This window comes from Pseudomonas sp. P1_A1, assembly GCF_056406935.1.
Map to the genome: position 1 here is coordinate 1 of NZ_JBFTZE010000006.1, position 230686 is coordinate 230686.

At 56.9% G+C, this 230686-nt stretch carries 208 protein-coding genes and 12 pseudogenes (1 of these 220 cut by a window edge); 117 read left to right on the forward strand and 103 right to left on the reverse strand.

What is annotated here, in order from left to right:
* The 9 genes and pseudogenes from AC1D2Q_RS10540 to AC1D2Q_RS10580 form a co-directional block, all read left to right on the forward strand.
* Positions 1–855: bacteriophage T4 gp5 trimerisation domain-containing protein (locus tag AC1D2Q_RS10540; protein WP_477813158.1), on the forward strand; the 855-nt coding region annotated here is incomplete at its 5' end.
* A gap of 11 nt (positions 856–866) precedes the next feature.
* On the forward strand, positions 867–1313 hold the full coding sequence (locus tag AC1D2Q_RS10545) for a DUF6484 domain-containing protein (RefSeq protein WP_477813159.1): 447 nt from the start codon (positions 867–869) through the stop codon (positions 1311–1313).
* 15 nt (positions 1314–1328) lie between these two features.
* Positions 1329–2441, forward strand: a complete 1113-nt coding sequence (locus AC1D2Q_RS10550) for a DUF2169 family type VI secretion system accessory protein (protein ID WP_477813160.1) — start codon at positions 1329–1331, stop codon at positions 2439–2441.
* Positions 2438–3478 carry a hypothetical protein gene (locus tag AC1D2Q_RS10555; RefSeq protein ID WP_477813325.1) on the forward strand — a complete coding sequence of 347 codons (1041 nt, stop codon included), beginning with the start codon at positions 2438–2440 and terminating at the stop codon, positions 3476–3478. The genes AC1D2Q_RS10550 and AC1D2Q_RS10555 overlap by 4 nt, the downstream gene beginning before the upstream one ends.
* Complete coding sequence (locus tag AC1D2Q_RS10560) at positions 3478–4563, forward strand: PAAR-like domain-containing protein (RefSeq protein WP_477813161.1); 1086 nt, start codon at positions 3478–3480, stop codon at positions 4561–4563. The genes AC1D2Q_RS10555 and AC1D2Q_RS10560 overlap by 1 nt, the downstream gene beginning before the upstream one ends.
* Before the next feature lie 21 nt (positions 4564–4584).
* Entirely contained in the window at positions 4585–5463 is an 879-nt protein-coding gene (locus AC1D2Q_RS10565) for a hypothetical protein (protein WP_477813162.1), read from the forward strand.
* Positions 5464–5482: 19 nt separating this feature from the next.
* Positions 5483–6748, forward strand: coding sequence for a TIGR02270 family protein (locus tag AC1D2Q_RS10570; RefSeq protein WP_477813163.1), 1266 nt, complete (start codon positions 5483–5485; stop codon positions 6746–6748).
* Positions 6749–6809: 61 nt separating this feature from the next.
* Positions 6810–7061, forward strand: a pseudogene (locus AC1D2Q_RS10575) (LysE family translocator); the annotation flags it as partial.
* Between the two features lie 161 nt (positions 7062–7222).
* Positions 7223–7723, forward strand: a complete 501-nt coding sequence (locus AC1D2Q_RS10580) for a helix-turn-helix transcriptional regulator (protein WP_477813164.1) — start codon at positions 7223–7225, stop codon at positions 7721–7723.
* A 57-nt stretch (positions 7724–7780) separates the two neighbouring features.
* Here the strand turns inward: AC1D2Q_RS10580 and AC1D2Q_RS10585 are convergent, their stop codons facing one another.
* Positions 7781–12835 (reverse strand): trifunctional serine/threonine-protein kinase/ATP-binding protein/sensor histidine kinase, encoded by a 5055-nt coding sequence (locus tag AC1D2Q_RS10585; protein ID WP_477813326.1) that lies wholly within the window; start codon positions 12833–12835, stop codon positions 7781–7783.
* Between the two features lie 353 nt (positions 12836–13188).
* Here AC1D2Q_RS10585 and AC1D2Q_RS10590 point away from each other — a divergent pair, with 353 nt between their 5' ends.
* On the forward strand, positions 13189–14181 hold the full coding sequence (locus AC1D2Q_RS10590) for a response regulator (protein ID WP_018927749.1): 993 nt from the start codon (positions 13189–13191) through the stop codon (positions 14179–14181).
* A 41-nt stretch (positions 14182–14222) separates the two neighbouring features.
* Entirely contained in the window at positions 14223–14588 is a 366-nt protein-coding gene (locus tag AC1D2Q_RS10595; RefSeq protein ID WP_477813327.1) for a response regulator transcription factor, read from the forward strand.
* A 4-nt stretch (positions 14589–14592) separates the two neighbouring features.
* Here AC1D2Q_RS10595 and AC1D2Q_RS10600 read toward each other — a convergent pair whose 3' ends face one another.
* Positions 14593–15525, reverse strand: a complete 933-nt coding sequence (locus AC1D2Q_RS10600) for a helix-turn-helix transcriptional regulator (protein WP_204125122.1) — start codon at positions 15523–15525, stop codon at positions 14593–14595.
* Positions 15526–16109: 584 nt separating this feature from the next.
* Between AC1D2Q_RS10600 and AC1D2Q_RS10605 the strand changes: the two genes are divergently transcribed.
* The 4 genes from AC1D2Q_RS10605 to AC1D2Q_RS10620 all read left to right on the forward strand — a co-directional run bounded on the left by AC1D2Q_RS10605 (position 16110) and on the right by AC1D2Q_RS10620 (position 20043).
* Positions 16110–17459 (forward strand): MFS transporter, encoded by a 1350-nt coding sequence (locus AC1D2Q_RS10605; RefSeq protein ID WP_019649133.1) that lies wholly within the window; start codon positions 16110–16112, stop codon positions 17457–17459.
* Positions 17460–17557: 98 nt separating this feature from the next.
* A complete protein-coding gene (locus tag AC1D2Q_RS10610) occupies positions 17558–18277 on the forward strand; it encodes a fumarylacetoacetate hydrolase family protein (protein WP_477813165.1) in 720 nt (239 codons plus the stop codon).
* 17 nt (positions 18278–18294) lie between these two features.
* Positions 18295–19053, forward strand: a complete 759-nt coding sequence (locus tag AC1D2Q_RS10615; RefSeq protein ID WP_477813166.1) for an SDR family oxidoreductase — start codon at positions 18295–18297, stop codon at positions 19051–19053.
* 33 nt (positions 19054–19086) lie between these two features.
* A complete protein-coding gene (locus tag AC1D2Q_RS10620) occupies positions 19087–20043 on the forward strand; it encodes a 2-hydroxyacid dehydrogenase (RefSeq protein WP_477813167.1) in 957 nt (318 codons plus the stop codon).
* Between the two features lie 98 nt (positions 20044–20141).
* On the opposite strand, the gene AC1D2Q_RS10625 is transcribed toward AC1D2Q_RS10620, so the two are convergent.
* On the reverse strand, positions 20142–23291 hold the full coding sequence (locus AC1D2Q_RS10625; protein WP_477813168.1) for an efflux RND transporter permease subunit: 3150 nt from the start codon (positions 23289–23291) through the stop codon (positions 20142–20144).
* Positions 23288–24397: an efflux RND transporter periplasmic adaptor subunit gene (locus AC1D2Q_RS10630; RefSeq protein WP_477813169.1), complete on the reverse strand. Its 1110-nt coding sequence runs from the start codon at positions 24395–24397 to the stop codon at positions 23288–23290. Before AC1D2Q_RS10630 ends, AC1D2Q_RS10625 begins: the two co-directional genes overlap by 4 nt.
* A gap of 219 nt (positions 24398–24616) precedes the next feature.
* On the opposite strand from AC1D2Q_RS10630, the gene AC1D2Q_RS10635 reads away from it, so the two are divergent.
* Complete coding sequence (locus tag AC1D2Q_RS10635; protein WP_477813170.1) at positions 24617–26077, forward strand: efflux transporter outer membrane subunit; 1461 nt, start codon at positions 24617–24619, stop codon at positions 26075–26077.
* Between the two features lie 140 nt (positions 26078–26217).
* Complete coding sequence (locus AC1D2Q_RS10640; protein WP_477813171.1) at positions 26218–27003, forward strand: SDR family NAD(P)-dependent oxidoreductase; 786 nt, start codon at positions 26218–26220, stop codon at positions 27001–27003.
* Positions 27004–27114: 111 nt separating this feature from the next.
* Here AC1D2Q_RS10640 and AC1D2Q_RS10645 read toward each other — a convergent pair whose 3' ends face one another.
* The 3 genes from AC1D2Q_RS10645 to AC1D2Q_RS10655 form a co-directional block, all read right to left on the reverse strand.
* The gene (locus tag AC1D2Q_RS10645) at positions 27115–28386 is read right to left on the reverse strand and encodes an OmpP1/FadL family transporter (RefSeq protein ID WP_477813172.1); all 1272 of its coding nucleotides are present in this window, start codon (positions 28384–28386) and stop codon (positions 27115–27117) included.
* Positions 28387–28584: 198 nt separating this feature from the next.
* Positions 28585–29211 carry a TetR/AcrR family transcriptional regulator gene (locus tag AC1D2Q_RS10650; protein WP_477813173.1) on the reverse strand — a complete coding sequence of 209 codons (627 nt, stop codon included), beginning with the start codon at positions 29209–29211 and terminating at the stop codon, positions 28585–28587.
* A gap of 440 nt (positions 29212–29651) precedes the next feature.
* Entirely contained in the window at positions 29652–30578 is a 927-nt protein-coding gene (locus AC1D2Q_RS10655) for an AraC family transcriptional regulator (protein WP_477813174.1), read from the reverse strand.
* A 165-nt stretch (positions 30579–30743) separates the two neighbouring features.
* On the opposite strand from AC1D2Q_RS10655, the gene AC1D2Q_RS10660 reads away from it, so the two are divergent.
* The 3 genes from AC1D2Q_RS10660 (at position 30744) to AC1D2Q_RS10670 (ending at position 34158) form a co-directional block, all read left to right on the forward strand.
* Positions 30744–31793 carry an NAD(P)-dependent alcohol dehydrogenase gene (locus AC1D2Q_RS10660; RefSeq protein ID WP_477813175.1) on the forward strand — a complete coding sequence of 350 codons (1050 nt, stop codon included), beginning with the start codon at positions 30744–30746 and terminating at the stop codon, positions 31791–31793.
* Between the two features lie 44 nt (positions 31794–31837).
* The gene (locus tag AC1D2Q_RS10665) at positions 31838–32860 is read left to right on the forward strand and encodes an alpha/beta hydrolase (RefSeq protein ID WP_477813176.1); all 1023 of its coding nucleotides are present in this window, start codon (positions 31838–31840) and stop codon (positions 32858–32860) included.
* An 89-nt stretch (positions 32861–32949) separates the two neighbouring features.
* Positions 32950–34158: an MFS transporter gene (locus tag AC1D2Q_RS10670; protein ID WP_477813177.1), complete on the forward strand. Its 1209-nt coding sequence runs from the start codon at positions 32950–32952 to the stop codon at positions 34156–34158.
* Positions 34159–34230: 72 nt separating this feature from the next.
* Here AC1D2Q_RS10670 and AC1D2Q_RS10675 read toward each other — a convergent pair whose 3' ends face one another.
* Together AC1D2Q_RS10675 and AC1D2Q_RS10680 are read right to left on the reverse strand one after the other, a co-directional pair.
* On the reverse strand, positions 34231–34419 hold the full coding sequence (locus tag AC1D2Q_RS10675) for a short-chain dehydrogenase/reductase (protein ID WP_477813178.1): 189 nt from the start codon (positions 34417–34419) through the stop codon (positions 34231–34233).
* Between the two features lie 139 nt (positions 34420–34558).
* Entirely contained in the window at positions 34559–34990 is a 432-nt protein-coding gene (locus tag AC1D2Q_RS10680; RefSeq protein ID WP_019578517.1) for an Lrp/AsnC family transcriptional regulator, read from the reverse strand.
* A 200-nt stretch (positions 34991–35190) separates the two neighbouring features.
* Between AC1D2Q_RS10680 and AC1D2Q_RS10685 the strand changes: the two genes are divergently transcribed.
* The 4 genes from AC1D2Q_RS10685 (at position 35191) to AC1D2Q_RS10700 (ending at position 39956) form a co-directional block, all read left to right on the forward strand.
* The gene (locus AC1D2Q_RS10685) at positions 35191–35910 is read left to right on the forward strand and encodes a YczE/YyaS/YitT family protein (protein ID WP_428636338.1); all 720 of its coding nucleotides are present in this window, start codon (positions 35191–35193) and stop codon (positions 35908–35910) included.
* A gap of 100 nt (positions 35911–36010) precedes the next feature.
* Positions 36011–37495, forward strand: coding sequence for an AmmeMemoRadiSam system radical SAM enzyme (gene amrS, locus AC1D2Q_RS10690; RefSeq protein WP_230172118.1), 1485 nt, complete (start codon positions 36011–36013; stop codon positions 37493–37495).
* Complete coding sequence (locus AC1D2Q_RS10695) at positions 37492–38637, forward strand: trans-sulfuration enzyme family protein (protein ID WP_477813179.1); 1146 nt, start codon at positions 37492–37494, stop codon at positions 38635–38637. The genes amrS and AC1D2Q_RS10695 overlap by 4 nt, the downstream gene beginning before the upstream one ends.
* Before the next feature lie 62 nt (positions 38638–38699).
* Positions 38700–39956: an aminotransferase-like domain-containing protein gene (locus AC1D2Q_RS10700; protein ID WP_477813180.1), complete on the forward strand. Its 1257-nt coding sequence runs from the start codon at positions 38700–38702 to the stop codon at positions 39954–39956.
* Positions 39957–40040: 84 nt separating this feature from the next.
* Here the strand turns inward: AC1D2Q_RS10700 and AC1D2Q_RS10705 are convergent, their stop codons facing one another.
* Positions 40041–40673, reverse strand: coding sequence for a LysE family translocator (locus AC1D2Q_RS10705; protein ID WP_477813181.1), 633 nt, complete (start codon positions 40671–40673; stop codon positions 40041–40043).
* A 1345-nt stretch (positions 40674–42018) separates the two neighbouring features.
* Between AC1D2Q_RS10705 and AC1D2Q_RS10710 the strand changes: the two genes are divergently transcribed.
* Positions 42019–42516, forward strand: coding sequence for a helix-turn-helix transcriptional regulator (locus AC1D2Q_RS10710; RefSeq protein WP_477813182.1), 498 nt, complete (start codon positions 42019–42021; stop codon positions 42514–42516).
* A gap of 195 nt (positions 42517–42711) precedes the next feature.
* On the opposite strand, the gene AC1D2Q_RS10715 is transcribed toward AC1D2Q_RS10710, so the two are convergent.
* The 14 genes from AC1D2Q_RS10715 to AC1D2Q_RS10780 form a co-directional block, all read right to left on the reverse strand.
* The gene (locus tag AC1D2Q_RS10715) at positions 42712–44121 is read right to left on the reverse strand and encodes an alginate export family protein (RefSeq protein ID WP_477813183.1); all 1410 of its coding nucleotides are present in this window, start codon (positions 44119–44121) and stop codon (positions 42712–42714) included.
* 13 nt (positions 44122–44134) lie between these two features.
* Entirely contained in the window at positions 44135–44986 is an 852-nt protein-coding gene (locus tag AC1D2Q_RS10720; RefSeq protein WP_477813328.1) for a glyoxalase, read from the reverse strand.
* 599 nt (positions 44987–45585) lie between these two features.
* Positions 45586–46005 carry a DoxX family protein gene (locus AC1D2Q_RS10725; protein WP_477813184.1) on the reverse strand — a complete coding sequence of 140 codons (420 nt, stop codon included), beginning with the start codon at positions 46003–46005 and terminating at the stop codon, positions 45586–45588.
* A 199-nt stretch (positions 46006–46204) separates the two neighbouring features.
* Positions 46205–46723, reverse strand: a complete 519-nt coding sequence (locus AC1D2Q_RS10730) for an acyloxyacyl hydrolase (RefSeq protein ID WP_477813185.1) — start codon at positions 46721–46723, stop codon at positions 46205–46207.
* 304 nt (positions 46724–47027) lie between these two features.
* Positions 47028–47162, reverse strand: coding sequence for a hypothetical protein (locus AC1D2Q_RS10735; protein WP_477813186.1), 135 nt, complete (start codon positions 47160–47162; stop codon positions 47028–47030).
* A gap of 688 nt (positions 47163–47850) precedes the next feature.
* Positions 47851–49224 carry an aspartate aminotransferase family protein gene (locus AC1D2Q_RS10740; protein WP_095129306.1) on the reverse strand — a complete coding sequence of 458 codons (1374 nt, stop codon included), beginning with the start codon at positions 49222–49224 and terminating at the stop codon, positions 47851–47853.
* A gap of 262 nt (positions 49225–49486) precedes the next feature.
* Entirely contained in the window at positions 49487–50668 is a 1182-nt protein-coding gene (locus AC1D2Q_RS10745) for a hypothetical protein (protein ID WP_095129305.1), read from the reverse strand.
* A gap of 247 nt (positions 50669–50915) precedes the next feature.
* Positions 50916–52154: a serine hydrolase domain-containing protein gene (locus AC1D2Q_RS10750; protein ID WP_095129304.1), complete on the reverse strand. Its 1239-nt coding sequence runs from the start codon at positions 52152–52154 to the stop codon at positions 50916–50918.
* A gap of 6 nt (positions 52155–52160) precedes the next feature.
* The gene (locus AC1D2Q_RS10755; protein ID WP_095129303.1) at positions 52161–53117 is read right to left on the reverse strand and encodes an ABC transporter ATP-binding protein; all 957 of its coding nucleotides are present in this window, start codon (positions 53115–53117) and stop codon (positions 52161–52163) included.
* A 24-nt stretch (positions 53118–53141) separates the two neighbouring features.
* The gene (locus AC1D2Q_RS10760) at positions 53142–54173 is read right to left on the reverse strand and encodes an ABC transporter ATP-binding protein (protein WP_477813187.1); all 1032 of its coding nucleotides are present in this window, start codon (positions 54171–54173) and stop codon (positions 53142–53144) included.
* Positions 54173–55057: an ABC transporter permease gene (locus tag AC1D2Q_RS10765; protein WP_095129301.1), complete on the reverse strand. Its 885-nt coding sequence runs from the start codon at positions 55055–55057 to the stop codon at positions 54173–54175. Before AC1D2Q_RS10765 ends, AC1D2Q_RS10760 begins: the two co-directional genes overlap by 1 nt.
* A complete protein-coding gene (locus AC1D2Q_RS10770; protein ID WP_477813188.1) occupies positions 55054–56070 on the reverse strand; it encodes an ABC transporter permease in 1017 nt (338 codons plus the stop codon). Before AC1D2Q_RS10770 ends, AC1D2Q_RS10765 begins: the two co-directional genes overlap by 4 nt.
* Before the next feature lie 178 nt (positions 56071–56248).
* On the reverse strand, positions 56249–57793 hold the full coding sequence (locus AC1D2Q_RS10775) for an ABC transporter substrate-binding protein (protein WP_477813189.1): 1545 nt from the start codon (positions 57791–57793) through the stop codon (positions 56249–56251).
* 222 nt (positions 57794–58015) lie between these two features.
* Complete coding sequence (locus AC1D2Q_RS10780; protein WP_095129299.1) at positions 58016–58843, reverse strand: helix-turn-helix domain-containing protein; 828 nt, start codon at positions 58841–58843, stop codon at positions 58016–58018.
* Positions 58844–59202: 359 nt separating this feature from the next.
* Here AC1D2Q_RS10780 and AC1D2Q_RS10785 point away from each other — a divergent pair, with 359 nt between their 5' ends.
* The 3 genes from AC1D2Q_RS10785 to AC1D2Q_RS10795 all read left to right on the forward strand — a co-directional run bounded on the left by AC1D2Q_RS10785 (position 59203) and on the right by AC1D2Q_RS10795 (position 63431).
* Positions 59203–60576, forward strand: a complete 1374-nt coding sequence (locus tag AC1D2Q_RS10785; protein WP_477813190.1) for a sigma-54 interaction domain-containing protein — start codon at positions 59203–59205, stop codon at positions 60574–60576.
* A gap of 188 nt (positions 60577–60764) precedes the next feature.
* Positions 60765–61913 carry an iron-containing alcohol dehydrogenase gene (locus tag AC1D2Q_RS10790; RefSeq protein ID WP_477813191.1) on the forward strand — a complete coding sequence of 383 codons (1149 nt, stop codon included), beginning with the start codon at positions 60765–60767 and terminating at the stop codon, positions 61911–61913.
* Positions 61914–61991: 78 nt separating this feature from the next.
* Entirely contained in the window at positions 61992–63431 is a 1440-nt protein-coding gene (locus AC1D2Q_RS10795; protein WP_256580505.1) for a hypothetical protein, read from the forward strand.
* Positions 63432–63936: 505 nt separating this feature from the next.
* On the opposite strand, the gene AC1D2Q_RS10800 is transcribed toward AC1D2Q_RS10795, so the two are convergent.
* The 3 genes from AC1D2Q_RS10800 to AC1D2Q_RS10810 form a co-directional block, all read right to left on the reverse strand.
* Positions 63937–64422, reverse strand: a complete 486-nt coding sequence (locus AC1D2Q_RS10800; RefSeq protein ID WP_477813192.1) for an ester cyclase — start codon at positions 64420–64422, stop codon at positions 63937–63939.
* A 66-nt stretch (positions 64423–64488) separates the two neighbouring features.
* Positions 64489–65967, reverse strand: coding sequence for an APC family permease (locus tag AC1D2Q_RS10805; protein ID WP_095129295.1), 1479 nt, complete (start codon positions 65965–65967; stop codon positions 64489–64491).
* An 87-nt stretch (positions 65968–66054) separates the two neighbouring features.
* Positions 66055–67548, reverse strand: a complete 1494-nt coding sequence (locus tag AC1D2Q_RS10810) for an aldehyde dehydrogenase (RefSeq protein WP_095129294.1) — start codon at positions 67546–67548, stop codon at positions 66055–66057.
* Positions 67549–67827: 279 nt separating this feature from the next.
* Here AC1D2Q_RS10810 and AC1D2Q_RS10815 point away from each other — a divergent pair, with 279 nt between their 5' ends.
* From AC1D2Q_RS10815 to AC1D2Q_RS10825, 3 genes and pseudogenes are all read left to right on the forward strand, one after another.
* A complete protein-coding gene (locus AC1D2Q_RS10815; protein WP_477813329.1) occupies positions 67828–68562 on the forward strand; it encodes a FadR/GntR family transcriptional regulator in 735 nt (244 codons plus the stop codon).
* Between the two features lie 105 nt (positions 68563–68667).
* Complete coding sequence (locus AC1D2Q_RS10820) at positions 68668–69411, forward strand: PDC sensor domain-containing protein (protein WP_095129292.1); 744 nt, start codon at positions 68668–68670, stop codon at positions 69409–69411.
* A gap of 395 nt (positions 69412–69806) precedes the next feature.
* Positions 69807–70267 (forward strand): annotated as a pseudogene (locus tag AC1D2Q_RS10825) (transposase); the annotation flags it as partial.
* 98 nt (positions 70268–70365) lie between these two features.
* Here AC1D2Q_RS10825 and AC1D2Q_RS10830 read toward each other — a convergent pair.
* The 4 genes from AC1D2Q_RS10830 to glaH all read right to left on the reverse strand — a co-directional run bounded on the left by AC1D2Q_RS10830 (position 70366) and on the right by glaH (position 75691).
* The gene (locus tag AC1D2Q_RS10830) at positions 70366–71787 is read right to left on the reverse strand and encodes an aspartate aminotransferase family protein (protein ID WP_095129291.1); all 1422 of its coding nucleotides are present in this window, start codon (positions 71785–71787) and stop codon (positions 70366–70368) included.
* A 100-nt stretch (positions 71788–71887) separates the two neighbouring features.
* A complete protein-coding gene (gene gabD, locus AC1D2Q_RS10835) occupies positions 71888–73336 on the reverse strand; it encodes an NADP-dependent succinate-semialdehyde dehydrogenase (RefSeq protein ID WP_477813193.1) in 1449 nt (482 codons plus the stop codon).
* A 13-nt stretch (positions 73337–73349) separates the two neighbouring features.
* The gene (gene lhgO / locus AC1D2Q_RS10840; protein WP_477813194.1) at positions 73350–74624 is read right to left on the reverse strand and encodes an L-2-hydroxyglutarate oxidase; all 1275 of its coding nucleotides are present in this window, start codon (positions 74622–74624) and stop codon (positions 73350–73352) included.
* 89 nt (positions 74625–74713) lie between these two features.
* Positions 74714–75691 (reverse strand): glutarate dioxygenase GlaH, encoded by a 978-nt coding sequence (gene glaH, locus AC1D2Q_RS10845; RefSeq protein WP_095129288.1) that lies wholly within the window; start codon positions 75689–75691, stop codon positions 74714–74716.
* 194 nt (positions 75692–75885) lie between these two features.
* Between glaH and csiR the strand changes: the two genes are divergently transcribed.
* Positions 75886–76584, forward strand: a complete 699-nt coding sequence (gene csiR, locus AC1D2Q_RS10850; protein WP_256580501.1) for a DNA-binding transcriptional regulator CsiR — start codon at positions 75886–75888, stop codon at positions 76582–76584.
* A 237-nt stretch (positions 76585–76821) separates the two neighbouring features.
* Here the strand turns inward: csiR and AC1D2Q_RS10855 are convergent.
* The 12 genes and pseudogenes from AC1D2Q_RS10855 to thrC form a co-directional block, all read right to left on the reverse strand.
* Positions 76822–78706, reverse strand: a pseudogene (locus AC1D2Q_RS10855) (methyl-accepting chemotaxis protein).
* 35 nt (positions 78707–78741) lie between these two features.
* Positions 78742–79245: pseudogene (locus AC1D2Q_RS10860) on the reverse strand (Lrp/AsnC family transcriptional regulator).
* 12 nt (positions 79246–79257) lie between these two features.
* On the reverse strand, positions 79258–80019 hold the full coding sequence (locus AC1D2Q_RS10865) for an ABC transporter ATP-binding protein (RefSeq protein WP_095129286.1): 762 nt from the start codon (positions 80017–80019) through the stop codon (positions 79258–79260).
* 52 nt (positions 80020–80071) lie between these two features.
* Positions 80072–80782, reverse strand: coding sequence for an ABC transporter permease (locus tag AC1D2Q_RS10870; protein WP_477813195.1), 711 nt, complete (start codon positions 80780–80782; stop codon positions 80072–80074).
* Entirely contained in the window at positions 80779–81507 is a 729-nt protein-coding gene (locus tag AC1D2Q_RS10875) for an ABC transporter permease (protein WP_477813196.1), read from the reverse strand. The genes AC1D2Q_RS10870 and AC1D2Q_RS10875 overlap by 4 nt, the downstream gene beginning before the upstream one ends.
* Positions 81508–81559: 52 nt before the next feature.
* On the reverse strand, positions 81560–82342 hold the full coding sequence (locus tag AC1D2Q_RS10880; RefSeq protein ID WP_477813197.1) for a transporter substrate-binding domain-containing protein: 783 nt from the start codon (positions 82340–82342) through the stop codon (positions 81560–81562).
* Positions 82343–82517: 175 nt separating this feature from the next.
* On the reverse strand, positions 82518–82835 hold the full coding sequence (locus AC1D2Q_RS10885) for a DMT family transporter (RefSeq protein WP_095129283.1): 318 nt from the start codon (positions 82833–82835) through the stop codon (positions 82518–82520).
* A 141-nt stretch (positions 82836–82976) separates the two neighbouring features.
* Positions 82977–84179, reverse strand: a complete 1203-nt coding sequence (locus AC1D2Q_RS10890; protein ID WP_477813198.1) for a trans-sulfuration enzyme family protein — start codon at positions 84177–84179, stop codon at positions 82977–82979.
* Between the two features lie 55 nt (positions 84180–84234).
* Positions 84235–85653, reverse strand: coding sequence for an aldehyde dehydrogenase family protein (locus tag AC1D2Q_RS10895; RefSeq protein ID WP_477813199.1), 1419 nt, complete (start codon positions 85651–85653; stop codon positions 84235–84237).
* Positions 85654–85655: 2 nt separating this feature from the next.
* Positions 85656–86705, reverse strand: coding sequence for a homoserine dehydrogenase (locus tag AC1D2Q_RS10900; RefSeq protein WP_095129280.1), 1050 nt, complete (start codon positions 86703–86705; stop codon positions 85656–85658).
* A 128-nt stretch (positions 86706–86833) separates the two neighbouring features.
* The gene (locus AC1D2Q_RS10905; RefSeq protein WP_477813200.1) at positions 86834–87271 is read right to left on the reverse strand and encodes an Lrp/AsnC family transcriptional regulator; all 438 of its coding nucleotides are present in this window, start codon (positions 87269–87271) and stop codon (positions 86834–86836) included.
* A 14-nt stretch (positions 87272–87285) separates the two neighbouring features.
* Positions 87286–88686 carry a threonine synthase gene (thrC, locus tag AC1D2Q_RS10910; protein ID WP_095129380.1) on the reverse strand — a complete coding sequence of 467 codons (1401 nt, stop codon included), beginning with the start codon at positions 88684–88686 and terminating at the stop codon, positions 87286–87288.
* Positions 88687–88927: 241 nt separating this feature from the next.
* Between thrC and AC1D2Q_RS10915 the strand changes: the two genes are divergently transcribed.
* On the forward strand, positions 88928–89410 hold the full coding sequence (locus tag AC1D2Q_RS10915) for a DinB family protein (protein ID WP_477813201.1): 483 nt from the start codon (positions 88928–88930) through the stop codon (positions 89408–89410).
* 66 nt (positions 89411–89476) lie between these two features.
* Here the strand turns inward: AC1D2Q_RS10915 and AC1D2Q_RS10920 are convergent, their stop codons facing one another.
* Together AC1D2Q_RS10920 and AC1D2Q_RS10925 are read right to left on the reverse strand one after the other, a co-directional pair.
* Positions 89477–90373, reverse strand: a complete 897-nt coding sequence (locus AC1D2Q_RS10920) for a dihydrodipicolinate synthase family protein (RefSeq protein ID WP_477813202.1) — start codon at positions 90371–90373, stop codon at positions 89477–89479.
* Complete coding sequence (locus AC1D2Q_RS10925) at positions 90374–91096, reverse strand: B3/B4 domain-containing protein (protein ID WP_095129277.1); 723 nt, start codon at positions 91094–91096, stop codon at positions 90374–90376.
* A 161-nt stretch (positions 91097–91257) separates the two neighbouring features.
* On the opposite strand from AC1D2Q_RS10925, the gene AC1D2Q_RS10930 reads away from it, so the two are divergent.
* The 10 genes and pseudogenes from AC1D2Q_RS10930 to AC1D2Q_RS10975 all read left to right on the forward strand — a co-directional run bounded on the left by AC1D2Q_RS10930 (position 91258) and on the right by AC1D2Q_RS10975 (position 99734).
* Complete coding sequence (locus AC1D2Q_RS10930; RefSeq protein ID WP_477813203.1) at positions 91258–91860, forward strand: helix-turn-helix domain-containing protein; 603 nt, start codon at positions 91258–91260, stop codon at positions 91858–91860.
* Between the two features lie 98 nt (positions 91861–91958).
* A pseudogene (locus tag AC1D2Q_RS10935) lies at positions 91959–92748 on the forward strand (site-specific integrase); the annotation flags it as partial.
* Between the two features lie 206 nt (positions 92749–92954).
* The gene (locus AC1D2Q_RS10940; protein WP_223431485.1) at positions 92955–93545 is read left to right on the forward strand and encodes an amino acid synthesis family protein; all 591 of its coding nucleotides are present in this window, start codon (positions 92955–92957) and stop codon (positions 93543–93545) included.
* A gap of 43 nt (positions 93546–93588) precedes the next feature.
* Positions 93589–94422 carry an alpha/beta fold hydrolase gene (locus tag AC1D2Q_RS10945; protein ID WP_477813204.1) on the forward strand — a complete coding sequence of 278 codons (834 nt, stop codon included), beginning with the start codon at positions 93589–93591 and terminating at the stop codon, positions 94420–94422.
* Entirely contained in the window at positions 94419–95900 is a 1482-nt protein-coding gene (locus tag AC1D2Q_RS10950) for an aldehyde dehydrogenase (RefSeq protein WP_033057762.1), read from the forward strand. The genes AC1D2Q_RS10945 and AC1D2Q_RS10950 overlap by 4 nt, the downstream gene beginning before the upstream one ends.
* Before the next feature lie 12 nt (positions 95901–95912).
* Entirely contained in the window at positions 95913–96398 is a 486-nt protein-coding gene (locus AC1D2Q_RS10955) for a flavin reductase family protein (protein WP_095129273.1), read from the forward strand.
* Positions 96399–96467: 69 nt separating this feature from the next.
* On the forward strand, positions 96468–97943 hold the full coding sequence (locus AC1D2Q_RS10960; protein ID WP_477813205.1) for an NAD-dependent succinate-semialdehyde dehydrogenase: 1476 nt from the start codon (positions 96468–96470) through the stop codon (positions 97941–97943).
* Positions 97940–98329: a carboxymuconolactone decarboxylase family protein gene (locus AC1D2Q_RS10965; RefSeq protein ID WP_104447626.1), complete on the forward strand. Its 390-nt coding sequence runs from the start codon at positions 97940–97942 to the stop codon at positions 98327–98329. The genes AC1D2Q_RS10960 and AC1D2Q_RS10965 overlap by 4 nt, the downstream gene beginning before the upstream one ends.
* 86 nt (positions 98330–98415) lie before the next feature.
* Positions 98416–99168 carry a GntR family transcriptional regulator gene (locus AC1D2Q_RS10970; RefSeq protein ID WP_046049782.1) on the forward strand — a complete coding sequence of 251 codons (753 nt, stop codon included), beginning with the start codon at positions 98416–98418 and terminating at the stop codon, positions 99166–99168.
* Between the two features lie 2 nt (positions 99169–99170).
* Positions 99171–99734, forward strand: a complete 564-nt coding sequence (locus AC1D2Q_RS10975) for an NUDIX hydrolase (RefSeq protein ID WP_019690464.1) — start codon at positions 99171–99173, stop codon at positions 99732–99734.
* 6 nt (positions 99735–99740) lie between these two features.
* On the opposite strand, the gene AC1D2Q_RS10980 is transcribed toward AC1D2Q_RS10975, so the two are convergent.
* Complete coding sequence (locus AC1D2Q_RS10980; protein WP_095129268.1) at positions 99741–100034, reverse strand: DUF1330 domain-containing protein; 294 nt, start codon at positions 100032–100034, stop codon at positions 99741–99743.
* A gap of 71 nt (positions 100035–100105) precedes the next feature.
* Between AC1D2Q_RS10980 and ribBA the strand changes: the two genes are divergently transcribed.
* The 5 genes from ribBA (at position 100106) to AC1D2Q_RS11005 (ending at position 105452) form a co-directional block, all read left to right on the forward strand.
* Positions 100106–101215 (forward strand): bifunctional 3,4-dihydroxy-2-butanone-4-phosphate synthase/GTP cyclohydrolase II, encoded by a 1110-nt coding sequence (gene ribBA, locus AC1D2Q_RS10985; protein ID WP_477813206.1) that lies wholly within the window; start codon positions 100106–100108, stop codon positions 101213–101215.
* A 282-nt stretch (positions 101216–101497) separates the two neighbouring features.
* Positions 101498–102523, forward strand: a complete 1026-nt coding sequence (locus AC1D2Q_RS10990; protein ID WP_477813207.1) for an ABC transporter substrate-binding protein — start codon at positions 101498–101500, stop codon at positions 102521–102523.
* Entirely contained in the window at positions 102520–103464 is a 945-nt protein-coding gene (locus AC1D2Q_RS10995; RefSeq protein ID WP_176471565.1) for an ABC transporter permease, read from the forward strand. The genes AC1D2Q_RS10990 and AC1D2Q_RS10995 overlap by 4 nt, the downstream gene beginning before the upstream one ends.
* A gap of 6 nt (positions 103465–103470) precedes the next feature.
* The gene (locus tag AC1D2Q_RS11000; RefSeq protein WP_074877303.1) at positions 103471–104280 is read left to right on the forward strand and encodes an ABC transporter permease; all 810 of its coding nucleotides are present in this window, start codon (positions 103471–103473) and stop codon (positions 104278–104280) included.
* A 17-nt stretch (positions 104281–104297) separates the two neighbouring features.
* A complete protein-coding gene (locus AC1D2Q_RS11005) occupies positions 104298–105452 on the forward strand; it encodes an ABC transporter ATP-binding protein (RefSeq protein ID WP_095129264.1) in 1155 nt (384 codons plus the stop codon).
* 524 nt (positions 105453–105976) lie between these two features.
* Here AC1D2Q_RS11005 and AC1D2Q_RS11010 read toward each other — a convergent pair.
* Positions 105977–107383, reverse strand: coding sequence for a purine-cytosine permease family protein (locus AC1D2Q_RS11010; protein WP_095129263.1), 1407 nt, complete (start codon positions 107381–107383; stop codon positions 105977–105979).
* Positions 107384–107708: 325 nt separating this feature from the next.
* Between AC1D2Q_RS11010 and AC1D2Q_RS11015 the strand changes: the two genes are divergently transcribed.
* The 5 genes from AC1D2Q_RS11015 (at position 107709) to AC1D2Q_RS11035 (ending at position 111701) form a co-directional block, all read left to right on the forward strand.
* Complete coding sequence (locus AC1D2Q_RS11015; RefSeq protein ID WP_056740501.1) at positions 107709–108194, forward strand: flavin reductase family protein; 486 nt, start codon at positions 107709–107711, stop codon at positions 108192–108194.
* A 112-nt stretch (positions 108195–108306) separates the two neighbouring features.
* Positions 108307–109350 carry an LLM class flavin-dependent oxidoreductase gene (locus AC1D2Q_RS11020; protein WP_477813208.1) on the forward strand — a complete coding sequence of 348 codons (1044 nt, stop codon included), beginning with the start codon at positions 108307–108309 and terminating at the stop codon, positions 109348–109350.
* A 63-nt stretch (positions 109351–109413) separates the two neighbouring features.
* The gene (locus AC1D2Q_RS11025) at positions 109414–109566 is read left to right on the forward strand and encodes a hypothetical protein (RefSeq protein WP_176471562.1); all 153 of its coding nucleotides are present in this window, start codon (positions 109414–109416) and stop codon (positions 109564–109566) included.
* A 90-nt stretch (positions 109567–109656) separates the two neighbouring features.
* Complete coding sequence (locus tag AC1D2Q_RS11030; protein WP_123722583.1) at positions 109657–110334, forward strand: cysteine hydrolase family protein; 678 nt, start codon at positions 109657–109659, stop codon at positions 110332–110334.
* A gap of 5 nt (positions 110335–110339) precedes the next feature.
* Positions 110340–111701 (forward strand): purine-cytosine permease family protein, encoded by a 1362-nt coding sequence (locus tag AC1D2Q_RS11035; RefSeq protein WP_477813209.1) that lies wholly within the window; start codon positions 110340–110342, stop codon positions 111699–111701.
* A gap of 121 nt (positions 111702–111822) precedes the next feature.
* Here the strand turns inward: AC1D2Q_RS11035 and AC1D2Q_RS11040 are convergent.
* Together AC1D2Q_RS11040 and AC1D2Q_RS11045 are read right to left on the reverse strand one after the other, a co-directional pair.
* A pseudogene (locus tag AC1D2Q_RS11040) lies at positions 111823–112547 on the reverse strand (PAS domain-containing protein); the annotation flags it as partial.
* Positions 112548–113202 (reverse strand): annotated as a pseudogene (locus AC1D2Q_RS11045) (LuxR C-terminal-related transcriptional regulator).
* Between the two features lie 9 nt (positions 113203–113211).
* Between AC1D2Q_RS11045 and AC1D2Q_RS11050 the strand changes: the two are divergent.
* Positions 113212–113595: pseudogene (locus AC1D2Q_RS11050) on the forward strand (bifunctional 5,10-methylene-tetrahydrofolate dehydrogenase/5,10-methylene-tetrahydrofolate cyclohydrolase); the annotation flags it as partial.
* Positions 113596–113648: 53 nt separating this feature from the next.
* Here the strand turns inward: AC1D2Q_RS11050 and AC1D2Q_RS11055 are convergent.
* The 5 genes from AC1D2Q_RS11055 to glnT form a co-directional block, all read right to left on the reverse strand.
* Positions 113649–114974: an ammonium transporter gene (locus tag AC1D2Q_RS11055; protein ID WP_477813210.1), complete on the reverse strand. Its 1326-nt coding sequence runs from the start codon at positions 114972–114974 to the stop codon at positions 113649–113651.
* A 186-nt stretch (positions 114975–115160) separates the two neighbouring features.
* Positions 115161–116501: an FMN-binding glutamate synthase family protein gene (locus AC1D2Q_RS11060; protein WP_477813211.1), complete on the reverse strand. Its 1341-nt coding sequence runs from the start codon at positions 116499–116501 to the stop codon at positions 115161–115163.
* A gap of 20 nt (positions 116502–116521) precedes the next feature.
* Positions 116522–117205, reverse strand: coding sequence for a protein glxC (locus AC1D2Q_RS11065; RefSeq protein ID WP_477813212.1), 684 nt, complete (start codon positions 117203–117205; stop codon positions 116522–116524).
* An 11-nt stretch (positions 117206–117216) separates the two neighbouring features.
* The gene (locus tag AC1D2Q_RS11070) at positions 117217–118122 is read right to left on the reverse strand and encodes a class II glutamine amidotransferase (RefSeq protein ID WP_477813213.1); all 906 of its coding nucleotides are present in this window, start codon (positions 118120–118122) and stop codon (positions 117217–117219) included.
* Between the two features lie 72 nt (positions 118123–118194).
* Positions 118195–119529: a type III glutamate--ammonia ligase gene (gene glnT / locus AC1D2Q_RS11075; RefSeq protein ID WP_477813214.1), complete on the reverse strand. Its 1335-nt coding sequence runs from the start codon at positions 119527–119529 to the stop codon at positions 118195–118197.
* Between the two features lie 283 nt (positions 119530–119812).
* Here glnT and AC1D2Q_RS11080 point away from each other — a divergent pair, with 283 nt between their 5' ends.
* From AC1D2Q_RS11080 to AC1D2Q_RS11115, 8 genes and pseudogenes are all read left to right on the forward strand, one after another.
* Positions 119813–120412, forward strand: a complete 600-nt coding sequence (locus AC1D2Q_RS11080; RefSeq protein WP_477813215.1) for a helix-turn-helix domain-containing protein — start codon at positions 119813–119815, stop codon at positions 120410–120412.
* Between the two features lie 240 nt (positions 120413–120652).
* On the forward strand, positions 120653–121519 hold the full coding sequence (purU, locus tag AC1D2Q_RS11085; RefSeq protein WP_477813216.1) for a formyltetrahydrofolate deformylase: 867 nt from the start codon (positions 120653–120655) through the stop codon (positions 121517–121519).
* A complete protein-coding gene (gene folD, locus AC1D2Q_RS11090) occupies positions 121516–122421 on the forward strand; it encodes a bifunctional methylenetetrahydrofolate dehydrogenase/methenyltetrahydrofolate cyclohydrolase FolD (protein WP_095129251.1) in 906 nt (301 codons plus the stop codon). The genes purU and folD overlap by 4 nt, the downstream gene beginning before the upstream one ends.
* On the forward strand, positions 122403–123644 hold the full coding sequence (locus tag AC1D2Q_RS11095) for an FAD-dependent oxidoreductase (protein WP_477813217.1): 1242 nt from the start codon (positions 122403–122405) through the stop codon (positions 123642–123644). The genes folD and AC1D2Q_RS11095 overlap by 19 nt, the downstream gene beginning before the upstream one ends.
* Positions 123645–123657: 13 nt before the next feature.
* A complete protein-coding gene (locus AC1D2Q_RS11100; RefSeq protein ID WP_477813218.1) occupies positions 123658–123957 on the forward strand; it encodes a sarcosine oxidase subunit delta in 300 nt (99 codons plus the stop codon).
* The gene (locus AC1D2Q_RS11105) at positions 123954–126851 is read left to right on the forward strand and encodes a 2Fe-2S iron-sulfur cluster-binding protein (protein ID WP_477813219.1); all 2898 of its coding nucleotides are present in this window, start codon (positions 123954–123956) and stop codon (positions 126849–126851) included. The genes AC1D2Q_RS11100 and AC1D2Q_RS11105 overlap by 4 nt, the downstream gene beginning before the upstream one ends.
* Before the next feature lie 3 nt (positions 126852–126854).
* Positions 126855–127451, forward strand: coding sequence for a sarcosine oxidase subunit gamma (locus tag AC1D2Q_RS11110; RefSeq protein ID WP_477813220.1), 597 nt, complete (start codon positions 126855–126857; stop codon positions 127449–127451).
* Positions 127452–127587: 136 nt separating this feature from the next.
* A pseudogene (locus AC1D2Q_RS11115) lies at positions 127588–128791 on the forward strand (site-specific integrase).
* A 65-nt stretch (positions 128792–128856) separates the two neighbouring features.
* Here the strand turns inward: AC1D2Q_RS11115 and AC1D2Q_RS11120 are convergent.
* From AC1D2Q_RS11120 to AC1D2Q_RS11160, 9 genes are all read right to left on the reverse strand, one after another.
* Positions 128857–130062, reverse strand: a complete 1206-nt coding sequence (locus AC1D2Q_RS11120) for a CaiB/BaiF CoA transferase family protein (protein WP_095129246.1) — start codon at positions 130060–130062, stop codon at positions 128857–128859.
* A 141-nt stretch (positions 130063–130203) separates the two neighbouring features.
* The gene (locus tag AC1D2Q_RS11125; protein WP_095129245.1) at positions 130204–131001 is read right to left on the reverse strand and encodes an enoyl-CoA hydratase; all 798 of its coding nucleotides are present in this window, start codon (positions 130999–131001) and stop codon (positions 130204–130206) included.
* Positions 131002–131066: 65 nt separating this feature from the next.
* The gene (locus AC1D2Q_RS11130; protein ID WP_095129244.1) at positions 131067–132146 is read right to left on the reverse strand and encodes an ABC transporter ATP-binding protein; all 1080 of its coding nucleotides are present in this window, start codon (positions 132144–132146) and stop codon (positions 131067–131069) included.
* Entirely contained in the window at positions 132143–133900 is a 1758-nt protein-coding gene (locus AC1D2Q_RS11135; protein WP_477813221.1) for an ABC transporter permease, read from the reverse strand. The genes AC1D2Q_RS11130 and AC1D2Q_RS11135 overlap by 4 nt, the downstream gene beginning before the upstream one ends.
* Before the next feature lie 57 nt (positions 133901–133957).
* A complete protein-coding gene (locus AC1D2Q_RS11140; protein WP_095129242.1) occupies positions 133958–134995 on the reverse strand; it encodes an extracellular solute-binding protein in 1038 nt (345 codons plus the stop codon).
* A 62-nt stretch (positions 134996–135057) separates the two neighbouring features.
* Complete coding sequence (locus AC1D2Q_RS11145; RefSeq protein WP_218244078.1) at positions 135058–135807, reverse strand: SDR family oxidoreductase; 750 nt, start codon at positions 135805–135807, stop codon at positions 135058–135060.
* Positions 135804–136259 (reverse strand): MaoC family dehydratase, encoded by a 456-nt coding sequence (locus AC1D2Q_RS11150; RefSeq protein WP_095129240.1) that lies wholly within the window; start codon positions 136257–136259, stop codon positions 135804–135806. The genes AC1D2Q_RS11145 and AC1D2Q_RS11150 overlap by 4 nt, the downstream gene beginning before the upstream one ends.
* The gene (locus AC1D2Q_RS11155; RefSeq protein ID WP_095129239.1) at positions 136256–136657 is read right to left on the reverse strand and encodes a Zn-ribbon domain-containing OB-fold protein; all 402 of its coding nucleotides are present in this window, start codon (positions 136655–136657) and stop codon (positions 136256–136258) included. The genes AC1D2Q_RS11150 and AC1D2Q_RS11155 overlap by 4 nt, the downstream gene beginning before the upstream one ends.
* Before the next feature lie 12 nt (positions 136658–136669).
* Positions 136670–137836, reverse strand: coding sequence for a thiolase C-terminal domain-containing protein (locus tag AC1D2Q_RS11160; RefSeq protein WP_095129238.1), 1167 nt, complete (start codon positions 137834–137836; stop codon positions 136670–136672).
* A 159-nt stretch (positions 137837–137995) separates the two neighbouring features.
* Here AC1D2Q_RS11160 and AC1D2Q_RS11165 point away from each other — a divergent pair, with 159 nt between their 5' ends.
* Entirely contained in the window at positions 137996–138937 is a 942-nt protein-coding gene (locus tag AC1D2Q_RS11165) for a LysR family transcriptional regulator (protein ID WP_095129237.1), read from the forward strand.
* Positions 138938–138967: 30 nt separating this feature from the next.
* The gene (locus AC1D2Q_RS11170) at positions 138968–139459 is read left to right on the forward strand and encodes an acyl-CoA thioesterase (RefSeq protein WP_095129236.1); all 492 of its coding nucleotides are present in this window, start codon (positions 138968–138970) and stop codon (positions 139457–139459) included.
* A 63-nt stretch (positions 139460–139522) separates the two neighbouring features.
* On the opposite strand, the gene AC1D2Q_RS11175 is transcribed toward AC1D2Q_RS11170, so the two are convergent.
* Entirely contained in the window at positions 139523–140293 is a 771-nt protein-coding gene (locus AC1D2Q_RS11175; protein ID WP_477813222.1) for a helix-turn-helix transcriptional regulator, read from the reverse strand.
* A 276-nt stretch (positions 140294–140569) separates the two neighbouring features.
* Here AC1D2Q_RS11175 and AC1D2Q_RS11180 point away from each other — a divergent pair, with 276 nt between their 5' ends.
* Positions 140570–141679 carry a Rieske 2Fe-2S domain-containing protein gene (locus tag AC1D2Q_RS11180; protein WP_477813223.1) on the forward strand — a complete coding sequence of 370 codons (1110 nt, stop codon included), beginning with the start codon at positions 140570–140572 and terminating at the stop codon, positions 141677–141679.
* A 144-nt stretch (positions 141680–141823) separates the two neighbouring features.
* Here AC1D2Q_RS11180 and hpaR (AC1D2Q_RS11185) read toward each other — a convergent pair whose 3' ends face one another.
* Positions 141824–142246 carry a homoprotocatechuate degradation operon regulator HpaR gene (gene hpaR / locus AC1D2Q_RS11185; RefSeq protein ID WP_477813224.1) on the reverse strand — a complete coding sequence of 141 codons (423 nt, stop codon included), beginning with the start codon at positions 142244–142246 and terminating at the stop codon, positions 141824–141826.
* 211 nt (positions 142247–142457) lie between these two features.
* A complete protein-coding gene (gene hpaA, locus AC1D2Q_RS11190) occupies positions 142458–143360 on the reverse strand; it encodes a 4-hydroxyphenylacetate catabolism regulatory protein HpaA (protein WP_095129232.1) in 903 nt (300 codons plus the stop codon).
* Between the two features lie 189 nt (positions 143361–143549).
* Here hpaA and AC1D2Q_RS11195 point away from each other — a divergent pair, with 189 nt between their 5' ends.
* From AC1D2Q_RS11195 to hpaI, 8 genes are all read left to right on the forward strand, one after another.
* Complete coding sequence (locus AC1D2Q_RS11195; protein WP_477813225.1) at positions 143550–144206, forward strand: fumarylacetoacetate hydrolase family protein; 657 nt, start codon at positions 143550–143552, stop codon at positions 144204–144206.
* Between the two features lie 11 nt (positions 144207–144217).
* Complete coding sequence (locus AC1D2Q_RS11200; protein WP_095129230.1) at positions 144218–144988, forward strand: fumarylacetoacetate hydrolase family protein; 771 nt, start codon at positions 144218–144220, stop codon at positions 144986–144988.
* A 5-nt stretch (positions 144989–144993) separates the two neighbouring features.
* The gene (gene hpaE, locus AC1D2Q_RS11205; protein ID WP_095129229.1) at positions 144994–146454 is read left to right on the forward strand and encodes a 5-carboxymethyl-2-hydroxymuconate semialdehyde dehydrogenase; all 1461 of its coding nucleotides are present in this window, start codon (positions 144994–144996) and stop codon (positions 146452–146454) included.
* Positions 146455–146562: 108 nt separating this feature from the next.
* Positions 146563–147420, forward strand: a complete 858-nt coding sequence (gene hpaD, locus AC1D2Q_RS11210; protein ID WP_095129228.1) for a 3,4-dihydroxyphenylacetate 2,3-dioxygenase — start codon at positions 146563–146565, stop codon at positions 147418–147420.
* A gap of 62 nt (positions 147421–147482) precedes the next feature.
* Positions 147483–147875 (forward strand): tautomerase family protein, encoded by a 393-nt coding sequence (locus tag AC1D2Q_RS11215; protein WP_413695398.1) that lies wholly within the window; start codon positions 147483–147485, stop codon positions 147873–147875.
* Between the two features lie 46 nt (positions 147876–147921).
* A complete protein-coding gene (locus tag AC1D2Q_RS11220; RefSeq protein ID WP_095129226.1) occupies positions 147922–149226 on the forward strand; it encodes an MFS transporter in 1305 nt (434 codons plus the stop codon).
* A 12-nt stretch (positions 149227–149238) separates the two neighbouring features.
* The gene (gene hpaH, locus AC1D2Q_RS11225) at positions 149239–150042 is read left to right on the forward strand and encodes a 2-oxo-hept-4-ene-1,7-dioate hydratase (RefSeq protein ID WP_095129225.1); all 804 of its coding nucleotides are present in this window, start codon (positions 149239–149241) and stop codon (positions 150040–150042) included.
* Between the two features lie 18 nt (positions 150043–150060).
* Positions 150061–150861, forward strand: a complete 801-nt coding sequence (gene hpaI / locus AC1D2Q_RS11230; RefSeq protein ID WP_095129224.1) for a 4-hydroxy-2-oxoheptanedioate aldolase — start codon at positions 150061–150063, stop codon at positions 150859–150861.
* A 64-nt stretch (positions 150862–150925) separates the two neighbouring features.
* Here the strand turns inward: hpaI and hpaR (AC1D2Q_RS11235) are convergent, their stop codons facing one another.
* The 14 genes and pseudogenes from hpaR (AC1D2Q_RS11235) to AC1D2Q_RS11300 form a co-directional block, all read right to left on the reverse strand.
* Positions 150926–151348, reverse strand: coding sequence for a homoprotocatechuate degradation operon regulator HpaR (hpaR, locus tag AC1D2Q_RS11235; RefSeq protein WP_095129223.1), 423 nt, complete (start codon positions 151346–151348; stop codon positions 150926–150928).
* A gap of 128 nt (positions 151349–151476) precedes the next feature.
* The gene (locus AC1D2Q_RS11240; RefSeq protein WP_095129222.1) at positions 151477–152427 is read right to left on the reverse strand and encodes a p-hydroxyphenylacetate 3-hydroxylase reductase component; all 951 of its coding nucleotides are present in this window, start codon (positions 152425–152427) and stop codon (positions 151477–151479) included.
* Positions 152428–152503: 76 nt separating this feature from the next.
* Positions 152504–153673 (reverse strand): p-hydroxyphenylacetate 3-hydroxylase oxygenase component, encoded by a 1170-nt coding sequence (locus AC1D2Q_RS11245; RefSeq protein WP_095129221.1) that lies wholly within the window; start codon positions 153671–153673, stop codon positions 152504–152506.
* A gap of 285 nt (positions 153674–153958) precedes the next feature.
* Positions 153959–154539, reverse strand: a pseudogene (locus tag AC1D2Q_RS11250) (LysR family transcriptional regulator); the annotation flags it as partial.
* Positions 154540–154592: 53 nt separating this feature from the next.
* Positions 154593–155495, reverse strand: a complete 903-nt coding sequence (locus AC1D2Q_RS11255) for a SphA family protein (protein ID WP_477813226.1) — start codon at positions 155493–155495, stop codon at positions 154593–154595.
* Between the two features lie 87 nt (positions 155496–155582).
* Positions 155583–155933 carry a Rieske (2Fe-2S) protein gene (locus AC1D2Q_RS11260; RefSeq protein ID WP_095129219.1) on the reverse strand — a complete coding sequence of 117 codons (351 nt, stop codon included), beginning with the start codon at positions 155931–155933 and terminating at the stop codon, positions 155583–155585.
* A 17-nt stretch (positions 155934–155950) separates the two neighbouring features.
* Positions 155951–156880 (reverse strand): VOC family protein, encoded by a 930-nt coding sequence (locus tag AC1D2Q_RS11265; RefSeq protein WP_095129378.1) that lies wholly within the window; start codon positions 156878–156880, stop codon positions 155951–155953.
* Between the two features lie 95 nt (positions 156881–156975).
* Positions 156976–157974 carry a fumarylacetoacetate hydrolase family protein gene (locus AC1D2Q_RS11270; RefSeq protein WP_477813227.1) on the reverse strand — a complete coding sequence of 333 codons (999 nt, stop codon included), beginning with the start codon at positions 157972–157974 and terminating at the stop codon, positions 156976–156978.
* A 307-nt stretch (positions 157975–158281) separates the two neighbouring features.
* Positions 158282–159388, reverse strand: a complete 1107-nt coding sequence (locus AC1D2Q_RS11275; RefSeq protein ID WP_477813228.1) for an FAD-dependent monooxygenase — start codon at positions 159386–159388, stop codon at positions 158282–158284.
* Between the two features lie 50 nt (positions 159389–159438).
* Entirely contained in the window at positions 159439–160365 is a 927-nt protein-coding gene (gene kce / locus AC1D2Q_RS11280; protein ID WP_095129216.1) for a 3,5-dioxohexanoate:acetyl-CoA acetone transferase, read from the reverse strand.
* Positions 160362–160901 (reverse strand): cupin domain-containing protein, encoded by a 540-nt coding sequence (locus tag AC1D2Q_RS11285; RefSeq protein ID WP_095129215.1) that lies wholly within the window; start codon positions 160899–160901, stop codon positions 160362–160364. The genes kce and AC1D2Q_RS11285 overlap by 4 nt, the downstream gene beginning before the upstream one ends.
* A 57-nt stretch (positions 160902–160958) precedes the next feature.
* Positions 160959–161429, reverse strand: coding sequence for a PaaI family thioesterase (locus tag AC1D2Q_RS11290; RefSeq protein ID WP_095129214.1), 471 nt, complete (start codon positions 161427–161429; stop codon positions 160959–160961).
* Positions 161430–161440: 11 nt separating this feature from the next.
* Positions 161441–162430 (reverse strand): fumarylacetoacetate hydrolase family protein, encoded by a 990-nt coding sequence (locus tag AC1D2Q_RS11295; RefSeq protein WP_095129213.1) that lies wholly within the window; start codon positions 162428–162430, stop codon positions 161441–161443.
* A gap of 14 nt (positions 162431–162444) precedes the next feature.
* Positions 162445–163290, reverse strand: coding sequence for an ABC transporter substrate-binding protein (locus AC1D2Q_RS11300; protein ID WP_095129212.1), 846 nt, complete (start codon positions 163288–163290; stop codon positions 162445–162447).
* Between the two features lie 271 nt (positions 163291–163561).
* On the opposite strand from AC1D2Q_RS11300, the gene AC1D2Q_RS11305 reads away from it, so the two are divergent.
* On the forward strand, positions 163562–163822 hold the full coding sequence (locus AC1D2Q_RS11305; RefSeq protein WP_141232743.1) for a hypothetical protein: 261 nt from the start codon (positions 163562–163564) through the stop codon (positions 163820–163822).
* On the opposite strand, the gene AC1D2Q_RS11310 is transcribed toward AC1D2Q_RS11305, so the two are convergent.
* Positions 163808–164044, reverse strand: coding sequence for a hypothetical protein (locus AC1D2Q_RS11310; RefSeq protein ID WP_095129211.1), 237 nt, complete (start codon positions 164042–164044; stop codon positions 163808–163810). The two genes, AC1D2Q_RS11305 and AC1D2Q_RS11310, sit on opposite strands and share 15 nt — an antisense overlap.
* Positions 164045–164432: 388 nt before the next feature.
* Here AC1D2Q_RS11310 and AC1D2Q_RS11315 point away from each other — a divergent pair, with 388 nt between their 5' ends.
* Complete coding sequence (locus AC1D2Q_RS11315) at positions 164433–165062, forward strand: TetR/AcrR family transcriptional regulator (protein ID WP_095129210.1); 630 nt, start codon at positions 164433–164435, stop codon at positions 165060–165062.
* Positions 165063–165324: 262 nt separating this feature from the next.
* On the opposite strand, the gene AC1D2Q_RS11320 is transcribed toward AC1D2Q_RS11315, so the two are convergent.
* On the reverse strand, positions 165325–166437 hold the full coding sequence (locus AC1D2Q_RS11320) for an FAD-dependent oxidoreductase (protein ID WP_477813229.1): 1113 nt from the start codon (positions 166435–166437) through the stop codon (positions 165325–165327).
* Between the two features lie 743 nt (positions 166438–167180).
* Between AC1D2Q_RS11320 and AC1D2Q_RS11325 the strand changes: the two genes are divergently transcribed.
* From AC1D2Q_RS11325 to AC1D2Q_RS11335, 3 genes are read left to right on the forward strand one after another with little or no spacing between them, the layout of a single operon-like run.
* Positions 167181–168185, forward strand: coding sequence for an ornithine cyclodeaminase family protein (locus AC1D2Q_RS11325; protein WP_477813230.1), 1005 nt, complete (start codon positions 167181–167183; stop codon positions 168183–168185).
* 37 nt (positions 168186–168222) lie between these two features.
* The gene (locus AC1D2Q_RS11330; RefSeq protein WP_095129206.1) at positions 168223–169233 is read left to right on the forward strand and encodes a dihydrodipicolinate synthase family protein; all 1011 of its coding nucleotides are present in this window, start codon (positions 168223–168225) and stop codon (positions 169231–169233) included.
* Between the two features lie 28 nt (positions 169234–169261).
* Positions 169262–170713, forward strand: coding sequence for an NAD-dependent succinate-semialdehyde dehydrogenase (locus AC1D2Q_RS11335; protein ID WP_477813330.1), 1452 nt, complete (start codon positions 169262–169264; stop codon positions 170711–170713).
* A 446-nt stretch (positions 170714–171159) separates the two neighbouring features.
* Here the strand turns inward: AC1D2Q_RS11335 and AC1D2Q_RS11340 are convergent, their stop codons facing one another.
* The 13 genes and pseudogenes from AC1D2Q_RS11340 to AC1D2Q_RS11400 form a co-directional block, all read right to left on the reverse strand.
* Positions 171160–171543, reverse strand: a complete 384-nt coding sequence (locus AC1D2Q_RS11340) for a VOC family protein (RefSeq protein ID WP_095129204.1) — start codon at positions 171541–171543, stop codon at positions 171160–171162.
* Between the two features lie 94 nt (positions 171544–171637).
* Complete coding sequence (locus AC1D2Q_RS11345; protein ID WP_477813231.1) at positions 171638–172756, reverse strand: S-(hydroxymethyl)glutathione dehydrogenase/class III alcohol dehydrogenase; 1119 nt, start codon at positions 172754–172756, stop codon at positions 171638–171640.
* Positions 172757–172846: 90 nt separating this feature from the next.
* Complete coding sequence (locus AC1D2Q_RS11350) at positions 172847–173902, reverse strand: Rieske 2Fe-2S domain-containing protein (RefSeq protein ID WP_477813232.1); 1056 nt, start codon at positions 173900–173902, stop codon at positions 172847–172849.
* 215 nt (positions 173903–174117) lie between these two features.
* Positions 174118–174981 carry a methyl-accepting chemotaxis protein gene (locus AC1D2Q_RS11355; RefSeq protein WP_477813331.1) on the reverse strand — a complete coding sequence of 288 codons (864 nt, stop codon included), beginning with the start codon at positions 174979–174981 and terminating at the stop codon, positions 174118–174120.
* A pseudogene (locus tag AC1D2Q_RS11360) lies at positions 174976–176049 on the reverse strand (methyl-accepting chemotaxis protein); the annotation flags it as partial. The pseudogene AC1D2Q_RS11360 and the gene AC1D2Q_RS11355, both read right to left, overlap by 6 nt.
* A 122-nt stretch (positions 176050–176171) precedes the next feature.
* Positions 176172–177005, reverse strand: coding sequence for a cache domain-containing protein (locus tag AC1D2Q_RS11365; RefSeq protein WP_477813233.1), 834 nt, complete (start codon positions 177003–177005; stop codon positions 176172–176174).
* Positions 177006–177010: 5 nt separating this feature from the next.
* Positions 177011–179509 (reverse strand): efflux RND transporter permease subunit, encoded by a 2499-nt coding sequence (locus tag AC1D2Q_RS11370; RefSeq protein WP_095129199.1) that lies wholly within the window; start codon positions 179507–179509, stop codon positions 177011–177013.
* A 4-nt stretch (positions 179510–179513) separates the two neighbouring features.
* Entirely contained in the window at positions 179514–180617 is a 1104-nt protein-coding gene (locus tag AC1D2Q_RS11375; protein WP_477813234.1) for a WD40/YVTN/BNR-like repeat-containing protein, read from the reverse strand.
* Between the two features lie 76 nt (positions 180618–180693).
* Positions 180694–182070, reverse strand: a complete 1377-nt coding sequence (locus tag AC1D2Q_RS11380) for a DUF1329 domain-containing protein (protein WP_095129197.1) — start codon at positions 182068–182070, stop codon at positions 180694–180696.
* A gap of 12 nt (positions 182071–182082) precedes the next feature.
* Positions 182083–183714 (reverse strand): DUF1302 domain-containing protein, encoded by a 1632-nt coding sequence (locus tag AC1D2Q_RS11385; RefSeq protein ID WP_371918032.1) that lies wholly within the window; start codon positions 183712–183714, stop codon positions 182083–182085.
* Between the two features lie 425 nt (positions 183715–184139).
* Positions 184140–185039, reverse strand: coding sequence for an alpha/beta hydrolase (locus tag AC1D2Q_RS11390; protein WP_477813235.1), 900 nt, complete (start codon positions 185037–185039; stop codon positions 184140–184142).
* A 36-nt stretch (positions 185040–185075) separates the two neighbouring features.
* Positions 185076–186032 (reverse strand): PDR/VanB family oxidoreductase, encoded by a 957-nt coding sequence (locus AC1D2Q_RS11395; RefSeq protein ID WP_095129195.1) that lies wholly within the window; start codon positions 186030–186032, stop codon positions 185076–185078.
* A gap of 2 nt (positions 186033–186034) precedes the next feature.
* Positions 186035–187138 (reverse strand): aromatic ring-hydroxylating dioxygenase subunit alpha, encoded by a 1104-nt coding sequence (locus AC1D2Q_RS11400; RefSeq protein ID WP_218244076.1) that lies wholly within the window; start codon positions 187136–187138, stop codon positions 186035–186037.
* Between the two features lie 49 nt (positions 187139–187187).
* Here AC1D2Q_RS11400 and AC1D2Q_RS11405 point away from each other — a divergent pair, with 49 nt between their 5' ends.
* The 23 genes and pseudogenes from AC1D2Q_RS11405 to AC1D2Q_RS11515 all read left to right on the forward strand — a co-directional run bounded on the left by AC1D2Q_RS11405 (position 187188) and on the right by AC1D2Q_RS11515 (position 207972).
* Positions 187188–188102: a LysR family transcriptional regulator gene (locus AC1D2Q_RS11405; protein ID WP_095129376.1), complete on the forward strand. Its 915-nt coding sequence runs from the start codon at positions 187188–187190 to the stop codon at positions 188100–188102.
* A gap of 742 nt (positions 188103–188844) precedes the next feature.
* Complete coding sequence (locus AC1D2Q_RS11410) at positions 188845–189594, forward strand: hypothetical protein (protein WP_095129192.1); 750 nt, start codon at positions 188845–188847, stop codon at positions 189592–189594.
* A gap of 289 nt (positions 189595–189883) precedes the next feature.
* A complete protein-coding gene (locus AC1D2Q_RS11415; protein ID WP_371918031.1) occupies positions 189884–190114 on the forward strand; it encodes an AlpA family transcriptional regulator in 231 nt (76 codons plus the stop codon).
* A gap of 4 nt (positions 190115–190118) precedes the next feature.
* Positions 190119–190961 (forward strand): ParA family protein, encoded by an 843-nt coding sequence (locus tag AC1D2Q_RS11420; protein ID WP_477813236.1) that lies wholly within the window; start codon positions 190119–190121, stop codon positions 190959–190961.
* A gap of 85 nt (positions 190962–191046) precedes the next feature.
* Positions 191047–191256 (forward strand): hypothetical protein, encoded by a 210-nt coding sequence (locus AC1D2Q_RS11425; protein WP_095129189.1) that lies wholly within the window; start codon positions 191047–191049, stop codon positions 191254–191256.
* 14 nt (positions 191257–191270) lie between these two features.
* Entirely contained in the window at positions 191271–192857 is a 1587-nt protein-coding gene (locus AC1D2Q_RS11430; RefSeq protein WP_477813237.1) for a ParB family protein, read from the forward strand.
* Positions 192854–193402: a DUF2857 domain-containing protein gene (locus tag AC1D2Q_RS11435; protein ID WP_477813238.1), complete on the forward strand. Its 549-nt coding sequence runs from the start codon at positions 192854–192856 to the stop codon at positions 193400–193402. The genes AC1D2Q_RS11430 and AC1D2Q_RS11435 overlap by 4 nt, the downstream gene beginning before the upstream one ends.
* Positions 193399–194589 (forward strand): STY4528 family pathogenicity island replication protein, encoded by a 1191-nt coding sequence (locus AC1D2Q_RS11440; protein ID WP_477813239.1) that lies wholly within the window; start codon positions 193399–193401, stop codon positions 194587–194589. Before AC1D2Q_RS11435 ends, AC1D2Q_RS11440 begins: the two co-directional genes overlap by 4 nt.
* 242 nt (positions 194590–194831) lie before the next feature.
* Positions 194832–195587, forward strand: coding sequence for a PFL_4669 family integrating conjugative element protein (locus AC1D2Q_RS11445; RefSeq protein ID WP_477813240.1), 756 nt, complete (start codon positions 194832–194834; stop codon positions 195585–195587).
* Positions 195584–196102, forward strand: a complete 519-nt coding sequence (locus AC1D2Q_RS11450; protein ID WP_090454354.1) for a DUF3158 family protein — start codon at positions 195584–195586, stop codon at positions 196100–196102. The genes AC1D2Q_RS11445 and AC1D2Q_RS11450 overlap by 4 nt, the downstream gene beginning before the upstream one ends.
* The gene (locus AC1D2Q_RS11455) at positions 196099–196557 is read left to right on the forward strand and encodes a single-stranded DNA-binding protein (protein WP_477813241.1); all 459 of its coding nucleotides are present in this window, start codon (positions 196099–196101) and stop codon (positions 196555–196557) included. Before AC1D2Q_RS11450 ends, AC1D2Q_RS11455 begins: the two co-directional genes overlap by 4 nt.
* Positions 196558–196782: 225 nt before the next feature.
* A complete protein-coding gene (locus AC1D2Q_RS11460; RefSeq protein WP_477813242.1) occupies positions 196783–198750 on the forward strand; it encodes a DNA topoisomerase III in 1968 nt (655 codons plus the stop codon).
* Positions 198751–199648: 898 nt separating this feature from the next.
* Complete coding sequence (locus tag AC1D2Q_RS11465; RefSeq protein ID WP_477813243.1) at positions 199649–200230, forward strand: STY4534 family ICE replication protein; 582 nt, start codon at positions 199649–199651, stop codon at positions 200228–200230.
* Positions 200231–200301: 71 nt separating this feature from the next.
* Positions 200302–200559 (forward strand): hypothetical protein, encoded by a 258-nt coding sequence (locus AC1D2Q_RS11470; protein WP_477813244.1) that lies wholly within the window; start codon positions 200302–200304, stop codon positions 200557–200559.
* Between the two features lie 226 nt (positions 200560–200785).
* Positions 200786–201154 (forward strand): annotated as a pseudogene (gene radC, locus AC1D2Q_RS11475) (RadC family protein); the annotation flags it as partial.
* A 51-nt stretch (positions 201155–201205) separates the two neighbouring features.
* The gene (locus AC1D2Q_RS11480; RefSeq protein ID WP_477813332.1) at positions 201206–201952 is read left to right on the forward strand and encodes a DUF5983 family protein; all 747 of its coding nucleotides are present in this window, start codon (positions 201206–201208) and stop codon (positions 201950–201952) included.
* Between the two features lie 106 nt (positions 201953–202058).
* Positions 202059–202601: a PFGI-1 class ICE element type IV pilus protein PilL2 gene (pilL2, locus tag AC1D2Q_RS11485; protein ID WP_477813245.1), complete on the forward strand. Its 543-nt coding sequence runs from the start codon at positions 202059–202061 to the stop codon at positions 202599–202601.
* Complete coding sequence (locus AC1D2Q_RS11490) at positions 202598–203269, forward strand: chemotaxis protein (RefSeq protein ID WP_477813246.1); 672 nt, start codon at positions 202598–202600, stop codon at positions 203267–203269. The genes pilL2 and AC1D2Q_RS11490 overlap by 4 nt, the downstream gene beginning before the upstream one ends.
* Positions 203270–203278: 9 nt before the next feature.
* Positions 203279–203998, forward strand: a complete 720-nt coding sequence (locus AC1D2Q_RS11495; RefSeq protein WP_477813247.1) for a TIGR03759 family integrating conjugative element protein — start codon at positions 203279–203281, stop codon at positions 203996–203998.
* Positions 203980–204528, forward strand: a complete 549-nt coding sequence (locus tag AC1D2Q_RS11500) for a lysozyme family protein (protein WP_477813248.1) — start codon at positions 203980–203982, stop codon at positions 204526–204528. The genes AC1D2Q_RS11495 and AC1D2Q_RS11500 overlap by 19 nt, the downstream gene beginning before the upstream one ends.
* On the forward strand, positions 204525–205040 hold the full coding sequence (locus AC1D2Q_RS11505) for an integrating conjugative element protein (protein ID WP_477813249.1): 516 nt from the start codon (positions 204525–204527) through the stop codon (positions 205038–205040). Before AC1D2Q_RS11500 ends, AC1D2Q_RS11505 begins: the two co-directional genes overlap by 4 nt.
* A gap of 9 nt (positions 205041–205049) precedes the next feature.
* Entirely contained in the window at positions 205050–207155 is a 2106-nt protein-coding gene (gene traD / locus AC1D2Q_RS11510; protein ID WP_477813250.1) for a type IV conjugative transfer system coupling protein TraD, read from the forward strand.
* A gap of 85 nt (positions 207156–207240) precedes the next feature.
* On the forward strand, positions 207241–207972 hold the full coding sequence (locus AC1D2Q_RS11515; protein WP_477813251.1) for a TIGR03747 family integrating conjugative element membrane protein: 732 nt from the start codon (positions 207241–207243) through the stop codon (positions 207970–207972).
* Positions 207973–208259: 287 nt separating this feature from the next.
* On the opposite strand, the gene AC1D2Q_RS11520 is transcribed toward AC1D2Q_RS11515, so the two are convergent.
* A complete protein-coding gene (locus tag AC1D2Q_RS11520) occupies positions 208260–208631 on the reverse strand; it encodes a histone-like nucleoid-structuring protein, MvaT/MvaU family (protein ID WP_477813252.1) in 372 nt (123 codons plus the stop codon).
* A 307-nt stretch (positions 208632–208938) separates the two neighbouring features.
* Between AC1D2Q_RS11520 and AC1D2Q_RS11525 the strand changes: the two genes are divergently transcribed.
* From AC1D2Q_RS11525 to AC1D2Q_RS11570, 10 genes are all read left to right on the forward strand, one after another.
* On the forward strand, positions 208939–209274 hold the full coding sequence (locus tag AC1D2Q_RS11525; protein ID WP_477813253.1) for an integrative conjugative element protein, RAQPRD family: 336 nt from the start codon (positions 208939–208941) through the stop codon (positions 209272–209274).
* Positions 209271–209510 (forward strand): TIGR03758 family integrating conjugative element protein, encoded by a 240-nt coding sequence (locus AC1D2Q_RS11530; RefSeq protein WP_477813254.1) that lies wholly within the window; start codon positions 209271–209273, stop codon positions 209508–209510. The genes AC1D2Q_RS11525 and AC1D2Q_RS11530 overlap by 4 nt, the downstream gene beginning before the upstream one ends.
* A 17-nt stretch (positions 209511–209527) precedes the next feature.
* Positions 209528–209899, forward strand: coding sequence for a TIGR03745 family integrating conjugative element membrane protein (locus AC1D2Q_RS11535; RefSeq protein WP_477813255.1), 372 nt, complete (start codon positions 209528–209530; stop codon positions 209897–209899).
* A gap of 7 nt (positions 209900–209906) precedes the next feature.
* Positions 209907–210320: a TIGR03750 family conjugal transfer protein gene (locus AC1D2Q_RS11540; protein ID WP_477813256.1), complete on the forward strand. Its 414-nt coding sequence runs from the start codon at positions 209907–209909 to the stop codon at positions 210318–210320.
* Complete coding sequence (locus tag AC1D2Q_RS11545) at positions 210317–210958, forward strand: PFL_4703 family integrating conjugative element protein (protein WP_477813257.1); 642 nt, start codon at positions 210317–210319, stop codon at positions 210956–210958. Before AC1D2Q_RS11540 ends, AC1D2Q_RS11545 begins: the two co-directional genes overlap by 4 nt.
* On the forward strand, positions 210955–211767 hold the full coding sequence (locus AC1D2Q_RS11550; RefSeq protein WP_477813258.1) for a TIGR03749 family integrating conjugative element protein: 813 nt from the start codon (positions 210955–210957) through the stop codon (positions 211765–211767). Before AC1D2Q_RS11545 ends, AC1D2Q_RS11550 begins: the two co-directional genes overlap by 4 nt.
* Positions 211757–213274: a TIGR03752 family integrating conjugative element protein gene (locus tag AC1D2Q_RS11555; RefSeq protein WP_477813259.1), complete on the forward strand. Its 1518-nt coding sequence runs from the start codon at positions 211757–211759 to the stop codon at positions 213272–213274. Before AC1D2Q_RS11550 ends, AC1D2Q_RS11555 begins: the two co-directional genes overlap by 11 nt.
* Positions 213237–213653 (forward strand): TIGR03751 family conjugal transfer lipoprotein, encoded by a 417-nt coding sequence (locus tag AC1D2Q_RS11560; RefSeq protein ID WP_477813260.1) that lies wholly within the window; start codon positions 213237–213239, stop codon positions 213651–213653. Before AC1D2Q_RS11555 ends, AC1D2Q_RS11560 begins: the two co-directional genes overlap by 38 nt.
* Positions 213653–216403, forward strand: coding sequence for a conjugative transfer ATPase (locus tag AC1D2Q_RS11565; RefSeq protein ID WP_477813261.1), 2751 nt, complete (start codon positions 213653–213655; stop codon positions 216401–216403). The genes AC1D2Q_RS11560 and AC1D2Q_RS11565 overlap by 1 nt, the downstream gene beginning before the upstream one ends.
* A 124-nt stretch (positions 216404–216527) precedes the next feature.
* On the forward strand, positions 216528–216761 hold the full coding sequence (locus AC1D2Q_RS11570; RefSeq protein ID WP_081499309.1) for an HU family DNA-binding protein: 234 nt from the start codon (positions 216528–216530) through the stop codon (positions 216759–216761).
* A gap of 158 nt (positions 216762–216919) precedes the next feature.
* Here the strand turns inward: AC1D2Q_RS11570 and AC1D2Q_RS11575 are convergent, their stop codons facing one another.
* From AC1D2Q_RS11575 to AC1D2Q_RS11590, 4 genes are all read right to left on the reverse strand, one after another.
* Positions 216920–218338 carry an efflux transporter outer membrane subunit gene (locus AC1D2Q_RS11575; protein ID WP_477813262.1) on the reverse strand — a complete coding sequence of 473 codons (1419 nt, stop codon included), beginning with the start codon at positions 218336–218338 and terminating at the stop codon, positions 216920–216922.
* On the reverse strand, positions 218338–221529 hold the full coding sequence (locus AC1D2Q_RS11580) for an efflux RND transporter permease subunit (RefSeq protein WP_477813263.1): 3192 nt from the start codon (positions 221527–221529) through the stop codon (positions 218338–218340). The genes AC1D2Q_RS11575 and AC1D2Q_RS11580 overlap by 1 nt, the downstream gene beginning before the upstream one ends.
* Positions 221530–221540: 11 nt before the next feature.
* Positions 221541–222773 (reverse strand): multidrug efflux RND transporter periplasmic adaptor subunit MexE, encoded by a 1233-nt coding sequence (gene mexE, locus AC1D2Q_RS11585; protein ID WP_063321046.1) that lies wholly within the window; start codon positions 222771–222773, stop codon positions 221541–221543.
* Positions 222774–222913: 140 nt separating this feature from the next.
* A complete protein-coding gene (locus AC1D2Q_RS11590) occupies positions 222914–223192 on the reverse strand; it encodes a LysR family transcriptional regulator (RefSeq protein ID WP_024777185.1) in 279 nt (92 codons plus the stop codon).
* A 172-nt stretch (positions 223193–223364) separates the two neighbouring features.
* Here AC1D2Q_RS11590 and AC1D2Q_RS11595 point away from each other — a divergent pair, with 172 nt between their 5' ends.
* The gene (locus AC1D2Q_RS11595; RefSeq protein WP_008433961.1) at positions 223365–223943 is read left to right on the forward strand and encodes a TetR/AcrR family transcriptional regulator; all 579 of its coding nucleotides are present in this window, start codon (positions 223365–223367) and stop codon (positions 223941–223943) included.
* A 275-nt stretch (positions 223944–224218) separates the two neighbouring features.
* Here AC1D2Q_RS11595 and AC1D2Q_RS11600 read toward each other — a convergent pair whose 3' ends face one another.
* Positions 224219–225247 (reverse strand): GlxA family transcriptional regulator, encoded by a 1029-nt coding sequence (locus AC1D2Q_RS11600; RefSeq protein WP_477813264.1) that lies wholly within the window; start codon positions 225245–225247, stop codon positions 224219–224221.
* A 171-nt stretch (positions 225248–225418) separates the two neighbouring features.
* Between AC1D2Q_RS11600 and AC1D2Q_RS11605 the strand changes: the two genes are divergently transcribed.
* On the forward strand, positions 225419–226027 hold the full coding sequence (locus AC1D2Q_RS11605; RefSeq protein WP_193861961.1) for an SCO family protein: 609 nt from the start codon (positions 225419–225421) through the stop codon (positions 226025–226027).
* Positions 226028–226101: 74 nt separating this feature from the next.
* Here the strand turns inward: AC1D2Q_RS11605 and AC1D2Q_RS11610 are convergent, their stop codons facing one another.
* Positions 226102–227082, reverse strand: a complete 981-nt coding sequence (locus AC1D2Q_RS11610) for a GlxA family transcriptional regulator (RefSeq protein WP_477813265.1) — start codon at positions 227080–227082, stop codon at positions 226102–226104.
* Positions 227083–227184: 102 nt separating this feature from the next.
* On the opposite strand from AC1D2Q_RS11610, the gene AC1D2Q_RS11615 reads away from it, so the two are divergent.
* Positions 227185–227853, forward strand: coding sequence for a DUF1326 domain-containing protein (locus tag AC1D2Q_RS11615; RefSeq protein WP_008075253.1), 669 nt, complete (start codon positions 227185–227187; stop codon positions 227851–227853).
* Complete coding sequence (locus AC1D2Q_RS11620) at positions 227850–228683, forward strand: DUF2182 domain-containing protein (RefSeq protein ID WP_427544492.1); 834 nt, start codon at positions 227850–227852, stop codon at positions 228681–228683. Before AC1D2Q_RS11615 ends, AC1D2Q_RS11620 begins: the two co-directional genes overlap by 4 nt.
* Before the next feature lie 81 nt (positions 228684–228764).
* On the opposite strand, the gene AC1D2Q_RS11625 is transcribed toward AC1D2Q_RS11620, so the two are convergent.
* Positions 228765–229811: a GlxA family transcriptional regulator gene (locus AC1D2Q_RS11625; RefSeq protein WP_427544555.1), complete on the reverse strand. Its 1047-nt coding sequence runs from the start codon at positions 229809–229811 to the stop codon at positions 228765–228767.
* Positions 229812–229914: 103 nt separating this feature from the next.
* Between AC1D2Q_RS11625 and AC1D2Q_RS11630 the strand changes: the two genes are divergently transcribed.
* Together AC1D2Q_RS11630 and AC1D2Q_RS11635 are read left to right on the forward strand one after the other, a co-directional pair.
* On the forward strand, positions 229915–230556 hold the full coding sequence (locus AC1D2Q_RS11630; protein WP_024777177.1) for an HD domain-containing protein: 642 nt from the start codon (positions 229915–229917) through the stop codon (positions 230554–230556).
* A gap of 109 nt (positions 230557–230665) precedes the next feature.
* A protein-coding gene (locus AC1D2Q_RS11635) for an NmrA family NAD(P)-binding protein (RefSeq protein WP_477813266.1) crosses the window boundary here: on the forward strand, positions 230666–230686 show its start. Its footprint extends 861 nt past the window's final position; only the first 21 of its 882 coding nucleotides appear in the window; its start codon is at positions 230666–230668; the stop codon falls past the right edge of the window.

The window sequence follows — 230686 nt, forward strand, 5'->3', positions numbered from 1 at the left end:
CTACAACGCTACAACGCCGAGCAGACGGTGCCCTACACGCTGCCGGCCAATGCCACCCAGAGCGGCGTGAAGAGCCGTTCAAGCAAGGGCGGCTCACCGGCCAACTTCAATGAAATCCGCATGGAAGACAAGAAAGGCGCGGAGCAACTGTTTATCCACGCCGAGAAGAACCAGGACATCGAGGTCGAGAACGACGAGACCCACTGGGTCGGCCACGACCGCAACAAGACCATCGACAACGACGAAACCGTGCACGTCAAACATGACCGCACCGAAACCGTCGATAACAACGAGGACATCAGCATCGGCGTCAACCGTACGGAACGCGTCGGCAGCAACGAGACCATCACCATTGGCAGCAACCGCACGATCAGCGTCGGCGCCAACGAAACCGCGACCGTGACCCTTCAGCGCACCCATGCGGTAGGTATCAACGAGACGATCGCCATCGGCGCAGCGCAGGAAGTTGTCATCGGTGCCTTTCAAACGGTGAATGTCGGGGCCTACCAAAACGTCAATGTGGGCCTCTACCAGTCGACCAATGTGGGCGCCAACCGCTCGGTGGACGTGGGTGCCAATCTTTCAACCACGGTAAAGGCAAACGAATCGCGCAAGGTCGGTGCAGGACGCACGACCGATATCGACAACAACGATGCGCTGACGGTGGGCAAGGACCTTGTCATCGATGCCGGTGACTCGGTGACCATCACCACCGGCAAAGCCAGCATCGTCATGAAGAAGGACGGCACCATCAGCATCCGCGGCAAGGACATCACCATAGACGGCTCTGGCGCGATCAACATCAAGGCCAACAAGAACGTGGTGATCAAGGGACGCAAGATCCTGCAAAACTAGGAGTCACGCGTATGACGGTTCAATACCCACTACCCACCCAGGCCCGCATCGATGGCGTGGTCATCGGCGTCCTGCTCGACCTGCCGCAGGCCAATGCGCCCCTGGTGACCTACCCCGGTTGCCCCGAGGAACAGAGCATCGCCGCCCGCAGCACCACCCTGCTCGCCCCTGAGGACATCGGCACCCAGGTGGCGCTGATGTTCGAAGATGGCGACCCTTTCCGCCCGCTAGTGATCGGCCGCCTGCTTGGCCAGGCCGCGGCACCCGCACCGGTTGCCTGCGTGCAACTGGACGACCAGCGCCTGGAATTGAGTGCCGAACGCGAGATCGTGCTGCGTTGCGGCAAGGCCAGTATCACCCTGACCCGCGCGGGCAAAGTGATTATCCAGGGTGCCTACCTGTCCAGCCGCTCCAGCGGGGTCAACCGCATCAAGGGTGGTTCGGTGCAGATCAACTAGACAGGTATTCGGCCCATGGAACTGCTCAACGCCAGCAAACTGCTTGCTGCCTATACCCAGGGCATGGAGCCCGATGGCCGCGAACCCCTGGTGGTGGTGGCCAAAGGCACGTTCAATCTGCCGCTGGACGGCCGCGCGGCGACCCTCGCCGACACTCAGCAACCGCTGCTGATGGCCGATACCTTCCTCGGCGAGCCTGGTCTCAGCGCCCCGCTGCAGGAAATGGACTTCGCCCCGATCAAGCCATTCTGCGATGTGCTGGTGCGCGGCAAGGCCTATGCCCCAGGCGGGCGGCCCGTGAGGCAACTGGCTGCGGGCATTCGCGTCGGTCAGATGAGCAAAGCCTTTTCCGTCCTCGGCCCCCGGCAGTGGCAACCGGGGCTATTGGGCGTTTCTCCCGGCTTGCCGCAGCCCTTCACCGAGCAGGACATCTCTTATGCCCAGGCCTTTGGCGGCAGTCATCCGATGGCCAAAGACTCCGAAATGCGTCACTGCTACCTGGACAATCCGACCGGTTGTGGCTGGTTCCCACGCCATATGGGTAGTGCTGATATCGGTGGCATGCCGATGCCGAACACCGAGGAATTGGGCAAGGCGATCGACAGTCCCTCTGGCGACTACCGCCCGATGGCCCTCGGCCCCATCGGCCGTAGCTGGCCGCAACGCGCCCGCTTCGCCGGTACTTATGACGAAACCTGGTTGGCCGACTGCTTTCCGTTTCTGCCGGGTGATTTCGACCGCCGCTACTTTCAGGCGGCCCCTGACGATCAGCAGATCCAGTATCTACGAGGCGGCGAGGACGTGCTGCTGCTCAACCTCACGCCCCAGGAGCGCGCGGGCTTTCGCATCCCCGAAATCGACGTGCCGGTGACTTTCTTCCTGAAAAAAGGCGGTCATGAGACTGTGCAGGCGGTGATCGATACCCTGTTGATCGACACCGACGCGCTCCAGGTGCAGCTGACCTGGCGTGTCGCCCGTCCGCTACGGCGCAACCTGTTCGAGATCGCTCAGGTGCTGGTCGGCACGATGTCCACGGGCTGGTGGCGCGCCCGTGAACTGGGCAAGGATTACTACCCATCGCTCTCCTCCCTGGTAAAAGACAAGCACGCACCCGAGGAGACGGACTGATGACCGCGCTTTGCATCATCGGCTCCGGCATGGTCAGTGCTGTCGGCCTCAGCGCACCTGCGAGCTGCGCGGCGATCCGCTGCGCCATCGACAATTTCCAGGAAACCCGCTTTATCGACCAAGGCGGCGAATGGCTGATTGCCGCCAGCGTGCCTTTGGAACAGCCCTGGCGCGGCCGCACCAAGCTGATCAAGATGGCCGCCCGGGCCATCGCCGAGGCGCTGCAAAGCACCCCCAACGTCGACCCGGAAAAGACCCCGCTGCTGCTGGGGGTGGCGGAAGTCGAGCGCCCCGGCCGCCTCGATGGTCTCGATAAGGGGCTGCTGCACGCCATTGAAGCCGAACTGGGCCTGCGCTTTCATCCCGGTTCCAACGTCATTGCCCGTGGTCGGGTCAGCGCTGCCGTGGCCCTGCTGAATGCACGCACGCTGATCTACCAGGGCGGCCATCGCCATGTGCTGATTGCCGGCGTCGACTCCTTCCTCAGCGGACCGACGTTGGCCGCTTTCGAAGCACGCGAACGCCTGCTCACCAGCCAGAACTCCAACGGTTTTATCCCCGGCGAAGGCGCCGCCGCCGTGGTGCTGGCCGCCCCCGTTGCCAGCAAAGAGCCGCAATTGGCCTGCATCGGCCTGGGGTTCGGTATGGAGAAGGCCACGGTGGAGGCCGAAGACATTCCCCTGCGCGCCGACGGCCTGACTCAAGCCGTACGCGCCGCCCTGAGCGAAGTCGGCTGTGGGTTGGAGCAAATGGATTATCGGCTCACCGACATCTCCGGCGAGCAGTACTACTTCAAAGAAGCGTCCCTGGCCCTGAGCCGCACCCTGCGCGTGCGCAAGGAGTTCTTCCACCTCTGGCACCCCGCCGACTGCATCGGCGAAGTCGGCGCCGCCATCGGCCCGGCGATGCTCGTCGTGGCCCTGGCCGCCAGCCGCAAGGGCTATGGCGAAGGCCCGAATATCTTCTGCCACTTGGGCAACGACGCCGGCGAACGCGCCGCCGCGATGCTCAGTTATCAGACTGTGAGGGCTGCGTGATGGCGAATGAGGTCTACGCCAACAATATGGAAGTTTCTTGCAAGGCGGCGGCTGGCAAGTCGATCGCCTGCTTTCCGGATGTCTGCTTCACCCCGCCTCAGGCGCCGCCCACCCCGCTGGGGGTGCCGATCCCCTACCCCAATACCGGCATGGCCAAGGACACGACCAGGGGTACACGAACTGTCAGGATCACCGGCAAAGAGGTGATGCTCAAGGACAAGAGTCATTTCAAGACTAGTACGGGAGATGAAGCCGGAAACGCGCCGAAGAAAGGAGTGATTACGAGCAAGATCAAGGGGAAGGTGTACTTCATTGCGTGGTCGATGGATGTGAAGTTCGAAGGGGAAAATGTGGTCAGGCATTTAGACATGATGACTCATAACCACGCGTCCAAACCCGGAAATACGCCTCCTTGGGCTTATACCGACGCGACAGCGACGGCGCCCATTGAGCGTTGCAAGAAAGAAATTGCCAGGAAAAACAAGGCTTGTAATGGACTGAATACCAAAGCCGCACAGTGTGACGACAAGGGCTGTACGTCCGCAAAAAAGTGTTTGCTGGTGTCTAAGAAGCAGGCGGATTCCAAGGCGCAGAACAGTCAAGTGGCCTGTTGTCCTGGCGAAACCGGCCACCACCTCGTTGAAGCCCATAGTTTTACAGTGCCGGGAACTGATCGCCAAACGCCTCTTCCTCAATTCCCCAATTACGACGAAAAAGATGCACCGTGCATTTGCGTGCAATGCCCTCAAGGCGGAAACGGACGCTATGAAGGGGATCATGGCTTCATGCATGCAGCCCAGGGCAAACTGGAACAGGCAGCCATAGAGAGAGCGTCGCCCAGTAAAAAGGATTACGCCTGGAACTACGGCCAGTCCCGTTCAGCGGGCGTGCGGGCGCTTCAGCAGACCTTTCCAAAGTCGAACTGCTCAAAGAAATGTCTGGAAGCGCAGTTAGACGCCTATCACAAGAATACGTTAGGTGTCAGTGACAAAACCCCAGTGCGGACCCACACACCCAACCTTCAAGATAATCAGAAAGCGCTGGCTCACGAAATGATCCCAGAGGTCACTATCAGTGCTTGGTAGATCAATTGGAGCAGAAACGACATGACTCAAACATTGGATTGGACGCTGAGCCGAGTAGCTGTTTTCGATAAGAACCGCGTTTACGTGCTCGCCTACTCCAAACGCGAGCCCGGTACTCGAGTTTTTCGCTGGACCGGAGAATGGGACAACTATTACGTTCAAGCGATTTGCGCCGGTATATGCGCAGTTCGCGGCGCTCCTCCCGAAATTCTGACGCTATGCGCCAATGGTAGCGTGCATCGCGCTGCGCCCGACGGGCAAGCCTACGAGGATATAGTCGAAGAAAAACCCAGTAAGCACGGCCTGCTGCGCGACATACGCCCTATCGGTGGGAGTGTCTATGCCACAGGCTTCGGCCGCCAAGTCTATATTCGAAAGGACAGAGTCTGGCAGCGCTGCGATCAAGGCATGGTCGAAGATCCTACCGCTGATAACCTCAGCGGCTTCGAATCCATCGACGGCTTTGGTGAAGATGAAATCTATGCCACCGGCAATCGGGGTGAGATCTGGTACCGCCGGCATGGCGTCTGGCAGCAAAGCGAAAGTCCGACCAACATCATTCTGGAAAACGTTCTCTGCGCACCCGATGGAGTGGTTTACATCTCAGGCCAGTTGGGCATCGTCATACGAGGTCGTCTCGACCGCTGGGAGCTCATTGAGCATGAGCTCACCGAAGACACATTCTGGGACATGGCCTGGTTCAATGATCAACTCTGGCTTTCAACCACCACAGCACTCTACACGCTACAAGGTGACAAGCTGGAGAGGGTCGAGACAGGACTTTCCGGCGATCAGACCTTCAGATACTTAGACGCTAATGAGCAGTGTCTATGGTCATCCGGTGAACGACACCTTGCAGCTTTTGACGGAACGAATTGGACACGCATACCCAGTCCTTAAGACGAACGTAGAGAAGTACATGGAAAGTTTGTCACCGATTCTGGACCAACACACCGAAGAGGCCAGTTTTCTCGCCGCCCTGCGCGACTATGCCATGCGTGCACCACATTACGATCTGGAGCATATAGACACACTCGACAAGCGCATCGACGCCCACCTCGACGGCCTTCGAATCGCCGGCACCACCGGCCTGGAAACCCTCCTGACCCGACTCAGCCCACACGCCATCGGCGAGATGTTCGCCAGTGCGGTACTGGCCTTCGAGGCGGGTAACGCGCAGGTGTTGTCACGGCTCAGCCAGCATTTGCGCAGTGCCGAGGAAACGGAGCGTGGCTACCTGATGGCCTTGGGTTGGCTCGACTGGGAGTGGATATCGCCCTGGATCGACCGCATGCTCGCCTCCCCTGAACCCCTGTTCCACCGCCTCGGCCTGGCCGCCTGCGGCATGCACCGCTACGACCCTGGCCCTGCCCTGCTTACCGGGCTTTCCCACGCCGACCCAAGCGTGCTGGCACGTGCCGCCCGCACTGCCGGCGAGCTGCGTCGTCGTGACCTGATGCCGACAATTCGTGCCCACCGTCTACACCCGGATCCAGCCACGCGCTTCTGGGCCAATTGGGCCACCGCACAGATGGGCGATGAGCACGCTCTGGAACCGCTGCGCCAGTTCGCCGAGCAACCGGGCGAGTTCCAGTACCGCGCGCTCTGCGTATTGCTGGCCTGGCAAAAGCGTGAAAACAGCATCGCCTGGATACGCCAATTGATAGAGAACCCTGAGCAACAGCGCATCGGCATCCAGGCCATCGGGCTGCTGGGCGACCCGTTCAGTGTGCCCTGGTTGATCCAGCAGATGAGCGACCTGCCTCATGCCCGCGTCGCCGGCGAAGCCTTCAGTCTGATCACTGGCGCTGACCTGGCGCTGCTCGACCTGGAATTGCAGGACCTGCCGGATTTCGATGCCGGCCCGAACGACGACCCTGAGGACGCTGATGTCGCCATGGACCCCGATGAAAACCTGCCCTGGCCCGACCCGCAGTTGATCGCCGCCTGGTGGCAGGTCCATGGAGGCGATTTCCAGGCGGGCGTGGGCTATGTGCTGGGGCTACAGCAGAGCGAGAGCAGTTACCGGCGCGTCCTTGTCCAGGGTCAGCAACGCCAGCGTATTGCAGCCGCCTTCGGCGTTGCTCGCTGGCGACCGAACGAAGTGCTGTTCCCCACCAGCGCACCCGCCTGGCGGCAAAAGATGTTGTTGGGGGAGCCAGCGCCGCCCGTTCGGCACCTCTGAGGTTTTGCCAAAATAGAATGCAGCCCCTAAGCCAGGCAGCTTGGAAATACTTAAATGGTTGGGCCTTTTCGTGCTGGCATTCATTCCGCAGTTTGTCGACCCGCACCGCGGCTCAGTGAGTATCCAGATGCAGGTGTACGGCGTGTGGTTTGCTGTACTTACGGCCGCTGGATTCGCGCTCATGGGCGCTTTCGCCACTACACTTTCCGGTTTTCTACGCCAGCGGCCACGACTTGTGAATGGTCTGAACGTGGGGGCAGGACTGACGTTTGTGGCATCGGGGGTATCGATCGCGGCGCTCAGCCAAAGATAGAGCAAGGGACTCGCCCCGCTGAGCACCCTACGCGCGCCCGCCTCGTATGGCTTTAATCACCCACGCCGATCGGTTGCGGCGTTTCATAATTTTTAAGGTTTGATTAAGGACTTTAAAGGTCGCCGGCGGACAGACTTTCCCTAACGATCAGGAGAGCCGCCATGAACCCGCAATCGGTGAATTCAGACCATCCATGTGAACTTGCGAGACCGCTGGGCGCCCTGTCCAGCTGGCAAGAGCGCCGCGCCAAGGAACTGATGCTGCGTGATATGGGCAGTTGCGTTCGCATCAGCGAGATTGCCGAACACTGCAACCTGTCGCGCAGTCATTTTTCCCGGGCGTTCAAAAAGAGTACCGGCCACTCACCCCAAGGTTGGCTGATGAGGATGAAAATCGAAAAAGCCAAAAGCCTGCTGATCACCTCGATGCCGATCACCGACGTCGTCTATGAATGCGGTTTCGCGGACCACTCGCATTTCACCCACACCTTTAGCCGGCTGGAAGGGATGACACCCAAGGCCTGGCGGCGGGCCGTTGAGCATGTGATCACAAATCGACGTCCCAACACGCCGATGATTGATCGAGACCTATCCGACAGGAGAATCCCCGATAGCGTGGTCGACGGCTTGCGACAACTTCGCGCGCAGGCGCTGCACGCGTGAACTGATCGAGGCCAACAGAACGAACTCCTCCCCTTTGGCCGCTCATGCGGCCTTTTTTTATCCGACGCTGGCCGCCGCGATCGGCAGATTGAAACAGATCCTGGCGCCCTGCTCGCTGTCCTGGACCACCAGCGTCCCGCCGTGCGCACCGATCACTGACCTGCAGATGGCCAGCCCCATCCCCATGCCGCTGCCTTTGGTGGTGTAGAACGCATCGAAGATTTGCTCGCGCTGTGGTGCGTCAATTCCCGGCCCATTGTCCTGGAAGCAGACTTGAACATGATCGTCCTTGAGCGCTGAGCCGATGATGATGCGTCCATCTGGCAACCCGGCTCCGGCGATGGCTTCCTGCGCATTGGTGATCAGGTTGAACACCACTTGCTGGATCTGCACCGCATCGACCCAAACCGGGCATTGCGCATCAAGCCGGGTTTGCAGTTGCACGTTGCGGTTCGCCAGATCGGTGGCGGTCAGGCGCACGACCTCACCGATCAACTCGTCGATCTGCACCGGTCGCCGTTGCAACGGCGCCTGTTTGGCGAGCGCGCGAAGTGCCTGGACGATATCGGCGGCGCGGGCGCTGTCTGAGCGAATGTCTTCCAGCCCCTGAATCGCCTCTTCCAGATCGGGCTGATCGCGCTTAAGCCAGCGCAGGCTCGCCGAGGCGTTAGACAAGATGCCCAGCAGCGGCTGGCTGATTTCATGGGCAATCGAAGCAGACAACTCGCCCATGACTTTAAGGTGCGAGCTACGCGCCAGTTCTGCCCGGGAACTGCGCAAGTCCGCTTCCATTTGCGCACGCAGTCGGGTGTCTTCGACCAGCTGCGCATACAGCCTGGCGGTATGCAGTGACACGGCGGCCTGGGAGGCGAGTATTTCCAGCATGGTCAGGCGCTCGGCGCTGAACAGCTTGGGGACCAGGCTGTTTTCGAGATAGACCAGACCGATCAACGTGCCTTGTCTGAGCAACGGCAGGCACAACATGGAACGCGTCTGGCGCTGTAGGAGGTCGGCGCTGTAGGCCTCGGGACAATCTGTCCGGGCATCGTCGAGCACCAGAGTGTTGCGGGTGCGCTTGCTGGCGTTGAGCACCGAGGCAGGCGCCATCTGTTCGAGCGGCTGCCCGGTGTCCAGCGCAACCCGCACGTTGCCGGCCTCGACAGAAGCGGTTGCCGCGAGTTGCAGCTCGGCGCCGCTGACAATCATCAGAACGCCATGATCGGCACCCGCCTGAATCATCAGGTGGTTCATCAGGGTTTCGACCAGTCGTTCCAGCAATACCTCTTGCGAAAGTGCGCGCGCCGCCTCGATTCCCACTTCAAGATCAAGGCGGACCTGGGTCACAGGCCGGACAGGTTCGAACGACGACTCTGCGCTCAGAAACGGGTGCARGGTTTCCAGCTGGCGGGCCTTGCTGTTGGCCCCCCAGAGGTTGTAACAGTCGCGCGCGACGCGCAGGTGGTGATTGGCACCCGACACCAGCCCGTTAGGTAAGCAGATCTCCGCCAGCTGCTCATGGGCCAGCGCCTGCTCGTGGATGAAACCGGCAGCTGCCGCAGCGATCTGGGACTGATCAAAACAGCGGATGGCAACCAGTTCCTGACCGCGCAAACGGGCGATGACCCCTTCGATCAGCAGCAATTTGTTGCGGAAGGTTGCCGGGTTGAGCTCGACCCATGACAGAAACCGCAGACGTTGCCGTTCGAGTTGTTCCAGTTTTTCGGCCACCTCCCCCGGTGCCTGCGCACTGCCCAGCGCCAGGCTGTAGAACAGGTAGTAATCGGCGAGATTGATGTGCGCCGGAATGGACCAGGCCAGTGCGGCCGCCTCTTCGAAGCGCCGCAATGCGTAAGGGATATCGCCGTAGTAAAACGCGGACATGCCTGAATACAGCCACGTCCAGAACAGAGTCGGCTGTGACACGCTGGTGCGGTCGATGGGGCCGAAACGGTCATGTTCAGTGCCGTCCAGTTCGGTCAGCGGCCGGTGCTGACGCCCATCGCGCAGATCGCTGGCGTACGCCTGTTGCGCCAGCAGGATGCGTTCGATGTCGATATAGTGAAACTGACGCACCCAGGCCAGGCCATGCTCCAGTTCGCTCAACACTCGTTGTAAGGGTTCGCCCATGAACAACAGATCGGAGCCGATGTGGTTGCAGGCATAACAGGACATACCCAGGTCACCGCCGGCCTGACCGCACTCGAATGCTGCGAACGCCTTCTGTCGGGCGTACGCCATCGGTCGGGTCCACGGGCTGACTTGATCAAGCGCCACCAGCGTACCTGTGCGTCCGGCTTCGTAGCCGTGTTTGTCAGTGAGTTCAAGGGCCACTTCGGCGAAGGACTGCCCGTCCACATACTCGCCATAGCGCTCGGCAATCATCACGCCAAACCAGGCAAACCCGTAACCGCTGCTCGGCGTGGTGCCATGCATCAACGTAAGTTCGACCATTTTCGCCAAATGCAGAAAACGAATGTCGTCGTTGACGAAGAACGAGGAAATCAACGTGCTGAGCAACTCCATGGCCACTTCGACAAGCGGGTCATCGGCCTTGGGCAAATGCACCAGATCGGCGATGCGGCGCGCGCCCACGAGTGCGCGTACCTGGGCAAACACGAGGCTCAGCTGATCGTGCGAGGGCTTGCGCTGCAGGGGAATATCCAGCAGGGCCAACCCGGTCAACGCCTCGGTTATGGCCCCCTCGTAATCGGAGTGCAACGTGCGCAAGGTGGCCCGTAACCGATAGGTTTTCGCGCGGTCGAGCGCTGTGGTGGCGTGATTCAGGCAGTCGTCGAGGCGGTGTTGGGCGCTGGCCAGATCGGCCAGCAGCATGTCACATTCGGCAGCCAGCCATTGGGTGGCGAACGCCTGAGTGTAAAGGCTCGACCAACCGGTCTGCCCGAGCAGACGCTCGGCCGTGCGCAGATAGCCCACGGCCTGCTCGACAGCCGCGGTGTCCCTTGCACGTTCGGCAGCTTCGACCAACAGCTCGACGAACGCGGCACGGCGATGCGCCTCCAGTTTATCCACGTCAATACGCTGAACCTGGCTGGCGACTTCAAATACACGCTCATGGATCTGCTCACCCCACTGATCAAGCATGGCGACGGCGATACGGGCATGCTCGGCGGCGCGTCCCGCTGGCGCAGCAAGCTGACAGGCTGCCTCAAGTACACGGTCGTGGGGAAACACCAGTTGCTCGCGCTCACGCAACAGAAAACCGGCATCGACCAGACTTTGCACTTCACGGTTGATCTGTTGCTGATCACACGGTAACAACCGGTGCAGCAGCGATTCATCACAGCGCCCGCCGACATATCCGGCCGTGCGCAACACTTCGCGTTCCATCGGTGCCAGCCGTTCGAATCGCTGCACCATCAAGTCCGCGACGTTATCGGCGTAACGGTAACCATCCACCTCCTCCTGGTTCCAGACCCAGCGGCGACCGTGCACGTCGAAGCACACCAGACGTTCATCGATCAACGCGCGCAACACCTGGCTGATGAAAAGAGGGTTGCCGGCCGTCTTGTAGTGCACGACTGGCGCGAGTGACTCGATAGCCTCGGGGTCGGTGTCCAGTTCAGCGGCGATCAGTTCCGCGACTGCTGGCACCGATAGTGGACCCAGCATGACGCTTGTACAGGGTAACGATTGCCCATGCTCCAACACCTGCAGCAATCCACCCTCACGCTGGAGGGACTGCGATTCGGCCTCACGGTACGCCAGAATGAGCGCCAGATGCCGGGGCGGCCGGGCAATGAAGGCTTGCAAGAACGACAGCGTCGAATCGTCGGCCCACTGCACATCATCGACGAATAGCACCAGAGGTCGTCCCGGCTGAGCGAAGACTTCCAAAACATCGAGTAGCGTTTGATTGGCGCGATCAAGCGCATGCCGGGCCGGCATGTTCGGCAGCTCAGGCGCGACACCGATGACCAGCTCGGCCTCGGGCGCCAGCTCCGCCAGGAGTTTGCCCCGCCCCTTGAGGCGTTCGATCAGTTGCTCGCCCAGCGTCTCCAGTTCCAGAGCCGGCTTGCCCAGCAGTTGGGTCATCAGCGACTTGAAGATCTCTGCCAATGGCGCGTAGGGAATTTCCTGCTGCAGCAGATTGCTCTTGCCGCTGGCCCAGTAGCCGGGCGTCAAGGGCCGGACACCCTGGTGGATCAGCGTCGACTTGCCGGCACCCGGCGCGCCACCGACCAGCAGGACCCGGGCGATGCCATCGCTGCGCACCTGACTTATCTGCTCGATCAACTGCATGCGTTCGGCCTCGCGGCCGAACAGAACATCACCGCGGGCCGCAGAAGGCAACGCATCGAAGGCGCCCAGCCGAAACCCATCGATGCGCTCGTGCTCCAGCCACTGCTGTTGGCACCAGGCCAGATCCGCGGCCATCGACTCTGCGCGCTGATAGCGGGCACCCGGTTCCTTCGCCAAGCCTTTGAGCAACACTTGGCAGATGCCTTCCGGCAGATCGGCAACATGGATTGCCGGTGATTGCGGTTGCACGGCGGCGTGCACGTGCAGCCATTGCGAGGGGTCGCGGGCGGTGAGCGGCAGTCGGCCGGTCAGCGCTTGATAGAGGATTACGGTCAGGGCGTAGATATCGCTGCGCGCGTCAAAACTGGCCGCATCGCGCCGTACCTGTTCGGGCGCCAGGTACGGCCATTGTTCCAGACCGGGCAATTCAGCGGTGGGCACCTCTGCGACATGACTGTGAAAACCCAGGAGTCTCACCGAATCGACGGTATCCACCATCAGGTGATGGGGCAGCAGGCTGGCATGGCGCACACCCGCGTTCTGCGCGCTGGCCAGCGCGTTGGCCGCCGCCACGGCGATGCCCAACAAGCGCCCCAGCGGCAGCCCGGCGTCACCGATCAGATCCATCAGCGGCGTCCCCGACGCGGGATAGATCAACAAGGGCCCCTCGGCCGAGCGGATAAACGCGACAGGTGCAATCGCCCATGCCGGATCCAGGCGCAGATGAAAATCGCGCTCCAGCCGCTGGCACGTGGCGGGCAGCTGAATCGGTGCCCGGGCGGCAAGCCAGTGTGTGCCCGACGGCCGGTCCTGAAGCGTGAACCAGGTCAGGTCATTTTCCCGGCGCAGCATGGAGAAGGTGCAGCGCTCCAGCCAGGCTTCATCGTGGACGACCTCAAGACTGCGGGAACCGGATGATGAGAGAGGACGGCTGGACATGAACAATCACCGCTGAAGATTCGTTTCGGGCTGAGCCCTGGAGTATACGCAAGGCTCTGGCCCAACGGCTGCATGCCGGTCATCCTGTCCGTAATCGGCACCATGATGGCTGTCGTGCTACCCCGTTGCCGATGGTTTTTGCGCACTGAAATCACGGTGTGTTATCCCTCGGGATAATTGCATTATGCGGGGCCGTCCCCTAGCGTGTACCTCTGATGAATTGATGCTCCGGCGTCACTCTCCATCCACGCAGTGCAGAGGAACGCATGATCCGACTCGGCCAAGCCACTATTTCCCTGGAGCGGCGCGAAGCCTTTCTTGATGGACGGCCGCTGCGTGTCGGGGGCCGGGCGTTCGAAATCCTCTCGGTGCTGATGCACGCCGATGGCCGGATTGTCAGCAAAGATGAATTGATCACACAGGTCTGGCCCGACACCGTCGTCGAGGAAAACAATCTGCAGGTGCAGATTTCCTCGCTGCGCAAGTTGCTCGGAGAAAAAGAACTTATCCAGACGGTCCCGCGCCGAGGTTACCGATTATTGAAAAAACGTGAACCGCCCCTGCCCCTGTTCCATCCGGTGGCACCGGGCCCTTTGGCACCCGAGGATCAGGAGACGATCGATCCTGACAGCGTGCCGGTGTTCATCGTCGACGATGAAGCGAGCGTGCGTACAGCCCTCAGCCGACTGCTGCGGGCCGAAGGCATCGCGCACCGGATATTCGCCTCGGCCGAAGAATTGCTCAACGCTGACCTCGACACCGGCCCCGCTTGCCTGTTGCTTGACGTGAGTCTGCCCGAAACGACAGGCCTGGAACTTCAATCGGCGCTCGGACAGCGCGGGCATCCGTGGCCGGTCATTTTCATGACCGGTTTCGGCACCATCTCGATGTCGGTGCAGGCCATGAAAGCAGGTGCGGTCGAATTCCTGACCAAACCATTCAACGACGACCAGTTGTTGGACACCCTGCGCGCCACCCGTCAGCGTGCAGCGACGGCGTTCGAGCAATGGCAACGCATACAAAGCGCCCGTCAAAGGGCTGCCCTGTTGACCCCCCGTGAGCGCGAAGTGCTGCCGCTGATCGTCGCGGGTCTGTCCAACAAGCACATCGCCAACCAGCTGGGCACCAGTGAAGTCACCGCCAAGGTCCATCGCAAACACATCATGGAGAAGATGCAGACGCGCTCGCTGGTCAATCTGGTCAAGCTGTATGGTTTGATCAGCACGGAGCCAGCGTTTGGCATGCAGGGTTCTTCATGACTACGGAGACTGGCTGCGCCCCCGAATCATCCCGTAGCGCCATGATCATCGTCTGCATCGTGGACGACGATGCGTCCGTACGCAAAAGCCTGGCCAATCTGCTCCGGTCGGCCGGATACCGTTCTCGGGTGTTCGCCTCGGGCGAGGAATTCCTGGCCCTCGAAAACTTCGATGACGTTGCCTGCCTGCTGTTGGATCTGAAAATGAACGGCCTGTCAGGGCTGGACGTCATGCGTGCGCTGACGCTCAAGGGCCGAAAGTTTCCAGTGATTTGCATGTCGGCACACTGGGATGAAGCCACACTGGCCGAATCCAGCCGCTATGAGCCCATCGAATGCTTGCGTAAACCCTTCAACGGCGATGCCTTGCTGAGCGCCGTCGAGTTTGCGCTGCAATGTGAGCGATGAACAATCACGTGTTGGACGGCGATTGCGGCGTATCAGGATTGAGTTGCTGACGCCTGAATTGCCCTGGAGGCTGGCCGTGGATCTGGCGGAAGCGTCGCGAAAAATAAGCCTCGTCAGCGAAACCGCACAACCTCGCCACCTCCCCCACCGGTCGTGTCCCATTGAGCAAATAATTGCGTGCCGCGTGCATCCTGCGCTCGAGCACCAGCTCAGTGAAGGTCTTGCCGATTTCCTTGCGCAACCAGTGCGTCAGGTACGTCGGTGACAGGTAGGTCGCAGCAGCCACCTTGATCAGGTTGAGGTCGGGATCGGCAATGTTCTTGCGCAAGTATTCGGACATCCTGCTCAGCGCATCGCGTCGGCTGACTTCGGCGGCATTCTCTTCGGCCAACCGCTTGAGCGGCTCGGCATACAAGGCACAAACACTCCCCACCAGTTGCAGCAACAGCCCCTTGAGCATCTCGCGAGTGCCGAACTGACGGTTTTCATCGAGCACGCGCATCTGTTCGATCAGGGCACAGACTTTGCTGAAATCTTCATCGGCCAGAATGAAATCCAGATGCTCCTGAAAGCGGAACGGCGACAACTCGGGTGCCAGCAGAATCGAGACTTCCTCCAGGTCCATCGGGTCGCACTGCAAATGCGGCAGCAGGAAGGTCTGGGAAAAGTTGATCACCATGAAATTGCTGTCGGCCGGATGCGGAATCACGTGCACGCGATGCGGCAGGATGAAGGCCAGCGTGTTGCGCGGAAACGGCCGCTCGACATTACCGATGTGCTGCACGGTATCGCCACCGAGGTTGACCTGGATCTGGAAATACTCATGGCGATGCGGACTGGTTTCGGCGCGCCGGCCCTTTTTGTCGCGGATGTAAAAGTCCGTCAATTCGCTGCGTTGCTGCATGACGTAAGTGGGTACTCGACTCGGTGACGACATCGCCTGAGGATCCTCGACAGGTACATGGACAGGTTGTCGTCGCGCCGCGACGCAGGCGGCGACCGCGGTGATTGTGAAGGCAGACACCGCCGGCTTCAACACGTCATAGGATGACAACGAAATACAGAGAATTAATTGTATCCGTGTGTGATGTGTCGTCTGTCCAAAAAACTACGAGCACGAAAAAATATTTAATCTTTTAAAAACATCAACTTATGAATCGAATAAAGCATAACGAAGGAAATGAGCTGATTTGATTTTTCTTGGACACCTGCATTGATCGCCTTTTACAGGAGAAAAAACGATCTAACGCCTCCGTTGATTTTGAGAGGTTGTACGACCACTGTAACAACCAATGCAGCCCGACCCTTCCAATAACAATCAAAAGGTGCGCTCGTGATGAACCTGCTTTTTTCCCTCGCCAACCCTCCCCCGACCGAGCCAGTCCGAAGGCGTATCTGAGCGCCTGACAGCGGCTGTCCGCGCCCTCACTCAAGTAGCAATTGCCCTGCCCCGGCACTGGAGGCATCGGCTTCGGCTGCGCGTGAACATCTCGATTCTCCTAACAATAAAAAGGTCTACTCATGTCGAACTCGCAAACCTCCCCGTCCACCGCGCCGTCGGTGAGCGCCGGCGCCCGGGACGCCCTGTTGCCTCAGCGACTACCGACGCGTCGGCGCTGGTTCATGCTGTCATTGCTGCTGATTGCGACCATCATCAACTACATCGACCGCGTAAATATCTCGATTGCCGCACCGTTCATGGCCAAGGATCTGGGCCTGGACAAGATCGAAATGGGCCTGATTTTTTCCGCGTTTGCCTGGACTTACGCCCTTGCCCTGGTCCCCGCCGGGTTCATCGCCGATCGCTTCGGTTCCCGGTTCACCTACGGGGTGTCGCTGATCAGTTGGTCGACGGTCACCGTGTGCCAAGGCTTTGCCACCGGGTTCGCTTCGCTGTTCGGGCTGCGACTGGCTGTCGGTGCCATGGAGGCTCCAGCATTTCCGGCCAACAGTCGTGCGGTGACGGTATGGTTCCCGGCCCGCGAACGGGGCCTGGCCAGCAGCATTTACGTGTGCGGCCAGTATCTGGGCACGGCATTGTTTACCGGCATGCTGTTATGGCTGGCCACGACCTATGACTGGCGCCATGTTTTCTACAGCACCGGGATACTCGGCATTGTGTTCGGTGTGATCTGGCTCTACGTGTACCGCGATCCGCTGAGCTGCAAGAACGTCAGCCAGGAAGAACTGAAGTACATCGAAGCCGGGGGTGGACTGGTCAAGAGCAGTCAGGAACGCACCCGGTTCAACTGGCGGCAGATCGCCGAGCTGTTCAGCTATCGGCAGATCTGGGCGATTTGCATCGGCAAGTTCGCCAGCACCTCGGCGTTGTACTTCTTCCTGACCTGGTTCCCGACGTACCTGATCGAAGAACGCAAGCTGACCATGATCAAGGCCGGGGTCTTCGCCGTGCTGCCGTTCGTAGGTGCAACGGTCGGCATTCTGCTGGCCGGCATCGTCTCCGACTTGCTGATCCGTCGTGGTTACTCAATGTCCTTCGCTCGCAAGTTGCCATTGGTGGTCGGATCGATGCTGGGGATGTCGATCGTGCTGGTGAATTTCACCGACTCGAACGTGATCTGCATTGCCGTGCTGACCATGGCCTTCTTCGCCCAGGGAATCGCCTCCTCGTCGTGGGCGGCGGTGTCGGAAGTCGCGCCCAAGGAATTGATCGGCCTGACTGGCGGGGTCACCAGCCTGGCCGCCAACATCGGCGGAATCGTCACCCCGATCGTGATTGGCGGCATCGTCCACGCGACAGGCTCGTTTGCCTACGCCTTCTGGTTCATTGGCGGCGTGGCGCTGATGGGGACCTTGTCCTATTCGTTGCTGCTCGGTCGCTTGTATCGCATCGAACTCAAGGCGCGCTGAGCCAAGAAACCGTTTTTCTCCAACACGAGGCGGCTTTCGTCCAACTTTGCAAAAGATTGCCGCCGTACGCTGACGCTTCAAACAGGACGACTACAAAAATGACGATGACCGAGTACGTGTTTACCCCGGATCTGCCCGTGACCTTGCCGGTTGCCGGCAGCCAGCAACGCTTTCCCGTGGGCCGAGTATTTTGCGTCGGCCGCAACTACCCTTGGCCAGACACCCAAGGCCAGTCCCGCCAGCCGCCGGTGTTCTTCATGAAACCGGCGAGCAACGTGGTGGATGCGACGGGCGAAGTGACTTTCCCGCCATTGACCGAAGAGTTTGTCCACGAAATCGAATTGGTCGTGGCCATCGGTGAAGGCGGCGCCAATATTCCGGAGAGTCAGGCGCTGGCCTATGTCTGGGGCTATGCCGTCGGCCTTGACCTGACCCGCCGTGATGTCCAGCGTGCGGCCAAAAGCAATGGCTTGCCGTGGGAAGGTGCCAAGGTGTTTGACGGCGCCGCGCCGATGACCGCCATCGTGCCGGTGACTCGCGCCGGACACCCGGACGGCGAATTGTGGCTGAACGTCAACGGCGAAGAGCGCCAACGCGACAGCCTCGACAGCCAGATCTGGTCAGTCAGTGAAATCATCAGCCGCATCTCGCAATCGGTAGCGCTCCGGGCCGGTGACTTGATCATGACCGGCAGCCCGGCAGGCGTCGATGTGCTGCAACCGGGCGACATCATTAACGCCGGGATCGACGGCATCGGCCAACTGGAAATGCGCGTCGGTCAGCGACCCTTGAACCCGACGTACGCTCTCGTGAATTGAAAAAAGGAGATAACAACATGTCCAGTCCTTTGAAAGTGGCCCTGGTCACCGGCGCCGGCAGCGGAATCGGCCGCGCTGTGGCCCTCGGCCTGATGGCAGACGGATTCACCCTGGCATTGGCCGGACGTCGGCCTGAGCCGTTGCAGGCCTTGGTCGAATTGGCGCTCAGCGAAGGACACCAAGCGTTGGCGGTGCCCACTGATGTGCGCGACCCGGCCAGCGTCGATGCGCTGTTTGCCACCATCACCGAGGTATACGGACGCCTCGACGTGGTGTTCAACAACGCCGGGGTCAATGCCCCTGCCGTGCCGCTCGATGAGCTGACGTTCGAGCAGTGGCGAAACGTGATCGACACCAACCTCAACGGCGTTTTCCTCTGCGCCCGTGGTGCCTTCGCACTGATGCGCCGGCAACAGCCACAGGGCGGACGCATCATCAATAACGGCTCGATCTCGGCGCATACCCCACGCCCCTTCAGCAGCGCCTACACCGCCAGCAAACATGCGGTGCTGGGGCTGACCAAATCCCTGGCCCTGGACGGGCGTGAATTCAACATCGCCTGCAGCCAGATCGACATTGGCAACGCCCTGACCGAAATGTCGGTGCGCATGACCAAAGGCGTGCGCCAGGCCAACGGCACCATCGCCGTGGAGCCGATGGTGGACGTCAAGCATGTGGCCGATGCCGTGCGTTACATCGCCGGCCTGCCGCTGGAGGCGAACGTCCTGAACATGACCGTCATGGCCAGTGCCATGCCGTTTGCCGGTCGCGGTTGAACCGGCCTTTTTATTCCGCTACACGAGGTTTACATGAAGCCAGAAGTCTTGCAGCTCAGCCCGATCCTGATCCCTGAAATCAACGCGCGGCTCGATGAGCTGTTTACCGTCAGACGTTACTTCCAGCAGGCCGACAAGCAGGCTTATTTGCAGGAACACGGCGCGAACATTCGCGGGGTGATCACCGGCGGGCATACCGGGATCAGCCAGGCGCTGATGGCGCAACTACCGAAACTGGAAGTGGTGGCGGTCAACGGCGTGGGTACCGATGCGGTGGATCTGGCTTACGCCCGGGATCGCGGAATCCGCGTAACGGCAACCATCGGAGCGCTGACCGAAGACGTCGCCGACCTGGCCATCGGCTTGTTGATTGCCGTGTGCCGGGGTCTGTGCACCAGTGATCGTTATGTGCGTTCGGGCCAATGGCCCCATAGCCCGACGCCGTTGGCTCCGTTGCCGTTGGCACGTCAGGTAGCGGGCATGCGCATCGGGATCGTCGGCATGGGCCGGGTCGGCCGTGCCGTGGCGACTCGAGCCGCGGCGTTCGGCTGCCCGATCAGCTACACCGATTTGCAACCAATGAGCGACGTGAACCACACCTTCATCGCCGACTTGAACCAGCTGGCACGCAACAGTGATGCACTGATTCTCGCGGCCGCTGCCGACAAGGCTGAAGCCATCATCAATGCCGAGGTGCTGCAGGCACTGGGCAAGGACGGGTATCTGATCAACGTGGCGCGCGGCAAGCTGGTCAACGAGGTCGATCTGGTGACGGCACTGGCCGCTGGAGAGATCGCGGGTGCGGCACTGGATGTGTTTGTCGATGAGCCGAACGTACCCGAAGCACTGTTTGGTAACGAGAACGTGGTGCTGCAGCCCCATCGCGCGAGTGCGACGCTGCAGACTCGCACGCGAATGGGAGAGATGGTGGTGGCGAGCCTGGTGGACAGTTTCGCCGGGAGAATACCGCAGGGGTCTGTGACTGACTGAACGTTGGCCGCCGAGGAGACGTTGCGTCCCCTCGGCGGTTCGGTGCCAGGTAAACAGCCACGTCGACGCCCACTAAAGCAGCACGCTATGGCCTACGGCTAAAGCTCTGTGGTTTGGTGAACGTCGAGAGGACGAGGTGGCGTCCTATCCACCAGGCTAGCTTGCTTATTAGCGGGTTCAGTTTTCCCCGTATGGTCAGGACGGATCTTGAACCAGATGGAGTACATCGCTGGCAGGAACACCAGCGTCATGATGGTTCCGATGAACGTGCCTCCGATCAGCGTGTAGGCCAGCGTCCCCCAGAAGACGGAGTGTGTCAGGGGAATGAACGCCAGGATTGCCGCCAGCGCTGTCAGCAGTACCGGGCGGGCACGTTGGACCGTGGCTTCGACCACCGCGTGAAACGGATCCAGCCCTTCTTGCACGTTGTGATGGATTTGCCCAATCAGAATCAGCGTATTGCGCATCAGAATGCCCGAAAGGGCGATTAGACCGACTAAGGCGTTGATACCAAACGGCTGCTGGAAGATAAGCAGTGTCGGCACCACACCAATCAACCCCAGTGGCGAGGTGAGGAACACCATGATCATCGCCGAGATCGAACGTACCTGCAGAATAATGATCAGCAGCGTCATGGCAATCATGATCGGGAACAGCGGCAACATCGCTTTACCGGCTTTGCCCGACTCCTCGATTGCACCCGCCTGCTCGATCCGGTACCCGTCAGGCAGCTGGTCGATGACCGGCTGCAGCTCCTTCATGATCACGCTCGAGACGTCCGGTGGCTGCAGGCCTTCGGCAATATCACCGCGCACGGTAATGGTCGGCGTGCGGTCACGACGTCGGAGAATCGGATCTTCCATACGAACATCGACCTCTCCCACCTGAGACAGCGGAATCCGCTGACCCGCCGAGCCTACCAGAGTAAAACCTTCTATCCTGGCGGGATCGAGCCGGATATCACCCGCTGCGCGACCGACCACCTGCACCGAACGAATGTCCTCACGAACCGCAGTGATCGGTACTCCGGCCAACAGGAACTGCAGTTGCTGAGCGACTGAGTTTGACGTCAACCCCACCGCCTCCAAGCGATCCTGATCCAGAGCGAAATGCAGCGTCGGCGTCAGTGGCCCCCAGTCAGTGTTGACGGTTCTCATCATCGGGCTCGACTGCATCACGTCCTGTACCTGGCTCGCGATCTCGCGCAATTTTGACGGATCAGGCCCCATCACCCGATAGGCAACAGGGAACGGCGAATATGGACCAAATACAAGCTGAGTCACCCTGACACGCGCTTCTGGGGCAAGTCCCTCAGCAGCGGCCTCGCGGAGACGGAACTTGAGGGCCTCGCGCTCCTCCTGGCTGTCCGTCAGCACCACAATCTTCGCAAACGATGGATCAGGGAGTTCCGGCGCCATCGCCAGATAGAAACGCGGCGCGCCTTGCCCGATATAAGCGGTGACGATTTTTGCCTCACCCTGCTTTTGCAGCCAGGCCTCTATCTTGGCAGTGGTGGCGCTGGTCTGCTCAATGGAGGTTCCATAAGGCATTTGCACTTCAATCAATACCTCTGGACGGTCCGAGGTAGGGAAGAACTGTTTCTTGACCAGGCTCATGCCGAGAATCGCCACGCCAAACATTGCGATAACAGTACCGGCTACCAGCCATTTGCGAGCGATGACACGCGTCAACACCTGGCGGAAGCGGTTGTAATTTCGGGTGTTGTAGATGGCCGCATGACCACCCTCGACCTTCTTGATGTTCGGCAACATCTTCACACCCAGGTACGGGGTAAAAGCTACCGCAACCACCCAGGAGGCAATCAGGGCAATGCCCACGATCCAGAACATGTTGCTGGTGTACTCGCCGGCTGTCGACTGCGCGAAACCGTTGGGCATAAAGCCGATAGCCGTCACCAGCGTACCGGAAAGCATCGGCGCGGCTGTATGACTCCAGGCATACGCGGAAGCTTTGATGCGGTCGTAGCCCTCCTCCATTTTCACCACCATCATTTCGATAGCAATGATGGCGTCGTCCACCAACAGTCCGAGCGCCAGAATCAACGAGCCAAGGGTGATACGGTCAAAGTTCTTTCCAGTGGCCGCCATCACCACAAACACCACGGCCAGCGTCAACGGTACAGCCGCAGCGACCACAACGCCTACACGCCAGCCCATGCTGAGAAAGCAGACAAGCATCACCACAAGCAGCGCGACGAAAAACTTGACCATGAACTCGCCGACGGCCGAACTGATATTTACAGATTGATCGGTGACCTTGGAGAGCGTCATGCCCAACGGCATGCCTTCATTGATCTTGACCGTCTCCGCGTCCAACGCCTTGCCCAGGTCAAGACCGTTCCAACCCTCACGCATCACGATCCCCAGCAACAAGGCCTCTTCACCGTTATTACGCACGAGAAAGGTTGCCGGATCTTCATAACCACGTTCGATCGTCGCCACGTCCGAGAGCTTCAGCGTCCGCCCCTGAACCGCAATGGGTGTGTCACGAATCTTCTGCACCTTGTCGAAGGCGCCATCCAGCCGGAGGAAGATTTGTGGCCCGTCGCTTTCGATCGAACCGGCAGGCGTGAGCACGTTCTGATTATTCAGCGCGGCAAAGATGTCCTGAGGTGATACGCCCAAGGTGGCCAGCCGATCATGGGAAAAGGAAACAAAGATGCGCTCGGGTTGCTCCCCAATAATGTTGACCTTCTTCACGCCCGGCACATGCAGCAGTTGTTGGCGCAACGACTCTGCATCACGTACCAACAGTCGCTGCGGTTCGCCTTTGGCTTTCAGGGCGAACAGTGCAAATGTCACGTCCGAAAACTCGTCGTTGACCATTGGCCCGATGACACCCGCCGGCAGCTTCCTGGCCTCATCGTCGAGCTTTTTACGCGCCTGATAGAACTCCTCATGCACTTGCGCGGGCGGCGTGCTATCGCGCAGTGACACCATGGTGAAGGCGAGGCCAGGACGGGTGTAGGTTTCCGTGCGGTCGTACCATTTCAGTTCTTGCAGGCGCTTTTCAAGTGGCTCTGCTACCTGATCCTGCATCTCCTGCGCCGTGGCGCCCGGCCACGCGGTAATGACCGTCAACTGCTTGACCGTAAACGGAGGATCTTCCGCACGCCCCAGTTGGAAGAACGACAGGATGCCCGCAACGGCGATCAGGAAGATCAGAAACACCGTGATGGAGCGCTCGCGAACGGCGATCGCGGAGAGATTGAAGCGCCCCTCGCTCATGGATGACTCCCTGCGACCTTGACGCCATCCGGTTGAGCCAGCCTCACCTCCTCACCATCGCGCAGCAGATGCGCGCCTAACGCTACAATCTGCTCGCCGACCTTGAGATCGCCTGCGACTCGCGCTGCGTCGTCGCTCAAGCCCAAGATTTGAACAGGTCGCCAGGCCACCTTCGCAGGTGTACCGGCAATGACCCACACGCCAGTGCCTTGGCCTGGGTCATAAACGGCAGCGATCGGCACTTGCAGCCCCTGCCCTTGCGTGGAGCCTTCAGCGATCCGAAGCGTGACGGTCGAGCCTAGCGGTGCATTGGCCAGCGCGCCCTCAAGCACATACCGCGCCTCGAAGGTGCGTGTCATTCGATCGGCCGAGTCAGAAAGCAGCCTCAGCTTCGCTGTAACAGCACCCGTGGTATTGCCATAAAGCGTCGCCTGCGCGGTGGATCCTGCTGCGGGGCGTAGCGTCTCGGGCAGATGCACGATGGCTTCGCGCTGCCCCGCCCGCGCCAGTCGAACCACGGGCTGCCCCGGGCTGACGACTTGCCCGGGCTCGGCGAGCGTCTCCACCACAACGCCGTCGGAATCCGCAAACAGCACCGCATAACCAGAAGCATTGCGGGCCACGTCGGCCTGCGCTTCAGCGGCGCTGAGCTGCGCCTTTGCGGTATCCGCTGCGGCTTTGATCTGGTCGTAAGCCGATGCGGAAATAGCACCTGCGGCGACCAGGTCGCGATATCGCGCCTCGTCATCTGCAGTCTGCTTGGCTCGGGCCCGCGCGGCGATGACCGACTCTTGCTGTGCTCGCGCCTGTAACCCCAGGTCGATTGGGTCGAGACGCATGAGTGGCTGACCACGCTTAACGGTCTGACCGGTGTCAACCAGACGCTCAAGCACCTTGCCTGATACCCGAAAACCCAAGTCGCCCTGGACGCGGGCAGCCACGACGCCAGTGAAAGAACGTGAGGCGTCGGACGACCCCTGAACCGCAGAGGACCTCACCAGAGGGGCATGCGTACGTGGATCTTCAACGGTGGATGAGTCGCCACACGCCGTCAGGACGAGAGGCAACAAGCAAGCGGCAATGGGGACAGGTCGAAGCCGGCGCATAGGTTCCCTTACTTAAAAAATAGGACAGGCGCCTCATTCTCAGTCTAGTGACCATATCTGTCAATGGTCACGAATTATGAAGTACCGAACCCCATGATCTCAGCACTAGTATTGCCGAATACTGCTAGCCAACCTCGAGCTTAGCCCAAAGAGCGTCGATTGACAGAATGTGACCACAACGTAATATGGTCACAAACATCCTCGATTGAAGGTACCTCAATGCCTCCCCTCCGCCCCATTGCTCTCTTGGTGAGTGCCAGCTTGATGACAGGTTGCGCGGTCGGTCCGGACTATCACCGTCCAGACGCCCCACTTTCGGACCATTACTTGGGGCAGTCTTCTGTCGAACAGAGGCCTGGGGCGACGCCGGCCAGTCTTGTCGCCTGGTGGGAAGGCTTTGGTGATCCGCTATTAGCCGACTTCGTCTCCAAGGCACTTGAGCAGAACCTGGACCTGGCGCAGGCGTCGGCGCGAGTCACGCAGGCGCGGGCCGGACTGGGCGCCGCAAATGCCGCTTTACTGCCCTCGGGGAACATCAGCGGACAGGCCGCGCGCTCCTACCAGTCAATCGAGACGCCGCTCGGCCAGGTGTTGAACTCAACGCCTGGCTATGACCGGTACGGAAGTTCCTACGAGACCAACCTCGATGCCAGCTGGGAGGTAGATGTCTTTGGCGGATTGCGCCGCGGACGCGAGGCTGCTTTGGCCGAGTACCAGGCTTCCGAGGCAGGCGTCGCTGCCACACGATTGGCCGTCGCTGCACAGACCGCCGATATCTACATCACTGTCCGCGGACTGCAGACCCGGCTGGACATTGCGAACCGACAAGTCAAAACACAGCAGGAGCTACTAGAGAAAGTCCAATTGCTCTACAGCAAGGGGCTCGCCGCCAACTATCAGGTTCGCCAGGCCGAGGGGGCGCTATCGCAGGTCCAAGCGACAGTGCCGGTCCTGCAGACCGGTCTGGATGCTGCCATGAATGCGCTGGATGTCATGCTCGGCACGCCGCCAGGCACTCACCGCATACAACTGGCAAGTGCGGGGAGCATTCCTGTAGCGCCGCAGTTAAAGACGATGGGAACGCCGGCCGATTTGCTGCGCCGCAGGCCAGACCTCATTGTGGCTGAGCGCCGTCTTGCGGCCTCAAACGCACGCATCGGGGAGGCGATTGCTGAGTACTACCCGAAATTCTCCCTTAGCGCATTGCTGGGCAGCGCCACGGCTGTATCCGCAGGCAATCTTTTCACCAGCGGCGCCAGCCAGTCAGCGGGCGTACTGGGCCTGCACTGGAGACTCTTCGACTTCGGTCGCATAAACGCCCAAATCGACCAAGCCAAGGGACAGGAAGCCGAAACCCTGGCCGCTTACCGTCAGTCCGTGCTGCGCGCCACCGAGGATGTCGAAAACGCGCTCTCCTCACTGGTGAATCGGGAAGCTCAGGCAACCACCCTCACCGGAGGAGAAGCGTCCCTGATACAGGCTCGCCAATCGTCGTTCATTGCCTATGAGAAAGGCACGGCCAGCCTGATCGACGTCCTGCACGCCGACGAGACGATGCTGCAGGCTTCCGATGCTCGGGCACAAGCACGAACCGAATCGGCACGGGCGGCGGTTGCGGCATTCAAGGCGCTCGGTGGTGGCTGGCAACCTCCTGAAGCCCAGCCTGTTGCGACACGATGATTTAACCAGGTGACGTAGCACTTGATGCACGCACCTCCCCTTCCTCTTTCAGCCACTACCCAATCCGAGAACGGGTTCGCTCACCGACTGACGCGGTCAGCAGCCAATTGCTCAATAGAAACCAACCGGAGTACAGCGAAATGAAATCGAACGAGAATTCCTGGGTGCTCATCACCGGAGCATCAAGCGGATTTGGCGAGGAGTTTGCCCGGCAATATGCAGCGCAGGGAAAATCGCTCGTTCTGGTAGCAAGAAGGCTGAGTAAGCTCGAAGCGCTATCGGCGCAGTTGCGCGAACGCTTCGGCGTTGATGTGATCGTCGAACAAGTAGACCTGTCCTCGATCCCGGCGATCATCGAACTGCATGAGCGACTCAGCGAACGCAATATAGTGATCGATGTGCTCATCAACAATGCGGGTCATGGATTGCAGGGGCCTTTCCTGGATCAACCTCTGGATGAGTCCCTGACCATGATTGATTTGGATATCGCCAGCCTGACAGCCCTGACACGCCTTTTCGCGGCCGACATGCGAGCCCGCAAACGTGGGCACATCCTGATGGTCGCCAGCTTGCTGTCCTTCCAGGGCGTGAAGAATTTCGCCGTTTACTCTGCCGCGAAAGCCTATGTTCTTCGCTTCTCTGATGCGCTTCATCGCGAACTGAAAAATGACGGCGTCGTCGTTACCGCTCTTTGCCCAGGAATGTCGGATACCGGATTTGCAGAAAGCGCCAAGCAACGGATCACACCGACCTTAAAAATGGTGATGATGCAGCCTCAACCCGTCGTGCGTGCAGGAATCCGTGCGCTGCAAGCCGGACGCATGAGTGTGGTGCCGGGTTTTGGCAACAAGGCCATTACTGTCTTGACTTGGGCCACGCCTCGTCGGTTTCATCAGAGCCTTATGGCGCAGGTGATGGGAGTCTGAGGGGGCGACAAAGAGGCCTTTTACCTTAGGGGAAAGGCCCGAGATATGTTCTTAAAGGTCGGGAGGCAACGCGTGCTCCCGACAGGACATTTATCGTGTAACAGCACTCAATTAGAAGCGGTAACTCACAGAAGTACCGAGCCCGTTCGCGCTGTTCTTATATTTGGCACTGTATGCGCCTCTGCTCGCAGAGGCGTCGTTGATCTGCACGCTCTCCTCCCACAGGTAGGAATAAGCAACATCGATCGTGACATTGTCCGCCGGAGTCCAGCCAGCACCGAAGCTGATAACCTTCCGGTCACCCGTAGGAATACGTGGTCCACGGTTGGTGTTGTTGGTGGGAGACTGGTCGACCGAGAAGCCTGCGCGAAGTACCCATTGGCTGTTCAATTTGTACGCCGTGCCGATAGCGTGAGCCCACGTATCATGCCAGTTCTGTTCTTCGGTAATAGTGCCCAGCGAGCCGCTCAGCAAAGGGGGTAAACCCGTGTTCTCGATGGTTAACTCTTTGAAGCGACTCCAGCGTGTCCAGGTACTCCCCAAGTAGAGTGTCCAGTCGTTATTAAGCTGATGAGTCACCGAGAAATCCACTGACTCTGGGGTATCCACATCCAGCGAAGCGTCATAACTGCGACCGCTGACCCCCAACACGCTAAAGATGCCGTCGGTGACCTTGGTCTTGGCGTCCAGGTGGTAACTAACCTTGGAATGGTAAGTCATGCCCAAGCGAGTTTGGTCTGTAGCCTGCACCAGGATACCGGCGTTGAAACCGAGGGCCGTGTCGTCGCCCGTGCTTTTGAGTTTTCCGTCATTGCGACCTGGGCTAAGTGGATTGGGCACCATCCCGGACAGCTCACCGGTGATGCGGTTGATGGTCGGACCGAACCCGATCGAAACTTTGTCGTTAAAGGCATAGCTGATGGTGGGCTGGAACGTAAGGGTCGTGACCTCACTTTTGTTGGCGTAGTAACGCCCGGCAAAACCGCTGTCATAGTCAGTCATCAGACCGAAAGGTACATAAAAACCTACACCGAATGCCCACTGCTCATCGATGGGTTTGACGTAGTAACCCATAGGCACTGTGGTGGTTGGCACCATGTCGCCGTCTTCCTGGCCTCCGAATGTACTGCGGGTTTGGCTTATGTCGGTCTTCGCGAATAGAGTCGCCGCGCCCACGCTGACCTGCTCCCTTTTCAATCGAGACATGCCCGCCGGATTACCGAAGACCGTGCTCGCATCTTCAGCGGATGAGGAGCGCCCGGCAAACCCGGAACCCATGCCACTGACGCTTTGCTCATTGAGAGCGAAACCGCTTGCAAACACATTTGAAGATGCGAGCACGACAGCGAGGCCAAATGGGCTCTTGTGCATTATTTTTTTCATTGTTTGAACTCTATGGGATCACTGAGATGAAGCAGTAGAAGCAACGGCTCACCATATTTATTCATGTGACCATTTCAGTCAACGGTCACAATCCAAATAAATGAAATGCCCTTCGACGACTGGAAGAAGGGCAAAGTGAAAAGCCGTTTTGGTGATGTGTCGCTTACACAGGCATGACGTAAAACCGTTAGCCGAAGGTCAAGGCATGAGGCTGCGCAAAATGAGGTTGGAGGTGAGCGTGGGCGCCTCCTCGACATAATCGAGGTTGTACTGCAGGAGTAAAGGATTGACGAAAGGCCGCAAAGCCAGATGTATCGCTTCTACTGTTTCGTCCAGGGGAGTCTTGCGCTCGAATTCGCCGATCTCTCGCCCCTCCCGCACGATTTGCAACACGAAGCGTTTGATCTGTGCGTCATAAGCCTGCGTACTGGGCCAGCTTTCCGACGCCGCAAATGCTGCAATGTCATAGAGTTTTCGGTCGTTAAAGAACAGATTCACGCCTGTGGCGATCACTGTTTTGACCAATTGTCGAAAGCGTTCCGTCGGCGACAGGTCTTCTACATTGATCGCCTGCTCCACAGCCGCGACGATTTCTGCCAGACAATTTGCGCAGATGGCTTCACCGATCGCCTGCTTGGAATCAAAAAATTTGTAGATGTAGGCCTTGGAAAACCCGATGGCCTTAGCCAGGTCGGAAACCGTGGTTTTGCCGTAGCCGTATTGACTGAAGTGTTCGTTGGCCGCCGCGACAATCTGGTCTCGAATGTCGTGATCGGCAGGGCCACGGGGGCTGGGCGAAGATGAAGATATTGATGGCTGATTCATGAGAACAGCTTACTCACCCAATCGCCGACTGACAACTTGTGACCGATAAGATATCTAGTCACGAATCGGCCATTTTGAACGACTTTTCCGAGCGCCCACAAACTTCATCACTTGAGCCGGTCGACAGTGGCCGCCTCGAAGAGTTGCTGCTGCGCGACGCACGACTGATTTATTGGAGAACATTATCTGATAGTCCTTCAGTGGTGAGCGCTGCCGTCGAGACTGGTTCGGGGAACGGAACTGCGAACGAAGGTGTCATTTGTATTAGGCACCGTGGTGTCGCAATCCTGTTGGGATAGAGAGGTGGTTTTCATGAACAATATTATCTACATCGTCGGGGCAGTTGTGATTGTCCTGGTTATTCTGTCGTTTGTCGGTCTTGTATAGCCTTAGCTGCCAGCTGAGAACCGTCCTGATGGCGCCTGCCTGACAGGGTGTATTTATGTTGCTACCCCCTGCCCTCGCAACATCGCAATATCCCGCTTGGGGGGTACGCCAAACAGACGGCTGTATTCTCGGCTGAACTGCGACGGGCTTTCATAGCCGACGTTGTAGGCTGCGCTTGATACTTCCTGATGCTCGTTGAGCATCAATCGCCTCGCCTCGTTCAATCGCAACCACTTCTGGTACTGCAACGGGCTCATCGAGGTGAGCTGGCGGAAGTGGTGATGAAAGGTAGGTGTGCTCATCTGCACTCGCGCCGCAAGTTCTTCGACGCGAAGCGCCGAGGCGTAATTCAACTTCAGCCAGTCGATGGCTTTTGCGATGCGATAACCCTGGCCATCGACCGAGGTAATCTGCCGCAACCTGGCAGCCTGATCACTCTTCAAGAGACGATAGTGAATTTCGCGCTGAATCAGGGGCGCAAGCACGGGGATGGCTTCAGGCTCATCGAGTAGCGCCAGCAAGCGCTCGAACGACGCCAACATGGCAGGCGTTACTGAACCAATCCCGACACCTTTCACCACTGATCGATCACGGGTTGGCGGCAAGTCACCCTGCACTATCAGCTCAGCCAACATGCGCAGATCGAGCTTCAAAGTCAGCCCCAGGCATGGCTGCTCCGGGCTTGCCACCAGCACCTCAGAATTGGCGGGCAAGTCCAATGAGGTGATCAGAAATCGCGACGTGTCATACGGGTAGCCCTCGCCACCTACCCACAACTGTTTCTCACCTTGGGCGACGAGGATGATGCTTGGCTCGACCATGCAGACGACGGGCGGCGACGGATGTTCGCGCCTGAAAAAGCCCAGGCCCGCAATGGGCGTTCCGTAGTCACCTGGTTTCGGGATCTGCTCGCCAATGATCCGCGCGAGCGTTTCTTGTGGCGACAGGTGTTGAGCAGCGGTGTCGTGTTTGATCGTCATGTTCGCCTTGTACCTCTTCGCTGAACTCTAACTCGCCCGCTCGTGACCGTCCTGCAAAAAAACAGAGACTCATAGAATCAGGCAAGTAATCCAGCGCAATGCACTACAGGGAGTCTGGGCAGAGCCGGAAAATGTTCATCCGACAAAGCCATTGAGGACTCTCCCATGCTTGTACAAGCCTATGGTGCTCATGCGGGCGACAAGCCCCTTGAACCGTTGCAAATCATTCGCCGTACACCCGCCGCCCATGACGTTCAGATCGATATCGCCTTTTGCGGCATCTGCCATTCGGACTTGCACCAGGTGCGCGCCGAGTGGGCGGGCACGCAATTTCCCTGCGTACCGGGGCATGAAATTGTGGGTCGCGTATCGGCGGTTGGCGCGCATGTTGTGGATTTCAAAGTCGGCGATCTGGTCGGTGTCGGTTGCATCGTCGACAGCTGCAAACACTGTGAAGACTGTGTCACGGGGCTGGAAAACTATTGCGACGGCATGGTCGGTACCTACAACTTCCCGACCCCGGACGAACCCGGCTGGACGCTCGGCGGCTACTCGCAAAACATCGTAGTGCATGAACGTTATGTTCTGCGTATCCGCCATCCCGAAGAACAACTGGCCGCCGTCGCACCACTGCTGTGTGCGGGCATCACCACCTATTCCCCATTACGTCACTGGAACGCCGGGCCGGGCAAGAAAATCGGCGTGGTCGGCATTGGTGGCCTGGGCCACATGGGCATCAAGCTGGCCCACGCGATGGGCGCCCACGTTGTGGCGTTCACTACATCCGAATCCAAGCGCGAAGCGGCGAAGGAGTTAGGCGCTGACGAAGTGGTGGTATCGCGCAACGCTGAGGAGATGGCCGCGCATGCCAAGAGCTTCGACTTCATCCTCAACACCGTCGCAGCCCCCCACGATCTCGATGCCTTCCTGGTTCTACTCAAGCGCGATGGTGCGCTGACCCTGGTCGGTGCGCCCGCCTCGCCGCATCCATCGCCCAATGTGTTCAACCTGATCATGAAACGACGAACGATTGCCGGCTCGATGATCGGCGGTATCCCCGAGACGCAGGAGATGCTGGATTTCTGCGCCGAGCGCGGCATCGTCGCCGACATCGAGTTGGTCCGGGTCGATCAGATCAACGAATCCTATGAGCGGATGCTCAAGGGCGACGTCAAGTATCGCTTCGTGATCGACAACGCCACATTGGCTGGCTAAGCAAAAAGCGCCAGCGAATAACCACTCATCAAAAGGACTATCCAGTGAAAGGCATTTTGCTTGCCCTAGGGCTGCTTGTTACCTCTTTTTCTTCAACGGGAGCCGATTTGTCGAACGGCGCGGACAACTTCTACAAAAGCGAAAAAGTGACGGTAGAAAAGGTCTCCTTCAAGAATCAATACGGCATGAAGGTGGTGGGCAATCTGTTCATCCTGAAGAACCTCAATCCTCAATCGAAGAATGCCGCGATCATTGTCGGTCATCCAATGGGGGCAGTGAAGGAGCAGAGTGCAAACCTCTACGCCACAAAAATGGCCGAGCAGGGATTTATCACACTGTCGCTGGACTTGTCCTTCTGGGGTGAAAGTGAGGGCACGCCTCGCCAGGCCGTTTCGCCTGATATCTACACCGAAGACTTCAGTGCCGCCGTGGACTTTCTCGGCTCTCGCCCATTGGTCGATCGTGAACGTATCGGCGTCATCGGTATTTGCGGCAGTGGCAGCTTCGCCATCAGTGCGGCCAAGATCGATCCGCGCCTGAAGGCCATCGCCACCGTCAGCATGTACGACATGGGCGCCGCCAATCGTAATGGCCTCAAGCACAGTGTAACGATCGAACAACGCCAGCAAATCATTCGCGAAGCGGCGCAGCAGCGCAACGCCGAATTCTGGGGTGGCGAAGTCCGCTATACCAGCGGCTCACCACTGAAGCTAACCGGCAACGCCGTGGGTGACGAGTTCTACGATTTCTATCGCACACCACGTGGTGAGGTCACCCCTGCCGGCGCATCGGCGCAGACAACCACCATGCCGACGCTGACCAGCAACGTGAAATTCATGAACTTCTATCCGTTCAACGACATCGAGACGATCTCCCCTCGCCCACTGCTGTTCATTGCTGGCGCCCGGGCACACTCACTCGAGTTCAGTGAGGATGCCTACAAACGCGCGGCAGAACCTAAAGAACTGCTCATCATTCCAGATGCCGGCCATGTGGATCTTTACGACCGGGTCAACCTCATTCCATTCGCCAAGTTGACCACGTTCTTCAAAAGCAACCTGAAGTAGCACTGAGCAGTGCCCTGGCCGGGCATCCGTTCTCACGCGCGGCCTCGTTCCCGGGGCCGCGACGCTTCGCGCATTACAGGATTCAATCAATGATCCAACACACGCTCTCAGCCCCGCGAAAACCTGAACAATCGTGGGGTGCCGTATTCGCCATGTCGCTCGCCGCCTTCGTTCTGGTGGCATCGGAGTTCATGCCCGTCAGTCTGCTGACACCGATCGCCGCCGATCTGCATATCACCGAAGGGCAAGCGGGCCAGGGCATTTCAGTCTCTGGGCTGTTTGCGCTGTTCGCCAGCCTCCTGACCGCTTCGGTGGCGGCGCGTGTCGACCGCAAGCCACTGCTGTTGTCCCTGACTCTGCTGATGCTCGTTTCGGGAACCGTGGTCGCGTTCGCGCCGAACTACTGGGTGTTCATGGCCGGCCGCGCGCTGATCGGCGTGGCAATTGGTGGCTTCTGGTCATTGTCGGCGGCAACTGCCATACGCCTGGTGCCTGACGACCAGATCGCTCGCGCCATGGCAGTCGTCAATGGCGGCAACGCTCTGGCGACAGTGATTGCAGCACCTCTGGGCAGTTTTCTCGGAGCCTTCATCGGATGGCGCGGTGCATTTTTGTGCGTCATCCCGGTCGCGGTAATCGCCAGTCTCTGGCTTTGGGCGAGCCTTCCTGCGATGAAGTCGCAAAGCGGTTCAGGCACTGGAAATGTTTTCAGGTTGATGAAAAGCACACCGGTCACGTTAGGCATGGCGGCGGTCAGTGTCTTTTTCATGGGCCAGTTCATGCTATTTACCTACCTGCGCCCGTTCCTTGAAACGGTCACGCACGTCAGTATTTCCATGCTGTCACTGATGTTGCTCGTCCTCGGCCTGGCAGGCCTCGCGGGAACCTTCCTGATTGAAGCATTCTTGAAAAATGGCCTGCATCGCACCCTCATCGTCATCCCGATATTGATGGCGGCGATCGCGCTGGCACTCGTTTCGTACGGCAGCTCTGTGACTACCACCACCGTCTTGTTGGGCCTCTGGGGGCTGGTTGCGACCGCGGCGCCGGTGGGATGGTGGACATGGCTGGCCAGAACATTGCCAGAGGATGCTGAAGCCGGAGGCGGCTTAATGGTGGCGATCATCCAACTGGCCATTGCATCCGGCGCAACCGTTGGCGGGCTGGTATTTGACTCGAATGGCTATAGAGCGACTTTCGAGTTGAGCGCCACGCTGCTAGGCGTGGCGGCAGTTCTTGCCTTCCTGGCGGCACGCGCAGCTTCGCGAGAGCCTGTTGCATCGGAGAGCATCGCTTGAAAAAACACAAGACGCGCCAAGGCGAGTCTTGTGTTCCCAGTGGGGCAATCCGTTGCAGACTGGACGGTAAAATCAGCGTGCGCTGTCGATGATTTGGCCACCGTCAGGCATCAGGCTATACCCCGTCAAAAATTGCCCATCCTTGCTGGCGAGAAACAGCACCGCCGGCGCAATGTCCTCTTCGGGTGATCCATGACGGCCAAGTACGTTAGTGGGTGCAGGCACATCGGCCGCAGTACCCCAAGTGTCTGCGACCGGCATGACATTGCTCACCGTTCCTCAAAGAGCCGTGGACGTTAATTACCGATTCAGGGGCAGATGAATCGCTGCTGGCGCCGTTCCGGGCAAACAAAATGATCACCCTTGAAATAGCTGACAGCTGACTGTTCTATGCACAGGCTCAAGGGACAAGCTTTCTTCTCTCGATAGGGACAGACAAGACAATGCTTGTTCGTGTCTCACCGTACGCGTTGATCTTCGCAATGATATTTTCGATATCGGCCATTGACCTGGCATAGATCCTGATCAGGTAGGAGTCGTTACCCGTGACGTGCAGGCATTCAACGACTTCGGGTATGTCGTTGAGCGTCGCTATCAATTTGGATTTCGCAGGCTTGAGGGTGGTCATGCCGACGACAGCAGATATGCCGAACCCTAGTTTGGTTGGATCTAACTGAGCGCTATATCCCTTGATGACCCCAGAGTCTTCGAGCTTTCGCAACCGATCAGTGGTGGCGGGAATAGAAAGACCTGCGTGCTTGGACAGCTCCGTGATGGAAATGCGACCAAAGTCCTGCACCTTCCCCAAGATTTTGATGTCTATACGATCCATGTAAGCTCCCACAGCAAAAAGTATAATTTTTAATGAAAAGCACCCGGTTTTCATTAAAAAATAATGCACCAAAATAAAGCAGAGTGCTAGTCTATTTGCAGCCCGGTAAAGCCTAACAAGAACCCGGGCAATCAATAGCTCTGAATCCTTAGCATTACGCACTGCATAATAAAATATTCTCCTCCAGGGATGGTGTTCGTATGGAAGATGAAAAAATAAAGTGTGAAAAAAAATCCTATCCATCATTCGCGAATTATATTGGAACGCAAGTCCTAAGTTTTCGTGATTTCAAGATGGATCAGATTTTTATGTATCTGGCTGGAGTCGCACTTTTCTCGGTGGGGGCCAAGCTTTTCATAGTCAGTCAACTGGGGACTGACCCCTTAGATGTCCTGATCATCTCGATAAATAAAATACTCATGCTCGGAATGGGCGTTTGTTCGGGTATCGTTTCTCTATTCTTTCTGCTGTGGTGGATGCTCTGGAACAAGAAATACCCTCCGATAAGCCCATTTATCACAACCACACTTACAGGTCTGTTGATTGACCTCTGGTCCGTGCTGGGGCTTGGAGAGTATTTGATTGTCAGAGTTAATGAATACACGATATTGGCGATGGGTCTGGTGCTGTGTGCTTATTCGTCTGCACTGATTATCATGAGCGGTATTGGTATCAGGATCATGGACCTTGTGGTGCTTACCATGGTGTCCAAATGGGCGTGGTCATTCACAAAAGCCAAAATGATAATTGAAATTGGCATCTTTTCAACCGGATGGCTTCTAGGCGGGCCCTTCGGTGTGGGAACCATTGCATTCTTGTTGGTCATAGGCCCTCTTATACAGCCATTCATGAATATAAACGCCAGGCGTTTTTCGCTTAAGAATTATGGATTGACCAGCGTTTCTTCCGCCTATCAATAACTACTAGAGGATTGCTGCCACTGTGGCGGCGGGATTGTTTCGCCTCGACTATTTCAACCGATGATATTGACAGCAACTTCCGTGAGATGAGGAGTGAGAGATGGACACTACAAAAAATAAAAACTGGACCTTGGAAAGCACGCCTGCAAAGTTGGAAGAAATACTCCCGAACGGCGTTGTAAAGTGTCATCTTTCTCCCCGAAACTGTGTCATTCAGGAGGGCAAAGTAGGTTTTTGCAAGGTGCGCGGAAACAGAGGCGGCCGGTTAGTTACGTTGAATTATGGCAAAGGCGTTCACAGCACCGAAGAGACCATCGAAACCGAGGCGGTATTCCACTTTGCTCCCGGAGAGCGAATCCTTTCCCTAGGCAATATCGGCTGCATGCTTAACTGCGGCTACTGCCACAATTGGAAGACCTCTCAGGCCAAGTATGTGACAGATAAAGATGTTTACTACTATACGCCTGAGCAGGTTGTAGAAACTGCCTTGAAGCATGGTATACGCGTTATCTCCTGGACGTACAACGACCCTGTTGTCTGGCATGAATTCATCCTCGACACGGCAAAGCTGGCAAAGGAAGCGGGCTTAATCAACTTATATAAATCAGCTTTTTTTATCAGTGAAGAAGCCATTGATGAACTATTGCCAGTCATCGACATATTCTCGATTTCGCTAAAATCCATCTCCCCCGAATACTATCGAAAAGTCACAACAGGCTGGGTAGAACCCGTTCTGGCTGGCATCAAGAAAGTATACGATGCTGGTAAATATGTTGAAGTCAGCACCTTGATGGTTACCGATATCAGTGACGATGAGGATACCGCCAGGAAAATTAGCCAGTGGGTACTGGATGAACTGGGCCCGAATGTACCGCTCCACTTTGTAAGGTTTCACCCTGATTATAAAATGAGTAATAGCATCAGGACGCCCGTGGATAGACTCCTGAAGGCTCGGGACATTGCCCGGAGCATGGGGGTTGAGCATGTTTATCTGGGTAACGTAAATGATGTCGAGGGCACCAATACCAACTGCAATAATTGTAACGCTCTACTCGTTACCCGCTACGGTTTGAATGCTGAACTAATCGGATTGGATAGCAACGGTTGCTGTGCCCGGTGTGGGCACGACGCACACTTCAAGTTACTGGGCGAACACAAAGCGAACACGCCTGTTGAACTGCGAGAGGCTGCATTGACCTCTTACGAGAAGCGAAAGTTCGAGTGGCATGGGGATATCGTATCGCTGCACGCCCAAGTGCTGAATACTGAAGACTTTGAACAGACCGTCTACCTGCGGCGCAACTATACCGACGGGCTCAACAGCGATTGGAAATCACTGACATTGCGGCCGTATGAAAGCTATCGATTTATTATTGCCAAGGCACGAATTGATGAATCAGGCCCTGAAGTCTGGCTTCCCAAGGGGGTGAACTCAAATCTTCATGAAGTATTCGACAGGGCTCACTTCCCAACCGAGTCGATTGAAGAGATTGGTATTTCGCAAAACGACATCACGCCGACCATTGGGTATGAAGGCAAACAGAACATGTATGAGCAGGTTATCAAACTGGTGAGCAAATCATGAGCGTGTCTACTGAAATACTCCATATCAGGGTCGATGACCGAGAGGCCCACCCATCCGTGACGCCTATTTATCAGTGCAGCGCTTTTAGCGCTGACTCGGCGTTCTTCTACTCGAGAAAAGCCAATCCCAATGTGACTGAGCTGGAACAGGTTGTCGCTGCACTGGAAGGAAGCGAATACGCCTTGGCCTACAGCACCGGAATGAGTGCCATCTACATGGTTCTGGAGCTGCTGAAACCCGGTGGGTCGCTGGTGATCAACAAATATATCTATGGCTGTTCTTATAAGCTGTTTCAGCGATATGCGGCACGTATCGGTGCGAAACTGACGATTCTGGATCTCACCACGGAAAGTGGATTGAAAGAGTTGCCGTTGAACGTGGACATGGTTATTTTCGAAACACCGACCAATCCCTTTCTGAAAGATATTGATATTCATGCGGTCAGCAAGGCGGTTAAGCAAAACAACCCACACGCTCTGGTGGTCGTTGACAACACGTGGGCCACTCCGATATTTCAAAAGCCTCTGAACTTTGGCGCGGATATTTCTCTGTACAGCGCAACGAAGTATTTCTCCGGGCATAGCGATGTCATGGGCGGCCTGGTACTCGTCAACAATGAAATGATTCATACGCGCCTTCTCGAAGGCCGCTTTTATTCAGGCTCAATATTAGCGCCTAATAGCGCATGGCTGCTTCGCAGAAGCATGCAGACATTTAACCTGCGCATGGAGAAACACAGCAGCACAACCTCCAGCATGCTCAACTATCTGCGGGAACTGCCCTTTATTGAGCATGTTTATTATCCACGAGTCGATGGTAAACAATTGACCGGCTATGGTGGCATTGTGTTTGTTGATATTCGGCCCGATCTGGTCCCCTTTTACAAAACCTTCACCAGCGCCCTCAAATGGTTTGGAACGGGTACAGGAATGGCCTGTGTCACGTCAATGGTTGCGCAACCCTTTAGTGGAAGCCATGCCTCGATGACTGAGCAGGAAAAAGCGGATATGGGGATTGAAAAGGGGTTGGTTCGATTGTGTTTTGGTTTAGAGGCACTTGAGGATCTTAAAGAGGATCTGCTTCAGGCATTTGTAGCCACGGAAAATATGGCGAATCAAAAAAGTGCACTTAAACCTGCGTAACAGATGTTAATCATGAGCAACGAGCCTTCAACGGCTCGTTGCTTTTTCATGGAGAAGCGAGATTGCCCAGCGTACTCGAAAAAACGATATTCGAAGACCCTATTCTAAACGTTATCCATCTTCTAAACTCCATTTCCAGTGAAAATCCAGAGGCAATCTCTCTGGCTTCCGGTCGACCTGACGACGAGCAATGCGACCTGTCCCTTATCGATAAAGGGCTGGCCAGCTATGCACGATACGCCGTCAATCCGGAACGCTCACTTGCGACACTACTTTGCCAGTATGGAAAAACCACCGGGATTATCAACGGTATAATAGCCGAACACTTGCAGGTGGATGAAGGCATAAAGATTTTCAACCCTGAAAGTATTGTCGTGTGTATGGGGTTTCAGGAAGCTGCGACCTTGACACTACTATCAATTTTTGAAGGAGGTGGTGTTTTATTAGTGCCTGACCCTGTGTTTTCCGGAATAACGGGGATTGCGAAATTATTAAGAATAAAAATTGTACCCGTTCCCGAGGACACCTTCCTCGATCCATCTGCCCTGCGCAAGGTAGCTGAAGATCTTGAGTCCAGGGGGGAAAAGGTAAAAGCGCTGTACACGATTTCAGATTTTAGTAACCCTACTGCTAACAGCCTTTCCTATGAAGACAGAAAGGCTCTGCTCTCCTTGGCCAATGAAATGAATTTTTTTATCCTGGAGGATAATGCCTACAGCTACTTCAGGTACGAGGGAGATAAAATCCCCTTGATGAAGTCGATCGACAGTAGTCGAGTATTCCTTCTTGGCTCTTTTGCAAAGTCAATTTTTCCGGGATTGCGTATGGGCTATGTAGTCGCCCCGGAGATCGCTGGGGTGATTTCCTTTAGCGCCAGGTTATGTAAAGCCAAAAGTTTGATCACCGTCAATACACCTGCCCTGTGCCAAGCAATTGTCGGAGGTTTGCTGATAGAGAACAACTACTCTTTAAAACAGCTTAATCAACCAAGAGTGTTGTCTTACAGGCAAAAAAGAAACTATATGATTGAATGCCTTGAACGTGAATTCCCGATCAAGGCTGGTTCTCGAAGAAGCGTCACCTGGAACCATCCAGAGGGAGGTTTTTTCATCAATGTACAGTTGCCTTTCACCTTTGAATATTTTGAAATGTGCGAGTGCGCCAGGAACTTCAAGGTTATTGTATTTCCCACTTCCTTGTTTTCGCTGACGAATCAGGCTGTCACTCAGGTCAGATTGTCGTTTAGCAATGCGACAAAATCAGAAATCAAACAAGCGATAGGCAGCCTCAGGGCGTACATTGAATCCAGAATGCAGTAAAGCATCCTCCCGTCAGACCGTAGGGGATTGATGCCAAGGCTTACTCATCAGTCAATGAGAAATAAGCCTTGCCTCATTTCCCTATTAAGCTGCTGTGGCGAGCATAACGCCAGTGGCTACTTGGTAGGCACCCAGAATGGTTATGGTTGACCCGGAAAAATAGTTGATCAACCTGAGCTTTGATTGGGAGATTCTGGTCTTGAATATAGAGGAGAATCCGCTCAATCCCAGCCACCAGACAGCCGAGCCTAGAAATATACCTGTCACCATAGGCAGCACTGAGTGCTGACCGCTTTGATCATTAGCCATGCCGTCGCTCATGGCAGCAAATATCGCAATAAACGACAGGATGGTCATTGGGTTCGACAGTGTCAAAAACAGTGTACTCAAGTAGGCTTTTAACAGGTTGGCTCGTTCACCCGCCAGGGCTGTTGAGCTCGCTTTCGATCTTACTGTTTGATAACCAATGTACGCGAGGAACATCCCCCCCAAAATACACAACCATGGCTTAAAGCTAATGAGTGTCGCTATGATGACTGTGATTCCCAGCGCACCGACAAATCCATAGATCGAATCGGCTGTGGCCGCCCCTAACCCTGTCGCGAAACCTGCTCTCCATCCAAGCGCAAGGCTCCTCTGTATGCACAACAGCCCAATGGGTCCCACAGGGGCTGCAATACAAAGCCCAATGATCATCGACTTAATGAAAATCAACATAAATGCACCTCCGCAATGGATGCTTAAAGGTTAGGGGAAGTGCATTTTTTTATGAATTAATTATTAATTCCCATACAGGCTTTTTCGATAATTTTGTAAGAAGTATTCTTATCTTTCCTTCATTATTAAGGTGCACTCTGTGATGAGCCTTACTCAACACGATCGGTATGCCATTCGCCTTCGACGATGACGCCGGCCAGGACGTTGCAGGCATTCCTGGACGACGTGGGTTTTGAAGGGCTTTGGATAAGAGGTTCGTTGGCGCATGGCGATCCGCTTGTGAGGCTAAAAATGGTGTTCACTTAAATAGATGGACACCATCGCCTTCGGACTGGATTGGTAAGCGCTACGTCTCGAATTAGGCCATTCCAAGCGATGGGTGAGAGTAGGAGTACTACGATAAGAAAAGCTACCTGGGACAGGTAGAACGGCTCCAGCCACTGCTGCTTCAATGCGACGTAAAAAGTGTTATGAGTTACGTCGACCAAAATAATCGCTACCGTAAGCACGATTCCGGCTCTTGGTTTGATGAAAAGTAGCAGTGCTGCAAACGGGTCAAAAAACGTAAGCGCCCCCCAGAAAATACGGCTAGCCAAGTAAGTGCTTGGCCCGTATCCGTAGTCCCAAAGCAATCCATGCGAAACGTCTGCACGGATGTGATTAGCGGTTGCGATGAAAAGGCAGCATGCGAACAAAATTCTGACGGCGAATGACAACCTTGGCATAGCGTTATCTACAATCGTGATCTAGGCCCTGCATGATAGCTGGATGGATCAACGACGCCAGCAGGTCCGGGCCAGCCACTCCGAATCATCACGCAAAAAGAACATCACGTGGGGAGCCACCGCCAGGATGGAATATACAGAGAACGCGCTGGCGCTGGTAAGCCATCAATCATCCAGATGCTCTGCCAGAAGCCCACGAGATGGAGAGGACTTCGCGAATCGATCTACGAGGGGGCTGCTCACGGCTTCCCTGTAACCCATCAGGCTCAACTCAACGCCGACCAGATTGAGTTTGCTAGCCATTGAGCGCGGGAATTAACCTGTGGAAGCTAGCGGTCGAGCCGCTAGCTATTCACTCCGTAGTACCTATCCCCCACCGAATTGACTGACGCATCAACTCGATGTCGTGGCCCCACCAAGGCCCGAGGCATAGATATAACCTGCATCAGTACAGCCGCTCCGATTGGCGCAGTTTCTTGAAGGCCAATACTCCGCTTGCCAACATGAGTTGCCTAGGTAACCGCCATGATTGGCGCCACGTTTCATAACTCTTAAGGTTTGCTTAAGGACTTTAAATGTCACTGGCGGACAAACTTTCCTCAACGATCAGGAGAGTCGCCATGAACCCACAATCGATGAATTCAGACATTCCAGGCGCCCTTGCAAGACCGCTGGGAGCCCTGACCGGCTGGCAGGAGCGCCGTGCCAAAGAGCTGATGATACGTGACATGGGCAGTTGCGTACGCATCAGCCAAGTTGCCGAGCATTGCAACCTATCGCGCAGCCATTTTTCCCGGGCATTCAAAAAGATTACCGGTCATTCACCGCAAGGCTGGTTGATGAGGATGAAAATCGAAAAAGCCAAAAGCCTGCTGATCACTGCGATGGCGATCACCGAAGTCGCCTATGAATGCGGTTTCGGCGACCACTCGCATTTCACCCGCACCTTCAACCGCCTGGAAGGTGTAACACCCAAGGCCTGGCGCTGCGCCTTTCATCAAGCCATCACGAGCAACGGTTCCCTGATGCCTGAGATTGATCAGGACATATCCAACAGGATAATCCTCAACCACGCGCCCCATAGCTTTCCAGACGCAGGAATTTCACCCACGAACTGATCGAAATCGTCAGCCCACACTCCTCCCCTTTGGCCGCTTACGCGGCCTTTTTTTATCCGACACTGCCCGGCGCAAGTGGCAGACTGATACAGAACCTGGCGCCCCGCTCACTGTCCTGGAGGACTAGCGTCCCGCCGTGTGCAGCGATCCCCGACTTACAGCATCAGGCGAAGGCCGGTGCCAGAAGCAGTGTTGTTACCACATGAATTTGAGCTCCACGCCGAGGTAGTTACTATCGTCACCTCCGGCATCCCGTAACGTATCACCCACTGCATAGTGAACGGCCTCAACAGCACCGGACAGATTGCGGGTGAACGCATAGTCCATGCGCAATTGATCGTAGTAACCCGTCCAGCGTCCACCTTGCCCCGCCGTTCCTGCTACCGGCAGATTCGGTTGGGTATAAACCGCGTCCTCGGTGGTTTGTCGCCAGAGCATTCCCACGGCTGTCTGAATGGACAGGCCGGAGATCGGCTGTATCGTCACAGAAGGCTTGACATGGATAAGGTTGCTGTAGCCGGTGTAACCCGCCAATGAGAAGTAGTATCCATTCGGGAACAGAGGATTGAATGTCCCTAATGTGCCATCTCCGGTATGGTGATCACCGGAAGCCGCATCGAATTGCAGGCCAAAGCGTGGCGTCCAAGGCACAGCTTTCAGGGTGTACCCCAAACGGCTGCCGCCTGCCCAGGCGCGGATATCTTTGGAACCTACCGTACCGGTCTGAACCATCGCTTCCACATCCCAATCGTATGCCCCTTCGGCTCCCGCGGTGCGCGCATCGAAGATGTGTCGGGTTTCATCACCCTCTGCGTCGAGATAACTCGCGCCACGTTCTTCGTACAAGCCGTAGTAGGCCGACAGCTCATCTTTATTGTTAAGCTGACGCTCGACCCTGAGCATATGGAACGCGACGTCAGAATTGGACTTGTCGTCGAAGTGACGGCCATCCAGGTACTGGACAGGATGACTGGCGATGCCAATGAGTCGCCAATTGCTCGTCTCCCAGTCCGCCCAAACGGCATCGAAGGACTGCCGGACGTTGGGTCCATCCCGCGAAGAAATAAAGCGCTGCAAGTCGAAGGCGAAATCCTGACGCCCCACGCGCGTCTTGAAAGTGTGATCGGCGGTCTGGTCGACGTACTCGACAAAAGCCAGTCGCATATCCAGGTGGTTCTGGTCTGCGCCGCCTACGGTTGTCTTATCGAAGGCGCGAGCATCTTCCAGTTCGGTGAATACACGCCAGTGTTCGTTCAAATGCAAATCGGCATGCACTTGCAGTCGCTGAATCAGCCACGAGTCGCGTGACCGGTTGCCTATGCCAAATCCATTGGCATCGTTGGACTCAAACCGCTCACGAAGCGTCGCGCCGAACGATACATAACGCTGCGGATCATCATCCGACAGCGATATGTATTTGAGACTATCCAGAGGCTCGGTTCTCAACGAAGGGTTTTGAAGGACTGACCAGTCCTCCTGCCAACGGTTGGTTTTAAGCACCGGACGTTCAGTCTGATCGGCGGCGAAACCGCTGGAAACTCCCAGCGGCCACAGCACGGTCAGAGCCCAGGCACACGCGTTATGCGAAGGACGTCGGCTCTTCATATGCCCCCCTCAGTTACTTAGTCACGACGGGTTGGTGTATTTCGGCGACATATCCACCAGGGAATGCCACCCAAGCGGATTGGCGACCAGGCTCTGCTTTAAGGTCTACCAACAGTTGGGCGCCGGAATTCCTGGCTTTGGAGAGCGTGGCTGCCAGGTCGCCAACTTCGTAACCGGTCGTTTCACGGCCGTAGGGGTAAGGCAGGTGCCCGTCAGTCACGAACACCACCATCTTGCCGAAATCGGATTCCAGTTTTACGCGGCGGATGGTCTTTCCTGGCTCTCCAACCACAGCGCCGTCGAGATGCTTCTCATCGGCCACGACTTTGCCGTGGGAGAAACCCGTGAAACTTTTGATGAAGGCATCGGCACGTTGCTCAGAGACATACACCCGGTTTTCAGGGATTGTCTGAAACGGTGCGTAATTCGGCGCCTTGTCGTGCCAGTAGAGCTGCATATTCACGCCGCCTGGCCATTGCACCACCACATCGCGACCGATCGGATCGGGGAAGTCATGCACGATCACGTCAGCGCCATGCTTCTTGGCTTCGGCGATCGCGACATCCATATCCTTCACGAGATAGCCATTACGCTCGGCGCCAAAAGGGTAAGGGACAGGCGTGGTGAAGCCGAAAAGCGACACGCTACCGACTGGCGTCTGTACCAGTTGCGAAGTAGTGCTACTGGGAACGGGCAACACATTGACCACGACCTGCGGAGTGCTCTTGCCACCAAAGGTGGCCACGAAGCTTTTAACAAAACTATCAACGTCGCTTGGGGCAACGTAGACATGACTGGTGTCGTACTGGGCTGCGACAGCCACGGCTGGGTTGGTTGCCGCCTGCGCAGAGAGGGAAGCGGCCATTCCAAGAATGACAGCCAGAGGAAACTGCTTGAATGAATGTTTCATAAGAAGCCCTTGATGAGTTGAGAGACGCGACACCGTCGAATAGCAACGCCGCCGTTCAGTAAGCGTATGAAGCGGGGATAGATGGTCGATAGGATCTATGTGCGCAGATGCATGAAACTAAATTCATTTGACCATGGCGATATTCCAATCCAGCTCTCGGCCATCACTTCCCTGTTGAACCGCCATGGAACTTTTGACGCCCATTTGGAAGGGACTATTGAAAGAATGAGGCTATTGTCTCGCCGAACGTCAATTCGCAAGCCGGCATGCACGGCGGGAATAATCAAATAAGTAACCAGACCGGCAGCACACCGCGCAACGGTAAAGTTACTTGTTGCCTGGTTGTAGATGTTCGTTGAAAGCAGGACTCCACAAAATATCTGTTTGTATTTGGGAGCTATTTAGAAAGACAGGAGTCGGCACTGTCTTCCCAGGCCGAAGCCCACACTTGATCCATGAGAGAGACTTGCCAATTTGCAGTCGTACTTCGCTCAAAAAAAACCGCCGAAGTCCTTTCCAGCGGAAACGATCGATCAGTGCAGGCCGTAACGCAATCAGCGAGCGAGAGCAAATGCCTTACGGCGTGCAAGAAAAACGTCGAGGCTCAACATCCCTCCACCAAAGGCCGCAACTTGCAGTAGACCGCCAGCGATCGAGATGTTTTTGAAGAAGTTGACGAACTGCGCCTGGTCAGCCAGTGAGTTGTGGAAAGCAACAGCGGTAACCACGGTGAACACTGCCATGGCTGCTGCGACTAAACGGGTACGGACACCCAAGACCAGCAATGACGCCAAACCCAGCTCTACGCCCAGTGCTCCCAGGTAGGCCAGTTTTGGAAACGGCATCCCACTAGACTCGATGTAGGCAATAGTGGTTGCCGGGCCTGTCAACTTCGAAAAGCCGCTCAACAGGAACAGGGCCGCCAGCAGAAGGCGGCCAATAGCTGCGGTGATATCTTTGCTTGTGATATTCATTTGGAAATCTCTACGTCAGTTTCGGGTGGCCCAGTTTGGGGTATTGGCGAAGCTCCAGGTGAAACTTAAACTAAGATAATTCAGCACAATCGGACTTTTGCTTCGTATTTCTCAACAGTGATACACACCGGTCTAAAGCAGGACCTCCTCCATTCCAATATTCAGCGGTGCCAGCGCAGCGAAGAGGTAAGTACAACAATCAAAATTGATGGGCGTAAAATAAGGAATACGATTCAACGCCGGCATTAGGCTGCGCGAGGCCCGCATTGGAATAATGAATGACGCGAACACCGACCCTTTGAGCCTCTCCTATTTTCAAACCTGCACCAAGACGATCCTCAAAGTTGAACACGGAGCCCATCTTCCGGTCACCTACGCCAGTACCGGAAAACAGCGATGCACCGATACCCGCTTCGATAAAGGGTCTGTAGAAGCCATCTCCAATAACGTATTCGAATACCGGAGCGGCGGAGATAGAGTGTCTACCGCTGGCTTGATCACCGCCCTCCCAATACGTATACCCAACGTCCCAATATCCACCAAAGTGTCCGATTGAGGACTCAAACCAGCGCTTGTCCCACTCCCAACCCAAACCTGCACGGTATGTCATGTTGCCTTGGCTGGTAACGCCGACCGCTCCGGAAATCTCCGCAGCCTGACTTGAAATCGATGCGCTTGCTAACAACCCCAAAAGAATGGAAGGAAGAATTCTAGCCATTAAATATCCCCTAATCAGGTCGGTGAAGAGCACGTCGTTGCAAACGCGCACTATCAGTCGAGAGATATTTTCTTTTCGGCGGGTGACGGTGACTATGCTTCTTGTGCTGACTTAACCGGCCAGATACCTGGAGCTTTACGGTCTTGATTGAACGAGTGCAATGCATCAGTTCTACTGGTATGCCGATCGAAGGTCAGACAGCCGGCATTGGCCGATCTGAAGCTCGGTTTATACAATGCGCCGTCCAATACACTGAGTAGCAGAAGCAGCCTGTAACGCTGCCCAGACTGAGGGCTGCGAGGTCCTACAGGTATTGCCCGTGAATGCCACCGGCCATGATCGCTTGACTGTGGTCGTTGAAGACTCGAAGGCTTGTAATCGAGTCGCTGGAGCATGCACTCTCATGTGGAGCCAAACCCTTGGCGGAGAGATTATTCATTGAACCCTCTTCATTTTTCAGTCGACGCCCACTAAAAGCAGCAAGCTATGGCCTATGGCTAAAGCTTTGTGGCCAGGCGCCTGGCATTACGCTCCAACTGCCGATGGACACGCGGATCGATGCCCCTGGCGGGAAAAGGGCGAGGCCGTTGTAGTCAGGGAGGGTGTAGTCCTTGGCTCCGGGTTTGGCGTGTCGGACCGCGGTCTTGGTGCAGCCATCGCACACGCCACGAGAAAACCGATCTGCCGAGCTCCGGATTGATGTACTGGAAAATGTGCCCATTGGGGCTGGATCGGAGTGTTTTCAGGGGGGACGCGGCAAAAGTCAAAGAAAGGCTTTTCTTTGGACGAAAAAAATGGATCTCTTTTCAGAGATCCATTTTTGAATGCTTGGAGCGGGAAACGAGATTCGCATCCGGTATCCGACTCATTGAAATATAAGGGGTTTCTTTTATTCCTGAAGCAGGAATGGACTCAATTCTGGACTTGTTTTCAGGGTGTATCAAGAGCAAAAAAAAGATGACTCCAAGCCATGCTAGCGAGCTCTACCTACAGCCACTCGGAAGAGCAGTCGTCCGGCCGACGGTATCAATTGCGTAGGACCAATTCGAGACGAGTTCTAAAGCGAGTACGAAGCGGCAGGCCGGAAGACTCCGCATTCAGGCTCTGCCTGTAGTGAGTGGCGTTAACTACTGTGCAGTGTGTTTGAGGTACCAGTGCTGTGTCGCATCCAAAGAAGCCGCAAAAACTCCAAGGATTTCATTGATATCCTTCTCCGTTGAGATTAACGGAGGACAGAATGCCAATGCATCTCCCATGACTCGGTTGATCATTCCACGCTCCTGGGTCTGAGAGGACAGATACCGCCCGAGTCTGCCAACAGCCTCAAAAGGCTCTTTTGTGTGCCGGTCGGCTACCAACTCAACGGCAGCAATCAACCCCACACCACGAACCTCGCCAACCATTGGATGATCAGCAAACTGCTGAAGCCCTTTGCGAAGGATAATCCCCATTTCAGCAGCATGCTGAACCAGGCCCTCCTCTTCGATAATTTTAAGATTCTCCAGGGCGACTGCAGTAGCTACCGGGTGCCCGCTACCAGTGAAGCCATGACCTAAGGTGCCAATCGAATGGCTCTGATCGGCAATACCTTGGTAAACGGCATCGTTAATCAATATGGCTGCAATGGGCTGATAGGAGGACGACAGCTGTTTGGATACCACCATGACGTCTGGTTTGATATCAAAGGTTTCGCAACCGAACATATTGCCGGTTCGACCGAAACCGCAGATGACCTCGTCCGCGACAATCAAGACGTCATGCTTGCGGCACACCTTCTGGATCTTTTCCCAGTAGGTTTTCGGCGGAACGATCACACCCCCCGCTCCCATCAGCGGTTCGCCATAAAACGCTGCGACCGTCTCAGGGCCTTCCTTTATGATCAGATCATCCAGTTCTCGGGCGAGGCGATCGGCGAACTGTTCTTCTGTTTCACCCGCTCGACCATATCGGTAAAAGTGCGGGCAACTGACATGCAGGAAGCCCGGCAGGGGAACGTCAAAACCGCGCTGATTTGCCGGCAGCCCAGTGAGGCTCGCACTTACGGTAGTGGTACCGTGATATGCGTTCTGCCGACTGATGAACTTTTTCTTGGCGGGCTTCCCCAGAGCATTGTTCCGGTACCACAAAAGCTTAACTACCGTGTCGTTTGCCTCAGAGCCGGAGTTGGTGAAAAACACCTTGCTCATCGGCACCGGAGCCATCTCCACCAATTTTTCGGCGAGCTCAATGCTGGGGCGGTGTGCCTTGCTGGAAAACACATGATAGAACGGTAGTGTACGTAGTTGCTTTTCGGCAGCCTCGATCAGCCGTTGGTTGCTGAAACCAAGCGCTACACTCCATAGCCCTGACATCGCCTCGATGTATCGCTTATTCTGGTTGTCATATACATGAACTCCTTCTCCACGCTCGATAATGAGGGGGCCATCCGCTTCATGAAGTCGAGCATCCGTATAAGGATGGAGGTGATTTTCAACATCTTTTTGTGCAAGCAAATCCGTCATGATTTTGCCTCGAAGTGAGAGAGGATTCGTTAAACCAAGGGCCGTGTAGAAACCCAAATTAAATACCCAGGCAACCGCACCAGGCTCCACAACTACAACAACTACTTGTCGCCAATAGCCACGGAGCAAAAAGCGGCATAAACACCGTAATCGGTGTCCGGACTTACTTGACCAATTCAGGCTCGCCTACAGGTTATGCGCTAAACCTGTGGGCGAGCCCGCTCGCGAAGAGGACTTTAGGGCTGTTGCCAAAAAATCCGGATCAGAAGTAATAACCGATGTTCATGTACAACTGGTTTTCCCACTGGTTACTACCACCAGCCCCCAGGCTCTGGGTGAGGCTGCCGCCACCGATGACCGGATCATTCTTGCCGTACAACCATTCCGTGGCGATCCACAACTTGCTGAGGGAGAACGAGGTGCCGAATATCATCCGTTGCGAGGTCTTGAAATCGTCCGCGGATTTATCGAAGGCGCTGTAGTTGGCGTACAGCTTCACACCGCTGATCTGATCGAACAGATACTTGCCGCTGACGTCATAGCTTACATCCGCCACGTACAAGTTGCCGCGACTGGCGACGTTGAAGGTGGCGTCGTAACTGCCGAAAGTCACCAGTTCATCGGTGCCGGGGTTGCGCGGGGACATCTGCTGTCGCGCGGCTTGCAGTTGCACGCCCCATGGGCCGTTCTTGCCGATGTAGTGCACCGCCATGGCATTGCGCCGGCCATCGTTGTTGGTGTCGCGGTTCTCCAGGGACGAGGTCAGGCCGGAGATCCCGACTTCGGACTTCCACGGTCCCAGGTCCAGCGCCTTGGCCACCCGAAGGACCACTGTGTTGCGTTCCTGGTTGTTGCTGCCGTCGATGACATAGCTGTCCGCTTCGGAGACCACGGTGGAGTAGGTTTCACCATTGCTAGTGCCTTTACCCTGCCAAGCGGGGCGCAGGTAGTAACCGGCCTGAATATTCCAGTCGCCGCTTTGCTGGATGTACTTGGCGCCGACTTCTTCCACGTCTTCCAGTCCCATGACACTGCCCAGGGTTTGGTAGAACGTGCTGCCGAAGTACGGCTGCAAACCGAACGGCAGTTGGTTCAGGCCGACTTGGACCTGCTGGTCGGGGTTGAACTTGTAGCCGATCCACGCCAATTCGGCGAACTGGACGTCACCGACATGCTTTGTGTAGTTGTAAGGGTAGGCTCGACCGTAGAAACGGTACTGGGCCTCGCCGATCCAGGTGTCGGAGTTGTACTTGGCGTTGAGGATCGCGGTGTCGAAGTTGAACTTCTGGATGTCGCGATCCGGGTCATAGTCCCAACGCGCCCGGACGGCACCGCCGAGATTGAGGTTGTCGGTGACCTGGATCGCCATCGCTGGGGTGGAAAGGGCCCCCAACAGCGCCAGCGCGGTCAATGAGCGCAAGGCCCGGGTGGTGTTCAAGTTCATGGTCGCTCCGTCTCTTGTTTATTTTATTGTTGGCAACACTCATCCCGGCCACGGCAAAAGCGCGGTCTGGATGAAAGGGGTAGGGCCCACCAGAACGAAGGCTGCAAACAGCGTCCAAGTTAGGGCCGGGAGGGTCAGCCGCCGGCGGTCAGCCGGGTCTGGGTGTAGCTATGCCGAGCCTGCACATGGCACCTCTTCACCAAGGCTGGGAAGTGCCTGACAAGCCGCGGTCATTCACACTCCCGCGTCAGCTGCGTTGCAGCTCTTCAACCACAGCGGCACAAGCACGGAAGGTATTCAACGTCCACTCTGCATTGATAAAGTCCGGCCAACTGGAAAGTTTTACGATTGTCACTTCAGAAGCCGGATCCCAATAGATACTCTGCCCAAATACTCCGCGCGCCGAATAGGTACCCTGTTCACTGTCCAGCACCCAGCACTGATTGCTATAGGCGCCGTTAGGAAAGTGTTTGACATAGAAGCCATAGAGGACTTCAAAAGCCGGTGTGGAACCACGGCCGCATGCGCGCACAAATTCCTCTGGAACAATCTGTTGGCCGTTGAAACGTCCCCCCTGCAGATACATCTGGGCAAAGCGCCCCAGATCACGCAGCGTGGCGCTCATCCCGCCATCGGCCAATGCCGTTCCAACGCAATCGAGGGTGATATTCGCGTCTTGTTCTGCCCCCAGTCTTGACCAGATCTCCCGGCTCAGTAAAACGGGGAGCCGCTCGCCGCAGGCCCGCTCACAGACCCAGGCCAACACGTCGGTATCCACTGAGCGATACTCAAAGAACTGGCCATGTTCACGATCTTTACTCAGCGACTTCAACAAACCATAAATGCTGTCAGGCGACTTTAGCTCTCCCCGTTCACGCCAACCGGAGGCGATATCCAACTGGATGAATTCAGCATCCGGATCGGTGTAGTCCTCCCTGAATCTCACTCCCGTGCGCATATCCAGAAGATCCTGTACCCGGGCGTCGCCATAACCGCTTGCCGAAAGCTCGGGCACATAGTCGCTGACACGCGCTTGGGGATCGATTCTGCCCTGGCCGATCAATCTGCCGACCAGGCTACCGACGACGGTCTTGGATACCGATTGCAACAGATGCAACGTGTGCGGCTGCATACCGTTGAAATACTGCTCCGAAACCACCTTGCCTCGGTGGAGCACTAAAAAACCATCGGTGTAGCTATCGGTCAAGAAAGTCGCCAGATCGGTTTGTCCGCCGTCGACCCGCTGGAAACGTACGTCGTCCAGTGAGCGTTCGTTGCGCTCGAGTTCGGTGACCGGCCCGGGACTACGATGGATAGCGGCCACCGGAAACAACTGGCTCATGTGCTGGAACGACCAGCGGTTATAGGGCGGACTGTCCCAATTATGCAGGCCGACTTGCTTTTCCCGGGACGGCGGATAGCCCTGCATCAAACTTAGGTCCTGATAACCAATGCCGGGAGCGGTCATGTCTTTTTTATTGTACATAGGGGTTCAGCTCTCATCGTTCAGAGGGTGGTGGCAAGAAAAGCGGTGGCCGTGATCCTGGGTCTCGGCTGGCACCTCTCGGCGACAACGTTCAGTGGCCCGCGGGCAACGGGGCGCGAAGTGGCACCCGGCAGGCCGATTCAAGGGGCTGGGGATCTCGCCACTCAGGATTTGCAACTGGTCACGGCGCTCCGGGTCGATGGAGGGCACTGAATTGAGCAGCGCACGCGTGTAGGGATGACGCGGTCGGCCGAACACCTGCTCCACCGGCCCGGCCTCGACGATGCGCCCCAAGTACATCACCAGCACCTGCTGCGCCAGATACTCGACCGTCGCAAGGTCGTGGCTGATAAACAGGTAGCTCAGGCCATTGTCGGTCTGCAGCGTCTTGAGCAGTTGCAGCACCTGGGCCTGGACCGACACGTCGAGCGCCGCCGTAGGCTCATCGAGGATCAGCAGTTTTGACTCCAGCGCCAGGGCCCGGGCGATAGCGATACGCTGCAACTGGCCACCGGAGAATTCATGGGGGTAGCGCTCCATGTGCTCCTCGCCCATCCCTACATTTCCCAGCAGCGCGAGAATGCGCGCGTGCAAGGCGCTACCGCGCAAACCAAAGGCAACCTTCAGCGGCTCGGCAACAATCGCCTTGATCGTCATTTTCGGGTTCAGCGAGGCGTACGGGTTCTGGAACACCATACTCAAGCTCCTGCCCCGCGCCCTGGCATCAGTGGGCAGCGGCCGACCTTCGACCAGAATTTGCCCACTATCGGCTGGCAGCAGACCGAGCAAGGTCGCGGCCACCGTACTTTTGCCACAACCGGATTCCCCCACCAGCGCGACCGTCTCACCGACCTGCACCTCCAGGCTGATGTGGTCAATGGCCGTCACCAGGCCATCGCGGCTGGCGTAGGTCTTGTGCAACTGATTGACGCTCAACAATGCGGGCTGTTTGTTGTTATTCATAGCCGTTTACCTTTCAAAGAAGCCTCACACCTTGACCAATATGTTGTGGCAAGCTGCCCAGTGCTCCTTGCCGATGACAACCCTCGGCGCAGCGTGATTGCAGCGTCCGGTGGCGCGTTCACAACGTGGGTTGAAGGCACAGCCAGCCGGGGGATCCGCCATGTTCGGCACCTGCCCCGGGATGAAGCCCAGGGCTTGGGGTCCCTGCCCCAACTTGGGCACGGTGCCCATCAACTTCAGGGTGTAGGGGTGTGCAGGTCGCTTGAACACCTCGCCCACCGGACCGCTCTCCACCACTTCGCCGGCATACATCACCGCCACCCGGTCACAGAGCGAAGCCACTACCCCCAGGTTGTGGGTGATAAACAGAATCGCCAGGTCCTGCTCCCGTGCCAGCTTGCGCAGCAGAGCGATGATCTGCGCCTGCACGGTGACGTCCAGCGCCGTGGTCGGCTCATCGGCGATCAGCAGTTTCGGCCGACAGGCCAGCGCCATGGCAATCACCACTCGCTGCAACTGACCGCCAGACATCTGGTGCGGGTACTTGGCTAGCGCCAGAGGGGGGTCGGGCATGCTCACCGCTTCCAGCGAGCTCAGCGCCTCGGCGCGGATTTGTGCCTTACTCAGTTGCCGATGGCAGCCGATGACATCGAACATCTGCCGCCCGATGGTGAAGAACGGGTTGAGCGCCTTCATCGGATTCTGGAAGATCATCGCCGCGCCACCGCCACGCAAAACCGCCAGCTGCGACGCCGATGCGCCGTTGACCTGCTGTCCGGCGACCCTGACACTGCCTCCCAGCCGAGCGGCCTCAGGCATCAATCCAAGGCAGGACATGGCCGTCATAGACTTGCCCGAGCCCGACTCCCCCACCAACCCGAGGATCTCGCCGCGCCTTACCTTAAGGTCGATGCCGCGTACGGCCTTTACGGTCTTGAACAAACCAGGGAAGGACACCGTCAGCCCTTCCACTTCCAGCACCAGGCCTTGAGCTGCGTCGTTATTCGAAGCGGCGAGACTCTCGATAGCAGAATATTGCAAGGATTCGTCGATCATCAGCGCGTCCCCTTCTTTGGATCAAGCACATCACGCAGCCCGTCACCTACTAGGTTTACGGCCAGCACCAGGACAAAAATCGCCACTCCGGGAAACAGCACCGTCCAGGGATTCTCGAGTAACTGCGAGCGCGACGCTGCGGCCATCAGCCCCCATTCGATCATGGGCGGCTTGGCCCCCAGCCCGATAAAGCTCAGCGAGGCAGCGGCGAGAATGGTGTAACCAAAGTCCATGGAGCCCTGCACGATCACAGGCGTGGTGGCATTGGGCAGAACATGGCGAAGCAAGATACGGCCGTGACTGACGCCCATGGAACGGGCGGCATGGATATAGGTTTCTGAACGAACCCGTACTACCGCACCGCGCATGATCCTCGCGTACCAGGGAAACCAAGAGACAGCGAGCGCTAACATGGCGTTGGCCAATCCCGATCCCAGCGCCGCGGTGATAGCGATCGGCAACAACAGCGGCGGAAAGGCCAGAAACACATCTGAGAAACGCATCAACAGCGTATCAACTCGACCACCGAAGTAACCGGAAACAAGCCCAATCGGAATCCCGATCAGCATCGCAATCAGAGTTACGCTCACTCCGATGATCAGCGAGGTGCGTGCGCCATAAAGCACCCGTGAAAGAATGTCGCGACCAAACTCGTCGGTGCCCATCCAGTGTGCCCAGTTGGGTGCCAGCAATTTCTGGGAAAAGACAATCTTGTTCGGCTCATAAGGTGCAAGCCAGGGGGCGAAGACTGCCGCCAGGATGATCAGCAGCAATAACAGCGCGCCGAATACAAACAACTTGTTATCGCTGGCAAACGCCAGGGCCTTGATACGCCATGATGGGGCTCGCGAGGGCATGGACAGGGATACGTCTTGGATACTCATTGGACTCGCAACCTCGGATCAACAAGGTGATACAAGAGATCAACGATCAGGTTGATCGACAGATACGTCGTGGCCAGCACCAGGGTGGCTCCCATCACAGCGGGGAAATCATTCTGGGCAATCGAAAACACCACAAAGCCGCCCAGGCCAGGCCAATCGAAAATGAACTCAACGACTACCGCACCACCGAGCAGGTAACCGAAGGTCAGGCCCACCACTGTCAGGAGCGGAATCATTGTCGCCTTCAGGGCATAGGCGTAATGGATACGCCACTTGGGTACACCGTAAGAAACGGCGGTACGGATGTACTCCTCGGATAGCACCTCCACCATCATGTTTCGGGTGATCCGGGTGACAGTGGCCAAGGTCACGATGACCAGGGTGAGCACGGGTAGCGTCAGGTGTTTGATGGCGCTCCACAGTGCTACGAAATTACCGGCCAGCAGAGTGTCAATCAGGTAAAAGCCTGTCACACGCTCAAAAGGGCTATCGAGAAGAATGGAAGCATCGATACGTCCTTGCAGGGGCAGCCAGTTGAGCTTGCCGTAGAACACCAACTGCAAGCCCATGGCCAGGATGAACACTGGAAACGCCGTCCCGGCGATAGACCCCGCTCGTGCCACATTGTCGACCACAGAGTTCTGCCGCGCCGCTGAGATGACACCGATCGGCACCCCCAGCACCACCACCCAGAACATCGCCAGGAATGTCAGTTCAAAAGTCGCGCCAACCCGCCTGACCACTTCCTCCACCACCGGCCGCCCGGTGCGCAGACTAGTGCCAAAATCACCTCGGAGAAGATCGCCGATGTAATTGAAGTATTGGATCGGCAGAGGCTTATCCAACCCCAGATTTTCCCGTGCGACGGCAATCTGCTCCACCGTGGGGTGATTCCCCAGCATCATTTCTACCGAGGAACCCGGAAGAGCTCGGCTCAGAACGAAGGTGATGGTCAACACTCCCAAAAGAATGAAGAACATCACTATCAATCGCTGAGCTATATACTTCGCCATTTGGAATACCCCTTGTGGCTAAAAAACTTGACCCTGACTTCTTACGCTCAACATAAAAATCCCAAAAGCGGGTTAACCCTTGAGGGAATAACCAGGCAAATTAACTAACTGCCCGGTTATCGATTTACATGGCAAATCAGGCGTTACAGGTACAATTTCATCAAGGACGACTCAGCATTCAGCGATTCAAGTTGTAATAGAGAATCGCCTCATAAGCAGGATTCAGGCTCTTTTCCATACCCTTAATGTCTTTGCGGGAGACGCGTATCTGCTGCACGTCGGCGTACCAGATCGCAGGAGCGTCCTTGACCAGTAGCTGCTGGGCCTGCACGTACTTTTCAGTGGATTTGGCTCGATCACTGCCTTCTAGCGCCGCCGCCTCTTCGATCAACTGATCAAAGCTTGGGTTGCTGTAGTGAGACAGATTGAATAGCGTGGTTTTCTCTGTATGGAACTCACTGAAAAGCCAATCGCTGGGTGTCGGATACGTCGGCCACCAAGCCATAGATTGCATGTTGGGAGCGGTATCCAGCTTCTTTGCCTTATCCCAGATCACACCCCACTCGCCGGGGAGTAACTCCACCTCAACGCCAACCTGAGACGCCGTCGCCTGGAATAGTTCTGCAGCGTTTGCATAGATGCCACTGATGTACTGCATCGAGACCTTCCAGTCCTGCTTAGGTACACCGGAGGCTTCCAACAATTGCCGGGCTTTATCCAGATCGTAAGAGGCCATAGGCACGCTGGCATGCCCCCAGATACTGGTGGGCAAAGGCCCCTTGGGAACACTGCCGTAGCCATGCAAAATATCTTTGGTGACACTTTCATAGTCCCAGAGGTATTGCAGCGCCTGACGAAATGCCAGGTTGTTCGTAGGGTACTTCTGGGTATTGATCAAAAATTGGAAGTTCTTCCACGAAGGCGCGGTGCTCACCTTGATGGAGGGGTCCTCTCCCAACACCTTGAGTTGATCAAGAGGGATATCCCAGGCGACACCGGCCTCGCCATTTTTGATCATCTGAGTACGGGTGGAGGCTTCGGACACGACCTTCACGATGACCCGATCAAATTGCCCTTCTTTCCAACCTCCCCAGTAGCCATCGAATCGCTCAAGCACCACTTGCTGGCCCTGTTCGACCTGCCCAAGCTTATAGGGACCGGTACCGATGGCGTTGGGAGCCATCATCCAGTCATGCCCTTTCTCCGCCGCCGCCGGGGCAATGATGTAAGCGGCATACTGGCCTGCCGCGATCAGATTGGCTGGAGTGGGACTCTTAAACTTGAGCACTACCGTATCGTCAGCGAGGGCCTCGACGGTATCCAGACCGTTCCATACAAATGCAGCGCCCTGTTTCAGCTGCTTGACGTAATCAATGGACTTTTTGACCGCTGCAGCATTAAAGGCCGAACCGTCATGAAATTTAACGCCGTGCCGCAGCTTGAAGGTCCAGGTCTTGCCGTTGTCGCTGCTTTCCCAGGACGTGGCGAGCCTGGGGGAAAACTCCTCAGCACTGCCTGGCGCGTTGTATACCACTAGTGTCTCGTAGATATTGCCCAGTACCCGCACTTCCTCCGAAAAAGYCGAGGCAGGATCCCAATCCTTGAAAGAGGCTCGATCAGCGACAACCAAGGTATTGTTTGCCGCATACACCAAACCACTGGTCAACGGCGCGGTAACGGACAGCGCCATCAACCCCGCCATTAATGTACTTTTTAACTTCATCGGTGTTCCTCTTATTTTTATGGTGGGCGCAGCGGATCACTTGTAGAAACAGGCACTCATTCAACCGGAACGAATGATGTGATTGGCCGTTAACGAAACTGACTTTTAAGTGGTGTATGGCATTATTGATCTGACGCACCGCCAGCTCAATTTCGCGAGCACGAATAAAAAAACGCCAGGTGACGCCCTGAAGCGTCACCTAGCGTCTATTTTAAAAAAAGACTAAAACAGCGGAGGGACAAGGTTGAACTCACCTTCTGGTGGATGTACCAGCAGCCGCGCCCTCACTTCGACGGGAATCTCAGGGGCATCAATCGGAAAACAGCTGCAACTGGTGAGAGCGTTACGCAGGTCGATCGACTCGCCTAGGTGCTCAAATACAATATGGGCACCAAAAGGACGGCGGAAATTGTCACCCGAAACGCCGAGTACCAAGCCGTTGAGAAAACGGAAACGACTGCGGTAGGAGGGATAAATCGCCGACCAGATATAGCCCCGGGACGAGAGGTACTCTCGCTCGACGATGTAAATCAGATCCGATGAGGCAAAGCAGAACCCACGATATTTATTGATGCCGAAACTCTTCAACTGATCATCGCCCAACCTCATCCGCTCGTAGGTTTTACTCAGGATCTTTTCGCCGGAGCGGGTCAAGCGGGTAATCGACTTGATCACCTCCCCCGGCGCAGAAGGCGACATCAAATAGACAAAGTAGTAACCCTGGTACTTCGACAACTCCTGCGCGGAGCTCGGAAAAAAATCGGCCGGTACTGCACTGTCCGACTCTCGCGCCGTGCGTTGCCTGTTGAGCAGAGCGCGGAAGGATTCATGCTCGGAGAATATTTCCTCCTCATCCACCCCAAAAAAAGTGCAGATCTTGCGCAGGGTAAAGGACGAGGGAGTCGCTTGCGCCCCCAAGTATTTGTTGAACTGCTGGCGGTTGATATCAAGGGAGCGGCACACCTTCGCCACCGACTTATAATATCCGCAGAGAAGGCGCAAGTTTTGACTGAAGTCTTGCATCGACTGGGATGAACTGGAACTGGCCATAAAGAGTATTCCTAACGCCACAATTGACAACATGCTGAACTAATCGTCGCTTAGGGTCACGGCTTCAAAAGCTCAGTGCAAGACAGTGCCTGAAAGTGGCGCAGAAGCTCGGCATTGCCAACCCGTGATCGACGCGAGCATTGAGCCCGACCATAGCGACTATGGTGAGGAAATATTCAACAAATACACAAGCTTATCCAGCGATTCCTGACGCCTCAGTAGAATTACCATCTGGATGGCGTCTTCCACCGCTTCGGTGGCGGCCTGGCTGAAAAACCGCAGCGATCGATCGAACAAAACCGGGGTGACGCATTAAGCTAGCGCTTTAAACACCCCACTATGCTGTCCTGGATTCCTGCATGAACGTCAATGACGAAAGTTTCGAAGAACTGTTGGACGCCCTGCACGACGGCGTCTACATCACCGATGGCGATGGCAACACACTCAAGGTCAACAAGGCCTACGAACGCTTGACCGGCCTCAACAGTGCCGAACTGGTGGGGCGCTCCATGCAAGTGCTGGTCAATGAAGGGACGATCTCTCAGTCCGCCACCCTGCGGGTTTTACGCGAAGGCTTGCCCGTTTCGGTAATGCAGAGCGTGAGTCACGGGAAAAAGCTGTTGGTCAGCGCAACACCGATCTTCGACAGCGCCAAACGCATCCGTTACGTGGTCAGCACCGTACGTGACATGACCGAGTTACTGCGCATGAAGCATGAGCGTGACGAACTGCATCAGCTCAAACAACTGCGCAACAGCACCGCGCAATTGCATGCCGGTCAACGCGACGAACTGTTGAACTCCCTGCCCGTGGCGGACCAAAAAGTTTCCGGCCGGGTCTTCGCCCTGGCGCGCCAGRTGGCCAGCAGCTCGGTGAAAGTGCTGCTGCTAGGCGAAACAGGTGTCGGCAAGACCCTGGTCGCGCAATACATCCACAATGCCGGCCCCCGGGCCAAGGAGCCGTTTCTGGCACTCAATTGCGGTGCACTGCCGGAAAACCTCATTGAGGCCGAACTGTTTGGCTATGCCCCCGGTGCCTTTACCGGCGCCGGGCCAAAAGGCAAGCGTGGTCTGCTCGAACTGGCCCACCACGGCACGTTGTTTCTGGACGAAATTGGCGATCTGCCGTTGGCGGTCCAGGTCAAGTTGCTAAAGGTGATCGAAGAAAATCGCTTCATTCCGGTTGGCGGGCTGGAGCTCAAGGAAGTGGACGTGCGCATCATCAGCGCCACCCATCATGACCTCAAACAGCGGGTGGCACAGGGGCTGTTCCGCGCGGACCTGTACTACCGACTCAACGTCGTCCCCATCCACATTCCCGCCCTGCGCGAGCGGAGTGAGGAAATCCCCGCGCTGTTGCATTTTTACCTGGAGACCTACAACAGCCGTTACGCACGCCAGGTGCAGTGGAGCCTGGAAGCGCTCGACCTGCTGTGTGAGTACGCCTGGCCAGGCAATATCCGTGAGTTGATCAACGTGGTGGAGCGGCTGGTGGTGACCACCCTGGGCGACACCATCGAGGCGCTGGATCTGCCCGAAGAGATACTCAACCTCAGCCCGCAGGACACCGACCAGGGCCGCCTGCCACTGCGCAAGATTGTCGAGAACGCCGAACGCACAGCGATTCGCGCGGCACTGCGCTTGCACAAGACCACTCGCCTGGCGGCGAAGGCCTTGGGTGTGAGCCAGGCCACCGTGGTGCAAAAAATGAAACGCTGGGAACACTCTGACTGACAACGTTTGATTAGTATTTGGATAAAACAGCCCCCAGGCGATCAGGATACTGATCGCAACTCCCCTGCATTAATCCCGCCTGTTTCCCGCAAAGCCCCGCCATCCGGGGCTTTGCGCATTCTGGCACGCCATTCGCTATGTCCGGTTGACACGCCCTTGCACAAACAACAACTACATAGGACGAGCCGATGACTGTCTCAGCATTCAAAATCGCCAATCGACTGATTACCGGAGAAGCCGCCATCGAGCAGCTATCCGTTGAACTCACCCGCCTGAATATCAACTTTCCGCTCATCGTCACTGATGTGGTGCTGGTCAAGTCCGGCACGGTGGACCTTGCCCTTGCGCAACTGGGAGGTCGGCGTTACGGCATCTTTGATCAGGTCAAGCCTGAACCCGAAATCGCCATCGTTGAAGACTGCACCCGCGCATTCCACGAAGGCGGCTATGACGGCCTGATCGGCCTCGGAGGCGGCAGCGCCATTGACATCGCCAAAGGCGTCGCGGCCTTCGCCGGGCATGACGGCCCGTTGGCCGACTTGTTCGGCGTCGACCTGGTCAAGCAAAAGGGCCCTGCCCTCATCGCCATTCCGACCACCGCTGGCACCGGCTCGGAAGTGACTAGCGTCGCGATCTTTTCCGACAAGCAAGCGCAACTGAAAAAGGGCATCGTCAGCGACTACCTGCTGCCGGATGTCGCCCTGGTCAGCCCGGCCATGACCCTGACCTGTCCGCGCAGCGTCACCGCCGCCAGTGGCGTGGATGCCCTGGTTCACGCCATCGAAGCTTATCTGTCGGTCAATCGCTCGCCGATCACCGACGCACTGGCACTGGGCGCCATCAAATTGATCGCCAAGGCCCTGCCCAAGGCTTATGCCAACCCGGCCGACCTGCAAGCTCGCGAAGACATGGCCACCGGCAGCCTCATGGGCGGCATGGCCTTTGGCAATGCCGGCGTCGGCGCGGTGCATGCGTTGGCCTACCCGTTGGGCGGTCGCTTCAACATCGCCCATGGCGTGAGCAATGCCTTGCTACTGCCGCACGTGATGCAGTGGAACAAGTTGGCTTGTGTCGAGCGCTTCCGTGATATCGCCGAAGCGATGGACCTGCGCGTGTCCCACCTGAGCGACCCGCAAGCCGCCGATGCCACTGTGCAGGCCATGGCCGATCTGTGTGAGGCGGTGGAGATTCCCAAAAGCCTGCGCGCCTTTGACGTTCCTGAGGACGCCATCCCGGCCATGGCCGAAGAGGCCAGCAAGATCGAGCGTCTGATGCGCAACAACCCGCGCCGCCTGAGCGCCGTCGATATCGAGAAAATCTATCGCTCGGCGTTTTGATTGGCGCCCTCAAACCGTTCAGCGCTCGATGACTCATCGAGCGCTCACCCTACAAGATCAATAAAACAGGTGCAGCCTATGTCCAGTTCCCCTGAATCACGATACGAAAGTCCGTACATTGCCCTTGGCCCGTTCAAGGTGCGCTTGCCGTTTATCCACTACAAATTCGAGTTGCCGGACTACCTGCAAGGTTTGCTGATGTGCGCAGTCGACCTGGCGGCGATCCCGCTGATGACCGAATTGCTCGGGATGCCATTCGAAGTGGCACTGGCAGTGGTCATGCTCAACGGCTTGCTGTACCTCACCCACCACTTGCTCGGCGACCCGACCGTACCGGGCTGGATCACCCCGGCGGTGCCGCTGTTGATGGCCTATTGCGCAACCTTTCCGGTGGGCCCGGAACGTGTCCATGCCTTGATTGCGTTTCAATTGATGCTCGGCGTGTTCTCCATTGCGCTGGGGGCCACGGGGATGGCGAAACGTGTGTTCACCTACATACCGGCGGCCATGAAATCCGGGATCATCGTCGGCGCGGGCCTGAGTGCCGTGATCGCGGTGTTTCAGGTGGGCGGCAAGTTTGACGCGTTCCCATGGACGATCTCCATCGCGGTGGGCCTGGCGTTCTACCTGATTTTTTCCCAGCACTTCCAGGTACTCAAGCAAAAGAACGCGTTCTGGTGGAATTTCGCCAAGCTCGGCATCCTGCCGATTGTCCTGCTGGCGGTGGTCATCGCTCCGCTGTTCAACGAGGCGCCGTGGCCGACCATTCAATGGGGCATCAGCCAACCGGACTTCATTGGTTTGTGGACCCACTACACGGTGTTCGGTCTCGGCATGCCGCCTTTATCGATGTTCATCTCGGCAATTCCAACGGTGCTGGCGGTGTACATCATCGTGTTCGGCGACGTGCTCAGTGCTAAGGTACTGCTGGACGAAGCTGAACAGATCCGACCCGACCAGAAAATCGACTACAACCCGGACCGCGCGCACCTGATCTTCGGCGGACGCAACGCCATCATGAGCATCTTCGGCCCCGACGTCGCCATGTGCGGACCGAAGTGGGCAGCCATGCTGGTGGTGATTATCGAACGTTTCAAGGGTGGGCCGAAGGCAATGGGTTCGATCATTGGCGGTGTCGGTTCATTCCGCTGGGGGACCAATACCGGGCTGCTGCTGTTGCCAGTGGTAACCTTGGTGCAACCGATTCTGGGCGTCGCGCTGTCCCTGACCCTGCTGATCCAAGGTTATGTCAGCGTGCGTCTGGGCATCCTGGAAGCGCGAAGCCAGCGTGACCTGGGTATCGCCGGGGTGATCGGCGCGGTGCTGGCAATCAAGGGCGCGAGCTGGGCATTCGCCATCGGCGTGGTGTTGTGCTTGCTGATCTACGGCAAGAACTTTTTCCGTGGCGAAAACGACAGGACCTTTGCCCGTGACCTGAACACGCCAGAGACGTTGCCCGAGACGCCGTTGAAACCGGCCACGGTTCAACGTGTGGCCGAGACTGCGGCAGTCGAATAAGGCTTCGATCTTCGTTCATGGCGCGCGGCGTAGTGCCGGCGCCATGAACAGGGTCCGCATTTACCACAAATAACCAAACTTGACGGGCGCCCTCCTTGAACGTTGGGTAAGGTTAGAACTCATGGGCTGGTGGTTAGGTATGTCGATAGGCCTGAGTCGCTATATGCCACAAAGCCATCCACTTGTGCCATGCAGCCGCTACAAGTGTTCCGGCAAAATCGGCCGTCGTATCAGGGCGGACGATCGCGCATGCAGTGCGTATACCGGAATACTAGCGCCGAGTGTCTGCAAATAACTACCCAAACGACCATGCCGTCCACCGCTTGTTTCCCTTTGCCCATCGTCAGCACTGGAGCACCGAAAAGTTAGGGAACGCGGAGCGCCATCTCAGCTCACTCGAGGGATGAATCGAGATTGAAATACACTGCAATTGGGTCGCCAGGTTGCGGAATTGTTCCAGCCGTTCAAACATGCCATACACCTGTGGGCAAACTGTAATAACCCGTTACCAGCCCAGTTGCTTGTTAAAACCAAGGGCGTCGTAGTAGTCATGCTGCGTGAGAATTTTGCCGTTCTTGAGGTGTATGAAACTAACACCCTTAAAGCTGAGGGGGCGCTGAGTGGCTGGGGTCTCGGCACTCCAGGAACCGGTATTGGTACCAATGAACTCCCACTCAAAGGCAATGCTTTCGCCATTGACAATCGGCTCGCCGAACATTTTCCATTGCAGATCCGGCACCGCCTGCATGAACACTTGAATTACTTGGGACTTGGCGTTTTTGCGGCCAACTTGAGGTGTGCCCACCGAGGCGTCGAGAAACTCAACGTTATCAGAAAAGTACTCGGCCGCAGCATCCGCATTATGGGCATTCCAAGCCTTCATATAGTCATGAATCACGCCGATGGTATCGTTTTGGCTTGCCGCAAAACTTGCATGACTGGCCAGAACCAGAAACAGCCCGAACAGTAGTGAGTGGATTCGAGACGTCATAGCCTTCAACCTTATTGTTAGAAGATCGGTTTGCCTGCCGCGCTTGGCGGCAGACATTGATGTCAATTAGCGGTTTTTCCAGGCATCCGAAGCTGGGGCTTTGCCCTTTTCATAAGGACGAAACAGGGTCATGTACAGGACACCTACAAGGATGACAATGGCACCGACAAGTGCGATGCCATAGTTCACATACCAAGGCGCATCCGGTGTACGCGGCCAGGACATATTGATGATCGCGAACATGCCGTAACAAAGGGCAGCGATGTTCACTACCCAACCCCACCGTCCCATGGTGAACTGGCCCTTGGGTTTCCAACCACGGATACGGGCGTACAGCGCACCGCCAACAATCATCTGGAACGCCAGGTAGATACCGATGGCGGCAAAGCTCACCACCAGCGCAATAGCGTTCTGAAGGTAGAAGCCGACACACACAATGATCGCCGGCAGCACGCCACACACCACCAGAGCTGCGGTCGGGACGTGCGTCGTAGGCGAGAGCTTTTTCAGCACATTACTGCCCATGAGCATTTCGTCTCGAGCATAGGCATAGAGCAGACGACTGGCGGATGCCTGCAAACTCAGCACGCAGGAAACGAACGAAACCGTAATGACCGCCATGACTACCCGAGAGCCCAGAGGACCGAAGGCGCTACCGAATATGGTCGACATCGGGTCTTTGTCTTGCCCGGAAATGACCGCAGCCATATCTGGAACTGCAAGGATCAACGCCAGGGCCGCAAAGATCGAGGCAGCGCCGCCGATCCAGATAGTCATCCGCATCGCCTTTGGAACCTGGCGGCTAGGATTTGGGGTTTCCTCGGCAACATCGCCGCAAGCTTCAAAGCCGTAGTAGAGAAACATCCCCGCCAATGAGGCCGTGAGAAACGCAGGCCAATAGGCCCCATCAATGGAAATATCAAAAGTATTGAACAATACGCTCAAAGGCTGGTGGCGCTCGAAGATCAACAGGTATCCACCGATCAACAAAGCCCCGACCAGTTCGCAGAGAAAACCGAACATCGCCACCCGTGCCAATAGCTTGGTACCACTGAGATTCAAGACCGTCGCCGTGGCCGTCAGAAATAGCGCGACCAACGTGTTAGTCACCGGCGACGACTCGAAACCTAGAAGGTTTGCGATATAGGGGCCAGCCCCCAGCGCGACGGCGGCAATGGTGACACATAGGGAGATGGCATAAATCCACCCGACCATCCATGCCCACTTCTTGCCAACCAGACGTCGGGCCCAAGGATAGACGCCACCGGAAATCGGGTATTGAGATACCACTTCGCAAAAAATCAGACACACCAGCATCTGGCCGAACCCCACCAGCAGGTAGGACCAGAACATTGGTGGCCCGCCGGCGGCCAAGCACAGGCCGAACAAGGTGTAGACCCCTACCACCGGGGACAGATAGGTGAACCCAAGGGCAAAGTTCTGCCACAGACTCATACTACGTTCGAAATTCGAGGTGTACCCAAGAGCACGGAGTTGCTCCGCGTCTTGATCTACAGCTACCTTGGAGCTAATTGAGCTGTTCATTGCAACATCCTTCAAAAAGGAATTTGTTTTAATAGGCGTTGATCGGACGGTGCTATCCCATCCGTTGCGCGATTAACCAGAGTTGACTCAGAGTTGTATCCAGGTGGCCTTGATCTCGGTGTACTTATCAAAGGCATGCAGGGATTTGTCACGGCCATTACCGGACTGTTTAAAGCCGCCGAACGGCGCCATCATGTCACCGCCGTCATAGAGATTGACCCAAACACTGCCGGCACGAAGTGCGCGGGAAATGTTGTGGGCTCGAGACAGGTCAGACGTCCAGACAGCTGCGGCCAGACCGTAAGGGGTGTCATTGGCGATGCGTACAGCATCCTCTGCTTCGTCGAATTCGATGACTGACAGTACGGGACCGAATATTTCTTCCCGGGCGATTTTCATCGAGTTGCTGACGTTGTCGAACAGGGTTGGCTCTACATAACTGCCACCGGCTTCTACCCGTGCAACGCGTCCCCCAAGCAAGAGCCGCGCACCTTGCGCTTGACCCTCTTCGATGTACTGCATCACCCCATCCAGATGACGGCTGTCCACCAGTGCACCGACATTAGTATCAGGGTCGAGCGGATGCCCTGGCTTCCAGTTCTTCATGGCCTCGACAACCATTGGCACAAAACGCTCCTTGATTGACGCCTGCACGAGCAAACGTGAACCGGCGGTGCAAACCTCGCCCTGGTTGAAGGAGATGGCTGCCGCTGCAGCTTCGGCCGCCACCTGAAGATCAGGGGCATCGGCAAATACAATGTTGGGACTCTTGCCGCCGGCCTCGAGCCAGACCCGTTTCATGTTTGACTCACCCGCATAAACCAGTAATTGCTTGGCCACTTGGGTCGACCCGGTAAACGCCAAGGTATCAACGTCACCGTGCAAGGCCAACGCCTTGCCCACGGTGTGGCCATAGCCCGGCAGAACATTGAGGACACCTGCTGGCAGACCCGCCTCCAGAGCAAGCTGTGCGATGCGGATAGCGGTCAGCGGAGAACGCTCCGAGGGTTTGAGGATCACCGAGTTACCGGCAGCCAACGCTGGCCCCAACTTCCAGGACGCCATCATCAGTGGGAAATTCCACGGCACGATAGTAGCGACCACCCCAACTGGCTCCCGGGTAACCAGCCCGAGCTGATCGACCGAGGTCGCTGCCACCTCATCGTAGATTTTGTCGATTGCCTCACCGCACCAGCGAATACTGTCAATGGTCCCCGGGAGGTCGACGGACAGCGAATCGGAAATCGGCTTGCCCATGTCCAATGTTTCCAGCAGAGCTAGCTCTTCGGCATGGGCCTGCAACAATTCGGAAAAACGCACCATCACTGCCTTGCGCATTACAGGTGCTTGGCGTGACCAGACACCGGACTCGAACGCCGATCGGGCGCTGGCTACCGCCAAATCGGCATCCGCCGCATCGCAACTCGCGACCAGGGCAAGCACACGCCCATCGATAGGACTTATGCACTCGAAGGTTGCACCTGAACTGGCCGACACATATTTGCCGTTGATAAAGGCTCGCCCTTCGATGCTCAGCGCCTTGGCTCTGGCTTCCCACTCTGATCGGGTCAACTGACTCATGGTTAAAAGTGCTCCTGGGTTCGGATGGATGCGATCTCAAATCGCCTTAAACCTATGGAACCATATCTTTTAATCCATGAGAACCCCAAAAAAGCGAATGGAAGGTGATTTTTTTGACTTTTTATGCGTTAAAACTCTAGAATCACCACACGAACACGCACAAAAACAATATTAAATATGAAATAGAATTTTAAAAGAAACACACATCCGGACGCGCTTGACGCTACGTCGGACTATTGCCACAGGCGTAAAACGGCGCCGCCCATGAATGAATCAACCATGAGCCCTACTTCAAGCCTCATACGCCTTAACCAGGAAGGTAAAACGGAGTCTGTTACCCGTCGCCTGATAGAAATGATCGATCTGGGTTTGTTCACAGAAGGCGAACAGCTCCCCAATGAAAGTGTCCTGGCCACCCAACTCGGCGTTGCCACGGTCACCCTGCGGGACGCTCTGGCGGTCTTGCGAGAGCGCGGCATTATTGAAACCCGGCGCGGACGCAGCGGCGGGAGCTTCATCTGCGCCGCGCCGCAAACCTCAGATCAGACGCTGTTCGATCAACTACGTGAAATCAGCACGCTTGAACTGCGCGACCTCGCCGATGAACACGCTGCCATTTCAGGCGCCGCCGCCCGACTGGCGGCTCAGCGCGCCGGGCCTGAGCAACATGCAAGACTGAGCAGCTTTGTCGACGCTCTGGCCAACGCTCAAGAGCGGCGAGAGCGCCGACGAGCCGACGCCAGATTCCATATCGAAATAGCCGTGGCAGCGCAGTCTGTGCGCCTGACTCACAGCGAAGCGCGCTTGCAGGCGGAACTTGGGGAACTGTTATGGCTGCCGTTTGCCGGTCAACCGGATCCACAGACCGTCGAACGGGAACATAGAGCTATCCTGGAAGCCATCGTAGCGAACGACGCCAATCTGGCCGGCGCACTGGCAGAAGCACATGTAACACGAGGCGTTCGCCGCCTAAGCACCCTACGACTACAACAAATGGCAGAAGGCGACTTATGAATGGAACGAAACTTGCTGAAATACTCGCTCGCTATGCAGCTTGGCGTCGCATGCCTCGTCGACTGCAGGCACCGCATTGTCTTCTCTGAGTCATGAGGTAGAGCCATGGCTAACGAAATGTCAGCAAACGAGTTGTCCCAATGTGCCACGTTGATCAACGCTTCCATTAGTAACGTATTCAAGGGGCTCAACGATATGAGCGCCCAAGTATTGAGCATTTGGGAACATCAGTGTTGCAAAACGAAGCGCCCCAGCCAAGGCGACCTCAAGCCATTGCTGCCGATAATCCGGCAAATCCTGAACTCAGAGAGCCTCAAGTTTCATGGTGCCGGAGTTGTCTTCGCTCCTGGTGAGCTGGAAGATCGCGAGATGCATCTGGAGTGGTGGTGCCGAACCCAAAAAGAAGAGATCCAGCCTCTGACACTGAATTTTAATAGTCGTAGCGACCGTTTTTACGATTACCTGCACATGCCTTGGTACACCCGCCCCCAGCAAACCCGGCAGCCCTCCATAGACGGCCCGTTCGTGGATTTGTACGGCACGGAGCAGTACATCGTTGCCTTCTCGGTTCCTATTTTTTTCGCAGAACGCTTCATTGGTGTAGCTGCTGCCGATATTTCTCTGCACTCCTTGGAACCCTTGCTCGTGCGCAGCCTTATGCGGGTCAGTAACGAGGCGTTGTTACTCAACGCCGAAGGTAGAGTGCTGGCGGCTAACACACCGAGTTGGCTGGCCGGTGATTTGATCCGAGGCCCCCTGAGCCTGGACAAAGAACAGGGACGCGTCCTGAGCCTTATCGACACATCGTCATATTGGAGCGTCGTGGAGCGGCCTGTACCAAGGTTTTGATCAAAACTCCATCTTGGTTTGAAGAACCAAATCTCAACCCATGCGCTTCATAGAGAATCCCGTCGAATGAAAGCTCCTGCCATGGATGGCTGGAGGTCGCCATGCACTCCGCTACCGAAAGCCCCCCATTGCAGGCCCACTTTAATGCGTTGAAAATCGCCCCTCCATCCAGCTGCCTTTCCCGTCAGGCTATTGCACAAGAACCAACTCAACCGACCTGGCAAGGCTGTGCTCGCTCGCCGCAGCACTGGAAGAACACCACCACTAGAAGGACTGCCATTGCCGTAGCCGCAGGTGGTCGCGCAGCCACTGAGGTTCTTCACGAAGCCCGGGAACGACAGAAACAAGAACTTTGACGCTTCATGCCACACGTTTCCTGCTTGTCGAACCTGTCTAAAACCCGCGCCGCGGTCAGATCATTTTTCAAAGAATGGAGCCCGAGGGTTGTGCTCAAATCGAGGCCGCTGCGGTGGACATGAATACAGCTTTTGACCTTGAGATTAGCCAGCATTGCCTGAAAGCACGGTCGGCCTACAACCTTTTCTACGTGGTCATCAAATATGGCCGAGCAGTGATCAATCTGGTGCAAGCCGACGAGACCAATCGACTGCATCACAACAAACCAGCCGTATTAGGTTAACAAGCAAACCCGCTGTTTACTGCTGCGCAATCCAGAAACCTGAAGAAGCCGGAACAACAGGTTTATCTAGAGGCATTGAGAGCCGGGTTCGTTGGTCAATGCACACCGGTCAATTGAAAGGAATAAATCATGGTCATCAAACGGATGGTATACGGCTACCGGGACAGCGAACTCTTTTTCATGAAGATAAAGAGCATCTTTCCCGGCAATCCGTGAAGTATCATTTTTTTACTCACGAAACGATGGTCGTGGCGCGACCAGTACCCTGCGCCGCGCCGATGCCCGATACGACTTTATGACGCCGAGTAACGCTATCAGGAGTTGTGCGTGTAGCCCTCCCACTGATGCCACAGGCTTTGGTTGACTCCCAGTCCAAACCAGCGGTCTGTGTCGTCGAGTGCACGGCTGAAAATATCAACCACGAGCTGTATTTCTTCTTTCGTGGAAATCAACGGCGGGCAGAATGCGATCGAGTCTCCCATCGCCCTTGTGATCATGCCGTACTCCTGCGCACGTCCCGCCAGGTAGCGCCCCAGCTTCCCAACCGTATCCATCGGCTCCTTTGTCCGACGATCCGCAACGAGCTCCACAGCAGCGATCAATCCACAGCCCCTAACCTCCCCTACCAACGGATGATCAGCAAATTGAGCCAGTCCGGCCTGAAGTTGTTCGCCCAACTCGCAGGCGCGCTCGACAAGCCGATCTTCCTGGATGATCTTTATGTTTTCCAGCGCAACTGCAGTCGCAACCGGGTGGCCGCTGCCGGTGAAGCCATGGCCCAGAGTACCGAAGGTGTGGCTCTGATCGGCGATCCCCTCGAAGACCTTATCGTTGATCAGGACTGCCGCGATCGGTTGATAGGAAGAAGATAGTTGCTTGGAAACCACCATGACATCCGGCTTGATGCCGAAGGTTTCGCAGCCAAACATTTTACCGGTACGACCAAAGCCGCAAATCACTTCATCCGCAACGACCAGTACGTCATATTTGCGGCACACCGCTTGAACCTTGTCCCAATATGTGCGCGGAGGCACGATCACGCCGCCCGCCCCCATCAGCGGTTCGCCGTAAAAAGCGGCTACGGTATCAGGGCCCTCTCGGAGGATGACATTTTCCAGTTCGGTTGCCAGGCGATCAGCAAATTGTTCATCGGTCTCGCCAGGCTTGGCATTGCGATAGTGGTGCGGACAGGCGACGTGAAAGAAGCCGGGCAGCGGCACATCAAAGCCACGCTGGTTCACCTGCAGCCCGGTCAGACTGGCGCTGACAGCAGTAATGCCGTGATACGCATTGTGACGGCTGATGAACTTCTTTTTGCCAGGCTTGCCGATGGCATTGTTGCGATACCAGATCATCTTGACGACGGTGTCGTTGGCTTCAGAGCCTGAGTTAGTGAAGAAGACCTTGCTCATCGGCACCGGGGCGAGTTCGATCAGCTTCTCAGCCAATTCGATACTGGGCGTGTGAGCCTTGTGACTGAAGAGGTGATAAAAGGGCAGTTTACGTAGCTGTTGCTCTGCCGCCTTGATCAGGCGCTCATTACTGAAACCGAGCGCCACACTCCAAAGACCCGACATCGCTTCTAGATAACGCTTGCCCTGGTTGTCATAGACGTAAATGCCCTCGCCACGCTCAATGATCAGCGGGCCTACTTCCTGGTGCAGACGCGCATCCGTGTAGGGGTGCAGTTGATGCTGAACATCCTTTTCGGCGAGAGAAAGATACGAGTGATTCATGTTAAGGAACTCCGGGGAATGGCGGCCATATGGCGTTGTTACAGGCTTTGGTGGGGGTTCATTTCCACCCCTCTTGACGCTTGATGAATGTCCGCCGTGATCACACGCCGATACAGAGGTATTTGATTTCCAAGTAGTCCTCAATGCCGTACTTGGAGCCTTCACGCCCCAGACCCGAGGCCTTGATGCCACCGAACGGCGCCACTTCGTTGGAGATGATCCCGGTGTTGATGCCGACAATGCCGTATTCCAGCGCTTCGCCCACACGAAACACACGGCTCAGGTCGCGGGCATAGAAGTAGGACGCCAGGCCGAATTCGGTATCGTTGGCCATGGCGATCACATCGGCTTCATCCTTGAAGCGGAACAGCGGTGCCAGCGGGCCGAAAGTTTCTTCCTTGGCAACGGCGGCGTTGCGCGGTACATCAACCAGCACAGTCGGCTCGAAGAAGGTCCCGCCCAAGGCATGCGGCTTGCCGCCGGCAACCACGCGAGCGCCTTTGCTCACGGCATCGTCGATGTGCTCCTGGACCTTGGCCATGGCTTTGGCGTCGATCAGGGGGCCGGTGGTGATGCCGTGTTCCAGGCCATTACCAATGTTCAACTTGGCCACGGCCGCGGTGAGTTTTTCGGCGAAGGCATCGTAGACACCATCCTGGATATAAAGGCGATTGGCACAGACGCAGGTCTGGCCATTGTTACGGTACTTGGAGACCAGCGCGCCCTCGACGGCGGCGTCCAGGTCGGCGTCATCGAACACAATGAAGGGGGCATTGCCACCCAGTTCCAACGAGACCTTCTTGATGTCCTTGGCGCACTCGACCATCAACTGACGGCCGATTTCGGTGGAACCGGTGAAGGTCAGCTTGCGCACGAGCGGGTTACCGGTCAGCTCGCTGCCGACTTCGCCGGCACTGCCGGTGACCACGCTGAACACACCTTTCGGAATACCGGAGCGCTGGGCCAGCTCCGCCAAGGCCAGGGCCGAGTAAGGGGTTTGCGAGGCCGGCTTGAGGACCATGGTGCAGCCGGCGGCCAGGGCCGGACCGGCCTTGCGGGTGATCATCGCCGAAGGGAAATTCCACGGAGTGATGGCGGCAGTAACACCGATCGGCTGCTTGAGCACCATCAGGCGCTTGTCGACCTGGTGACCGGGGATCATGTCGCCATACACGCGCTTGGCCTCTTCGCCGAACCACTCCAGAAAGGAGGCGGCGTAAGCGATTTCGCCACGGGACTCGGTCAGTGGCTTGCCTTGCTCCAGGGTCATCAGGCGGGCCAGGTCTTCCTGGTTGGCCATCATCAGGTCGAACCACTTGCGCAGTTTGTTGGCGCGATCCTTGGCGGTCAGGGCACGCCAGGCCGGTAGCGCCTTGTCGGCGGCTTCAATGGCACGACGGGTTTCGGTCGCGCCCATCTTCGGCACACTGCCGATGATTTCACCGGTGGCCGGGTTGTTGACCTTAAGCGTCTGGCCATTGTCGGCGTCTGCCCAGGCACCGTCGATATAGGCTTGCTGGCGGAACAGTTTCGGATCGTTGAGTTGCACGCGAAATTCCTCGTTAGCGGGTTGCGACGGAGGCCGCCATCGGGGCGGTCCGAGTGGAGTTGTCGGGTGTGACAAAACTGACGCCGGTGCTGGCGAGCTGCTCGCGGACCTTGTCGACGATGTATGCACCGATCGGGATCGCGGAAGTCGCGGCGGGCGACGGGGCGTTGCAGACGCTGACGCTACGGGCGGTGTTGACGAACAGGAAGTCGTCGATCAACTTGCCGTCGAGCGAGACCGCCTGGGCGCGAACACCGGCCGGGTAGGCGGTGAGATCGCTCTTGTTGATGCTCGGGCAGTACTTCTGCACCTGCTTGAGATAGCCAGCCTTGAACAGCGAGTTTTTCATCTCGATCAGGCCGGGGCGCAGGTTCTTCACCAATACTTTGAGAATGCCCGGGGTGGTCAGGGTTTCGAACATGTCCGACAGCGAGAAATCGGTCTTGAGATAGCCTTCGCGCTTCATGGCCAACACCGCGTTGGGGCCGACGGTGACGGTGCCGTCGATCATGCGGGTCAGGTGCACGCCGAGGAACGGCATGGACGGATCCGGGATCGGGTAGATCAGGTGGTTGACGATCTGGTTGTGCTGCTTGGGCAACAGATAGTACTCGCCACGGAATGGGCAGATGATGAAGTTGGGCTTGATCCCGAGCATGCGCACCACACGGTCGGCCATCAGGCCCGAGCAGGTGATCAGGAAACGCCCGTGGTGCTCCAGGCTGCCGGTGCGGACGACCACCTCATCGGGACTCTCGTCGATGGCGACCACTTCACTGTTGTAGCGGATCTCGCCGCCGGCGGCTTCGAATTCACGAGCCATGGCCGCGGTGACCTGGGCATAGTTCACGATGCCGCTCGAAGGCACGTAGATACCGCCCAGGCCGATGATGTTCGGCTCGCGCTCGTGCAACTCGGCCGCAGACAGCCATCCACGCCTCAGACCGTTAGCTTCGGTGCGATCCCAAAGCGCACTCATGCGCTGCATTTCCAGCTCGTTGGTGGCCACCAGCAGCTTGCCGCACTCGTCGTAATGGATGCTGTGCTTGTTGCAGAAGGCCTTAGTGGCCTTGTTCCCTTCCAGGCAGAAACGTGCCTTCAGACTGCCGGGGGTGTAGTAAACGCCGGCATGGATCACGCCACTGTTGTGGCCGGTCTGGTGCTGGGCCGGGCCGGACTCTTTCTCCAGCAGGAGGATTTTTGCGTCCGGGTAAACCTGGATCAGTTGCATGGCCGTGGACATACCCACAATGCCGCCACCGATGATGATGAAGTCGTACGCAGCCATTAGCTTGCACCCACCTGAGTTACGTTTTTGTTGGAAGCACGACAAGGGCCGTACGTGCTGGCCCTCGTCATTTCAGCTCTTGGCAAACTTTATTGGCCGCGTTGGTACAGGGTTTTCTGGTAGCTGATGTAGCCGCGCTGGCGCATCAGCTCACGACGCAGGCCCGGGTGGGCGGTGAAACGGTCACGGCCGTGCAGCCAGAACATGTTGTTGACCAGCACGAAGCTGCCGACCGGCACCGGTATCGAAACCTTCTTTTGGCTGCCTTCCAGGGATTCGCTCATGGCAGTCAGCCAGATGCCCTCCTCGAAATCCTTGGGCTGCACGAACTGGTCGATGTAGCGCATGGTCGGGCGGCCTTCGGCGTCGTTGTCGAACACGGCGTGGAACACGTCTTCACGCACGTTCTTACTCGGTGGCGCAGTGAAGCGCATTTCACGGCGGGCCAGCGGGTGCGTGTAGTAGTGGTTCAGGTCTTCCCAGTCGTCCAGGTGCAGCAGCAGGGTGTTGCCGCCTTCCATGTTCTGCTCGTCGATCTTCATCATCAGCACGTAGTCGGTACGTTCCTGAACAAAGGTGCCGTCGTTGTGCAGTTCCATGACCCGGTGTGGCTGGCGCAGGTAACTGTCGGAATTGTCGGTGTTGACCACTGCGAAGCGCGCGTAGAACTGTCCGCTCATGGCATCGAAGTTGGACCGACCGATCAGGTGTGCGACGGCCGAGGAGAACTTGACCATTTCATCGGCTTGGGTCACGTCATTCAAACCTTCAGGCGTGATCAGCATGCCGCCGGTGGCGCGGTCCAGAATGGTGTTGACCAATACCGGGCGCAGAGTGCCTTCGCACAGTTCGTCAAGGATCTGACCGACCCGGAAACGCAGGAACGACTTGTACTCCAGGGCCTGGACCGGCCATTGGGCCACCGCCTTGACAAATGCGTCGACGGTTTCCTTGGTGAATTTCAGCTCAAGCAGCCGCGGCGACTGGCTGGAAGGGGTAAGGATGAACCCCTTAGTCTCCGATGGGAGTGGCATCACAAGGTCCTGAATCTGAGTAAAGGCGTTCATGGCAGTTCCTGGGCAGAGGTAGGGATTAGCCCTTCCAGCATTGATCTGGATCAGGCGCAGAGCAAAAATATCGCCATAAATTTAGAATGTCTACATTTTTATATATGATCTACAAAATAGCATTCCGTCTTATATTTTTCGTATGACAGATGTTTAGGTATGATTGGACCTTGTCGATATCAGGAGCAGTACCTTTGGATAGCCTCACCCCCAAGCAGAACTCTGCATTCAGCGGGTATGAGCGACTCAAACAGGACATCATTCGCGGGGTCTTCAAGCCCGGAGAGAAGCTCCTCATGAGCGGGCTCAAGGAGCGTTATGACTTGGGGGTTGGCCCGCTGCGAGAGGCGCTGTCGCAATTGGTGGCCGAGCATCTGGTAGTGGTGATCAGCCAGAAGGGCTACCGGGTCGCGCCCATGTCGCTGCAGGAAATGCAGGACATCTACGATGCCCGCGCCAACCTCGAGGCGATGATCGTAGGCTTGGCTATCGAGCGTGGTGACGACGCCTGGGAGGCGCAGATCCTTGCCCAGTCCCATACCCTCTCGAAAGTTATGGATGTCAAAACCCGAGAGCAGGTCCTGGATGTCTGGGACGAACGGCACAAGGCCTTCCACACGGCTATCGCCGCCGGTTGTGGCTCAAAACACCTGTTACAGGCGCGCAGTTATCTGTTTGACCAGGCCGAACGCTACCGCCACCTTTGGCTGACCCGGACGGTCTTCTCCGAAGAGGCCTTGAAGCTCAAGCGCAAGGAACATGCCGCGTTGGTTGAAGCCATTCTGGCACGCGATGCGCCACGGGCGAGCACCATGATGCGCACTCACCTGATGACGCCGGTACCGATCATCGCTGAGATCATGCTGTTGCAAGGAATGGGCAACGCTGCATGAATTTGAGATTAAACGGGTTGACCAAAGCGAGCATACCCGCCCTCTCTAGCTGAAGCATTGATAACGCCTGCAATCCCCTTACTTCGCGCAGCCCTCCCCGCAGGGTCCCCTTGCCCATGTTCCTGCGGGACGGCACTGCGTGGCTATCAATGCCGCAGTGCCCTCAGCATCAACAACTTAGGGCTCCATCTGAGCAGGAAAATCTATTAATAATCAGCAGCGTTCGATGTATTCAACTTAAGTACGGAAACTATCCACCAGATGCTTGAGTCGGCTGGCTTGTTGCTCAAGGTCATCACATGCAAGCAAGGGGGCCTGGAGATTCTCCACGCCTTCCTGGTTGAGGGATTTGATCTCGGCGATGTCCATATTCAGCGAGTCAATTACGGAGGTCTGCTCTTCGGTAGCAGTTGCCACCGACTGATTGATACCATCAATTTCACCAATTCGCTGATTGACAATACCCAGTCGCTCACCAGCCTGGTTGGCGATAATCATGCCGTCCTGACTGTAACGCTCGCTCTCGTTCATAGTGAATACCGCCTCACGGGCGCCCACCTGAAGCTCTTCAATCATCGTGTGGATTTCCTGGGCTGACGTCTGAGTGCGATAAGCCAGGCTACGAACTTCGTCTGCTACCACGGCAAAACCACGACCGGCCTCGCCTGCCCGTGCGGCTTCGATGGCAGCATTGAGTGCCAGCAGGTTGGTCTGTTCGGAGATTCCCTTGATCACTTCAAGTGATCCGTCCAATGTTCTCCGCCTTGCTATTCAGCGCCTCGATATTGCTGCACGACGTCCGGATTTTTCCTGACAACTTGTCCATGGCATTGATCGTCTGCGCCACCACCTGGCGCCCACCCTCCGCCTGAAGGCGGGCATCCGACGCTTGAAACGAGGCATCACCTGCACTGCGCGCAATTTCCTGAGCCGCCGCACCCAGCTCATTAATCGCTGCTGCAATGCTGTTAGTGCGATTGGYCTGGTCGTCTGAGTTTGCCATGGAGGAGCTAGAGGTCTGCATCACTCGCTTGGCCACTTCATTGACATGCTCGGTGGCAGAAGAAACTTCGCGTATCGAGTGCTGGATACGCTCCACAAAAAGATTGAAATCGTGGGCCAGCTCTCCGAATTCATCCTTCGAGTGCACGTTCAATCGACGAGTAAGGTCGCCCTCTCCCTGGGCAATATCTCGCATGGCTTTACCCATCAGCCTCAGGGCTGCATCAACACACGAATAAGCATGCCCAGCAGAAGCAGCGTGATGAACACTGCCGTCACCATCGCCAAAATAGCGGAGGTCCGGAAATCACCAAGCGCCTCGTAGGCTTTGTTTTTATCGATGGACAAGCAGATATACCAATTTACCGAAGGCAAGTCCTTGATCGAACATCAAAATCCGAGGCTTCCCTTCTTGTTCAGTTTCACTGATGTGGGCACTGAGAGTCGGTGTGTTTTGCGGGTAGATATCACTCAGATGTTTCATCACCAGATCTTTGTCCGGATGGACGAGCACCTTGCCATCAGCGCTAACTAAAAAGGCATAACCGATTCCACCTAGATCAAGTGAGCTGACGATCTTCGCCAATGTATCCAGTGTCAGGTCCCCTCCCACCACCCCAAGCGTCTGGCCGTCGTGGCTTACCGGCGTCGCAATCGTCATCATCAACTGGCCGGTAGTAACGTCCAGGTAGGGCTCAGTCAATGTGGTTCCCCCAGCAGTCATCGCGTCCGCGTACCAAGGCCGGGTTCGCGGGTCGTAGTCAGCGGGTAAGTCGTCCTTTGGCCGTATGGCGAAACTACCATCACGACTGCCTAGATAGGTGAAGGTAAACGTCGATAGCAATGACCTCTGCTCCAGCAGACGCGTAACACTGTCCGCCGCCGGGTCGTTGGCAACCGTCTGAGCAATATGGTCAACCAACAATATCCGTCCAGAGAGCCAGGCCTGGACGCTGCTCGCCGTGATTTTGCTCATTTCTTCAAGGTGGTTTTCAAGGTTCGTGCGGATGGTTTTGCGCTGGATCGAATCGTTGTACAGCGTAAGGAGGGAAAACGCTGCGACGACAACGAGCGATGCAGCAAGCAGTACCTTATGACTGAACTTCAGGTTAGCAATCATCATGTTTTATCCGAAGACCGGGAGTGTTGTAGTTGTTATTCGCTGCCAAGGTGCGTTGATGAGTGCTTGATGACGGCCAACTCTGGATAGGCCGCCAGTTTCTCGATATGCAGTTCAGTACTCTCCAACCAACGTTCAGTGAGCGAGCGGAAATGCTCCATATCCCGGCAACGCATCCGCAGACAGTAATCAAGCGCACCACTGATGAGTTGGCACTCAATGACCTACGGGCAAGCACCAACTACGGCTTCAAACGCCTTTTGCGCGGCGAGCCCCTTGCCATCAGCCAATCCAACCAGCACCAGCAGAGATAAACCAGGTGAAAGCTTGTGCTCATCGATGAAGGCACCGTAACCACGAATGACCCCTAGCCTTTCCAACTTACGTACACGTTGCTGGCAAGGGCTCTCACTCAAGTGCACAAGTGAGGCGAGTTTTTTATAAGTGATGCGCCCGTTGTGGCGCAGCACATCAATGATTGCCTCGTCGATACACCCCAAAGTTTCAAAAGTCCCCAGGGCTTTAATTCCAGTATTCATACGGAAGGTTTTTCACTTCAGTCCATTGGACAGAAATTGTTGCAGACGCTCGCTGCGCGGGTTATCCAGAATTTCTGGCCCGCCCTGCTCTTCGACAAGACCCTGATGAAGAAACAGCAGTTGGTTCGAGACTTTGCGGGCAAAACCCATTTCATGGGTCACCATGATCATGGTCCGACCTTCTTCTGCGAGCCCTTGGATGACTTTCAGCACTTCGCCCACCACCTCAGGATCCAGCGCCGATGTAGGCTCGTCGAACAGCATGACTTCAGGCTCCATCGCGAGTGCGCGAGCAATAGCTACCCGCTGCTGTTGACCACCAGAGAGAAACGCAGGAAATTGATCGGCAACACGGGCCGGCAGGCCCACCTTTTCCAAGTATCGCCGGGCACGATCTTCCGCGTCTTTTTTGCTGACACCCAGCACCCGCCGCGGAGCAATGGTGATGTTGTCCAACACGGTCATGTGGCCCCACAGATTGAAGTGCTGGAACACCATGGCCAGGCGGGTGCGCAATCGTTGCAGTTCACGGTCATCAGCCACGCACAGCCCCATATGGTTTTTAACCATGCAGATCGGTTTGCCATCCAGACTCATGGCAACGTCGTTGGGTGTTTCGAGAAAATTAATGCAGCGCAGGAAAGTACTCTTTCCAGAGCCACTGGCGCCGATCAGGCTGATCACGTCGCCTGTTTTGGCTTGCAGGGAAACGCCCTTGAGTACTTCATGGCTACCGTAACTTTTGTGTAGCCCGTCAACAGTCAATTTGTACATGTTTGCAATCATCCTCTAACGCGGATTGGAGCAGCAGTGTCAGATACTGAGTTCAGTGAGTAGGACCAAGAAAAGCCAGCCAGTAACGTTCGGCGATTCGAAACAGGCCGACCAGTGCAAAGGTCACCGCCAGGTAAATCAGTGCCGCAATCCCAAACGATTGAAAGGTCAAAAAAGTCGCGGAGTTCGCGTCGCGGGCGACTTTAAGAATGTCCGGCACAGTTGCGGTGAACGCCACCGTGGTCGAGTGCAGCATCAGGATGACTTCGTTGCTGTAATACGGCAGCGAGCGACGCAATGCTGAGGGCATGATCACAAAGGCGTAGAGCTTCCAACCTGAGAGGCCATACGCTTTCGCTGCCTCAACCTCACCATGGGCGATGTTGCGAATGGCGCCAGCAAATATCTCTGTGGTGTAGGCGCATGTATTCAGGGCGAAGGCCAGGATGGTGCAATTCATTGCATCGCGAAAAAACGCATCAAGCACCGGCTGCGCACGTATTGCAGCCAGGCTGTAGATCCCGGTGTAGCAGATCAGCAGCTGGATATAGAGCGGTGTCCCCCTGAACAGGTAGGTGTAAAACTGCACCGGCCAGCGCACATAAAACCGGGGTGACACTCGAGCGATGGACAGTGGAATCGACACGATAAAGCCGATGAAAAGTGAAGCACTGAGCAACCACAACGTCATGGCCAGACCGGTTATCTGCTGACCATCGCTGTAGACGAAAGACCTCCAATACTCCTGCAGAAGTTCGATCATCGCACCGCCTCCCGTGAACCCACTGCGTAGTGCCGTTCCAGGCAGCGCAGGACAAAATTGGAGATGCTGGTGATGACCAGATACGTCAAAGCAGCCAGCACCAGGAAAAAGAACAACTGGTAGGTACTTTTTCCCGCATCCTGGGCGGCCTTCACCAAGTCAGCCAGGCCTATGATTGACACCAGTGCAGTGGCTTTGAGAATCACCATCCAGTTGTTGCCAAGACCCGGCAAGGCGAATCGCATCATTTGCGGGAACATCACGAAGCGAAAACGCTGAATGCGACTTAACCCATAAGCCGTGGCCGCTTCGACCTGGCCGCGGGGCACTGCCAGCATGGCGCCGCGGAAGGTTTCGGTGAAATAAGCACCGTAGATGAATCCAAGGGTGATAATCCCCGCGACAAAGGGGTTGATCTCGATGTATTCCCAACCCAGAGCCACTGTAATGACGCTCAGCCAGGTTTGCAGGCTGTAGAAAATCAATAACATCAGCACCAGATCCGGCACCCCCCGAATCAGTGTGGTGTAGAGCTGCGCCAGCAAGCGCAGCAGCGTGAGGCTGGAAAGTTTGGCGCTTGCCCCAATCAGCCCCAGCAGTACGCTGAGCGCCAGGGAAGAAAGGGACAGCTTGACGGTCATCCAGGCGCCTTCGAGCAGCAAAGGGCCGAATCCTTTCAGGCTGAATGCAGAGAGCCCCAGCACGCCTAATAGTGTTTCGAACATGATCAGCAACCTATAGCGATAAGCGCCCGTCCAGGGGACGAGCGCCGGGTGGTTATTTGCCGCTGTAAAGATTCAGATCACCGAAATGCTGCTTCTGGATCGAATCGTAGGTGCCATCTTTGTGTAAGGCCTGGATCGTTTTATCTAGCAATGCCTTGAGCTCTACGTTGCCCTTAGCTATGCCGATGGCTGTTTTGGAGGGAAGATAAGGGCTCTCGACGGACGGGCTGATTTCGTAATCGGCACCCTGCGGCGAGTTGATAAAACCTAACTGAGCCTGCAATGAGTCCTGCAGGGATGCATCCAGCCGTCCCGCTACGAGGTCGTAATACACCTGATCCTGATTCTGATAGGACTGAATTTTTACGCCTGCTTTGTCCAGAACGGCTTTTGCGTAGGCTTCCTGGATACTGCCTTGAAAGTAACCGACCGTTTTACCCTTGAGTGACGCCACGTCTGCGCTGAGGCCCGATCCTTTTTTGAACACGTAGGACGTGAATCCGGAAAACAGCTCGTTTGAAAAATCGATGGCTTTTTCGCGCGTGGGCGTCACTGTCATGGACGAGAGAATGCCGTCGAACTTACCGGCTCTGAGGCCTGGGATCAAACCGTCAAAATCGCTCTCGACCCAGATGCATTTGACTTGAAGTTTGGCGCAAATCGAATTACCCAAATCAATATCAAATCCCTTGAGACTGCCATCAGCCGCTTTGGACTCAAACGGCGCGTAGTTAGCATCCACGCCAAATCGCAAGGTTGTGTACTCTTTGGCCGACACCACATTCGTGCACAGCGCAAACAGTATTATCAAATACAGCTTTTTTAGCGAAATCATAAGTACATCCCTAGATTTTGTAGTTGGATTTAAGGGCAGTAAACATCTGATAGCGGCAAAACGTTACTTTCATTGTTATTGGTTAAAACCATCGCTTCGCCTTAAACACTACCTGAGTGCCGCGACTTAACGAATATGGCAAATTGATCGTTATCACGAGCAAAATGCTCGTCGTTCAGGCGGACACCAACTTCATCATCAGCAAGCCGCTGACAATCAAGATGGCGGCCACAACGCGCAGCAGGCTGGCAGGTTCACCCAGGAAAAAAGTGCCCGCTGCGAATGCCCCCACAGCGCCAATACCGGTCCAGATAGTGTAAGCCGTGCCCAGCGGCAAGCTTTTCATAGAGAACGAGAGCAGCGCAAAACTGGCTATCACTGTTATAAGTGTAATAACCGTCGGTACGAACCGCGTAAAACCTTCCGACTGTTTCATCGAAAACGCCCAGACAACTTCAAGTATTCCTGCAATCACCAAACTTACCCAAGCCACGAGCTTCTCCTAAAACGCCAGCGAACGAACAGTTAGCCTTTAATAGGGCAAACCCTTTTAACTTTCTTAAAAAGACCCCCGCGAGCACGGGGGTAAAGACGGGGTTGACCAAACCCTGACTGCGTGACGCCTGTATTTAAATCACTCGAATGTTGCATCCAGAGCGAACGTAATATCCTTGATCAAGTCTTCTGGATCTTCCAGCCCAACAGAAAAACGCAAATGACCGTACTGACGGAACTCTTCGGGATACTTGTCAAAGCCACCCCGCCCCTCTGCCCCCACATGCACGATCAGCGATTCGTCATGCCCTAATGAAACGGCCGAAGTGATGATGCGCAAATTCGAAACAAACTGATTCTGCATATCTGGATCGCCCTTCACCGCGAAGGCCATCATTGCGCCGTATCCCTTGCCTGCAAATTGCCGGCGCGCCAGCTCGTGCTGGGGGTGGGAAGGCAAACCCGGGTAGTAGACGTAGGCGATACGATCGTCGGCATCAAGAAACTGTGCCAGTTTTTCAGCCGTGCTCAACAGTTGTTTCAGACGCAGCGGCAGCGTGACCGACCCGCGCATGATCATCCAGGCATTGAAAGGTGAAATGGTCGCGCCGAGGTCGACCAATGCATCATTTTTAATCTTGTAGATCAACTGGTGGGAGCCGATCACTACGCCACCCATCGCATCGCCATGACCATTGATGTACTTGGTCAACGAGTGAATGACGAAGTCGACACCGTGCTCACTCGCGCGGAAAAATGGAGGTGGAGTGAACGTTGCATCTACTGAGATCAGTGCGCCGTGCGCATGAGCAATTTCAGCCAACGCTGCAATATCTGCAACTTTGGTGGTCGGGTTGGCAATCGTTTCAGTATGAATCAGCTTGGTGTTAGGCCGAATGGCTTGACGGACCGATTCCAGATCACCGACGTCTACAAACGTCGCTTCGATCCCGTAACGTTCAGGCAGGAGTTCTGCGAAGAGTCGCCAAACGGCTTGGTAGGTGATGTCGCTGACGATGACGTGGTCGCCACTTTTCAAGAAAGAAAAAAACACCGAATGCAACGCGGCGACACCGGTCGCGAATACCACTGCATCTTTACAACCCTCGAGGGCTGCGAGTTTCTTCTCTAGACAAACCTGGTTGTGGCCTTGATTACGCGTATACACAAGGCCGTCTGGACTCGACCAGTCCATGGTTGCCGGATCTTCGGGCAAGAGATAGGAGTTAGCCATGACCAATGGCGTACGGACGGCACCACTGGTGACATCCGCGATATTCCCGCCATGAACTGCCAGCGTCGCTGCAGATAATGTTGATAGGTTGTGCTTATCGGGACGCATGTCGATTCCTCTGATTTTATTGTTGTGTCATTCGTTGAAAATTCGAACGATTTGTTTAGCTTCCACTTACACCGTTAATGCAAATAACCTTGGGTTGCGTCATATCTTCATAGGCGAAACGCACACCTTCACGGCCCATACTCCCGTACTTGAAACCACCGAAAGGCATTGCGTCGAATCGATAGTCTGAGGAGTCGTTGATCATGACGCCGCCCGCCTCAAGCCGCTTGGCTGCCTTCAGCGCAACATTCAAATTACTGGTGAAGATCCCGGCATGCAGGCTGTAGTCTGGTTCGTTGGCGAGCGTCAGAGCCTCATCCAGGGAACCCACGCTCTGGAGTATCACAACAGGGCTGAACACTTCTTCGCACCACAGCTTGCAGTGGCGGTCGACACTTTCCAGGACAGTGGGCGAATACAGCGATCCGTTGCGTACATTGCCAAACAGCAAGGTCGCGCCTTTCGCGATGGCGTCATTCACCACCTCCTCGGTACGCTTGGCTGACGCCTCAGTAATCATCGGGCCGACATCTGTCTGCTCATCCGCTGGATTACCCACGATCAACTGGCTGGTTTTTTCAATGAAGCGTGTTTTGAATGCTTCGTAGAGCGGGGCCTCAATTAGAATCCGCTGGGTACCAATACAATTTTGGCCAGCAGCCCAAAAAGCACCCGACACACACGAGTCGACTGTTTCATTCAAATCACAATCGGCCATCACGATGACTGGGGCATTTCCTCCCAGGTCCATCGCCAGTTTTTTGAGCCCGGCTGTACGCGAGATTTGTTCACCCGTGACGAAGCCGCCCGTGAACGAAACCATACGTACCGCCCGGTGCGCGACCAAGGCCTTGCCCAGCGCAGCGCCTCCTGTGGCGACTGTCACAACAACTGGAGGTAGGCCTGCATCGATAAGACAATCCACCAGCTTGATCGCTGATAGCGGTGTGAGCTCAGACGGTTTGAGTACAACCGCATTTCCACCTGCAATTGCTGGCCCAAGTTTATGTGCGACTAGATTGAGGGGATCGTTGTAGGGCGTGATCGCGACGATTACACCAAGGGGCTCACGAGTGAACCATCCCTGGCGAGATTCGGATCCGACATAAGCATCGAAAGGGATCACTTCACCGGCATTACGCTTGGCTTCCTCCGCCGACAACTTCAAGGTATTGACGCAGCGCAACACCTCCTTTCTCGCCTGTTTCAGCGTTTTGCCCGACTCAGCCACAATCAGTTTGGCAAAGGCGTCCTTATCACGCTCAACCGAAAACGCAGCTTTTTCCAATATGCGTGCACGTTCATGTCGCGGCAGATCCTTGGCAATCAAGGCACCCGAAATAGCCGTGTCGACTATCGTAGTGGCTGATGAAGCAGGTATGTCTGCCACCTCACCCACCTTGCTACCGTCAAACGGGCTAAGCACCGTAATGGCTTTATAATCAGCAGCGAGTGAGAGACTCAAGCTATTCATGATTACTTACCTGACTGGGTTTTGTGCTTGTGAATGCTCACAATATCGGTGAGCAAGGCGAAGGCAGTTTCAAAGCGACCGGCACCAGCGCCCACCACGGTTACAGGGCCGAGAATGGCGGTATTAAACGTAATGGCGTTGGTCGCGCCACTCACACCGCAGAGCGCGTCATTGGATAGCAATAACTGAGGACTAACAGAGGCCGAGATCGAGCCATCACTCCGTTTCTCTGCGCTGCCGATAAGCTTCCATCGGGCATTGGCTTTAGTCGCCTCAGCAATATCTTTGGCGGTAATTTCAGAAATACCCCTGCAAAGGACATCACTCGGCTTGAGCTTTGCCCCCAGCAGTTCATTCGCCAAAATGACGACCTTCAGACGTACATCATGGCCCTCCACATCCGCTGTTGGATCAGCTTCGGCATAACCCAACTCCTGGGCCTTTGCGACAGCCTCGGAGAAGTCCAGACCAGTTTCCATGCTGGAAAGGACAAAGTTGGACGTACCGTTGAGGATCCCTTTGAAACCGCTGATTTCCGAACCTGCCAGGGACTCTTTGGCCAAACGGATAACCGGCGTTCCGCTCATCACCGCGCCTTCGAATTCGAAGCGGGCGCCGGTGCTTTCTGCAAGCGCTTTCAAACTATCAGCATGCAGTGCCACCGGCCCTTTGTTGGTGGTCACAACGCTGGCGCCCTTCTCTAAAGCCCAGCGGCAGAACGTAGTGGCTGGCTCTCCATCCACGGGGTTTGTGAACGTTGCCTCAGCAACGATATCTGCACCCGAGAAGCGGATGACCGTTTCGTTAGCCGGCTCAGCACTGCCGCCTGGCAAGGTTCTGAAACCACCTTTGGCGGCAGGTACCGCGGCCAATTCATGTGCATCCAGACCTTCTTTGTTGATAATTGAGCCAAGATAAAGGTCGCTGACACCAACAATCTTCAGTTTGAAACCCAATTCATTCGCCCAGAGTGAGTTCTTATCGGCGATAAGCTGAGTGAGGGCGCGATTGACGCCACCGAAGCCAAGCAGAGCAATTTTATATTCAGTCACGACAAAGATCTCATTGTTATGTTTTGGTGCTGAAATAGTAATTCGTCAACGTGCTTTCACGAATATGGCAAACAGAACGTTATTGCGAGCAAAATGCTCGTGCAACGGCGCACTTTGCTTTGTCAACGCTACTTGGCGCAGGATAAAACGAAAGAGGTCACAGTATTTAGAACCCCTGGCAGCGCTGAGATTTCACTCCAGACCCTATGGATACGATCTGAACTCATAGCCTCGACCGTCAATACAATATCAAGATCGCCACTCATTACATTGCATGAAATGACTTCAGGCATTGCAACAACAGAACGGACAACTTCAGCATCGCGCATCCTGTCTTTACGATAAACGAAGATTAACGCGTTGATGGGCCCGGCATCCGTGGAGGGCATACCTTTAATGATCGTATAGCCCCTGACGTATCCATCGCGCTCCAATCTTTCAATCCGTAGCCTGACCGCATTCCGGGACAAGTTAACTTTCATTGCAATATCATTATGAGCAAGCCGCGCGTTACGCGTGAGCTCTTCCAATATCTTCTCATCAACTTTATCTAAAACACGTTTCATCTCTAACTCCAAACTTATAACGAGCGAGACTCCGTGTCTGTGGACAACGTCCGAATGAGCTGCTTAAATGCGCCAACATCGTTAGGAATTGAAACGCATCCATAATCGGGTCTAGGAGGAGCACCGATCCCTTTGATGACACCCAGCGCGTCTGATTCATCAGTCACTACGGCACTCTTCGATGGGTGTGTTGTCGCCAGACAGATCATCGGAATTAACAAGCTGCGCCTGCTGGCACGAGCAGCTCGCAGGCCAATTGCGGTGTTGGGACTGACCAGATAACCACTCTGCGCAAACACCTCATGAATGCTCCTGAAAGCATCCGAATCTTCCACGGACAGAGAGTCGAAAAGTTTACGCGCCTCCAACCATTCATCTTGCTCTAACTGAATCGAACCCTCGCCCTCTAATAACTCCATATTTCGGGCTACTTTTTCTCCGCGCCGGTTAAGAATGCTCCATTGCAAACGTTCAAAATTCGAGGCCAGTGAAACGTTCATACTAGGGGTATTGGTAATGCGAATTTCATTACGACTGTAGAGATTAGTTTGGAGAAAGTTATGCAACCCCGCATTGGCATTGGTGGCCACAATCAATTGCCGGATCGGCAACCCCATTTCCCTGGCAATGTAGCCCGCATACAGCGCACCAAAATTACCGGTAGGTACGCTGAAGGCAACTTCCCTGTTAGGCGCCCCTAGTTGAAGCGCTGAATAAAAATAGAAGGAAAGATGCGCAAGTACTCGAACCCAATTCACGGAATTGAACGATATCAGCTGCTGCGTTTCGTTATTGTGCTTGAAGAACTGTTCGCAGAGGCGATGGCAATCAGAGTAATCCCCTTCGACAGCAACATTAACTATGTTTTTTTCACCCGTACTCAATAAGCGGCGTCTATGCTCTTCCGTTATTCCGCTGGAGGGATGCAGCACAATTACGGTTACACCTTGCATACCAGAGAAAGCTTTTATAGCAGCAGCGCCTGTGTCTCCACCGGTGCAACCTACAACAAGCGCTTTCTTTCCAGATTTCAGTAAACCGTGCTCAACCAGGCGAGCCATCAATTGGAGACCAAAGTCCTGATAGACGCCTGCTGGCCCGTGAAACAATTCCAATATCCACTCATTACTCGCCGTTTGGTAAAGCGGTGCAACCGCTTTGCTTTTAAAGCAGTCAAACGTCTCCTCAAGAATCTGAGACAGTTGATCTTGAGGGATCCAGCTACCCATAAACGGCTCAATCACATGGCGTGCCAGTTCATGGAAAGGAAGCCATTCCAGCCTGGAGAGATCCTCCTTTTTGAAGCGAGGAACCTTGAGAGGGACGAACAACCCTCCATCTGGTGCATACGCGCCCATGAGCACGTCACTGAACTCGAATGTTTTGCCAGGGGTCCGCGTGCTGACGTATTTCATAATCTGAGACACCCTCCCGCAATCTTTGAGCCAGCCGCCTCTCTGGCGGTGCTCTGCTGAAATCCAATGCGACGATTTAAATCGCTTGTCATCCAGCTTCCTTCCATTGACTATAAAAGTCAATATAGTGACTATTCCATTTGTCCAATAGTCCTTTTTCAGCCATACGAAATGAGGCCTTTGGCGCCACCTCATCGAATAGCACAAGACATCTGTCAGTTTAGAAATCCGGGAGAAAACCATGTGTGCCAAGAACCTTCTGCATTCGCTTTACCAGTACAAGGCATGGTCTGAGGAGGAGCTATTCAAATGCTTGAAAGCCCCGGCGGCGAAATCCTATCCAGACGAAATGGCGAAAGCGATGTACTGGCTCAGCCACATCAACATTGTTGATCAGCTGTTCATCGCCAGACTGCAAGGAAACCCAGACGAATTTGACTCCGTCGTGACTGACCAACCGCCGAACCTGACTCAGCTAGAAGAACAATTTTCCATAGCGAATCAATGGTTTGTTGACTACACCAAATCAGTCACCGCAATGGGGTTGTCTGATCCAGTGGCGTTTATTTTCAAGGACGGGAAGCCAGGCAACATGACGAAGGAGCAAATTCTGGCGCATGTGCTTTCCCATGGTCTGCAACATCGAGGGGGTATTGGAACTATCTTGCCACGCGAGATCCTGCAGGATCACAAGGACCACTTCACAACGTTTTTGAAACGCTAGAAACCTGCTCGCCTGCCTCATGGAACATGGTAGGCAGGCGTCCTCCTTCTATGTAAGAAGCCAGGTTCAGTTCAGTTCGAGCTCGTCGATCACCGCGGCAATTTGCTTACGCCCTTCACCACTTATCGTTCGGAGCGGCAGGGGCACGCTTGGATGCTGGGTAAATCCACGAAGCTCTGCGGCAGTCGCCACGACACGAAAGCTACCTCCAAATTGCCTGAACAACGACCAGAGTGGCTTTAAGCATTCAGAAAGGCGTGTGGCTTCATGGGCATCACCAGACAATGCCGCTCGCGTAATCGCTAGCGCCGTCTTGGGGAACAGCCCTCCCATGACGGAGTACCAGGCGTCACAGCCAGCATTCATGCCGACAGCAGCAAAGACATCACCGCTCACCCCGATCGTAACGTGGTTCGGAACCAGCTCTCGAAGACGATCCACGCGTGCCTTGGCAAGATATGGTGCCTCGGGAACGCCAGGGATTTTGATTGAACTCACATTGGGTAGCTCGGCAATGCGTCCATGCAGCTCGTCAGTAAATTCGAAATGGGTAGTACCCGGATTGTCATAGACACATAGCGGGACTGAGATATTGGCCGTGACCGTTTCATACAATGAAAAGACATCTTCCGCAGATAGCTTCTGATAGGAAACAGGTGGCAGCAACAAGGCTCTGACACCCACCTTTTGTGCCTCCTCGGCCAGCAATAGCACGTCACGCGTGCGTAGCGATCCAATGCTGACCATGACAGGCACATTGCCCCCCGCCTCTACTGCCAACTGCGTAACTCGAGAGCGCTCAGCCCGAGAAAGATACGCATAGCTACCGGTRGATCCGAGTGCACCGATGGAGTCGACATTCGCTGCTGCCAGTTGCTCAACAAGACGAGTAAAGACATTTTCATCCACACCTTGCTCATTCATAGGCGTCAAAGGAAACGCACTAAGGCCGGTAAACATCATTCATGACTCCATGGTCTCGTCTATTGACTGATTGGCTCCAGGACCAATCAGTGAGCTCTCAATCTGAACGCCTGGCATCATCAGTTGCAGGCCTTCGATAAGCTTGTCACCTGCTTCCGTCAGCGCTTCGAGAGGCATCGCCGGCAAACTTTCCAGAATGAACCACATGTGTTTTGCATCAGCACTCAGCCGTGTTCTGACACCTTGCCGCCAATTCCAACGACGGCATGTCACGCCTTTATCGTCACGCCATACCACTTCGCCGGCGTCTGGATACTCGTAAGCTGCAGCACCTTCTTTCATGGTGTCAAAAGGCTCAGTGCCATCTGCGACCACGAGCTGCGGCGAGCCCACATAGGCGTCTATGTTTTCCCCGCCTACTGGGATCGCGTACTCGATACTGATGGCATTGTAGAGATCAACTATGGGATCCAGGCTCGGCAAGCTGCCGTCACGTAAAACCCGCTTGCGCAACGCTTCGGCTGAGCAAGGCGTACGTTGCGGCTTAGCCCCGAATTTTCGAAAGGTCTCTGCCCATGCTGCCAGATGGGCTTCTCCCCAGCCGGGTCCATCTGACAACACTGACAGGCAAGCGCGATCCAAGGCCGCTTGAGCAACGCCAGGGTTGGTGAGGGGCGCAGCCCGCACTACGATGCTCAGCGCCCTGAAGCCCGGTGCCAGCTCTGCAACTGTTTGGTCAATTAACGGCAGTACGGACAGCATCAAAAATCTCCAGTGATCCACATGTCGTTTCATGCTAGCCACTGGCGACCAAAAAAGTCAATATATCGACCTGACTGATCAGGCTTAACTACCGAGCAGATTGACGACACTAGCGGCAAGCGTCGAGAATCCCTTTCAACTTTTTCTCATGATCATCAACAATGACCATAAATACCGGTATATCGACCGCGCCTGGCGCTGATGCTCAGACTGTGAGCCTGGCAGTTGCGCGCACGCTCAAACAGGCACGAAAGAATCAGAAAATCACGTTAGATGAACTATCCCGTCGCTCAGGCGTGAGTAAAGGAATGGTCGTCGAAATTGAGAAATGTACGGCTAACCCGAGCATTGGCATCCTTTGCAAAATCGCCGCAGCGTTGGGGCTTTCTGTTGCAGACATCGTCAATGTGACGGACGCCCCTGCTGCCCACATTATCGACAGTCAGGAGATCCCTACTCTCTGGACCGGTGATCTGGGTGGGACAGCCCGGCTTCTTGCAGGAACGACAGGGCCCAACATGATTGAGTTGTGGCGCTGGGAAATGTTCCCAGGTGAATCCTTTTCGTCACAAGGACACCCTCAGGGCACACTTGAATTGTTCCATGTGGAGAAAGGGACACTGAAATGTATTGTCGGGGAAACCGAATTAGTCATCCCTGCTGGAAGCTCCGCAGTGGCAAAAACGGATGTTCCACACTCCTACGCCAATGCAGGTAGATCCCGGCTGGTCTTCACCATGTCTGTCACTGAAATACACCAGTAAGTGAGCTCTCAAGCTCGTCGGGGCTGGTGAGAATCCTATTGAGCAATGACGGGCCAGCAGGCCCGCCGTCAGTATGTCCTTGCCGATGACATACACCGGTACTGGCGCCTGAGCTGTTGAAACTGCATAACCGCTTCCAACAAATGACCGCCGACTACAACGCCCTCCCCGCCGGTCAAAAGTACGAGGGCATTCGGCCGCTGAAGAAGGAGACTCAACTCGCGCTCTGGATCAGCCGGGGTACGCTGTGCCGGATAGGCGAGTTGCTGCAGGCCGAATGGAAAAATGCCGATCTGGACCAGCAGACGTGGTTTCTCCCCAGTGAAAGTGTCAAAGGCACTCGCGGCAAGAAGCAGGACCACCATGTCTTCCTCTCACCCTTCGCCCTGCATTTCTTTCAGGAACTCAAGACCCTCACGGGAGACTCCAGGTGGTGCTTTCCGAACAAGCAGGATGATCAGCATGTTGATGTGAAAGTGGAGTAAGCAGGTAGGCGATCAGCAGGCTCGATTCAAAAACCGCAAGGCCCTCTCACGACGGCGTCACGACGATACCCTGGTCCTTGCTGACGGTCAGAGCGGCGACTGGACGCCTCATGACCTGCGCCGCACGGTCGCGACCATGATGCAGGCTTTGGGAGTCAGCTTGGATGTCATTGATCGCTGCCAAAACCATGTACTGGCTTGTTCTTGAGTGAGGCGCCACTACCTGCATCACGATTATGCCGAAGAGAAGAAACTCGCCTGGAACCTGTTGGGTGATCGACTCAGTGCCGTGTAGCCCTCCACCTACGAGCACCCGCCGACCGAGTCGATGATGACTTTTCCAACATCCGTCTCCACTGGGTCCCTGTCGCCTTGCCCCACCAATCTAACTTGCCCTGGGTAATACCTTTAAATCCTCAACACCACAGGCGTGGACTTCCACCCCTGCCTGCGCAGCCTATTTATCCGCAGGCGCCTTTACTGCCACCAAGACGCGGGACTGGCCATTTGTCGACTGTTCGAGCACAAACTCATTTCAGGGACTTGTACTTCAGGTATTATGGTATACCATCAGACGCACAGACACTCTCACCCTACACGGAGCAGCTCATGAGTTTCGAAATCCGCAAGATCGTCAGCTATGTCGAAGAAACCTTTATCGAAGGCGGCAAGGCCACCGATAAACCAGTGACCATGGTCGGCCTGGCCGTCGTGATGAAAAACCCTTGGCTGGGTCGCGGCTTTGTCGAAGACCTGAAACCGGAAATTCGCGCCAACTGCTCCGACCTCGGTGCGCTGATGGTCGAGCGACTGGTCGGCATCATCGGCGGTGCCGAGAAGATCGAGGCTTATGGCAAGGCCGCTGTCGTGGGCGCCGACGGTGAAATCGAACACGCCTCCGCCGTCATTCACACCCTGCGCTTCGGTAACCATTACCGCGAAGCGGTGAAAGCCAAGAGCTACCTGAGCTTCACCAACAAGCGCGGCGGCCCGGGCACTTCGATCCAGATTCCGATGATGCACAAGGACGACGAAGGCCTGCGTTCGCACTACATCACCCTGGAAATGAAAATTGAAGATGCACCGCGTGCCGACGAAATCGTGGTGGTACTGGGTTGCGCCGATGGCGGCCGCCTGCACCCACGCATCGGCAACCGTTACATCGATCTGGAAGAACTGGCCGCCGAGAACGCCCAGTAATCAAGATCGGTAACAACAACAAAAAGGCATGCAGGAGCGCTCCATGATTCGGCTCACCGCTGAACTCACCCCGGCTGGCACCAGTTACCTGGCGACCGGCCAAGGCCAGCCCGTGGTTTTGATCCACGGCGTGGGCCTGAACAAAGAAATGTGGGGCGGCCAGGTCGTTGGCCTGGCCACGAAGTACCGCGTGATTGCCTACGACATGCTGGGCCATGGCGCCAGCCCGCGCCCGGAAAGCGGCACGCCCCTGCTCGGCTATGCCGACCAGTTGCTGGAGCTGCTCGATCACCTGCAATTGCCCCAGGCGACGGTGATCGGTTTTTCCATGGGCGGGCTGGTGGCGCGGGCTTTTGCCTTGCATTACCCGCAACGCCTGCAAGGCCTGGTGGTGCTCAACAGCGTGTTCAATCGCAGTGCCGAACAGCGTGCCGGCGTCATCGCCCGCACCGCTCAAGCGGCCGAGCACGGGCCGGATGCCAACGCCGAAGCCGCCCTGTCGCGCTGGTTCAGCCGCGAATATCAGGCGGCCAATCCGGCGCAGATTGCGGCCTTGCGCCAAACCCTGGCAGACAATGACCCGCAGGGTTACCTGACCACCTATGAACTGTTCGCGACCCAGGACATGTACCGCGCTGACGACTTGGGCAGCATTCAGGTGCCGACACTGATCGCCACCGGTGAACTGGACCCGGGTTCGACACCGGAAATGGCCGAGCAATTGGCCGCACGCATTCCCGGCGCGACAGTTGCCGTGCTCGCCGAGCAGCGGCATATGATGCCCGTAGAATCACCGCGCCTGGTCAACCAGCTGCTGCTGGAGTTTCTCGACACCGCGCACTCCCGACAAAACCAAATAAAGGGGATCGTTGCATGACACTCGCACGCTTCCAGATGTGCATCGGCGGTGAATGGGTCGATGCCCTGTCCGGCAAGACCTTTGAAAGCCTGAACCCGGCCCTGGCCCAAGCCTGGGCCGAATTGCCCGATGCCGACGAAGCCGACGTCGAGCGCGCCGTACAAGCGGCGCAGACGGCTTTCGACAGCCCGGCCTGGCGCGGTTTGACCGCCACCGCCCGCGGCAAACTGCTGCGGCGCCTGGGCGATCTGATCGCCGAAAACAAGGAACACCTGGCGCAGCTGGAAAGCCGCGACAACGGCAAACTGATCCGCGAAACCCGCGGGCAGGTCAGCTACTTGCCGGAATTCTTCCACTACACCGCGGGCCTGGCCGACAAACTCGAAGGCGGCACCCTGCCCCTCGACAAGCCGGACCTGTTTGCCTACACCGTTCACGAAGCCATGGGCGTGGTCGCGGCGATCATTCCCTGGAACAGTCCGCTGTACCTGACCGCAATCAAACTCGCCCCGGCCCTGGCGGCGGGCAACACCATCGTGATCAAACCGTCGGAGCACGCTTCGGCAACCATTCTCGAACTAGCGCGTCTGGCGCTGGAAGCCGGCATCCCGCCGGGTGTGGTCAACGTCGTCACCGGCTACGGCCCAAGCACTGGCGCGGCCCTCACCCGCCATCCGCTGATCCGCAAAATCGCCTTCACCGGCGGCGCTGCGACGGCACGGCATGTAGTGCGCAGCAGCGCCGAGAACTTCGCCAAGTTGTCGCTGGAACTGGGCGGCAAATCACCGAACATTATCTTCGCCGACGCCGACCTCGACAGCGCGATCAACGGCGCGATTGCCGGGATCTACGCGGCCTCCGGTCAGAGTTGCGTCTCCGGCTCGCGATTGTTGGTGCAGGACGAAATCTACGATGAGTTCGTCGATCGTTTGGTCGAACGCGCCAAACGCATCCGCATCGGCAACCCGCAGGAAGACAGCAGCGAAATGGGCCCCATGGCCACCGCGCAGCAACTGGCCGTGGTCGAAGGCCTGGTGGCCGATGCCATCGCCGAAGGTGCGCGCCTGCGCCTGGGCGGCAAGCGTCCGCAGAACCTGGGCGATGGCTGGTTCTACGAGCCGACCTTGTTCGAATGCGACCGCAACTCGATGAAGATCATGCAGGAAGAAGTGTTCGGTCCGGTGGCCTCGGTGATTCGTTTCAAGGATGAAGCCGAAGCGTTGGCGATTGCCAACGACTCGCAGTTCGGCCTCGCCGCCGGCATCTGGACCCGTGATCTGGGCAGGGCTCATCGCCTGGCCCGGGACGTGCGCTCCGGGATCATCTGGGTCAACACCTACCGCGCCGTATCGGCCATGGCGCCGATCGGCGGCTTCAAGAACAGCGGCTATGGACGCGAGAGCGGCATCGATTCGGTGCTGGCCTACACCGAGCTGAAAACGGTGTGGATCAACCTCTCCCAGGCACCGATGCCTGACCCCTTCGTGATGCGCTAGGAGACTGACGAAATGATCGAACCCGGCATTTACAAAGACGTCATGAGCTCGTTCCCATCCGGGGTCACGGTGGTCACCACCCTGGACCCGGACGGCGGCATCGTCGGCATCACCGCCAGCGCCTTCAGTGCGCTGTCGATTGATCCGGCACTGGTGCTGTTCTGCCCCAACTATGCCTCGGATACGTACCCGATTCTGCGTGACAGCAAGCAGTTCGCGATTCATCTGCTGTCGGCCGACCAGACTGCCGAAGCCTATGCGTTTGCGGGCAAAGGCAAGGACAAGGCCAAAGGCATCGACTGGCACCTCAGCGAGCTGGGCAACCCGCTGCTGGGCAAAGCCACGGCGATCATCGAGTGCGAACTGTGGCGTGAGTACGACGGCGGCGATCACGCGATCATCGTCGGCGCGGTGAAGAACCTGATTCTGCCCGAGCAACCGGTCACGCCGATGATTTATCACAAAGGCAAGCTGGGCCCGCTGCCCACCCTGGCCTGACGTCTACATTTGGGCTGCGTCTAACCCCCCCCGGTGCGGCCCTTTTTTACTTCTATTATGGGAGCCGGCATGAGCCCAGCAGCCTTGCAACTGTTCCGCCAGCAGGCCTACATCGACGGCCAATGGCTGGATGCGCCCGATGGCGCCTGTCAGGACATTTTCAACCCGGCCACCGGCGAACTGATCGGCCAGGTGCCCAACCTTGGCGCCGCAGAAGCACATCAGGCCATCGCCGCCGCCAATAAAGCCTGGCCGGCCTGGCGTGCACTGACCGCCAAAGAGCGCAGCCAGGCACTCAAGCGCTGGCACGCACTGATGCTTGAGCACGCCGATCCCCTGGCAGAAATCCTTACCCTGGAACAAGGCAAGCCCCTGGCCGAAGCCAAGGGTGAAATTCTCTACGCCGCGAGTTTCATCGAGTGGTTCGCCGAAGAAGCCAAGCGCATCTACGGCGACACCATTCCCAGCCACAAAGGCGATGCGCGCATTGTGGTCAGCAAAGAGCCGATCGGCGTGGTCGCGGCCATTACCCCGTGGAATTTCCCGGCGGCGATGATCACCCGCAAGGCCGGCCCGGCGCTGGCGGCCGGTTGCCCATGCATCGTCAAACCGGCACCGGAAACCCCGTTCTCGGCCCTGGCCATGGCCGCGTTGGCGGAACAGGCCGGCATTCCACCGGGCATTTTCAATGTGATCACCGGCGACGCCGTGGCCATCGGCGGTGAGCTGACCGCCAGCCCGCTGGTGCGCAAACTGTCGTTTACCGGCTCCACCGCCATCGGCAAACTGCTCATGGCGCAGTGCGCGCCAACGCTGAAAAAAGTCTCGCTGGAATTGGGGGGCAACGCGCCCTTCATCGTGTTCGACGATGCTGATCTGGAGCGCGCCGTAGAAGGTGCGCTGATCGCCAAGTTCCGCAATGCCGGGCAAACCTGTGTCTGTGCCAATCGCTTCCTGGTGCAGAGCGGCATCCATGAAGCTTTTGTTGCGCGACTGGCCGAACGAGTGGTTCAACTGAATGTTGGCAGTGGTTTCGAGGCAGGTGTCACCCAAGGCCCGCTGATCAACGAACGCGCCGTGGCCAAAGTCGAAGACCACGTTCAGGACGCCCTCGCCCAAGGCGCCCGACTGCTTTGCGGCGGCGAACGCCATGCGCTGGGACACGGCTTCTTCCAGCCAACCGTGCTGGCCGACGTGACCGGTGACATGAAAGTCGCTCAAGAAGAAACCTTCGGCCCATTGGCCGCAGTGTTCCGCTTCGACACCGAAGCTGAGGCTGTGCACTTGGCCAACGACACCGAATTCGGCCTCGCAGCTTACTGCTACACCCGCGATCTGGGCCGGGCCTGGCGCATGAGTGAAGCGCTTGAATACGGCATGGTCGGGATCAACGAAGGGTTGATTTCTACCGAAGTCGCGCCCTTTGGCGGGATCAAATCCTCGGGGCTGGGCCGTGAAGGGTCCAAGTACGGCATCGAAGATTATCTGGAGCTCAAATACACCTTGATGGGCGGGCTGGACGATTTTGGGAGCACACAGCGATGAACAACGAAAAATATGAAAAAGGCCTGAAAATTCGCACCCAGGTGTTGGGCGAAGCCTACGTGAAACGCTCCATCGAGAACGCCGACGACTTCACTCGGCCGCTGCAGGAAATGGTCACCGAGTACTGCTGGGGCCACGTCTGGGGCCGTGAGGGTTTGTCGCTTAAAGAGCGCAGCATGATAAACTTGGCGATGATTTCGGCCCTCAATCGGCCGCACGAACTCAAGCTGCATGTACGCGGCGCCTTGCGTAACGGGCTGAGTCGTGAACAAATACGCGAAATTCTGCTTCAGGTCGGTATTTATTGCGGTGTTCCCGCTGCCGTAGACAGTTTCCGGCTCGCCCGTGAAGCCTTCGCCGAAGCTGATGCCGAGGCCTCCAGTTAACCCTTGGCTGTTTTGATGACCTGAGCACGATGATCCTGGATCGAAGTGCTCTTTTTGCATGGACAGCCACACCCAGAGCGGACCCCATGAAACGCCTGCCACTCGACGACAGCTTCAAGGTCAATCGCAACCCCGTTACCCTGCGCGAAATCGTGCTGGATAAACTGCGAAGCGCCATCATGAACTTCCAGCTCCTGCCGGGAGACCGTCTGGTCGAGCGCGATCTGTGCGATCGCCTGGGCGTCAGCCGCACGTCCGTACGCGAAGCCTTGCGTCACCTGGAATCCGAAGGCCTGGTGGAATTCGCCGACGCCAAGGGCCCACGGGTCGCCATCATTACCCTCTCTGACGCCGGGGATATCTACGAGCTGCGTTGCGTGCTCGAAGGCCTGATCGTCCAGCTGTTCACCCTGCGCGCCAAGGCCAAGGACATCAAGGCCCTGGAAAAAGCCCTCGAGGAAAACCGCAAGGCCCTCAAGGACGGCGAGCTGCAACAGGTCATCGATTCGGTTCAGGGCTTCTACGATGTGCTGCTCGAAGGCTCCGGCAACCATGTGGCGGCCACTCAGCTGCGCCAGTTGCAGGCACGGATCAGTTACTTGCGGGCGACGTCGGTGTCCCAGGAAAACCGTCGCGGTGCGAGCAATCAGGAAATGGAACGCATGGTCGAGGCGATCAAGAGTGGCGACCCCCTCGCCGCCCACCAGGCTTGCGTCGACCACGTGCGCGCCGCCGCAACCGTCGCCCTCGATTACCTCAAGCGCAAACAGGAAGAGACCGGGAAAATTCCTGAGATCACCCTGCCGATCGCGCTTAAAGAACCGCGCATAGGTCGCTAACCATGTTCAGCCCGAGCTTTTGTCCAAAGTGCGGCGGCAATGACCTCAGGTCTCAGCTGCCGCCGGGCGATACGCACGAGCGCCTGATGTGTCGCGGCTGCGGCTACATCCATTACGTCAATCCGAAAATCATTGCCGGCTGCATCATCGAGCAGGACGGCAAGTATTTGTTGTGTCAGCGCGCGATCCCGCCGCGTCCGGGCACCTGGACGCTGCCGGCCGGCTTCATGGAAGGCGGCGAGACCACCGAACAAGCAGCGCTGCGCGAAGTCTGGGAAGAGAGCGGCGTGCGCGCGGAAATTCTTTCGCCCTACTCGATCTTCAGCGTGCCGAAGATCAGCGAGGTGTACATCATTTTCCGCGCCATCGCGCTGGAAATCACCGGCCAATACGGCCCGGAAACCCTGGACTACAAATTCTTCGCGCCCGAGGACATTCCCTGGGACAGCATCTATTACCCGGCAATCCGGCAGATCCTCGAACGCTATATCGAGGAACGCCAGGCCGGGGTCTACGGCATCTACATCGGCAACGACGATACCGGCAAGATTCACTTCATCCGCTGACATCTCCTAAGGTGCCACCCCCTCGACAATGATCACCTCGGCCCGGGCCACGCCCTTGCGGTGACGTTTCGCCTCCTGATATTGCTCGCTGTGGTAACAGGCCAGCGCCTGCTCGTAAGAATCGAACTCGATGACCACGCTGCGTTGCGGTGTCGGCCGACCTTCCATCGCTTCGCTGCGTCCGCCCCGGGCCAGCATCCGCCCGCCATATAAAGCGAACGCCGCCGGGGCGCGCTGGGTGTATTGGCTGTATTGATCGGGGTCGGTGACATCCACGTGAGCAATCCAGTACGCCTTCATAGTGACCTCTTGGTTTATTTTGTATTATGGTATACCAATAAATATACCCACCAAACACTGAGAGTTCCAGCATGGCCTTCAACAGCATCGAAGAAATCATCGAAGATTACCGGCAAGGCAAGATGGTGCTGCTGGTCGATGACGAGGATCGGGAAAACGAAGGCGACCTGCTGATCGCCGCCGACCGTTGCACCGCCGATGCCATCAGCTTCATGGCTCGTGAAGCACGCGGATTGATTTGCCTGACCCTGACCGACGAGCACTGCCAGCGCCTGGGTCTGGAGCAGATGGTGCCGAGCAATGGCAGTGTGTTCAGCACCGCGTTCACCGTGTCCATCGAGGCCGCCGTGGGCGTGACCACCGGTATTTCCGCCGCCGATCGGGCGTGTACCGTTGCCGCCGCCGTCGCTGCCGATGCAGGTCCCACGGACATTGTGCAGCCCGGCCATATCTTCCCGCTACGCGCCAAGGAAGGCGGCGTGCTGACCCGTGCCGGCCACACCGAAGCCGGTTGCGACCTCGCTCGCCTGGCCGGCTTCACCCCCGCCTCGGTAATCGTCGAAGTGATGAACGACGACGGCACCATGGCCCGCCGCCCGGATCTTGAAGTGTTCGCCCGTAAACACGGGATCAAGATCGGCACCATCGCCGATCTGATCCACTACCGGCTCAGCACCGAACACACCGTGGTGCGCATCGGTGAACGCGAATTGCCGACGGTGCATGGGACTTTCCGCCTGATCACCTTTGAGGACCGCATCGAAGGTGGCGTGCACATGGCGATGGTCATGGGTGACATTCGTCGAGAAGAACCCACCCTGGTGCGGGTGCATGTGATCGATCCGCTGCGCGATCTGGTCGGTGCGCAGTACAGCGGCCCGTCCAACTGGACGTTGTGGGCCGCGCTGCAACGGGTGGCTGAAGAAGGTCGCGGCGTGGTGGTCGTGCTGGCCAATCATGAGTCGTCGCAAGCGCTGCTGGAACGCGTTCCACAACTCACTCAACCGCCACGACAGTTCAGCCGCTCGCAATCGCGCATCTATTCTGAAGTAGGGACAGGGGCGCAGATTCTGCAGGATCTCGGCGTGGGCAAGTTGCGTCATCTCGGCCCGCCACTGAAATACGCAGGCTTGACCGGTTACGACCTGGAAGTGGTCGAGAGCATCCCGTTCACCGAATGAGTCCGGGGATGGCCCTTTTACCCGTCAGGTCACTATTGGGTGACCTGACGGCCAAAAAACCGCTTTTGGCTGATAGCCGGTACGGCAAAGTGCTTGCACAAAGTTTGGAATACCATAATATGATATTCCATAGACCGGACAATGTAGCCAAGTGCACCCGTTAGGGAAAGCACCAATAACAGCCCTTGGCACGGTCGCCTTAAGAGGCCAGATGGACCTACTGCTCCCGATAGGCGGGCATTACCAAACCCGCTCAAAAACACAACAAATGAGGGCGTGAAAATGGTGTTGAACAAAGGTGTAACCGCAGTACTGTTCGCAGGCTTGTTGACCACGGTCAGCCATGTGGCGATGGCGGCTGAAAGCGTCAACTTCGTCAGCTGGGGCGGCAGCACCCAGGATGCACAGAAGCAGGCCTGGGCCGATCCGTTCAGCAAGGCCAGCGGCATCACCGTGGTCCAGGATGGTCCTACCGACTACGGCAAACTCAAAGCCATGGTCGAAAGCGGTAACGTGCAATGGGACGTGGTCGACGTCGAGGCGGACTTCGCCTTGCGCGCGGCGGCTGAAGGCTTGCTCGAACCCCTCGATTTCTCGGTGATCCAGCGCGACAAAATCGACCCGCGCTTCGTCTCTGACCATGGCGTCGGCTCGTTCTACTTCTCCTTCGTCCTCGGTTACAACGAAGGCAAGCTCGGTGCCGGCAAACCTCAAGATTGGTCCGCGCTGTTCGACACCAAGACCTATCCTGGCAAACGCGCCCTCTACAAATGGCCAAGCCCCGGCGTGCTCGAACTGGCTCTGCTGGCCGACGGTGTACCCGCCGACAAGCTGTACCCGCTGGACCTGGATCGCGCCTTCAAGAAACTCGACACCATCAAGAAAGACATCGTCTGGTGGGGCGGCGGCGCGCAGTCGCAACAGTTGCTGGCCTCGGGTGAAGCGAGCCTCGGGCAGTTCTGGAACGGCCGCATCTACGCCCTGCAACAAGATGGCGCGCCGGTGGGCGTGAGCTGGAAACAGAACCTGGTCATGGCCGACATTCTGGTCATCCCTAAAGGCTCGAAAAACAAGGCCGCCGCCATGAAGTTTTTGGCCAACGCCAGCAGCGCCAAAGGACAAGCTGACTTCTCCAACCTGACCGCCTATGCGCCGGTCAACATCGACAGCGTGGCGCGCCTGGATTCGGTGCTCGCCCCTAACCTGCCGACTGCCTACGCCAAGGATCAGATCACTCTTGATTTCGCGTACTGGGCCAAGAACGGTCCGGCCATCGCGACACGGTGGAACGAATGGCTGGTCAAATGAAAATGACGGCAACAGCGTCCCGTCAACCCACGCCGACCGGGAGCGCCACTGGCGCTGCCGGGGCGGTTCCCGGCAAGGCGGCTGTGATGAACCAATCCCCTTCCCTGACACAGCGCTGGCGCGGTTCAAGCAACCTGATCCCCGCCCTGCTGTTTCTCGGCCTGTTCTTTCTGGCGCCGCTGATTGGTCTGCTGCTGCGGGGCGTGCTGGAGCCGGTACCGGGCCTGGGTAACTACGAACAACTGTTCGCCAACTCGGCTTACGCCCGGGTCTTGCTCAACACCTTCTCGGTGGCCGGGCTGGTGACCCTGTTCAGCTTGCTGCTGGGCTTTCCTCTGGCGTGGGCGATCACGCTGGTGCCTCGTGGCTGGGGCCGCTGGGTCCTCAACATTGTGCTGCTGTCGATGTGGACCAGCCTGTTGGCGCGGACCTATTCCTGGCTGGTGCTGTTGCAGGCGTCCGGTGTAATCAACAAAGCGCTGATGGCAATGGGCATCATCGATCAGCCACTGGAAATGGTGCACAACCTGACCGGCGTGGTGATCGGCATGAGTTACATCATGATCCCGTTCATCGTGCTGCCGTTGCAGGCGACCATGCAGGCCATTGACCCGATGATTCTGCAGGCCGGTTCGATTTGCGGCGCCAGCCCCTGGACCAACTTCTTCCGGGTGTTCCTGCCGCTGTGCCGGCCGGGGCTGTTTTCCGGTGGCCTGATGGTATTTGTGATGTCCCTCGGTTACTACGTGACCCCGGCGCTGCTGGGCGGCGCGCAGAACATGATGCTGCCCGAATTCATCATTCAGCAGGTGCAGTCGTTTCTCAATTGGGGACTGGCCAGCGCCGGTGCAGCCTTGCTGATCGTGATCACGCTGGTGTTGTTCTACTTCTACCTGAAGCTCCAGCCGGAATCCCCGGTTGGCGCCAGCAACGCGAGGTAAGCCGTCATGCTCCTGACCCCCAATGCCATGAGCCGGCGCATGCGTTTCGGCCTGTATTTCACGACTGGTTTGATCGCGCTGTTCCTGCTGTTGCCGATCGTGTTCATCGTGCTGCTGTCCTTCGGCTCCTCCCAGTGGCTGGTGTTTCCGCCGCCGGGCTGGACGCTGAAATGGTACGGCCAGTTTTTCTCCAATCCCGATTGGATGAACGCAGCCATGGCCAGCCTCAAGGTCGCCGTGCTGACCACGATCTGCGCTGTAGCCCTGGGTTTGCCGACCGCTTTTGCCCTGGTACGCGGGCGCTTTCCAGGACGGGAAATGCTCTACGGTCTGTTCACCCTGCCGATGATCGTGCCGCTGGTGATCATTGCGGTGGCGGTGTACGCGCTGTTTCTCAAACTCGGCTACACCGGAACGATGTTCGCTTTCGTGGTTAGCCACGTCATCGTAGCGCTGCCGTTCACTATCATCTCGATCATCAACTCGCTGAAGCTGTTCGATCAGTCCATCGAGGATGCCGCGGTGATCTGCGGCGCCTCGCGACTGCAAGCGGTGTTCAAGGTGACCTTTCCGGCAATCCGCCCGGGCATGGTCGCCGGTGCGCTGTTCGCGTTCCTGGTGTCGTGGGATGAAGTGGTGCTGAGCGTGATGATGGCCAGCCCTACCCTGCAAACCCTTCCCGTAAAAATGTGGACCACCCTGCGCCAGGACCTGACACCCGTGATCGCCGTCGCTTCGACGCTGCTGATCGGCCTCTCGGTATTGGTCATGGTCATCGCCGCCGCCGTTCGCCGGCGCAATCAAATCAGCGCCTGAGCGCACAGGAGTACGACATGAGTGCCGTCATCAAAGATTCCGCGCAGCAGAACGACAAACCGCTGGTCAGCCTGCGCAACCTGAATAAGTACTACGGCGACTTTGCCGCCGTGGACGACATCTCGCTGGACATCAAGGACGGTGAATTCCTGACCTTCCTCGGCTCCAGCGGCTCCGGCAAAAGCACTACCCTGTCGATGCTTGCCGGCTTCGAAACCCCGAGCAGCGGCGAGATCCAGGTCAATGGCCAGTCGCTGGTCAACGTACCGCCGCACAAGCGTGATATTGGCATGGTGTTCCAGCGTTATTCGCTGTTTCCGCACCTGTCGGTGCGCGAGAACATCGCGTTTCCGCTGGCCATCCGCAAGCTGGCCGCCAGCGAGCGTGAGCACCGGGTCGACGCCATGCTCAAACTGGTGCAACTGGAACAATTCGCCCATCGCCGCCCTTCACAACTTTCCGGTGGGCAGCAGCAACGGGTGGCGATCGCTCGGGCGCTGGTTTATGAACCACGCATTCTGCTGATGGACGAACCCCTTGGCGCACTGGACAAAAAGCTGCGTGAAGACTTGCAGGATGAACTGCGCCAGCTGCATCGGCGTCTGGGCATCACCATCATTTACGTGACCCACGACCAGGAAGAAGCCATGCGTTTGTCTCAGCGCATCGCGATTTTCAGTCACGGCAAAATCGTTGGATTGGGCAGCGGCTTTGACCTGTATCAGAACCCGCCAAATGCCTTCGTTGCCTCGTTCCTTGGCAACTCCAACTTCCTCAAGCTCAAGGCTCAGGGCAATGCGGTGGCTTCGTTTGAAGGTCAGTCTCTGTCGATTCGACTGACCGCCGGGTTGCAGACTGATCAGGATGTTTTGCTGATGGTGCGGCCGGAGAAAGCGTTGGCCTTGAGTGTCGAGCAGGCCGCCCAGGAACCGTTGGCGGCGGGCTGGAATGAAGTTTCGGCCAAGGTCGTGGAAGTGCTGTTTCTTGGTGAAAGCCAGACTTGCAGTGTGGTGACCTCGGGCGGTACGTCCATGACCGTTAAGGCGCTCTCTGCCGCGGGCATGCCGCTCAAGGCGGGCGATCCGGTTCGGGTGCGTTGGGCGACTGCGGATGCATGCGTTTATACCGAATGGGCTGAGAGCGATCTGAATAAGGCTGCTGGCGCTCATTGATCCTCAAGCGACCCATGCCAGTGGGCCGCACGTTATCTATCACCCTCGGGTCGCTGCAACGTCGGGTTGCGGCGGCCTTTTTTGATCTCACTATCCCCTCTGCCTGACTCATCACTTTCACGAGCAAAGGCCCCGGGATCACCACGAACACAGCATCCGTGCCCTGCTCCGAGCGGATGTGCATCTCCCTCTCGAATACATCCTTCAGCCAACAACGCCGTCGCCTGACTTCGCACTTTCGCGGGCAAGCCCGTTCCCGCAAGGATCTTCAGCGAACACAGCATCCCTGCCCCGCCCCGATAAAATGTGGGGGCCTGCTCGCGAGTACCACCACCCAGCCAACACCGTCGTCGCCCCTGACCAACCGCTTTCTCCAGCAAGCTCACACAGTGAATCTTGAGTGGGCACAGCATCCGAGCTTGGTACCGATCAAATGTGCGCCTTCAGCTCCCCCTCTGTTCGCCATCCAAACGAAAATGCCCGGCACAGGCCGGGCATCTCAGACGAACAGAAGACGGGTTTGATTAATCGGCATAACCGAGTCTGGAAGCTTTGCGCTCTTGCGCTTGACTGCGGGTAGCCAGGCAATAATACAACGGGCAAGTCACCACCAACCCCACCAGCCACGACAGATCAGCCCCTTCCACCAGATTGGCATACGGCCCGACATACAACGACGTATTGGCAAACGGCAGCTGCACAATAATCCCGATGAAATACGCAACGATCGCATGCAGATTGAAACACCCGTAAATCCCGCCATCCGCACGGAAGATCGAGGCAATGTCATAGCTGCCACGCTTGATCAGATAGAAATCAATCAGGTTGATCGACGCCCAAGGCACCAGCACCAGCAACAGCGCCAAAATCAGGCCGATGAACTGCGAGATGAAATCCGCCGAAGCGCCCAATGCGACGAGGCAGCACCCCGCCAGCACGACACTCGACAACACCACGCGCACCTTGATGCTCGGCGTCCACTGACTGGCGAAGGTCTGGATCGAGGTGATGATCGACAGCACCGCGCCATACAGATTCAAGGCGTTGTGGCTGATGATGTTGAGCAGAAACAGCACCATCAGGATCGGCCCCAGCCAGCCGGTTGACTGCTTCACTGCTGCCATCGCTTCGGTGCCTTCCGGAGTCGCCAGCACCGCCACCGCGCCGAAAGTGAACGACAAAATGGTGCCCAGGGTCGCGCCCAGATACGTGGCGAAGAACGGACGGGCGATCCCGATATCCGCCGGCAGGTAACGCGAGTAGTCCGACACATAAGGCGAGAAGCTGATCTGCCAGATGATCCCCAACGACACCGTTGCCAGCCAGCCCGACAGGTTAAAACCGCCACGGGTGAAGAAGTCCACCGGCAGGTCATGGGCGAAGATGTAAAGGAAACCGGCAAGCAAGGCACTGCCCATGACCCAGGTCCCGATGCGATTGAGGGTGTGAATGAAACGGTAACCGATCACCCCGATCGCGGTGGCGCTCAAGGCGCCGATGAGGATGCTCGCCGGCACCGGAACCGAAGGCGCGATGCCGACAATGGACTTGCCGGCCAGCACGATGTTGGAGATGAAAAAGCCGATGTAGATGATCGCCGCAAAGAACACGATCAGCAGCGCACCATAACGACCGAACTGGCCGCGGCTCTGGACCATCTGCGGAATCCCCATGCGCGGCCCTTGCGCCGACGCCAGGGCAATCACCAGACCGCCGACCATATGCCCGAGCGCAATCGCCAACAGCCCCCAGAACAGGTCAAGGTGGAACACTTGAACCACCATGGCGCCGGTCACGATGGGCAGCGGTGCAATGTTGGTACTGAACCATAAAGTGAAAAGGTCGCGGGCCTTCCCGTGGCGTTCCGCGAGTGGGACGTAATCGACCGTGTGATTCTCGATCAGGGGGTCTTGCCGGGACATCTGGGACATGTGCATGAACTCTAGTTTGTCTGATCTTATAGTTGTACGAAGCCAAACCGGGGGAGCTCTTTGGCTGCCCCTCAGATGCCGGTCATATTATGGTATTCCATCTTTTTAACAAGACTGCTCCGGTCTTTTAGCACCTATCTGAGCCGCAATACTCAAGCATCAGCGCCCGTTTAAACGGGCTACAAGCCCCGTAAACATTGGCTACAAGACCAAAGACGTACGTTTATCGGGTCAAAAAAAAAGCCCTTGCAAACTATGTATTACGGTATACCATCAGACCTACAAACACATAAAAACCCGCATTACACCGCCAGAGGACCGTCCCATGATCGATGCCGCCATCTACAAACAAGTGATGGGTTCGTTTCCTTCCGGGGTGACTGTGATCACCACGCTGGATGACGATGGCCAAATCGTCGGCCTGACCGCCAGCGCCTTCAGCTCGCTGTCCATGGACCCGGCCCTGGTGCTGTTCTGCCCCAACTACAGCTCCGATTCCTATCCGGTACTGATCAAGAACAAACGCTTTGCCATTCACGTCCTGTCCGGCGGCCAGCAGAGCGAAGCCTATGCTTTCGCGCGCAAAGGCAAAGACAAGGCGCAAGGCATCGAATGGACCTTGAGCGAACTGGGCAACCCGATTCTGGCCAACGCCACGGCAGTGATCGAATGCGAGCTGTGGCGCGAATACGAAGGGGGCGACCACGCGATCATGGTCGGCGCGGTGAAGAACCTGATCGTGCCCCAGCAGAACGCCGGGCCACTGGTGTATTGCCACGGCAAAATGGGCGCCCTGCCCGTGCTCGCCTGATTCGACAATACTCAGAGATAGCTTGCGTACATCGCGAATATCCAGACTCCAATAATCAGCCCGGTCGACTCTCGATCGACCGGCCAACAACAAAAGATCCGAGGTAAGCGTCATGAAGTTTTCCCTGTTCGTGCACATGGAACGTTGGGACGAAAGCGTCAGCCACCGTCAGCTGTTCGAAGACTTGACCGAACTGACCCTGATGGCCGAAGCCGGCGGTTTCAGCACCGTCTGGATCGGCGAACACCACGCCATGGAATACACCATCTCGCCGAGTCCGATGCCGCTGCTGGCCTACCTGGCCGCCAAAACCACCACCATTCACCTCGGCGCCGGCACCATCATCGCGCCGTTCTGGCACCCGTTGCGGGTCGCCGGCGAATGTGCGCTGCTGGACGTGATCAGTAACGGTCGCATGGAAGTCGGTCTGGCCCGTGGCGCCTATCAAGTTGAATTCGATCGTATGGCCGGCGGCATGCCCGCCTCCTCCGGCGGCCAGGCGCTGCGCGAGATGGTTCCGGTGGTGCGCGCCCTGTGGCAAGGCGATTACGCTCACGATGGCGATATCTGGAAATTCCCGACGTCCACCAGCGTGCCGAAGCCGATCCAGAAGCCCAATCCGCCGATGTGGATCGCCGCCCGCGACCCGGACTCGCATAACTTCGCCGTGGCCAACGGCTGCAACGTCATGGTCACGCCGCTGATGAAGGGCGACGAAGAAGTCCTCGACCTGAAGAACAAATTCCAGGCGGCCTTGGACAACAATCCGGACGTACCACGTCCGCAACTGATGGTGCTGCGTCACACCCACGTTCACGCGGTCGATGACCCCGAAGGCTGGAAAGTCGGGGCCAAGGCGATCTCCAGGTTTTATCGCACCTTTGATGCCTGGTTTGGCAACAAGGAAGTGCCGATCAACGGTTTCCTGGCGCCGAGCCCGGAAGAGAAGTTCGCCGAGCGCCCGGAGTTCAAACTGGAGAGCCTGCACAAGACCGCCATGATCGGCACCCCGGAAGAAATCATCCCGCGCATCAAGTACTACCAGGAACTGGGGGTCGACGAGTTCAGCTTCTGGTGCGATAACAGCCTGCCCCACGCGGAGAAGAAAAAATCCCTGGAGCTGTTCATCAAACACGTGGTCCCGGCGTTCCGCTGAGCCCACCACCCTGCCCTTCGGACGCGAAGCCGGGGGGCTGACTGACGTGTAGGGTCGATTCCAATGATCAATGATCGCCGCCCATCACTCGCCCTTCCCTCCGGCGCCGAGCAGGCTTACCTGCGCGGCGAATGGACCGCTTCGCATCTCCATTTCAAGCGCCTGCGCGCCAGCGTTACCGCCAAGCAGAACGGCTTCTGGCAACCCGTTTACTGAGCCACCCGAACTGGAATTCACGCACTCCACGTCTCGTCATCACGAGGCGTGCCCGGTGCATTGTGCTTCGCCCATGATCAGGTTTGCTCAATGAACAATAAAAACGCGCTGTTGATCATCGACATGCAGCAGGAGGACGGTTTCGTCCTGGAAAACCTCGACACGGTGGTGACCCACACCGCCGCTCTGCTCGAGACCGCCCGCCATCAACGGGTGCCTGTCATCTATACCCGCCACATCAATCAGGCCGACGGCAGTGACTTGCCGCGCGGCGAACCGCGAACGGCTGACGGCGGCCCCAGCAGCTATCGCGCCGGCACCCGGCAAGTGGAAATCATCGAACGTCTGGCGCCGCAGCCTGATGAACTCATTATCGACAAGGGCCGTTACAGCGCCTTCCACCGCACCGACCTGGACGCCCGACTCAAGGCACTCGAGGTCGATACCCTGATCGTCTGTGGCGTGTTGACCGATGTCTGCGTACTGAGCACGGTGTTCGATGCTTTCGCCCTGGGTTATCACATTCGGCTGGTCAGCGACGCCTGCACCGCGACCACACTGGCAGGACACTACTCGGCGCTGCTGATCATGGCCAACTGGGTGTACGCCCTGGAAATCCTGACCTGCGCCGAATGCCTGCGAGCCCTGGAGAACCGCGATTATCTAAGCCTGATTCCAGAGCGCCCGAATCTGTTCGCCCACCAGCCCCATGAGCTGGAAAGCACCATCGCCCGTTTGCAAACCCGCCTCGTCCGGACTCAGGAGTGATCGTCATGCAAGTCGAAAAACGCAGCATCGATTTTATCCCCGAGGCCGAACGCCACGGCCAACCGGGCTCGTTGTTCTTCATCTGGTTCGGCGCCAACATGAACATCACCACCATTGCGTCCGGCGTGTTGCCGGTGGTCATGGGGCTCAATCTGTTCTGGAGCGCACTGGCGATCATCATCGGCTCGCTGCTGGGCGCGATTTTCATGGCCTCCCATTCTGCCCAGGGGCCGAAACTGGGCATCCCGCAAATGATCCAGAGCCGGGCGCAATTCGGCATATTGGGGGCAGTGCTGCCGCTTCTGTTTGTGATGCTGATCTACCTGGGGTTCTTTGTCAGCAATACCTTGCTCGCCGCCCAGGCCCTGGAGTCCGTCAGCCCGCTGCCGGCCACCGGCAACATCTACCTGATCGGGGCGTTGTGCTTTGTCGTCGCGCTCTATGGTTATCGCCTGATTCATCGTCTGCAGAAATGGCTGTCGCTGCTTTCGCTGCTGGTGTTCATCGCCGCGACGGTACTCGCCTTGAAGCTGCCGATCCCGGCCGAACAATGGCTGGCAACGGGCTTCTCGTTGTCGAAATTTCTGGTGGCGGTGAGCATCGCAGTCACCTGGCAACTGTCCTATGCGCCTTACGTGGCCGACTATTCGCGCTACCTGCCGAGCAGCACACCGACCGCCAAGGTGTTCTGGTACAGCTACGCCGGCACGGTCAGCGGTGGTGCCTGGATGATGATTCTCGGGGCGATCCTCAGCGTCGGTATCACCGATTTTTCCAGCAACGTCGGCAGCCATGTCGCCGGGCTGTTTGGTGGCGGCGCGCTGCTGCTGTTCGTCTTCATCGTCTATGGCCAGGTGTCTATCAATGTGTTCAACCTGTACGGCGCCTTCATGTCGACCATCACCGTGATCGAACCCTTTGCCCGGCTCAAGGTGACGCCTCGGGTGCGCGGCCTGTTCATGCTGGTGATCAGCCTGGTCGCCACGGCCTTGTGCACCATCAGTCAGGACGACTTCATCACCTTCTTCCTCAACTTCATTTTCTTCATGAGCTATTTCCTGATCCCTTGGACGGCAATCAATCTGGTGGATTACTACTGCCTGCGCAAAGGCCAGTACCGGATCGATGACATCTTCGACAAGAACGGGATCTACGGGCGCGTCAACTGGATCGCCTGCGGCAGTTTCGTGCTGGCAATCGCCCTGGAAATCCCCTTCATGAACACCACGTTGTATGTCGGCCCGGTGGCCAACGCCCTGGATGGCGTAGACCTGGCCTGGATCGTCGGGTTGCTGGTGCCGGCCCTCAGCTATTATTGGTTGATGAAACTCGGCAAGCGCGCCCAAGGAGTCGGCGAATTGTCCTGATAACCCCCTGAAAGCCAATGCCGGGTGCGATGCCCGGCGTTGTACCCTCGCGCAACGGTGTATTCAGCGCCCTTGCCAATCCATGCAGCGCTCGAAAATCGCGCCCTCGCCAATCCATGCAGCGCTCGAAAATCGCCCCCTCGATACCCCGTACTTCCCGTATATCGGCATAGATCCCCACACCCTTTCCCCAGACATGCTTGATCGGCTGATCGGCGCAGCGTATCCGGTAGTTGGGTGTGAAGGGTTCCTGCCGTGACAAGGCATATTGCACCTCGCGCCAGACGTAATCGGCATCCTGGGCCAGGATCAGGCTGTTGTAGGTTGACTCATGGTTGTCCACCAACCGCTCCGATGGATACCCGGTCAGTTGCAGGCAACCGACACTGACGAATTCCATGGTCCCGTCGCCGTAGTTGCGGCCGCGATAGATCTGCCCCGGCATGCTGCCTAGCAGGCTCATGCTGCTGCGCTGGCTGACCTGCAAGGCAATCTCGCGGCGCTTGTGCGCGGTAATGTCCCCGGCCCCCAGATAAAAACCCTGAGCCCCGCGTTTGAGGCTGACGTCGAACAAGCGCAGTTCCCCCGAAGGGTGAACAAAACGCAGCCGCTGGTTGAAGGAGGTCTCGGGGCGGCGACGCAACTCATGCAGCGCCTGGCACCACAATGAACGGTCTTCGTGGTGCAACGTTGCATTCCTTACCCGGTAGATCCATCAGCTCGACCCAGGCCAGGTTGAAGTGCGCGATCTGCCCTTTATCGCACAGTTCGAGCAACGCCGCCGGAAAGTCGATCCATCAAGTGCAAGGGCAGTGTCTGCACAAATGCCTCTGGCCGTTCCATCATCTAATGACGCTCCTCGTGTCTCACCGACGCGCCGTTGTGCACCCACGCCGCCAGCTCCAGGCGCGAACGCAGGCTGAGCTTCTGCAAGAGATTCCTCACATAGATTTTGACCGTGCCGTCGCTGATCCCCAGTTCCCGGCCGATCTGTTTATTGCTCATGCCAGCGGCGATCAGGCCAAGGTCTGCCCCTCGCGCTCGGTCAGGTTGCCGGTGTCGAGCGGATCCGAATCGTGTGCAGGCCGGGTCACCGATTCGCCCTCATCGGCCAGCAGCGCAACCAGGGTTGAATCCAGAACGATCGCACCCTTGTGGCAATTGCGCATGTAGGCCAACAACGCATCGGGCTCGGTTTTCTTGAGCACATAACCACTGGCCCCCAGGCGCGGGGCCGTCAACAGCTCGGCGCGATCCATCAAAGCGGCACCACCACCTGGCAGTCCAGACGCAACTACCGCAGCTCACCGAGCACCTGCAAACTGCTCAAGCCGGGCATGTGCAGATCAAGCAAGACCTGCTGCGGCGTCAGGCTCACGGCCAGGTTGGTGCCTTCTCGGCCACTGGAGGCCTGTCCCACCACTTCGAAGTCGTCACTGGCGCCGTACAGTTGTGCCAGGCGTTTGCGAAATAACGGGTGATCATCGACCAGGTCGTGCAGTCCATCGAAGCGCCCCTGTCGTTGCAGGCCAACTGCTCGGTCAGCATGGTGCACTCGCGCAGCGTCGATGTACCGGCGTTGTGCAGGTTGGCGGACATCGTGGTCGCGGCGGTGGGTCGTCCTGAGATGATCGACGCCAGCTGGCTCAAATCCGGGGCGGTGGTGATCGATGTCGGCATCAATCGCATTGCCAGTGAGTCCGGCAATCGGCTGGTAGGCGATGTCGATTACGCCAGTGCTCGCACCGTCAGCCGTGCGGTCACGCCGGTTCCAGGAGGCGTGGGGCCGATGACCATTGCGTATCTGCTGAAGAACACCCTGATCGCCAGTCAATTGCAGCGTGCTGCCGAAGCGCGCGGGCGAAAGTCGATCAGTGATGCAGCGTTGAGCTGAGCACCACGAAAACGGCCCACTCGAAGGTGGGCCGTGTCGTTCAATAGTAACTATCAGTGGTTGTAGGCACTCTCGTTGTGTTCAGCCAGATCCAGCCCCATGTCCTCCACCGATTCATCGGCACGCAAGCCTATGACCGCGTTGATCGCCTTGAGAATGACCCAACTGATGGCAAAGCAGTAAACCGTCGTCAGCAGCACGCCCTTGATCTGCGCCACGACCTGAGCGCCCATGCTCACGCCTTCCACCAACCCGCCCAGGGACGGCACGCAGAACACGCCGGTCAACACCGCGCCGATCATTCCGCCGATGCTGTGCAAGCCAAATACGTCGAGGCTGTCGTCATAACCGAAGCGGCGTTTCAGCACAGTGACGCTCAAGTAGCAGAACACCCCGCATAGCAGACCGATGGCCAACGCACCGCCTACGCCCACATACGCACACGCCGGAGTAATGCCGACCAAACCGGCCAAGGCACCACTGGCGAGGCCCAAAGCACTCGGTTTGCCAACCTTGAACCACTCGGTGAACATCCAGCCGAGAATGCCGGCGCACGCACCCAATTGAGTGTTGAGCATGACGATGCCAGAAGTGCCATTAAGGCCACCACCGGAACCGATGTTGAAACCGAACCAGCCAACCCAGAGCATCGCCGCACCGGCCATGGTCAGGCTCAGGTTGTGGGCGGGCATTGGCGTATTCTGGTAACCCTTGCGCTTGCCGAGAATCAGGCACGCGGCCAAAGCGGCGACACCGGCATTGATGTGCACGGCGGTGCCACCCGCGAAATCGAGTACACCCCAGTTATGCATCAAAGCGCCCGAACCACCCCAAACCATATGCGCCACCGGGGCATACACCAGAGTGAACCACAACGCCATGAACCACAGCGCTGCCGAAAACTTCATGCGTTCGGCGAATGCACCGGCAATCAGCGCCGGGGTGATGATCGCGAAGGTCATCTGGAAGGTCACGAACACGCCTTCCGGAATATCCCCCACCAAGCTCTCCGGGGTCATGCCGGCCAGAAAGGCCCGGCTCAAACCACCGACGAAACTGTTGAACGTCACCTGCCCCTCGACCATGCCGGTGCTATCGACCACCATGCTGTAGCCATAGATCACCCACAGAACGCCGACCAGGCCGGCGATGCCGAAGCACTGGGTAAACAGCGAGAGCATGTTTTTCGCCCGCACCAGACCGCCGTAAAACAATGCGAGGCCCGGCAGACACATGAACAGCACCAGCACCGCGGCGGTCACCATCCAGGAGGTGCTGCCGGTGTTCAATGTGGGTGCGTCGGCCGCCTGGGCGAGCGGCGCGAGTGCGCCGGCCGCCAATAAGACAAGAAGGGATTTGCCGAGAAGACGATTGACCATGTTCAAAGCTCCTGCAAAGGAATGGTAGGTGTCTGGCAGCGAGCAGTTGTTATTTCATGGGCCTCTTGGCGGGCCCCTCAATCTGTGGCGAGCGAGCTTGCTCGCGCTGGGTTGCGAAGCGGCCCAAAAATCTTTGCGAGTGCTGCGCACTCGAGCGGGAGCAAGCTCCCTCGCCACAGTTTTTTGTCAGTAACCGGTACCGGAACCCGGAACCCAATTGGTCCCCGCCAATGGCACCCGGGCCATGGCCGCCGACTCCACAGTCAACGCCACCAGATCCTCGGGATCGAGGTTGTGCAGATGCGACTTGCCGCAAGCCCGGGCCATGGTCTGGGCTTCCAGCACCATGACGCGCAGGTAGTTGGCTAAGCGACGGCCACCCTCCACCGGATCCAGTCGTTTGGACAGTTCCGGGTCCTGTGTGGTGATCCCGGCCGGGTCGCGACCGTTCTGCCAGTCGTCGTAGAAACCGGCGGCCGAGCCGATTTTCTTCAGTTCATCGTCCAGGCGTGGATGGTTATCGCCCAAGGCAATCAGCGCCGCCGTCCCGATGGCCACCGCATCCGCACCCAGCGCCATCGCCTTGGCGACGTCGGCACCGTTGCGAATCCCTCCGGAAACGATCAGCTGAACCTTGCGATGCATGCCCATCTCTTGCAAAGCCTGTACTGCTTGCGGGATGGCGGACAAAATCGGGATCCCCACGTGTTCGATAAATACTTCCTGGGTCGCCGCCGTCCCGCCTTGCATGCCATCGAGCACAATCACATCCGCCCCAGCCTTCACTGCCAACTTGACGTCGTAATACGGCCGGCTGGCGCCGATTTTCACGTAGATCGGTTTTTCCCAGTCGGTGATTTCCCGCAGCTCGGCAATCTTGATCGCCAGGTCATCCGGGCCGGTCCAGTCCGGGTGACGGCAGGCGCTGCGCTGGTCGACACCGATCGGCAAGGTGCGCATGCCGGCCACACGCTCGGTGACTTTCATCCCCAGCAACATACCGCCGCCACCGGGTTTGGCGCCCTGCCCCAGGACGATTTCAATCGCGTCAGCCTTGCGCAGGTCGTCCGGGTTCATGCCGTAGCGCGACGGCAAATACTGATAGACCAAATGCTGCGACTGGCCGCGTTCCTCCGGGGTCATGCCGCCGTCACCGGTGGTGGTGCTGGTGCCAGCGATGGTCGCGCCACGGCCCAGGGCTTCCTTGGCATTGGCCGACAAAGCACCGAAGCTCATGCCGGCGATGGTCACCGGAATCTTCAGGTGGATCGGCTTCTTGGCGAAGCGGTTGCCGAGGATCACATCGGTGCCGCACTTCTCCCGATAGCCTTCCAGCGGGTAACGCGAAACGCTGGCGCCGAGCAGCAGCAAGTCATCGAAGTGCGGCAATTTGCGCTTGGTGCCACCGCCGCGAATGTCGTAGATGCCGGTTTCCGCGGCACGCTGGATTTCCTGAATGGTCAGGCGGTCGAAGGTGGCTGACTCGCGCAGTACGGGAGCCGCTTTTTGGCTGATAGGGTCATTCATATCTGTTCTCCTCGCGCGGATCAGTACGCGGACGCGTTATCGACTTTGAAGTTGTACAACTGACGGGCCGAACCGTAGCGCTTGAAGTCAGCCGCCTTATGCTCGAAACCGGCGCGATTGAGCAGCCCTTGCAGCTCTTCCAGGTGCTCGGCGCGCATCTCTTTCTCGATGCAGTCCGAGCCGAGGGACTCGACGGTACCTTTGACGTAAATGTGGGTTTCGTACAACGAATCGCCCAGCGCATCGCCGGCATCACCGCAGACCACCAGCCGTCCGGCCTGGCCCATGAAACAGCTCATGTGGCCGATGTTGCCACCGACCACAATGTCGATTCCCTTCATGGAAATCCCGCAACGCGCCCCGGCATCACCTTCAATCACCAGCAAGCCGCCATGGGCCGTGGCACCCGCCGCCTGCGAGGCGCTGCCTTTGACCCGAACGTAGCCGGACATCATGTTCTCGGCGCAACCGACACCAACATTGCCGTGGACGGTGATCGAGGCCTTTTGATTCATGCCCGCGCAGTAGTAACCGGCGTGGCCCTGGATATCGATGGACACGGCTTCATTCACCCCGACCGCGAGGTTGTGCTTGCCATCAGAGTGAGTCACCAGCCACTCGTGATCGGTCACGTTATTGACCTGATCGTGCAGCGCCTGATTGAGGTCACGCACGGTGGCAGTGGAAAGATCGATGGTTTTCATATGTGCGCTCCTTAAGCTGACTCGCGTTCCCAGATGTACATTGTGGCCGGTGCCGGCTCCCAGACCCTGGCGTGTTCGATGCCCGGCAGGCTCGACAGCGCCTGATACTCGGAGGCCATGGCCACGTAGTCGTCGGTCTCGGCGAGGATCGCCGGCTTGCAGGCAATCGGGTCGCGGATTACGGCAAAACCGTTGCGGGTGCCGATGGCGAAGGTGAAGAAACCGTCGAGATCCTCCAGCGAGTGATCCAGCGCTTCTTTCAGTGAGTCGCCCTGCTGCAGGCGCCAGGTCAGGTAGCCGGCGGCCACTTCGGTGTCGTTGTCGGTTTCGAAGTGAATGCCTTCGCGCTTGAGTTCCTGACGCAGGCGGAAGTGATTCGACAGCGAGCCGTTGTGCACCAGGCACAGGTCGGCGCCGGTGGAAAATGGGTGACTGCCTTCCATGGTCACCGCGCTTTCGGTGGCCATGCGGGTGTGACCAATGATGTGGCTGCCCTTCATGCCGGCCAAGCCGAAGCGTTGGGAAATCTCCTGGGGCAAGCCCATACCCTTGAGAATTTCGATGCTTTGCCCGGCGCTCATGATGCGCAGGCTCGGTGCCAGTTCGGCGAGGGCCAGACGTACCGGCGCCTCTTCGGCATGAATCTTCAGCACCGCGGCACTGGCGTTCTGGAACCAGTCCAGCGAACAGCCAAGGCGCCCTTCCAGTTCGCCCATCAGGGTTTTCCAGTCGAAGCCTTCGGTGGTCGCCTGCAAGGTCAGCTTGACCCAGCCGTCCGCCACTTCATCGCCATAAATGGCGAAGCCGGCACTGTCCGGGCCACGATCGGTCATGGCCTGCAACATCGGTTCGAAGAGCTTGCCGAGCTGGGATTCCAGCTGCGGATTTTTCAGGTAAAGACCTACGATTCCACACATATCAAGTCTCCTTCGGAGGCAGCGAACGCCCGGCGCCGTGCCGGGTGCCCGAATGGTTGTCGATGCAACAAATCAGAAAAATTCGGTGTAGCGCTGGATCTCCCAATCGGAGACGTGGCGGCTGTATTCCACCCACTCCATGCGCTTGAGCTTGATGAACTCGCCAACGATTTGCGGGCCGAGCACCTCGGCGAACAACGGGTCGGCTTCGAGCGCGTCGCAGGCTTCCTTGAGCGATTGCGGCAGGGTCTTGATGCCCCGCGCGGCGATCTGCTCGAGGCTCAGGCTGTAGAGGTTTTCGTTGCAGACATGGTCGATTTCCAGCTGGCGGTCGATGCCGTCCAGGCCGGCAGCGATGATCGCGGCGCTGACCAGATAGGGATTGCACCCCGCGTCCGGCAGACGGAATTCAAGACGGCCGTAAGGCACCCGCACCATGGCTGAACGGTTGTTGGCGCCGAAGGCAATGAAGGCTGGCGCCCAGGTCGCACCGGACAACGAATTGCCCACCACCAGTCGCTTGTAGGAGTTGACCGTCGGTGCGGCGAAAGCACACAGCGCCGGGCCGTGGGCAAGCAAGCCGGCGGCGAAGTGATAGGCCATTTTCGACAGCCCCATACCGCTCGGATCGCTGGCGTCATGGAACAGGTTCTTGTTGTCGGCGCTGCTGATCGACAGGTGAAAGTGCATGCCATTTCCCGCGCGCTTCGGGTCCGGCTTGGGCATGAACGAGCAGATCATCCCCAGGTCATTGGCGATCTCGCCGGCAGCCATGCGAAAGAAGGTGAAGCGGTCCGCCGAGGTCATGGCGTCGCTGTAGGTGTAGTTGATCTCGAACTGGCCGTTGGCGTCCTCGTGGTCGATTTGATAGACCTCGAAATCCACCGCCTGCAAGGCTTCGGTCAGCCGTTCGAGGAACACCCGGGAGCGCGACAGGCCTTTGTAGTCGTAGCAAGGCTTGTCCAGGTTGTCGCTGAGGTCGACCAGTTGCAGTTTGCCCAGCTCGTCGCGACGCATCAGGTTGAACTCGGGCTCCAGACCGGTGTTGAGGGTCCAGCCCTTTTCTTCCAGGCGTTGCACTTGTTGCTGCAGCACATAACGGCTGTCATACGGATGCGGCTTACCATCGACGTGGCCGACGCACACCACCCGTCCGTAACCCGGCTGCCACGGCACTGGAGTCAGGGTGGACAAGTCGCCGCGAGCCATGAAGTCCGGGCCGTGGGGCTCCATGCCCATGCCACTGATCGCGAACCCGGCAAAACCCGCCCCCTCTTCGGCGACGGTCTTGAGCCCACAAATCGGCACCGACTTGGTCTTGGCCRCACCGTGAATATCCACAAATTGCGCAAGCACGTACTTGATCCCGTGCTTGTCGATGATGCGCTGGGTTTCTGCTGGCAACATTGCTCGTCACTCCTCGCGAAAGGCAAAACATTCTGGATGGGCCTTGACCGTCTTTTTATTCCTAAAAAGAAAGTTATTTTCCCAATAGGAATGCAAAGCCCTTGCCAGATTCGCGAGTGCAACGCTGATACGCCGTGAAAGGCGCTTTTGTGCTGTATATATGGGAAAATTCTTTTCCCTGTGGGAATACTGCAAAGATGAATGCGAGCCGAACGCCGCGATTTGCACTTTCTCAGTGCGAAACTAATATTACTGAACGGAAAGTGTGCAGGATCTGATGACTATGTCGACCGAAACCGCCCCGCGCCTCAAGCTTGAGCAATATCTGGGTTTGCAGATCAAGCGCCAGCGCCAGGCCCAGGACCTGAAATTGTCTGACGTGGCCAAGATTGCCGATATCAGTCAGGGCATGTTGAGCAAGATCGAAAACGCCCAGGTGTCTACCAGCCTCGATACCCTGAGCCGTCTATGCGATGTGCTCGGCCTGCCACTGTCCAAGTTGTTCAGCGAATACGACCAGCAAGACGGTAGTGCGCTGTTGGTCAAGGCTGATCAGGGCATGGAAGTGGTGCGCCGTGGCACCGAGAAAGGCCATACCTACCATCTGCTCAACCACACCCGCGGGCCGAAGAAGAGCTTCGAGGCCTACATGGTCAGCATGGATGACGCGAGTGAGGAGTTTCCGACCTTCTCTCACCCCGGCACCGAATTCCTCCACCTGCTGGAAGGTGAACTGATCTATCGCCACGGCAATCAGCTGTACCACATGGAAGCTGGCGACAGTCTGACGTTCGAAGGCGAAATCCCCCACGGCCCCGAGCAACTGGTGCAGGTGCCGATCCGCCTGCTGTCGATCATGAACTACGGTTCCGACAAAGAATAACGCCCCTCTTCCCCCGCTCTGCCCTGCCTCGAGGCCGACCCACTGTCGGCCTCGCGTATTTTCCTATCAGTTAAAAAACTTTCTTAAAAGCTCTGGACTCGGCGCGACCATTCCCCTATAAAGCCACAAACAGGAATAATTTATTCCCTACAAGAAAATTCGCTCATGGATGAGCCTGCTGTCCGCTAATGATTTTTTTCGCTATGCGATGAGCTGCCGCCATCATCCCGAGGACGTGTCATGCAACACGAAAAAAACCATTTCATCATCAAGATCACCTGTCCCGCGGTGTCCGGCATCGTCGCTGCCGTCACCACCTATCTGGCGGACAACAGTTGCTACATCGGGGAGATGGCGCAATTCGACGACGACTTCAGCGGCCGGTTTTTCATGCGCGCAGTGTTCCGCTTCAATGACGGCCACCAAGGCGACCTGCAACAGATCAAGGACGGTTTCACCGACGTCGCCCAAGCGTTCGACATGACCTGGGAATTGCACGACACCCGCGAGCCGATGCGTGTGCTGCTGATGGTCAGCAAGTTCGACCATTGCCTGACCGACCTGCTCTACCGCTACCACAAGGGCGAGATGGACATGACCATCACCGCCATCGTCTCCAACCACCTCGACCTGCGGCCCATGGCCGAACGCGAGGGCATTCGCTTCATCTACTTGCCGGTGACGAAGGAAACCAAGGCCCGACAGGAAGCCGAGCTGATGAAGATCGTCGACGAAACCGGCACCGAACTGGTGGTGTTGGCGCGCTACATGCAGATCCTCTCCGATGACCTGTGCAAGCAACTCTCGGGGCGGGCGATCAACATTCACCATTCGTTCTTGCCCGGCTTCAAAGGTGCCAAGCCTTATCACCAGGCCTACCAGCGTGGTGTGAAACTGATCGGCGCCACCGCCCATTACGTCACCAGCGACCTCGACGAGGGACCGATCATTGAGCAGGAAGTACAGCGGGTCGATCACGTCTACCTGCCCGACGATCTCGTGGCCACCGGCCGTGACACCGAAACCGTGGCCCTGTCCAAGGCGGTCAAGTACCACCTGGAGCACCGGGTTTTCCTCAACCAGGACAGAACGGTGATCTTCCGGTGAACGCACACAAACTGATCGACGGCAAAGCCACCGCCGCCCGTGTCCTGGTACAGGTCCGCAAGGACGTGGAGCGCCTGCGCGAGCAAGACATTCAACCGGCGCTGGCGGTGATTCTGGTGGGCAACGACCCGGCCAGCCAGGTCTACGTGCGCAACAAAATCCTGCGCGCCGAAGAGGTGGGTATCCGCTCGCTGGAACATCGGCTTTCCACGGACACCAGCACTGAACAGTTACTCATTCTGATCGCCCGATTGAATGCCGATCGCTCGATCCACGGCATTCTTCTGCAACTGCCGTTGCCGGCTCATATCGATGAGTTGCGCGCACTGGAAGCTATCGCCCCGGACAAGGACGTTGACGGATTCCACAGTCAGAACGTCGGCGGCCTCAGCCAGGGACGCACCGTACTCGCGCCCTGCACGCCCAGTGGTTGTTTGTATTTGCTGGAACAAACCTGCGGCGATCTGCGCGGCAAGCACGCGGTGGTGATCGGCCGCTCGAATATCGTCGGCAAACCCATGGCAGCGTTGTTGCTGCAGGCTGACTGCTCGGTGACCGTCCTGCATTCGCGCAGCCAGGATCCGCAGGCCCTGTGCCGGCAGGCAGACATCGTCATCGCCGCCGTAGGTCGCCCAAGACTGATCGACGCCAGTTGGCTCAAGCCTGGCGCGGTGGTGATCGACGTCGGTATCAACCGTATCGAGGACGATGGCCGTAGCCGTCTGGTAGGCGACGTCGACTTCGACAGCGCCCTGACGCAAGTCGCGGCAATCACCCCCGTACCCGGAGGTGTCGGCCCGATGACCATCGCCTTTCTGATGAAAAACACCGTGACCGCAGCCCTTGCGCAACACCAGGCCCTACGCAGCCAATCGGAGGCCTTATGCCATTCAATCTATTGAAATACGGGCTGAGTTCGGAGTACCCGGTGGACGTGGATTTGCCGCCACCAAAGGAACTCAAATCTTGCTATGACGTGGTGATCATCGGCGCCGGCGGCCATGGTCTGGCCACCGCCTACTACCTGGCCAAGTACCACGGCATCACCAACATCGCGGTGCTGGAAAAGTCCTATCTGGGCGGCGGCAATACCGCGCGCAACACCGCAGTGATCCGCTCCAATTACCTGACCAGCGAAGGCGTGCGCTTTTATGCCGAGTCGGTGCGGATGTTCCAGTCGCTGTCCAACGAATTCGATTTCAACATCATGTACTCCGAGCGCGGCCAACTGACCCTGGCTCACACCGATGCCACGGTGCGTTCGTTCCGTCAGCGCGCCGAGGTCAACAAACACTTTGGCGGCCGTACCGAGATGATCGACCGTCAGCAGATTCGCGAACTGGTGCCCAGCCTCAACCTCGATCCCGGTCACTTGCCAGTGATCGCCGGTCTGTGGCACATCGACGGCGCCACCGCGCGCCACGACGCCGTGGCCTGGGGTTACGCCAAGCAGGCGGCCAAGCGTGGTGTGGAAATCCATCAGCTCACCGAAGTCCAGGACCTGATCATCGAGAACGGCGCCATCACCGCCGTGAAAACCAATCGCGGCACCATCAAGTGCGGTTGTGCAGTGCAGGCGATTGCCGGACACAGTTCCTTGTTGATGGCCAAGGCCGGGATCCGTTCGCCGATCCAGACCTTCCCGCTGCAAGCGATGGTCACCCAGCCGTTCAAACCGTTTCTCGATCCGCTGGTGAGCTCCTCCGCCCTGCACTGCTATGTGCAGCAGACCAGCCGCGGTGAAGTGGTGTTCGGTGGCGGCTCCGATCCCTATCCACTGTTCAATACACGCTCGACGCTGGACCTCAAGGAAAGCTTGCTGGCCCATGCCATCGAGATGTTCCCGTTCCTGGCCAACGCCAAGCTGATGCGCCAATGGGCCGGTATCACCGACATGACCCCGGATTACAGCCCGATCATGGGTCTGTCACCGGTGAAGAATTACTACCTCGACGCCGGCTGGGGCACTTGGGGTTTCAAGGCCACGCCGATCTGCGGCAAGACCATGGCCGAGTTGGTGGCCAGCGGCGGCAAGGTACCGGAGCTGATCAAACCCTTCGGCCTTGAGCGTTTCTCAACCTTCCAGCAAGTCAACGAAATGGGCGCCACGGCGGCCAGTCACTGACGGAGAGCGGACTATGAAAATCATGAATTGCCCGCTCAACGGGCCGCGCAATATCAGCGAGTTCACCTATGGCGGTGAATTCAAGCCGATGCCTGACCCGGTCAGTTGCAGCGACGCCGAATGGGCCGATTACGTGTTCAACACCGACAACCTCGCCGGTGTGGTGCGCGAATGGTGGATGCACACGCCATCCAGCTACTGGTTTCTCGCGGAGCGCCACACCGTCAGCGATGAAATCCTGCGCACCTTCGCCCCCAAAGAACTGTTCACCGCCCGCGTCGACTTCAGCGCCGCCAAGGAGATCGCAGGATGAATCGCCTACCCGCCCCCATGGGCTTGCTGATCGACCGTGATCAGCCGCTGGATTTCAGCTTCGACGGCCACCGCTACCAAGGCTTGCAAGGCGACAGCATCGCCAGCGCCCTGTTGGCCAACGGGCGTTTCCTGATCTCCCGTTCGTTCAAATACCATCGCCCGCGTGGCCCGCTGACCATGGCCGGCCAGGACGCCAACAGCCTGGTACAGTTGCCCGAAGAGCCCAACGTGCTGGCCGACGCACATGCGTTGTCCGCTGGGTTGCAGGTGACGGCGCAGAACGTCAACGGCTCGCTGGATAACGACAAGGACGCCTACCTCGGCAAGTTCTCGAAATTCATGCCGGTGGGTTTCTACTACCGTTCTTTCTACAAGCCCAAAGGCATGTGGAAAGTCTGGGAACCGATCATTCGCAAGAAGGCCGGCCTCGGTGTGCTCGACCTGACCTTCCGGCCCGAGTACTACGACAAGGCTTACCTTTTCACCGACCTGGCAGTCATCGGCGCAGGCCCCGCCGGGCTCCATGCGGCGCTGACGGCAGCCAACGCGGGGGCCAAGGTGTTGCTCATCGAGCAACAACCGGTGCTCGGAGGTTCGCTAACCTATGCCCGCTTCGATATCGAAGGCAACAGGGCTGAAAACCTGCGCCGCGAGCTGCTCGCTGCGGTAGAGCAACACGCCAATATCCAGATCCTGACCGAAGCCACTTGCAACGCCTGGTTCACCGACAACTATCTGCCGGTGATTCAGGGCAAACGCATGTACAAGGTCCGCGCCCGCCAGTGCCTGGTGTGCAGCGGGGCCTTCGATCAACCGGTTATCTTTCGCAACAACGACCTGCCGGGCGTGATGCTGACCAGCGCCGCGCAACGACTGATGAAACTGTATGCGGTCAAACCCGGTAAACGCGCCGTGGTGCTGACAGGCAACGATGACGGTTACCTCGCCGCGCTGGATCTGCATGACCAGGGCGTGGAGGTCGTCGCGGTGGTGGACCTGCGTCATGGTCCTTCGGACGAATCCTTGCTGCGCGCACTGGCGCAACGCAAGATCTACCATCAGAGCAACAGCACCGTCTATGAAGCCCAGCACGAGAAAGGCATGCGCCATATCAACGGCGTCGACGTGCGCAAGATCACCGCACAAGGCCAGGTCGCCGAGAGCGGGCAACACCTGGAGTGCGATTTACTGTGCATGTCCGCCGGTTACATGCCGGTCTATCAACTGCTGTGCCAGGCCGGCGGCAAACTGGCCTACGACGATCAGCGTGCCGAGTTCACTCTCAGCGGCCTGCCAAAGAATCTGAATGTCGCCGGCTCGGTCAACGGTCGTCACCAGCTGGATAACGTGATTGCCGATGGTGTGAATGCCGGTACCGAAGCCGCCCTCGCGCTGGGTCTGACAGTCGGTACGCAACGCGCGCCATTCAGCGGCGAGGCTCGGGTCAACTTTAATTGGCCAATCTTCCCGCATCCCAAAGGCAAGGACTTCGTCGACTTCGACGAGGATCTGCAAGTAGCCGACATCGTCAACGCCACCCGGATCGGTTATCGCGACGTGCAACTGGTCAAGCGCTACTCCACCGTCGGCATGGGCCCGTCTCAAGGTCGTCACTCGGCGCTGCCGACCGCGCGGTTGGTGGCCTGGGCCACCCAACGCAACATCAGTGAAACCGGCGTGACCACGGCACGACCACCGTTTGTGGCTGAAAAACTGGCGCATGTCGCCGGTCGCGCGTTCGACCCGTACCGGCAAACGCCGATGCACGCTCGTCACCTGCAAGCCGGGGCGAAGATGATGCCCGCCGGAATCTGGCAACGCCCGGCCTACTACGGCAACGCGAAGGATCGCGAGGCGTGCATGCAGGCCGAAGCCCTGCACGTGCGCAACAAGGTCGGCATCATCGATGTCTCGACCCTCGGTGGCCTTGATGTGCGCGGCCCGGATGCGGCCGAACTGCTCAATCGGATGTACACGTTCGCCTTTCTCAAGCAGCCGATCGGCCGCTCCCGTTATGCGCTGATGACCAATGAGCATGGCGTGGTGATCGACGACGGTGTCTGCGCGCGGTTTGCCGAGAACCATTTCTACGTCACCGCCACCACCAGCGGTGTCGACCGGATCTATCAGCAAATGCTTAAGTGGAACGCGCAATGGCGCCTCGACGTGGATGTCGCCAACGTCACTGCGGCCATTTGTGCAGTCAACGTCGCCGGGCCGGACTCGCGCAGGGTGCTGGAACAGGTCTGCACCGACCTCGACCTGAGCGCCGATGCCTTCCCTTATCTGGGCGTTCGCCAGGGCACCGTGGCCGGCATCAAGGCCCGGTTGTTGCGAGTCGGTTTTGTCGGCGAACTGGGCTATGAAATCCACGTACCCGCGCGTCATGGGCTCAAGCTCTGGGACGCACTGATTGAGGCCGGCAAAGCACATGACATCCGCCCTTTCGGCGTCGAAACCCAGCGCCTGCTGCGTATGGAAAAAGGCCACGTGATCATCAGTCAGGACACCGATGGAATGACTCACCCGGCGGAAATCGACATGGGTTGGGCGGTCAGTCGCACCAAGCCGTTCTTCGTCGGCCGCCGCTCGGTGGACATCCTCGAAGCCCAGCCACTGAAACGCAAACTGGTGGGTTTCAGCCTGCCCAAAGGCAGCCTGCAACCGCTGGAAGGCCATCTGGTCCTTAACGGCCCGGACATCAGCGGCAACGTTACCTCCTGCGAGTATTCCGCCTCCCTGGGCAAGATCATCGGCCTGGCCTACGCCGGCATCGACCAGAGCACGCCTGGGCAACGGATTCCGATCCGCGTCGAAGGCGGCATCGTGGTCCAGGCCGAGGTGGTGCAGTTGCCCTTCTTCGATCCCGACAACCAACGCCAGGAGCTTTGAGTCATGACCAGTCTGAGAGAACAACACAGCATCGCCCGGCAAGCCCTGGCACCGTTGCCGGGGTGCCGCCTGGCGGACCTGACCGACCTGCCGCGGGTCGGTTTCCGCGGAGCCCACAGTGCCGAGTACCTGCGCAGCCGCGGCTTCGTCCTGCCAGATGCGCCCAACCGTGCGGTGATTCAAGCCGATGGCAGTCAGGTAGCGCGCCTGTCCCAGACCGAGTACCTGCTGCTGGGCAGCCCCGAGGATCAGGGGCAACGCATCGCCGACGAAGAAGCTCGGTGGGAACTGGACCACCAGGCCAACTATCTGCTGCCGCGTCAGGACAGCCACGCCTGCTTTCAACTAGCGGGCGAACACTTGAGCAAGGTGATGGCCAAACTCTGCGGCGTCGACTTGAGCCCGTTGGCGTTCGGCCCGGGTACGGTGGCCCAGACGTCCGCGGCGCGGATAAACGTGATCGTGATCAACTCCAGTACGGTGCAGCAGGCGAGCTTGCACACCCTCTGCGATCGGGCGTCGAAGGCGTATTTCTTGGAGGCGTTGCTGGATGCAATGCAGGAGTTTTCCGGATTGGTAACGGATCGGACGACAGTCTGACGCTTGGCAGAAACGGGGTGAACCGCAGAAAACTTAGACGTTGCAAAAGCGGGCGTCAGCTCACACAAAAAGGAAGAGTTCCACTAAGAGCCAGTGGCTTTGGGGTAAACGTAGGGGATTCCATTTCATGGCCTAAATCACCATCAAAGAACTCGAGTCGCTGACTGCCAACGATGCCGACCGGATCCTACGGGAGGATGGCAATTTGGCCGGTCGAATCTGAGTCCGCAAGGACGGTGTGTCGGTCAGCTTTATCTATCGCTATCGGTGGGGCGAGCAGAACAAAGAACACTGCTGCGGGTCTTGGCCGCGCAAATCCCTGACGGACATCCGCAAGACCCGTAACAATGCCGAATTACAACGCTGTTTTAATAAGGACTTATAGCCTGCACTCGGTAAAACAGCGGTGAGTAGTGTGTCCGAACACGATATTCGGGCGCTGATCCGCACCGTGGTCAACCGCGGCGCTCACCGTCAAGCCGTCAGCTTTTTCGCCGACCTCAACCCGATGTTCAACCGGGCCAGAAAACGTCAGCCCTGGCGGGTCTTATTGATCGAGGGCGATCCGACTGAACTGGTCGACATATTCCCATTGATCCCTGCCGACTACGAAGCGGAAAGAAGCCGCATCCTTTCCCCGGATGAGCTCTTGGAGCTGCACGACCGCTTCCAGCAAATGACCGCCGATTACGACGCCCTCCCCGCGGGCCAAAAATACAACGGCATTCGGCCGCTAAAGAAGGAAACGCAGCTCGCGCTCTGGATCAGCCTGGGCTGTGCCGGATTGGCGAGTTGCTGCAGGCCGAATGGAAAAATGTCGATCTGGAGCGGCGAACGTGGTCCCTCCCCACTGAAAACGTCAACGGCTCCAGGGGCAAGAAACAGGACCACCATATCTTCCTCTCCCCCTTCGCCCTGAATTTCTTTCAGGAACCCAAGCCCCTGACGGGAGACTCCCAGTGGTGCTTTCCGAACAAACAGGATGATGGGCATATGGACGCAAAGGTGGTGAGTAAACAGGTCGTCGATCGCCAGGCCCGGTTCAAAAACCGCAAGGCCCTCTCGAGACGGCGTCACGACGACACCCTAGTCCTTGCCGACGGCCAAAACGGCGACTGGACGCCGTATGACCTGCGTCGCACGAGCGCGACCATGATGCAGGCTCGTGGGTGAGGCTCCATTACCAGCAGCATCACTATGCCGAAGAGAAGAAGCGCGCATGGAACCTGTTGGGTGATCGACTCGGTGCGGTATTGCCCTCAACCTAGGAGCATCCACCAACCGAGTCGATGATGCCTTTTTCAGCGTATGTGGCGACAGAGACTTCGCCACCTTCATAGGGTCAACCAACTTGTGCAACTCCACAGCATCTCGGACTTCGGAGTTGTGCGRCTACCATTAAAGATCAGATCACTCCTCGAGATTTGAATGCAGAGATCTGTTCATCTGAATACCCAAGCTCCCGCAAAACGCTGACACTATGCTCGCCCAAGCCTGGTGACGGCTTCTCTTCTACCATGTCGGTGTATGGCATATGGACTGGGTGCTTCACGTAGCAATTTCCGGATTGGGCCGGCACCTCGACAATCATGCCGCGATATTGCACTTGCGGGTCGGCGATTGCCTCGGCCACCGTGTTGATCGGACTGCAGGGCACATCGGCCGCCTGAAGTGTCGCCATCCAGAACTCACGGCCGTTCTGTTGCAATCTGGCAATCATCAATGGCTCCAGACGAGCATGATTCTGCGCGCGCAGCGGGCCGTCACGCAGCAGCGGATCATCGATCCATTCAGGTCGCTGCATCGCAATGCACATCCGCTGCCACTGCTCTTCGGTATCAACACAGATGGCAATCGGTTCGTCGGCGGTGGCGAAGGCCTGGAACGGCGCGATCAACGCGTGGCGACTGCCTAGGCGGCGAGGAAGATCACCTACCTGCAGGAAGCGCGCAACCGCGTTTTCCATCATTGCCAGTTGGCAATCGAGCATCGAAATATCGATAAAAGTGCCCCTCTCGCCCTCTTGCCCCCTGCCCACCAACGCCGCCAGTACACCCACGGCAGTGAATAATCCCGACCCGATATCGCCCAGCGAAATACCCACCCGTGCAGGTGGCCCGAACTCTTCGCCGGTAATGCTCATCATGCCGGACATCGCCTGGGCGACCACATCAAAAGAAGGCAAGTGCTTGTAAGGACCATCCTGTCCAAAACCTGAAATTGCGGCGTACACCAGCCGCGGATTCAACTCGCTAACAGCTTCATAACCAAACCCCAAACGTTCCATTGCCCCTGCTCGGTTGTTTTCAATAAACACGTCGGCCGTCGTCAGTAATTGGCGCAGAACAGCTTTGCCCTCTTCCTCTTTCAAGTTCAGCGCGACGCTGCGTTTGTTCCGGTTGACACTGTTGAAGTAGATACTTTCCTCGTCTTTGAACGGCGCAACGCCTCGGGTGTAATCCCCTCCTTTTGGGCGCTCGATCTTGATTACATCAGCCCCGAGCATCGCGAGTAGCCAGGTGGAATAAGGCCCTGCCAACATATGCGTGGCATCAATGACACGTATACCGCTTAGAGGCCCTTTGTTGGGTATTTCAGATTTAATCGACATGACTTCACCCTATCTGGCAACTGAAGTTGCCAGCGAACAATTAATATTTATATTCGAGAAACCGTCTGGTCATGCAAGCGTCAGAGCTTTCTATCTAGGTAACGCGACAGCATCGGTGTTTCATTACACCGCAAAGTTGTGCTAAAGCCCTTTCCACTCTGGTGGACGTTTTTGCTGAAACGCTGCAACGCCTTCACGAAAGTCAGCAGAGTGGTAGCAACGCAACAACACGTCCTCGTCCTCGACATTTGCCACTTGGGCGTCTCGAAGTCGCCGTAACGTAGTTTTGGTCGCCCATAGCGTCAGTGGCGCAAGCTGCACCAAGTGTTCAGCTACGCGCTCGGCCGCAACTTCCAACGCGTCTTCGTCAACCAGCTCCCTGAACGCCCCGCTTGCCATCAGCGCCGAGGCATCCAGCAGGCGCGCGCTGAACACCATTTCTTTTGTCATGGATGTGCCGAACAAATCGACAAGACGCTGGTAGTTTAGAGCGCTGAGGCAGTTGCCAACCGTTCGTGCAATGGGAAATCCAAACCTGGCTGAACGGCTGATGATGCGCACGTCACAAGCAGCCGCGATAAGTGCGCCCCCACCCACACAAGGCCCTGCGATGGCGGCAACGGTCGGAAATGTCAGCGCTTCGAGCGACTGGATGAGCGTTTCACTGTGACCTTCGAGTTCAAGAAATTCAGCTGTCGTTTTCGCATCCTCCAGAGCGCCGAAATCTGCCCCCGCCATGAAGGAGGGGCGCGCTCCCGTTGCGCCGGTCAGCACCAGCGCCTTGACTGATGCATCGCGTGCCAGCTCTTGAAAAGTCCCGGTCAACGCCTCTTCCATTGCAGGCGACATCGCGTTCAAAGCGTGAGGTCGATTGAAAATGACCCATTCAACACTCCCTCGTCGTAACCGAACAATCTCGGCGCTCTCTTCAATTTTCATAGTTGAATCCTGTCTGGCCTTTTATTGAGTACTTACCGCTCGACGACCGCTGCCGCCCTGCCGGTTTAACTGTTAACCCGTTCTCCGGAAGGCAGCAGGTGGCAATCCTGTTCTGGCAAATGCAGCAGCACGACCTGCCCTACCCGAGAGTCGACCGTCGGGGGCGTAAAGGCGCGCACCGAAACGCCAGCGCCAATGTCCATCAATACGTCGCAATATTCTCCGAGGTACGCCGTGCGCAGCACCGTGCCGGGCAACACATTGGTCACGCCTTGATTTGGCCCGACGATCCGCACTTTGGACGGACGGATACACAGGGTGATTTCTGCGCCAGGACTGGCACCACTGCGGTCCACCCCCACCAGTGACTGTTCTCCAAAGCGCAATGTGCCGGGCCCCGTCAACACGCCCTTGATCACGTTATTGCTGCCGATGAACGCCGCGACGAACGCGGTGGCTGGCAGCTCGAAAATCTCCCTCGGCGAACCCAGTTGTTGCACGCTGCCTCCATTCATCACCGCCACCTGGTTGGCCGTCACCAATGCCTCGCCCTGATCGTGGGTGACGTAGACCGTCGTCAGTCCAAGCAAGTCATGCACTCGCCGGATTTCGAAGCGCATTTCTTCCCGAAGGTGCGCGTCAAGGTTCGACAGCGGTTCGTCGAGCAATAAAATGCTCGGCTCGACAATAAGCGCCCGCGCCAGCGCCACACGCTGCTGTTGCCCACCCGACAGCTCGGAGGGATAGCGGTCAGCCAGGTGGTCGAGATGGACGGTCTTCAGGGTTTTAGTGAGCTTTTCTTGCAGTGCAGCACGCGGCACCTTACGAATCTGCAAGCCAAACGCCACGTTCTCGGCCACGGTTTTGTGCGGCCACACCGCGTAGTTTTGAAAGACGAGCGATATATCCCGGCGCTCTGGAGGAACCACGCCCTGCGGGTTGGAAATGACCCGGTCATTGACGCGGATTTCACCTGCGGTCGGTGTTTCGAAACCGGCCAGCAACTGGAGTGTGGTTGACTTGCCACAGCCGGAAGGGCCAAGCAACGCCAGCAACGTTCCATCCTCCACGGTCAGGTCAATACCTTTCAGCGCCTGGAACTGGCCGAAGCTTTTTTGCAAATCACGGATCTGGATCTGGCTCATTGGGCGACTCCGGTTTCAACACTGGCACGTTTATGTTTCGCCAGCTTCACGCTGAGCATTTGAGCGATCGCCACCACCACCATGGTGACAACCAATAGCAAGACACTAGCGGCAGCCACAGCCTCGTAATTGCCGCCATCCTTGTAGTTGTAAATCAACGTCGTCATGACGTTAGTGCTGGGCGTTATCAGGAACACCGCGACTGAGAGCTCCCGCATCACGGGGATAAACACCAACAGCCATCCGGAGATCAGCCCGGATCTCATCAGCGGACCCGTGATACTGGTGAATGTCTTTGACTCACTGGCGCCCAGTATCCGTGCGACCCGCTCCAGGTCCGGGCTGATGCCCTTGAGCATTGCCCCGCCATGCGAATAAGCGATGGGCAGGAACGTCGCGACGAACGCCGCAATGATGATCGCCGAGGTCCCGTAAAGGCTCAGGGGTGGCTGGGTATAGGCGGCGAAGAAACCCACCGACAACACAATCCCGGGGATGATGATCGGCAGATTGGTCAACGCTGCGATAATGGTCGTGCCCGCGACCAGGCGGCGTTCGACGATATAGGCAATGAGGGTTCCGAGCAGGACGCAAATACTGGCGCCGATGGCGGCGTAGGCCAATGAGTTGATAATCGCCGCCTGAGTTTCAGCGTTCTCCAGAATTGCCCATCGATACCAGTGAAACGTCAGGTTGTTCAGCGATGGCCCCTGCCCCCAGGCTTTGGAGAGAGAAACGACGATCAAGGCGAAGTAAGGCAGGATCACCGCCGTCACCGGAACAATCAGCGCGAACAACAACCCGGCCCAGCGCCAGCCTTTTAGATCGATGCTGCGCCCCGCCCGGCTCTTGCCACCGATCATCACAAAACGTCTGCGGCCAAGCATTTTTTTGCGTACCCAGAACAACCCACCAGTGAGCAACAGAAGCGGCATGCAATACGCCGCCGCCATGTATAGCTCGGGCGGGAACAACTGATAGAACTCGGCCAGTTTGGTGGTGACGACCGATGTCCCTGAAGGTGTGAGCAGAAACGCTGGAACACCGAACAGGGTCATCCCCTGAATGAAGGACAGAATGAAACCGACGATAACCGAAGGCATCACCATCGGAATGGTCACGCTGAACATTGTGCGCAGAATGCTGGCGCCGAGGGTCGTCGCCGCGTCTTCCAGTTCGACCGCCATTTCATCGAGCGCACTGGCGACGATGGTGAAGGTATACGGGACGGTATAGATGGCGCAGACGAAGATTGCGCCGCTCATGGAGTAGATGTTGAACAGGGGCAAATCGCCGCCGGAGATTTGTCGATAGAGCGTATTCAGCCAACCGGCGTTAGGTGCCGCGAGCAAAATCCACCCCAGTGCACCGATGAACGAGGGGGTCACGAACGCCCCCAGCGTGAGCATCCTGATGAGCCCCCGGCCGGGCATGTTGGTACGCGCCACCAGCCAGGCCAGCGGAACACCTAGCAGTGTTGAGATCGCTGCGGTTGAAAACGCCAAAATAATCGAATTGATGATCGGCTGGATCATGCCTTTGGCAGTCACCAGGCGCACGTAATTGTTCAGCGTCCATTGTTGCGTGGCGTCATCGTGTACGCTGTTGAACAGAATCCAGCCGACCGGTTGCGCAACCAATAAGAACAGCGCCGCCAGAACCACGGTCACCACTGTCCAGCGCACCCAGGGTCGGTGTCGTCGAATCTCGGCGCCAAAGGTCGCCGAGGAAGTGCCTATCGCAAAAACGCCCATAAAGGGGTCACTCCTGAATCTACCGTCGCCAGGCCGCTCGGCCCGGCGGGTATTGGTTCAACCGATGATGTCTTTCCACTTGGCGATACCTTCAGCGACTTCGGCCGCCAGGTCTTCAGGTGGATTGCGATACCAGGTTAACTGGGACAGACTGCGGCCCTCGGCCCATGGAACGTCAGTGCGCAATGTCGGCCAGAAGTTTGCCGCCAGGATTTGCGAGACTTCAGAATCATACAAAAAGTCGGAGAACAGCTTCGCCGCATTCGGGTGTGGGGCTTTCAGTGGAATGGCACTCAAGCCCAGGTTGAGGATAGTGCCGTCGGTCGGGGTAACTACGTTTATTGGGTTGCCAGCCGCCTTCTGTGTCAGCGAATAACTGAATGGCGCACCCAGACCCACAAGGCGCTCGCCTGACAGAATATCGGTGACAGTATCCACGTTCGACTGGCCGACCTTGGGGTTCAACTTCGCCAGTTCTTTGAGGTAATGGTCGCCGTACTTTTTACGGATCGCTACCACCCAGGAAGCGACATCCCCCGAGAAGGACGGGCTGCCGACCGTCAGCTTGTTAGCCCATTGAGCGTCCAGTGCAGCCTCCCATGAGGTGGGCGCTGATGTGACTTTATCCGACTGGAAATTCAGGCTGGTCAGGCTGATGGCGCCGACCTGGAAGGTGTCGTCCTTGTCCAGTCCCTGGAATTCCTGCGGCAGAAATTCCGTACCTGCCGGCTTGTAGGGCATCAACGCGCCGATCTTTTTCAACTCCAGGTAGTGAAGAATGTTGGTACTGCCCAGCGAGTCGCAGTTGGGCGCATTGTTCTGCAGTTCGAGACGCAACCGGGTGTAGATCGTCTGCGATGCCTGACGCAGCAGGTTGACTTTGATCCCCGGGTAGCGCCGGGTGAACGCGTCGCGGATGGCTTCAATGGTCCTTTGTTCGTAAGAGCCCCAGTAAAGGTTGAGTGCACCTTCTTTCTGCGCAGCCGCGTACAGCGACTCGTCGGCAGCGAACGACGGACGAATCAATCCTGCTGCTAAACCTGCACCTGCGATACCGCTCGCTTGCAAAAATCTGCGCCGTGTAAATTCGACCATATCGATGCCCCTTCGCCTGTTGCAGCGTAATTATTGTTAGTGGATAGCAGTGTTTCTGTGGTTCAGTAATCGCCTGTCGTTGCGCCGCCGTCGACAATGAGAACTTGCCCGCTCATGTAACTGGCATCGTCGGAGGCGAGGAACGCCACGACAGAGGCGATTTCTGCGGGTTGTGCAGGCCGGCCCAGTGGCATTTTTGCGATCCAGCGCGCCCTGATCTCCTCTGGCACACTCGCCAGAATAGACGTCTCGACGATCCCGGGTGCCACGGCGTTGACCAATACGCCGTGGCGCGCGGCCTCCAGAGCGACGGTGTGAGTCAAACCCACCACGCCCGCCTTGGCCGATGAATAATTCGACTGACCGTAGGTGCCGAGGATCGCCGTGGAAGCGATATTGATGATCCTGCCCCAACCGCGCCCGACCATCGCCGCCAACCCGAATTGACACCCCATCCAGGAGCCTCGCAGGTTGACGTCGATCACCGCGTCCCAGTCTTCATCCGTCATCTTCATCAACGTTCTATCACGCACGATGCCTGCCACGTTCACCAGAATGTCGACGGCTTTGAAGGCCGGCGGCAGATCAGCCATGACCGCAGTCCAACTGTCACGGCTCGAAACGTCGAGATTGACTGCTGTCGCCTGATAGCCCTGAGTGGTCAGGGAGTGAGCCAGCTCGGCGGCTCCGGGGCCGAGGTCGGCAATGATGACCGCTGCACCCTCTTGCGCCAGGCGCTGACAAATGGCCGAGCCAATGCCGCCAGCACCACCGGTGATCAACGCAACATGCCCTTCCAGACGTGTGTTCATGATTCGCTCCCGGTACGGCAGGCGACCGCAAATACGTCTTCGCCTTCCTGCACCACTTCACCGCTCTGGTTGAGCAGACGCAGCTTCACTCTGGCAATGCCCCGCGAAGGGTTTGAAGTGCTTTTGCGCAAGTCTTCGATTTCAGCCACGTAATGCAGCGTGTCGCCTGCGAACACTGGCGCGACGAATCGGCGACGGGTTTCGAGAAACGCGATGATCGCCCAATCATCGATACTCGAGCGCAGTCCGGTGCTCATGGAGTGAGCCAACATGCCGTGGGCGATCCGGCGCCCGAAGGTGCCCTCACGCGCAGCTTCTTCATCCATGTGCAACGGGTTGAAATCGCCCGTCAACCCGGCGAACAGGACGATGTGGGTTTCCGTCAACGTGATACGGGACGACACCAATGACTGAGCAGCGGCCAGGTCGTCGAAGTAGAGGGTGGAACTCATGAGTGGCTCCTTGGGCGGAAAACCGGCAATGAGGTGGCTGAATCCGTTTCAATGAACGCAACCGACACGTTCATGCCGACGGTGATTTCGTCGACCGCCTTGCCGTGAAGTTGCGAGAGCATCAGTGGGCCTTCTTCGAGTTCGACCAAGGCGCATACATAGGGCGCGTCCAGCCGCGAATGCCCACGGTGGATAACCGAATAGGTAAACACCTTGCCGTGCCCGCAGACTTGCACCCACTCGGGCTTGATCGACAGATCATCAAGGCAATGGTCCCGGGGGTACCACTGCCACGCGCCTGACACGGGGTTGCGTTGAACGAGCAACCGCCCTTCCCGCAGGGCTACCCACCAGGGTGCCGACAGGGCGTCGGTGACAACAGGACTGAAAGTGGTCATATCGCTGACTCCTCAGACGGTCAGAATGACGGTGGCAGCGGCACAGAATGTTCCGCCCAGCCCATGAACCAACGCGACCTCCGCGTCTTTCACCTGCACGCCAGGCCCTTCACCGAGCAATTGCCGGACGCCTTCGATCAGCGCCAGCAGGCCGCGCTTGCCCGGATGGTTCGACGCCAGCCCGCCTCCGTCGGTGTTGCAGGGTAGAGAACCGCCGATGCTCAGATGGCCGTCCGCCACGAACCGCCCGCTTTCACCCCGAGGGCAGATTCCAAGGTCCTCAAGGGCCAGCATTGGTGTGATCGTGAAGGCATCATAGAGCTGCGCAACGTCGATATCGGCAGGCTTCAACCCGGCCATTTCGAAGGCGCGGGGGCCGGTTCGAGCGGCAGGCGTAATGAGTTCGCGGGACATCTGGCTGATTTGAGTACGCTGTGTGGCCATGCCGAAACCGCTCACGTAAACCGGCTTTTTCCGACAATCTGCTGCGCGCTCCCGGGTTGTCATCACGATTGCTCCGCCGCCGTCAGTCACGACGCAGCAATCGAGCCGGTGCAACGGCGACGCGATCATGGATGAATTCAGAACATCTTCTACAGTGATGGGTTTGCCGCCCAGAAACGCATCGGGATTTGCAGCGGCATGTTGCCGGAATGTTACGGCCACCTGCGCTAACTGCTCGGCCGTAGTGCCATAGAGGTGCATATGACGCTGGGCATACATGGCATACGTTGAGATGAGCGTCGGCGCGAATGGCAATTCAAACTGTCCCGGGCCGGCAGGGAGGACGAAAGGATCGAATGAAGGGGTCTTCAATGGCCACCAACGCGGTGACGCGGCGTAGCTGATCACCACGACATCAGCCAGCCCGGCAGCAATCGCCACTGCCGCGTGGGCGGCATGAACGAGATAGGAACAACCGCCAACGTCGGTGCTGTCGAACCAGCGCGGCTCTATGCCCAGGTACTCGGCCATTTCGGTCACGCTGTTGACACCGCCCCCCTCGGCCCAGTCGCCCGACGCCACACATAAACCATCGACGTCCCCAAGGGTCAGCCCGGCTTGCACCAGCGCTGCCTGGATACACTCCACCTGGATCGCGAAAGGATGAACATTCGGCGCATCCCTGCGGGGTGATTCATAGGCGCCGACAATGGCGGCGCGTCCGGAAAGGTTCAAGGCATACTCCTGAAAAGATCGAAAGCCATGACCCACAAATTCCGTCATGGAGGGCCGTGCGAACAAGCAGTTAGAAAACGCCTGACTGGTGCATTAAATGCACCGATGCATTGGCATGAGACTTGCGATTATCGTTAACACCCGAGGCCTGGAATACCTATGAATCGACGACTACCGCCCCTACTCGCCGTACGCGCCTTCGAAGGATTCAGTCGTTGTGGAAGCGTGCGGCAGTGCGCAGAAGAACTCTCGGTTTCACATACCGTGATCTCCAGGCATATACAGAATCTGGAAGCCGCCGTCGGCACGAAACTGGTCAAGAAGTCAGGTCGCGGACTTGAGATGACGCGTGAAGGTCAGCGCTACGCGGCACAGCTTCGGCGGGCACTGGATATCATCGCGGACGCGAGCAGCGACCTGCGTCAGGGCGAAGACGCGCTGCACGTCTGCTGCATGGCGGGCCTCGCTTCCAGGCGTTTGCTGGGAAGACTGGGCGAGCTTGAAGAGGCACTCAGCGGTCGTGAGCTGACACTCGAGCCGACCAGTACACGCCCCGACTTCAGTCGCAATGAAGCGGATGCCGAGATTGTCTATCTGGAGGAGCTGAATCTCGGCGAGGAACTGTGCGCAGAGCTTTTCGCCCGCCCCTTGATCCGGGCAGTGGCCAGCCCCGCGTTTTGCAATCGTTTTGCCGAGGTGACCTGCGCCGAAGACTTGCTGGAGTTACCGTTGATCCATGAGCGTAATACGCAGCGCTGGTCGCAATGGTTCAGCATCGCCGGTGTTACAGATATTCCCAGGTTGCGCGGACCACGGCTGTGGCACGGTCACCTCACCCTCGAAGCGGCCTGCATGGGTCAGGGTGTGGCACTCGTCAGCGAGCTGCTGGCCGATGAAAAAATCGCTGCTGGCGAACTGATCGATGTATTGCCGATGACGATTCGTCTAGGCGGGTATTACTTCATCGCTCCCACTCGAAAATGGAATGATCAAGCCATTGTCCGGCTGCGACAGTGGTTGCACTCAGTATTCCCCGGCGAACTGGAAAAAGGCGACATTAACGCACCAGTCAGGATGCCCGGTTCCGGTTCTGCACCGTAATAGTACATTTCACATACAAGGAGCCAGCTAATGAACATTCCGCAACCGAACGCAAAGCCCTGCGAGAAGGCAGTCGTCAGAGATGAATGGATCGACCTCTACGGCCATATGAACATGGCGTATTACGTCAAGCTCCTTGATGACTTGGGCCATCGCATTCTGGAGCAGTTCGGGCTGGGCGAGGGATACACACGGGAGCGCAATTGCGGGCTATTTACCGTTGAGGCCAATCTGAAATACCTCAGGGAGGTCAGCGCGGGCGATCCACTGCGTGTGGAGCTCACGCCCCTGAGATTTGACGAGAAACGCCTGGTGACTCAGGTCGAGCTCTTCCATGACGAGCAAAACTATCTCAGCGCGACCATGCAGCAAACGGCGGTGCATGTGAATCTCGACACCCGTAAAGTGTGCCCGTTTGGCGACGAAGCCAAGGATCGTTTGCAAAAAATGATGGGGGCTTACGCGTCAGGAGACTGGAGCACGCTCAAACCGGCATCTTGCGCTCAGCTACCGTCCACTTGACGCGCCAGCGCACCAGTCAAGGACCGAACGACGAGGAAATACTCGGTGCGGATTGAGCAGGGTTCAGCCACCCGCAGTGAACAGCGCGAACAACTGGCTGCGAAAGTTGATCCCTAGTCGTTCGAACGCCCGGTTGCGGAAGGTCTTCACAGTGCTTTCCTTGATTCCAAGGTCGGCGGCGACGCCGGCATGGGTCATTCCCCGAAACAGGCGGCTGCAGATTTTCAGCTCTTGCGAGGTGAGGTCAGGGCAATGCAGGAGCAGTTGCTGATCATGATCCTTGACGCGGTTCAAACCGATCAGAGCCATGTGACCGCGCAGTAATTGCAGTAACGCAGGGCTGAGGGCTTCGCACATCTGCAATTCGCGTTCGCTGAAAAAACCCTGGTCGCGGTGACGGTAGAGGTTGAACAGCACCGGGCGCTCCTGCTCGTCCAAGTACAGGCTCGATAGCCGCTCGATCATGCCGTGGCGCAGATAGATCGCTTCCCGATACGGCAAGAAACGGATGTCCTGTGCCAGCAGATGGCCGATTTGCCCTGGCGCTGCCCGCAACGGCTCGAACAGCGGGTCGTGGCGATAGTAGCGCTCGATATAGGCCTGGCCGCAGCGCAATACCAGACCGGTGTCTTGGTGGCGGGTGCCGACAGCCAGCAACTGCGGTCGTTTGCCGGCCATGCGCACGACGGAAAAATGCTGACAATCAACCCACTGACCAAGGTACGCCAGAAGCGCGCCAGGAAAGCCCTCGGTGCCCAGAGTGCAGACCAGCTCGCTGAAATGACGAACATCCTGGGGCAAGACAGAAACTGGCGGGGCGCTGAGACGAATCATGGCGGCGTCGGATCAATATTGTTGTATTCGGATAGGCAATCGAAACACGCCCACATGATTAACTTGTTAACGATGAGTGTGGTAGCAATGATCCGACTTGTCCACCTCCCGGTTGACACCACGCCATGCCGCCGCTCGTAAGCTGGCGCGACAACAACAACAACAACAACAACAACAACAACAACAACAACAAATGCATGGGCTGCACCCTCGCCGGCAGCCTTACACGTGGAACGGGATCTTTGCCCTGCTACAGATCCCTGGAGGAGCCTCCTTTTGTCAATCCCGACCGGCAACCTGATTACCCAAGCCCGCAAGGCCAGCGAACCGATGGCCAATCGCGATACTCCGTTCATCTACAATGAGTGGTACGTCGCCGCCTTCGACCATGAAGTGGGCCGCCACTTATTGGCGCGTCGATTGCTGGACCGTCGAGTGGTGATGTACCGGACCCAAGACGGTGAACCGGTTGCCTTGGAAGACCGCTGCGCCCATCGCTCGTTCCCCTTGTCGCGTGGACATCTGGAGGACGACGGCGTCGTCTGTGGCTACCACGGTTTCCGCTACGACCAGTCCGGCGACCTGACACAGGTACCCTCGCAAAAGAACTGCCCGCGAGGTATCGGCATTCGCCGCTATCCACTGGTACGCCAGGGCCCCCTATTGTGGATCTGGCTGGGCGATGAGTCCCTTGCCGATACCGGGCTGATCCCGCGCCAGGACTGGATAGACGACCCGGCCTGGGCCTGCACCTCCGGTTACTTCCATCATCCTGGCAACTACGTCAGCCTGCATGAGAACCTCATGGACCTTACCCACCTGAGTTTTCTCCATGCCAACACCATCGGGACTCCGGACTATGCCTGCGCGCCCTATAAGCTCGATTTCAAGGAAGGCCACTACACGCTGATCCGCGAAGTGGTACCGACCACCCTGTCGCCGGTCTGGGGCAGGACAACCGGCCTCGAGGGCTGCACGACGGCAGCACGCATCGCCACTTCAGAGTTTCTATCTCCGGCCTTGCACCGGGTCAGCGTGACCTTCTATGACAGCGCCCAACCGGTCGAGGGCCGGGAGCAGTTCCACATCCGTACCGCGCACATACTGACCCCGGAAACCCTCAACAGCCTGCATTACTTCATCGTCCACGGCCGTGACTTCGCCCGGCATGACCAAGCCCTCGGGGAATTCATGCATGAGCAACTGTTCGCCGCATTCAACGAGGATGTGCAGGGTCTCGGAGCTTTGGAGACTGCGCTCGACGATCGCGATGAGCAACATTATGAGATATCTGTGGCCAGTGACGCCCCTGCCGTGGTCACCCGCATCTACTTGAAGAAACGTGCCGACGCCGAACGGCAACCGCGCAACGGCCAGGTCGGTTGAAGCGCCGGACGCCCACTCTTCATAACAACAAAAATAATCTAAACGCTGAGCATGCCAGAGCTCGGATGGAGCCTCACTCCGTCGGCGACTGACATTGGTGGCTCGCACCGAGCGATAGTGAGCACGCTCATCAACTCCGGGCGGTCAGGGCTTGATGTTCTTCAGCTTATTGAGCAGTGCCAGCAACTGCTCAAGCGGTTCCTCGCCAAACTGTTCCTGAATCTTCAAGTAATTGCTTTCCATCCCGGCACTCATGTCGACGAAACATTGCTGCCCCAGCTCGGTGAGAGCGACGAACACTCGTCGCTGATCTTCGGAAGACTTCCTGCGCCGGACGATACCGTCGCGCTCGAGCCGGGACAGAACCCCAGTCATGCTTGGCTTGAGGATACACGCCAGGTGAGCCAGTTGATGGCTTTCCAGTTCGCCCTGCTGGCGCAGGATGCGAATCACCCGCCATTGCTGTTCGGTCAATTCATATTCGTTAAGCAGCGGTCGGAAAAATGCCATGGCCGCTTCACGGGCCTGCAACAAGGTGAGCGTAAGGGACGGTCTGGGAGTCGGCATGTTTCACGCACAAAAAGAGGATGAAGGAGCAAAGCTTAAAGTCGGCACAGGGTGCACGCAACTATCCAGGACAAAGCCAGTTTGCCCTTGCGCTGCCTCATCCATGAAAAGTGCAATCGGTTCCTTGTAAAAGCCATTTTTCAAGACGCCGGCTGCGACCATGATTGCTCGACAGACACTGGAAGCCAATCGAAAAACGCACATGACTACCTCAGCGCAAACCCGACTGCCGCAGGCGATATTCCCCTGGGGTTGCCTGCGCATAACGCTGGAAGAAACGACTGAAATAAGCCGGGTCCTTGAAGCCCAACTGGTAGCAGATTTCATTGGCCGAACTGCCGGTGAACAGCAGCAGGCGCTTGGCTTCCTGCATCATTCGTTCGAGGACCAGCCGTTTCGACGGCAGGTCGGCAATCCGTCGACAGACGTCATTCAGCCGCGCCTCGGTAACACCAATACTGTCTGCATAGCGCGCCAGAGGCCAGTGCTGCAGGTAATGGTCTTCGATCAACTCGTTGAAGCGGTGGAAGATCCGCAAGTCCTCATGGCGCGCTGGGCGGGCTTCCAGGGAGTTCGCGCACAGCCTGAGCAGGCTGATCATGATCAATCGCGTCAAGCTGTCCAGAGCCGAACCACGCCCTGGTCCATTGGCGTTGATCTCGCTGCACAGTTCCTCGAACAGAAACTCCAGCCTCCTGACCTCGGGATCGAATTGCGGCGCCAGTCGTGCCAGCGCGACGCAGGCCGCCGGCAACTGCACGCCCGGCGCAAGACTCGGGTCGGCATCGATCAACTGCCAGACCAGTTGCTGGCGCACGGTCAGTACATGCCCGTCGGCGTCTGCTTCGGTGACAAAGGAATGGGCCACCGTCGGCGGCGTGAGAAAAAACATCGGTCCCGACTCGAGGTATTGCTGGTCATCCAGATAAACCCGCACCGCACCGCTCTTCACGTAATGCACCTGAAAGAACCGATCGTGTCGATGCACCGGCATGTTGCGGCCGAAGAATTCCGCCAAATTGCCGAGTTTGTCGTAGTGCACTTCGGCATCGCTGTAGCGCTGGTCGTAGACCTGACCGATGTTGATATTGGGGATCGGCTGACGATCGATCATCGCTGGATTCTCTTTCTTATGGGGGTGTTGGCCGTGCAAGGGTTTTCATCCTGCGCCGGTTTGCGGCGGCTAACCACTATCGGAAGATTTTGCCACGCTTGACGATAGTTAACATATTAATTATAACGTTAACAGGTTAACGAATATTTTGCGGGGCAGTCACTGCCCCGCCACTGCCAGGAGAAAAGCATGAGCCGTGCCTTGCATAATGTTGCGAACGGCACCCTGTTCGGCGTTGCGCTGAACTACCAGGGGTTGCTGAACCAACGCATCGCCGAATTCGAGCAAGCGCCTTATCAGAAACCACCGGTCAAACCGGTGCTGTTCATCAAGACACCCAATACCCGCAATGACCATGACGGCGTGGTGCTTCATCCGTACGGTGTTCGTCTGCAACCGGGTCCGGCACTGGGTGTAGTGATCGGTAAAAGCGCCAGCCGTGTCAGCGTTGAACATGCGCTGGAGCATGTGGCCGGTTACACCATCGTTAATGAGTTCAGCCTGCCCGAAGACAGCTACTACCGTCCGGCGGTCAAGGCCAAGTGCCGTGACGGCTTCTGCTCACTGGGCCCGGAACTGGTTGCCCGTGACCAGGTCGCCAACCCGCATCAATTGAGCCTGAAGCTGTTCGTCAATGGTGAGCTGCGCCAGGAAAATTCTACGGCCAACTTTGTCCGCAACATTTCCCAACTGATCGCCGAGATCAGCGAGTTTATGACCTTGCACGAAGGCGATGTGCTGATCACTGGCACCCCTGAAGGCCGTGTCGATGTCCAGCCCGGCGATACCGTCGAAGTTGAAATCAGCGGCCTGGGCCGCCTCGTCAACCACATCGTGGCCGAGTAACAGGAGCTTCCATGAAACACGCTCGTATTCGCTATGAAGGCGAAATCCACCTCGCCCAGGTTGAAGACTACAACGCCTTGCGCCTGGCCGATGGCCGCCTGCTGGCCGAGAGTCAGGTTGAGTGGTTGCCACCGGCTACCGGCAGCATGTTCGCCCTGGGCCTGAACTATGCCGACCACGCCGCCGAACTGGCCTTTAAACCACCGACCGAGCCCCTGGTATTCATCAAATCCCCCGGCACTTACATCGGCCATAACCAGGTCACTTGGCGTCCGGACAATGTCGCCTACATGCACTACGAGTGTGAACTGGTGGCCGTCATCGGCAAGCGCGCACGCAACGTCAAGCGTGAAGATGCCCTTGAGTACCTGGCCGGCTATACGGTGTGCAACGACTACGCGATTCGTGACTACCTGGAAAACTACTACCGACCCAACCTGCGGGTGAAAAACCGCGATGCCACGACGCCCGTCGGCCCGTGGATCGTCGACGTCGCCGACGTGCCGGACCCCAGCAATCTGAAACTGCGTACCTGGATCAACGGTGAACTGCGGCAGGAAGGCAGCACCAAGGACATGATTTTCGACATCTCTTACCTGATCGAATATCTATCCAGCTTCATGACCCTGCAGCCCGGCGACATGATCGCCACCGGCACACCAGAAGGCTTGGCCGATGTCGTGCCCGGCGATGAAGTGATCGTGGAAGTCGAGGGCGTCGGGCGCCTGGTCAATCGAATTGTCAGTGAAGCGGAATTTTTCTCCGCCCATAAAGAGGCTTGAGCAACATGATCAAACACTGGATCAACGGCCGTGAGGTCGAAAGCAAAGACGTTTTCGTCAATTACAACCCGGCCACAGGCGAAGCGATCGGCGAAGTCGCAAGCGGCGGTGCTGAAGAAGTCGCTCAGGCCGTGGCTGCGGCCAAGGAAGCCTTCCCCAAGTGGGCCAAAACGCCGGCAAAAGAGCGTGCCCGACTGATGCGCAAGCTCGGTGAGCTTATCGCGCAGAATGTTCCGCACCTGGCCGAGTTGGAAACCCTGGACACCGGCCTGCCGATCCATCAGACCAAGAACGTGTTGATTCCACGTGCCTCGGACAACTTCGACTTTTTCGCCGAAGTCTGCACCCGCATGGACGGTCATAGCTATCCGGTCGACGACCAGATGCTCAACTACACCATGTATCAACCGGTGGGCGTGTGTGGCCTGGTGTCGCCGTGGAACGTGCCTTTCATGACAGCGACCTGGAAGACTGCCCCCTGCCTCGCACTTGGCAATACTGCAGTGCTGAAGATGTCTGAGCTGTCACCGCTGACCGCCAATGAATTGGGCCGCCTGGCTGTTGAAGCCGGCATTCCAAATGGTGTGCTGAACGTGATTCAGGGCTACGGTGCGACGGCTGGCGACGCGTTGGTACGGCACCCGGATGTGCGGGCGATTTCGTTCACCGGCGGCACGGCAACTGGCAAGAAAATCATGCAGACCGCAGGATTGAAAAAGTACTCGATGGAGCTGGGGGGCAAGTCGCCCGTACTGATTTTTGAAGATGCGGACCTTGAGCGAGCCCTCGATGCCGCGCTGTTCACCATCTTCTCGTTAAACGGTGAGCGCTGCACCGCTGGCAGCCGGATCTTCATCCAGGAAAGCGTTTACCCGGCCTTCGTCGCCGAGTTCGCCGCTCGTGCCAAACGCCTGATCGTCGGCGATCCGCAAGACCCGAAAACCCAGGTCGGCTCGATGATCACACAGGCCCACTACGACAAGGTCACCGGCTACATCAAGATCGGTATTGAAGAAGGCGCCACCCTCCTCGCTGGCGGTCTTGACCGTCCGGCGAACTTGCCTGCACACCTGAGTAAAGGCCAGTTTATCCAACCGACGGTGTTCGCCGATGTGAATAACAAGATGCGCATCGCCCAGGAAGAAATCTTTGGTCCGGTGGTGTGCCTGATTCCGTTCAAGGACGAAGCCGAAGCCCTGCAACTGGCCAACGATACCGAGTACGGCCTGGCGTCCTACATCTGGACTCAGGACATCGGCAAGGCCCATCGCCTGGCCCGTGGCATCGAAGCCGGCATGGTGTTCATCAACAGTCAGAACGTGCGTGATTTGCGTCAGCCATTCGGCGGTGTGAAAGGTTCCGGTACAGGTCGTGAAGGAGGCCAATACAGCTTCGAAGTGTTCGCCGAGATCAAGAACGTCTGCATTTCCATGGGCAGTCACCACATCCCGCGCTGGGGACTATGAGCAGCCGATAGCCGCCGCTGAAGGCTGCGGTGGGGCGCGCATCGCGCTCGTCGTAGTCTTCGCTGTCCATTGAATTGAACCAACAAGAATAACTTCAGGAGAATCATCATGGGCGAAGTCGTTCTGGCAGCAAAAGTCTGCCATGTACCGTCGATGTATCTGTCCGAACTGCCGGGCAAACACCACGGCTGTCGTGCTGCCGCTATCGCCGGACATAAGGAAATAGGCCGCCGTGCGCGCGAATTGGGTGCCGACACCGCCGTCGTGTTCGACGTGCACTGGCTGGTTAACAGCGGCTATCACGTGAACAACGGTGAGCACTTCAGTGGTGTTTACACAAGCAATGAACTACCGCATTTCATTAAGGACATGGTTTACCACTACCCGGGCTGTCCGGAACTCGGCGAACTTATCGCTGAGGAAGCCAACGCTGCCGGCGTGCGAACTCTGTCCCACAACATCCCGAGTCTGGAATTGGAATACGGCACCCTGGTGCCGATGCGCTACATGCACATGGATGTACCTGCCGCCGAAAAACTCAAGGTGATTTCCATCGCGGCCTGGTGTGCCTGGCATCGTCTGGAAGACAGCTTCGCATTCGGCGCCGCCGTGCGCCGCGCAATCGAGAAGAGCGACCACAAAGTCCTGGTGCTGGCCTCCGGTTCTCTGTCGCATCGCTTCTCAGACGATCGTGAAGCGGAAGCCAATATCCACAATTGGACTCGCGAGTTCGACAAACAGGTCGACATGCACGTGGTCAAGCTGTGGCGCGAAGGCCGTTTCAAAGAGTTCTGCGCGATGCTTCCTGACTACGCTGAGCACTGCTTCGGCGAAGGCAAGATGCACGACACTGCAATGCTTTTAGGTCTACTGGGCGGCCCGGACTACAACAAGCCGGTCGAAGTGCTCACAGAACCTTTTGGCAGCTCCGGTACCGGCCAGATCAACGCCATTTTCCCGCTCTGAATTTCGCTTAAGCGGCCGGGAAGCGCCCGCCGCTCGACACAGCCAACTACCAGGAGGGCACGATGCCGCATTTTATTGCTGAATACACTGACAACATCGAGCAACAAGCCGACTTGCCGGGCCTGTTTGAAAAAGTTCACGCCACACTTGGCGCCAGCGATGTATTTCCGCTGGGGGGTATCCGTAGCCGCGGAGTTCGACTGGACACGTGGCGCATGGCTGACGGCAAACACGATTACGCCTTCGTCCACATGACGCTGAAGGTAGGACACGGCCGCGACTTGGCAACGCGTCAACAGGTCGCGGAAAAACTGTTCGGAGTCATTACCGCCCACTTTGCAACGCTACAGGCAGAACGTCTGCTGGCCCTGTCGTTTGAAATGATCGAGTTGCACCCCGAGCTGAATTTCAAGCTCAACAACGTCCATGCCTTTCTCAAGCAACAGGCGAACTAAGAAGCTCCTCACCCCATTGGCCTCTCTCACAAAAAAGTACAACATCATGAGCATAGCCACTTCCGTTACACAGCCTTTGAGCGACGCCGCAACGTCGACCCACCGCACGGTGACCTGGCGGCTGATGCCACTGCTGCTGGTGTGTTACCTGTTCGCTCATCTTGACCGGATAAATATTGGTTTTGCCAAGATGCAGATGGGCACCGACCTGCACTTCAGCGACACCGTCTACGGATTTGGTGCAGGCCTGTTCTTTGTGGCGTACGCGATGTTCGGTGTACCCAGCAACATAGCCTTGGATCGCATTGGGCCACGGCGCTGGATCGCTTTGTTGATGGTCGTCTGGGGGACCTTGTCCACCAGCATGCTGTTGATCGAAAACGCTGAGGGTTTCTACGCGTTGCGCTTCTTGCTCGGCGTCGCCGAGGCTGGATTTTTCCCAGGTATTTTGGTGTACCTCAACCGCTGGTATCCGGCCGGTAGGCGCGCACAGGTAACCGCGTTGTTCGCCATTGCCGTGCCGCTGGCCGGGGTCGTCGGTGGCCCTCTATCGGGCGGTATCCTGCAAGGCTTTCATGATGTTGGGGGCCTACGTGGTTGGCAGTGGATGTTCCTGATTGAAGGCGCACCAGTCGTACTTCTCGGCTTGCTGGTGCTCAAGGTGCTGCCCGACAACTTCGAGTCAGTGAGCTGGCTGAGCAACGAGCAGAAAGACCAACTGCGCAATCAACTGGCTGGCGAAGAGCAACGCAAATCCATCATCTCGTTCAGCGGTATCCTCCGTGATCCGCAGGTCTGGTTGCTGGTGGGGATCTACTGCGCGGTCATGTTGGCGGTCAACACGCTCGCTTTCTGGATGCCTACCCTGATTCATAGCTCTGGGATAGGCAGCGATGGCCAGGTCGGCCTGCTCAGTGCCCTGCCCTACCTGGCAGGCTGCGGTTTTATGATCGCCTGCGGGCGCTCATCAGATCGGCGCCGCGAACGCCGGTGGCACTTGAGTGTGCCATTGCTCATGTCTGCCCTCGGTATCGCTGTAGCCGGCCTGATGCCTGGCGATCCCTTCATGGTAATCGGAGGTTTGGTGATTGCGGGTATGGGCGCGAGCGCCGCACTGCCGATGTTTTGGCAGCTACCACCGGCATTCCTATCAAACAGTACCCAGGCGGCGGGCATCGCCTTGATCAGTTCCCTGGGAAGTATTGCCTCGTTTCTGACACCCAATCTGATTGGCTGGATGCGAGACACCACCCACAGCGCCAGTCTTGCCCTCTACGTTCTCGCGGCCCTAATCGTCGCGGGCGCCTTTCTGGTGCTGCGCACGCCCGCCGCTATCGTCAATCCTCATTAAGAGATCTACGTCATGCTCGATCAAGAATTCATCCAGCAAGCCGCTGCTCAACTGGACAACGCCGAGCGCTCTCGTGAGCAAGTTGGACAGTTTTCCCTCGCGCATCCACAGATCACCATCGAAGATGCCTATGCCATTCAGCGAGCCTGGGTGGCGCAGAAAATAAAGAACGGACGCAAGCTGGTGGGGCACAAGATTGGCCTGACCTCTCGGGCCATGCAGGTTTCATCAAATATTTCAGAACCAGATTACGGGGCGTTGCTTGACGATATGCTGTTCGACGAAGGCACCGATATCCCCTTTAACCGCTTCATCGTGCCGCGCGTTGAAGTGGAGCTGGCATTCATACTCGGCAAGCCGCTCAAAGGCCCGAACGTGACGATTTTCGATGTGCTGGATGCTACTGAATGGGTGATTCCGGCCCTGGAAATCATTGACGCGCGTATCCAACAGATCGATCCCGAGACCAAGGCCACGCGCAAGGTCTTCGACACCATTTCCGACAATGCGGCGAACGCCGGGGTGGTCATGGGTGGCCGTGCTGTCCGCCCTCATGAAGTCGACCTGCGCAAGGTGCCAGCTGTTTTGTACCGCAATGGAGTGATCGAGGAATCAGGGGTGTCTGCTGCCGTTCTCAATCATCCTGCGAAGGGTGTCGCCTGGCTGGCCAACAAACTCGCACCTTACGACGTCACATTGCAACCGGGACAGATTATTCTGGGCGGGTCGTTTACCCGTCCAGTGGCTGCCAACCCAGGCGATACCTTCCATGTCGATTACGACATGCTCGGCTCCATTTCCTGCCGCTTTGTCTGATTTTTGGAGGACCGTTTCATGGACATGCCCATCAACACATTCAAACAGCGCCTGAAAAGTGGCAAGGCGCAGATCGGCCTTTGGCTCGGTCTCGCCACCCCCTACTGCGCGGAGCTGGCAGCCAATGCCGACTTTGATTGGCTATTGATCGACGGCGAGCATGCACCCAATGACGTACGCAGCATGCTTGGCCAACTGCAGGCCATAGCTCCCTATGCCAGTCATCCGGTGATCCGCCCTGTCGCCGGCGACACAACGTTGATCAAACAGATTCTGGACATCGGAACCCAGACGTTGCTGGTGCCAATGGTCGAAAGCGCCGAGCAGGCGCGAGAACTGGTGCGTGCCGTGCGCTATCCGCCCAGTGGCGTGCGAGGTGTAGGCAGCGCACTGGCACGGGCGTCGCGCTGGAATACCGTGCCCGGGTACTTGGACAAGGCCGACGAGCAAATATGCCTGTTGGTGCAGATTGAAAGCCTCAAAGGCCTGGCCAATCTGGATGGCATCGTCACCGTCGAGGGCGTTGACGGGGTGTTTATCGGCCCCGCCGACCTCAGCGCTGCCATGGGCCATCGCGGTAATCCGGGGCATCCCGAAGTTCAGGCAGTCATTGAAGACACGATCATTCGAATCCGCGATGCGGGCAAGGCGCCAGGCATTCTCAGCGCTGACGAAAAACTGGCTAGGCGCTACATCGAGCTCGGCGCGGCATTCGTAGCGGTGGGTGTTGACACCACAGTACTGATGCAAGGCCTGCAAGCACTGACAAGCAAGTTCAAAAATACCCCGGCCACCATCAGTACCGGCGGCGCTTACTGATTTCAGGTCAATTGCAAATACTCACTGCTGGCGGTCGGTTTTGCCAGCAGTGATCACCCAGAGATCAACGCTTAAGTGACTTCAAATCGTTGAGCAGCACCAACAACGTCTGCAATTTTTCCGCGCCGAAGCGCTCCTGCAAGCGCTCATAGTTCTCTTCCATGCGCCCTCTCATACTTTCAAAACAGCTATCTCCGGCAACCGTCAGTTTCACCAGCACTCGACGCTGGTCGTGTTCTGAGCGCCGTCGTTCGACTAGCTCTGCGGTTTCCATCCGCGCCAGTACGCCTGTCATACTGGGCTTGAGAATACACGCCAAGTCCGCCAAGCGATTGATTTCCAATTCGCCCTGCTGACTGAGAATCCGCACCACCCGCCATTGTTGTTCAGTGAGACCTATATCCTTCAGGGAGGGCCGGAAAAAACTCATGGCGACTTCACGGGCCTGGAGCAAGTTGAGTGTCAGAGACTGTCGGTGCTTGGGCATTTAAGAATGGCTCGAAATTAGTTAGCATGTTAATAATATTATCACGCTGAAATAGCCATAAAGCTTCTTACTTCCATAAAAAAACGGCGCTTTGGGCGCCGTCTATTTTGATCGCTAACTAAATCAGATCAGAGCCTGATTACCGTTTTCAGCACCGTCTTGAATGTTTCCAATTGGTCGTCGCTGAATTGACTGAAGACTTTTTCCTGCTGTTCACGGGCTATTGACCACAATCCTTCTGTTTCATCGATACCTTTAACCGTCAGACGCAAATGCCCATCTTCTTCACAGACCAGGCCTTTCCGAGTGAGGTTGGAAACGGCCTCTTCTATTTCCCGCACTGGCATCGCCACCTCGCGCTGCAGATCGGTAAGGCTTAGACCCGCATCATTTTCTAACACCATCAGCATACGTGCCTCACTGGTTCGCAAACCTGTCGACAATTGCCGCGGCTGATAGCTTGCCTGATAAGCGCGCAGAGCTTGGGTCATAAGGTAGTAAAGATTATGGCTCAGTCGTCCTTGGAAGTGACTGCTCGGCGGCTGACCTTCACCACTCTTGGTCATACGAGTGTGCGGCAGCACCATGGAGTAAGCACCTTGGTGATACAGCAGTGGTGAACGACCAAAATCATCGAAAGCCACAACCTTGCCAATCATGATCCAGTGATCACCACCGTCCACCTGCTGGTATTTTTCGCAATGAAAACGTGCCGAGCAGTCAGAGAGCACCGGCGCTCCGCCCTCGCCTGCTTCAAAGTCGACCTCTGCAAAACGGTCATCCTTCGGACGAGCGAAATTGTTCGAAAGATCAATCTGATCGGCAGCAAGCACGTTCACCGCAAAGTGTGTAGCTTCTTCAAACACGCCGTGACTTGAAGAGCGCTTGTCGATGCTCCAGAGGATTAATGGCGGATCCAGCGACACCGAGTTGAAGCTGTTGGCCGTCACCCCCACCTTGCGGCCGTTCTGGTCGGCGGCTGTTACCACTGTTACACCGGTGGCGAAGTTACCTAATGCGCGGCGAAATGCACGCGCATCGAAGGCAGAAGAAACGGCAATCTCATTAATATCGGACATGCAAGACTCCCGAGCACGCCCAGGAGCGTGCCCTGATTGTTTTTATAACGGGCTTGTGGTGTCGCAGCTACTCGCCTCAGGCCATCGACGGGTCGGGCTCAAGGCCCATCAGTTCGCGACCAAGAATTTGTGCACAGACATCGTAATCGGTGTATGCGTGCGCACCAGTAAGATGGGAGTCGCGGAAAAGGCGTTGCAGCTCGTTGGTTTCAAACCAGGCTCCACCACCTGCCGCTTCCATCAGACGATCCACTGCCTGGATACACATCTTTGTGGCGTAGCCCTGATTAGTACGCCAGAACGTCAGCGTGGAGCGACTTGGATATTCGTGGCGCTCACTGTATTCAGCGATCTCCTCCCAGCTTTTTTCCAGCAGCGCTCGGGCGGCCGCGACCTGATGTGTGGATTCCGCCAAGCGCATCAATGCCGGGGTGGCTGCGCCGACAGCGGCACCAGTGTAGGCACGGACGCGGTTGCGGGTTTTCTCACGGAAGACATCCAGCATGCGCTCGGCAATACCCAAGCTGACCGTCGAGAAACCGCTGGCGAAATAAGGCCGATAAGGGGCGAAGAAAATCTTGCTGTCCGGATAAAGTCCAAAGCCCGCGGACTTACCTTCGATCATGTCCTTGGCTTTCTGGATGCGATACTCAGGCACGAACGCGTCTTCAACGATCAGAGTTTTACTGCCACTACCGCGCATCCCCACTGCAAACCAATCATCACGAATTGCGTAGTCACTGCTTGGCAGTACTGCGAAGCAATAATCCCGAGTGCCTTCAGTATTTTCGCGAAAGAAACCCATGATGGCCCATTCGGCATGATCACAGCCTGAACTCCATCCCATTTCACCACTAAAGGTGACGCCCCCCTCCACCTCCTGGATACGACCGAACGGCGCGATACTGCTACTGGCCGTGGCGTCAGGGTCTCGGCCCCACATCTCATCCTGCAACTTGCTGGAAAACATCGCGATTTGATGGCTGTGGGTACACAACAGACTCATCGCCCAAGCCGTACTTGCGCAGGAACCAGCCAACAATGCGATGCAATCTGCGAATTGAGGGAGGGAAATTTCCATGCCGCCGTATTTCTTCGGCTGCAAGGCTCGGTGCATGCCAATACCTTTGAGCAGCGCGATGTTTTCGTTAGGCACGCAACGCGCTTTTTCTGCCTCGAAGGCATTTTCTGCAATAGTCGGCAGGACACTTCTCAGATCTTCCAGCAGCGGGTTTGGCTTTTTCATGGATGGTCTCTTTATTATTGGATTGTGGTGTTCCGGCGAGCGAGAGTATTTATAGAGCGTGTTGAAGGCACCGCACACGCGATAAATAAGTCAGTACGCCGATAAAGACCATGCAAGTATGGAGTGCAAAAGCGCGGCGAAAAATGCACGTTTCGAACGGAAGATTGTACTTTTCAAAGGGCCCTAATCAAATGGAAGAACAGCTCGGGGAACAGCTCACAGCCAACCTTGGGGAAACCCGGCACCACCGAACCCCGTGGTTTGAGCCCAGGCAGTTAATAACTGAAATAGGTGCCCCAATTCTTTCTGCCTCCAATCAGGAATCGAATGCGCTCTCGGGAAAACCGGGTGGTGTGTAGTGATTGGCGCACTCAACGGCCGCCCTACTCAACCAACGTTTCACGCGCTAGATAGTTCTGCGCAAGCCGCTTGCTTTCCAGGGCAAACCCAAGCCCGTGGCTGGCGGCCTCCCACGTCATGTAGGAACGATCAAAACTCAGTGTGTGAAATGCAGCGATTCGTAGGAACACGAGAAGTTGAGCTGAATATCGAGATGGCTCTGGCGAAATTGCACCAGGCGCAGCATCAGCCACGACAGGCCGAAACTGGGGGGATGAGCGCAGCCGCAAACAGTCGAAGCTGACATCACTGGTGCCGCGTTCGGTCGCCACCGCCAGGCTATGCAGGATGCCGGAAATCTCAGTGAGGTATGTTCACCCACCGGCGTCAATGTCACCCCCTGGCCGTTCTGAGAACAGCTGTCGACCAATCATCGCCTCCAGTTCTGCCAGCTGGTGACTAACTGCCGAGGGCGTCAGATCGAGAACTTCTATGGCTCGCGCGACATTACCGAAGCGTGCCGCTTTTCTAACTAAAAAAAGCCTTCACAAAAAGCCAGGTGCGAAATTACAGCACCTAATTAGAACTTTATAAACCCATTCAACATGATCGTATCCCCTTCGGTAGTGTTCCGAGCATACACGTCACTTTGATAAGCAGCGAACAGGCCCAAATCCCGATGTGCATATCCTATTTGCGGACCAACTTTTATAGACTTCGTACGATTGCCGATATCTTTGCCATGAAGCTGATCATCACTGAGCTGGGTTGCCAAATATCCACCAACCCCTGCCAACCAGTTATTGGAAAATCGATAATTTATCCCATAGTCTGCTACGACTTGCACACCCGATTGATAATCAGTTTTCTGATTTTCAAAACTATAATTAGTACTAATCTTTGAACTCACCTCCACTTGCGGCAGGGGAAACCAAGTGAAAGCGTACGCTGCATAAATCACACTGCTATTGTTACCGGGGTTAATGAGTGCGTGCTCATCATATTCCCCCCAAGGAGCGACGTAATCCAACTCTATATTGTGAAGATACGTTGGGGACTGCCAACTGACCAGAGCCCCAAACATCGGATCCGCCATCCCACTTGCGGAATCCCTACCGAACGGCCCCAATGCAGGAATATCCACATGGCCTTGTACGTAAGGAACTGCTATTTGCAATGAAACATTGCCTCCTAACAACGTTGGCCCGTCAAGCGTGTGAACCAATCGCAACGCGTGAGCGTGGATTTTTCCTTTTACTTTAGGAAACACCTTATCACCTCGCCCATCGTGGATTGAGTCGATATCGATGAGCTTGTTGTATGTATAGAGATGCGTCTCGCCTGGGGCACCCACAGCGCCGCTCATGACGGTCACGATTCCCGCTGGGTAGCTCGAAGTGCCACCCTCAAGCGCGATCGAATTACCAGCAAAAAACAAGGCGCCAGTGCAAACAACCAGACGATAAATAGCTGAAAATTTCATCACGCCTTCCTTCTTTTTATTATTTTCTACAACATGATTTACGCTAACATGTAGAACAGAAACGGCAGAGCCAGAGACCTAGATCATTCAGTCTCCGATGAGAAATATTTCCCCAGCCTCTGTAACTTCCAAACTTATAGAAATTAAGCGCTGACCGATACAAGGACCTTTTATACACAAGCCCGAGTCGACCTCAAACAATGCGCCATGACCACTACACACGATATATCGGGACTCACTATCTAGATAGCGATTCTTAAGCACCGGCATAGAAGAGCCAGGCCAGTGCGGGCATGAGTTTTTGTACCCAACAATATGACCACCATTGTTGACTAAAAAAAAGTCATCCTGACCTACGTTTTTTATCCTGAACCCGAAGGACTGACCTGGCGCAAGTTGCTCGAGATGGCAAAGCCTGAGACGCTGGGGATTCGCCATCGTTTACTTAACCTCTTTTAATCAGGCTTTCCGCCTGGAGCCCATTTCTCGCGCCAGTCAAAAAGGAAGATTTGGGAGTTATCGACGATAGCGGGAGCTTCCCGTGGAGACCACTCATCATCGTGTTGATCCATATCGGCGTCATATTCGATATGACAAGCCATCGGGGTATTGAAATACCAGAACCAATTAGACCCAAACTGGTGACGTCCAGGCCCCCAGTACGATTCGTAGCCCTTTCCAGCAAACGCATAGCCGGCCTGCATCACTTCGGTTGGCCCTCCCATATGGAACGTAAAATGTTCACATCCCTGCAGGTGTGGAGGAGTCTGGATGAAGAAAAGGGTGTGGTGGTCAAAAGTACCGGCAGGACGCAGAAACGGGCCCATACCAATGAATCTGTCGGTAACTCTGAAGCCCAGACGGTCGGCGTAAAATCGCTCTGCCTTGTCGGCGTCTGGGACAAAATAGACTACATGAGAAAGTGTTCGTGGCTTAGGAGCCAGCTCCGTGGTATCGACATTGACGCCCGTCTTGTTTTTTTGGCGATGAATATCGCCAGGGGCGTTTACACGCTCCGCACTCAATTGGTGCGACTTTCTGATCGAGACCTGGAAGCCAAGAGCAAAGCCGACATCGTCAAGTAGCTCCAATGAGCCATCAGACAAGGTCTTGACTTCCCGCTCCCCCTCAAATTCCTTTTTTATACTTTCCAGAGTGGCAGCATCTTTCACGCCATACATGGTTTTGCGCAGCATGTTTGCGGTAGGCAATGTCCAAGCGGGAAGACTTGGATCATCCCGATGCTTGATAACCACGCCGGTTCCGTCTAACGCCTCGAAGCGTCCATCACCTACCGGCTCAAGGCCGTAATCCTTCAGGAACCGCTCGCAGAGCGCAACATCATCAACGCCAAAATACAATGTGTCCGGACCAAGGATGTTCATTTCAACACCTATCAAAGATTGCGTTTTTGTTATGTCAGGCCCGCCTTTTTAAGCGGGCCGGATATCTTCGATGCGCTCGTGAATTACAATTCCACTCACATGAACGGCTTGCGCTCCTCGGGCCACCAGAGACCCGGGATCGGTTGTCCCATTTTGTTGCGAAGCGTTCCGACACCGTCAACGATCAGTTCGACGACATCGCCTGGCTGGAGCCGCCGGTCAAGCTCAAGAGCAGAACCACCACCCATAGTACCCGAACCAATCACGTCGCCTGGCACAACAGCCTCACCTAGACTCGACCAGGCAATTAGCTCGCCTACGGTCCACAGCTTGTTTGAGCTGTCGCCCTTACCCCAAGTCTCGCCGTTGACCCGAACTTCCATACCAATTCGGTCAAGATCTTTAAATTCGTCAATGGTGGTAATCCACGGACCGATGCCGTACGCAAAATCCTTGCACTTGGTAGGGCCCATTGCAATTGGCATCTCGATCGCTTGACGGTCGCGAGCGCTGAAATCGTTGAAAATGGTAATGCCAAAAAGGTGGTCAAGTGCGTTATCAGGGTTGAGATTTTCACCACGCTTGCCGATGACATAGCCCAGCTCGAGCTCATAATCCATGTGCTCTATATAACCTGGCCATGGGACTTCGGCATCATGCCCAATGACGGTATGCGGTGTACCTTTGAAGTACCCAGGAATTTTCAGAAGGCTGGGAGTTGGCTCGTGACCAATTTTTTCATGGAAGCCTTTGATGTGGCCAATGAAAGTCAACCCATCACGCACGACAGATGGATCCGAAGCCGGGAGCCATGTCACTTGGTCGAATGATGTGGAGTAGGCATCGGGACGCGTAGCGTTGATTTTTTCAGCTGCCTGGACAAAGGGTGAACCCAATGCAATTGCCGCCGACATGCTCCCAGGGAATACAGCATCTGCATACTTCAACGAGGCTTCCCGAGAAGAGCCTTCTTTGAACAACTGCTCCTGAAGGGCACGTTTCAGGTCGATAACCCGTTTCTCTTCCGGTACTACGAGTACCAAACGCGCTTCCGCTCCGTCAGGACCATTAACAGAAATACGGCCGAGCTTCATAGCATCTCCCTCTTTTGTTGGAATGGCTCGTTATGGCAGAGCCGGCATTTTGGCCTGCACAGCTTAAAGCTATACGGCACGTATCGTTTTGTAAAGATAAACCTATATACCGCCCATCTGTCATATCGACTACAGCCGGGCCTGCACTCCTGGCAGGCCAAGCATCTGAACGGCTCCGCCGCGGTAAAATCGGCTTTGCTGATGCATGCCAAATACGATCGAATCGTTTCGTTTATTTGGAATGTTTTCGAGAACGTAAAAAGGCAGCCTGATGGCAGACTGTGCCTCAAGCACCTTTAAATTTTAATCAACAGGGCTGAGCTATAAAGTGGTAACTATCCATTAAAAGTTGTGCACTTTTATCGCGATTCGCGAGTGGATTCTGCTCATAGACCGATAACTGATAGGACGCGTCGAAGATTCTCTTCACGCGATCAAACCGACGTTGGCTGTACATTTTCAAAGCTTCATCAGCAGAGTATTCGCCTAGTACCTGAGCCAAAACTACTGCGTCTTCAACTGCCATACCTCCACCCGAGGTAAGCTGTGGTGTTGGGGCATGAGCGGCATCACCCAACAGGACCACTCGATTTCGATTCCAGGGAACAGGAACAAGGGTCACATCAAACGGGCGAAACAATACATCTGCGGGCGATGTGATTTGTTCCAGCGCTTCACGAATCAAAGGGGCCTCATAGGAACGGAGCCTCTCAATGAGCAAACTGTCCAAATTTTCATCCGGGTACCGAAGGTGCTCTTGACTGTTCTCCATATGGAAGAGATAGCAGTTTTCTGCCGAAATGGGCAGAACCCCAACGGCCGTCCCATCCGCAGCTCGGAATATATGGAACCCATCAAGCGATGAGGGTCTACGAGCGTTGAAACGCCAAACACTCTGTTTGGCAAATTTTGGACGATGCTCTTCGCCAAAAAAACGGTCTCTCAAACGTGAAAAGGCACCATCTGCCGCCACAACCAAATCATATTCAGTTTCAGTGCCATCGGTAAAACTAACCAATACAACTTTACCCTTGTCAATAACCGACTCAACTGAAATACTTTTACTCAGTATCGCGCCGCGCCTGGAAGCATGGGACTCAAGGATATTCGATAACTCAGGACGCTTAATGCCACAGTTGTCTCCAATCGGAGAGGCCATGATCAAAGTTCCAGTAGCATCGAACTCACGAAACATTTGGAAGGGTGCCCCGCGCTCAAGGCAATCATTTTTCAGCCCGATCGAATCGAGGGCTCGCAATGTGTTACCTAAAAGACAAATCCCAGTTCCTGCCGCAGAAATAGAAGGCTTATTATCAATTGCGTGAACTTCGATGCCACGATCAGCGAGCGCACAGGCCAAGGTGCCACCGCCTATTCCAGTTCCTACAATCAATACTTTCTTGATCTTTTGCATTGCGCTGCACCTTTTACTTTTTCTTGTATTCAGGACAGACCATTAATGAATTAAAAAGCCGTGTTGGCTTTCCCTTTCAAGGCAAGCATTTCCCTCGCCTCTTGAGGCGTAGCAATTTCAAAGCCCAACGGCTCGATAATACTGCGAATTTTTTGCACCTGAGCAGCGTTGGAGACCGCCAGTTCACCACGCCCAATGTACAAACTATCTTCTAGCCCGACCCGGACGTTCCCACCCATGATGGCCGCAAGCGTCGCTAGTGACATTTGGTCTTTCCCTGCACCCAGTACTGACCAATGATACTGATCACCAAACAGACGATCTGCTGTCCGTTTTTGATGCATTACATCCTCGATGTGAGCACCTATCGCACCCCGCAGTCCAAAAATTGTTTGGATGAATAGCGGCGGCTTAACAAGGCCCTTGTCCAGGAAATATTTCAATGTATACAAGTGGCTGACGTCGTAACATTCGAACTCAAAGCGCGTGCCTGCCGCGCCGATAGTTCGCAGAATCCACTCGATGTCGGAAAAAGTGTTTCGGAAGACAAGATCTTTCGTGGCAGTGAGGTGCTCTACCTCCCAGGAATAACGCCAATTCCGGTCTTTGGCGGCCATCTCTGAAAGATTGAGATTAATCGACCCCATGTTCAAGGAGCACATCTCTGGCTGCAGAGCGACACCTGCAGCAGCGCGCTCGCTAATCGGCATTGCTGGCCCACCACCGCCGGTGGATACGTTCACGATCGCATCAGTTTCGGTTTTRATTCGAGACACAAACTGACGGAAAATTTCAGGATCGCCAGTGGGACGACCATCTTCAGGATTTCGGGCATGAAGATGAACAATCGCCGCACCCGCCTCTATCGCTTCAATTGCCTGATCAGCAATTTCTTGAGGAGTAACCGGCAGATGTGGGGACATCGACGGCGTATGAGCGCCACCAGTAATGGCAGCAGTAATAATGATTTTTTTCACAGCTCTTCTCCTTCCTGCAGTGCGAGCAGGACAAATAGCATCCGGCAGTTGTGCTTTGAGCGATTGGACCAACTGTGATTTGTGGCTCGTTGCACCAGCACGTCCCCCGGGCGCATGACCGTCTCACCGTGATCCATCATCGCGACGATTTCACCTTCGAGTACCACGGCGTAATCCAGCGATTCGGTTTTGTGGAACCAAAAATGGCGCGGCTTGTTCTTGTCTCGAACCCCTTCACTGTCGAGGAATTCAACCAGTTTTTCTTGGTCGTAGACCTCATCTGGTGGGAAGTCAACAATGCGAAGGAGTGACCCCTTATCAGAGTGGAAACCGAATTTATGACCAGCCGGTGCTGGATCGAAACCTACAGCGCGCCCTGCCCCGGTTGCCCAGACAACCTGAGCTACCGGTTTGCCAGGTTGCGCGAGCACATTAGGTGTGTCTCCGTCGCTGGTGAATATGGATTCACCCACTTCGTTATGACCGGTCACGATCCTTCGTACGGGCTTGTAATCCGTGTTGAAAATCTTGTTCATTCATAGCCACCTTAAATACGGTACGTATTGTATTGTTATTGAGTAAATTTTTTTGAGCTATGCGGCCTGAACGCGGGCGACGTCCATAATAAAGAAAGAAGCCGACGCGCTAGCTATGAGCAATTCACGGTGCGGGTCGAATAATTCAGCCCTCGCGAAGGCAACTTGGCGACCAACACGTTCGACTGTGGCACTTACTTTCAGTCGCGAGGGTTTGACGGCGGCCTGCATGTTCACCGTGATACTGGTCGTAGCACAGGTTTGGCCACAAGAAAGTTTACTAAGAACTGCAAAAGCCATCGCATAATCAAGCATAGTCATTAAGGTGCCGCCAGCAACGACGCCATTACCCTGAATGGCCGCTTCGGGAACTTCGTAGCTTAGCTCGACAGCCCCAGGCCGCCCTTGAATTAGCCGGGCGCTAAGGGCACTTAGTCCGGGGGTTAGTTCCAGAGGAATATCGAACTGGGCCTCTGCAATAACTCGCTCCAAGAAGGCGCGATCTGGATTGTCAACGACAGGATCCATAATTCTTCACCTCACTTATCGAAACTAACGCACTTTTGTCGCTGCGTACCCAGCCCGGCAATTTCGCCGATCATAATATCGCCATCTCGCAAGAAGCGATTATAGTGAGTGCCATTACCTGCAGGAGATCCGGTACAAATAATATCGCCCGGCAAAAGCTTGGCATACTTAGATATATATGCAATTTGTTGCTCAATTCCAAACAGCATATCTGCGGTGGTCTCGTCCTGCATGGTGACGCCGGAAACGGTCAAGCGCATAGAGAGATTATGAGGGTCCTTTACAAAGTTCTTGGGTACCAAGTAGGGTCCCAATGGCAGAAAACCTGGTTGGCCTTTCGATCGCAACCAATCTGTCCCGAGCATTTTATAATCGGTTCGGGGAATCAAATCGCGAGCAGAAATATCGTTGACAATCGTGTAACCGGCCACATAATCCATAGCGTCTTCAGCACGGATATTGTAACCCTTCCGTCCAATAACAACAGCCAACTCCAGCTCCCAGTCAGGCTTGCTTGTGGTAGGTGGTAGCACCAAATCTTCGTAAGCACCCGAGATTGCTGAGACGGGTTTGGTGAAGACATAGGGTTCGCCAGTGGCAACCCGTTGATCCATCATGTCCTCGGCCCACTTCCTGAGCTCATCTTTATTAAAACCTTCTGGCCCGACATTAGAATCGACCGTCAAATCAACTACATGCTTTCGGTAGTTTGCACCAGTGCAGAAAACCTGTCGTGGGAGATCAATGGCTGGACGAAAAATCAATTGATCTTCGCTATACCAAGAGGATGTCGACGCTTTGTTTACAATGGATTCGAGTGCAGCGTAGCTAACTTCCCAATTCTCAAGGAGCGACAACACACTTTGGTCCCGGAGAGTATTAACTCCAAACTCTTCAGCCAAGCTACTGACCGAAGTAATTTTACTGTCTACAACAAGCCCAGCGAAGCGTTGTTGTGGGCTGGACTTCAACGAAAATGTACCGAGCGAAAACTTCTTCATATAGGTCTCCGGAATTATTGCAAAAAAGAGCAATCGACAACCTGCTCATACGTAACATTCGCCCCAGCCAACCCAAGCAAGGCTCGTTGGCCGATAAGAAGTTCAATGCCGTCACGGGAGGGTATCAAGGTACTTGGAAACGTATTAACCAGCGCCGTTACTGCCTCGGGAGGGAGGCCGAGCGACTCCAGAGACTCTTTAAGCTTCGCCGTGTCATCTGGCACGGTGGTTAATGAAGCTTGCAGCATGTGAATCCAGGCCTTTAACGCTTCATTGGCATGACTCACTGACCTCCTTACTACCAGGCCTTGACCAGGAAAGTTAGAAAATACATCTTGTATTGTTGCGATATGACTAAGCCCCCGCTGTACTGCCATCGTGTCGAATGGTGGCCCCAGCAAGGTTGCATCGCCCTGCCCTTCGGTGAGCGCGGAGAAACGCTCACGCACGCCTCCTACCGGGGTCAGGCGATAGTCCTCGGTACCGAGCCCGGCTTGTTGCAGCAGCGCCCGGAGTGCAATAACAAACCCGTTCTCCGGCGCATCCACCAGAATGTTGGCGCCGACCAAATCTGATGGGACCGACAGATTTGAGGATCCAATCAACTGAAGCGGGGTGGTCGTTTCAATTTGGGCAACTACGACAAAGTCTTCAGGTCCTTGCCGCTGGTTCCAGTGCAGTACATTGTCGATCGACGTCACGACTGCATCGACCGCGCCTTCACAAAGCAACAGGTACTGCTCATCGGATGACTGTGTCCTGGAGGACTCAAGACGGAAGCCAAGCGACTCTTGCCACGAAGCGGCCACCGCAATGGCGGGAGGAACGAACCACATCACCCGAAGAGTATTGGTAGGCATTTTTTTTCCTCGTTCTAGATGACGCAAATCTAATACTAGACGTATCGTATTGTCAATGAGTTGCCCGAAGCAGCAGATAATCTAAAAACTTGCTAAAAAACAAAGACATAGCTGGTAACGGCAAAGTTAAGATATAGAAAAGAACAAATGGTAGCTTCATTCCTGAGCAGACTTTTGAGGTCACATATAGGAGAAGCCAACCAAGCCCGCACCCTGCACTGAGCCAACAGCCCGGCGCCAGCGATACATTGCCAGGCCTAAGGACTCCATAGTGCGTTTGCGACTGGGCATTCATGCCTGCTCCCTGCCACCTGAATGCGAGACTCCGGCAAAAATACGCTATCAACGACCAGGGTTTTTTGCTGCCGCTGCCGCGCTTTCTGATGGAATGCCCGCCTTCGCCAAATGTGTACTCATTCAAGCGGCAGGAGAAAAAAACAACAAGCTTATGATCAAACCCGATCAGAAACTCACCGCTGACCTGCTAGCCTGCACGCCAACAGAGAACTCAGGCTATTCATTGGCCAGATGAGCTTGCCCTCGACAATCCGGCAATCTTTTTAAGCGCAAAAAATACGCCCACAAACCCGCTCATCAATCCGCTGAAGAAACCACTCAGACCATTCCCTAAAGAATTATCAAATGGAGTGAGCGGGAAAGGTGCGAAAAAATGAGCAATCAAAAAAGCCAGCACTGCAGAGATCACGCCTCCGATAACACCCGCCACGATAGATTCTTTAATGGTGTCATTCATTTCCTACTGCCCTCCTCTTCAAAGAAACGCAACCTGGATTCATAGCACGCTCCTCCTGGCTTCGGTATGCGCACCCCGCGAAGCCATCCTCGCAACCACGCCCATACATTATATACGATACGCATCGTTTTACAAAAATAAATATGCTTTCAGCAGTTGAAATGCGTAAAAATCCATTCCGTAAGCAACCATCAAACCCCGTTTTTTCGGACAAAATTCCTTCACGACGACTCAGTACGAATTCCAATACCGTAGGGTAGAAATTGAAGTGGAATTTTTTCATTACGGCAAATATACTGGCCTAACCGTTTCGATTGCCAACCACAAAACCGTACGGCGACGAGCGGGGCAAAACGAAGTTTTTAAATGCGTTATCAGGAAGTTGACTATGCAAGTCAAAAAAGCAGAATCGAAAAAAAGCTCAGCTGTCGGGCGACCACGCAGCGAAGCTACTCGCCTGCTGATCCTCGATGCGACCATTAAACTCCTGCAAGACAATTCAATTCAGGCTATATCCATTGAAGCCATTGCAAGAGAGGCCGGCGTTAGCAAAGCAACCATTTATAGATGGTGGGACTCCAAGGCACTCGTAGTCATTGATGCGTTCATCGAAAATCACCTCATCAAAACGACACTTCCACGGGAACTTGGCCCAAGAGAAGCGATCGCCCATCATTTCCGCTCCCTTGTAGAACAATACTCCGGCTGGCCAGGTCGCTTGGTTGCTCAAATCATCGCAGAGGGTCAGTCAGACCCTTCAATTTTGCGTGCTTTCCGCGAAAGATTTCACTATGGAAGGCGAGCAGTTATTAGTGAAACTCTCGAGGAATGGCGAAACAAAGGTGAAATTTCGAGCGACACGAATATAGAGATACTCATGGATGTGATTTATGGAGCGGTTTATATGCGCCTGATGATTGGTCACGCACCACTTAATGAGGCCTTTGCCGAATCCCACATAAAGTATGTCTACCACCTGTTGGATACAAACAACCAAACTCCTACCAATGCCAATTGATTTGATCGTGTCAGGTTTATTGGCACCCAAGCCAACAAACCTTACTGAGTCACGTAGTGTGCAGCTTAAATCCAACCATGCGGTCATCTACCAAAGCACAACTTGCGCTTCAATTCACCCACCTCCTAATGATTGCCCTTACCTTGACGATCAGGGAGCAAGCCTACTAAGCATGCCATGCTGAATATTGTAGGCGAGCAACCAAGCCTCTCCCTCAACTCGCCAAACATGGCGAGTCGAGGTCCTCGAGTGGTAGGACTGCTTAGAAGGGTTGCCCCAGATACTGATAGGTCTGCAACAGCAAAGCCGCCGATTTCTCCCTGTTACCGATTGGGTCTTGCTGCTCGTATTTGCAGAGCTGGAACGAAGCGTCACAAATGACTTTTACACGATCAAAACGGCGAGCGCTGTAGGCTGCGAGGGCCTCCCGGGCCGTAGTGGTAGTGGACAGGCATTCTGCGAGCACCACGGCGTCTTCGATGGCCATGCCGCCGCCGGAAGTCATATGCGGAGTGGGCGCATGCGCAGCATCTCCCATCAGCACGACCCGCCCACGATTCCAGGGAGCTGGCACCAAGGTAACGTCCAGGGGACGGAATATAACCTGCTTGGCTTCGGTGACGTGCTCGAGCGCTTCTCGCACTGCCGGAGCAACATATTCGGCAAGCCTTTCGCGAATCAGCAAATGAGCCTGGTCCTCTGGTATACGCATAGGCTCCTTGCTGGTCTCAAGATAGAAGATGTAGCAGCTGTCTTTCGAGGTTGGAAACGAACCTACAGTTCGACCCGAAGGGCTTCGATAGAGGCAGAATCCTTCGACCTGATCCGGGCGAGGCGCATTAAAGCGCCATACGCTTTGCCCCGCAAAACGAGGCCCGCAATCAGCTCCAAAAACCTGCTGTCGCAGCTTGGAATAAGCGCCGTCCGCCGCGACAACAAGATCGTAGGTGGCTTCTCTACCGTCTGAAAATCGAACCTCGACACAATCTCCACGATCATTCAGGCTCTCAACAGTCAAACCATGATCCATGACCGCGCCGGCATTCTTTGCAGCTGATTCCAGGATGCGCGCCAATTCCGGCCGACGAATACCGCAACTCGGGGGGGCGGGATTGGAACGCAGGAGCTGCCCGGCGGAATCAAACTGGAGGAACGACTCGAAGCGCATACCACTCTCGAGACAGGGTTGCGCCAACCCGATCATGTCCAGCGCCCGCAGAGTGTTGTGCAACAAGCAAATACCGGAGCCCGCGGAAGAACTCTCAGGCTTGATATCTATGCAATGAACATCTATCCCCACCCTGCGTAGAGCGTAGGCAGCAGTAGCTCCGCCAATGCCACTACCTACAATTAAAACGCGCTTAATTTCATTCATTTCTTGTCTCCTCTCCGCTTCTATGGCGGGTGGTATTTGTTCATCTATCGGCAGGGTCGCAGGCATGGGGTTGCCACAACCAGCCTTGTTGAACCTTGCTTATCAGGGGGGGGCGCTTGCCTGAACGGCAATGCCACTTGCATCACCTGTCCACTCGGTTTGAACCGGCATGCAAAGCAGGTCGGCGCCCGAAAAGAACCAATGAAAATGTACCGATTCGTCGAGATTGCGGAGCAATCGCTGCCCACCATCACAGACAGCTGCGGCGGGCCTACTGTGCGCTTGCCCCAGTTCAAGTAAGACTCTGCTGGTCCAGCAGACCAGCCCATCGAGCCCTTCAACCAACGGTCGCCCCAATTTCATCGCGGTCTCCACGTGCAAATTCCATCGCTGCCCAGCTACAAACTATACGTATCGTTTCGCTTTATCAACCGCAGTTTTTATGGTCGCAGCTACCTGAAAATTCTTATTGACACAGGAGAGATCCGCCAACAATAATTTAGATACGTTACGTGTCGTTTATAAATCTAAAATAGAATCGCACGATACTTGGAGCCACATCAGTGAACAGCACCTCATTGAAGCCGTTGCGCTTTCTTCATCCTGAAATCCTGACCAGTAATACCAACAGCCTTACGAACGGTGCTGATCATCCCTCTTCCCCGACCCGCTCGGCAGCAGTTAGTAGCAATACTGCCTCGTGCGTGTTCCTCCCACATTCATAAATCATCGGAGCACGAAGTATGCCCGCTAGCAATCAAGCCCCCGTCTTCGTTTCCAGCGACGCCGCACGGACCGTTTTCAGGTGGAAAGACGCGATTACCGCGCTTCAGCAAGCGTACGGTCTTCCTATTCCCGTCAAAGCAACCCCGCCCCGGACCGTCGCCATCCTCGAAAAAACCTGGCTGCGCACCCTCCCGGCTATCCCACCTGGAGGTCGATACTTCGGCGCCAAACTGATGGGCTCGAATATGGGCGATGCTCCACCGGGAATTGAATATGTCATCGTGCTATTCGACCGGACGACGAACCACATTGCGGCCTTCGTCGACGGTAACCTGGTCACCGGTTTCCGTACTGCTGCTACCTCTGCGGCAGCACTCGACCGATTGGCACCTCGGGGCCCCGCACGTCTGGCGGTCCTTGGTAGTGGTCTGGAAGCCTCGATGCACACTCGTGCTTTCGCAAGCGTGCGCCAACTCACAGAAGTAACGGTCTTCAGTCCAACCCCTGAACGCCGTGAAGCGTTTGCTGCAGCAGTCAGCAGCGACTTGGGAATCCCTGCCAAAGGTGTAGCCAGCGCTCGGGAAGCCGTGGAAGGAGCTGACATTGTCCTCACTGCGGCTCGCTCACGCGGCGAGGAGCCCATTCTGTTTGGTGACTGGCTCAAACCGGGCGCCACTGTTGTCTCGATTGGCTCAACCATCCCCGAACAACGTGAAATCGATGTCTCGGTCGTGGAGCGTAGCGATCTGATCATCTGCGACACGCTGGAGGAAGTCCTGACTGAAACGGGCGACATGATCGCTGCCCGCGTCGCCGGAATCGATTTTCATCACAAAGCCTTCAGCCTAGCCGACCTAATGAGCGGCGCATGCAACGAACAGCTGGCACACGCTAAGGCTCCGATGTTCAAGTCAGTCGGTGGAGGTCTGCAGGACATCGTAGTGGCGGAGCTGATCCTGACCAAAGCACTAGAAGCAGGTCTGGCTATACCACTGCCGATGAACTTTGAAACAAAGCGCTAATCCCCATAAACCCACCCTGATCGACAGGAACTCCTACATGGCTAGCTACAACAAGAAAGACGCCCGCGACTGGGCGCGCGAGCATCTCCTAGGGGTCGCCAACGTGACCATCCCGACCATGACGTCGGACTTCAAACGCATCAACGAAAAAGCGGTGCGCCATGACGTCGAGTTGGCAATCCAACACGGCTTCGTCGGTTCTCTATCCTGCTCCGAGGTGGCAATCACCCAGGAGCAGTACGGTGAGTTCTGCCGCATCATGGCTGACCAGGCTGCGGGGCGACTGGTCATTGTCCATCACGCGGTGTTCAACACATTGGAAGACAACATTGAAGCGGTCAAAAGAGCCGAAGATGCCGGTGCCGACCTGGTGTTGCTCGGTTACCCGCCGTATTTCTTTCCGAAGTCCTATGACGAGGTTTTCGAATACACAAAGGCCATTTGCGCAGCGACAAACCTCGGGGTAATCATCTTCCCGCTACCCGCTTGGGGCTTTAGCCGTCTGCACCCCGCCGACATCCCGCTGTCGGTGCTGCGTCGTATGGTGGACGAGATCCCCAACGTGGTTGCGATCAAGGCTGAAGGCGGCCTGCCCTACATCATGTCGGCGATCGAGGTGCACCGCGAATTCCACAAGGAAGTGGTTATCTCTTCCCCACTCGAGTACGAGTACGTGCCCCTCGCGCAGGTGATGGATATCCCTTTCTGCGGCACCAACTATTCGTCCTACTACGGTCCGTTATTGCCACAGATTCACAAGCTGATCCAAGCAGGCAATTACGACGAAGCAACACAGCTTTGGTACAAGATGGACCCTGCTCGCAAAGCGTTTGCGAGCCTGCCGATGGCGGCAAACGGCCTGCTCAATCGCATGATGTGGAAGTATCAGGGATGGCTACAGGGTTACAACGGCGGTCCCCTGCCACACCCGACGCAGCGGGTGTACCAGCGCGACATGACTGTGCTGCGCAAGGGGCTCGAAGCCGCTGGCCTGAATCCAACCAGCGATCTCGACGAAGCTTTCTTCGTCGGCCGCAATCCCCTGTGAGATCAGCCCCATGAATGGAACCGTAACGCTGCACCTGAAGGACCCTGACCTGCTCCGCCAGGCCATGCTGATTGATGGCGAATGGGTTCAGGCCGACAATGGCCAGACTATTGAGGTACGCAACCCTGCTACCGGAGAGCTGGTGGCTCGTGTACCCAACGGCGGCAGTGCCGAAACTCGGCGGGCAATTGCCGCAGCCGAGCGCGCCATGCAAGGTTGGCGCAAAACGCTGCCAAAGGACCGTGCGAAGGTCCTGCGTAAGCTCTACGACCTGATGCTCGAGAACATCGAGGATCTGGCCACGATTTTGACCGCCGAACAAGGCAAACCTTTGGTGGAATCGCGCGGTGAGATTACCTACGCCGCGGGCTTCATCGAGTGGTTTGCGGAAGAAGCCAAGCGGATTTATGGCGACATCATTCCGCAGAACGTAGATGGCCGTCGCATCCTCGTGCAGAAGGCACCGATCGGCGTATTCGCCGCAATCACCCCGTGGAACTTTCCGTCGGCGATGATCACACGCAAGGCGGGCCCGGGTTGGGCCGTGGGCTGTGCTGGCGTCATCAAGCCAGCTAGCCAGACTCCGCTGTCAGCGCTCGCCTTGGCGGTGCTCGCGGAGCGCGCCGGCCTGCCTCCGGGCGTATGCAACGTAGTGACTGGCTCGGCCCGTGCGATTGGTGGCGAACTCACTGCAAGCCCTATGGTGCGCAAGCTGTCGTTCACAGGTTCGACCGAAGTGGGTGCTCAACTGCTTGCCCAATGCGCTGCGACGATCAAGAAGACCAGCATGGAGTTGGGTGGAAACGCACCTTTCATTGTATTCGATGATGCTGACATCGATGCCGCAGTGAAGGGTGCGATTGCAGCCAAGTACCGCAACACAGGCCAAGCGTGTGTCGCTGCCAATCGCATGCTGGTTCAGTCGGGCATCTACGAGGCCTTCGGGAAGAAGCTTGCTGAGGCCACCGCAGCTCTCAAGGTGGGCAATGGAATGCACGAGGGCGTCTTGCTGGGCCCGCTGATCAATGAAGAGGCAGTACAAAAGGTCGAAGAACACATTGCCGATGCATTGTCCAAAGGCGCACGCGTTGTCACTGGCGGTAAACGCCATGCCTTGGGCGGGAGCTATTTCGAGCCAACGGTCCTGGCCGATGTGCCGCGCGAAGCGCTGATTTTCAACGACGAAACCTTTGGACCTGTTGCGCCGCTTTTCCGCTTCGATACCGAAGAGCAAGCCATCGCGATGGCCAACGACACCCCCTTCGGCTTAGCCTCCTATGTGTTCGCTCGTGACATCGGCCGGATTTTCCGTGTCGTCGACGGCCTCGAGTTCGGCATGGTGGGGGTTAATGAAGGGATGATCTCAACCGAGGTTGCGCCGTTCGGCGGTGTGAAGGCCTCTGGGCTGGGTCGCGAAGGTTCCAAGTATGGTGTCGATGACTACCTGGAAATCAAATACGTCGCGCTTGGCGGTCTCTGAGCAGGCAGACCACAGCAGTGGATCAGCCTTTCAAGCGGGCTCAGCGAACAACTGATACCGATTTGAGAGGCTGATCATTTACAAACGTACCCGCTGTTGTGGTTTCAAGATAAAAATGCAATCGAGAGCTGACCAGCCAGAGGTCGTCACGCCTGGCTCATCGGCTCTTTTCACATTTGCTGCAGGTGATAAAGAAGCGGCTTAAGCGGAGAAATTTGCTTCGCCGATCAAGCTCGTTCTCAAACGTGGGGGACTCCTCCGAAGAGGAAAATGATTGCGCCTCACGCTCCATCCATCATGCAACGATGCGACGCGCCCGGATACCTGCGACATGGGCCTTGACACTGCGCTTTCTTCGCGAGGGAATCTCGACCGGATTGCCCTGAGCGCCGTAGAGAAGGATTACGGATGAGGCCAGCCAAAACCAGGCTGGCCCCGTACCAGGCTTAAGCTGGTTTGAAGCAATAGACGGCTAGTTTGTTACCGTCCAGATCACGGGCATACGCTGCATAGGCGTTCGGTGCCCAGCTACGCGGACCCGGGAGGCCTTCACATACACTGCCAGCAGCCAGTGCAGTGGCATGGAAAGCGTCGACAGCCGCACGGGACGGTGCCTCGAAACTGACGGTGACGCCATTGCCAACACTGGCAGGTGCACCGTTGGCTGGTTTCAAGACGAAGAAAGACGGTGCGTCTTCGCCCCAGATGGAACCGTTGTCGCCGAGATCCGCGATCCGTTTGTGGCCAAGCTTACCCAATACGTCGTCGTAGAAACTACGGGCTTTATTCAGGTCATTGGTGCCGACTGTTACGTGAGTAAAGACACTCATTTTTATTGCTCTCTATGGTAGAAACCAGATGGGTTTGCGTTGCGGTGTTACCAGGACAAATTTGGCCATGGCACTCATCGCCAAGTCTGCTGACTTAGTGATCGAAATGAATGACAGTGCGAATACTCTTGCCTACGTGCATTAACTCGAAGGCCTGGTTAATGCTTTCCAGCGGCAGGTTATGGGTGATGAAGGTATCCAGCGGAATTTCGCCTTTCTGCGCCTTTTCGACATAGCTCGCTAACTCGGTGCGACCCTTGACCCCGCCGAAGGCCGAACCCCGCCAGACGCGACCGGTAACCAGCTGGAATGGACGCGTGGATATTTCCTGGCCTGCGCCGGCCACGCCAATAATGATCGATTCGCCCCAGCCTTTATGGCAGCACTCCAACGCCGCGCGCATCAATTGCACGTTGCCTACACACTCAAAGGAGTAGTCCACACCGCCATCTGTCATCTCGATAATGACGTCCTGAATGGGCTTGGATTGCTCCCTTGGATTAACGAAATCGGTAGCACCCAGCTCGCGGGCGATGTCAAATTTAGCCGGGTTGATATCGATAACAATAATCCGGCCGGCCTTCGCCATCCGGGCACCGATGATCGCTGCCAGACCAATGCCACCAAGACCGAAAATAGCGACGCTAGCCCCCTCCTCCACCTTGGCGGTATTGAGTATCGCACCGATGCCAGTAGTGACGCCGCAGCCGAGCAGGCACACCTTCTCCAGTGGAGCATCCTTGGGAATCTTCGCCAGGGAGATTTCCGGCAGTACCGTATACTCGGAGAAGGTCGAGCAGCCCATATAGTGATAAATCGGCTGCCCCTGGTAGGAGAAACGGGAAGTGCCGTCCGGCATCAGCCCTTTACCCTGAGTAGCACGTACAGCCTGGCATAAGTTGGTCTTGCCCGAAGTACAGTATTTGCATTTGCGGCATTCGGCGGTGTACAGCGGAATGACATGGTCACCTACCTCCAGCGAAGTCACGCCCTCACCTATCGCCTCGACAATACCTCCACCTTCATGCCCCAAAATGCAGGGAAAGACGCCTTCCGAATCATTACCTGAAAGGGTATAGGCATCGGTATGACAAACACCGGTGGCAACAACACGAACCAGAACCTCACCAGCCTTTGGTGGTTCAACATCCACTTCAACGATTTGCAACGGCTGGTTGGCGGCGAAAGCAACGGCCGCACGTGACTTGATCATTCTCTGTATTCCTTTGTGCAATGATTTGCCGGGCGAACGACTGTCGCTTACCCAGCGTCAAACAAGACTCGATCCCTGCGCAGGAGCTGATTACTCCTCACGCTCCATCCACCGCGCAACGATGCGACGGGCTTGAATACCTGCGGCATCGGCCTTGACGCTGCGCTCGCCGGTGCTGACGCGTCGCGGACGGCGATTGGCCTGGGCCTGTACTGCTTCAAGCACGACTCGGTCCTCATCAAAACCTTCGCGGATAGCATGAACCAAATGATCCATGGCTTCCGGCACCTTGGCGAAGTCTCGACCGACTACCCAGAAATACAGCATGTGGGTTTGATCAATTGGCGTCGTGGCATGGGCAACACGAAAGCGTGCCGGTGACTCCTCAGGTTTCGAGGGGTTCTGAAAATCCGTGCATCCTTCTTGTAGCGCCGGTGACAGAAACGTGCCCCGGTGTTGACGATGCCAAGGAGTACCCGGCGGTACCCCAAGGGACATTGCGTAACCAGGCGCAAGCGGGCTATTTATAAAATGCTTGGAGTACTGAACGGTCTCATCGCCCACGATGACGTCAGGTGGAGTGGACCAGTCAGAAATCTCGAATGTCGAAGCATGCACGTAGCCAAAATGCGTTAGATCGAGAACATTTTCTTTCAGTAGCATGTAATTCGCTGAAATCTCCATCAAACCAGTCCTAATGGCAAAAGACGAATCTTCCGCCCACGGCAACTCGGCTGGCGGAGCTACCGTGTCGATCACCGATGGATCGCCCAGATAAATCCAAACCAGGGGACCAATCTCCTTCACTGGAAAGTGCTTCACCGAATAGTTGGGCGGTGGCGTTCCGTTCATGGACGGTATGCGCACGCAACTACCGTCAGTGCCGAAGCAGAAACCGTGGTAGCCACATTCCACGATGTCACCTTTAAGTTGACCGTTGGAAAGAGGGGCCTGGCGATGCGGGCAGCGGTCCTCCAACGCGGCTACCGTGCCGTCCTCTCGACGGAACAACACCACGGGGGTATCGAGCATCCAACGGCCCAACAGTGAGCGGCCCACTTCGGAACCAAATGCCGCCACCCACCAACAGTTATGAGGGTAGTTACGTGCTTCTTGAATGCTTTCTGCGACGTTCAAAGTTGCCATGACACCTCACTCCTTAACTGGAAGTTCTTGTTTTTGGCGATCCGCAGCATTGGACTATTGCCCTGCCATCGCCTCCCTCAGGGCAATACGTCTGGCTTCCGTCAACTTACTAAACGATCCGAATCGTATTCTTTTGTGCACCCATTGGGCTGTCAAATTGAGAATGATCAGGGGCTACAGGATCTCAAAGATCCAGATCGTTCGGTTGGAGCTCCTTACGTCCTGAAGTGCCCTACTGCGATGCCAAGCTCACCTCCAATTTCTTGCAAACCCAAGGTAGACGCCTGCAGTTCCTGGCTTTGTCTGGCGCTTTGCTCTCCAACAGCGCGAACCCTCGCCATGCTCTGATTGACCTGCTCGGCTAAAACACTTTGTTGTTCGGCGGCAGCAGCAATCTGTTCATTCATCTGTTCGATGCTCGATACAGCCTGGGTAATCCTTACCAATGCAGAGGAAGCCTGACCAGCCAATATCACCGATTCATCGGTGAGGTCGCGACTCTTATGGAGCCGTTCTGCAGCCTGCTGAGCCGCACCACAAAGACGTTCAATCAACGCTTCAATTTCACTGGTGGAGCTCTGGGTTCGTCGGGCCAGGCCACGTACCTCATCGGCCACTACGGCGAAACCTCGCCCATGCTCACCGGCGCGAGCGGCTTCAATGGCAGCGTTGAGGGCGAGTAAGTTGGTCTGTTCGGCTACCGATTTAATGACGCTCAGGACACCGCCGATCAAGTTGCATTCTTGCAATAGCGTCTCCATTACGCTGGCGCACCCTGTCATTTCCAATGCCAGCCGCTCGGCTTGATCGGTGACTTGTTTTACCAACGAGTCTCCTTCCCGAGCAAAGCCGTCGGCGATGACGACGGCGTCACTGGCTTGTGATGCATTGCGCGCCACTTCATGTGCCGTTGCACTCATCTGCTGCACGGACATGACGGCCAGTTCGGTCTCTGAGCGTTGCTGCTCAAGCCCTGATCGATTGTGCTCCATCACCTGTACGAGGCTGTCAGCGGTGCTATTGAGATCTGTTATGCCATTGCCAATTCGACCCACGAGGTTGCGCAAGCTTACGAGCATCCCGTTGACTGTGCGCAGCAACTGCCCGAGTTCGTCTTTGCCGGTTATTTGCGTATCGCCCCCCGTAAGGTTTCCCTCCGAGACCCGATTGGCTAGGAGTACAGTCTGACGCAAGGGAAAAAGAATTAGCTGGCGAATCACCAGGCACGCCCCTATGCCCAGGCACAGGGCCAAGAGCGTGATCAGGGTCATTTGGCGGTAAGCCCGCTGATTGTCTTCAGTGATGAGAGAAGCTTGGTCTTGCTCAAGCTGAGCCAACAACTCACCCAGATACTGGCCTTCTTTTTTCATCACTTCACTGGTTTGGGCAATTTGATTGCGGCTGACTGCAAACTGATCGAAGGCCTGGCGGTATTGGTTCAGCGCGAGTAACGCTTGCTGTAGAGATTCCTGACCATCCTGGCCGACGCGAATGGCGAGGTTTTTAGTTGCGGCAAGGACCTCGCTCATGCCCTGTTCCCAATCATCTCGGTGATGCGGGTCACCACTCTCGGTGTAATACAGCTCACGCTCTCGGACTCTAGCCAGCTTGTTTCTGAGGTCTGCTGCCTGCTCCAACTGGTTCATCTGCTCCGCGTCTGGTGAGTTGCCTGCTTCTGTCTTCAGGTTGATCGCGTCTATCTGATCGAGGAATACGCCCGTGAAATTTTCGCCAGCATTTGCAGCAAGCTGTTGCATTTTCAGTCGAGAGTTTCGTAGTTCGCGCAATGCCGCGGTGTACTCCTGGAACTGTTTCAAGTACGCGGCAACTGCATTCCTCATTTTGCCACGTGCCAGTTCGTCGCCCTTTGCGAGCTCGGTTTGAAGCGCTTCGATGATCGCGCGTACTTTCGATTCGGCCTCCGGTTGCAGGCCGATCGCATACTCCTTTTCGGAGATTCTCGCCTGAAGTACTTTGGCTTGAATCTGAAGGTCATCCCGAAGGCGTTCGGTACGAGATTGCAGTAAAGCGATTGAGCTGAATGCAGTGCCAGCCACAATCACGGTGGTCAACAGAACCAGGCCAAAGCCTGTTGACAGCTTGGCACCAACAGAGAGCCTACCCAATGCGAACCTAAGCCAAGACATGATCTGCCCTCTGATGGCCGGCTACATGTCTAAACACCGTCAGGGTGAAGCGCAAAATCAATGAAGTAAAAAGTCGGTTCATGACAGGAGTCCTTCTTATTGTTATGGGGCCTATCAACGGATCATTCGGACTTCTTGTAGTACCCAACCGCGACCAGCAAATGGCCGGTTTTGCGCAACAGGGCGTATTTATCTTCCACCTTGCCGGTCACCGGGCTCTTCCAACGGTAATCGTAACCACCGTCCTGGCGATCCTTCATCAGCGCGAGGATCGGCTCGCCCACAGGCTTGCCATCAGGGTCACGCACGCTGGAGAACTCTACGCCGAGCAATCGCAGGTTGTAGCCGTGAGCCAGGTAGCGACCGGTGTTCAGATCGATCACAAAGACGTAGAGATCATCCTCGCGAAAGCGTGGCGACAGCGCGTTGATGGCGGCAATGCTGGCCTGCGGCTCCTGCTTGAGGGCGACAACTGCGCGATCAAGCAGTTGTTGGGCCTGCTGTGGCGTAGCCCGCGGCAGATAGAAACCGACGGCGATGACACGATCCCCCGCGCGCTGAAAGAACACACGCTTGTGCTCTACCCTGGCGTCGCGGGCGTTCATCCAGCGGTACTCGGCCACCCGCACCTCCCCTGCTTTGCCTTCCAAAGCCCGGCGGAAGCCGTCACGCAGTTCCGGCTCCAGCGCCTCGGTGACATCGCGGCCAATCAGCACAGATGAAGTGCCGCCACTGGCGAGCATGACGCCGTGGGTATCGACCACGAATACATAGTGTTCGCCATCGATGAATTCGCCCTGGCGACTGAAGGCCGCGAAAGCGGCATCACCCTGCGCCTGGTAGTACTCGACGGCTGCCTGCAACAGCTTGCGAGCACGTTGTTCCTCATCTGCTGTGGCAGCTTCGGTAGCGCTCATGAGCGTAAATGCGCACCACAGCAAGGCAATCAAACGCATGGAAGTCACTCCGTAAGGGGGGATGCTAAGACGCTGCGACCGGCCTGCTTCAGGCCGCCTGCCGAGACCGGTGGTTTATTTATCACCAGCGAGGTGACCTCATCACCAGGCTGGGATGCCGAGACCTCTGAGTCGTGACGTCGGGTTGTCGGCAGCAGGAAATAGGCAAGCGCCGGCAGCAGCACCAAGGCCCCGACCATGTTCCAGACAAACATAAAGGCCAGCAGCACGCCCATGTCCGCCTGAAACTTGATGGGTGAGAAAATCCAGGTGCCCACGCCAATGGCCAGGGTGACGCCAGTGAGCATGACCACCTTGCCCGTGGAGACTAGCGCGCGGAAATACGCCTCGGACAGGCTGGCCCCCTGACGCAGATGGCCCAGCAGGATGCTCATCACATAAAGTGCGTAATCGACCCCGATGCCCACCCCAAGGGCGATCACCGGTAGCGTGGCGACTTTGACCCCGATGCCCAGCCCCACCATCAGCGCCTCGCAGAGGATGGAGGTGAGCATTAACGGGATCACCGCACAGAGCGTGGCGCGCCAGGAGCGGAAGGTGATCAGGCAGAGCAGGATCACCGCACCGTAGACCCAGAACAACATCTCACGGTTGGCGTCCTTGACCACGATGTTGGTGGCTGCCTCGATCCCAGCGTTGCCGGCGGCGAGTTGGAACTTCACATCGTCGGTGTCATTGGCGGCGGCGAAGGCTTCGACATGCGCTACCAGGCGTGTCAGCGTCTCGGCCTTGTGGTCGGAAAGATAGACATAGAGTGTCAGCAGGCTGCAGGACTCGTTATAGAGCCCGCGAGGCGCGCTGGCGGTGATCATGTTGAGCATTGCCTGGTTGTTCTGCAACTCGTACCACTTCGGACTGCCCTCCGAGAGCCCAACCAGCATCCGCCGGTTGAGCAACGCCAGAGAGTTGGTCGAGTCGACCCCTGGCAAATTTCGCAATTGCCAGTCGAGCTCGTCGACCTTACGCAGGATGTCATAGCGCGAGCAGGCGCTCTGCGGCGTACGCACCATCACCGCAAAGAGGTCGCTGCTGGCACCGTAGCTGCGGGTCATGAACGCATCGTCCTGGTTGTAACGCGAGTCCGCGCGCAGTTCAGGAGCGCCGGGATCCAGATCACCAATCGCCAGGTGCTGGCTGGTCATAAGGCCGAGCACCGCCATCACCAGACTGGTGCCGACACAGATCGCGGCCCAAGGGTTACGGGTGAACAGGTCAAGGAAACGCCAGAAAGGATGGCGCGTCTGGCCCCCCTCCTCCGCACGCTCACTCTTGAGGCTATGTTGAGCCGCGCTTGGGCTGACGCCCACATAAGACAGTAGTACCGGCAACAGGATGAGGTTGGTGAAAATCAAGACTGCGACGCCGATGCTGGCAATGATAGCCAGGTCCTGGATCACCTGGATCTGGATGATCATCAACACCGCGAAACCCACGGCGTCGCACAACAGCGCAGTAAGGCCGGCGAGAAACAGACGGCGGAAGGTAAGGCGCGCAGCCACTAGACGATGGATGCCACGGCCTATGTCCTGCATGATGCCGTTCATCTTTTGTGCGCCGTGGCTCATGCCGATGGCGAAGACCAAAAATGGCACCAGCACCGAATACGGATCCAGTTCGTAACCCAGAAGCGGCAACAGCCCCAGCTCCCAGACCACCGCTACTAGCGAGCAGAACACCACCAGCAAGGTACTGCGTATGCAGCGGGTGTAGCCATAAAGCACGAGGGTAGTGATGAGGATAGCGCCAGCGAAGAACAACAGGATTTGCTCCAGCCCCTCGATCAGATCACCCATCTTCTTGGCGAAGCCCGTGATATGTATTTCGACGTGGTCGTTCTGGTATTGCCCACGCAGCACTTCGAGTTGGTCGGACAATGTGGCGTAGTCCAGCGGCTTGCCGTCGGCGGTACGCGCTAGCAGAGGCACATAGATAATGCTGGAGCGTTGATCCAAGGCCACCAGCCGACCGATTTCATTGGAGAGCTGCACATTGCGCTGCAGCATGGCCAGCGACGCAGCGCTGCCGTCGTATCTGTCCGGGATCACCGGCCCACCCTCCAGGCCCTCCTCGGTGACCGACACCCAGCGCGTCGCCGGCGTCCAGAGCGACTTCATGTAGGCGCGGTCAACGCCCGGCAGCAGGTAAATCTTGTCGCTGAGTACCTGCAGGGTATGCAGGTAGTCGGCGTCATAGATATCCCCTTTAGGATTGGCAACCGCAATGCGCAGCGAGTTGCCCAGGCCCGACAGCTCCTTCTGGTTGTTCAGATAATTAGCGATGTAGGGATGCCCGGTAGGGATCATCTTTTCGAAGCTGGCATTGAGCACGATGCGCGTGGATTGCCAACCGAGCAGCAGCGTAGTCATCAGGCACAGAAACAGCACCCAGTGACGATGGTTGAACAAGGCCCGCTCGACCATTGAACCCGAGCGAATATCGAAATCATTAAGCTCGACGGTATTTGAACTGCTTGAAGACTTCATAGCTTCACTCCGAAACATCTGTGGCTGGATGAGCAAAGCGCGACAAGCCAGCAAAACCGGCAGCGATAAAACTTTTATCGGCCGCCTCGAGCAGGCTGCTAACCGGCAGCCCCAAGGGTTTTCCTACAGACTGCAGCGCGGCGCCATGTGAGGCTGCGCTGCTGAAAATGCCCCCTGCCTGATTAGCCAACAGCAAAGTGCCGTCGGCCAATCGCACGGAGCTACTGAAGGAAACAGGCGACGAAACAGTAATACGCTGAAAGCTGTCACCGTCATCGCTGGAGAGATACGCATGGCCTTTAAGGCCCGCCACCAACAACGCGCCGTCGTCGCGCACCTGGGCGGTGAAGAAACTGCCTTCATAGGGACTTTCGAGTTGCTTGAATGATTGTCCGTTATCGACAGAACGCGCCAGGTAACCCTGCTCACCCACGAGAAAGCAGAGGTTGTTTTTTTCAGCAATAGCATAAAGGTGCACGAGCGATGGATTCTCGATATGTCCCATCAGCGAATGCCAGCTGGCACCTCCATCTTGCGTCGCGAGTGCCATGCCATAGGCACCGACAACCAAGCCGCGGTTGGCATCGGAAAACCGAACCGCCAGGAAGGGTTTATCCGGCCCATCGGCAATCAGCCGCTCGGCATTTTGCAGACGCATATCGGCGGCTTCTGCATCGGCCGCAGTGACCTTTTCAGCCTGAGCGGCCTGCAGTTCGATTTGTGCAGCCTGCAAACCATTTAACTGCACCGCCCAATGTTCGCCCCCGTCGATGGTGGCCAAAACAGTTCCAGCATGACCGACCGCCCAGCCTCGTTGGGCATCCACGAAATAGACGGCGCTAAGACTGACGGAGACCGGCACCGGTACTTGCCGCCAGGACTGACCATTATCGTCCGACAGAACGATGAGCCCACGCTCCCCAACAGCGATCAGTCGATCGGCGGCCCGTGCCAGATCAATAAACACCGCCCTGGAAGATGCAACAATCTGCATGGCAGGTGTTGTTAAAGCGGAACCCACAGCACCGGTTTCAGCGAGGCAGATGGAGGTGGTGACGGACAACACGGAGGCCAGTACAAGTTCACTGACATGACGGATATTTATCATTTTTTATTCTCAAGTAGACGCATATTGCAAAGGCATCGGCTGGACGACAGCCGACGCCTATCAGGCAAGAGCGACCTTAACGCACACCCTGGCCCGCCATGGCGGCCGGAGAGAACTCAGACTTCTTGTAGCGATCGACGATGCGATACTGCTCCGACATACCGGCGAAAACCCCTTGCATAAACCAGGCACCAGAATTCAGGTCATAGAAGCCCGAAGACAATTGGGCAACCGCGGGCACCTCCGGCAACACCATTGGCAGCGTCCAGAGCGTTTTGGCTAGCGCGCCACTGCTATCCCAGCGATCAGCGAGCATCGCCTGCCAGGTATCTTCATCGACGTAGTAGCGGCTCTTCGGCAGTTGATGCCGGGCGCCCGGGGCCAGCTCAGCGTCAACCACCCAAACGCGGTGCAGTTCCCAGCGAATGTAGTCGGGGTTGAGGTGGTTCTTGCCAAACAGGTCTTCCGGTTTGGCAGCGGCATTTACCTTGTTAGCGTTATAGGGAACGTACATTTCCTTCTTACCCACCAACGTCCACTTGAAACGATCCAGGCGTCCGGTAAACACCGACAGCTCATCGAAGCTCATCACGCCAGCCGTAGCCGGCGCCGGGGTATCACAGCAGGAGTTCGGCAGCTTACGAACCCGACGCTGGCCCAAGAGATAAACGTAAGTCTGGGTTTGATCTTCGTTGAGGTAGGACTGCGCCAGAATCTGTTCACCGGCACGGATCGGTGGGCCCAGGTTCAGCAGACGGAACAACCAGTAGTTACCATTGAAGTCGGCGGCCGAACCTTCCTGATAGTAATACGGCATCTCTTGAATGGCTTTGCCTTCGGTGGCCAGGACCGGGTTGCCATCAGCCGTTATCAAATAGTCGCGAAAATGCGTGGCGATGGAAGTAGCGCGCCAGTTGAGCAAGTGGTTCCACATGACCTCAATGCCGCTTTTCGGAATAGGAAACGGAACGCCGCCATAAGCCCCCTGCGGAGCAGGTCCGGCAGTCGTCTCTACCAGCTTGGCCTCGGCCGCGTTTTTGCGAATATTGTCATACACCCATTGCGGCGCCGCAGACGTGCGGCGAGTCGGGTATACATCGATTCGGTAAGTGTCCGGATAACGCTTGAACATGGCTTTGACGCCATCGTTGAGCTTGTCGGCGTATTTCTCCATGTTCTTGGCGGTAATGCTGAACAACGGTTTTTCGGCGGCAAATGGATCCGGGCGAGTACCGCCCTGCTTGAAGGATGGATCGACTTTGGTGTAGCCACCGTCCCAGGCAGGAATACTGCCATCGGCGTTGCCTGCACGCTCGGCACCAAAAGGTGTCAGGGTTTTACCTAGCTCAGATGCGTCAGTTGTTGCGGCAATGGCTGGCTGCAGCAAACTGCTGATCAGAACGCCCGTGAGCAAAACGAAACACAGCGACTTGAGTTTGAATTCGGAAATCATGCGCAAGCCCTCTTAAAACGTGGTTTTGACGGAGAAGGCCAGGAAATCCCGATCCTTCTGCGACTGCTTCATAGTGAAGTGATTGGCCGCGTCGAGATTGGTATCTTCGGGCCCGTAAAAGTGGGTGTAGGTCAGGCCGAGAGTGACGCGCTCACGGTAGTTGGCACTGACGCCGATGTTGAAATCGCCGCCCTTGTCTGGGCCGAAACTGCCCACCACTGCGGACTTGCCCATCGGAAAATAACTGAGACCCACCGGCACGCTGAGATCGATGCCGGGAAAGACTTGGCGGTAGGTCGGGGTGTACACCAACCTGAAACCGAGAGCATCGTCAGTGGCATTGGAATTCAAGGCCTCCGGGTTTTTGGTCACGCTAAGCAGTCGATTCCAGGCCATCTCGCCAACTAGAGAAGCCTCATTGGAAACAAATGACGGACCGAGGGACGCAATAACGTTCAAGTTGACATGGGCAGTACGACCGACCGCGTAGAGAGGATGATCATCGTTGTCCGCAGCCTCACCGGCCAACACCACCTGGGTATTGGATACCAGCGGCATGTTCCAGCGCATCGAGGCCTCTCCGGCGAAACTGAACTCGTCGACGGAAGTGGCGAAACTGGCACCGAGCACCCGGATATCTTCTGGATAAACCAAAGAGTAGTTGCCCACCTCACCGGTGGCGAAATTGGGGCCAGTTGCATTGGGCCTCAAGTAAATCTGGGGGGTCTTCTCGTGGTATTGGAGGGCATAGAGACCGTAGTCAACGGTACCCGCCGAGTAGCGCAACTGCAGGCCACCTTGGCCAGAACTGCGAGCTTCCTTGTCGTTGCCGTGGAAGAACGCCGCCGGGCTGTTTGGATTACCACCGAGAAAATCCGGGAATGGCGCGCCGACAATCAGGCGCTCGCCGCCTTCGCCGACGACGTCCGTGACCGAAAAGTAGCTGCCTACGCCTGGCAGGCGAGTCTCTTCCCAATCGAATTGGTAGAAAGCACCGAGCGACAGATCATCAGTCAGTTGGTAGCTGGTGGACAGTTGGTTGACGGGGCGAGTGATTTCCTTGAACTGTGTGTTCGGTACCGAAATCGCCTTGACCACATCCACCGGGGCCATGCCACCGGCAATGCCGTTGCTGCCGAAGAACAGGCTTTCGCCCCAGATCAGGCCATGACGGCCAAATCGCACGGACAGGCTCTTGTCCGCCAACTCGCCGTTCCAGTAGACAAACGCGTCCAGCAGCTCGGCGTCGCCCCCGTGCAGGTGCCGGGTGTCGTCAGTGAACTCGTCGAAGGCGACCGAACGCTGGTTGGCCCGGGCCGGGTCATCATTGTCAGTGTCTTTTTGATATTCGGTATCGAACCAGGCGGCGCCGCTGACACGGGCTCCAAAGTTGCGATAACTGATATCCATCTCGGAAAGGATGTCGAGCCGATTGGAAATCAGTCCCTTGTCAAAGTTTCGATCGCCATCGTCCTGGTTAAGGGCGGTTTGGCCTTTGGTGAGTTTGCTGCTCTGGTCCTTTAGGCGCCAGGCGGAACTGTATTTCAGCGTGTTATCCCAGCGAACACTGTAGTCGCTATCGCTCATATTGAATTGGAAGGCACTGGCACTCAGTGAGAGCAGACTCAATGCACTACCTGTCATCACGCACGAAACAAAATGCGACCGACAGGAAAGCATCGAATATGCAGGCACGGCACATTTGAGTAGACGCATATACGAACCTCTATTGTTTTTGTATTAGGTTTCGCTGAAAAATCGAAAAACGCTCCTTGCTTAAGCTCCCTTCCAACGGCAGCGCCCACAAAACCTCTGTGGTAGCAGCAATATCGTACTCCAGTTTTGATACGGGACGTATCGTATATTTACTGCTAGGAGAGGTGTATGTCAAGCATGGCTTCGCATCTTTTTTCGTGATCTGTTTTGCCAAGAAAATGCAGGTAATGCCTGGGCTCACACACCGGAACGAGGTCGCAGAGGCGGATGCTGATCCAGTGATTTGAAACGGCAATCAAGCGCGTCGTGAGGTGCTCGCGGTATCGCAATAACGCCGATGCCTGCCACAGCCGTCAGGTATCAACGACTTTTTCCCGTGCCAGCACCCTATTTATGAAATCGGTGGCAGAAGCGAGCGCCTCACGCCCCTCAGAGAGAACCGGCGCATACGCCTGCCAGACGTGAAACATTCCCGGCCATACCTCCAGCCTGGTTTCCACGCCCGCCGATCCCGCATTTCGCGCCAGGCGTACCGCGTCGTCCAACAGGATTTCAGACTCCCCCACTTGAATCATCAACGGCGGCAAACCTTCCAGGTCAGCGTCCAGGATGAAAGAAGCAGCCTCAACATGTTGTCCCAGATAGGCGTTAGCGCAGGCTTGCAGCTTCGAAGGTGTGAGGAAACAGTCCACGCCTGCCTTGCTATGGATGCTCTCTGCGGTGAGGGCAAGATCCACCCAGGGAGAAAACAGCACGACACAACCTGGCATTTCCATTCCCATGCCTCGGGCCTGAATCAGAGCAGCCATGATGAGCTGACCTCCCGCCGAGTCCCCCGCCAACACGATATCGCTCGCCTTTTCACTGCTTGCGAGCAACGCCGCGTAGGCAGTCAGGACGTCTTGCTGTGCAGCCGGATAAGCATGTTCAGGCGTTAGTCGATAATCGACCACATAAGCCGTAGCGGACGTACCAGAAGCCAGCGTGCCGGCGACCCCCTCAAAACCTTCAGCGCTGCCCACCATAAATCCACCGCCGTGGACATAGAGCAACGAGCGCCGGGATGCCAGGTAGGTTAACGTCCGTACAAGCACGCCACCGAGTGTCGAAGCCGCAGAGTTGCAACCAGGCGGCGGCAAAAAACGCTTGCACAATTGGTCGAACCCAACCCGGGCGTTCTGCAACGACCCAGGAGGGTTTTCTCTACGAGAAAGAAGCTCGCCACGAATAGCGTTCAGTTCGAAACGACTCATCATTGCCTCCAGGACACGGCGTGAATCCAGTGCAAGTCAGAGATCGAGCACCAGTCTTGCGGACTTGGCACGGGAAACACACTGCAGAATGACCGTATTGGATGCACGCTCTTCATCGCTGAGGACATAGTCCCGGTGATCAACCTCACCGGCTAATACTTGGCATTCACAGGTACGGCAAAGCCCCTCCCGACAAGAGTAAGGCACCATTATCCCAGCCCCTTCGAGCGCATCGAGGAGGCTGGTATCGGCAGGTACGGTAAGTTCCATGCCGCTGCGGGCAAGCTCCACTACGAAGCTACTGTCCTGTGGCTTTTCAGAAGCACTCGACTGCGGCGCGCTGAACAACTCGAAGTGCACCTGTCCGGAAGGCAGGTACGCCTGTGCGATACCCCGTACCGCGTCCATGAGTGGCGCAGGCCCACAGCAATAAAGGTGGTCCGTAGGGCCTGCCTGGCGAATGAACGTCTGCAGGTCGGGGCGGCCGGAGTTTTCTTCATCCGAGTGAAACACCAGTTTTCCGCCACGGGGCAGGTGCTCGATGTAAGCAGCTCGGGATCGCGAGCGAACGCAGTAAAGAAGTTGCCACGGTTTGTCATTCACGTCGCACCAGCGAATCATGCTGAGAATCGGCGTAATGCCGATACCACCAGCAATGAACAAGTAAGCACTTGCGTCTCGTTCCAGTGGGAAGTTATTCCGAACCGCGCCGATTTCCAGCACGTCGCCAACTCGCAGTTGGATATGAATAAATGCTGAGCCACCACGTGACGGTTCAGACAAGCCGACTCCGATCGAGTAGCTTGCGTCCACGGGGTCGTATCGGTGAATGGAGTACTGCCTGATCAAGCCATTTGGCAGGCGCACGTCGATGTGCGAGCCGGCCTCGGCCACAGGCAGCGGTTGACCATCTTCGGCCAGCAAGTGGATATCCAGGATGGAGTCCGCAGCCCGCACAATCGCCTTCACTCGAACGCGGTTCCAGTCGCTCATTTTCAGGCCTCCTGGATTTTGACGGGATTACTCGCCGCCTGCTCAGCCTTGTAAGCCTTCGCTACAAGCCATCGGAAGTACGAAAGGGCCGCATCCGCTCCGATCGGGATCATTTTGAAATCGGAAGTCAGCTTCAACATACGGTCTTGCGCATGAATCATGTCGCTGTCTTCTTCAAATGCCGTGATGACTTGGTTATGAATCGCCTGCGTCACAGCTGGATCGTCAATGGCGAAGTTGTGAGGCTGCGAAAAGAAGTAATGGGTGGATTCGTCTGTCTCTGGCGTGAGCGCCTGAGTGCTACGAAACTCCGCGGCATTGACTCGATTCCCCTCCTTGGCGTTGTGCCCACAGGGCTGCATACCTGAATCCATCAGGAAGATGCTGGGTAACAGGAAATCATAGATATTCCAACGATCGACCGGTCCCGGATAATTCTTGATCTTCTGCACAAAAGGCGCCGGTTTGATGCCTTCGCCCCAACGTGTCACCCGAACACCGTTTTCCAGCTTTTCGACCTGAGGTATGCAGGCCGCATAAGCCTCATCACCACCCAGCGTGTTCGGATGAACGTAGGGCAAATGGGCGAGGTCGAGCAGGTTGTCAGCGATCAGGAGATAGTTGGTGGTGTAATAGGTATAACCCTCCAGACTTCTCCACTGAGGATCATCCAGCCAATGGGTATCGGGAATCTGGGACGGGTCCGCCAGGCCGGCATCACCCACCCAGATCCAAATCCACTTATGTTTCTCCACGACGGGAAACGTGCGCACCTTCGCTTGCGGAGGAATGCGTTCTTGTCCAGGTATCTCGACACATTGCCCGGCTGTATCAAACAGAAGGCCATGGTACATACAGCGAAGCTGATCGCCCTCCAGGCGCCCCTTCGACAGGGGAGCACCGCGGTGACAGCAACGGTCCTCAAAGGCTACCACCGCTCCAGTGGTATCACGCCAAAGCACTACAGGCACATTAAGAATCGTTCTTGCGAGAAGCTCGTCGACCGGAACTTCACTCGACCAGGCGGCCACATACCAAGCATTACGAAGAAGCATCACGTTGCCCTCATTTCTTGTTTTTGTTTTTTCTGCACTTGCTGATGCCATGCTAGAGGCGGATCATGTATGCGCATAGATCATGGAGCTAATACAGATCATGCATACCATTCATGGCAAGAAATTCGATTTGAACCTGCTACTCGCGTTCGATGCGCTTCTGCGAGAGCGCAACGTATCTCGGGCGGCGGAGCATCTTGGCTTGACGCAAAGCGCCATGAGCCATGCACTACGACGTCTACGGGAGTTCTATGAAGACCCCCTCTTCGTCCGTATTGGCGATTCGATGAAGCCGACGCCTTTCGCCGAGAAGATGGGGGATTCAGTTCTGGAGATCGTATCCGCCGTACAGCACAAGCTGTTGGCGCAGGCCAGTTTCGACCCTATGACATCCACCAGGGTCTTTAGCCTTTGCATGACGGATATGGGTGAGTTGGTTTTTTTGCCCCGGCTGATTGAGGAACTTCAGGAAGTGGCCCCCCATTGCCGAATACGGACATCGCAACTCCCCACCGAGCACATTGCGAATTCACTGGAGCGAGGTGATACGGATCTGGCCATCGGATCCCATTACATTCAGGACCCGAACCTTTTTCAACAAGAGCTGTTCATGCACTCTTTTTGCACCATCGTCAGCAGCACCTACCCTGGCGACGAAGTAAGCCTTGAACAGTTCCTGGGCATGAAGCATGTTTCCGTCGTCCTGTCAGATAGAAGTACCCGCTACGACCAGTTCATCGATGAGTTGGGTCATCGCAGAGAGATTTACCTGACGACCCCGCACTTCATCACGGTCCCGATGATATTGGAGAAAAACCCGAATTTAATTGCTACCGTCCCGAGTGAATTAGGGAAAACCTTCCTGCGCTACAACGCGATCAAGGTGATAAAAACCCCGATCAAGTCCCCCAGCTTGCACCTGCGACAGTATTGGCACCCGCGCTATCACCATGACCCCGGGAATATATGGCTGCGTCAGTTGGTCAAGCTTCTTTTCGACCGATATATGAGCTGAAGGGCACGGTGTTCGCGCAAGAAAGATCATCCCGTCACTATTCGATTTCAATCCCTGGGCGAACCTCGGGATAACGCTGATGAAATCCAGCACATGTGGACGACGAAGGTATTCACAATTCATACCGGCACGCTCAGTTTTAGTGTCCCACGCGGCGTGACCGGGACGTTGCTTACACGGCCCAGCAATTGTTCCTTGTGCCTTTGCAGCACCGATATTGAGAGTGGGAACAAGCACGAAGACAAGCGGTACATTTGGGTCAAATTCTTTTTCATGAATATCATGCATTATTCGTATTAATTATATGATATTGGCACTTGAATGATCAGCCTCTATTGTTACTTTCTGAAAAGCCGCTCCCAAGATCAATGACAATACAATCACGGGTTCATTTTATGTTTCTTCATAGTGCATGGTATGTCACTGCGTGGTCCAGCAAGCCCCCTCAATCAACCTTTCTTAGACGGAGTGATGAGGCGCGCCCGTCACGTCACTCCAAGACTTTACGCCAGACTTTAAAGAAACTGAGAAGCTACCATTGAATAATGAAAATTTATAAGAACGAATGTAAATCTACTCACTCCAGAGTCTTTTATAGCCATATACAATAAAACTGACCATCAGGATATTACTTCTTGTAAAAAACAGAAATAAATACGGACAGTCGCTGCCTAGACACCATAGTTACCAATCTAACCAGCTAGATACTTGGCGACTTCTCTTAAAGACATGAGGTCGCGCTGTGTATAGCTCAAACACCTATGACTCTACAACAAAAATATTTTATCGCCCTATTGATGCGGCAATCAGATGGTGCAACCTTTTGGCCCATGAGGCAGCCATACTCAAAGTAACTTCATATTCTCCCTCGACGCTCGCATCGGTCTTTCCGCATTGGCCATGCCTACACGCTAATACCGAAAAAATCCTTGATGCAATCATTAATCATGAACTTCCTTATGGTGTTCTAGGAAAAACAGTTGAGCCAGGGACGCCTATCGACTGCAAGCTAGTGACCATAAGGCACACTGATCTTAGATCATGGATGCTTCATTATTATCCTGAACAGCGTCCAACTTTTTTGTTTGGACCCTCCAAGGAGGACAACAAAACCATGAGCATTGGCACCTATTTAACTCTTCGCGCAGATAGAGACGCACTTGAGGCAGAGTTGAAAAACGCTAAAAATACAATTGAGTCACTTATTACAGAACTCACAAATCTTAAACTAGAAGAGGAGAACCTGCGTAAACTTACTGACATAAACGGCCCAATCAACGACCAAAACAAAGGAACTCTTCTAAAGATTATAGGCGCACTGATTGAAACAATTCTCAGCTCCTCTCAATCAGGAAGAAGACATTCAATTTTCGACAGTCAAGCTGCAATTGTCGATTCAATAACAGCACATTATAATGGCGTTCCTGGCCTAAGCAAACGGACATTGGATGCAAATTTTGCTGCAGCCAAACGCAGCCTTCCTAAATCTTAAATCCACCCACATATTTTTATAAATAATTAAAAAAAATCAATATAGCAGTTAACTGCTAACTAGAAAATGATAATTGATACTGCGCAGCCCAACGATCATCTTCGGCAATGAATATAGCGCTGCCAAAAGCGATCGTCATAGGGCTGAGCAGCGTAGATGAGGACCTGCTTGCAATCCACGGTATTGCAATGCAATACCGTGGATTGCAATGCAATGACTAATCTAATTTTCTGGGATTGAATTCAGGTCACTTCCCACCACGCGCCAATCGACGCCAGGAATGACCAGCATGTCCATCCAACCCTCTCCCATCGCTGAAGCACCTCTACCACAGGTCGAACGTCACATCATGCGGCGTGATGAGGTGGAACGGAAAACCGGCTTCAAGCGTGCGCATATCTACAACTTAATGAAAGAAGGTAAATTCCCTCAAGCTAAACGTATTGGACTGCGCGCGGTCGGTTGGGATTCGCTGGAAATTGAGCAGTGGGTCGCTGAGCGCTTAGGCCAGCAGGCCTGATGTGATGCGCGTGGTATCGGTGGTTTCCACCAAAGGTGGGGTAGGCAAAACCACGGTAGCTGCCAACCTCGGCGGTCTTCTGGCAGATGCTGGCCTGCGCGTGCTGCTGCTCGATCTGGATAGCCAACCCACCCTCTCCAGCTATTACGCCTTGAGCCGGAAAGCTGTCGCTGGTGCGTACGAGCTCATTGCACTCAACTTAACAGCACCTGAGCAAATTATTTCCGAAACTGTGATCGCAGGGCTCGACCTGATCATCTCCAACGACGATCAAGGCCAGCTCGATGCATTACTGCTGCACGCCCCTGACGGGCGATTACGGTTGCGCAATCTGCTGGACAAATTTCGCCCCGGTTATGACCTGCTGTTGATCGACACCCAAGGCGCACGTAGCGTGCTGCTGGAGATGGCCATCCTGGCATCCGATCTCGCCCTCTCTCCCATCACGCCGGAAATGCTCGCCGCCCGCGAACTGCGCCGCGGCACCTTGAAGCTGCTGAGTGAGCTCGAACCGTTCCGTCACCTGGGCATTACACCGCCACCGTTGCGACTGCTGCTGAACCAGGTAAATAGCATCCGGGTAGACACGCGAATGATCATCCGTGGTCTGCGCGAGACCTTCGCTGGGGCTACTAACATCTTGGTTCTAGACACCGTAATTCCAGACCGAGTGGCTTATCTCAATGCCGCTTCACTCGGTCTACCCATCCACCGAATCGAGGCCCATCGGTCACGCGAACGACGTTCGCCATCAGCGCTGGAAACCATGCAAGCGCTGGCCATCGAGTTGTTTCCGGAATGGGGCGAAGCGATCTCTACGGCAAGCAAATACGCGAAGGTTCGATGAGACGAATCGATAAGCCCGCATTTCTCGCCAAGTCATTTTGTTTGTTCGACCTCGAGGCCAACTGTGTTTGGCAAGGAGTCTTTTGATGTTGGATCAGTTTCCTATCATCGTTCAGCCATCCATTCGACCACACCACTCACCTTGCGAGGAGTACTGCACCGTGGTTTTTCGCCTGCAGGGTGGGCGCTCGGCCCTGGGGTGGTTCCTCGCAGAACTGTCCCGACACTTCGAAGGTTCGGGGACTGCCGAGATCGTCAAGTTCGAGGTCGGTGACCATTTGTGTAATCGGCGTTAACTGAGGTTGGTCCGATGAAGAAGCTCAGTCAGGAGCAGATCACCGACAAGCTGCATCAGGATCACTTCCCTCGGGGTCCAGAACTGGAGCGGCTGTCCGACCCACTCACTGATACGCCCATGCTGGTCACTCTAGAGCAACTGCGGCCTTACGAACACAACCCACGCTTCATACGTAATCCGCTGTATGACGATATCAAGGCCTCGATCCGTGAACGCGGGCTGGATCAACCACCGCCGATTACCCGCCGCCCGGGTGAAACCTATTTCATCATCCGCAACGGCGGTAATACGCGCTTGGCGATTCTCGGCGAGCTGTGGCAAGAAACCCGTGACGAGCGCTTCTTCCGCATTCATTGCCTGTTCCGACCATGGACCAATGAGCTCACCGCCCTACTCGGCCATCTGGCCGAAAGCGATCTGCACGGCCAACTCACCTTCATCGAGCGTGCGCTAGCGGTAGCCAAACTCAAAACCATGCTCGAACCAGAGGGAGTTGTACTCTCGCAACGTGAGCTGGCACGACGTCTTGCTGCGGGGGGCTATCCAATTTCGCAGTCACACATCAGCCGGATGCTCGACACCCTCGAACACTTACTGCCCGCTATTCCACAAACCCTCTATGCCGGCTTGGGGAAGCCCCAGATCGAACGCCTGATCGCTCTGCGTAGTCAGGCAGAGCGAACCTGGAACCGTTATCCAACCGCGCCCCTCGTGTTCGCCGAGTTTTGGCTTGAGACCTTGGGCGACTTCGATGCCGAACCCGAGGCCTTCGATCTGGAGCAAATCCAGGATGAACTGCTCGAACGCATGAGCCGTTTGCTCGGACAGTCCTACCGTATGTTGGCCCTGGAGCTGAGCGATACCCAACGGGTCATCTCGACGCCTGGCAATGTCGTCGCCACGCCCTCAGAGAACAAGCATTTGCCGAGTGTTGATGGAGCTGCGGCGGGATCTTCCACCTCCGAGTCCCGTCCCAAACCAACTGAGACCAGAACCCAGACCGAAACAGCGCGAGAGGAGCTGCTCACACCGCCCGAAACGAATGTCGTATCTGCAGTCAGCCCGCCGTCACGTGTCCAACAGATTCGCGAACAGATTGAGCGCGGCACTGCCGCTGAAGTAACACCGACCGTCGAAACCTGCACGATCGACGATATCTGGAGCATCGCACCAGCACTGGATACTCCCGAACAATTGCGTTTAGCCATAGCCGGACTGGCTCGGGAAATGGCGGCCTATGCAGGACATCCCGAGGGCATCATCGATCAGCAGCTTGGCTTGGGCTTCGCCCTCAACATCGAGCGACTGGATCTTGCAGCGCCTCGCGCGACCGGCGTTCACCTAATGCTCCTTGCCCTGTTGCGCGCTCAAGACGACGTGAACTGGGAGGATCGCAAGCAACTGCCCTCCGCCCTGTTCGGCCAGTTACTGTTGGGGATCTATCAACTCCCGCTGACAGATCGTCCCGCCGTGGACGTAGGACTGGAACGACTGCCCGACAGCCTGTTAATCAAACTGTATCGCCTGATCCGCCTGGCCCGGCGTCTGATCGACTTAACGCTTCCCCCGGAAGACGACTCACCGAAGGTGTTGCCATGAACCTGTCCTTCAATGTGCTCAACCAAGCCATGCTGACCCAGGTGCTGCATGAACTGCGCCTGGGTAATCTGCAACGCTGTAAGGCACTCGGACTGGGCGAGGACGACATCTACCTGTTGCAATCCTTACCGCCCACCACGCTGTCGCGCCTGGCCCATGCCACCGTGCCTTGGGTCGAGGTTAAGATCGATTCACCAGTGTTACACCGGTTGATCGAACAGGCTGATCGCGACGAGCAGAACGAGCGCTTGATCAACCGAGCGCTCAAACTAGGCGCCAGCAGCACCATCATGTATCAGTGCTTCGGCTTGGCGCATTCGGAAACCGCCCTGCGTCGACGTCTGCTCAAGATAGAAACCCGAAAGGGCCGCCCTCAGCATTTGAGCGAAGCGCAGGAACATGCTCTCTGGCAACGTTGGTGCCAGCTACGCGCTCAGGACGGTGCCGAGGATCAGCTCGACGCCATGATGATGCTGGCGGAGGAGCAACAGATCAGCTTGACCATCGTTTGGCAGCAGATCGACCAGTACAGCAACGGAACATGAACACTGCCCCTTCCAGTCGCTGGCAGCGTGTCCTGCAGCAATGCACCCAGCAGTTGAGTGAACGCTGGCCCGCACGCCCTATCACTGAACAACCCTCGAACCAGGCCCTGCAGGCTGGCTTTCTGTTCAGTGGCCAATCACACGAAGTCGTACCGCGTCGGCTGCTGTTGGATAATCGACTGACTCCATTGGAACGTAATGCCTGGCAAGTGTTTCGACTCATGCTGCAAGGTCAAGGCGTGGTCACACCGCGCTATGAGGATTTGCAGCCTTACCTGTCGAGCGTGCCCTACGGCGCGTCAGCCTCCCGTGAAACCATTGCTCGTGTCTTGACGATGCTTAGACTGACGCGCTGGCTCAGCTTGGTGAATCGCGGACGCGATCAGCTCAGCGGACGTCTTCAAGGTTCTCTGTACGTCCTGCACGATGAGCCGTTAACCCCCGCCGAGGCCATGGAACTGGATCAGGATTACCTGGAGCTAGTCGGACATGCCCTCGGTCATGCGACGAAGGCTGTGCGCATTGTCGCTCAGCACATTGTGGAGGAAGTCCGCCAGGACACGAATATTGATCGGGATCGGTTACCGACGCGGCTCGACAGCTGGGGCGAACACTGGACGCTGCAAGGATTGGATCAGGTATCCGATGACGCGTTACACGATTCCGAACTGGGGGAAGATCACCTAGCTCGGAATCGTGCAGGCCCTAGTTCGGATTCCGAATCGGGCTTGAACGCCAATGTTTCCGGCACAGTTCGGAATCCGAACGCCGCCTGTACTGTATTAAAAGCAAGTACTTGTACTGTACCGCGCGCGACCCTGGCGGTGGATAACCTGCACTGGCCCGATCAGCTGCACCTGAGTCCAAGCGAGCGTCAGGCCGTCGCCGTAGCGCTGAACAAGCTCAAGCCCGCGGATCGTCAGGCAGTGCTCAACGAGGCGGGGGCACGCTGTACGTCAGGAGGTATCCGCAAGCCAGCGGCATATCTGATGGGCCTAATCCAGCGCGCGCTGAAAGGCGACTTTCGTCCTTGGGCAGGTCAGACAGAGCCCCCACCCGTTGCAGAACCACCCCCAACGGCAGCCTCACGCCCAATCCGAAAAAAGGGCGAACCCGCATCCGCCCTCGCCCAAGCGTGCCTGAATGAGCTACGCCAACTGCGTGGCAAACGCCCTGGACGTCAGTAGATTTGATGCCAGTGGCATCAAATCTACTGACCTCTAATGGGAGTTCGCAAAGGATCGAATCTGCGCAGTCTGACCGGTACGGCCTTCGCCACCCATGGAAAAGATGCCACCGGTGTCACTCGCGAACGTCTACGAAATTAACCGTCTCAAACCAAACCGAATAGACCGCATTCAGCTTTTTGGCTGCCCTTGACCCTCATCTGGCGCAACGTTCCCGTCCAAGCTTATGCGAGGACAACACCGTGGCCGATCACTATCAACTCAACCTGGGTTCATTGCGCAGCAGCATCACCCTAACTCTGCACACTCACCACGCCGCCCGTATCTGGCAAGGTCGAACCGCACGCGAAGGCGTCCACTCGATCATGGGCATGGCTGGCTACATCAGTGTCACCAACCTGATCAAACAAACCGCGGCCCAGGACGATCCCTATGCCGATTGGGCCATCGTGCAACTCGAAGAAAAACTGATGCAGGCCAAAGCCGGGATGCTGGAACTGACCCAACAGCTGGATCGGATCAGGCAGGACCTGCCGACACAGATCGACATGAGCGACAACCTCAACATCCACCCCGTCACCTTGCCGTTGTACATCGGCAGCCAGCTGGGTTTTCTGGCGGTCTACTTGCTGACCGACTACGACACCCTGGTGCGTCGTACCCTATTGGCCCATCACACAGCCCTGATTGGCCGCGTCGACATGGAAGCCTGGATCGACGACGGTGCCCATCTGCTGCGCAGCCTGTTCGGTCAGGCACAGCGCTATCGGCATGCAGGCGTCACGCGTGATGACATGGCGGCGAATAATGCCCGTGCCAATGCGGCCATCGAGAAGTTGGGCTTGCCCCCGATAGACATCCTTGAGGGTCATCGCCGCTCCCAGTTCGCGCCACCGATCATTCGTCGCAGCGCTGTGCCAGTGGATGACGCTGACGCGCTGGCCGAGGAAGCGGGAGAATCGTCTGCGAAAGTGGATGAGACAGAGGACGAAGTATGAATCCCCTGACTTCGGCTCAACAGATGCCCTTCGAAACGTTGACACAAGATGCCTATCGACAGCTCGAACACGCAGCCTCCCTAAAAGGCCTTTTAAAGCCCTTTAAGGGTAAGGGGGAGTTGGAGCACCTGGCGCAGATGGCGAGGGAAATCGAGGCGCAGTTATGTGACTTGATGGAGGCTGTTGTACAGCAAGCCGGACAGCCCCCTTACTCACTGCTGGATATCCGATTGGTGCTGCAGAACACCAGCGCTGGCAGCACCTTTTTGCGTTGGCGCACCCGTGACTTTGCCCGTATGGGAGTCTCGGTCTGGGAACGCCAGGTCTGCAACAAAGCCGTGCCGCAGGTCGTACGCGAGGGATTACGCCGTTTCGAATGCAATCGCATCGCACTGAACCTACAGATGAGTGTGGTGCATTCGCTCTACCGCCAGGCCACGACCTGCGCGATCAAAATGGACAGTGCCGAACGGCTGCTGCGCCAGTTCACAACCGCAGTGGAGATATCACGATGAGTACTTTTTTCGTCGGCGAAGGCAACATCGGCAGTGCACCAGAGTTCCAGGAATTCGCCTCAGGCAATGACGAGCCACGGCGTTTGCTACGGCTGAATGTGTACTTCGACAACCCCGTGCCACGCGATGGCAGCTATGAAGATCGAGGTGGCTATTGGGCGCCGGTTGAGCTCTGGCACCGCGAGGCTGAACACTGGAGCACCCTGTACCAGAAAGGTATGCGTGTGCTGGTCGAAGGCCGCACCGTACGCGATGAGTGGGAGGACAGCGAAGACAATGCGCGGGTCACCGCCCGTCGCGTCGGCATCCTGCCTCACCGGGTGCACAGCGTGGTCATGCGGGAACGCTCCAGTGAGCCGGCGGCATCTGCGACACACGCTGGGCAACATACAGAGCAGGTCGGTTCACCTGCGTTGAAACCCAAAAAACGCAGAGGGCCGCCAACTTCGGACTGACAGAGTTCAGGCATAAAAATTGCGCCTCTGCGCGAAGTGGCTGGCCTGTCGTTACTCGCTGCTCGTGAAGATCCACCTGTCGTCCACACTACAAACGGGTAGCCGCCTCGGTCCATTCAAGCCTGCCCTCACCATCTAATGTGAGGAACCTGCCATTCAGGTTTCTCGTATCTCGCCACTGCTGTTTCCAACCACGCTGCTCCGAACTCAATCCGGAGCAGTTCTATGCGCCTCTTCCTCTGCGAGAAACCTTCCCAGGGTCGGGACATCGCCAAGGTGCTCGGGGCCACTCGACGTGGTGACGGTTGCCTGATCGACACACAGACAACCGTCACCTGGTGCATCGGTCACCTGCTGGAGACTGCCCCGCCCGAAGCCTATGGCATGCAGTACAAGAACTGGTCGTTGGACCATCTACCGATCATTCCCGCGCAGTGGCAGGTCGAGGTCAAACCCAAGACCGCGGCACAGTTCAAAGTCATCAAGCGCCTTCTCAGCGAAGCCACCACCGTCGTCATCGCGACCGACGCCGATCGCGAAGGTGAAATGATTGCTCGCGAGTTACTGGAGCTTTGCCAGTATCGAGGCCCCGTTCAGCGCCTCTGGTTGTCCGCACTCAACGAGGCGTCGATTCGCAACGCACTTTCCTCACTAAAGTCTGGTCAGGAGACCTTCCTGCTTTACCACTCAGCCCTCGCCCGCAGCCGAGCCGACTGGCTGATCGGCATGAACCTGAGTCGTTTGTTTACCCTTCTTGGTCGGCGGGCGGGCTACGACGGTGTATTGTCGGTTGGACGCGTCCAGACACCCACTTTACGTCTGGTGGTCGATCGGGATCGTGCGATTGCCAGCTTCGTCTCGGTGCCCTACTGGGAAGTGGAGGTGCACCTGTCCTCCATGGGGCAACCATTCATTGCGTCGTGGTTACCACCCAACTCAGGACGAGATGAAGCCGGTCATTGCCTGCAGCAGGTGCTAGCCCGTCAGGCTGTCCAAACAATCACTGACGGTAATACCGCCACAGTACTCTCGCTGCAGACTGAGCATTTCCGCGAAGCGCCGCCCCTGCCCTTCAACCTGAGCACACTGCAGGAAGTCTGCTCGCGCAAGCTGGGGCTTGGCGTTCAGGAAGTCCTGAACATCGCCCAAGCGCTGTATGAAACCCACAAAGCCACCACCTACCCACGCAGCGATTGCCGCTATTTGCCAGAAAGCATGTTCGACGAGGTACCCACAGTAATCGATGCCCTGCTCAAAACGGATCCGGCGCTGCAGCCCACATTCGGAAGACTCGATCGATCACTGCACTCCCGCGTGTGGAACGATGCCAAGGTCACCGCGCACCACGGCATCATCCCCACCACCGAGCCGGCGAACCTTGTGCGGATGTCTGAACAAGAACGCCAAGTCTACGAATTGATCCGCAGCCACTACCTCGCGCAATTTCTGCCGCACCATGAATTTGATCGAACCCGGGTCGAACTGGAGTGTGGCAAAGAACGATTGACCGCGGCTGGCAAACAGATCCTGGTCCAGGGCTGGAGAGGCTTGCTCTCCGAAAACACCGAGGAGGATGAGCCCAGTCAAAGGTCCCAAGTCTTACCCGTCTTGCAACAAGGCACGCAGTGCGCAGTGGACGATGTCGAACTCAAGTCCATGCGCACCACAGCTCCCAAACCGCTGACCGAGGGCGATCTGATCAAGGCGATGAAAAACGTGGCTAAACTGGTCAACGACCCGCGTCTGAAACAGAAGCTTCGGGACACCACCGGCATCGGCACCGAAGCCACGCGCGCCGGCATCATCAAGGGCTTGATCGATCGCGGTTATTTGCTGAAGAAAAAACGCGCCTTGATGGCCTCCGCAGCGGCCCATACCCTGATTGAGGCGGTACCCGCGGCAATCGCGGATCCGGGCATGACCGCGATCTGGGAGCAGGCCTTGGATGAAATCGAAGTGGGACGCCTGACCCTGGATGCATTCGTCGCCAAACAGGCGAGTTGGATTGCGCAGTTGGTCGCACACTACGGCTCACTTACTTTAGCCTTACCTGTCGAAGCCAGCCCGGTCTGCCCCATTTGCAACGCCTCAATGTTCAGGCGAAAGGGGAAATCAGGACCGTTCTGGTCATGCTCCCACTACCCCGACTGCAAGGGCACTGTGCCGATCAGAAAAGATACGCGTTGCTCATGATGTTCCATGGGAAGATCATCATGAGAGCGGTGTACTGTCTGCCTTGACGTCGTCCCACCCTCTCTGCTGTAGTGCCTCAGGATCATCGCCAACGGCGACCCAAGACCGATTCGCTCCGGGTAGCTCGGTCGAACTCCTTGAGTTCGGAGCCTTCTCTTCTGCGGAATTTTTCATTCCCGTTTTGTGCTCGACCTGATCGTGGTGGCGGATGACCACTGTTGCCTCCAAGGCAACAGTGGTCATCCGCTTCGGCGATCATATTCAGTCCCGGAGCCCGCCGGGGAATCACTGGGCACCCTTTGTGCGCGGATGCGTGCCAGCGTGTTCCGACCCAGGCCACGACAAGGGTCGGTTGGCGGGTCATGGCGCAGGTAAATCAAGTTTTGCGAGGAGCTTGTCGACTGCGTCAGACCGCCTAAGGTGGCTTTTCTATTCCTCGCCTGGCACCCCGCCAGGCCCGCTCTTCACTTTCTTCAGTCCAGTGACTACCACTGAGTTCCGGTCATAAAAAATCGGGTTGCAGCGTCTTGACGCTCCCCTGTGACAGGCTTATACAAAGGGCGTGGTTCGCTGTCGTTGACAGCCCAGCCCAGGTAGCTTGAACCTTCAAGGCTACGCCACGTTCGTGGTGGTTCACCCAAGTGCGATCAGCGTTCGGAAGCTCGCGCGGTTACCGTTTCAGCGGTGATGAATGCCCACTACCCCAGGTTTGCGGACCACTACCGCAGACGTTGCTCTGCTGCATCGCTATTCCCCCAGACGCATCGTTCTGCTCGTCATCGGCTTGCCGGTGGCGAATCGTTCATTGCTCGCCTTAACCTTACCCACCCTGACGGGGGCTCACTTCCCCGTCTGGGGGCTGTGCGTCACCGTTTTCCCTTGAAACAGGAGAACCACCATGGCCCACGCCAACCACTCCCAAGAAGCAACCACTTACTTCAATCTGCACACCGTCGGTATCGGCTACCTCAACCGTGTTCGTGAAGTACAAGTCCGCCGTGGCCAGCCATTCATGGCCTGCGATATCGCCGCCCTGCACGGCGCCACCGATGCGGTGGAGTACACCCGCTTCGACTGCAAAGTCGCTGGGGGCGAAGCTGAACGCTTGATTCGTCTCTATATGGACGCCGTCAAAGCCGAGAAAAAGGTCTTGCTGTCGTTCCGTATCGGCGACCTGTGGATCGATCCGTTTCTCTACGAGAAAGGCGATAAACAAGGTCAACCGGGTGCCAGCCTGAAAGGTCGCTTGCTGTTCATTGACTGGATCAAGGTCGACGGCACGTTCGAGTACAAAGCGCCCGCCAGGCAGGAAGCAACAGCACCTGCTGAGCCAGCGCCCACCAGTGAGTCATCCCCACCATCGGCTGATGCCGGAGCTTGGGAGAGTGAAACTCCGACAGATTCTCGGATCGAAGCTGACACTCAGTCCACTCCCCGCACGGCTCGCCGTGATGCCACCCGTACCGTTCAGTCCATCTGAACAGGCCACGATATTCCACATCAAGGCGCTCCCTCGAGCGCCTTTTCCTCAACCAGATCAGGAGAACTGACATGGAATCCTTCTGGCTATGCGACGACTGCCTGTTCGCTTTGGCGTACGAGGACTACAGCACGTTATCGCTCTACTACACGCCGGATGAAATCGAGAAACGCATCGCCGACATCCATCGTGGACTGGTTCGCTTAATGCCCATCAGTGCCGACTTCGATCCCGAAACCGGTTGGGGAATAAGAGCCTTTTCCCCGTTGCCCTGCGACGGCTGTGGTTCACCCCTACACGGTCAACGCCACCGATTCACTCGGCTGTAAACAGCGCGCCAATGACTAACACCCGCGACTCTACATCCACCTCGGGGACACCACTCCCCTCGGGCGTGTACCCCTGATTGTTCCCTTCGGAGGTACCACCATGAGCACCCAACTCACACTGATTGAGACCTCGGATTTCGAGGCTGATCGTATCGTCCAAGAAAACCAGCTGATCGACGAAGCGCTGTATATTCTGGATCGTCGGCTGTTCGCCCGTGGCCCTAACCTATCATCGCCTGACGCCGTGGCCTCATACCTAAAACTGCATCTTGCGCAACAAGAGCATGAAGTCTTCGGTGTGATCTTTCTCGATGCCAAGCACCGGGTGCTGGCGTTTGAAGTCCTCTTTCACGGCAGCATTGATGGGGCCAGCGTTTACCCCCGCCAAGTCGTTAAGCGTTCCCTAGCGCATAACGCTGCGGCCGCCATTTTTGTTCACAACCACCCCTCAGGGTGTACGGAACCCAGCCAGGCGGATCGCCTCTTGACCGCACGGTTGAAAGAGGCCTTGGCCTTGATCGAAGTGCGCGTACTGGATCACTTCATCGTCGGTGAAGGTCGTCCGCTTTCCCTTGCCGAATACGGCTGGCTTTAACCCTCACAGGCGCCTTCGGGCGCCTTGTTCATTTTCATCTGGAGAACGCTCATGAATCCCGCACCCCAAACCCCAGCTCTGCTGGCAGCCTCCAATCCATTTGCTCGCGGCTACGACAACCTGCATATCGAACGGCTGCTACTGATCACCTACGAAGACGACTGCCCTCCCTGCTTTCGACCCGTGCACGACTCACAAGCCCATCTGCCCGACGATGAGCTGCAGCTGTTCCCCTGTCTGTTCAATGACGATTTCGCCTTGATCAGCGAAGGCCAATCCATTCCGGAGGAGTTGGATGAACGCTGCCAGTCCACCGGGCTGGTGCGCCAAGTGATCTACGCCGTGATGGGAGAAGTGCTCAACGAGCGGCATCACGTCGGCGACCTGTACTCACTGGAAGAAGCCCAAGCCGTGGTCCATCGCTTGAGCTTCGAAACGGGACACTACAGTCGAGCCTGGGAGATCAGTACCGCACACCTTCCCGAAGAAGCGATGCTTTATCTGGAAGAATGGGTCAGTCACTTCGTTCCGAGGCAAACTGGCCTCTTGTTCGAACTGTTCGCGTTGCCGGATTGCTGCGGTATCGGATGCAAACTGATCGGCACGCCATGGACGAACGACAACCTGCTGAACATTGAGAGCCTGCCTTATTCAACCCTGAGACAAGAGCAGCTCGACGCCGCCACGCCGCAAGCTTTGGTCAACGTACTGTATCTGGCGGCATTGGCGGATGTGCGATTGTTGATCTTCGACCCCGACGCTGCCGTCTTGGATGGGCTCGCCGTTTTTGATGAGTAACAACGCGTTCAGTTTTAACACGACCCGCCTTGAATCGACTTTCTCACTGAATCGCTCCTTCACCTCATGTCAGGTTCTGCACTGAATCTGACATGAGGTTTTTTCCATGGAGCGTTTTTTCACGCCTGTCTGCCTGCTGGGTTTGCTGAGCGCCTGCACCGCAAAAATCCCCAATACATTGCCGACCGATCCAGAAATCGACAGTGGCTCCAATCGGGCCCAGCACTCGAGGGGCACAGCCGAAGAAAGCCATCCGGCAGAACTTCGTTATGGCCGCTACACACTGGTCAGCACCGAGCCCACCGCGGAACAACGCGATCTTCTGGCCCAAATCATTGATGTGAACATCCCGTCCAGCCTGAGCCCTTTAGTGCAGGATGCATTGCAATACGTGCTGCAGCGCTCGGGTTATTCGCTCTGCCCTGCCGAAGAACCAGTGAAAATACTGTTTACCCGGGCTCTGCCCGCCGCCCATTACCGACTCGGCCCGATCTCATTACGCAACGCACTACAAGTGCTGGCAGGCCCCGCATGGCAACTCACGACCGATGAGGTCAGCCGTTCGGTCTGCTTCGAACGGGAGAAAAATGATGCTGGCAAGGTGCGGGTCACACCAACCTCGTCCCATCAGTCGGATGCACGCCCATGAAAGCCTCGACATTTCAAACTCTCATTGTCGGCTCCCTTTGTCTGGCGGTCTCCGGGCTTAGTGGTGGCTTGTATAACCAGTATCAACGCGTGACCGAGCTGGAAAATGCGAACGCCCAACGCTTACAGACCCTGGATACCCTGCAACGTGATTCAAGCACCCTCATGGATGCACAGGAGAAGCTGCAGTACGCACTGAAAGACCTGAAGCAAATGGTCGATACCGGTGAGCAACAGGCCAATACCCTCGATCCGATGTTGGATCAATGGGCGCAGGAGATACAGGAGCTACGCGACGGTCTGGCAGACCGCGCCACCGAAGCCGACATGATCGCGCTACGCGCACGCATTGAACAGGTCGAGCAGCAGCTCCTGGACCTCAGGACCCAGCCATTCCCTCCACCGCCGACGCCTTCTGCGACCAAACCGAAACAGACCGCTCGCCCCAAACCCACCCCGCTCTCGCCACCGTTTTCAGTATTGAGTGTCGAGTCCCGCGGTGGTGAGCGCTTTCTAGCGGTCGCTCCTCCTGACAGTCGCTCGCTTATGGATGTTCGGCTGCTGCATAGCGGCGAGCAGCTCGGCACATGGCAGCTGAAGGCGCTGGAGCCGAACGCGGCCATCTTCACGGTGCCCACTCAGCCAGACCAGACCGTGCAACTCCCTTGAGAAACGATCATGAACCGAGCGCTACTGTCCCCTGTCGTCTGTCTCGTTTCATTGCTTAGCACGGGCGCTGCGATGGGTAACCCTGTCACGACACCGTCACGGGTCCAGGACACACAGTCCACTCCGCTGGGGCGCTCGCACCCTGAACAGGCGACAAGCTGGGGTCTGACGGAGCAGGAGTGGACACGCTTCAAACAGATCCAAGCCGGCCCGCGTGGTTACTGGAGCCCGAATCTCGATCCGCTGACTGCACTCGGCGTCGAAGCAGAGAACGACCAGGAGCGTCAGCGCTATGCCGAATTGCAGGTAGCGCTGGAAGCCAAACGTGCCGAGCGCGAGTTGGCCTACCAAAATGCTTACACCGCGGCCTGGGCCAAGCTGTTTCCGGGGCTGTTGCCGATCCAGGGTATGGCATCCCCGTCCCCTGCCAGCTCATCGGTAGAGCCGCGCCAAGCTCTGTTTGTCGAGGACCATTGCCCAGCGTGCACCGCTGAAGCGCAGCGTCTGCAAAGCAGTGACACGGCGTTCGATATCTACCTGGTGGGCAGCCAAGGCGAGGATGAACGCGTCCGTCGCTGGGCTCGGCAAGCGAACATCGACCCGGCCAAGGTTCAACACCGGCAGATCACCCTGAACCATGACCGTGGCCGCTGGTTCAGCCTGGGTGCCCCGGGGCCATTGCCCGCCACTTTCCAACAGGTAAATGGACAATGGCAACGCCTCGACTGAGTGGTCTTGCAATGATGCTGACAATGCTCGCCGTCCAGGCGGACGAACTTCCGCCGCCTGCCTACCAACTGGCAGCGCATGACGCCGACATCCCTTCGACGGTGCTGTTCGCGATTGCCCTGCAGGAGAGTGGTACCCGCGTCCGCGGTCGACTGCTGCCCTGGCCGTGGACCCTGAACATCGCCGGAACCCCCTACCGCTTCGCCACTCGCCAGGCCGCCTGTCACGCCTTGCTTCAAGCGCTCGCCCGATATGACGCGAAGCGGGTCGATGCCGGACTCGGCCAAACCAACCTGGGTTACCACGGACAACGTTTTTCCCGCCCCTGCGAAGCCCTGGACCCCTACCGAAATCTCGCTGTGACCGCCGCGGTGTTACAGGAGCATCACGCCRCCACCGGTGATTGGGTGTCAGCGGCCGGACGCTATCACCGCCCGGCGGGAGGAACATCAGCCGCGCGTTACCGCGCAGGTTTTTCCCGGCAACTCGAACGGTTGCTGGTTTCCTTCGAACAAGGCACACCACCATGAAGCGAATATCCCTTACCTGCTATTTCATCCTGCTCTTGGTACCTTTCGCCCAGCCAGAACTGACCGTAGCCGGCGATCAGCCTAGCGACTTCACCCACCCCCATTTTCAAGCTTCCAGGCCGCCCATAAACAACAAGCCCCAGCCTGATCGGGCCATGTATGCGGACCTGTCCACGKTTGCCGATGAAGCCTGGATACTGCCCGTCCGCAGTTCTCACTTGAGCCCCGGCCAGATCACGTCTCGCGCCCTGAACATGCCGGGTTTGCAACCCTTCTTTCTGGTCGGTGAGGATCCCCAATCGCTGACTTGGTTGCGTCAACGCGCGGCTGAACTGCGGGGAATGGGCGCGGCCGGCCTCGCCGTCGAAGTGGCCGATACTGAAGCCCTGGCCCGGATTCGAGCAGCCGCTCCGGGCATCACCATCCTGCCGGTCAACGGCAACGACATCGCCACCCGCCTGCAGATTGAGCACTACCCCGTCTTGATCACCGCCACCTCGCTGGAACAGTGAGTCCAGGTCATGGCCGAGCATGCGATGGAGTCCAAGCTCCGGCCAGCGGTGGAGCTGTACACCGTAGCAATCTGCATCGCCGCCGCGGTGTTGTGCGTGTACTCGCCCTGGGCGGTGGCCCTATCACCCGAGATCGGGTTGGTTGCGGCGCTGGCCTATGCCCTATTCGGCCTGATCCGGCTGCGACAAGCCTGGGAGGTGCTGCGCTATCAGCGTAATATCCGTCGGCTGCGCCGCTACGAAATGACCAGTCGGCAGATTCCGGTCAGTCGTAAGCGTTTGTTCATGGGCCGCGGCTTTCGCTGGACACGCCTGCACACCCAGCGCTTGGTCGAGGCTCAGGATCCGGCTGTCGCTCATTATGTCGAGCAACCGACCCGTTACCGCCTGGCCCGAGCACTCGAACGGCGCCTGGAACATGCACCGTTTCCGTTCTCGACACTGGCCCGTGTCACCGCCTGGGACAGCGCCTTCAATCCATTGCGCCCTTTGCCCCCGGTAGGTGGCTCGCCGCTACTGCATGGCGTCGAGCCCGACGAAACGGAAGTCAGCCTGCCGCGGGACGAACGGGTCGGACACACACTGGTGCTGGGCACGACCCGTGTCGGCAAAACGCGACTCGCCGAGGTGTACATCACCCAGGACATACACCGCGTTGAACACGAGGTAGTGATCGTCTTCGATCCGAAGGGCGATGCCGACCTGCTCAAGCGCATGTACGTCGAAGCCAAACGGGCCGGTCGGGAAAAGGAGTTCTATGTGTTCCATCTGGGCTGGCCGGAGATCTCCGCCCGCTACAACGCCGTGGGACGCTTCGGACGCATCTCGGAGGTGGCATCGCGCATTGCTGGGCAGCTCAGTGGTGAAGGTAACTCTGCAGCCTTCCGTGAGTTCGCCTGGCGCTTCGTCAACATCATTGCCCGGGCTTTGATTGAACTGGGCCGACGTCCGGACTACCTGCAGATTCAGCGACATGTGGTGAACATCGACGCACTGTTCATCGAGTACGCCCAGCAGTTCTTTGCCAAGACCGACCCAAAAGCGTGGGAAGTGATTGTCCAGCTTGAAGGCAAGCTCACCGAGAAGAACATTCCCCGGCATATGGTCGGGCGCGAAAAGCGCGTGGTGGCCATCGAGCAGTACCTGGCGGTGAAGCGGGTATTTGATCCGGTACTGGACGGACTGCGTTCGGCGGTACGCTACGACCGTACTTACTTCGACAAAATCGTGGCTTCGCTACTGCCGCTGCTGGAGAAACTCACCACCGGCAAGACCGCACAGTTACTGGCCCCCAACTACACCGATTTAGATGACCCGCGGCCAATCTTCGACTGGATGCAGATCATCCGAAAACGCGGCATCGTCTACGTCGGTCTGGATGCGCTGACCGACGCCGAGGTGGCCGCCGCTGTGGGCAACTCCATGTTCGCCGACTTGGTCTCGGTCGCCGGACACATCTACAAACACGGCATCGACCATGGCCTGCCCCAATCGGGCAACAACAGTGACAAGTTGCCGATCAACCTGCACGCCGATGAGTTCAACGAGTTGATGGGTGATGAATTCATCCCGCTGATCAATAAGGGCGGCGGTGCCGGTATTCAGGTGACGGCCTACACCCAAACCCTGAGCGATATCGAAGCACGTATCGGCAACCGCGCCAAGGCCGGTCAGGTGATCGGCAATTTCAACACCCTGCAGATGCTGCGCGTACGCGAAACCGCCACCGCTGAGCTGCTCACCCAGCAATTGCCTATGGTGAATGTACTGACGAAAACGCTGGTGTCCGGCGCCACCGACACCTCCGACCCTGAAGCCAATACCGACTTCACTTCGTCCTCGCAGGATCGCGTCAGCAGCACCAGCGTGCCGTTGATCGAGCCCGCTCACATCGTCAGTTTGCCCAAGGGGCAAATGTTCTCCTTCCAGGCCGGTGGCCAGCTCTGGAAAGTCCGTATGCCGTTGCCCAAACCCTCCATCGACGACGCCATGCCCAAGGATCTGCAGGAACTCACTCAGCGGATGCGGGCGGTTTACAACGAGCAGGCGGGGCAATGGTGGAGCGCAAGCGGTGGTGGGCCAACAATTGACTTCGATTTAGAGCCAGTGGGGTAACCCTGACTTAGGTTTAAATTCAGCAAGCACACCTTCGGAAAGCGCCGTGACGGCATCAACTCGGCGGCACGCAATGGAGTGAACGATGGCGATTTCCGCACAAAACACGCCGCCACAACCGATCCAGCGCCCAGGATTAATCGTATCGGCGATTGGCTTGGTTTTACGCATTATCGGTGTACTGATCGCCTCGTTGCTGTTCTCGATCCTGATCGAGTTTGCAGGCCTACTGCTCTTTTGGGGCGATCAGGGCTGGCGGCACAGCCAGGCCATGCTGAGCAATGAACTGGGCTGGCTTAGCGAACACTTCAAATCTTCACTCATCATCCAACAACCCGGACAGACGATTGTCCAGTGGCTGGATTTTCTAAATCAGTGGCTGCTGGTCAAGACTGGCTTTGCGGATTTTGCCCGGCAGGCGCGGGTGTCGAGCCAGGGCAATGGCTTCTGGGAGTGGATCAACCAGTTCTACGTAACCATTGAGGATTTTGTGCTGGCGGCTGTGTATGTGACCTTTACCTTCGTGGTGCGCCTAACCATTCTGGTCCTGGCCATCCCCCTGTTTCTGCTGGCCATGTTCACTGGTTTTGTCGATGGACTGATGCGCCGGGACCTACGTAAATTTGGCGCAGGGCGAGAAAGTAGCTTTGTCTACCATCGAGCTAAACGAGCCGTGTTACCACTGCTGATCGTGCCCTGGGTTATCTACTTGTCTCTACCCTTTTCGCTCAATCCCATGGCTGTGTTTTTCCCTTGTGCTGTGATGCTCGGCATCATTACGGCAATCACGGCAACGACATTCAAGAAGTATCTCTGATTCGGAAAAACCAGTTTTTTCTTTACATGTCCCGATGCCAGGATAGTTATCCAGCGACCGAAAACTGACACACCATACGAATGCAAATAAAGCTGCTAGAGGTCGTCCTCGACTCCCACTATGGGTTAGAGCATCAGATGAAATATAGGCTTCCAAGATTTGGGGGAGTGTCAAGGATCTAACCACCAATTAAACTGGTGCAGGACTGGGTCAAGACTTGCACTCCGGATTTATAATTCTCACCGATAAAAAAGGGCCCTTACAGGCCCTTGGTCATCAAACCGATCTTACTGAGTACGCCACGAGTCAACAACGTCTGCGCCAAACTCGACTTTCCATTCTTTCAGTTGTCGATGATTTCCTCCCTTGGTTTCGATCACCTCACCAGAGTTTGGATTCTTGTAAATCTTCACTTCGCGAGCCTTACGGACTGCCTTTACGGGGGCAGCTATTGGTGTCGAGGTACGACGACCAACTTCTGGATCCAGGATGCCAATGATGTTCTTCAAGCTGAAGCCGTACTCGCCAAGCAATGCACGCAGTTTGCTCTCAAATTCCATTTCTTTTTTCAGACCGGAGTCACTTTTCATCGACTCGAGCTCTGCGAGCTGTTCGGCCAGTTGTTGTTCAAGCTTGCGAAATTCAGCCAAACGAGACATGTGAAACTTCCTTCAGGTTAGGAAAATGAGAAGTGAACGCCCCCATGCTAAGCGATGATTGACTCTTCGTCACCCATACGCGTTTCAAGCTGAAGTGAATCCACTCATTGCCTTATGAGCAACACATTACTAATGGGGAAGAATTGTTAGACTGGGCTCTCTTTTTCGCCCAATCGATTGCTAGTGTATGTGTGGGTAAACTTCTTCCGCTCGCCTCCAAAAAAGCGATACATCCCATCTCGCGTTTTATACTGAGTAATTCAACCCCTAACTTGATGCTGGCTCCATCTCCACATGGACCAGCATCATGTCAACTACCGTCTTTCGTTGCTTTTTATTCCTTTCACTGGCCATCGCTCATGGCAGCGGCTGTGCCGCATCGGCTCATGAGCAGGAACAGCTCAGCCTGATCCAACAGCAGCTCGACATTATCGAACGCCTTGCGACGCGAGCGAAGGCAGCCCGTACCCTTGAACCAAACGAACGCTATCGCTTCGACTATCCCCGCCTGACAGAGGACATCCAGCGCATCCGCCAAGGTGTGCGGAGTTACCTATCCCCATCCCGTGCTCAGCCCCGCGACCCCGATGAGCTGGTCGGCGATTACCGCCTCGACACTCCGATTGCGGAGCCCTCGCCATGAGCATGACTGACGCTCAGATCGCAGCGTTCCAAAACGCCGCTGGCTTCGCACCGCAGAGCAGTTCGACGCTGTGGTTGTCCCTAGTTCTCGTCCTGACCTTGCTGTGGTGCACCTGGGTGATTTGGACGGCCTACCGGGGTTGGGCAGCCGGCAGTGTTCGCTTTGGAGCCTTCGGTGGTAGCGCCGCACGCGTGCTGCTCACCTTGCTGGTTTTGATGTTTTTCACCCTTTCCTAATCCAGGAGATCGCCGTCATGTTCGAGTGCCTTGTCCCCCTGAAAAACAACCTGCGTGATCGTGCGACCCAACGCTTGATCGGTCTGCTGCTGGTGCTCGGCCCAAGCCTGGCTTTAGCCGAGCTCCCCACCATGGAAGCCCCCTCGCGCGGCGAAGGATCCGGGTTGATCGAGACGATCAAAAACTATGCCTACGACGGCGGCATCCTGCTCGGTCTGCTGATCGCCTTACTCGCTTTCTTGGGGGTGGCCTGGCACTCGTTGACCGTGTACGCCGACGTACAGAACCAGCGTAAGACCTGGAAGGATCTCGGCGCTGTGGTCGGTATAGGCGCCCTGCTGGTAGTGATCATCATCTGGTTCCTGACCAAGGCTGCCGCAATTCTGTGAGGTCGGCATGAACGACACTATCGAACGCCTTGCTGACGGCACCCTGGTCTTTCTCCCAGAGCGACTCAATCGTGATCCCGCCGTATTGCGCGGTTTGACCAATGATGAGATGTGGGTCGCGCTCGGCATCGGCGCCGTCATTGGCCTGCTGTTGGGCGTTCCTCTGGCGATCGCCACCGCTTCCATTGCCATGGCGCCGACCAGCATTATCGCGGGCATGGTCGTGGTGTTATTGACCGGTGGTACGCTACTGCGTCGGGCCAAACGGGCTCGCCCCGAGACCTGGTTGTACCGCAAACTCGAATGGGTACTGGCTAGCCGTTGGCGTCTGGGTCGAGGGACTTTGATCCTTCACTCAGGTGCCTGGACGGTTCGCCGTTCGCGTCGACTGCGCCCTGCCCTGTCTCGGTGGCAGCCATGAGCCGATTTCGGAACAAGGTGGATGCCCAACAGGCGCATATCTTCAGCCTGCGTCTGGCGGTAATGATCCTTGCCCTGGTCTGTGCCGGGCTCTGGTTTGGCTGGCGCTCGGCGCCGACAGATCTGACCGTGCATGTCCCCCCAGATCTGCGCTCGGGCAGCACTCGCAAGTGGTGGGATATCCCCTCAGAGAATGTCTATGCCTTTGCCCTGTACATCTTTGGCCAGCTCAACCGCTGGCCGTCGGATGGCGAGCAGGACTATCGCCGCGCCATCTATGGCTTGCAGTCCTACCTGACACCCGCTTGCAAGGCCTTTCTCGACGGCGACTACGAGTACCGCAAGGCCGCCGGCGAACTGCGGCAGCGGGTGCGTGGGGTCTACGAAATTCTGGGCCGAGGCTACAGCGAAGATCCGGACCTCAGGGTCAAGCAACTCGACCGCGACAGCTGGCTGGTCAAGCTCGACCTCAATGCCGATGAGTATTACGCCGCTGAACCGGTGAAACGGGTGGTGGTGCGTTATCCATTGCGCGTGGTGCGTTTTGATCTGGACCCCGAACGCAATAAGTGGGGGCTGGCACTGGATTGTTATCAGGGCACTCCGCGAAAAATCTCCCTGCCTGGAGTTGCGCCATGAAGCGGATTTCTACCCTCGGACTCACCGTCGCACTGATTCTATGGGGAGCTGCAGCGCAGGCCGTCGAGCTGATGCACTGGGAGCGCCTCCCCCTCGCGGTCCCACTGGTGATCAATCAGGAGCGGGTGGTCTTTGTCGATGAGAATGTTCGAGTCGGTGTGCCCTCATCCCTGACAGGCAAACTGCGTGTGCAATCAACTGGCGGCACGCTGTACCTGCGCGCGTCAGAAGCCATTGCACCGACCCGACTGCAACTGCAATCAGTCACGACGGGCGAGATTATCCTGCTGGATATCGCGGCCACTCCCGGCGATCAACCGCTGGAGCCCCTACGTATTCTCAAGAATGCTCAGGGGCAAGCTACCGAGGCTGAATCGAGCACCGTACCTGTTCCAGAACGTACACCGATCCCGGTCGCTTTGACGCGCTATGCCGCACAGAGCCTGTACGCGCCGCTGCGCACCGTAGAATCCCTACCCGGCGTACGCCGCGTACCGCTCAAGCTGCGCACCGAACTGCCGACCCTGTTGCCGACCGAAAACGTTTCCAGCACACCTATCGCCGCCTGGCGACTCGGTGATTACTGGGTGACGGCAGTGAAGTTGCGCAATCGTAGTTCAGAGACGGTGCAACTCGATCCGCGTCGGCTTCAGGCCAAGCTGTTCGCCGCGGCCTTCCAGCATGCTTTCCTCGGGCCTGTCGGCAGTGCTGAAGACACCACGATTGCCTACCTCGTCACCCGCGGTGCCGGCCTCGAGCAAGCCGTGCTGCTCCCGCCCGTTGCGCGAGGTGCTGACGATGAAAGCTAACGCCTTGCTCAAATGGCTGGTACCGGCTGCGCTGTTGGCCGTGGTGTTTATCATCCTGAAAACCTGGGTCGCGGGTGGCAGTGCACCGTCTCCAAATAGCCCGGTTGATCAGGGCAACCTTCAGTTATCCGCCGAGCAAGCCAAGTCGCTCGGCATTGCGGGCGATACCCCACGCGATACGGTCGCTACACTGATCGGCCAGGTAAAGGCCATGCGCAGCGACATGCTCGGGCTGAAAAAACACAATGACTCACTGCAGACGGAAAACAATCGCCTACGCGAGCGGGAAAACAGCGTCGATTCGCGCATCCAGACGGCACTGGGCAGCGTGACCCAGCAGGTCGACGAAGGCCGCCGACAAGCCAACGAGGCCCGACTCAAAGCAGAACAAGACAGTCGCCAGGCTCGCGGTCTGCTGACGCAATTGCAGAACCAATTGTCGGGGCTGACCGGCAAAGGCCAGGACATGCCGATCGGACTGGGGCTTGAGCCGGGCGATGGCGCGCAGTTCGAAGGCCAGCATCCTGCTGTTGATGCGCTGCAGTGGATTGAACCCTCGGATGCTCCGTCCACCGACGCCCGAGGCAAAACCAAGACTTCCTCCGCACTAAGTCTGCCTACCGCCTTCCACTCACTGGAAGGCTTCAACGAGAACGCGATTGATCGCAGCCAGAAAAAGCTGCGTGCCGTCACCCAGGGTGAGCGTGACCTGACGCGATCCGTTGATCGTACCGAAGGCGCGAAGCCGGTCTATACGATTCCCGAAAACGCGACATTGATGGGCTCGGTCGCCATGACCGCGCTGATCGGCCGCGTCCCGGTGGATGGCACCGTGAATGATCCTTATCCCTTCAAGGTGCTGGTCGGTCCGGAGAACCTGACGGCCAACGGCATCGACCTGCCGGACGTCGCGGGTGCCGTGATGAGCGGCACGGCGTCCGGTGACTGGACCCTGTCTTGCGTACGTGGACAAGTCGAGTCGGTCACCTTTGTGTTTACCGATGGCACCATCCGCACCGTGCCTCAGCCGAAAGCGGTCGCCAGCCGTAATGCCTCCACCACCCAGAGCTCGAACACCGACAAGATCCGTGGCGGACTCGGCTACCTGTCCGATCCGTATGGCATCCCGTGCATTGCCGGCGAGCGCCGCTCGAACGCCCAGCAGTACCTCGGCAGCCAGAGCCTGATCACTGCCGCCGGCGCTGGGGTCGCCGCTCTGCTCGGGGATGAGCAGAACAACAGCAGCGTGATCAGTTCGGGTGGCAGTACCCTCGGGGTGACCAACAGCACGGGCAACAGCGCACTGAATTCAATCATCAGTGGTGGAGTCAGCGACATCCGCGAGTGGGTCAACAAACTGTATGGCGAGGCCTTTGCGGCCGTGTACGTGCCACCCGCCGCACAGGTCGCACTGCACCTCGACCATGAGATAACCATCGATTATGAGCCCAAGGGCCGGAGCGTTCGCCATGAAAAAGACCAAGCTTCTCGGCCTGACCTGGATTAGTTTGCTCTGCTGGGGTCTGGCGGGGTGTTCCACCGACAAGGACACGCTGCTGCCCCATGGCGAGCAAACCACGCTGGACATCTGGAACGGCGCCGGTACGCAAGGCACTCAGCAGCAACTGCTGGAGGCTCGCCAACAGTTACGCCGCCCGTTGGCTCAAGCAGATTTCTCCGTTGCTCTCCAGGAACCGTACACTCGCACAGCGGCGAACGAGATCCACAACCTGTTCCCGCGCCTGCCCAATCCCGATCTGGTGCTGTACGTGTATCCGCATTTGAGTGGTACCGAGCAGGCACCGGTGCCGGGTTACTCGACCGTCTTTCCGTTCTACCAACGGGTGCAGTACGCATTGCCGGGTGAACGTCAGGAAGACTTGTAGTGCATAGCGGCGACTCGGGCAACCGCACTGCCGCGTGGAGAGCCTGGCGCCACCCATTACGCCCTCGCGCCACCTTGGCCGATGACGCTGCACTCTATGCGCATAACCCCAGCTTCACCGATCACCTGCCGTGGGTCGAATACCTCGACACCGAGCAGTGTTTTCTGCTGGATGACAATCGTTCGGTGGGGGCGGTGTTCGAGTTACTGCCCATCGGCACCGAAGGGCGCGAACCCGATTGGTTGATGGCCGCCCGCGATGCCCTCGAGGATGCCCTGCAGGACAGCTTTGAGGAGCAGGATCAAGCGCCTTGGGTAGCGCAGTTTTTCTGCCAGGACGACAACGACTTCACCCCCTACCTGACCCGGCTCACCGATTATATTCAGTACAGCGCGCGAGGCACGGTTTTCACCGAGGCGTATTTGGAGCTCAGCCGCCGTCATCTAAAGGCCATCGCCAAGCCCGGGGGTCTGTTTGAGGATAAGGTGGTGACGCGCCTGCCCTGGCGTGGCAATAACCGACGCGTGCGCCTGGTGGTCTATCGCTGGCTTGAGTCTGACGCTGAGGAGACGGGACTCACCCCAGTGCAATCCCTGCAACAGGCTTGCGAACGTATCGCGGCTTCATTGCAGGCGTGCGGGGTGCAATCGACGCGAGTCGATGGCCGAGGTCTGTATGCCTGGTTATTGCCCTGGTTCAATCCGGCACCCAGGCTCACCGATGAAGCGCCCGAGGAGTTCTACCGCCGCGTGGCCTATCCGGAGTCTAGCGAGGGCGAGTCGCTGGAACTGCCCTTCGATCATGACTTTGCCGAGCGGCTGTTCTTCAATGAGCCGCGTTCGGATGTGCAGCACGGACTCTGGTTTTTTGACGATCAGCCCCACCGGGTCATGGTGGTGGACAAGCTGCGCCGGGCGCCCTTGATTGGTCAACTCACCGGAGAAACCCGCAAGGGCGACGCGGTGAATGCACTGTTCGACCAGTTACCTGAAGGTACAGTCATGAGTCTAACCTTGGTGGTCAAACCGCAGGATGTACTTGAGGATCAATTGAACCGACTGGCGCGCAAAGCCATCGGTGAAAACCTGGCCTCGACCCAGACCCGCCAAGATGTTGAAGAGGCTCGTGCAATCATCGGTCGCCGGCACAAGCTGTACTGCGGCACCCTGGCGTTCTACCTGCGCGGTCACGACGAACAGCAATTGCACCAGCGCTCGGTCAGCCTGGCGAACGCACTATTGGGTGCGGGCCTACAACCGGTACGCGAAGGCGATGAAGTCGCCGCCTGCAACAGTTACCTGCGTTGGTTACCGATGGCTTACAACCCGGCCCGCGACACGCGCAACTGGTACACCCGCCTGATGTTTGCCCAGCACCTGGCGAATCTGATTCCGGTGTGGGGCCGCAGCACCGGCACCGGCCACCCGGGTATCACCCTGTTCAATCGTGGAGGCTCGCCGTTGAGTTTTGATCCGTTGTCACGCCTGGACAGGGCCATGAACGGTCATCTGCTGTTGTTCGGTCCCACCGGTGCCGGCAAGTCGGCGACCCTGGTCACCCTGCTGATGCAGGTCATGGCGGTGTACCGCCCTCGCCTGTTTATCGTCGAGGCCGGCAACTCATTCGGCTTGCAGGGCGACTACTTCGCGACACAGGGTCTGTCGGTCAACAAGGTCCAATTGAAACCTGGCGCCTCGGTCAGTCTCGCCCCGTTCGCCGATGCCTGGCGCCTGGTCGAGCAACCGGATCAGGTGGCGAGTCTATCGATTGATGAGCTGGACGATGAGGCGGTAACCAGTCGCGAAGACCAACGCGATATTCTTGGCGAATTGGAAATCACCGCTCGACTGATGATCACCGGCGGCGAGGCCAAGGAAGAAGCCCGCCTGAGTCGAGCCGACCGCAGCCTGATCCGCGAGTGCATCCTGGATGCGGCACAGACCTGTGTCGCGGCGGGTCGCCAGGTGCTGACCCGCGACGTGCGCGACGCGTTGCTGCGTGTCGCCGCCGACCCGCACCTGCCAGAGAAACGTCGCGAGCGTGCCCAGGAAATGGGCGAGTCCATCGACCTGTTCTGCCAGGGCTTCGAGGGTGAACTGTTCGATCGCGAGGGCACGCCTTGGCCCGAGAGCGATGTGACCATTGTCGATCTCGCTACTTACGCCCGCGAAGGCTACGAGGCACAAATGTCTATCAGCTACATCAGCCTGATGAACACCGTGAACAACCTCGCCGAGCGCGATCAGTACCTGGGCCGACCGATCATCATGGTCACCGACGAGGGTCATATCATCACCAAGAACCCGCTGCTGGCGCCATTCGTGGTCAAGGGCACGAAGATGTGGCGCAAGCTCGGCGCCTGGTTCTGGCTCGCCACGCAGAACCTTGCCGACTTCCCCACTGCCGCGCAGACCATGCTCAACATGATCGAGTGGTGGATTTGTTTAAACATGCCACCGGCGGAAATCGAAGAAATCGCTCGCTTCAAGAAGCTCACACCGGCGCAAAAAGCCCTGTTGCTGTCCGCCAGCAAAGAACCCGGTAAATACACCGAAGGGGTCGTGCTGTCGAAGAAGCTCGAGACGCTGTTTCGAGCCGTGCCACCCAGTCTCTATCTCGCCCTGGCCATGACGGAACCCGAAGAAAAGGCCGAGCGCTGGACACTGATGCAGGAAAACGGCTACTCGGAGTTGGAAGCGGCTTTTCAGGTAGCTGAGCGCATTGACCGGGCCCGTGGAATCGGGACGTAAGTATCGATTTGAAGCCCAAATAGCGTTACATCCGCAAAGGGCCGGAAAGCGGTTTGGTGCTGGATATGCCCGAACTATCTGAGTAGATTACTCGTCACCATTCAGCCAGCAGAAGGAGCCATACATAAATAAAAACGACCTCGTCGAGGCCATAGCGAGCTCCACCGACCGCCCGAAGTCCACTGCCGGACGCGCGTTGGAAGCCCTCACAACCATCATATCCACTGCGTTGCAAAGTGGTGAGAACGTCACCTTGGTTGGTTTTGGTACCTTTGCCGTGAAAGCGCGTGCAGCGCGCGACGGCCGTAACCCTAAAACTGGCATGACTTTTCACTTCGATCGGAATTCTTTTCATTAAGAATAGAATCAGACAGTCATAGCCAGCCGTCCAGCGGGACTAAAGTCGCCTCAAGTGAACGGGGTCAACAAGATGTGTTGCCCGTTCGGATTGTTCTAACTACGCTGCATTGCGCAAGATTTATACTCAGAATTTCCTAAGGTTTTTTTAGGATCTGTTCAGTTAATCGCCGCGACGTTTCCACCGCCGCTATTCCACCCTCCTCCCAACGCTTTATAGATCGCGACGATGCCGCGGTACTGATCGGTTTCACCCAGAGCTTGGGCATCTTCGGCGTTGAGCCGCTCGCGTTCTGCGTCCAACAGCACCAGATAATCCACGGTCCCTTCCTTGTACTGGATGGCCGCGAGGTCAGCGGCGGCGCGGCTCGACTCACTCTGTTTGATCAACGACAACAAGCGTTGTTGGCGCTTGTTGTAGTCGCTGAAGGCGTTTTCCGACTCTTCCAGCGCCAGCAGCACTTGCTGCTCATAGGTGGCCAGGGCGCCTTCGGCATTGGCGTCAGCACCACGGATGCGCGCCCGCACGCTGCCCAGGTCAAATGCCGCCCAGGTAATGCTCGGACCCAAGCTCCAAGCCCGGGCGGCGCTGGAGCCAATCTGTGAACCACGGCCGGCGGTGAAGCCGAGGAAGCCGCTCAGGCTCACCCGCGGGAACAAGTCGGCAGTGGCCACGCCGATTTCAGCCGTGGCGGACGCTAGCCGGCGCTCGGCGGCGAGCACATCGGGGCGCCGGCGCAGCAGTTCGGCGGGATCACCGATCGGCAGCGCTTTGGCAATGGCCGGCAACTCGGCGGGACTCAACGACACGCTCAAGGTATTCGGACGCTCTCCCAACAGCGTGGCGATGCGGTTTTTCTGCCGCACCTGCTCCGCTTGCAGTTGCGGCACCGTGGCCTCGACCGCCGCCAAGCGCGCGTCGGCACGCACCACGTCGAGTTCATTGCCCACGCCAGCATCGCGCAGGCTGACCGTCACCGCGCGCGAATCCTGCTGATTCTTCAGGTTCGCCAGGGCGATTTTTTCCCGCAGTTGCGCGCCTCGCAATTGGCCATAGGCATCGACCAACTCGGCGATCATGGTCACGCGAAGTTGATACAACTCGGCCGCCGCCGCATCTTCCTGGGCGTCGCTGGATTCCAGTTGACGCTGGATGCGGCCAAACAGGTCGACTTCCCAGGCCATGTCCAGCCCCAGGTCGTAGCGCTCCTGATGGACTCGGCTTTCGGTCTGGCCGGGCACTTGCCCTTTGCCCTGCTGACTGCTGACGCGGCTGGTGACCACCGGCAAATTGTCGTTGCTGACGTCATCCCGAATCGCCCGGGCCGCTTTCCAGCGGGCAAAGGCGACGCGCAGATCGCGGTTGCCTTCCAGGGATTTGCTCACCAACTGGTTGAGCGTGGGGTCATCGAACTGCTGCCACCACACCGTTTCAAACCGCGATTGATCGTAGTGGCCGCCCTGGACCGACACGACAGTGGCCGGCGCGGTGTCAGGTGTTTTGTAGTCGGGGCCCACGGTACAGGCGGCCAACGCAACAACCAGAAGGCTTGGTAAAAACAGCTTGAAAGCGTTCATTAGTGAGCCTCCGAATTCAGCGAATGGGTTTGGTTAACACGAGCCGCTTTACGCGCGTTTTTGCGCTCGATGGCGCGACGAATCAGCACGAAGAACACCGGCGTCAGCAGCAAGCCGAAGAAGGTCACACCGAGCATCCCGGAGAACACCGCAACCCCCATCGCCCGGCGCATTTCTGAGCCGGCACCCGTGGAGGTCACCAGCGGAATCACCCCCATGATGAAGGCGAAGGACGTCATCAGGATCGGCCGCAGCCGCATGCGGCAGGCGTCCAGCACTGCTTCCAGCGGCGACATGCCCTGCTCCTGTTTGTCCTTGGCGAATTCGACGATCAGGATCGCGTTCTTGCACGCCAGGCCCACCAGCACGATCAGGCCAATCTGGGTAAAGATGTTGTTGTCGCCCTTGGAAATGATCACCCCGGCAATCGCCGACAGCAGGGTCATCGGCACAATCAGGATCACCGCCAATGGCAGGCTCCAGCTCTCGTACAGCGCCGCGAGGACCAGGAACGCCAACAGCACGCAAAGCGGGAACACCAACAGCGCGGTGTTGCCGGACAGAATCTGTTGGTAGGTCAGGTCGGTCCATTCGTAGGTCATGCCGTTGGGCAGTTCTTCTTTCAGCAACTTTTCTATCGCTGCCTGGGCCTGGCCGGAGCTGTAGCCCGGAGCGGCGCTGCCGTTGATTTCCGCGGTGACGAAGCCGTTGTAGTGCGAGACGCGGTCAGGTCCGGAGGTCGGACTGACCTTGACGAACGTGGCCAGCGGAATCATCTCGCCTTTGTTGTTGCGTACTTTCAACTGACCGATCTGCTCCGGCTCCTGGCGGAACTGCTGTTCGGCTTGCACGTTGACCTGATAGGTCCGCCCGAAACGGTTGAAGTCGTTGGCATAAAGTGAGCCCAGGTAAACCTGTAATGTGTCGAAGATGTCGTTGATGGCCACGCCATGGATCTTGGCTTTTTCCCGATCAATCGCAGCGTCGACCTGCGGCACGTTGACGGTGTAGCTGGTGAACAAATTGGCCAGTTCCGGAACACTGCGGCTCTTGCCGATGATGTTCATGGTCTCTTTGTACAGCTCTTCGTAACCCAGGTTGCCCCGGTCTTCAATCTGCAAGCGGAAACCGCCGATGGTACCCAACCCTTGAACCGGAGGCGGCGGGAACACTGCGATGTAGGCGTCCTGGATGCCACCGAACTTGGCGTTCAGCGAAGCGGAAATCGCGCCGGCGGACAGGCTCGGGTCTTTGCGCTCGTCGAAGGGCCGCAAGCCGATGAAGGCGATACCGGCGTTCGGGCTGTTCGTGAAGCCATTGATCGACAGGCCCGGGAATGCCACAGCGCTGTCGAAACCCGGCTCGTTCATGGCGATGGTGCTCATGCGGCGGATCACCGACTCGGTGCGATCAAGGCTCGCCGCGTCCGGCAATTGCGCAAAGGTCACCAGGTACTTTTTGTCCTGGGTCGGCACGAAGCCGGTTGGCGTGGTGCTGAAGCCCACGTACGTCATTGCGATCAGGCCAGCATAGACCAGCAAGGCCACGCTGCTGCCCCGAATGACCTTGGCCACGGCAATCACGTAGCCATGGCTGGCCTTGTCGAAGAAGCGGTTGAAGGGTTTGAACAGCCAGCCACCGAGCAAACGATCCAGCACTTTGGAGAAGCGGTCTTTCGGCGCTCCGTGGGCCTTGAGCAACACGGCGGCCAATGCCGGCGACAAGGTCAGGGAATTAAACGCCGAGATCACCGTCGAGATGGCAATGGTCAGGGCGAACTGCTTGTAAAACTGCCCGGTCAGGCCCGAAATAAAGGCTGCGGGGACGAACACCGCGCACAACACCAGCGCCGTGGCGATGATCGGCCCGGTGACCTCGCCCATGGCTTTTTTGGTCGCCTCTACCGGTTCAAGACCTGACTCGATGTTTCGTTCGACGTTCTCCACCACCACGATCGCATCGTCGACCACGATCCCGATTGCCAGGACCAGACCGAACAGCGACAGCGCATTCAGCGAGAAGCCGAACAGGTGCATCACGGCAAACGTGCCGATCAGCGACACCGGCACCGCAACCAGCGGAATGATCGAGGCGCGCCAGGTTTGCAGGAACAGAATGACCACCAGCACCACGAGGATTAGCGCTTCGAACAAGGTGTGAACCACCGCCTCGATCGAACTGCGGACGAAGATCGTCGGGTCATAGACGATTTCATAATCCATGCCTTCCGGGAAATTCTTCTTCAGTTCGGCCATCTTCGCCCGCACCTGGTTGGAGATGTCGATGGCGTTGGACCCCGGACGCTGGAAGATCGGCATCGCCACCGCTTCCTCGTTATTGAGCAAGGCGCGCAAGGCGTACTGGTTGGAACCCAACTCGACCCGGGCAATGTCCTTGAGACGGGTGATTTCGCCGTTAGGGCCGGCTCGAACGATGACGTTCTCAAACTCTTCTTCGCTGACCAACCGCCCCTGGGAGTTGATCGACATCTGGAAGCTCGTGGCGTTTGGCGCTGGCGGCGAACCCAGTTGCCCGGCAGCGACCTGACGGTTCTGCTCGCGCACTGCGTTAACCACGTCGGTCGCAGTCAGATTGCGTGAAGCGGTCTTGTTCGGATCGAGCCAGATACGCAGCGAGTAATCACCGATACCGAACATCTTCACGTCACCGATACCGTCCAGGCGCGACAGCTCATCCTTGACGTTGAGAATCGCGTAGTTCGACAGGTAGAGCATGTCGTAGCGCTTATCCGGTGACACCAAATGCACCAGCAAGGTCAGCTCGGGAGAGGCCTTGTCGACGGTGATGCCGATACGCGTCACTTCCTCGGGCAGCTTGGGTTCGGTGCGGGTCACACGGTTCTGCACCTGAACTTGGGCGTTATCCAGATCAGTGCCCAGAGCGAACGTCACGGTGAGGGTGAGTCGGCCATCCGCAGTGGATTGCGAGGACATGTACAACATGTTCTCGACGCCGGTGATGGCTTGCTCCAGAGGCGCCGCTACAGTTTCACCAATGACTTTCGGGTTGGCGCCGGGGTAGTTGGCATGGACGACCACGGTGGGTGGCACCACTTCCGGGTATTCGCTGATCGGCAGCTGGAACAGCGAGATCGCGCCGGCAATCAGGATAAGCAGCGACAGCACCGCCGCGAAGATCGGTCGCGTGATAAAGAACTGGGAAAACTTCATGTCGGTGCTCCTTATCCGCGAGGTGCGGCGGCTGCTAGTGCAGGTGATTGCGTGGAAACCGGCTGATGGGAGGCTTCAATCGCCTGACGTTTTTGCTCAAGGATCGACACGACTTCAGGACTCGCCATTGGCGCATCCTCAGGACTGATCACCGCGCCGGGCCGCACGCGCTGCAGGCCGTTGATGACGATACGATCGTCTTTTTGCAGACCGCTGCGCACGATGCGTAAGCCTTCAAGTTTCGGTCCCAAATCGACGCTGCGATAAACAGCCTTGTTGTCCTGATCGACCACCAGCACGAATTTTTTGCCGAGGTCGGTGCCCACCGCTTCATCTTTGATCAGCAGGCCGGGATAGGCGGCGCTGCCCACCAGTTTCAAGCGCGCATACAGACCGGGGGTGTACTGCCCGTCAGCGTTATCGAACACCGCGCGACCACGAATGGTGCCGGTTTTCGGATTGACCTGGTTGTCGACAAAGTTCATCTGCCCGAGGTGACTGTTGCCCTCCTCGTTCGACAAACCCATGTACACCGGCGTGGCTTGACCGCGCTGCCCCTGGCGGGAAAGCAGGCTGTATTTGAGGAACATGCGTTCGTCCGCATCGAAATAGGCGTAGACCTTGTCGGTGGAGACCACGCTGGTCAGCGGTGTGGTGTCGGCGGTCACGATATTGCCGGCGGTGATTTCCGCCCGGCTGACCCGGCCAGTGATCGGTGCGGTGACGCGGGTGAAACTGAGGTTCAAGCGCGCCAGGTCCAACTGCGCCTGAATGGCATCGACCCCGGCCCGGGCTTCCTGCGCGGTGGTGGTGCGGGTGTCGGCCAGCTCGGCGGAGATCGCGTTACTGCTCAACAAGCGCTGGCCCCGCTGCGCTTCGTTGCCGGTGCGGACCAGGGTGGCGCGCGCCTGTTGCAGCTGCGCCTCGATGCGATGCACTTCGTGTTCGAACGGGCGTGGGTCAATCTGGAACAGCAAATCGCCCTTCTTCACCAGCGCGCCGTCGTTAAAGGCTACGCGATCAATCTGCCCGGTTACCCGAGGACGAACCTCGACGGTTTCCGGCGCTTCCAGGCGGGCGGTGACTTCGTCCCATTCGGTAATGGGTTGCTCCAGCACCTTGGCCACGGTGACGTGCGGCGCACCCGGCGCCTGGGCGGCATTGGGTGTGCGTTCACACGCGGTAAGCACTACCAACGCCAGTGCAGCAAGGGGATAACGCAAAGGTTTGAGTGACTGTTCCATAGGTAGTGTCCGCCAGACGGTTTGGGAATTTCCGGATTCTCGGCGTCGCGCGAGGTCGCGACGAATTGAACGGAGTGAAGTTGGCTATCACCAATAATGATGACCATCATGTTTAAGGGTAAAAAAAGGATCGATCCCGCTTAAACCTTGGTATTGGTGAGCACGGTACAAACGGAATCCAGCGCCGGCCCCAACGCCTGCGCAGCATTCAACGCTCGCTTAGTGGGCACCATCCGGCGACCGATGCGCTCGAACAAAGGGTCGTTGAACAGCTTGCGCAAACGCACCAGCGCCGCGCTGACCGCAGGCTGGCCCAAGGATAATTGCTTGGCGGCGCGGGTGAGATTACGTTCCTGGATGAGCGCCTCGAACACCACCAACAGGTTCAGATCGATACTGCGCAGATCATTACGATTCATGAGTCCGGTCCACGTAGAGATTTTCAACTTGAGCCACAGGCTCGGGATCCGACAGACTTGCGTCGATTCGGGCAAAGCCATTGCAACGACCTTATATGACGCCCATAATAAATACCAGCCTCTCAGCGACGCTTTTCCCAAGTGCAACCGACTGGGCTACAGGAGCAGTCTCATGAAAGTCACAAAAGACCAGGCCGCCGCGAACAAAGAAGCGATCCTCACGGCTGCGTCCCGGCTGTATCGGGAAAAGGGCATCGATGGCATCGGCATTGGTGAACTGTCGCGCTCCGTGGGCCTGACCCATGGCGGCTTCTACGGACAGTTTCCGGGCGGCAAGGAACAACTAGCCTCAGAGGCCGTCAGTCGGACGTTCGAGTCCAATATCCAGGACTGGCAAAACGCCAAATCCATTCCCGAACTGATCAAGGGTTACTTGACGCAAGCGCATCTTGATAACTGGACCGAGGGCTGCCCTATCCCCGCGCTGGGCGCCGACGTGGCCCGCACGGGTGGGACCGTCAGTGTTTCCTTCACCAAAGGCGTCGAACGCTTGATCGAAACGTTGATGGCGTTGGTCGATGGGGAAAGCCATGACGAGAAGTATCTGGAATCGCTGCGCATCCTGTCATCGATCGCAGGGGCCATGCTGATTGCCAGGGCGTTGAACAAGCCTGAGTTATCCGAGCAGTTTCTGCAGTCGGTGATCAGTGCTTGGCCTACTGCTCCCGCACCAAAAGAGCGGGCTGCGTAGCGCCATTCAATTTTTTTCATATGGGGACAAACTAAAACCATCCTCAGCCCTGATCGAAGACTCTCGCGAAACACCTCTGAAACGTGGGCGTCTGATCGACTAGCGGCAGATCACGTTAGATGGTACGGCAACTACTTGGGTGGGCTGGATTGCAGTATCACCTGCTGGACTGCACTGCCGAGCAATCCAATGACGACGCTGAAACCATTGACATAAACGGCGATGGGAAACTGGTAGAGATACAAGCCCCCTAGAGCTCTGACTATTTACAACGCTTAGGTCAACTCGCCATTTCGGGAGAAACGTTGTGCGTATTCCGTTGGGCTAACCCCAAGACGTCGCACAAATGCATTCCTTAAGACATCCACACTGTGGTAACCACAGCGACGCGCGACTTCTGATATCGACTGCCCTCCAAGCTCAAGTTCTCTGCAGGCTGCTTCCACCCTAACGTCCTCGACGTACTTTGCCGGCGAAGTCTGCAGCTCTTGCTGGAACATGCGTAATAACGTCCTGATGCTTGTGGAAAGCCTGCCGGCCAGTGCTTCGACTGACAGTTCCGAATTTAGATTTTCCCTGATCCACTGGCATAGCTCACCCAGATTCGTACCGGGTACATCCTGCGACCGACTGGTGACACTGAACTGTGCCTGTCCACCAGGACGCCGCAAGAACAGGAGCAGGTTTTTCGCAATGTCCAAAGCGACGTCATCGCCTAAATCCTCGCCAACCAATGCCAGTGCAAGATCGATCCCGGCGGATGTGCCAGCCGACGTGTACACATTACCGTCTTTGACCCAGATCAGATCTGGATCAACCTGTACATTTGGATAGCGCTCAGCCAGCGCGCGCGTCATCTGCCAATGCGTCGTGGCCTTGCGCCCCTCCAGGACTCCTGCCTCGGCAAGTGCGAACGCACCTACACTTATCGAACACAGGCGCCTCACCGTCTCGGACTGCGAGCCAATCCATATGATAGCCGCCTCATCAAGCTGACCCATTACTTCCCAGCCCGCAGCCACGATCAACGTGTCGATTGCTTTGTTTTCGAGGCGCTCTTGCGCAAGCGTCCTGTGCGCTGTGAGTTTGAAGCCGGCGCTGTTCTCCAGATGTTCATTAGCATCCGAACAAACCAACTCAAGTACGTAGGGGGCAGCCTCCCTGTCGTACAGACTATTCGCAAAGGCGAACACATCTGCGGGTCCAACCACGTCGAGCGCATCTATGGGCGGCATGGCCAAAATCACCACTCGCTTTTGCGTCCGACCTACAGTTGGATGAGTTGCACTGGTCTTTTTCTTCACGGCCCGCTCCCACCTTTGTCATGGGCGCATATTGGCACAAATCATTGTAAATAGTTAATATTGCCAAACTGAAAGACACGTTAAACATCTGGCGACTTCATTTTCAAGGAGCAAAATTCGAGTGAGCGGCATTTTTCGACACCGTGCCAGTGACCGAACGAGGCTAGACGAATGAGTGTTTTGGTAAGTCGCCGCAAGGTTATTGCAGACTTAGGAGTATTGAGTCTCAGCCTACTGGCCGGCTGCGATTCTGGAGGTAGGCCGCTGTACAAGTACGGCAAGGATCTGAGTAATCAGATACTTGGGCGCACATTCAAGTTAACGGATACCGATGGCTATGAGACGTCGCTCTCAAGCTTTCGCGGCATGATGCCAATGGTGATATTTGGCTTTACCAAATCCCCTTCGATCGTCCCCACTGCCTTGGCTCGCGCGGTAGAAATCAAAAAAATGATGGGCAAAGACGGCGAGCGTTTCCAGGTCATATTCGTCACCTTAGACCCCGAACGGGATACACCGGCGAGACTGGATGCCTACGTCAAATCCTTTGATCCATCATTTGTTGCCCTTTACGGCACGCCGAAGGAAACGGCCGCCACCGCGAAAGAGTTCAATGTGGCCTACGAGAAAATTCCCAGCGGATCGACGTACACACTGTCTCACTCCACCACGAGCTATGTTTATGACTACAGGGGAACGCTGCGCCTCGGCCTGTCTCAATCGCTTTCTGCGCAAGAGTGCGCGGAAGATTTGCTGAACCTTATGGAGATCTGCGAATGATCTCCAGTGCGCTCCCTCGAAATTGATGAATGACATAACGACCGAGCACTTAGGTCTAAGGCATTGAGCTCAAGTTAGATTCGATTGACGCTAAACCGCTGCCTGTATTCGCCCGGGGTCAACCCAGTAACCCTGATGAAAATTTTGCGGAACGCGCCGGGGTCGCTGTAACCAACTTCCCACGCAATAGCCTCGATCGGCAACGTACTGAATTGCAGCATCTCACGGGCACGGCCAACTCGCAGCCTCTGGCAATAATCGATGGCGGTGAAGCTCGTGGCCTTGCGAAAACGCCGCAAAAACGTTCTTTCTTCCAAGCCGGAGCGCAGAACCAGCGACGCAAGGGCCGTATCTTTCGCACCCGTCGCCTGTAGCCAATGCTGGACTTTCAGAACCGGGGCGTCGCCATGAGTCAGGTTTGGAGAAAAAGCACTGTAGTAGCGCTGCTCTCGGCCGGGCGGATCTACCAGCAAATAATGTGCGGTTTCCGCCATGATGACCGGCCCTAGAAAACGGTCGACCAACTTCAAGCCGAGATCAATCCACGCCATCAGCCCCCCTGCACTGATGATGTCGCCGTCATCAATGACAAGGCGGTCGATATCAAGATGCGCATCGGGAAACCTTCGCCGAAACAAGTCGGCATGGTCCCAGTGCGTGGTGACCGATCGCCCCGTCAGCAGACCGGTTTCAGCCAACAGGAAAGCCCCTCCGCAGACAGAACACAACGTTGTGCCCGCGCGATGATGGCCGAGGAGCCAGTCAACAAACGGTGCAGCTTCCTGCGACGAGACTTGCGTACCCAAGCGAGGTGGCATCAATAGCACTGTAGGAGAGCCGCCGGCCTCCCCCGCCTTCTCCCCGACTCTGACAGGTATGCCACTGGGTCCCTCAACCTGCCATTGGCTGACCTGCAGGAAAACGCCCTCCTCTTTGTAGTGCTGCGCCGCAAAGCGATCCGCAACCCCGAATAGATCAATCAAACCGTGCACGGCCGCAAGCTGTACGCCAGGAAAAAGGACGATGCCGATTTCAATTGTGAGAGGTCTGGTCATGTGTCGGTATTCACCCTGTTTATGTCGATATCGCCACGAGACACTATCACGCCTGCGAATCATCATGTCAAAAGTTTCACCACCAAACGAAAGGGGTAGGAGATGACAAACGAAGTAGCAACAGTCGCAACTCCAGAGTGGCGAATTGCAGGTGAATGGCTGGACGTCTGTTCGTGCAACTCACCGTGCCCATGCACGTTCGCTCAACCTCCCACAGGCAATCATTGCGAAGTGCTGTGGGCGTACCGAATCAATGAGGGTCACTACGGTCCGACACCCATGGCAGGCCTGAAAGTGGTCCTGCTCGCAAACTTCACCGGCAACCTTTGGGACGGCGCTTGGCTGGATGCAGGCGTATTCCTCGACTCTGCCGCCGACGATGCACAGCGAGCGGCCTTGGCGGCAATTTTCACCGGCCAGGCCGGCGGCTGGATGACACAGTTCGTACCAACGCACGTGCGTGAGCTCAGGGGTGTCGAGTTTGCGAAGATTTCAGTCGACATCGAGAGCACGCTCGAACACTGGCGGGTGACCGTCGATGACAAGGTCGAAGCGAGTGGCCAGGCCATGAAGGGGCCGACCTCCGATCCGACCAAACTGCTGCAGAGCTTCAATCCACCCGGCAGCGAAGTCGGTCCCACCGACGCGCCCGTGACTTGGGGCAAAAGCGTTGCGGGCCGTTGGAAGGCATTTGGGTTCGATCAAAACATCCCGGCCGGCCAAGCGAGTAAGCATATCCCCTTCGACTGGCACGGACCGGACGCACCATGATGAAATCGGTCCTCTCCGCTTCACGATCCGCAGCTTCTGCGCTCGGGCGGGGTCAAGCGGGCTTAGGCTGGACGATAGTTGTCGTTGCGCTCAGCCTCGCCGCCTGGTTCGAAATGCTGGTGGTCATGGGTGACATGGATGAGGGGCCAGGAACCCCGCTACACGACTTACCCGCCTACCTTATTGGTTGGGTTGTCATGTTGACGGCAATGATGCTGCCGTCAGAACTCAACTACATTGCGGCGTTTGCCGCCATGCTGAAGTCCCGCGGAGGAAAATCACTTGCACGAACGCGGCGCATGGCTTGCTTTATAGCGGGCTATGGCGTCGCCTGGATCGGCTACGGTTTGGCGGCCTATCTGCTGGACTACGCGATTCGTGCCCTCAACCTCGAGTTTCTTGCGTGGTACAGCGCTGGTCCCTATTGGGCTGGCGCTGTTTTGATTATCGCGGGAATCTTCCAGGTCTCGGCCTTGAAAAATGTTTGCCTTACGGGATGCCGTTCGCCGCTGTCTTTTTTCGCTCAATATTGGCGAGGGGGCGATTTCGGGGCTGTTCTGATGGGCGCGCGACACGGCATGGTCTGTGTGGGCTGCTGCTGGGCAATGATGGCGGTGATGTTCGCTGTCGGCGTCATGAGTCCTATCTGGATGGCATTGCTGACCCTGTTGATGTTCGCTGAAAAGGTACTGCCCAATGGGCATAAGCTCGCGATTCCAATCGCCGTGTTCCTCGGAGCCATGGGGATTTGGATGGCGCTGTCACCCGACACAGTTCCGTTTCTGAAAAACCCTATGACAGGCACCATTTGCAAGCCGCATGTGCACTGACTTACGGAGTGAATTCGTTTTCCGTAATGGGGACGGCGGCATTTTATGCCGCCGCCCTAGTCTTTTGCCCATCGCAGCGAACTACGCCATCTCGCCATTGGGCGAGAAGCGTTGTGCATACTCCTTCGGGCTCACGCCAATCCGCCGCACGAAGGCTTTTCTCAGGACATCCACGCTGTGGTAGCCACTCCGCCGCGCGACCTCTTCCATAGACCGTCCACCCAGTTCAATCGAGCGACAGGCAGCTTCTATTCGTACGTCCTCGACATACTTCGCCGGCGTGGTCTGCAACTCTCGTTGGAACAAGCGGATTAACGTCCTGACGCTGGTGGAGAACTTGTCCGCGAGTATTTCTACTGTCAGGTCCGAGTGCAGGTGTTCCGCAATCCACAGGCACAACTCATCCAGATTGGAACCAGGAACATGCTGTGATTGAAGAGCAACGCTGAACTGCGCCTGCCCGCCAGGACGCCGCAGAAAGAGGACAAGATTTTTCGCGATCTCCATAGCCACTTCATCGCCCAAATCTTCGCTGACCAACGCAAGCGCAAGATCGATGCCGGCGGAAATACCGGCTGACGTGTAGACGTTGCCGTCCTTGACCCAGATCGGATTAGGATCGACCTGCACCTGGGGGTAGCTATCGGCCAGGCTTCGCGCCATACGCCAATGAGTCGTTGCCCTGCGACCATCCAAAAGTCCTGTCTCAGCCAGAGCGAACGCCCCGACACAGATCGAACACACCCGCCGAACACTCTCGGACTTTGTTCTTATCCAATTGATAGCGGACTCGTCCACCTGCTCCCGAGCTTTCCAGCCCGACGTCACGATCAACGTGTCAATTGCTTCGTTGTCACTACGTTCTTGGTCAAGCGTCTTGTGTGCCATCAGCGCGATGCCCGTGCTGCTCTCCAGGTGCTCGTTGGCGCCTGCAGCGACCAGCTCGAGTAGATAGGGTGCGGTGTCACCGCGATGCAACCGATTAGCAAAGGCAAACACCTCAGCTGGGCCGGTCACATCGAGCGAGTCCACTGGAGGCAACCCCAAAATCACCACTCGCTTTTGCTTAGCACTGATAAGCGGATGGCTTGCTTTCGTTGACTTGCTCACGGCTATCTCCCCACACATACGAGATAAGCATATTGGCACAAAAAGACCGTAAATAGTCAATTACGCCAAGCAAAAATACCTAGACTGAACTTCAACCCGATTCAACGCTGAGGAAGCAATCATGAGTACACCAATCATCATCGGTGGCTTCAGTGCTCCAGACTCTGAACTCGCCCGTAAAGCGTCTGCCCTCGTCGAACGCGTCCACTCAAAGGCGCTTTTGCACCACGTGCACCGGACATGGTGGTTTGCCGAATTCCTGGGCCAACAACGTGGTCTGAAATACGACCGCGAGACGGTTTACCTCGCCGCGCTTTTACACGATCTGGGACTGACAAACGAATTCTCTGCCGACCAACGCTTTGAAGTCGACGGCGCAGATGCCGCTAGCCGCTTCCTGCTTGAGAACGGTTATTCGAAGTCGAAAACTGAACTCGTGTGGGATGCAATCGCGCTTCACTCGAGTGCTGGCATCGCCGACCGCAAACAGCCGGAGATTGCCCTCATTTACCTCGGCGCCCATGTCGACGTTATGGGGCTGAACATTGAGCAGATCACGCCTTCGCTGATCGAAGATGCCCTCGCACTCTACCCTCGTATCGGGATGAAGGCCGCCTTTACCGAGGCAGTAGCCGAAGTCGCCCGGAAAAAACCTTTTACTGCCATCGGCACCGGGCTCGCTGACGTCGGACGTCGCCACATCCATGGTTTCGATTGCCCGAACGTGTGCGACCTGATTGATAACGCCCCCTTCGACAGCTGACAAACGACGTTGCGCAGCAGAACGCTCTACGACACTTCAGTCTTGATAAGACCTGACGCAGTGTCCTCCGCCGAGCAACGTGCGTATCACCAACACCGGAGAATTTATCATGCAGCAACGTAAGTATCTC

Excerpts from the sequence above, each read along its gene's own strand:
- AC1D2Q_RS11415 (WP_371918031.1), top strand. The coding sequence starts at position 189,884 with ATGTCCATCCAACCCTCTCCCATCGCTGAAGCACCTCTACCACAGGTC.
- AC1D2Q_RS11400 (WP_218244076.1), bottom strand. The coding sequence starts at position 187,138 with ATGGCATCAGCAAGTGCAGAAAAAACAAAAACAAGAAATGAGGGCAAC.
- AC1D2Q_RS10680 (WP_019578517.1), bottom strand. The coding sequence starts at position 34,990 with ATGGATCGTATAGACATCAAAATCTTGGGGAAGGTGCAGGACTTTGGT.
- AC1D2Q_RS11310 (WP_095129211.1), bottom strand. The coding sequence starts at position 164,044 with ATGAATGACACCATTAAAGAATCTATCGTGGCGGGTGTTATCGGAGGC.
- AC1D2Q_RS10635 (WP_477813170.1), top strand. The coding sequence starts at position 24,617 with ATGCCTCCCCTCCGCCCCATTGCTCTCTTGGTGAGTGCCAGCTTGATG.
- AC1D2Q_RS11135 (WP_477813221.1), bottom strand. The coding sequence starts at position 133,900 with ATGGGCGTTTTTGCGATAGGCACTTCCTCGGCGACCTTTGGCGCCGAG.
- AC1D2Q_RS10685 (WP_428636338.1), top strand. The coding sequence starts at position 35,191 with ATGGAAGATGAAAAAATAAAGTGTGAAAAAAAATCCTATCCATCATTC.
- AC1D2Q_RS11555 (WP_477813259.1), top strand. The coding sequence starts at position 211,757 with ATGAAAGCTAACGCCTTGCTCAAATGGCTGGTACCGGCTGCGCTGTTG.
- AC1D2Q_RS11240 (WP_095129222.1), bottom strand. The coding sequence starts at position 152,427 with ATGTCCGATATTAATGAGATTGCCGTTTCTTCTGCCTTCGATGCGCGT.
- AC1D2Q_RS10580 (WP_477813164.1), top strand. The coding sequence starts at position 7,223 with ATGAACCCGCAATCGGTGAATTCAGACCATCCATGTGAACTTGCGAGA.
- AC1D2Q_RS10895 (WP_477813199.1), bottom strand. The coding sequence starts at position 85,653 with ATGAATAGCTTGAGTCTCTCACTCGCTGCTGATTATAAAGCCATTACG.
- AC1D2Q_RS11465 (WP_477813243.1), top strand. The coding sequence starts at position 199,649 with ATGGCCCACGCCAACCACTCCCAAGAAGCAACCACTTACTTCAATCTG.
- AC1D2Q_RS10630 (WP_477813169.1), bottom strand. The coding sequence starts at position 24,397 with ATGCGCCGGCTTCGACCTGTCCCCATTGCCGCTTGCTTGTTGCCTCTC.
- AC1D2Q_RS11200 (WP_095129230.1), top strand. The coding sequence starts at position 144,218 with ATGAAACACGCTCGTATTCGCTATGAAGGCGAAATCCACCTCGCCCAG.
- AC1D2Q_RS10990 (WP_477813207.1), top strand. The coding sequence starts at position 101,498 with ATGGTGTTGAACAAAGGTGTAACCGCAGTACTGTTCGCAGGCTTGTTG.
- mexE (WP_063321046.1), bottom strand. The coding sequence starts at position 222,773 with ATGGAACAGTCACTCAAACCTTTGCGTTATCCCCTTGCTGCACTGGCG.
- AC1D2Q_RS10565 (WP_477813162.1), top strand. The coding sequence starts at position 4,585 with ATGACTCAAACATTGGATTGGACGCTGAGCCGAGTAGCTGTTTTCGAT.
- AC1D2Q_RS10620 (WP_477813167.1), top strand. The coding sequence starts at position 19,087 with ATGAAGCCAGAAGTCTTGCAGCTCAGCCCGATCCTGATCCCTGAAATC.
- AC1D2Q_RS11245 (WP_095129221.1), bottom strand. The coding sequence starts at position 153,673 with ATGAAAAAGCCAAACCCGCTGCTGGAAGATCTGAGAAGTGTCCTGCCG.
- AC1D2Q_RS10755 (WP_095129303.1), bottom strand. The coding sequence starts at position 53,117 with ATGAATAACAACAAACAGCCCGCATTGTTGAGCGTCAATCAGTTGCAC.
- AC1D2Q_RS11545 (WP_477813257.1), top strand. The coding sequence starts at position 210,317 with ATGAGCCGATTTCGGAACAAGGTGGATGCCCAACAGGCGCATATCTTC.
- AC1D2Q_RS11080 (WP_477813215.1), top strand. The coding sequence starts at position 119,813 with ATGTCGACCGAAACCGCCCCGCGCCTCAAGCTTGAGCAATATCTGGGT.
- AC1D2Q_RS11105 (WP_477813219.1), top strand. The coding sequence starts at position 123,954 with ATGAATCGCCTACCCGCCCCCATGGGCTTGCTGATCGACCGTGATCAG.
- AC1D2Q_RS10955 (WP_095129273.1), top strand. The coding sequence starts at position 95,913 with ATGATCGAACCCGGCATTTACAAAGACGTCATGAGCTCGTTCCCATCC.
- AC1D2Q_RS10870 (WP_477813195.1), bottom strand. The coding sequence starts at position 80,782 with ATGATCGAACTTCTGCAGGAGTATTGGAGGTCTTTCGTCTACAGCGAT.
- AC1D2Q_RS11260 (WP_095129219.1), bottom strand. The coding sequence starts at position 155,933 with ATGGCGAATCCCCAGCGTCTCAGGCTTTGCCATCTCGAGCAACTTGCG.
- AC1D2Q_RS10740 (WP_095129306.1), bottom strand. The coding sequence starts at position 49,224 with ATGACGGATTTGCTTGCACAAAAAGATGTTGAAAATCACCTCCATCCT.
- AC1D2Q_RS10995 (WP_176471565.1), top strand. The coding sequence starts at position 102,520 with ATGAAAATGACGGCAACAGCGTCCCGTCAACCCACGCCGACCGGGAGC.
- ribBA (WP_477813206.1), top strand. The coding sequence starts at position 100,106 with ATGGCCTTCAACAGCATCGAAGAAATCATCGAAGATTACCGGCAAGGC.
- AC1D2Q_RS11405 (WP_095129376.1), top strand. The coding sequence starts at position 187,188 with ATGCATACCATTCATGGCAAGAAATTCGATTTGAACCTGCTACTCGCG.
- AC1D2Q_RS11355 (WP_477813331.1), bottom strand. The coding sequence starts at position 174,981 with ATGCTCGTAAGCTTGCGCAACCTCGTGGGTCGAATTGGCAATGGCATA.
- AC1D2Q_RS11560 (WP_477813260.1), top strand. The coding sequence starts at position 213,237 with ATGAAAAAGACCAAGCTTCTCGGCCTGACCTGGATTAGTTTGCTCTGC.
- AC1D2Q_RS11460 (WP_477813242.1), top strand. The coding sequence starts at position 196,783 with ATGCGCCTCTTCCTCTGCGAGAAACCTTCCCAGGGTCGGGACATCGCC.
- AC1D2Q_RS11575 (WP_477813262.1), bottom strand. The coding sequence starts at position 218,338 with ATGAACGCTTTCAAGCTGTTTTTACCAAGCCTTCTGGTTGTTGCGTTG.
- AC1D2Q_RS11620 (WP_427544492.1), top strand. The coding sequence starts at position 227,850 with ATGATGAAATCGGTCCTCTCCGCTTCACGATCCGCAGCTTCTGCGCTC.
- AC1D2Q_RS11435 (WP_477813238.1), top strand. The coding sequence starts at position 192,854 with ATGAACCTGTCCTTCAATGTGCTCAACCAAGCCATGCTGACCCAGGTG.
- AC1D2Q_RS11275 (WP_477813228.1), bottom strand. The coding sequence starts at position 159,388 with ATGCAAAAGATCAAGAAAGTATTGATTGTAGGAACTGGAATAGGCGGT.
- amrS (WP_230172118.1), top strand. The coding sequence starts at position 36,011 with ATGGACACTACAAAAAATAAAAACTGGACCTTGGAAAGCACGCCTGCA.
- AC1D2Q_RS11065 (WP_477813212.1), bottom strand. The coding sequence starts at position 117,205 with ATGAAAACCATCGATCTTTCCACTGCCACCGTGCGTGACCTCAATCAG.
- AC1D2Q_RS10925 (WP_095129277.1), bottom strand. The coding sequence starts at position 91,096 with ATGCTGTCCGTACTGCCGTTAATTGACCAAACAGTTGCAGAGCTGGCA.
- AC1D2Q_RS11295 (WP_095129213.1), bottom strand. The coding sequence starts at position 162,430 with ATGAAGAAGTTTTCGCTCGGTACATTTTCGTTGAAGTCCAGCCCACAA.
- AC1D2Q_RS11125 (WP_095129245.1), bottom strand. The coding sequence starts at position 131,001 with ATGAAAATTGAAGAGAGCGCCGAGATTGTTCGGTTACGACGAGGGAGT.
- AC1D2Q_RS10865 (WP_095129286.1), bottom strand. The coding sequence starts at position 80,019 with ATGTACAAATTGACTGTTGACGGGCTACACAAAAGTTACGGTAGCCAT.
- AC1D2Q_RS10970 (WP_046049782.1), top strand. The coding sequence starts at position 98,416 with ATGAAACGCCTGCCACTCGACGACAGCTTCAAGGTCAATCGCAACCCC.
- AC1D2Q_RS10830 (WP_095129291.1), bottom strand. The coding sequence starts at position 71,787 with ATGAATCACTCGTATCTTTCTCTCGCCGAAAAGGATGTTCAGCATCAA.
- AC1D2Q_RS10625 (WP_477813168.1), bottom strand. The coding sequence starts at position 23,291 with ATGAGCGAGGGGCGCTTCAATCTCTCCGCGATCGCCGTTCGCGAGCGC.
- AC1D2Q_RS10650 (WP_477813173.1), bottom strand. The coding sequence starts at position 29,211 with ATGAATCAGCCATCAATATCTTCATCTTCGCCCAGCCCCCGTGGCCCT.
- AC1D2Q_RS10725 (WP_477813184.1), bottom strand. The coding sequence starts at position 46,005 with ATGAATATCACAAGCAAAGATATCACCGCAGCTATTGGCCGCCTTCTG.
- AC1D2Q_RS10930 (WP_477813203.1), top strand. The coding sequence starts at position 91,258 with ATGACCATAAATACCGGTATATCGACCGCGCCTGGCGCTGATGCTCAG.
- AC1D2Q_RS10960 (WP_477813205.1), top strand. The coding sequence starts at position 96,468 with ATGAGCCCAGCAGCCTTGCAACTGTTCCGCCAGCAGGCCTACATCGAC.
- AC1D2Q_RS10790 (WP_477813191.1), top strand. The coding sequence starts at position 60,765 with ATGACTGTCTCAGCATTCAAAATCGCCAATCGACTGATTACCGGAGAA.
- AC1D2Q_RS11145 (WP_218244078.1), bottom strand. The coding sequence starts at position 135,807 with ATGAACACACGTCTGGAAGGGCATGTTGCGTTGATCACCGGTGGTGCT.
- AC1D2Q_RS10655 (WP_477813174.1), bottom strand. The coding sequence starts at position 30,578 with ATGACGATCAAACACGACACCGCTGCTCAACACCTGTCGCCACAAGAA.
- AC1D2Q_RS11170 (WP_095129236.1), top strand. The coding sequence starts at position 138,968 with ATGAACATTCCGCAACCGAACGCAAAGCCCTGCGAGAAGGCAGTCGTC.
- AC1D2Q_RS11370 (WP_095129199.1), bottom strand. The coding sequence starts at position 179,509 with ATGAAGTCTTCAAGCAGTTCAAATACCGTCGAGCTTAATGATTTCGAT.
- AC1D2Q_RS10550 (WP_477813160.1), top strand. The coding sequence starts at position 1,329 with ATGGAACTGCTCAACGCCAGCAAACTGCTTGCTGCCTATACCCAGGGC.
- AC1D2Q_RS10605 (WP_019649133.1), top strand. The coding sequence starts at position 16,110 with ATGTCGAACTCGCAAACCTCCCCGTCCACCGCGCCGTCGGTGAGCGCC.
- AC1D2Q_RS11340 (WP_095129204.1), bottom strand. The coding sequence starts at position 171,543 with ATGAGTGTCTTTACTCACGTAACAGTCGGCACCAATGACCTGAATAAA.
- AC1D2Q_RS11395 (WP_095129195.1), bottom strand. The coding sequence starts at position 186,032 with ATGAGCGACTGGAACCGCGTTCGAGTGAAGGCGATTGTGCGGGCTGCG.
- AC1D2Q_RS10595 (WP_477813327.1), top strand. The coding sequence starts at position 14,223 with ATGATCATCGTCTGCATCGTGGACGACGATGCGTCCGTACGCAAAAGC.
- AC1D2Q_RS11270 (WP_477813227.1), bottom strand. The coding sequence starts at position 157,974 with ATGAAGCTCGGCCGTATTTCTGTTAATGGTCCTGACGGAGCGGAAGCG.
- AC1D2Q_RS10735 (WP_477813186.1), bottom strand. The coding sequence starts at position 47,162 with ATGAATAATCTCTCCGCCAAGGGTTTGGCTCCACATGAGAGTGCATGC.
- AC1D2Q_RS10770 (WP_477813188.1), bottom strand. The coding sequence starts at position 56,070 with ATGGCGAAGTATATAGCTCAGCGATTGATAGTGATGTTCTTCATTCTT.
- AC1D2Q_RS10560 (WP_477813161.1), top strand. The coding sequence starts at position 3,478 with ATGGCGAATGAGGTCTACGCCAACAATATGGAAGTTTCTTGCAAGGCG.
- AC1D2Q_RS11530 (WP_477813254.1), top strand. The coding sequence starts at position 209,271 with ATGAGCATGACTGACGCTCAGATCGCAGCGTTCCAAAACGCCGCTGGC.
- AC1D2Q_RS10765 (WP_095129301.1), bottom strand. The coding sequence starts at position 55,057 with ATGAGTATCCAAGACGTATCCCTGTCCATGCCCTCGCGAGCCCCATCA.
- AC1D2Q_RS10720 (WP_477813328.1), bottom strand. The coding sequence starts at position 44,986 with ATGGCCGCTTCCCTCTCTGCGCAGGCGGCAACCAACCCAGCCGTGGCT.
- AC1D2Q_RS11315 (WP_095129210.1), top strand. The coding sequence starts at position 164,433 with ATGCAAGTCAAAAAAGCAGAATCGAAAAAAAGCTCAGCTGTCGGGCGA.
- AC1D2Q_RS11540 (WP_477813256.1), top strand. The coding sequence starts at position 209,907 with ATGAACGACACTATCGAACGCCTTGCTGACGGCACCCTGGTCTTTCTC.
- AC1D2Q_RS11015 (WP_056740501.1), top strand. The coding sequence starts at position 107,709 with ATGATCGATGCCGCCATCTACAAACAAGTGATGGGTTCGTTTCCTTCC.
- AC1D2Q_RS11590 (WP_024777185.1), bottom strand. The coding sequence starts at position 223,192 with ATGAATCGTAATGATCTGCGCAGTATCGATCTGAACCTGTTGGTGGTG.
- AC1D2Q_RS10890 (WP_477813198.1), bottom strand. The coding sequence starts at position 84,179 with ATGCGTCCCGATAAGCACAACCTATCAACATTATCTGCAGCGACGCTG.
- hpaR (WP_095129223.1), bottom strand. The coding sequence starts at position 151,348 with ATGCCCAAGCACCGACAGTCTCTGACACTCAACTTGCTCCAGGCCCGT.
- AC1D2Q_RS10710 (WP_477813182.1), top strand. The coding sequence starts at position 42,019 with ATGAACCCACAATCGATGAATTCAGACATTCCAGGCGCCCTTGCAAGA.
- AC1D2Q_RS10570 (WP_477813163.1), top strand. The coding sequence starts at position 5,483 with ATGGAAAGTTTGTCACCGATTCTGGACCAACACACCGAAGAGGCCAGT.
- AC1D2Q_RS11550 (WP_477813258.1), top strand. The coding sequence starts at position 210,955 with ATGAAGCGGATTTCTACCCTCGGACTCACCGTCGCACTGATTCTATGG.
- AC1D2Q_RS11220 (WP_095129226.1), top strand. The coding sequence starts at position 147,922 with ATGAGCATAGCCACTTCCGTTACACAGCCTTTGAGCGACGCCGCAACG.
- AC1D2Q_RS11035 (WP_477813209.1), top strand. The coding sequence starts at position 110,340 with ATGCAAGTCGAAAAACGCAGCATCGATTTTATCCCCGAGGCCGAACGC.
- AC1D2Q_RS10645 (WP_477813172.1), bottom strand. The coding sequence starts at position 28,386 with ATGAAAAAAATAATGCACAAGAGCCCATTTGGCCTCGCTGTCGTGCTC.
- hpaI (WP_095129224.1), top strand. The coding sequence starts at position 150,061 with ATGGACATGCCCATCAACACATTCAAACAGCGCCTGAAAAGTGGCAAG.
- AC1D2Q_RS11605 (WP_193861961.1), top strand. The coding sequence starts at position 225,419 with ATGAGTGTTTTGGTAAGTCGCCGCAAGGTTATTGCAGACTTAGGAGTA.
- AC1D2Q_RS11150 (WP_095129240.1), bottom strand. The coding sequence starts at position 136,259 with ATGAGTTCCACCCTCTACTTCGACGACCTGGCCGCTGCTCAGTCATTG.
- AC1D2Q_RS11450 (WP_090454354.1), top strand. The coding sequence starts at position 195,584 with ATGAATCCCCTGACTTCGGCTCAACAGATGCCCTTCGAAACGTTGACA.
- AC1D2Q_RS10610 (WP_477813165.1), top strand. The coding sequence starts at position 17,558 with ATGACGATGACCGAGTACGTGTTTACCCCGGATCTGCCCGTGACCTTG.
- AC1D2Q_RS11345 (WP_477813231.1), bottom strand. The coding sequence starts at position 172,756 with ATGATCAAGTCACGTGCGGCCGTTGCTTTCGCCGCCAACCAGCCGTTG.
- AC1D2Q_RS10660 (WP_477813175.1), top strand. The coding sequence starts at position 30,744 with ATGCTTGTACAAGCCTATGGTGCTCATGCGGGCGACAAGCCCCTTGAA.
- AC1D2Q_RS10615 (WP_477813166.1), top strand. The coding sequence starts at position 18,295 with ATGTCCAGTCCTTTGAAAGTGGCCCTGGTCACCGGCGCCGGCAGCGGA.
- AC1D2Q_RS11380 (WP_095129197.1), bottom strand. The coding sequence starts at position 182,070 with ATGATTTCCGAATTCAAACTCAAGTCGCTGTGTTTCGTTTTGCTCACG.
- AC1D2Q_RS11490 (WP_477813246.1), top strand. The coding sequence starts at position 202,598 with ATGAAAGCCTCGACATTTCAAACTCTCATTGTCGGCTCCCTTTGTCTG.
- AC1D2Q_RS10950 (WP_033057762.1), top strand. The coding sequence starts at position 94,419 with ATGACACTCGCACGCTTCCAGATGTGCATCGGCGGTGAATGGGTCGAT.
- AC1D2Q_RS11005 (WP_095129264.1), top strand. The coding sequence starts at position 104,298 with ATGAGTGCCGTCATCAAAGATTCCGCGCAGCAGAACGACAAACCGCTG.
- AC1D2Q_RS10730 (WP_477813185.1), bottom strand. The coding sequence starts at position 46,723 with ATGGCTAGAATTCTTCCTTCCATTCTTTTGGGGTTGTTAGCAAGCGCA.
- glaH (WP_095129288.1), bottom strand. The coding sequence starts at position 75,691 with ATGAACGCCTTTACTCAGATTCAGGACCTTGTGATGCCACTCCCATCG.
- AC1D2Q_RS11325 (WP_477813230.1), top strand. The coding sequence starts at position 167,181 with ATGCCCGCTAGCAATCAAGCCCCCGTCTTCGTTTCCAGCGACGCCGCA.
- AC1D2Q_RS11300 (WP_095129212.1), bottom strand. The coding sequence starts at position 163,290 with ATGCCTACCAATACTCTTCGGGTGATGTGGTTCGTTCCTCCCGCCATT.
- AC1D2Q_RS11520 (WP_477813252.1), bottom strand. The coding sequence starts at position 208,631 with ATGTCTCGTTTGGCTGAATTTCGCAAGCTTGAACAACAACTGGCCGAA.
- AC1D2Q_RS11470 (WP_477813244.1), top strand. The coding sequence starts at position 200,302 with ATGGAATCCTTCTGGCTATGCGACGACTGCCTGTTCGCTTTGGCGTAC.
- AC1D2Q_RS11155 (WP_095129239.1), bottom strand. The coding sequence starts at position 136,657 with ATGACCACTTTCAGTCCTGTTGTCACCGACGCCCTGTCGGCACCCTGG.
- AC1D2Q_RS10795 (WP_256580505.1), top strand. The coding sequence starts at position 61,992 with ATGTCCAGTTCCCCTGAATCACGATACGAAAGTCCGTACATTGCCCTT.
- AC1D2Q_RS11285 (WP_095129215.1), bottom strand. The coding sequence starts at position 160,901 with ATGAACAAGATTTTCAACACGGATTACAAGCCCGTACGAAGGATCGTG.
- AC1D2Q_RS10600 (WP_204125122.1), bottom strand. The coding sequence starts at position 15,525 with ATGTCGTCACCGAGTCGAGTACCCACTTACGTCATGCAGCAACGCAGC.
- AC1D2Q_RS10805 (WP_095129295.1), bottom strand. The coding sequence starts at position 65,967 with ATGAACAGCTCAATTAGCTCCAAGGTAGCTGTAGATCAAGACGCGGAG.
- AC1D2Q_RS11020 (WP_477813208.1), top strand. The coding sequence starts at position 108,307 with ATGAAGTTTTCCCTGTTCGTGCACATGGAACGTTGGGACGAAAGCGTC.
- AC1D2Q_RS11140 (WP_095129242.1), bottom strand. The coding sequence starts at position 134,995 with ATGGTCGAATTTACACGGCGCAGATTTTTGCAAGCGAGCGGTATCGCA.
- AC1D2Q_RS11265 (WP_095129378.1), bottom strand. The coding sequence starts at position 156,880 with ATGAACATCCTTGGTCCGGACACATTGTATTTTGGCGTTGATGATGTT.
- pilL2 (WP_477813245.1), top strand. The coding sequence starts at position 202,059 with ATGGAGCGTTTTTTCACGCCTGTCTGCCTGCTGGGTTTGCTGAGCGCC.
- AC1D2Q_RS11000 (WP_074877303.1), top strand. The coding sequence starts at position 103,471 with ATGCTCCTGACCCCCAATGCCATGAGCCGGCGCATGCGTTTCGGCCTG.
- hpaD (WP_095129228.1), top strand. The coding sequence starts at position 146,563 with ATGGGCGAAGTCGTTCTGGCAGCAAAAGTCTGCCATGTACCGTCGATG.
- AC1D2Q_RS11010 (WP_095129263.1), bottom strand. The coding sequence starts at position 107,383 with ATGTCCCAGATGTCCCGGCAAGACCCCCTGATCGAGAATCACACGGTC.
- AC1D2Q_RS11495 (WP_477813247.1), top strand. The coding sequence starts at position 203,279 with ATGAACCGAGCGCTACTGTCCCCTGTCGTCTGTCTCGTTTCATTGCTT.
- AC1D2Q_RS11525 (WP_477813253.1), top strand. The coding sequence starts at position 208,939 with ATGTCAACTACCGTCTTTCGTTGCTTTTTATTCCTTTCACTGGCCATC.
- AC1D2Q_RS11390 (WP_477813235.1), bottom strand. The coding sequence starts at position 185,039 with ATGAGTCGTTTCGAACTGAACGCTATTCGTGGCGAGCTTCTTTCTCGT.
- AC1D2Q_RS10915 (WP_477813201.1), top strand. The coding sequence starts at position 88,928 with ATGTGTGCCAAGAACCTTCTGCATTCGCTTTACCAGTACAAGGCATGG.
- hpaE (WP_095129229.1), top strand. The coding sequence starts at position 144,994 with ATGATCAAACACTGGATCAACGGCCGTGAGGTCGAAAGCAAAGACGTT.
- AC1D2Q_RS11165 (WP_095129237.1), top strand. The coding sequence starts at position 137,996 with ATGAATCGACGACTACCGCCCCTACTCGCCGTACGCGCCTTCGAAGGA.
- AC1D2Q_RS11440 (WP_477813239.1), top strand. The coding sequence starts at position 193,399 with ATGAACACTGCCCCTTCCAGTCGCTGGCAGCGTGTCCTGCAGCAATGC.
- AC1D2Q_RS11175 (WP_477813222.1), bottom strand. The coding sequence starts at position 140,293 with ATGATTCGTCTCAGCGCCCCGCCAGTTTCTGTCTTGCCCCAGGATGTT.
- AC1D2Q_RS11030 (WP_123722583.1), top strand. The coding sequence starts at position 109,657 with ATGAACAATAAAAACGCGCTGTTGATCATCGACATGCAGCAGGAGGAC.
- AC1D2Q_RS10815 (WP_477813329.1), top strand. The coding sequence starts at position 67,828 with ATGAGCCCTACTTCAAGCCTCATACGCCTTAACCAGGAAGGTAAAACG.
- AC1D2Q_RS10810 (WP_095129294.1), bottom strand. The coding sequence starts at position 67,548 with ATGAGTCAGTTGACCCGATCAGAGTGGGAAGCCAGAGCCAAGGCGCTG.
- AC1D2Q_RS10880 (WP_477813197.1), bottom strand. The coding sequence starts at position 82,342 with ATGATTTCGCTAAAAAAGCTGTATTTGATAATACTGTTTGCGCTGTGC.
- AC1D2Q_RS11070 (WP_477813213.1), bottom strand. The coding sequence starts at position 118,122 with ATGTGTGGAATCGTAGGTCTTTACCTGAAAAATCCGCAGCTGGAATCC.
- hpaA (WP_095129232.1), bottom strand. The coding sequence starts at position 143,360 with ATGATCGATCGTCAGCCGATCCCCAATATCAACATCGGTCAGGTCTAC.
- AC1D2Q_RS11455 (WP_477813241.1), top strand. The coding sequence starts at position 196,099 with ATGAGTACTTTTTTCGTCGGCGAAGGCAACATCGGCAGTGCACCAGAG.
- AC1D2Q_RS11625 (WP_427544555.1), bottom strand. The coding sequence starts at position 229,811 with ATGTGTGGGGAGATAGCCGTGAGCAAGTCAACGAAAGCAAGCCATCCG.
- AC1D2Q_RS11060 (WP_477813211.1), bottom strand. The coding sequence starts at position 116,501 with ATGAATGACCCTATCAGCCAAAAAGCGGCTCCCGTACTGCGCGAGTCA.
- AC1D2Q_RS11320 (WP_477813229.1), bottom strand. The coding sequence starts at position 166,437 with ATGAATGAAATTAAGCGCGTTTTAATTGTAGGTAGTGGCATTGGCGGA.
- AC1D2Q_RS11365 (WP_477813233.1), bottom strand. The coding sequence starts at position 177,005 with ATGCGTTTGATTGCCTTGCTGTGGTGCGCATTTACGCTCATGAGCGCT.
- AC1D2Q_RS10945 (WP_477813204.1), top strand. The coding sequence starts at position 93,589 with ATGATTCGGCTCACCGCTGAACTCACCCCGGCTGGCACCAGTTACCTG.
- thrC (WP_095129380.1), bottom strand. The coding sequence starts at position 88,686 with ATGAAATACGTCAGCACGCGGACCCCTGGCAAAACATTCGAGTTCAGT.
- AC1D2Q_RS10800 (WP_477813192.1), bottom strand. The coding sequence starts at position 64,422 with ATGACGTCTCGAATCCACTCACTACTGTTCGGGCTGTTTCTGGTTCTG.
- AC1D2Q_RS11025 (WP_176471562.1), top strand. The coding sequence starts at position 109,414 with ATGATCAATGATCGCCGCCCATCACTCGCCCTTCCCTCCGGCGCCGAG.
- AC1D2Q_RS11375 (WP_477813234.1), bottom strand. The coding sequence starts at position 180,617 with ATGATAAATATCCGTCATGTCAGTGAACTTGTACTGGCCTCCGTGTTG.
- AC1D2Q_RS10905 (WP_477813200.1), bottom strand. The coding sequence starts at position 87,271 with ATGAAACGTGTTTTAGATAAAGTTGATGAGAAGATATTGGAAGAGCTC.
- AC1D2Q_RS10745 (WP_095129305.1), bottom strand. The coding sequence starts at position 50,668 with ATGAACTTGAACACCACCCGGGCCTTGCGCTCATTGACCGCGCTGGCG.
- AC1D2Q_RS11480 (WP_477813332.1), top strand. The coding sequence starts at position 201,206 with ATGAATCCCGCACCCCAAACCCCAGCTCTGCTGGCAGCCTCCAATCCA.
- AC1D2Q_RS11535 (WP_477813255.1), top strand. The coding sequence starts at position 209,528 with ATGTTCGAGTGCCTTGTCCCCCTGAAAAACAACCTGCGTGATCGTGCG.
- AC1D2Q_RS11195 (WP_477813225.1), top strand. The coding sequence starts at position 143,550 with ATGAGCCGTGCCTTGCATAATGTTGCGAACGGCACCCTGTTCGGCGTT.
- traD (WP_477813250.1), top strand. The coding sequence starts at position 205,050 with ATGGCCGAGCATGCGATGGAGTCCAAGCTCCGGCCAGCGGTGGAGCTG.
- AC1D2Q_RS11580 (WP_477813263.1), bottom strand. The coding sequence starts at position 221,529 with ATGAAGTTTTCCCAGTTCTTTATCACGCGACCGATCTTCGCGGCGGTG.
- hpaR (WP_477813224.1), bottom strand. The coding sequence starts at position 142,246 with ATGCCGACTCCCAGACCGTCCCTTACGCTCACCTTGTTGCAGGCCCGT.
- AC1D2Q_RS10670 (WP_477813177.1), top strand. The coding sequence starts at position 32,950 with ATGATCCAACACACGCTCTCAGCCCCGCGAAAACCTGAACAATCGTGG.
- AC1D2Q_RS11130 (WP_095129244.1), bottom strand. The coding sequence starts at position 132,146 with ATGAGCCAGATCCAGATCCGTGATTTGCAAAAAAGCTTCGGCCAGTTC.
- AC1D2Q_RS11120 (WP_095129246.1), bottom strand. The coding sequence starts at position 130,062 with ATGTCGATTAAATCTGAAATACCCAACAAAGGGCCTCTAAGCGGTATA.
- purU (WP_477813216.1), top strand. The coding sequence starts at position 120,653 with ATGCAACACGAAAAAAACCATTTCATCATCAAGATCACCTGTCCCGCG.
- lhgO (WP_477813194.1), bottom strand. The coding sequence starts at position 74,624 with ATGGCTGCGTACGACTTCATCATCATCGGTGGCGGCATTGTGGGTATG.
- AC1D2Q_RS11385 (WP_371918032.1), bottom strand. The coding sequence starts at position 183,714 with ATGACAGGTAGTGCATTGAGTCTGCTCTCACTGAGTGCCAGTGCCTTC.
- AC1D2Q_RS10695 (WP_477813179.1), top strand. The coding sequence starts at position 37,492 with ATGAGCGTGTCTACTGAAATACTCCATATCAGGGTCGATGACCGAGAG.
- AC1D2Q_RS11350 (WP_477813232.1), bottom strand. The coding sequence starts at position 173,902 with ATGGCAACTTTGAACGTCGCAGAAAGCATTCAAGAAGCACGTAACTAC.
- AC1D2Q_RS11630 (WP_024777177.1), top strand. The coding sequence starts at position 229,915 with ATGAGTACACCAATCATCATCGGTGGCTTCAGTGCTCCAGACTCTGAA.
- AC1D2Q_RS10940 (WP_223431485.1), top strand. The coding sequence starts at position 92,955 with ATGAGTTTCGAAATCCGCAAGATCGTCAGCTATGTCGAAGAAACCTTT.
- AC1D2Q_RS10760 (WP_477813187.1), bottom strand. The coding sequence starts at position 54,173 with ATGATCGACGAATCCTTGCAATATTCTGCTATCGAGAGTCTCGCCGCT.
- AC1D2Q_RS11615 (WP_008075253.1), top strand. The coding sequence starts at position 227,185 with ATGACAAACGAAGTAGCAACAGTCGCAACTCCAGAGTGGCGAATTGCA.
- AC1D2Q_RS10780 (WP_095129299.1), bottom strand. The coding sequence starts at position 58,843 with ATGGCCAGTTCCAGTTCATCCCAGTCGATGCAAGACTTCAGTCAAAAC.
- AC1D2Q_RS11110 (WP_477813220.1), top strand. The coding sequence starts at position 126,855 with ATGACCAGTCTGAGAGAACAACACAGCATCGCCCGGCAAGCCCTGGCA.
- AC1D2Q_RS11290 (WP_095129214.1), bottom strand. The coding sequence starts at position 161,429 with ATGGATCCTGTCGTTGACAATCCAGATCGCGCCTTCTTGGAGCGAGTT.
- AC1D2Q_RS11215 (WP_413695398.1), top strand. The coding sequence starts at position 147,483 with ATGCCGCATTTTATTGCTGAATACACTGACAACATCGAGCAACAAGCC.
- AC1D2Q_RS11430 (WP_477813237.1), top strand. The coding sequence starts at position 191,271 with ATGAAGAAGCTCAGTCAGGAGCAGATCACCGACAAGCTGCATCAGGAT.
- AC1D2Q_RS11595 (WP_008433961.1), top strand. The coding sequence starts at position 223,365 with ATGAAAGTCACAAAAGACCAGGCCGCCGCGAACAAAGAAGCGATCCTC.
- AC1D2Q_RS10965 (WP_104447626.1), top strand. The coding sequence starts at position 97,940 with ATGAACAACGAAAAATATGAAAAAGGCCTGAAAATTCGCACCCAGGTG.
- AC1D2Q_RS11100 (WP_477813218.1), top strand. The coding sequence starts at position 123,658 with ATGAAAATCATGAATTGCCCGCTCAACGGGCCGCGCAATATCAGCGAG.
- AC1D2Q_RS11610 (WP_477813265.1), bottom strand. The coding sequence starts at position 227,082 with ATGACCAGACCTCTCACAATTGAAATCGGCATCGTCCTTTTTCCTGGC.
- AC1D2Q_RS10820 (WP_095129292.1), top strand. The coding sequence starts at position 68,668 with ATGGCTAACGAAATGTCAGCAAACGAGTTGTCCCAATGTGCCACGTTG.
- AC1D2Q_RS10675 (WP_477813178.1), bottom strand. The coding sequence starts at position 34,419 with ATGCCGGTCGCAGACACTTGGGGTACTGCGGCCGATGTGCCTGCACCC.
- AC1D2Q_RS10590 (WP_018927749.1), top strand. The coding sequence starts at position 13,189 with ATGATCCGACTCGGCCAAGCCACTATTTCCCTGGAGCGGCGCGAAGCC.
- hpaH (WP_095129225.1), top strand. The coding sequence starts at position 149,239 with ATGCTCGATCAAGAATTCATCCAGCAAGCCGCTGCTCAACTGGACAAC.
- AC1D2Q_RS11330 (WP_095129206.1), top strand. The coding sequence starts at position 168,223 with ATGGCTAGCTACAACAAGAAAGACGCCCGCGACTGGGCGCGCGAGCAT.
- AC1D2Q_RS10980 (WP_095129268.1), bottom strand. The coding sequence starts at position 100,034 with ATGAAGGCGTACTGGATTGCTCACGTGGATGTCACCGACCCCGATCAA.
- AC1D2Q_RS11095 (WP_477813217.1), top strand. The coding sequence starts at position 122,403 with ATGCCATTCAATCTATTGAAATACGGGCTGAGTTCGGAGTACCCGGTG.
- AC1D2Q_RS11515 (WP_477813251.1), top strand. The coding sequence starts at position 207,241 with ATGGCGATTTCCGCACAAAACACGCCGCCACAACCGATCCAGCGCCCA.
- AC1D2Q_RS11255 (WP_477813226.1), bottom strand. The coding sequence starts at position 155,495 with ATGAAATTTTCAGCTATTTATCGTCTGGTTGTTTGCACTGGCGCCTTG.
- AC1D2Q_RS10705 (WP_477813181.1), bottom strand. The coding sequence starts at position 40,673 with ATGTTGATTTTCATTAAGTCGATGATCATTGGGCTTTGTATTGCAGCC.
- AC1D2Q_RS10640 (WP_477813171.1), top strand. The coding sequence starts at position 26,218 with ATGAAATCGAACGAGAATTCCTGGGTGCTCATCACCGGAGCATCAAGC.
- AC1D2Q_RS10715 (WP_477813183.1), bottom strand. The coding sequence starts at position 44,121 with ATGAAGAGCCGACGTCCTTCGCATAACGCGTGTGCCTGGGCTCTGACC.
- AC1D2Q_RS11425 (WP_095129189.1), top strand. The coding sequence starts at position 191,047 with ATGTTGGATCAGTTTCCTATCATCGTTCAGCCATCCATTCGACCACAC.
- AC1D2Q_RS10750 (WP_095129304.1), bottom strand. The coding sequence starts at position 52,154 with ATGTACAATAAAAAAGACATGACCGCTCCCGGCATTGGTTATCAGGAC.
- AC1D2Q_RS11420 (WP_477813236.1), top strand. The coding sequence starts at position 190,119 with ATGCGCGTGGTATCGGTGGTTTCCACCAAAGGTGGGGTAGGCAAAACC.
- AC1D2Q_RS11055 (WP_477813210.1), bottom strand. The coding sequence starts at position 114,974 with ATGGTCAATCGTCTTCTCGGCAAATCCCTTCTTGTCTTATTGGCGGCC.
- AC1D2Q_RS10975 (WP_019690464.1), top strand. The coding sequence starts at position 99,171 with ATGTTCAGCCCGAGCTTTTGTCCAAAGTGCGGCGGCAATGACCTCAGG.
- AC1D2Q_RS10875 (WP_477813196.1), bottom strand. The coding sequence starts at position 81,507 with ATGTTCGAAACACTATTAGGCGTGCTGGGGCTCTCTGCATTCAGCCTG.
- AC1D2Q_RS10545 (WP_477813159.1), top strand. The coding sequence starts at position 867 with ATGACGGTTCAATACCCACTACCCACCCAGGCCCGCATCGATGGCGTG.